At 66.2% G+C, this 227140-nt stretch carries 207 protein-coding genes, 3 tRNA genes, 9 pseudogenes and 1 riboswitch (2 of these 220 only partly in view); of the genes and pseudogenes, 110 read left to right on the plus strand and 109 right to left on the minus strand.

Annotation, left to right across the window (positions count from 1 at the left end; all coding sequences use genetic code 11):
• Nucleotides 1-1148, minus strand: partial view of an IS21 family transposase gene (gene istA / locus PPZ50_RS00325; protein WP_272815363.1) — the 5' portion only. It extends 364 nt beyond the left edge of the window; the window shows 1148 of its 1512 coding nt (coding positions 1-1148); its start codon is at nt 1146-1148; the stop codon falls past the left edge of the window.
• Nucleotides 1149-2113: 965 nt separating this feature from the next.
• Nucleotides 2114-4282: a DNA-methyltransferase gene (locus tag PPZ50_RS00330; protein ID WP_272815641.1), complete on the minus strand. Its 2169-nt coding sequence runs from the start codon at nt 4280-4282 to the stop codon at nt 2114-2116.
• Nucleotides 4283-4329: 47 nt separating this feature from the next.
• Here PPZ50_RS00330 and PPZ50_RS00335 point away from each other — a divergent pair, with 47 nt between their 5' ends.
• The 4 genes from PPZ50_RS00335 (at nt 4330) to PPZ50_RS00350 (ending at nt 7478) form a co-directional block, all read left to right on the plus strand.
• Nucleotides 4330-4761 carry a hypothetical protein gene (locus PPZ50_RS00335; RefSeq protein ID WP_272815642.1) on the plus strand — a complete coding sequence of 144 codons (432 nt, stop codon included), beginning with the start codon at nt 4330-4332 and terminating at the stop codon, nt 4759-4761.
• 76 nt (nt 4762-4837) lie between these two features.
• Nucleotides 4838-6349 carry an IS21 family transposase gene (gene istA / locus PPZ50_RS00340; RefSeq protein ID WP_272815363.1) on the plus strand — a complete coding sequence of 504 codons (1512 nt, stop codon included), beginning with the start codon at nt 4838-4840 and terminating at the stop codon, nt 6347-6349.
• Entirely contained in the window at nt 6336-7064 is a 729-nt protein-coding gene (gene istB, locus PPZ50_RS00345; protein WP_066691143.1) for an IS21-like element helper ATPase IstB, read from the plus strand. The genes istA (PPZ50_RS00340) and istB (PPZ50_RS00345) overlap by 14 nt, the downstream gene beginning before the upstream one ends.
• A 267-nt stretch (nt 7065-7331) precedes the next feature.
• Entirely contained in the window at nt 7332-7478 is a 147-nt protein-coding gene (locus PPZ50_RS00350) for a hypothetical protein (protein WP_183953131.1), read from the plus strand.
• A gap of 195 nt (nt 7479-7673) precedes the next feature.
• Here PPZ50_RS00350 and PPZ50_RS00355 read toward each other — a convergent pair whose 3' ends face one another.
• Complete coding sequence (locus tag PPZ50_RS00355; RefSeq protein ID WP_066691670.1) at nt 7674-7877, minus strand: hypothetical protein; 204 nt, start codon at nt 7875-7877, stop codon at nt 7674-7676.
• 106 nt (nt 7878-7983) lie between these two features.
• On the opposite strand from PPZ50_RS00355, the gene PPZ50_RS00360 reads away from it, so the two are divergent.
• The gene (locus tag PPZ50_RS00360; RefSeq protein WP_066691673.1) at nt 7984-8574 is read left to right on the plus strand and encodes a recombinase family protein; all 591 of its coding nucleotides are present in this window, start codon (nt 7984-7986) and stop codon (nt 8572-8574) included.
• On the opposite strand, the gene PPZ50_RS00365 is transcribed toward PPZ50_RS00360, so the two are convergent.
• The 4 genes from PPZ50_RS00365 to PPZ50_RS00380 form a co-directional block, all read right to left on the minus strand.
• Entirely contained in the window at nt 8575-8748 is a 174-nt protein-coding gene (locus tag PPZ50_RS00365) for a hypothetical protein (protein WP_157092770.1), read from the minus strand.
• Nucleotides 8749-9389: 641 nt separating this feature from the next.
• A complete protein-coding gene (locus PPZ50_RS00370) occupies nt 9390-10799 on the minus strand; it encodes a methyl-accepting chemotaxis protein (RefSeq protein WP_066691675.1) in 1410 nt (469 codons plus the stop codon).
• A 34-nt stretch (nt 10800-10833) separates the two neighbouring features.
• A complete protein-coding gene (locus PPZ50_RS00375) occupies nt 10834-13164 on the minus strand; it encodes a bifunctional diguanylate cyclase/phosphodiesterase (RefSeq protein ID WP_272815643.1) in 2331 nt (776 codons plus the stop codon).
• A gap of 221 nt (nt 13165-13385) precedes the next feature.
• Complete coding sequence (locus tag PPZ50_RS00380; RefSeq protein WP_066691681.1) at nt 13386-15815, minus strand: alpha/beta hydrolase family protein; 2430 nt, start codon at nt 15813-15815, stop codon at nt 13386-13388.
• 317 nt (nt 15816-16132) lie between these two features.
• Between PPZ50_RS00380 and PPZ50_RS00385 the strand changes: the two genes are divergently transcribed.
• The gene (locus tag PPZ50_RS00385) at nt 16133-16438 is read left to right on the plus strand and encodes a hypothetical protein (RefSeq protein WP_066691683.1); all 306 of its coding nucleotides are present in this window, start codon (nt 16133-16135) and stop codon (nt 16436-16438) included.
• A gap of 55 nt (nt 16439-16493) precedes the next feature.
• Here PPZ50_RS00385 and PPZ50_RS00390 read toward each other — a convergent pair whose 3' ends face one another.
• The gene (locus PPZ50_RS00390) at nt 16494-17381 is read right to left on the minus strand and encodes an aldo/keto reductase (RefSeq protein WP_066691684.1); all 888 of its coding nucleotides are present in this window, start codon (nt 17379-17381) and stop codon (nt 16494-16496) included.
• Nucleotides 17382-17617: 236 nt separating this feature from the next.
• Between PPZ50_RS00390 and PPZ50_RS00395 the strand changes: the two genes are divergently transcribed.
• The 4 genes from PPZ50_RS00395 (at nt 17618) to PPZ50_RS00410 (ending at nt 24694) form a co-directional block, all read left to right on the plus strand.
• Complete coding sequence (locus PPZ50_RS00395) at nt 17618-18814, plus strand: aspartate aminotransferase family protein (protein WP_066691685.1); 1197 nt, start codon at nt 17618-17620, stop codon at nt 18812-18814.
• Nucleotides 18811-20232 (plus strand): succinylglutamate-semialdehyde dehydrogenase, encoded by a 1422-nt coding sequence (gene astD, locus PPZ50_RS00400; protein ID WP_126013485.1) that lies wholly within the window; start codon nt 18811-18813, stop codon nt 20230-20232. The genes PPZ50_RS00395 and astD overlap by 4 nt, the downstream gene beginning before the upstream one ends.
• Before the next feature lie 74 nt (nt 20233-20306).
• On the plus strand, nt 20307-21677 hold the full coding sequence (hglS, locus tag PPZ50_RS00405; protein ID WP_066691698.1) for a 2-oxoadipate dioxygenase/decarboxylase HglS: 1371 nt from the start codon (nt 20307-20309) through the stop codon (nt 21675-21677).
• Complete coding sequence (locus PPZ50_RS00410; protein WP_066691700.1) at nt 21677-24694, plus strand: FAD-binding and (Fe-S)-binding domain-containing protein; 3018 nt, start codon at nt 21677-21679, stop codon at nt 24692-24694. Before hglS ends, PPZ50_RS00410 begins: the two co-directional genes overlap by 1 nt.
• A 265-nt stretch (nt 24695-24959) precedes the next feature.
• On the opposite strand, the gene PPZ50_RS00415 is transcribed toward PPZ50_RS00410, so the two are convergent.
• From PPZ50_RS00415 to PPZ50_RS00440, 6 genes are all read right to left on the minus strand, one after another.
• On the minus strand, nt 24960-25874 hold the full coding sequence (locus PPZ50_RS00415; protein WP_066691703.1) for a LysR substrate-binding domain-containing protein: 915 nt from the start codon (nt 25872-25874) through the stop codon (nt 24960-24962).
• Nucleotides 25875-26196: 322 nt separating this feature from the next.
• Nucleotides 26197-26595 (minus strand): hypothetical protein, encoded by a 399-nt coding sequence (locus PPZ50_RS00420; RefSeq protein WP_126013482.1) that lies wholly within the window; start codon nt 26593-26595, stop codon nt 26197-26199.
• Nucleotides 26580-27335: an exonuclease domain-containing protein gene (locus PPZ50_RS00425; protein ID WP_066691709.1), complete on the minus strand. Its 756-nt coding sequence runs from the start codon at nt 27333-27335 to the stop codon at nt 26580-26582. The genes PPZ50_RS00420 and PPZ50_RS00425 overlap by 16 nt, the downstream gene beginning before the upstream one ends.
• Nucleotides 27336-27479: 144 nt before the next feature.
• The gene (gene pgmG, locus PPZ50_RS00430) at nt 27480-28847 is read right to left on the minus strand and encodes a phosphoglucomutase/phosphomannomutase PgmG (RefSeq protein ID WP_066691711.1); all 1368 of its coding nucleotides are present in this window, start codon (nt 28845-28847) and stop codon (nt 27480-27482) included.
• A gap of 268 nt (nt 28848-29115) precedes the next feature.
• Nucleotides 29116-29370, minus strand: coding sequence for a J domain-containing protein (locus tag PPZ50_RS00435; RefSeq protein WP_126013476.1), 255 nt, complete (start codon nt 29368-29370; stop codon nt 29116-29118).
• Between the two features lie 6 nt (nt 29371-29376).
• Nucleotides 29377-30174: a division plane positioning ATPase MipZ gene (locus PPZ50_RS00440; protein WP_066691716.1), complete on the minus strand. Its 798-nt coding sequence runs from the start codon at nt 30172-30174 to the stop codon at nt 29377-29379.
• A gap of 84 nt (nt 30175-30258) precedes the next feature.
• Here PPZ50_RS00440 and panC point away from each other — a divergent pair, with 84 nt between their 5' ends.
• Nucleotides 30259-31098 carry a pantoate--beta-alanine ligase gene (gene panC, locus PPZ50_RS00445; RefSeq protein WP_066691718.1) on the plus strand — a complete coding sequence of 280 codons (840 nt, stop codon included), beginning with the start codon at nt 30259-30261 and terminating at the stop codon, nt 31096-31098.
• A 633-nt stretch (nt 31099-31731) separates the two neighbouring features.
• Here the strand turns inward: panC and ppc are convergent.
• Nucleotides 31732-34407, minus strand: coding sequence for a phosphoenolpyruvate carboxylase (gene ppc / locus PPZ50_RS00450; RefSeq protein ID WP_066691720.1), 2676 nt, complete (start codon nt 34405-34407; stop codon nt 31732-31734).
• Between the two features lie 129 nt (nt 34408-34536).
• Here ppc and PPZ50_RS00455 point away from each other — a divergent pair, with 129 nt between their 5' ends.
• Nucleotides 34537-34977 (plus strand): hypothetical protein, encoded by a 441-nt coding sequence (locus PPZ50_RS00455; RefSeq protein ID WP_066691722.1) that lies wholly within the window; start codon nt 34537-34539, stop codon nt 34975-34977.
• A gap of 259 nt (nt 34978-35236) precedes the next feature.
• Here the strand turns inward: PPZ50_RS00455 and PPZ50_RS00460 are convergent, their stop codons facing one another.
• On the minus strand, nt 35237-35971 hold the full coding sequence (locus PPZ50_RS00460) for an HAD family hydrolase (protein WP_232308010.1): 735 nt from the start codon (nt 35969-35971) through the stop codon (nt 35237-35239).
• A 2-nt stretch (nt 35972-35973) separates the two neighbouring features.
• Between PPZ50_RS00460 and PPZ50_RS00465 the strand changes: the two genes are divergently transcribed.
• The 5 genes from PPZ50_RS00465 to PPZ50_RS00485 are packed head-to-tail and all read left to right on the plus strand — an operon-like array spanning nt 35974 to nt 40123.
• Nucleotides 35974-37083, plus strand: coding sequence for an ABC transporter permease (locus PPZ50_RS00465; RefSeq protein ID WP_066691723.1), 1110 nt, complete (start codon nt 35974-35976; stop codon nt 37081-37083).
• A complete protein-coding gene (locus PPZ50_RS00470) occupies nt 37080-37931 on the plus strand; it encodes an ABC transporter ATP-binding protein (protein WP_198158585.1) in 852 nt (283 codons plus the stop codon). Before PPZ50_RS00465 ends, PPZ50_RS00470 begins: the two co-directional genes overlap by 4 nt.
• Nucleotides 37931-38899: an MlaD family protein gene (locus PPZ50_RS00475; RefSeq protein WP_066691728.1), complete on the plus strand. Its 969-nt coding sequence runs from the start codon at nt 37931-37933 to the stop codon at nt 38897-38899. The genes PPZ50_RS00470 and PPZ50_RS00475 overlap by 1 nt, the downstream gene beginning before the upstream one ends.
• A gap of 26 nt (nt 38900-38925) precedes the next feature.
• On the plus strand, nt 38926-39504 hold the full coding sequence (locus tag PPZ50_RS00480) for an ABC-type transport auxiliary lipoprotein family protein (RefSeq protein ID WP_232308011.1): 579 nt from the start codon (nt 38926-38928) through the stop codon (nt 39502-39504).
• A gap of 4 nt (nt 39505-39508) precedes the next feature.
• A complete protein-coding gene (locus tag PPZ50_RS00485; RefSeq protein WP_066691731.1) occupies nt 39509-40123 on the plus strand; it encodes a LysE family translocator in 615 nt (204 codons plus the stop codon).
• Nucleotides 40124-40126: 3 nt separating this feature from the next.
• On the opposite strand, the gene PPZ50_RS00490 is transcribed toward PPZ50_RS00485, so the two are convergent.
• Nucleotides 40127-40993 (minus strand): peptidylprolyl isomerase, encoded by an 867-nt coding sequence (locus PPZ50_RS00490; protein ID WP_066691733.1) that lies wholly within the window; start codon nt 40991-40993, stop codon nt 40127-40129.
• 90 nt (nt 40994-41083) lie between these two features.
• Here PPZ50_RS00490 and PPZ50_RS00495 point away from each other — a divergent pair.
• Nucleotides 41084-41174 (plus strand) — tRNA-Ser (locus PPZ50_RS00495).
• Nucleotides 41175-41291: 117 nt separating this feature from the next.
• Here PPZ50_RS00495 and PPZ50_RS00500 read toward each other — a convergent pair.
• The 4 genes and pseudogenes from PPZ50_RS00500 to PPZ50_RS00515 form a co-directional block, all read right to left on the minus strand.
• Nucleotides 41292-42332 (minus strand): annotated as a pseudogene (locus tag PPZ50_RS00500) (glycoside hydrolase family 43 protein); the annotation flags it as partial.
• 14 nt (nt 42333-42346) lie between these two features.
• Entirely contained in the window at nt 42347-43348 is a 1002-nt protein-coding gene (locus tag PPZ50_RS00505) for an arabinan endo-1,5-alpha-L-arabinosidase (RefSeq protein WP_066691735.1), read from the minus strand.
• 1 nt (nt 43349) lies between these two features.
• Nucleotides 43350-44432 carry an arabinan endo-1,5-alpha-L-arabinosidase gene (locus PPZ50_RS00510; RefSeq protein WP_126013464.1) on the minus strand — a complete coding sequence of 361 codons (1083 nt, stop codon included), beginning with the start codon at nt 44430-44432 and terminating at the stop codon, nt 43350-43352.
• A gap of 69 nt (nt 44433-44501) precedes the next feature.
• Complete coding sequence (locus tag PPZ50_RS00515) at nt 44502-47318, minus strand: TonB-dependent receptor (protein ID WP_066691739.1); 2817 nt, start codon at nt 47316-47318, stop codon at nt 44502-44504.
• A 212-nt stretch (nt 47319-47530) separates the two neighbouring features.
• Between PPZ50_RS00515 and PPZ50_RS00520 the strand changes: the two genes are divergently transcribed.
• On the plus strand, nt 47531-48748 hold the full coding sequence (locus tag PPZ50_RS00520; protein WP_232308012.1) for a serine hydrolase domain-containing protein: 1218 nt from the start codon (nt 47531-47533) through the stop codon (nt 48746-48748).
• A 194-nt stretch (nt 48749-48942) separates the two neighbouring features.
• Here the strand turns inward: PPZ50_RS00520 and PPZ50_RS00525 are convergent, their stop codons facing one another.
• A complete protein-coding gene (locus tag PPZ50_RS00525; protein ID WP_066691741.1) occupies nt 48943-49872 on the minus strand; it encodes a DUF808 domain-containing protein in 930 nt (309 codons plus the stop codon).
• A gap of 371 nt (nt 49873-50243) precedes the next feature.
• Here PPZ50_RS00525 and PPZ50_RS00530 point away from each other — a divergent pair, with 371 nt between their 5' ends.
• The 3 genes from PPZ50_RS00530 (at nt 50244) to PPZ50_RS00540 (ending at nt 55383) form a co-directional block, all read left to right on the plus strand.
• A complete protein-coding gene (locus PPZ50_RS00530; RefSeq protein ID WP_066691751.1) occupies nt 50244-51917 on the plus strand; it encodes a methyl-accepting chemotaxis protein in 1674 nt (557 codons plus the stop codon).
• Nucleotides 51918-52126: 209 nt separating this feature from the next.
• The gene (locus tag PPZ50_RS00535; protein ID WP_066691754.1) at nt 52127-54142 is read left to right on the plus strand and encodes a HAMP domain-containing methyl-accepting chemotaxis protein; all 2016 of its coding nucleotides are present in this window, start codon (nt 52127-52129) and stop codon (nt 54140-54142) included.
• Between the two features lie 71 nt (nt 54143-54213).
• A complete protein-coding gene (locus PPZ50_RS00540) occupies nt 54214-55383 on the plus strand; it encodes a carbohydrate porin (RefSeq protein ID WP_066691756.1) in 1170 nt (389 codons plus the stop codon).
• Nucleotides 55384-55509: 126 nt separating this feature from the next.
• Here PPZ50_RS00540 and PPZ50_RS00545 read toward each other — a convergent pair whose 3' ends face one another.
• Nucleotides 55510-56565 (minus strand): glycosyltransferase family 4 protein, encoded by a 1056-nt coding sequence (locus tag PPZ50_RS00545; RefSeq protein WP_066691759.1) that lies wholly within the window; start codon nt 56563-56565, stop codon nt 55510-55512.
• Nucleotides 56562-57485 (minus strand): UDP-2,3-diacylglucosamine diphosphatase, encoded by a 924-nt coding sequence (locus tag PPZ50_RS00550; protein ID WP_084401666.1) that lies wholly within the window; start codon nt 57483-57485, stop codon nt 56562-56564. Before PPZ50_RS00550 ends, PPZ50_RS00545 begins: the two co-directional genes overlap by 4 nt.
• Nucleotides 57486-57687: 202 nt before the next feature.
• On the opposite strand from PPZ50_RS00550, the gene PPZ50_RS00555 reads away from it, so the two are divergent.
• The 4 genes from PPZ50_RS00555 to PPZ50_RS00570 all read left to right on the plus strand — a co-directional run bounded on the left by PPZ50_RS00555 (nt 57688) and on the right by PPZ50_RS00570 (nt 59962).
• Nucleotides 57688-58386: a class I SAM-dependent methyltransferase gene (locus PPZ50_RS00555; protein WP_066691762.1), complete on the plus strand. Its 699-nt coding sequence runs from the start codon at nt 57688-57690 to the stop codon at nt 58384-58386.
• Between the two features lie 27 nt (nt 58387-58413).
• Nucleotides 58414-59025 (plus strand): hypothetical protein, encoded by a 612-nt coding sequence (locus PPZ50_RS00560; protein WP_066691765.1) that lies wholly within the window; start codon nt 58414-58416, stop codon nt 59023-59025.
• A gap of 519 nt (nt 59026-59544) precedes the next feature.
• A complete protein-coding gene (locus PPZ50_RS00565) occupies nt 59545-59748 on the plus strand; it encodes a hypothetical protein (RefSeq protein WP_232308014.1) in 204 nt (67 codons plus the stop codon).
• A 19-nt stretch (nt 59749-59767) separates the two neighbouring features.
• Nucleotides 59768-59962: a hypothetical protein gene (locus tag PPZ50_RS00570; protein ID WP_066691771.1), complete on the plus strand. Its 195-nt coding sequence runs from the start codon at nt 59768-59770 to the stop codon at nt 59960-59962.
• Nucleotides 59963-60041: 79 nt separating this feature from the next.
• On the opposite strand, the gene PPZ50_RS00575 is transcribed toward PPZ50_RS00570, so the two are convergent.
• The gene (locus PPZ50_RS00575) at nt 60042-61706 is read right to left on the minus strand and encodes an aminotransferase class III-fold pyridoxal phosphate-dependent enzyme (RefSeq protein ID WP_066691774.1); all 1665 of its coding nucleotides are present in this window, start codon (nt 61704-61706) and stop codon (nt 60042-60044) included.
• Nucleotides 61707-61741: 35 nt separating this feature from the next.
• On the opposite strand from PPZ50_RS00575, the gene asd reads away from it, so the two are divergent.
• From asd to PPZ50_RS00595, 4 genes are all read left to right on the plus strand, one after another.
• Nucleotides 61742-62641, plus strand: a complete 900-nt coding sequence (gene asd / locus PPZ50_RS00580) for an archaetidylserine decarboxylase (RefSeq protein ID WP_232308015.1) — start codon at nt 61742-61744, stop codon at nt 62639-62641.
• A gap of 163 nt (nt 62642-62804) precedes the next feature.
• On the plus strand, nt 62805-63629 hold the full coding sequence (locus PPZ50_RS00585) for an amidohydrolase family protein (RefSeq protein ID WP_066692747.1): 825 nt from the start codon (nt 62805-62807) through the stop codon (nt 63627-63629).
• Between the two features lie 178 nt (nt 63630-63807).
• Nucleotides 63808-65679: a M61 family metallopeptidase gene (locus PPZ50_RS00590; RefSeq protein ID WP_084401668.1), complete on the plus strand. Its 1872-nt coding sequence runs from the start codon at nt 63808-63810 to the stop codon at nt 65677-65679.
• Between the two features lie 5 nt (nt 65680-65684).
• On the plus strand, nt 65685-66572 hold the full coding sequence (locus PPZ50_RS00595) for an ROK family protein (RefSeq protein WP_066691779.1): 888 nt from the start codon (nt 65685-65687) through the stop codon (nt 66570-66572).
• Nucleotides 66573-66671: 99 nt separating this feature from the next.
• On the opposite strand, the gene PPZ50_RS00600 is transcribed toward PPZ50_RS00595, so the two are convergent.
• From PPZ50_RS00600 to PPZ50_RS00615, 4 genes are all read right to left on the minus strand, one after another.
• Nucleotides 66672-67004, minus strand: a complete 333-nt coding sequence (locus PPZ50_RS00600) for a hypothetical protein (protein WP_066691782.1) — start codon at nt 67002-67004, stop codon at nt 66672-66674.
• A gap of 257 nt (nt 67005-67261) precedes the next feature.
• Nucleotides 67262-67996, minus strand: coding sequence for a GDSL-type esterase/lipase family protein (locus PPZ50_RS00605; protein WP_066691785.1), 735 nt, complete (start codon nt 67994-67996; stop codon nt 67262-67264).
• Nucleotides 67993-69489, minus strand: coding sequence for a carboxylesterase/lipase family protein (locus PPZ50_RS00610; protein ID WP_066691788.1), 1497 nt, complete (start codon nt 69487-69489; stop codon nt 67993-67995). The genes PPZ50_RS00605 and PPZ50_RS00610 overlap by 4 nt, the downstream gene beginning before the upstream one ends.
• Nucleotides 69490-69671: 182 nt before the next feature.
• Entirely contained in the window at nt 69672-72176 is a 2505-nt protein-coding gene (locus PPZ50_RS00615; protein WP_066691790.1) for a glycoside hydrolase family 3 protein, read from the minus strand.
• Between the two features lie 221 nt (nt 72177-72397).
• Between PPZ50_RS00615 and PPZ50_RS00620 the strand changes: the two genes are divergently transcribed.
• A complete protein-coding gene (locus PPZ50_RS00620; protein ID WP_066691796.1) occupies nt 72398-73594 on the plus strand; it encodes an ROK family transcriptional regulator in 1197 nt (398 codons plus the stop codon).
• A gap of 4 nt (nt 73595-73598) precedes the next feature.
• On the opposite strand, the gene PPZ50_RS00625 is transcribed toward PPZ50_RS00620, so the two are convergent.
• The gene (locus PPZ50_RS00625; protein WP_157092771.1) at nt 73599-73745 is read right to left on the minus strand and encodes a hypothetical protein; all 147 of its coding nucleotides are present in this window, start codon (nt 73743-73745) and stop codon (nt 73599-73601) included.
• Between the two features lie 71 nt (nt 73746-73816).
• On the opposite strand from PPZ50_RS00625, the gene PPZ50_RS00630 reads away from it, so the two are divergent.
• Together PPZ50_RS00630 and PPZ50_RS00635 are read left to right on the plus strand one after the other, a co-directional pair.
• The gene (locus PPZ50_RS00630; protein ID WP_232308016.1) at nt 73817-74266 is read left to right on the plus strand and encodes a nuclear transport factor 2 family protein; all 450 of its coding nucleotides are present in this window, start codon (nt 73817-73819) and stop codon (nt 74264-74266) included.
• 111 nt (nt 74267-74377) lie between these two features.
• The gene (locus PPZ50_RS00635) at nt 74378-75307 is read left to right on the plus strand and encodes an ROK family protein (RefSeq protein ID WP_066692752.1); all 930 of its coding nucleotides are present in this window, start codon (nt 74378-74380) and stop codon (nt 75305-75307) included.
• A 115-nt stretch (nt 75308-75422) separates the two neighbouring features.
• Here PPZ50_RS00635 and PPZ50_RS00640 read toward each other — a convergent pair whose 3' ends face one another.
• From PPZ50_RS00640 to PPZ50_RS00650, 3 genes are all read right to left on the minus strand, one after another.
• Entirely contained in the window at nt 75423-75758 is a 336-nt protein-coding gene (locus tag PPZ50_RS00640) for a DUF3060 domain-containing protein (RefSeq protein ID WP_066691799.1), read from the minus strand.
• A gap of 73 nt (nt 75759-75831) precedes the next feature.
• Nucleotides 75832-77178: an MFS transporter gene (locus PPZ50_RS00645; protein ID WP_066691802.1), complete on the minus strand. Its 1347-nt coding sequence runs from the start codon at nt 77176-77178 to the stop codon at nt 75832-75834.
• Nucleotides 77179-77412: 234 nt separating this feature from the next.
• Nucleotides 77413-78804 (minus strand): glutamate ligase domain-containing protein, encoded by a 1392-nt coding sequence (locus PPZ50_RS00650; RefSeq protein ID WP_066691804.1) that lies wholly within the window; start codon nt 78802-78804, stop codon nt 77413-77415.
• A gap of 48 nt (nt 78805-78852) precedes the next feature.
• On the opposite strand from PPZ50_RS00650, the gene PPZ50_RS00655 reads away from it, so the two are divergent.
• Nucleotides 78853-79668, plus strand: a complete 816-nt coding sequence (locus PPZ50_RS00655; RefSeq protein ID WP_066691806.1) for an LD-carboxypeptidase — start codon at nt 78853-78855, stop codon at nt 79666-79668.
• Nucleotides 79669-79672: 4 nt separating this feature from the next.
• Here PPZ50_RS00655 and PPZ50_RS00660 read toward each other — a convergent pair whose 3' ends face one another.
• From PPZ50_RS00660 to PPZ50_RS00670, 3 genes are all read right to left on the minus strand, one after another.
• Nucleotides 79673-79855: a hypothetical protein gene (locus PPZ50_RS00660; RefSeq protein WP_066691808.1), complete on the minus strand. Its 183-nt coding sequence runs from the start codon at nt 79853-79855 to the stop codon at nt 79673-79675.
• Nucleotides 79856-79893: 38 nt separating this feature from the next.
• Nucleotides 79894-80352, minus strand: a complete 459-nt coding sequence (locus tag PPZ50_RS00665) for an NYN domain-containing protein (RefSeq protein ID WP_066691810.1) — start codon at nt 80350-80352, stop codon at nt 79894-79896.
• Nucleotides 80353-80474: 122 nt separating this feature from the next.
• Complete coding sequence (locus PPZ50_RS00670) at nt 80475-81668, minus strand: penicillin-binding protein activator (protein WP_066691813.1); 1194 nt, start codon at nt 81666-81668, stop codon at nt 80475-80477.
• Between the two features lie 13 nt (nt 81669-81681).
• Between PPZ50_RS00670 and rsmI the strand changes: the two genes are divergently transcribed.
• Nucleotides 81682-82518, plus strand: a complete 837-nt coding sequence (rsmI, locus tag PPZ50_RS00675) for a 16S rRNA (cytidine(1402)-2'-O)-methyltransferase (RefSeq protein WP_066692754.1) — start codon at nt 81682-81684, stop codon at nt 82516-82518.
• A gap of 41 nt (nt 82519-82559) precedes the next feature.
• Here the strand turns inward: rsmI and PPZ50_RS00680 are convergent, their stop codons facing one another.
• The 3 genes from PPZ50_RS00680 to PPZ50_RS00690 all read right to left on the minus strand — a co-directional run bounded on the left by PPZ50_RS00680 (nt 82560) and on the right by PPZ50_RS00690 (nt 83878).
• A complete protein-coding gene (locus tag PPZ50_RS00680; protein WP_126015146.1) occupies nt 82560-82757 on the minus strand; it encodes a hypothetical protein in 198 nt (65 codons plus the stop codon).
• A gap of 144 nt (nt 82758-82901) precedes the next feature.
• On the minus strand, nt 82902-83261 hold the full coding sequence (locus tag PPZ50_RS00685) for a GntR family transcriptional regulator (protein ID WP_066691818.1): 360 nt from the start codon (nt 83259-83261) through the stop codon (nt 82902-82904).
• Nucleotides 83262-83299: 38 nt separating this feature from the next.
• Nucleotides 83300-83878 (minus strand): nitroreductase family protein, encoded by a 579-nt coding sequence (locus tag PPZ50_RS00690; protein ID WP_066691821.1) that lies wholly within the window; start codon nt 83876-83878, stop codon nt 83300-83302.
• 158 nt (nt 83879-84036) lie between these two features.
• On the opposite strand from PPZ50_RS00690, the gene PPZ50_RS00695 reads away from it, so the two are divergent.
• The 4 genes from PPZ50_RS00695 to PPZ50_RS00710 all read left to right on the plus strand — a co-directional run bounded on the left by PPZ50_RS00695 (nt 84037) and on the right by PPZ50_RS00710 (nt 87766).
• A complete protein-coding gene (locus tag PPZ50_RS00695; protein WP_066691822.1) occupies nt 84037-85668 on the plus strand; it encodes a peptide MFS transporter in 1632 nt (543 codons plus the stop codon).
• 96 nt (nt 85669-85764) lie between these two features.
• Nucleotides 85765-86013, plus strand: coding sequence for an acyltransferase family protein (locus tag PPZ50_RS00700; protein WP_066691825.1), 249 nt, complete (start codon nt 85765-85767; stop codon nt 86011-86013).
• Nucleotides 85928-87592, plus strand: coding sequence for an acyltransferase family protein (locus PPZ50_RS00705; protein WP_084401673.1), 1665 nt, complete (start codon nt 85928-85930; stop codon nt 87590-87592). Before PPZ50_RS00700 ends, PPZ50_RS00705 begins: the two co-directional genes overlap by 86 nt.
• A gap of 98 nt (nt 87593-87690) precedes the next feature.
• A tRNA-Val gene (locus PPZ50_RS00710) sits at nt 87691-87766 on the plus strand.
• Between the two features lie 213 nt (nt 87767-87979).
• On the opposite strand, the gene PPZ50_RS00715 is transcribed toward PPZ50_RS00710, so the two are convergent.
• The 7 genes from PPZ50_RS00715 to PPZ50_RS00745 form a co-directional block, all read right to left on the minus strand.
• Nucleotides 87980-88903, minus strand: coding sequence for a winged helix DNA-binding protein (locus PPZ50_RS00715; protein WP_066691834.1), 924 nt, complete (start codon nt 88901-88903; stop codon nt 87980-87982).
• Between the two features lie 53 nt (nt 88904-88956).
• Nucleotides 88957-90447, minus strand: coding sequence for an NAD(P)(+) transhydrogenase (Re/Si-specific) subunit beta (locus PPZ50_RS00720; protein WP_066691836.1), 1491 nt, complete (start codon nt 90445-90447; stop codon nt 88957-88959).
• 4 nt (nt 90448-90451) lie between these two features.
• The gene (locus tag PPZ50_RS00725) at nt 90452-90730 is read right to left on the minus strand and encodes an NAD(P) transhydrogenase subunit alpha (protein WP_055757824.1); all 279 of its coding nucleotides are present in this window, start codon (nt 90728-90730) and stop codon (nt 90452-90454) included.
• An 11-nt stretch (nt 90731-90741) separates the two neighbouring features.
• A complete protein-coding gene (locus tag PPZ50_RS00730; protein ID WP_066691839.1) occupies nt 90742-91095 on the minus strand; it encodes an endonuclease domain-containing protein in 354 nt (117 codons plus the stop codon).
• Nucleotides 91096-91205: 110 nt separating this feature from the next.
• Complete coding sequence (locus tag PPZ50_RS00735; protein WP_066691841.1) at nt 91206-91574, minus strand: PH domain-containing protein; 369 nt, start codon at nt 91572-91574, stop codon at nt 91206-91208.
• Nucleotides 91575-91587: 13 nt separating this feature from the next.
• Entirely contained in the window at nt 91588-92715 is a 1128-nt protein-coding gene (locus tag PPZ50_RS00740; protein WP_066691843.1) for a Re/Si-specific NAD(P)(+) transhydrogenase subunit alpha, read from the minus strand.
• A 1-nt stretch (nt 92716) separates the two neighbouring features.
• Nucleotides 92717-92842: an aa3-type cytochrome c oxidase subunit IV gene (locus PPZ50_RS00745; protein ID WP_084401675.1), complete on the minus strand. Its 126-nt coding sequence runs from the start codon at nt 92840-92842 to the stop codon at nt 92717-92719.
• Between the two features lie 187 nt (nt 92843-93029).
• On the opposite strand from PPZ50_RS00745, the gene PPZ50_RS00750 reads away from it, so the two are divergent.
• On the plus strand, nt 93030-94460 hold the full coding sequence (locus PPZ50_RS00750; protein WP_066691844.1) for a sigma-54-dependent transcriptional regulator: 1431 nt from the start codon (nt 93030-93032) through the stop codon (nt 94458-94460).
• 463 nt (nt 94461-94923) lie between these two features.
• Here PPZ50_RS00750 and PPZ50_RS00755 read toward each other — a convergent pair whose 3' ends face one another.
• Nucleotides 94924-95472, minus strand: coding sequence for a pseudouridine synthase (locus tag PPZ50_RS00755; protein ID WP_066691845.1), 549 nt, complete (start codon nt 95470-95472; stop codon nt 94924-94926).
• A 107-nt stretch (nt 95473-95579) separates the two neighbouring features.
• On the opposite strand from PPZ50_RS00755, the gene fghA reads away from it, so the two are divergent.
• Nucleotides 95580-96428 carry an S-formylglutathione hydrolase gene (gene fghA, locus PPZ50_RS00760; RefSeq protein ID WP_066691846.1) on the plus strand — a complete coding sequence of 283 codons (849 nt, stop codon included), beginning with the start codon at nt 95580-95582 and terminating at the stop codon, nt 96426-96428.
• Nucleotides 96429-96560: 132 nt separating this feature from the next.
• Here the strand turns inward: fghA and PPZ50_RS00765 are convergent, their stop codons facing one another.
• Nucleotides 96561-97271 carry a FadR/GntR family transcriptional regulator gene (locus tag PPZ50_RS00765; protein WP_066691849.1) on the minus strand — a complete coding sequence of 237 codons (711 nt, stop codon included), beginning with the start codon at nt 97269-97271 and terminating at the stop codon, nt 96561-96563.
• 101 nt (nt 97272-97372) lie between these two features.
• Between PPZ50_RS00765 and PPZ50_RS00770 the strand changes: the two genes are divergently transcribed.
• The 4 genes from PPZ50_RS00770 (at nt 97373) to PPZ50_RS00785 (ending at nt 101630) form a co-directional block, all read left to right on the plus strand.
• On the plus strand, nt 97373-98953 hold the full coding sequence (locus PPZ50_RS00770) for a sodium/sugar symporter (protein WP_126014675.1): 1581 nt from the start codon (nt 97373-97375) through the stop codon (nt 98951-98953).
• Entirely contained in the window at nt 98944-99813 is an 870-nt protein-coding gene (locus PPZ50_RS00775) for a 2-dehydro-3-deoxygalactonokinase (RefSeq protein ID WP_066691856.1), read from the plus strand. The genes PPZ50_RS00770 and PPZ50_RS00775 overlap by 10 nt, the downstream gene beginning before the upstream one ends.
• Nucleotides 99810-100448: a 2-dehydro-3-deoxy-6-phosphogalactonate aldolase gene (locus PPZ50_RS00780; RefSeq protein WP_066691859.1), complete on the plus strand. Its 639-nt coding sequence runs from the start codon at nt 99810-99812 to the stop codon at nt 100446-100448. The genes PPZ50_RS00775 and PPZ50_RS00780 overlap by 4 nt, the downstream gene beginning before the upstream one ends.
• A 387-nt stretch (nt 100449-100835) precedes the next feature.
• Nucleotides 100836-101630 (plus strand): hypothetical protein, encoded by a 795-nt coding sequence (locus tag PPZ50_RS00785; RefSeq protein ID WP_066691862.1) that lies wholly within the window; start codon nt 100836-100838, stop codon nt 101628-101630.
• A gap of 69 nt (nt 101631-101699) precedes the next feature.
• On the opposite strand, the gene nadA is transcribed toward PPZ50_RS00785, so the two are convergent.
• The 5 genes from nadA to PPZ50_RS00810 form a co-directional block, all read right to left on the minus strand.
• Complete coding sequence (gene nadA, locus PPZ50_RS00790) at nt 101700-102695, minus strand: quinolinate synthase NadA (RefSeq protein WP_066692755.1); 996 nt, start codon at nt 102693-102695, stop codon at nt 101700-101702.
• Nucleotides 102696-102875: 180 nt separating this feature from the next.
• Nucleotides 102876-103592: a DUF4230 domain-containing protein gene (locus tag PPZ50_RS00795; RefSeq protein WP_066691869.1), complete on the minus strand. Its 717-nt coding sequence runs from the start codon at nt 103590-103592 to the stop codon at nt 102876-102878.
• Complete coding sequence (locus PPZ50_RS00800) at nt 103577-104434, minus strand: MBL fold metallo-hydrolase (protein WP_066691871.1); 858 nt, start codon at nt 104432-104434, stop codon at nt 103577-103579. The genes PPZ50_RS00795 and PPZ50_RS00800 overlap by 16 nt, the downstream gene beginning before the upstream one ends.
• Nucleotides 104435-104546: 112 nt before the next feature.
• The gene (locus PPZ50_RS00805; RefSeq protein ID WP_066691873.1) at nt 104547-106217 is read right to left on the minus strand and encodes a M56 family metallopeptidase; all 1671 of its coding nucleotides are present in this window, start codon (nt 106215-106217) and stop codon (nt 104547-104549) included.
• A complete protein-coding gene (locus PPZ50_RS00810; protein WP_066691874.1) occupies nt 106214-106582 on the minus strand; it encodes a BlaI/MecI/CopY family transcriptional regulator in 369 nt (122 codons plus the stop codon). The genes PPZ50_RS00805 and PPZ50_RS00810 overlap by 4 nt, the downstream gene beginning before the upstream one ends.
• Before the next feature lie 301 nt (nt 106583-106883).
• Between PPZ50_RS00810 and lgt the strand changes: the two genes are divergently transcribed.
• From lgt to PPZ50_RS00835, 5 genes are all read left to right on the plus strand, one after another.
• Complete coding sequence (lgt, locus tag PPZ50_RS00815; protein WP_066691876.1) at nt 106884-107783, plus strand: prolipoprotein diacylglyceryl transferase; 900 nt, start codon at nt 106884-106886, stop codon at nt 107781-107783.
• The gene (locus PPZ50_RS00820) at nt 107780-108850 is read left to right on the plus strand and encodes a class I SAM-dependent methyltransferase (RefSeq protein ID WP_066691878.1); all 1071 of its coding nucleotides are present in this window, start codon (nt 107780-107782) and stop codon (nt 108848-108850) included. The genes lgt and PPZ50_RS00820 overlap by 4 nt, the downstream gene beginning before the upstream one ends.
• Nucleotides 108847-109356, plus strand: coding sequence for a GNAT family N-acetyltransferase (locus PPZ50_RS00825; protein ID WP_066691881.1), 510 nt, complete (start codon nt 108847-108849; stop codon nt 109354-109356). Before PPZ50_RS00820 ends, PPZ50_RS00825 begins: the two co-directional genes overlap by 4 nt.
• Nucleotides 109353-110117: a peptidoglycan editing factor PgeF gene (gene pgeF / locus PPZ50_RS00830; protein ID WP_066691885.1), complete on the plus strand. Its 765-nt coding sequence runs from the start codon at nt 109353-109355 to the stop codon at nt 110115-110117. Before PPZ50_RS00825 ends, pgeF begins: the two co-directional genes overlap by 4 nt.
• 176 nt (nt 110118-110293) lie before the next feature.
• Nucleotides 110294-111601 carry a cystathionine gamma-synthase family protein gene (locus PPZ50_RS00835; RefSeq protein ID WP_126014677.1) on the plus strand — a complete coding sequence of 436 codons (1308 nt, stop codon included), beginning with the start codon at nt 110294-110296 and terminating at the stop codon, nt 111599-111601.
• Between the two features lie 142 nt (nt 111602-111743).
• Here the strand turns inward: PPZ50_RS00835 and PPZ50_RS00840 are convergent, their stop codons facing one another.
• Nucleotides 111744-111905, minus strand: a complete 162-nt coding sequence (locus tag PPZ50_RS00840) for a hypothetical protein (RefSeq protein WP_164523896.1) — start codon at nt 111903-111905, stop codon at nt 111744-111746.
• A gap of 70 nt (nt 111906-111975) precedes the next feature.
• On the opposite strand from PPZ50_RS00840, the gene tgt reads away from it, so the two are divergent.
• From tgt to PPZ50_RS00870, 6 genes are all read left to right on the plus strand, one after another.
• Nucleotides 111976-113109, plus strand: a complete 1134-nt coding sequence (gene tgt, locus PPZ50_RS00845) for a tRNA guanosine(34) transglycosylase Tgt (protein ID WP_066691892.1) — start codon at nt 111976-111978, stop codon at nt 113107-113109.
• A gap of 23 nt (nt 113110-113132) precedes the next feature.
• Entirely contained in the window at nt 113133-113327 is a 195-nt protein-coding gene (locus PPZ50_RS00850) for a hypothetical protein (protein WP_066691895.1), read from the plus strand.
• Nucleotides 113328-113533: 206 nt separating this feature from the next.
• On the plus strand, nt 113534-116380 hold the full coding sequence (locus PPZ50_RS00855) for a M16 family metallopeptidase (RefSeq protein WP_066691898.1): 2847 nt from the start codon (nt 113534-113536) through the stop codon (nt 116378-116380).
• Between the two features lie 242 nt (nt 116381-116622).
• The gene (locus PPZ50_RS00860; protein ID WP_066691907.1) at nt 116623-117597 is read left to right on the plus strand and encodes a cell wall hydrolase; all 975 of its coding nucleotides are present in this window, start codon (nt 116623-116625) and stop codon (nt 117595-117597) included.
• A 77-nt stretch (nt 117598-117674) separates the two neighbouring features.
• Complete coding sequence (gshB, locus tag PPZ50_RS00865) at nt 117675-118628, plus strand: glutathione synthase (protein ID WP_066691909.1); 954 nt, start codon at nt 117675-117677, stop codon at nt 118626-118628.
• A gap of 169 nt (nt 118629-118797) precedes the next feature.
• Nucleotides 118798-119403 (plus strand): DedA family protein, encoded by a 606-nt coding sequence (locus PPZ50_RS00870; RefSeq protein ID WP_066691911.1) that lies wholly within the window; start codon nt 118798-118800, stop codon nt 119401-119403.
• A 54-nt stretch (nt 119404-119457) separates the two neighbouring features.
• On the opposite strand, the gene PPZ50_RS00875 is transcribed toward PPZ50_RS00870, so the two are convergent.
• On the minus strand, nt 119458-120486 hold the full coding sequence (locus PPZ50_RS00875; protein WP_066691913.1) for a phytase: 1029 nt from the start codon (nt 120484-120486) through the stop codon (nt 119458-119460).
• A complete protein-coding gene (locus PPZ50_RS00880; RefSeq protein ID WP_066691915.1) occupies nt 120486-123218 on the minus strand; it encodes a TonB-dependent receptor in 2733 nt (910 codons plus the stop codon). Before PPZ50_RS00880 ends, PPZ50_RS00875 begins: the two co-directional genes overlap by 1 nt.
• A 292-nt stretch (nt 123219-123510) precedes the next feature.
• Between PPZ50_RS00880 and PPZ50_RS00885 the strand changes: the two genes are divergently transcribed.
• Complete coding sequence (locus PPZ50_RS00885; protein WP_066691918.1) at nt 123511-126006, plus strand: TonB-dependent receptor domain-containing protein; 2496 nt, start codon at nt 123511-123513, stop codon at nt 126004-126006.
• A gap of 161 nt (nt 126007-126167) precedes the next feature.
• Here the strand turns inward: PPZ50_RS00885 and PPZ50_RS00890 are convergent, their stop codons facing one another.
• Nucleotides 126168-128552, minus strand: a complete 2385-nt coding sequence (locus tag PPZ50_RS00890; protein WP_066691921.1) for a TonB-dependent receptor — start codon at nt 128550-128552, stop codon at nt 126168-126170.
• Nucleotides 128553-128675: 123 nt separating this feature from the next.
• Between PPZ50_RS00890 and PPZ50_RS00895 the strand changes: the two genes are divergently transcribed.
• Both PPZ50_RS00895 and PPZ50_RS00900 read left to right on the plus strand, forming a co-directional pair.
• Nucleotides 128676-130322, plus strand: coding sequence for an alkaline phosphatase D family protein (locus tag PPZ50_RS00895; RefSeq protein WP_066691924.1), 1647 nt, complete (start codon nt 128676-128678; stop codon nt 130320-130322).
• 149 nt (nt 130323-130471) lie between these two features.
• Complete coding sequence (locus PPZ50_RS00900; protein WP_272815644.1) at nt 130472-132880, plus strand: ligase-associated DNA damage response DEXH box helicase; 2409 nt, start codon at nt 130472-130474, stop codon at nt 132878-132880.
• A 451-nt stretch (nt 132881-133331) separates the two neighbouring features.
• On the opposite strand, the gene gyrB is transcribed toward PPZ50_RS00900, so the two are convergent.
• Nucleotides 133332-135800, minus strand: a complete 2469-nt coding sequence (gene gyrB, locus PPZ50_RS00905; protein WP_066691926.1) for a DNA topoisomerase (ATP-hydrolyzing) subunit B — start codon at nt 135798-135800, stop codon at nt 133332-133334.
• Between the two features lie 325 nt (nt 135801-136125).
• Between gyrB and PPZ50_RS00910 the strand changes: the two genes are divergently transcribed.
• A complete protein-coding gene (locus PPZ50_RS00910) occupies nt 136126-136494 on the plus strand; it encodes a glycine zipper 2TM domain-containing protein (RefSeq protein WP_066691929.1) in 369 nt (122 codons plus the stop codon).
• Between the two features lie 176 nt (nt 136495-136670).
• Entirely contained in the window at nt 136671-139172 is a 2502-nt protein-coding gene (locus PPZ50_RS00915; protein WP_066691940.1) for a hypothetical protein, read from the plus strand.
• Between the two features lie 110 nt (nt 139173-139282).
• On the opposite strand, the gene era is transcribed toward PPZ50_RS00915, so the two are convergent.
• Nucleotides 139283-140185 (minus strand): GTPase Era, encoded by a 903-nt coding sequence (gene era, locus PPZ50_RS00920; protein ID WP_066691943.1) that lies wholly within the window; start codon nt 140183-140185, stop codon nt 139283-139285.
• A gap of 148 nt (nt 140186-140333) precedes the next feature.
• On the opposite strand from era, the gene PPZ50_RS00925 reads away from it, so the two are divergent.
• The 3 genes and pseudogenes from PPZ50_RS00925 to PPZ50_RS00935 form a co-directional block, all read left to right on the plus strand.
• A complete protein-coding gene (locus PPZ50_RS00925) occupies nt 140334-141935 on the plus strand; it encodes an alpha-N-arabinofuranosidase (protein ID WP_084401679.1) in 1602 nt (533 codons plus the stop codon).
• Between the two features lie 678 nt (nt 141936-142613).
• Nucleotides 142614-143165, plus strand: coding sequence for a glycoside hydrolase family 108 protein (locus PPZ50_RS00930; RefSeq protein ID WP_066691946.1), 552 nt, complete (start codon nt 142614-142616; stop codon nt 143163-143165).
• 31 nt (nt 143166-143196) lie between these two features.
• Nucleotides 143197-143421: pseudogene (locus PPZ50_RS00935) on the plus strand (3TM-type holin); the annotation flags it as partial.
• 345 nt (nt 143422-143766) lie between these two features.
• Here PPZ50_RS00935 and PPZ50_RS18905 read toward each other — a convergent pair.
• Together PPZ50_RS18905 and PPZ50_RS00940 are read right to left on the minus strand one after the other, a co-directional pair.
• Entirely contained in the window at nt 143767-143952 is a 186-nt protein-coding gene (locus PPZ50_RS18905) for a DUF6771 family protein (RefSeq protein ID WP_363696163.1), read from the minus strand.
• Between the two features lie 191 nt (nt 143953-144143).
• Nucleotides 144144-144797: a hypothetical protein gene (locus PPZ50_RS00940; protein ID WP_272815645.1), complete on the minus strand. Its 654-nt coding sequence runs from the start codon at nt 144795-144797 to the stop codon at nt 144144-144146.
• A gap of 101 nt (nt 144798-144898) precedes the next feature.
• On the opposite strand from PPZ50_RS00940, the gene PPZ50_RS00945 reads away from it, so the two are divergent.
• The 7 genes from PPZ50_RS00945 (at nt 144899) to PPZ50_RS00975 (ending at nt 150222) form a co-directional block, all read left to right on the plus strand.
• Nucleotides 144899-145387, plus strand: coding sequence for a TIGR02594 family protein (locus tag PPZ50_RS00945; RefSeq protein ID WP_272815646.1), 489 nt, complete (start codon nt 144899-144901; stop codon nt 145385-145387).
• Nucleotides 145384-145716: a hypothetical protein gene (locus PPZ50_RS00950; RefSeq protein WP_272815647.1), complete on the plus strand. Its 333-nt coding sequence runs from the start codon at nt 145384-145386 to the stop codon at nt 145714-145716. Before PPZ50_RS00945 ends, PPZ50_RS00950 begins: the two co-directional genes overlap by 4 nt.
• Nucleotides 145717-146229: 513 nt before the next feature.
• Nucleotides 146230-146580: a hypothetical protein gene (locus PPZ50_RS00955; protein ID WP_272815648.1), complete on the plus strand. Its 351-nt coding sequence runs from the start codon at nt 146230-146232 to the stop codon at nt 146578-146580.
• Nucleotides 146577-146897 (plus strand): hypothetical protein, encoded by a 321-nt coding sequence (locus PPZ50_RS00960; protein WP_272815649.1) that lies wholly within the window; start codon nt 146577-146579, stop codon nt 146895-146897. Before PPZ50_RS00955 ends, PPZ50_RS00960 begins: the two co-directional genes overlap by 4 nt.
• Nucleotides 146898-147326: 429 nt before the next feature.
• The gene (locus tag PPZ50_RS00965) at nt 147327-149738 is read left to right on the plus strand and encodes a hypothetical protein (protein WP_272815650.1); all 2412 of its coding nucleotides are present in this window, start codon (nt 147327-147329) and stop codon (nt 149736-149738) included.
• An 8-nt stretch (nt 149739-149746) separates the two neighbouring features.
• On the plus strand, nt 149747-149956 hold the full coding sequence (locus PPZ50_RS00970; RefSeq protein ID WP_272815651.1) for a hypothetical protein: 210 nt from the start codon (nt 149747-149749) through the stop codon (nt 149954-149956).
• The gene (locus tag PPZ50_RS00975; protein ID WP_272815652.1) at nt 149953-150222 is read left to right on the plus strand and encodes a hypothetical protein; all 270 of its coding nucleotides are present in this window, start codon (nt 149953-149955) and stop codon (nt 150220-150222) included. Before PPZ50_RS00970 ends, PPZ50_RS00975 begins: the two co-directional genes overlap by 4 nt.
• Before the next feature lie 244 nt (nt 150223-150466).
• Here the strand turns inward: PPZ50_RS00975 and PPZ50_RS00980 are convergent, their stop codons facing one another.
• A complete protein-coding gene (locus PPZ50_RS00980) occupies nt 150467-150772 on the minus strand; it encodes an SHOCT domain-containing protein (protein WP_272815653.1) in 306 nt (101 codons plus the stop codon).
• 65 nt (nt 150773-150837) lie between these two features.
• On the minus strand, nt 150838-151467 hold the full coding sequence (locus PPZ50_RS00985) for a hypothetical protein (RefSeq protein WP_272815654.1): 630 nt from the start codon (nt 151465-151467) through the stop codon (nt 150838-150840).
• A gap of 71 nt (nt 151468-151538) precedes the next feature.
• Between PPZ50_RS00985 and PPZ50_RS00990 the strand changes: the two genes are divergently transcribed.
• Genes PPZ50_RS00990 through PPZ50_RS01000 form a run of 3 tightly spaced genes read left to right on the plus strand, consistent with a single transcriptional unit; the run spans nt 151539 to nt 153571 of the window.
• Nucleotides 151539-152540: a hypothetical protein gene (locus tag PPZ50_RS00990; RefSeq protein WP_272815655.1), complete on the plus strand. Its 1002-nt coding sequence runs from the start codon at nt 151539-151541 to the stop codon at nt 152538-152540.
• A gap of 9 nt (nt 152541-152549) precedes the next feature.
• A complete protein-coding gene (locus PPZ50_RS00995) occupies nt 152550-153182 on the plus strand; it encodes an SOS response-associated peptidase family protein (protein ID WP_272815656.1) in 633 nt (210 codons plus the stop codon).
• 17 nt (nt 153183-153199) lie between these two features.
• Nucleotides 153200-153571, plus strand: coding sequence for a hypothetical protein (locus tag PPZ50_RS01000; protein WP_272815657.1), 372 nt, complete (start codon nt 153200-153202; stop codon nt 153569-153571).
• A 2-nt stretch (nt 153572-153573) separates the two neighbouring features.
• Here the strand turns inward: PPZ50_RS01000 and PPZ50_RS01005 are convergent, their stop codons facing one another.
• The 6 genes from PPZ50_RS01005 to PPZ50_RS01025 all read right to left on the minus strand — a co-directional run bounded on the left by PPZ50_RS01005 (nt 153574) and on the right by PPZ50_RS01025 (nt 157105).
• On the minus strand, nt 153574-153876 hold the full coding sequence (locus PPZ50_RS01005; protein ID WP_272815658.1) for a hypothetical protein: 303 nt from the start codon (nt 153874-153876) through the stop codon (nt 153574-153576).
• Between the two features lie 19 nt (nt 153877-153895).
• Entirely contained in the window at nt 153896-154021 is a 126-nt protein-coding gene (locus PPZ50_RS01010; RefSeq protein WP_272815659.1) for a hypothetical protein, read from the minus strand.
• A gap of 62 nt (nt 154022-154083) precedes the next feature.
• Nucleotides 154084-155394, minus strand: coding sequence for an SGNH/GDSL hydrolase family protein (locus tag PPZ50_RS01015; RefSeq protein ID WP_272815660.1), 1311 nt, complete (start codon nt 155392-155394; stop codon nt 154084-154086).
• 41 nt (nt 155395-155435) lie between these two features.
• Nucleotides 155436-155699, minus strand: a complete 264-nt coding sequence (locus PPZ50_RS18910) for a spike base protein, RCAP_Rcc01079 family (RefSeq protein WP_420794421.1) — start codon at nt 155697-155699, stop codon at nt 155436-155438.
• Nucleotides 155700-155708: 9 nt separating this feature from the next.
• Complete coding sequence (locus PPZ50_RS01020; RefSeq protein WP_272815661.1) at nt 155709-156515, minus strand: heparin lyase I family protein; 807 nt, start codon at nt 156513-156515, stop codon at nt 155709-155711.
• Nucleotides 156512-157105 (minus strand): hypothetical protein, encoded by a 594-nt coding sequence (locus PPZ50_RS01025; protein WP_272815662.1) that lies wholly within the window; start codon nt 157103-157105, stop codon nt 156512-156514. The genes PPZ50_RS01020 and PPZ50_RS01025 overlap by 4 nt, the downstream gene beginning before the upstream one ends.
• Before the next feature lie 148 nt (nt 157106-157253).
• On the opposite strand from PPZ50_RS01025, the gene istA (PPZ50_RS01030) reads away from it, so the two are divergent.
• Complete coding sequence (gene istA, locus PPZ50_RS01030) at nt 157254-158765, plus strand: IS21 family transposase (RefSeq protein ID WP_272815363.1); 1512 nt, start codon at nt 157254-157256, stop codon at nt 158763-158765.
• On the plus strand, nt 158752-159480 hold the full coding sequence (gene istB, locus PPZ50_RS01035) for an IS21-like element helper ATPase IstB (RefSeq protein WP_066691143.1): 729 nt from the start codon (nt 158752-158754) through the stop codon (nt 159478-159480). The genes istA (PPZ50_RS01030) and istB (PPZ50_RS01035) overlap by 14 nt, the downstream gene beginning before the upstream one ends.
• A gap of 301 nt (nt 159481-159781) precedes the next feature.
• Here istB (PPZ50_RS01035) and PPZ50_RS01040 read toward each other — a convergent pair whose 3' ends face one another.
• Genes PPZ50_RS01040 through PPZ50_RS01055 form a run of 4 tightly spaced genes read right to left on the minus strand, consistent with a single transcriptional unit; the run spans nt 159782 to nt 163681 of the window.
• Nucleotides 159782-160312 (minus strand): hypothetical protein, encoded by a 531-nt coding sequence (locus PPZ50_RS01040; protein ID WP_272815663.1) that lies wholly within the window; start codon nt 160310-160312, stop codon nt 159782-159784.
• Nucleotides 160309-160617 carry a hypothetical protein gene (locus PPZ50_RS01045; RefSeq protein ID WP_272815664.1) on the minus strand — a complete coding sequence of 103 codons (309 nt, stop codon included), beginning with the start codon at nt 160615-160617 and terminating at the stop codon, nt 160309-160311. The genes PPZ50_RS01040 and PPZ50_RS01045 overlap by 4 nt, the downstream gene beginning before the upstream one ends.
• Nucleotides 160617-161096 carry a hypothetical protein gene (locus PPZ50_RS01050; protein WP_272815665.1) on the minus strand — a complete coding sequence of 160 codons (480 nt, stop codon included), beginning with the start codon at nt 161094-161096 and terminating at the stop codon, nt 160617-160619. Before PPZ50_RS01050 ends, PPZ50_RS01045 begins: the two co-directional genes overlap by 1 nt.
• Nucleotides 161097-161104: 8 nt before the next feature.
• Nucleotides 161105-163681, minus strand: a complete 2577-nt coding sequence (locus PPZ50_RS01055) for a hypothetical protein (protein ID WP_272815666.1) — start codon at nt 163679-163681, stop codon at nt 161105-161107.
• 231 nt (nt 163682-163912) lie between these two features.
• Here PPZ50_RS01055 and PPZ50_RS01060 point away from each other — a divergent pair.
• A pseudogene (locus tag PPZ50_RS01060) lies at nt 163913-164745 on the plus strand (IS3-like element ISGbe1 family transposase); the annotation flags it as partial.
• A 209-nt stretch (nt 164746-164954) separates the two neighbouring features.
• Here the strand turns inward: PPZ50_RS01060 and PPZ50_RS01065 are convergent.
• Nucleotides 164955-166251 (minus strand): annotated as a pseudogene (locus tag PPZ50_RS01065) (IS110 family transposase).
• A gap of 153 nt (nt 166252-166404) precedes the next feature.
• Here PPZ50_RS01065 and PPZ50_RS01070 point away from each other — a divergent pair.
• Both PPZ50_RS01070 and PPZ50_RS01075 read left to right on the plus strand, forming a co-directional pair.
• Nucleotides 166405-166743: pseudogene (locus PPZ50_RS01070) on the plus strand (integrase core domain-containing protein); the annotation flags it as partial.
• Nucleotides 166744-166931: 188 nt separating this feature from the next.
• A pseudogene (locus PPZ50_RS01075) lies at nt 166932-167764 on the plus strand (IS3-like element ISGbe1 family transposase); the annotation flags it as partial.
• Between the two features lie 214 nt (nt 167765-167978).
• Here the strand turns inward: PPZ50_RS01075 and PPZ50_RS01080 are convergent.
• A pseudogene (locus tag PPZ50_RS01080) lies at nt 167979-169275 on the minus strand (IS110 family transposase).
• 154 nt (nt 169276-169429) lie between these two features.
• Here PPZ50_RS01080 and PPZ50_RS01085 point away from each other — a divergent pair.
• From PPZ50_RS01085 to PPZ50_RS01110, 6 genes and pseudogenes are all read left to right on the plus strand, one after another.
• A pseudogene (locus tag PPZ50_RS01085) lies at nt 169430-169768 on the plus strand (integrase core domain-containing protein); the annotation flags it as partial.
• A 333-nt stretch (nt 169769-170101) separates the two neighbouring features.
• Complete coding sequence (locus PPZ50_RS01090) at nt 170102-170512, plus strand: recombinase family protein (RefSeq protein ID WP_272815667.1); 411 nt, start codon at nt 170102-170104, stop codon at nt 170510-170512.
• A gap of 99 nt (nt 170513-170611) precedes the next feature.
• On the plus strand, nt 170612-170968 hold the full coding sequence (tnpA, locus tag PPZ50_RS01095; RefSeq protein ID WP_272815668.1) for an IS66-like element accessory protein TnpA: 357 nt from the start codon (nt 170612-170614) through the stop codon (nt 170966-170968).
• Nucleotides 170969-171018: 50 nt separating this feature from the next.
• Nucleotides 171019-171312: an IS66 family insertion sequence element accessory protein TnpB gene (gene tnpB / locus PPZ50_RS01100; protein ID WP_119184635.1), complete on the plus strand. Its 294-nt coding sequence runs from the start codon at nt 171019-171021 to the stop codon at nt 171310-171312.
• A gap of 55 nt (nt 171313-171367) precedes the next feature.
• On the plus strand, nt 171368-172927 hold the full coding sequence (gene tnpC / locus PPZ50_RS01105) for an IS66 family transposase (RefSeq protein WP_272815669.1): 1560 nt from the start codon (nt 171368-171370) through the stop codon (nt 172925-172927).
• 131 nt (nt 172928-173058) lie between these two features.
• Complete coding sequence (locus PPZ50_RS01110) at nt 173059-173124, plus strand: hypothetical protein (protein ID WP_272815844.1); 66 nt, start codon at nt 173059-173061, stop codon at nt 173122-173124.
• Here the strand turns inward: PPZ50_RS01110 and PPZ50_RS01115 are convergent.
• From PPZ50_RS01115 to PPZ50_RS01125, 3 genes are read right to left on the minus strand one after another with little or no spacing between them, the layout of a single operon-like run.
• Nucleotides 173121-173645 carry a hypothetical protein gene (locus tag PPZ50_RS01115; RefSeq protein ID WP_272815670.1) on the minus strand — a complete coding sequence of 175 codons (525 nt, stop codon included), beginning with the start codon at nt 173643-173645 and terminating at the stop codon, nt 173121-173123. The two genes, PPZ50_RS01110 and PPZ50_RS01115, sit on opposite strands and share 4 nt — an antisense overlap.
• A gap of 24 nt (nt 173646-173669) precedes the next feature.
• Nucleotides 173670-174551 (minus strand): hypothetical protein, encoded by an 882-nt coding sequence (locus tag PPZ50_RS01120; protein ID WP_272815671.1) that lies wholly within the window; start codon nt 174549-174551, stop codon nt 173670-173672.
• Nucleotides 174551-175411: a hypothetical protein gene (locus PPZ50_RS01125; protein WP_272815672.1), complete on the minus strand. Its 861-nt coding sequence runs from the start codon at nt 175409-175411 to the stop codon at nt 174551-174553. The genes PPZ50_RS01120 and PPZ50_RS01125 overlap by 1 nt, the downstream gene beginning before the upstream one ends.
• A 352-nt stretch (nt 175412-175763) precedes the next feature.
• Here PPZ50_RS01125 and PPZ50_RS01130 point away from each other — a divergent pair, with 352 nt between their 5' ends.
• Entirely contained in the window at nt 175764-176081 is a 318-nt protein-coding gene (locus tag PPZ50_RS01130; protein WP_272815673.1) for a hypothetical protein, read from the plus strand.
• On the opposite strand, the gene PPZ50_RS01135 is transcribed toward PPZ50_RS01130, so the two are convergent.
• Nucleotides 176074-176346, minus strand: coding sequence for a hypothetical protein (locus PPZ50_RS01135; protein ID WP_272815674.1), 273 nt, complete (start codon nt 176344-176346; stop codon nt 176074-176076). The genes PPZ50_RS01130 and PPZ50_RS01135 overlap by 8 nt on opposite strands.
• Before the next feature lie 408 nt (nt 176347-176754).
• On the opposite strand from PPZ50_RS01135, the gene PPZ50_RS01140 reads away from it, so the two are divergent.
• The 3 genes from PPZ50_RS01140 (at nt 176755) to PPZ50_RS01150 (ending at nt 178592) form a co-directional block, all read left to right on the plus strand.
• On the plus strand, nt 176755-177312 hold the full coding sequence (locus tag PPZ50_RS01140; RefSeq protein ID WP_272815675.1) for a hypothetical protein: 558 nt from the start codon (nt 176755-176757) through the stop codon (nt 177310-177312).
• A gap of 167 nt (nt 177313-177479) precedes the next feature.
• Nucleotides 177480-177908: a hypothetical protein gene (locus PPZ50_RS01145; RefSeq protein ID WP_272815676.1), complete on the plus strand. Its 429-nt coding sequence runs from the start codon at nt 177480-177482 to the stop codon at nt 177906-177908.
• Between the two features lie 114 nt (nt 177909-178022).
• Nucleotides 178023-178592: a hypothetical protein gene (locus tag PPZ50_RS01150; protein WP_272815677.1), complete on the plus strand. Its 570-nt coding sequence runs from the start codon at nt 178023-178025 to the stop codon at nt 178590-178592.
• A gap of 287 nt (nt 178593-178879) precedes the next feature.
• Here PPZ50_RS01150 and PPZ50_RS01155 read toward each other — a convergent pair whose 3' ends face one another.
• Complete coding sequence (locus tag PPZ50_RS01155; RefSeq protein ID WP_272815678.1) at nt 178880-179239, minus strand: DUF2958 domain-containing protein; 360 nt, start codon at nt 179237-179239, stop codon at nt 178880-178882.
• A gap of 497 nt (nt 179240-179736) precedes the next feature.
• Here PPZ50_RS01155 and PPZ50_RS01160 point away from each other — a divergent pair, with 497 nt between their 5' ends.
• Together PPZ50_RS01160 and PPZ50_RS01165 are read left to right on the plus strand one after the other, a co-directional pair.
• On the plus strand, nt 179737-180123 hold the full coding sequence (locus tag PPZ50_RS01160; RefSeq protein WP_272815679.1) for a hypothetical protein: 387 nt from the start codon (nt 179737-179739) through the stop codon (nt 180121-180123).
• A gap of 244 nt (nt 180124-180367) precedes the next feature.
• Complete coding sequence (locus tag PPZ50_RS01165) at nt 180368-180541, plus strand: hypothetical protein (protein ID WP_272815680.1); 174 nt, start codon at nt 180368-180370, stop codon at nt 180539-180541.
• Nucleotides 180542-180626: 85 nt separating this feature from the next.
• On the opposite strand, the gene PPZ50_RS01170 is transcribed toward PPZ50_RS01165, so the two are convergent.
• Complete coding sequence (locus PPZ50_RS01170) at nt 180627-182354, minus strand: recombinase family protein (RefSeq protein ID WP_272815681.1); 1728 nt, start codon at nt 182352-182354, stop codon at nt 180627-180629.
• 68 nt (nt 182355-182422) lie between these two features.
• On the opposite strand from PPZ50_RS01170, the pseudogene PPZ50_RS01175 reads away from it, so the two are divergent.
• The 3 genes and pseudogenes from PPZ50_RS01175 to hslU form a co-directional block, all read left to right on the plus strand.
• Nucleotides 182423-182608, plus strand: a pseudogene (locus PPZ50_RS01175) (hypothetical protein); the annotation flags it as partial.
• A 188-nt stretch (nt 182609-182796) separates the two neighbouring features.
• Nucleotides 182797-183348 (plus strand): ATP-dependent protease subunit HslV, encoded by a 552-nt coding sequence (gene hslV / locus PPZ50_RS01180; RefSeq protein WP_055757729.1) that lies wholly within the window; start codon nt 182797-182799, stop codon nt 183346-183348.
• Nucleotides 183349-183358: 10 nt separating this feature from the next.
• The gene (gene hslU, locus PPZ50_RS01185) at nt 183359-184654 is read left to right on the plus strand and encodes an ATP-dependent protease ATPase subunit HslU (RefSeq protein ID WP_066691952.1); all 1296 of its coding nucleotides are present in this window, start codon (nt 183359-183361) and stop codon (nt 184652-184654) included.
• 268 nt (nt 184655-184922) lie between these two features.
• Here the strand turns inward: hslU and PPZ50_RS01190 are convergent, their stop codons facing one another.
• The 7 genes from PPZ50_RS01190 to PPZ50_RS01220 all read right to left on the minus strand — a co-directional run bounded on the left by PPZ50_RS01190 (nt 184923) and on the right by PPZ50_RS01220 (nt 189222).
• Complete coding sequence (locus PPZ50_RS01190; protein WP_126014812.1) at nt 184923-185318, minus strand: hypothetical protein; 396 nt, start codon at nt 185316-185318, stop codon at nt 184923-184925.
• 19 nt (nt 185319-185337) lie between these two features.
• Nucleotides 185338-186057 carry a hydroxyacylglutathione hydrolase gene (gloB, locus tag PPZ50_RS01195; RefSeq protein WP_157092772.1) on the minus strand — a complete coding sequence of 240 codons (720 nt, stop codon included), beginning with the start codon at nt 186055-186057 and terminating at the stop codon, nt 185338-185340.
• Nucleotides 186057-186476 (minus strand): VOC family protein, encoded by a 420-nt coding sequence (locus PPZ50_RS01200; protein WP_066691957.1) that lies wholly within the window; start codon nt 186474-186476, stop codon nt 186057-186059. Before PPZ50_RS01200 ends, gloB begins: the two co-directional genes overlap by 1 nt.
• 62 nt (nt 186477-186538) lie before the next feature.
• Nucleotides 186539-187291, minus strand: a complete 753-nt coding sequence (locus PPZ50_RS01205; protein WP_066691960.1) for a tetratricopeptide repeat protein — start codon at nt 187289-187291, stop codon at nt 186539-186541.
• A complete protein-coding gene (locus tag PPZ50_RS01210; RefSeq protein ID WP_066691961.1) occupies nt 187291-188001 on the minus strand; it encodes an alpha/beta hydrolase in 711 nt (236 codons plus the stop codon). Before PPZ50_RS01210 ends, PPZ50_RS01205 begins: the two co-directional genes overlap by 1 nt.
• Before the next feature lie 40 nt (nt 188002-188041).
• Nucleotides 188042-189013 (minus strand): glycoside hydrolase family 5 protein, encoded by a 972-nt coding sequence (locus tag PPZ50_RS01215; RefSeq protein WP_066691963.1) that lies wholly within the window; start codon nt 189011-189013, stop codon nt 188042-188044.
• 71 nt (nt 189014-189084) lie between these two features.
• Entirely contained in the window at nt 189085-189222 is a 138-nt protein-coding gene (locus tag PPZ50_RS01220) for a hypothetical protein (protein WP_198158586.1), read from the minus strand.
• Nucleotides 189223-189334: 112 nt separating this feature from the next.
• On the opposite strand from PPZ50_RS01220, the gene PPZ50_RS01225 reads away from it, so the two are divergent.
• Nucleotides 189335-189409, plus strand: a tRNA-Thr gene (locus tag PPZ50_RS01225).
• Nucleotides 189410-189479: 70 nt separating this feature from the next.
• On the opposite strand, the gene msrB is transcribed toward PPZ50_RS01225, so the two are convergent.
• Nucleotides 189480-189923 carry a peptide-methionine (R)-S-oxide reductase MsrB gene (gene msrB / locus PPZ50_RS01230; protein WP_066691967.1) on the minus strand — a complete coding sequence of 148 codons (444 nt, stop codon included), beginning with the start codon at nt 189921-189923 and terminating at the stop codon, nt 189480-189482.
• 57 nt (nt 189924-189980) lie between these two features.
• Nucleotides 189981-190691, minus strand: coding sequence for a dienelactone hydrolase family protein (locus tag PPZ50_RS01235; protein WP_066691970.1), 711 nt, complete (start codon nt 190689-190691; stop codon nt 189981-189983).
• Nucleotides 190692-190829: 138 nt separating this feature from the next.
• Here PPZ50_RS01235 and PPZ50_RS01240 point away from each other — a divergent pair, with 138 nt between their 5' ends.
• Nucleotides 190830-191672 (plus strand): glycoside hydrolase family 16 protein, encoded by an 843-nt coding sequence (locus tag PPZ50_RS01240; protein WP_272815683.1) that lies wholly within the window; start codon nt 190830-190832, stop codon nt 191670-191672.
• Here PPZ50_RS01240 and PPZ50_RS01245 read toward each other — a convergent pair.
• Genes PPZ50_RS01245 through PPZ50_RS01300 form a run of 12 tightly spaced genes read right to left on the minus strand, consistent with a single transcriptional unit; the run spans nt 191654 to nt 202297 of the window.
• Nucleotides 191654-192199: a histidine phosphatase family protein gene (locus PPZ50_RS01245; RefSeq protein WP_066691975.1), complete on the minus strand. Its 546-nt coding sequence runs from the start codon at nt 192197-192199 to the stop codon at nt 191654-191656. The two genes, PPZ50_RS01240 and PPZ50_RS01245, sit on opposite strands and share 19 nt — an antisense overlap.
• Complete coding sequence (locus PPZ50_RS01250; RefSeq protein ID WP_272815684.1) at nt 192196-192969, minus strand: adenosylcobinamide-GDP ribazoletransferase; 774 nt, start codon at nt 192967-192969, stop codon at nt 192196-192198. Before PPZ50_RS01250 ends, PPZ50_RS01245 begins: the two co-directional genes overlap by 4 nt.
• Complete coding sequence (gene cobT, locus PPZ50_RS01255; RefSeq protein WP_066691981.1) at nt 192959-193963, minus strand: nicotinate-nucleotide--dimethylbenzimidazole phosphoribosyltransferase; 1005 nt, start codon at nt 193961-193963, stop codon at nt 192959-192961. Before cobT ends, PPZ50_RS01250 begins: the two co-directional genes overlap by 11 nt.
• On the minus strand, nt 193960-195417 hold the full coding sequence (locus PPZ50_RS01260; protein WP_066691983.1) for a cobyric acid synthase: 1458 nt from the start codon (nt 195415-195417) through the stop codon (nt 193960-193962). Before PPZ50_RS01260 ends, cobT begins: the two co-directional genes overlap by 4 nt.
• Nucleotides 195405-196274, minus strand: coding sequence for an adenosylcobinamide-phosphate synthase CbiB (gene cbiB / locus PPZ50_RS01265; protein WP_066692763.1), 870 nt, complete (start codon nt 196272-196274; stop codon nt 195405-195407). The genes PPZ50_RS01260 and cbiB overlap by 13 nt, the downstream gene beginning before the upstream one ends.
• The gene (locus PPZ50_RS01270) at nt 196274-196465 is read right to left on the minus strand and encodes a hypothetical protein (RefSeq protein WP_272815685.1); all 192 of its coding nucleotides are present in this window, start codon (nt 196463-196465) and stop codon (nt 196274-196276) included. Before PPZ50_RS01270 ends, cbiB begins: the two co-directional genes overlap by 1 nt.
• Entirely contained in the window at nt 196411-197043 is a 633-nt protein-coding gene (locus tag PPZ50_RS01275) for an ABC transporter ATP-binding protein (protein ID WP_272815686.1), read from the minus strand. Before PPZ50_RS01275 ends, PPZ50_RS01270 begins: the two co-directional genes overlap by 55 nt.
• Entirely contained in the window at nt 197040-198002 is a 963-nt protein-coding gene (locus PPZ50_RS01280) for a FecCD family ABC transporter permease (RefSeq protein WP_066691988.1), read from the minus strand. The genes PPZ50_RS01275 and PPZ50_RS01280 overlap by 4 nt, the downstream gene beginning before the upstream one ends.
• Complete coding sequence (locus PPZ50_RS01285; RefSeq protein WP_066691990.1) at nt 197999-198805, minus strand: ABC transporter substrate-binding protein; 807 nt, start codon at nt 198803-198805, stop codon at nt 197999-198001. The genes PPZ50_RS01280 and PPZ50_RS01285 overlap by 4 nt, the downstream gene beginning before the upstream one ends.
• On the minus strand, nt 198802-199413 hold the full coding sequence (gene cobO / locus PPZ50_RS01290) for a cob(I)yrinic acid a,c-diamide adenosyltransferase (RefSeq protein ID WP_066691998.1): 612 nt from the start codon (nt 199411-199413) through the stop codon (nt 198802-198804). The genes PPZ50_RS01285 and cobO overlap by 4 nt, the downstream gene beginning before the upstream one ends.
• Entirely contained in the window at nt 199410-200369 is a 960-nt protein-coding gene (locus tag PPZ50_RS01295) for an aminotransferase class I/II-fold pyridoxal phosphate-dependent enzyme (RefSeq protein ID WP_066692001.1), read from the minus strand. Before PPZ50_RS01295 ends, cobO begins: the two co-directional genes overlap by 4 nt.
• Complete coding sequence (locus tag PPZ50_RS01300; RefSeq protein ID WP_126013620.1) at nt 200369-202297, minus strand: TonB-dependent receptor plug domain-containing protein; 1929 nt, start codon at nt 202295-202297, stop codon at nt 200369-200371. The genes PPZ50_RS01295 and PPZ50_RS01300 overlap by 1 nt, the downstream gene beginning before the upstream one ends.
• A 137-nt stretch (nt 202298-202434) precedes the next feature.
• Nucleotides 202435-202636, minus strand: a riboswitch (cobalamin riboswitch).
• Between the two features lie 25 nt (nt 202637-202661).
• Between PPZ50_RS01300 and cobU the strand changes: the two genes are divergently transcribed.
• On the plus strand, nt 202662-203180 hold the full coding sequence (cobU, locus tag PPZ50_RS01305; RefSeq protein WP_066692007.1) for a bifunctional adenosylcobinamide kinase/adenosylcobinamide-phosphate guanylyltransferase: 519 nt from the start codon (nt 202662-202664) through the stop codon (nt 203178-203180).
• A gap of 81 nt (nt 203181-203261) precedes the next feature.
• Here cobU and PPZ50_RS01310 read toward each other — a convergent pair whose 3' ends face one another.
• Nucleotides 203262-204146 carry an NmrA family NAD(P)-binding protein gene (locus tag PPZ50_RS01310; protein ID WP_066692009.1) on the minus strand — a complete coding sequence of 295 codons (885 nt, stop codon included), beginning with the start codon at nt 204144-204146 and terminating at the stop codon, nt 203262-203264.
• An 82-nt stretch (nt 204147-204228) separates the two neighbouring features.
• Here PPZ50_RS01310 and PPZ50_RS01315 point away from each other — a divergent pair, with 82 nt between their 5' ends.
• The gene (locus PPZ50_RS01315) at nt 204229-205098 is read left to right on the plus strand and encodes a hypothetical protein (RefSeq protein WP_066692011.1); all 870 of its coding nucleotides are present in this window, start codon (nt 204229-204231) and stop codon (nt 205096-205098) included.
• On the opposite strand, the gene PPZ50_RS01320 is transcribed toward PPZ50_RS01315, so the two are convergent.
• On the minus strand, nt 205020-206240 hold the full coding sequence (locus tag PPZ50_RS01320; RefSeq protein ID WP_084401684.1) for a glycosyltransferase family 4 protein: 1221 nt from the start codon (nt 206238-206240) through the stop codon (nt 205020-205022). The genes PPZ50_RS01315 and PPZ50_RS01320 overlap by 79 nt on opposite strands.
• Entirely contained in the window at nt 206237-207301 is a 1065-nt protein-coding gene (locus tag PPZ50_RS01325) for a glycosyltransferase family 4 protein (RefSeq protein ID WP_066692013.1), read from the minus strand. Before PPZ50_RS01325 ends, PPZ50_RS01320 begins: the two co-directional genes overlap by 4 nt.
• Nucleotides 207302-207443: 142 nt before the next feature.
• Here PPZ50_RS01325 and PPZ50_RS01330 point away from each other — a divergent pair, with 142 nt between their 5' ends.
• The 3 genes from PPZ50_RS01330 (at nt 207444) to PPZ50_RS01340 (ending at nt 211056) form a co-directional block, all read left to right on the plus strand.
• Complete coding sequence (locus PPZ50_RS01330) at nt 207444-209453, plus strand: HAD-IIB family hydrolase (protein WP_232308020.1); 2010 nt, start codon at nt 207444-207446, stop codon at nt 209451-209453.
• Nucleotides 209450-210283, plus strand: a complete 834-nt coding sequence (locus tag PPZ50_RS01335) for a glycosyltransferase family 2 protein (protein WP_198158587.1) — start codon at nt 209450-209452, stop codon at nt 210281-210283. Before PPZ50_RS01330 ends, PPZ50_RS01335 begins: the two co-directional genes overlap by 4 nt.
• A gap of 215 nt (nt 210284-210498) precedes the next feature.
• On the plus strand, nt 210499-211056 hold the full coding sequence (locus PPZ50_RS01340; RefSeq protein ID WP_066692018.1) for a hypothetical protein: 558 nt from the start codon (nt 210499-210501) through the stop codon (nt 211054-211056).
• Here the strand turns inward: PPZ50_RS01340 and PPZ50_RS01345 are convergent.
• Nucleotides 211017-212117: a glycosyltransferase gene (locus PPZ50_RS01345; protein WP_066692020.1), complete on the minus strand. Its 1101-nt coding sequence runs from the start codon at nt 212115-212117 to the stop codon at nt 211017-211019. The two genes, PPZ50_RS01340 and PPZ50_RS01345, sit on opposite strands and share 40 nt — an antisense overlap.
• A 133-nt stretch (nt 212118-212250) precedes the next feature.
• Here PPZ50_RS01345 and PPZ50_RS01350 point away from each other — a divergent pair, with 133 nt between their 5' ends.
• Nucleotides 212251-213018: a hypothetical protein gene (locus PPZ50_RS01350; protein WP_157092773.1), complete on the plus strand. Its 768-nt coding sequence runs from the start codon at nt 212251-212253 to the stop codon at nt 213016-213018.
• 163 nt (nt 213019-213181) lie between these two features.
• Here the strand turns inward: PPZ50_RS01350 and PPZ50_RS01355 are convergent, their stop codons facing one another.
• Nucleotides 213182-214621 (minus strand): glycosyltransferase family 39 protein, encoded by a 1440-nt coding sequence (locus PPZ50_RS01355; protein WP_066692025.1) that lies wholly within the window; start codon nt 214619-214621, stop codon nt 213182-213184.
• Nucleotides 214622-214643: 22 nt separating this feature from the next.
• Nucleotides 214644-216251: an inorganic phosphate transporter gene (locus PPZ50_RS01360; RefSeq protein ID WP_084401686.1), complete on the minus strand. Its 1608-nt coding sequence runs from the start codon at nt 216249-216251 to the stop codon at nt 214644-214646.
• A 253-nt stretch (nt 216252-216504) separates the two neighbouring features.
• On the opposite strand from PPZ50_RS01360, the gene PPZ50_RS01365 reads away from it, so the two are divergent.
• The 7 genes from PPZ50_RS01365 (at nt 216505) to PPZ50_RS01395 (ending at nt 225099) form a co-directional block, all read left to right on the plus strand.
• Nucleotides 216505-216861, plus strand: a complete 357-nt coding sequence (locus PPZ50_RS01365) for a hypothetical protein (RefSeq protein WP_066692027.1) — start codon at nt 216505-216507, stop codon at nt 216859-216861.
• 205 nt (nt 216862-217066) lie between these two features.
• Nucleotides 217067-217483, plus strand: coding sequence for a DUF2147 domain-containing protein (locus PPZ50_RS01370; protein ID WP_066692770.1), 417 nt, complete (start codon nt 217067-217069; stop codon nt 217481-217483).
• Nucleotides 217476-220100 (plus strand): bifunctional lysylphosphatidylglycerol flippase/synthetase MprF, encoded by a 2625-nt coding sequence (mprF, locus tag PPZ50_RS01375; RefSeq protein ID WP_272815687.1) that lies wholly within the window; start codon nt 217476-217478, stop codon nt 220098-220100. Before PPZ50_RS01370 ends, mprF begins: the two co-directional genes overlap by 8 nt.
• Nucleotides 220097-220897: an AcvB/VirJ family lysyl-phosphatidylglycerol hydrolase gene (locus PPZ50_RS01380; protein WP_084401688.1), complete on the plus strand. Its 801-nt coding sequence runs from the start codon at nt 220097-220099 to the stop codon at nt 220895-220897. The genes mprF and PPZ50_RS01380 overlap by 4 nt, the downstream gene beginning before the upstream one ends.
• A 50-nt stretch (nt 220898-220947) precedes the next feature.
• On the plus strand, nt 220948-222078 hold the full coding sequence (locus tag PPZ50_RS01385) for an HlyD family secretion protein (RefSeq protein WP_066692030.1): 1131 nt from the start codon (nt 220948-220950) through the stop codon (nt 222076-222078).
• A 1-nt stretch (nt 222079) separates the two neighbouring features.
• The gene (locus PPZ50_RS01390; RefSeq protein ID WP_066692032.1) at nt 222080-223633 is read left to right on the plus strand and encodes an MDR family MFS transporter; all 1554 of its coding nucleotides are present in this window, start codon (nt 222080-222082) and stop codon (nt 223631-223633) included.
• A complete protein-coding gene (locus tag PPZ50_RS01395) occupies nt 223633-225099 on the plus strand; it encodes an efflux transporter outer membrane subunit (protein WP_066692034.1) in 1467 nt (488 codons plus the stop codon). The genes PPZ50_RS01390 and PPZ50_RS01395 overlap by 1 nt, the downstream gene beginning before the upstream one ends.
• Here PPZ50_RS01395 and PPZ50_RS01400 read toward each other — a convergent pair.
• Nucleotides 225041-225622 carry a TetR/AcrR family transcriptional regulator gene (locus PPZ50_RS01400; RefSeq protein ID WP_066692041.1) on the minus strand — a complete coding sequence of 194 codons (582 nt, stop codon included), beginning with the start codon at nt 225620-225622 and terminating at the stop codon, nt 225041-225043. The two genes, PPZ50_RS01395 and PPZ50_RS01400, sit on opposite strands and share 59 nt — an antisense overlap.
• A 385-nt stretch (nt 225623-226007) precedes the next feature.
• Between PPZ50_RS01400 and PPZ50_RS01405 the strand changes: the two genes are divergently transcribed.
• A protein-coding gene (locus tag PPZ50_RS01405; protein WP_066692043.1) for an MATE family efflux transporter crosses the window boundary here: on the plus strand, nt 226008-227140 show its 5' portion. Its footprint extends 259 nt past the window's final position; the window shows 1133 of its 1392 coding nt (coding positions 1-1133); it begins with the start codon at nt 226008-226010; its stop codon lies off the right edge, out of view.

The following is a 227140-nucleotide window of genomic DNA, read 5'->3' on the forward strand; positions in this document are numbered from 1 at the left end:
AGATAATGCCACGGGTCGTAGATGGTCCGGTCCCGGCCGAAAAACCGGGGATGGTCGGCGACGACTTCCCCGTCGCAGCGCACGACGATGCGGTCGGCATAGGCGCGGACCTGAACGGCACGTCGCACCACCCTGGCAGAAACGGAGTAGCGGTTGCGGTCGAAGCTGATGAGGCATGTGCCGCTTACCGCATGCTCGCTCTCATGAAAGCCGTCGAAGGGTGCGACAACAGGCTGGAGCACGCTGCGCTCGGCAGCCCAGGCCTGAGCAACCGTCAGTTCCTTCTGCTCGGGATGCTGGTGCAACTCTGTCCAGCGCCGACACTCGGCCTCCAGCCAACCGTTCAGCTCCTCGAGGCTGGTAAATCGCAGGCGTGGCTGGAAGAAGCGGCCGCGTGCGGTTTGCACCTGGTTCTCGACCTGACCTTTCTCCCAGCCCGACGCCGGCGAGCAGGCGGTCGGCTCGACCATGTAATGGTTGGCCATGACCAGGAAGCGCCGGTTGAAGACACGCTCCTTGCCCGTGAACACGCTCGTGACCGCCGTCTTCATGTTGTCGTAGATGCCGCGCGTCGGCACACCTCCGAAGAAGGCAAACGCCCGCGCATGCGCGTCGAACAGCATCTCCTGTGTCTCGCGGGGATAGGCTCGCACATACATTGCCCGCGACGCGCATAGCCGGACATGCGCGACCTTTACCCGCATCGGCTTGCCCGAAATCTCCACGTCCTCGTGGCTCCAGTCGAACTGGTAAGCCTCGCCCGGCCGGAACAGCAGCGGGATGAACGCCGGCGCATTCATCACATCGCGACGTCGCGCCCGGCGCCAGCGGGCCGCATAACGCCGCACCGCGTCGTACGAGCCGTCGAACCCCTCGCGCAGCAGCAGGTCGTGGATGCGCGTGAGGCGCAGCTTCTCGCGCCGCGGCCGTGCCTCATCTTCCTCCAGCAACGCATCCAGTCGCGCCTGAAATGGCCCCAGCTTCGGCAGCGGCTGTACCTCCCGCCGATACCCCATGTCCGCTTCCGGCGCCCGGATCGCCTTGCGCACCACCTTGCGCGACAGGTGCAGGTCCCGCGCTATCGCCTTGATGGCCTTCCCCGACGCGTGCTCGCGCCGGATCCTCAACACCGTCTCCAATACCAGCATCCCGATCTCGCCGCCTGACACACCGCCAAGCGAACAGCCTAGACCAACGGGATGAGGGGTCCCTTTTCGACGCCGATCACCCCGCTACCGGGGTCCCTTTTCCACGCCGATCCACAATGGAGAAAACGGGCATCCCGGATCGACGGAAATCCGACAGTTTTTGGAGTCAGATTCGGCGGTGCTTTTGGAATGCCCCGGCCGACACCGCGTAGCCGGGTATCAGGGGCGATTTTCACGAAAGTAAATAATGCAGGGTCCACGCCGCCTTTGGTATGATCCACCCATACAGCACGGGTCCACGGTCCCGCTAAACCGGCCATATAATCCTCGTGGGGCATCGTCCCCGAACAGGCGCTCTTGATAGGGGGAGAAATCCCGAGCCGTGCGGCGTCCAGTGAAATCGGTAGCGAGGGCCGCCCGCGTCAGTGCCATAGCGGGTCCGCTACACGCCTCCCCGGAGGATCGTTGTGGTTCATCCCTCGGAAAACGGGGTAAGGTGACAAGGCCCGATCGTCGGATTGGGTGGCACTGTAGAAGGAGGCTCTGTGCGTGTAGCTCACAACCTCCTACTCGACGGTCGTCATGTTGAACGGCGTCCGTCGAGCGCTTCGGCCCTTGTGGCCGATAACCGTCGCGGCTCCCGGAAGGGGGCCGGAAAGCGCACCTCATGCCGGGTCAGGGCGACCACCGGCTTCTCGTTGTGGAGGAGGGTGCGAGTTCACCATCGATCCCAAAGTGAGATGACTTTCCTCCCGGAGTCTGGCCCACCGTCATGGTGCGCGAGGCTCCGGGGGGAGAAAGTTCATCATCAACCCAAGTGAGAGGATGAAAAGGACAGATTGATTGATCTGGTCCAAATCGCTTCCTTCAATCGCTCGGTCAGGTTGGGAGCGACTGCGACCAAACTGACAACGAGCAGGGCGAGCGATAGCTCGGCCTCCAAATGATGGAGGGAGTGAATAGGGTTAGGCCGCAAGTTGGCTGTTGAAGCCCATTCGGCCCGCCGCATCCATGCAATAGCCGGGGTCGATCTCGATCCCGATGAACTTCCGATCACATTGCAGCGCTGCCACTCCCGTCGAACCGCTACCCATGAACGGATCGAGGACGATTTTTGCAGAAGTGGTCTCGATCACGCGCTTGGCAAGCTCAACCGGAAAGGGCGCTGGATGGCCGTTGTTGCGCTCGTGCTTCACCTTCCACACGTCCTTCATTCCCGATGCGGCTTTGGACCGCAGCCGGAAACCCGGCTTGGCGAAGATCACGATCCACTCATGGCAAGGAAGGTAGAAAGACTGGTTGAAGTTGAATCCGCTTCCCCGGTCCCAGATGACAATCTGCCGCACAGGCAAACCCGGATTGAGATCAAGAGGCGTCTGGAGCACGCCGTTCTGAACGCGCGGCTTGTGATTGTAGTAAATCGCACCGTCATCCGCCAGCAGACGCCAGCACTCACGGAGCACGTCCTTCTGCCACTCGATATATCCAGCGGGATCGCGAGCATCATCATAGCTGGCATATCCGTTGCTCAAGTCCATGCCCTTCCACTTTCCGCTGCTTGCGGCACCGCGAACCTTCCCGTCGCTCGACCGACCAAGGTTGTAGGGAGGTGAAGTAAAGACCAGATCGACCGAGCCGGTCGGCATCCGCCGCATAGTGTCGAGGCAGTCGCCGTTATAGATGGTGACCTCGTTCGAAGATGCCGTGGGCAACAGCGCATGGGCGTTATCGTTGGCCGATTTGGCAATAGTTTCGACCGGGGAAACGATTGGCGTCACGTCGGACGTGGCCTGATCGACCGTCGCAGCGACACGTTCCTGCGCGGTGAGGAAGTAATCATCGGTCATTTCGACGCCGATGGAACGTCGACCCGACCGCAACGCCGCAACGCAGGTGCTTCCACTTCCCATGAAGCTGTCGAAAACCACGTCGCCCTCGTTGGAGTAGGTCCGGATCAGATATTCCAGCAAGGCGAGCGGCTTTTGAAACGGATGCACACCGTTCTGGTCTTTCGGGCAGAACACGGTGGTCCGAGGGTTATTGGTGGTTCCTTCGTATTTCCGACCGGGATTATGAGTAACATTGTCTAGATGTGGCGAATGCGTCGAGGCGCTTACAGTTTGAATGCCCGTCGAACGTTGCCCAAGCGCGTGATAGGTATAGCGGCGGGGCGAGCGATTCTTATGAATCGTTGTGCCAGCACTAAAGACGAGAATGTCCTCGTGCTGCTTCAAGGGCCGGTTGCGCGCATGAAGTGATGCGGTAGCTCGGTTCTTGATCCAGACAATATCATGCTTGAAGAGGTCAATCCCTTCGCAGACCAGCTTGGACGAGAAAGGCTGGGAGCCGAAAAGGATGATCGTGCCGGTCGGCTTGATGATCCGGCGATACTCCGCCCACATTGCCTCCAGATCAATCGTGGGGTCGATTACGAGGCCAGTGGTCGCATAGGGCGGATCGGCAAGGATGAGATCGACCGAGCCATCCGGCATCGACTTCATGATTTCGAAGCAATCCCCCCGATGCAGCACGGGCATGAACTTCTCGGTGGGAGCCGGGGCATCGGCCACACGCTGCCGCACGTCCGTGATCGCGTCGGGTGGCATTGCCCCGCGAGCACGCGCGCGGCCAGTGCTGCCGGTAGTGGCGTCGGGGACAATCGCGTCGTCGCGCCGGTGCTTGGAACGAGGCGAACGGAGCCGCCAGCGAACAGGTGCATCGGCCGCCTCGATCAGGTCGGGAAGCTCGACCTCCAACTTGGCAAGACGCTTGTAGACCGTGCCGTAAGCAACCTTCCGTCCCTTGGAGGCAATCTCGGTGCGGATGGCATGCGCGCTCCGCCATTCGGTGCAGAGGGCGTCGAGGAACAGATCATCAGGGATAACAGTGCCAGTGGGCTTGGTGCTGCCACGAAGCGGCGGGGTGGGATGATCCACAACCTCGACGCTGATCTCGTCCGCGTCATTCGCCGCCTCGGGAAGATTGGCGGCGGGCTGGTTGACCAGCGCCCGCAGCCCTTCGAAAAGGCGCTGATACTGGCTTTCAGCCGAAGTGGCGCGGTCATTGGCGGCATCAAGCTGCGCAGTGATCGCCGCGCCAAGTTGGGTGAGGATATCGTGGATCGGTTGGGTCATGCGTCACCTCGTCGTTTGGGGCGACCGACCAGATATCGCTCCTCGCAGTGATTCGTCTCCAGCCCTCACGTTTAGATGTGGTCGTTAACTTCACATTTAGTGGGCGAGTTCAAACCCTTCCGATGCAGGAAGAGCGCGAACGCGGCAGAATCATCGGGTTGAGACAAAGGCGGCTTGCCACCGCCGAATGGGCGGCGAGCTTCGTTCCGCTGCTTGCGGAAGCGCGTCGAGAACTCCCGATTTATGCGGACACCGGAGAACCGTCTCAAGACGCATACGCGCGGTGGCTCACTGAAGCCGGTATTCTCACGCGACGACAGAAAAAGATATGGCGTTCGGAGTCAGTGCGTCGCCTGTTCGACATCCACATCGGTCTCATTGATGAGGCAGAACGCGAGTTCGAAATCGCAATGGCGATCGTGAGGTTCAAAATGCGCTATGTGGATCGGCGTGGAAAAGGGACCCCGGTAGCGGGGTGATCGGCGTCGAAAAGGGACCCCTCATCCCGTTGGTCTAGGCTGTTCGCTTGGCGGTGTGTCAGGCGGCGAGATCGGGATGCTGGTATTGGAGACGGTGTTGAGGATCCGGCGCGAGCACGCGTCGGGGAAGGCCATCAAGGCGATAGCGCGGGACCTGCACCTGTCGCGCAAGGTGGTGCGCAAGGCGATCCGGGCGCCGGAAGCGGACATGGGGTATCGGCGGGAGGTACAGCCGCTGCCGAAGCTGGGGCCATTTCAGGCGCGACTGGATGCGTTGCTGGAGGAAGATGAGGCACGGCCGCGGCGCGAGAAGCTGCGCCTCACGCGCATCCACGACCTGCTGCTGCGCGAGGGGTTCGACGGCTCGTACGACGCGGTGCGGCGTTATGCGGCCCGCTGGCGCCGGGCGCGACGTCGCGATGTGATGAATGCGCCGGCGTTCATCCCGCTGCTGTTCCGGCCGGGCGAGGCTTACCAGTTCGACTGGAGCCACGAGGACGTGGAGATTTCGGGCAAGCCGATGCGGGTAAAGGTCGCGCATGTCCGGCTATGCGCGTCGCGGGCAATGTATGTGCGAGCCTATCCCCGCGAGACACAGGAGATGCTGTTCGACGCGCATGCGCGGGCGTTTGCCTTCTTCGGAGGTGTGCCGACGCGCGGCATCTACGACAACATGAAGACGGCGGTCACGAGCGTGTTCACGGGCAAGGAGCGTGTCTTCAACCGGCGCTTCCTGGTCATGGCCAACCATTACATGGTCGAGCCGACCGCCTGCTCGCCGGCGTCGGGCTGGGAGAAAGGTCAGGTCGAGAACCAGGTGCAAACCGCACGCGGCCGCTTCTTCCAGCCACGCCTGCGATTTACCAGCCTCGAGGAGCTGAACGGTTGGCTGGAGGCCGAGTGTCGGCGCTGGACAGAGTTGCACCAGCATCCCGAGCAGAAGGAACTGACGGTTGCTCAGGCCTGGGCTGCCGAGCGCAGCGTGCTCCAGCCTGTTGTCGCACCCTTCGACGGCTTTCATGAGAGCGAGCATGCGGTAAGCGGCACATGCCTCATCAGCTTCGACCGCAACCGCTACTCCGTTTCTGCCAGGGTGGTGCGACGTGCCGTTCAGGTCCGCGCCTATGCCGACCGCATCGTCGTGCGCTGCGACGGGGAAGTCGTCGCCGACCATCCCCGGTTTTTCGGCCGGGACCGGACCATCTACGACCCGTGGCATTATCTGCCGGTGTTGGCGACCAAGCCGGGCGCCCTGCGGAACGGCGCGCCGTTCCAGGGCTGGGAGCTGCCGCCTGCGCTGGCACGACTGCGGCGCAAGCTTGGCGTCGGTGACGATGCCGACCGGCGGTTCGTGCGGGTGCTGGCCGCGGTGCTCGACGACGGACTCGAGGCGGTGGAAGCGGCCGTGCGCGAAGCATTGCTGGCCGGCGTCGCCAGCGACGACGTCATCGTCAACATCCTGGCCCGCCGGCGCGAACCGCCGCGACCGCTGACTATTGTCACGCCAGAAGATCTGGCGCTGCGCCATCCGCCCCGCGCCGACTGCAACCGCTATGACAGCCTGCGAGGCCTCCATGCAGCGGCATGAGATGATGACGGCCATGACCGAGTTGGGGCTGAAGGGCATGGCTGGCGCTTTCGACGAGGCGGTCACTACCGGTCTCCAGCGCAAGCGCACGACCATGGAGGTCCTGACCGACCTGCTGCGTGCCGAGGCGACGCACCGCCATGCAGCCTCGGTCCGTTACCGGATGTCGGCCGCCAGGTTGCCCGCGGTGAAGGACCTCGACGCCTTCGTCTTCGGCGACACTCCCATCAACGAGGGACTGGTGCGCTCGCTGTACAGCGGCTCGTTTCTTCCGGGCCGACGCAACGTCGTGCTGGTCGGTGGAACGGGTACCGGCAAGACGCATCTCGCCACCGCCATCACCGCCAATGTGGTACGAGCCGGCGCCCGCGGACGCTACTTCAACACAGTGGACCTGGTGAACCGACTCGAGGAGGAAACGCGCCTTGGCAAGGCCGGCACGCTGGCGGCCCAGCTCTCGCGCCTCGACCTCGTGGTGCTCGACGAGCTTGGCTACCTGCCGTTTGCACGCTCGGGCGGTCAAATGCTCTTCCACCTCGTCAGCAAGCTCTACGAGCAGACCTCCGTCATCGTCACCACGAACCTCGCCTTTGGCGAGTGGCCGACCGTCTTTGGCGACCCCAAGATGACCACCGCACTGCTCGACCGTATTACCCACCATTGCGACATCGTCGAAACCGGCAACGACAGCTGGCGCTTCAAACATCGAAGCTGACGCCCAGGACCACCGGCAGAGAACGCTTCGCGCTGGTTGCGCCTCCGGTCGGGCTACGCCCGCCCTACGCCGCAACCAGCGCGAACGGTGCACCCGTCATACCCGTAACGCTGCTCGACGAAGGGGGTCCCTTTTGGACGCCGATAGGGGGTCCTTTTTGGACGCCGATTGACATCTCCATTTCGAAAAGCAGTTGAAAATGATGCGGCGGAAGCTGGCACCACCACCCGGCATGCATATCTTGGAAGCACGAAGGAGGTATCGCCGATGGGACTGTTCGACAGCAATGGCAACGACCGCACGAAGGGTGGCCCGAAGGTCAAGACCGGACCCAATGCAGGGCTGACTCGCGCGAAGAACGATGATGGCCGCTGGCGCGAGAAGCGCAGCGATGCGGGCAAGCCCCGCAAGTGACGCGCCGCCACATCATCTGATAGAAAGGTCGCGGATAGGCTGGTGAGGCTGCTGCCCTTGTGGAGGGGGCCGCGCTGGACACCGCCAGCCTATCCGCTTCCTCAACCGTTGGACGGGTGAAGCTCGACTGCTTTGCGCCTCGTTGAATCGCGGCTCAATGCACAAACTGGGCAACCGCCGACAACCACCCCGTTTTCACTTCGCCCGTTCGATGAGCCCCATCAACTGGTTGCCGGTCCCGACGATGCGGAAGGTGTCATCGACCGTCTTGCCGGTGGTGGGGTCGTAAGTGCCAAGGATGCGGCCCGCGAAGTTGAATGCTCGCTGCCGCCCCTGCGTCATGTCCTCGATATGCCCGATGATAAAACCACGCTGATCCCGGATCGTCGTTCGCGCCATACTCGCCTCCATGGTGATGACGGTCGAAGGCTCTCACACGAACGGGAAATAATCGAACTAAATGAACTGCTTGACCCGTTCCAGAACTGGAGCGAGTCATTCTGGAATGACCAAGCGCGTTGCCCTCTACACCCGCGTCTCACAGGACAGCCAGACCACCGAGAACCAGCGTCGAGAACTCATGGCCGTCGCCGAACGACTTGGCTGGGAAGTCGTCGCCGAGTTCTGCGATCATGGCATCAGCGGATCGAAGGGACGTGACAAGCGCCCCGGCTACGATGCGCTGATGAAGGCTGTCGCGCGGCGCGAGATCGACATGGTGGCAAGCTGGGCCGTGGACCGGCTCGGGCGCTCCCTCCAGAATCTCGTCACCTTCCTCACCGAGATCAACGCCAAGGGCGTGGACCTCTATCTCCACCAGCAGGCGCTCGACACCAGCACGCCCAGCGGACGCGCCATGTTCGGCATGCTGTCGGTGTTCGCCGACTTCGAGCGCGAGATGATCATCTCACGGATCAAGGCCGGGTTGGCCCGATCCACGAAACGGTCAGGCCGACCGCCCCTCGACGCCGAGAAGGTCGAGCGTATCAAGCGATCCCTCACCAAGGGCGTCTCCATCAACGCCACCGCCAAGAAGCTCAAGGTCGGTGTCGCGACCGTCCATCGGGTGAAGCAGCAAATGGCGCTCGCCGCCTGATCAGCGAGCGCGCAACCACTCCATCGCCTCGTCGAAGGTCATCGTCTTCCCCGGCTGCGCGCCTGCCTGCTCGATACGCGCGAGGAAGGCCGGGTTGAGTTCTTCACCCCGGCAGATCGGGCACGCCTCGTCGCCATGATCGTCGCCGCAACCGCCCTCGAAAGCGTCACCCATGGATCATACCCCCGACCTCACTGACGAGGCACCAGCCACCATCGACCAAACCGATGCGCCGACCACCATACAGGCCATCACCGAACGCTTGCGGGGCCGTCGCGAGGCAGTCAGCGGAGCGTCACCGGATGGTCGAGAAGATGGGCATGGTGCGGTCCCTTCGCCCGCTCCAGTCGTCTCGCTGAAATAGTGAGGCTATTTCAGCTTCTCGGAGACGACATGGCCGGCGCCGACTGCGGCGACCGACGACATGGCTTTGCCATGTCGCGCCCCCGATCGTTGCGCATAACTCCGCTGACAATGCGGTGAGGCACGTCCTGCTCGATTTCTGATCGCGGACGCGCCAGCCATCCATTCGCTGCCCGAAATCGATCCATCGAAATTGTTTGCGAGTGGTAGCGAATCAAATGTGATTCCGCGCAGTCCAAGCCTGGGAACCAACCCTCCGGCGCGAATCAGCCAGCCGGCACGCATCCTATTTCGGCCACCCCGGACGTAATCCGGGGTCGAGCTTCCCCGGCCGTGCGAAAAAGGAGAAGCGTGACCCCGGATCAAGTCCGGGGTGACGATGGTGGCAGGGCAGCGGTCAGCCTCACCCTTCGGCGGCTCGAAGAAGCGCACCAGACCAATGCCCCCCGGCATCAGAATTCCGACCAGTCATCCTCCACCACCGCGACCGCCGCATTGCCCCGCGCCATGCGCTGCGGAACCGGGCGCGGCACCGAGCGCACCGGCAGGCGCTGCACCGTGTCGCGCTGGTCGCGGACCACCATCTCACCCAGGTGGAAGCGGGCGATCTCACCCGACAATGCATCGGCCTCGGACGACAGGCTGCGTGCGGCGGCGGTGCTCTGTTCGACCATTGCGGCATTGCGCTGGGTCACGCCGTCCATTTCCGCCACGGCGGTATTGACCTGCGACAGGCCCTGCGACTGCTGCACCGCCGCGCCCGAGATATCCGCCACCAGCGTGCTGATCTCCCCGATCCGGGCGATGATCCGGTCGAGCGAGCGGCCGGTTTCGCTGACCAGCGCGACGCCGCTATCGACCGTTTCCACCGATGCGGTGATGCGCTGCTTCACGTCCTTCGCCGCCTCGGCCGAGCGCTGCGCCAGCGCCCTAACTTCGGAAGCGACCACGGCAAAACCCTTGCCCGCATCGCCCGCCCGTGCCGCCTCCACGCCGGCGTTCAGCGCCAGCAAGTTGGTCTGGAACGCGATGCCGTCGATCACCGCGATGATGTCGGATATTTCGGCGGACGTCCGCTCGATCCGGCCCATCGCGTCGACCGCGCGGCGCACGACCTCGCCCGACTCGACCGCCTCGCTGCGCGCGGTGCCGACGATCGTGTCGGCGCGCGCTGCGCTGGCGGCGCTTTCGCGCATCGTCGCGGTGATCTGCTCCATCGCGGCGGCACTTTGTTCGAGGCTCGCGGCCTGTTGTTCGGTACGCTGCGACAGGTCGTCCGATGCCGCGCTGATCTCGCTCGCGCCCTTGTGGATGGTGCCCGCCACCGTCGACACCGACAGCATCGTTGCACGCAGCGAGGCGACGGCGGCGTTGAAATCGTCGCGCAGCGACAGGAACGGTTCCTGCAAGTCGGCGTCGATCCGCGCGGTCAGGTCGCCGGCGGCGAGCTTGCCCAGCCCCTCACCCATGATCGCCACCATCTGCCGCTGAGTATCGCGCTCCATCGCCGCCAGCGCGCTTTCGCGGAACGTCGCCATCGCCTTGGTAATGCGGCCGACGCAGTCACGATTGGCGGTATAGGCGACCGGACTTTCCAGATCGCCTGCCGCCAGCGCCTCCATCCGCACGACCGTCGTGACATAGGGGGTGCAGATCAGCCGCGACGCGCCGAAGGTCACACCGACGATCGCCGCCACGCCGGCCAGCGCCCCGCCGACGACCACCCCCGGCGCGACCAGCATCGAACCCGACGCCGCCAGGATCGCCAGCGCGGCAATCCCGCCCGACAGCATCAGATACACCAATGCCAGCACCCGGAATTTGACCCGGATCGGCGCGTTACGCGAAAACCATGCAATCATCTGACGTCCCCCCAAACATCGTTGCCACCACCGCTCACGCGCGGCGCATCCGCACCACCGTCTGTATCCGCCGCGCCGGGATCGCTTCGGGCCGCCCGAACAGATAGCCTTGCGCCAGCGCACAGCCCTCGGCCTGCACCATCGATCGCTGCACCTCGTTCTCGACCCCTTCGGCGACCACCGGCACGTTCAGCCCCTTGCCGAGGCCAGCGATCGCCCGGACGATCGAGCGAGCCGCCTCGTCCTCGTGCATCGCCGATACGAAGCTCTTGTCGATCTTGATCTTGTCGAATGGAAAGTGCCGCAGGTTGCTGAGCGACGAATAGCCGGTGCCGAAATCGTCCATCGCGATGCGCACCCCCAGCGCCCGGATCTCGCGCAGGATCGCCAGCGACACGTCCCGGTCGCGCAGCAGCGCGGTCTCGGTAATTTCCAGCTCCAGCCGGCCGGGCGCCAGTCCGCTGTCGGCCAGCGCGCTGCGCACCACCATCGGCAGCGTCGACACGCGCAGCTGCACCGGGGAGACGTTCACCGCCAGCGTCAGCGGTTCGGCCCATTCGCTGGCATCGCGGCACGCTCGGCGCAGCGCCCATTCGCCGATCGCCATGATCGTGCCCGCTTCCTCGGCGACCGGAATGAAGATCGCCGGCGGCACCTGTCCGCGCTCGGGATGGTCCCAGCGCAGCAGCGCCTCATAGCCGACGACCTCGCCCGCCGCGGTCGACACCAGCGGCTGATAGACCAGCTGCAATTCGTCCCGGCACCCCGCATGGCGCAGATCATGTTCGAGGCTGCGGCGGTCGCGCGCCTGCCGGTCCATCCGGTCGTCGAAAAAGGATGCGGTGCCGCGCCCGTCCTGTTTGGCACGGTACAGCGCGACATCGGCATTGTGGCGCAGCGTTTCCGGGTCGGTCCCATCGCGCGGAAAGGTGACGACGCCCAGGCTGCATCCGACCGCCATCGGATCGCGCGTCGAATCCATCTCGGCGGCAAAGCCCGACAGGATGCGGCCCGCCAGCCGGCGGGCATCGTCCAGGGATGCGATATCGCGTTGCAGGACGACGAATTCGTCGCCGCCGATCCGCGCGACCAGGTCCTGCGGACGGATGCAGTCGTCGAGGATGCGCGACACCCGGATCAGGATCGCATCGCCCGCGCCGTGGCCGAACAGGTCGTTGACCGCCTTGAACCGGTCCAGATCGACCGCGATCAGGGCAAAGGGCGTGTCGGCCCGCACCGCTTCGTGCAGCGCGGTGTCGAACGCGGCGCGATTGACCAGCCCGGTCAGCGGATCGTGCGACGCCAGATGCTCGATCGCCCGCTGCGCCCGCGCGGTTTCGGTCAGGTCGCGCATCGCGATGACGGTGGCGGCGCGACCGCGATATTCGATGGCGCGCGCGGTCAGCTCGACCAGCTGGTCCTCGATCTCGCTGCCGCGGATGCGGGCGCGGGTCGCATCGCCGCGATGCGGGCGCAGTGCGTCGCGGGCGACCGTTTCGAACCACGCTGCGGTCGACGTACCGACCAGCGCCGCGCGGTCCACGCCCAGCAGCGCGCACGCCTGTTCATTGGCGTCGAGGATGCGGTCGTCGCTGGTGATGAGCAGTCCTTCGGACGTCGCATCGGCCAGCCCGCGCAGGTCGGTCAGGAACCGGTCGAGCACCGATGCCACCGCGCTCAGCGCGACCAGCAGCAGCGCCGCCGCGACGATCCACAGCACCAGCCATTGCGACCGCCCGCCGGCCTGCGCCACCGCCCCGCCATGCTGGCCCATCGTCGCCGATGCCATCGCGACGAAATGGATCGTCACCGTCGCCAGCACCATGCCGGCGGCGGGCAGGATCATCCGCTGCCGCCCTTCCAGCCGCAGGAACAGCGCGAACGCCGCCGACAACAGCACCCATCCGACCAGCACCGCGCCGGCGATCATGCCGTGATCGACCCGGTGGCCCATCGCATTGGCGATCGCCGCCATGCCGGTCAGGTGCATGCCGAGAATGCCCAGCGTCGCGACCGCCCCGCACAGCATCACCAGCGGCAACCCCCGCGCCTGGCGCAACAGGGCAAAGGCGATGCCGAACGCGCCGATGGCGATCGTCGCGGAAACGGCGGTCAGCAACTGGTCGAACTGCAGCGCGAACGGGCTGCGATAGGCGATCATCGCGATGAAATGGGTCGACCACACCCCGCCCCCGGCGGTGACCGCCGCCGAGCTCAGCCACAGCAGGCGACGTTCGACCACGCATTCGAACGACCGCTGCAATTGGGCAAAGGTGGACAGCGCGCTGACGATGCACAGCAACAATGCCAGCAGGACCACCGGCAGGTCATGGTGCGAGACGATCATGTCCAACAGGTACGACATTCAGCCAGGACCCCCATCCGGCGCTGCTTCCTGTCGTACAGGATGGGGGGCGGCGATTAAATATCGGTATATCGTCAATTCGACGGAATGGCGGAAAAGTCCTTACTTTCCCGACCATCCTCAGCAACGAGTTACGGAATTTACGCAACTGCTAAACACTGTTCTGTCGCCAGAACGATTTCAACTGCTTAGTATTCGGTATCCATCGTCGGATGCCGGCGCTATTTCTGCACCGGCACCGCCGCCACCTTCGGCTTGACATACCGGTCGAGCCAGTCGGTCATCTGCCACAGCGTCTCTTCGGTCGATTCCAGCGCGCGATAGCCATGCGCCTCGTTGGGCAGCACGACATAGCGCACGGTCGCGCCATTTCCTTTAAGCGCCGCGTACATCCGCTCCGACTGGATCGGGAAGGTGCCGCTATTGTCGTCCGCCGCACCATGGATCAGCAGGATCGGCTCCTTGATCCTGTTGGCATAGGTGAACGGGCTCATCTCGGTATAGGTCGACGTCGCCTGCCAATAGGTGCGCTGTTCCGCCTGGAACCCGAACGGGGTCAGCGTGCGGTTATACGCGCCCGACCGGGCAATGCCGGCGCGGAACAGGTCGGTATGCGCCAGCAGGTTGGCGGTCATGAACGCGCCATAGCTGTGCCCGCCGACCGCCATGCGATCGCGGTCCGACACGCCCAGCTTCACCACCGCATCGACCGCGGCTTGCGCATCGGCGCGCAGCTGCTGGACATAGGTGTCGTTGGCCTCCGCGCCATTCTCGCCGATGATCGGCATCGACGGATCGTCGAGGATCGCATAGCCCTGGGTCAGCAGGAACAGATGGCTGATCCCGCGCGGCCGCACGAAGCGATTGCCCTGGTCGACCGTCTGCCCGGCGACCTTCGCATCGGTATATTCGGCCGGATAGGCCCAGAGCAGGGTCGGCAGCGGCCCGTCGCGCTTCGCATCATAGCCGGCGGGCAGATAGAGCGATCCCGACAGCGGCAGGCCGTCGGCGCGGTTGTAGGTGATCGTGCGCTGGGTGACGCCGGCCAGCGCGGGGGCGGGATCGGCGAAATCGGTGACCGGCTTCGCGCTGCCGCCCTTGACCGGACGCAGCATGTAGTTGGGGGCCAGCTTCGCGCTTTCGCGCCGCGTCAGCATCCGCTGCCCCTTGTCGTCGAGCAGCGCGACGACGGTTTCGTAATAGGGTGCCCTGGCGGTCCAGAGCCGCTTCTGTTCGCCGCCCGCGACCGGCATCACGCCCAGGAACGGGAAGGCGCCGGCCTTGGTCGCGCCGTCGCCGGTGACGTACACCGCGTCGCGCGCGGGGGTGAAGCGCATCACCGGCTTGCCCGCCGCATTCTCTTGCGTGATCGGAAAGCCGGGATCGCCATATTGATCCTGATAATTGCGGGTCAGCAGCGTGCGTGCCGGCCCGGGACGGCCGGGCGAGACGCCCAGGCGATGTTCGGTGCGCGTGCGCCATTCGCGGTCGACCACCATCGCGAAATCGTCATTGCCCCAGAACACCGTCGCAAAGCGCGCCGGCGTCTGCGCCAGTTCGACCGGAGCAGCGGTGAACGGTGCGGCCTGCATCATCACCCGGTCGTGGAACGCCACCTTCGCCTTGGGATCGCCGCCGTCCAGCGCCTCCGCCCAGACGAGGGTCGCCGGCGCATCGGCGCGCCATGTCGTCTCGCGCGGGCCCTTGAACGTCGCGTCGAAATCGACCGGCAGGTCGTCGGCCAGCGGCCGGTCGACCAGCGTCCTGACCGGCGTTCCATCGATCGTCGCCACCACGATCTCGGTCGGGAAGAAGCTGGCGGGCAGCAGATAAGAATAGGGGCGCTTCAGCCGCTCGGTCAGCAGGTAGCGGCCATCGGGCGACACGCTGAAATCGGTCATCAGGCCCGGCTGGCCGATCGGCTGCATCGCGCCGGTCAGGTCGACGCGGACCAGCTGTCCGGTGAAATAATGGTCGAACAACGCCTCGTCGGTGGCATTGCGCAACAGATCCTCATAGGTCCGCGCCGCCGACACCCGGCCCATGCTTTCCTGCACCACCGGCCCGGTCGGGGTCGGATCGGCGACCGGCGCCGCGCCGCGGCCGGTCGGGACCATATAGGCGATCAGCGCCTTGCTGTCGGGCGTCCACGCGAACGGCGTGCCGAACGTCCCGTTCAAGCCCCGCGCAACCATGCGCGCGCTGCCGTCACGCTCGGCGATCCACAGCGACAGCGCATTGGCCTCCTGCACGTAAAACGCCATCCGCGCGCCATCGGGCGACCAGTCGGGCGCGGCGAAGCGCGTGCCGGCGGGCAGCTTCACCGCGACGCTGCGGCCGGTCGTGATATCCTTGAAACTCAGCGCGTTCAGCCACTGGACGCGCATCTCCGCCTGCCCATTGGTCGCCGGATCGATGCGATAGCCCGCAAGGCGCAGAATCGGCTTCGACAGATTGGCGATGCTCGGCAAATTCTCGCGGCCGAGGATCGCCAGCGTGCGATGGTCGGGGCTGACCGCGACCCCCGGCGTCGGCGGGGTTTCCAAAATCTTCGCAATGGCATCGGGCGCACGGTGATAGCCGGTGGCCGGTTCCTGCGCATGGGCGGTCGTGGCAAGCAGCAGAGCGATCAGACAGGCACCAGCGCGCATTCATACCCCCTTGTGGTCGTTTGGCGTTCATCCTGACATGCGCGGGCGCCGGGCGCTAGGCGGTTACAAGCGAAACCAGTTCGCGAGGGTCGAGCCCGGGGTGACGAATTTTCAGAATGATGTTGCGGCTTTCATCGAGGCCGAACCCCCTGCGCGAAACTCTGGCGAAATTTCCGACCTAATAGCGGCACATCCCACAGCTACATCTGTAGTCGAAAGCTAAACCATTGAATTTGCCTGCTGTGAAAAACTGGCACGGTGGCTGCAATGTAGTTGGCATCACCGGAACCAACCGGAAAATTCAGGGAGCCACCATCATGACCGCCATCCGTTTCGCCGCTTCGATCGTCCTCGGCCTGGTCGCCACGACCTCGGCCTTCGCCGCCGAACCCAACGAAGTCCCGACGCCCGTCGCAACCAGCGTTGCCGGTGCGAGCGCGATGGCGACGACGATCACGCTGGCCGCCGGCCCGGCCGCCGTCGCGTACAAGGCCGGTCCGAACGCACGCTACTGCTTCGTTACCGAACAGGTCGGATCGCGTTTCCGCCGGACCCAGTGCAACACGCGCGCAGGCTGGCAGGCCAAGGGCATCAATCTGGACCGCGCCCTCGCCGGCTACTGATCTTTCGACACATCGACCACGGCCGCATCCCGCAAGGGGTGCGGCCGTCGCCCTGTCAGGGCAGCGTCGCGCCCATCCCCGCCTGCAACACGGCATACCATTCGGCATGGGTCCAGCTGACGCGCAGCGCCCCGGCGGCGGCGCGGATGCGGTCGGCATTCTGCGATCCGACGATCGGGATGACGCCCGCCGGATGGGCCATGCTCCACGACAGCGCGGCGGTCGCGGCATCGACGTCGAAGCGCTGGCCGTGATCACGCAGCAGCAGCGTGGCGGGATGATCGCCACCGCTGAGCCGCCCGCCACCCAGCGGCGACCAGCCCAGCACCGCCATCCCGCGCGTCATCGCCTGGTCCAGCACCCCATCGAACAGCGGCTGGGGATGCAGCGGCGAAAATTCCGGCTGAGTGCTGAGAATCGGCAGGTCGAGGAACGCCTGGAGCGCATCGACCTCCGCCGGGCTGTGGTTCGACACGCCGATCCCGCGCACCTTGCCCTGCTCGACCATGCGCGTCAGGCTGGCCGCGACCTCCTGCGGATGGGTCAGGAAGTCGCGGCGGTGAATCTGGTACAGGTCGATCCGCTCGATCCCCATCCGGCCAAGCGAGGCGTCGACCGCCTCCGGCAGATAGCCGGCATCCGACCGATAGGGATTGCCCGGCCGGATGCCCCCCTTGGTCGCGATGACCATGGCGTCGCGCAGCGACGGCGCCTCGGCCAGCACCTGCCCGAACAGCGCCTCGGCCGACCCGAAGCCGGCGGGCGTATCCGCGCCATAGATGTCGGCGGTGTCGAACAGGGTGATCCCTGCTTCCAGCGCCGCCTCCACCAGCACGCGCGCCGGCGCGACCTCGCCGGTAAAGCGCCACATGCCCCAGGCGAGGGGGGAGACGAGGATATCGCTCTTGCCGAGCGGGCGGGGATGGGGATCGGGCGTGAACATGGCCGCTGGTGTAGGCGCTACGTCCCTGCCGGCAATGCCGAAAATTCCGGGCGGTCGCCATGCTTCGCCCGATTGCGCAGTGCCCTTCATTCCGATCCGTCATCAGCAGATGACGCCATTGCGTTTGCGGGGGCCGGCCCGACGGGTTCATTAGACCGCGCATACGACCCCCCGGGTGCGGCACGCCGAACGGATTGCCCACGCGCCCATTCCCGGATCGACCGGAAGGAACCGCCATGACGCACGCCCTGATGAACCTGTACAACCGCGCGCCGATCGCGGTGGAGCGTGGCGAGGGCGTGTGGCTGATCGATACCGAGGGGCGGCGCTATATCGACTGCGTGGCCGGCATCGCCACCGACGCACTGGGCCATGCCCATCCCGCCCTCGTCGCGGCGCTGACGGAGCAGGCGGGCAAATTGTGGCATGTCTCCAACATCTTCCGCATTCCGGGACAGGAGGCGCTGGCCGAGCGGCTCGTGGGGGCATCCTTTGCCGACTGCGTGTTCTTCGCCAATACCGGCACCGAAGCGGTCGAATGCGCGATCAAGACCGCGCGGCGCTATCACCATGTAAACGGCCAAAGCGAGCGGATCGATATCGTCGGTTTCGCCGGGTCGTTCCACGGCCGCACCTATGCCGCGATCAATGCATCGGGCAATGCCGGCTATATGGAGGGTTGCGGCCCGCGCCTGCCGGGCTTCGTCCAGCTGTCGATCGACGACGCGGCGGCGATCGAGGCGGCGATCGCCAGCCCGACCACGGGGGCGGTGATCGTCGAACCGGTGCAGGGCGAAGGCGGTGCGCGCGCGCTGTCGGGCGAATGGCTGCTGCGCCTGCGCGAACTGACCCGCAATCACGGCGTCCTCCTGATCCATGACGAGGTGCAGAGCGGCATGGGCCGGACCGGCAAGCTGTTCGCGCACCAGTGGTTCGACGGCGCGGCGCCCGACATAATGGCGCTGGCCAAGGCGCTGGGATCGGGCTTCCCGGTCGGCGCCTGTCTTGCCACCAGTGAGGCCGCGAAGGGCATGACGCCGGGTGTCCATGGCACGACTTTCGGCGGTAATCCGCTGGCGATGGCGGTCGGCATCGCCGCGTTCGACACGATCGCGAACGAGGACACGCTCGCCCATGCCCGCGCCGCCAGCGCCAATTTCTTCGAACGGCTGGAGGAGCTCCGCGCCCGCTTCCCCGACGTGATCGCGGAGGTGCGCGGCAAGGGGCTGTTGATCGGCCTGAAGATGATCTTCAATAATCGCGAGTTCATGGGGGTAGCGCGCGACCACGGCATTCTGGTCGCGGGCGGCGGCGAGAATTGCGTGCGCCTGCTCCCCTCGCTGCTGATCTCGGCGGAGGAAATTGCCGAGGCGGTGACGCGGCTGGAAGCCGCCTGCGTCGCGGCGCGCGGGACGATGGCTAAGGCGGCATGAGCATGCTGACCTCCACCTGCCCCGCGACCGGCGAGACCGTCTGGTCCGGCCCGAGTGCCAGCGCCGCCGATGTCGACGCCGCTATCGCCCGCGCCCGCACCGCCTTTCGTGACTGGCGGCGTACGTCGCTCGAAGAACGCGTGGCCATCGCCCGCGCCTATGCCGCCGTGCTGAAAGAACGCACCGCACCGCTCGCCGAACTGATCGCGCGCGAAACCGGCAAGCCCTTGTGGGAAACCACGCAGGAAGTCGGCACGATGATCAGCAAGGTCGAACTGTCGATCACTGCACAGGCCGAGCGTGCCGGTGAAAAGCGAAGCGCGATGCCGTTCGGGGAGTCCGTCTTGCGCCACCGCCCGCACGGCGTGATGGCGGTGCTCGGGCCGTACAACTTCCCCGGCCACCTGCCCAATGGCCATATCGTGCCGGCGCTGCTCGCCGGGAACACGGTGGTGTTCAAGCCGTCCGAACTGACCCCGGCGGTCGGCGCGGCGATGGCGGAAGCTTGGGGCCAGGCCGGCCTGCCCGACGGCGTGCTGAGCGTCGTGCAGGGCGCGCGCGAAACCGGTGCGGCGCTGGTCGCCGCCGATATCGACGGGCTGCTGTTCACCGGATCGGCGACGACCGGCGCGCATTTCCGCCGCGCCTTCGCCGACCGGCCCGACGTGATCCTCGCACTGGAACTGGGCGGCAACAACCCGCTGATCGCGTGGGACGGCGACGTGACCGAAGTCGCGGCCCTGATCGTCCAGTCGGCCTATATCACCACCGGCCAGCGCTGCTCCTGCGCCCGCCGCCTGATCGTGCCGCACGGCGCGTTCGGCGACGCGGTCATCGACGCGGTCGCCGCGCTGATCCCGCGCCTGCCCATCGGCCGCTGGGACGAAAACCCCTATATCGGCCCGCTGATCTCCGACGCCGCCGCCGCCACCGCCCGCGCGCAAGTCGCCGCGCTGGAGGCCGCCGGCGCCCGCGCCATCGTGCGCTTCGGCGGGATCGAGGGACGCAGCGCCGCCTTCGTCACTCCCGCGCTGCTCGACGTGACCGGCGTGGCGGTGCCCGACGAGGAGATTTTCGCCCCCGTCCTGCAGGTGATCCGCGTCGCCGACGTCGACGCCGCGATCGACGCCGCCAACGACACCCGCTTCGGCCTGTCCGCCGGGCTGCTCACCACCGACGACGCGCTGTGGGAGCGGTTCGTGGTCGAGGCGCGCGCCGGGGTGGTCAACCGCAACCGCCCGACCACCGGCGCGGCGGGGGCGCAGCCGTTCGGCGGCATCGGCGATTCGGGCAACCACCGCCCCAGCGCCTATTATGCCGCCGATTACTGCGCCTATCCGATGGCGAGCTTCGAGGCGGGGAGCGCGGCGGGTAACTGGGACGCGCTGAAGCCCGTGGTCGAACCCGGCCAGCCCTGACCATCCTCCTGCGCGGCACCGGGATCGGCACCCCATTCTCTTTGCCGCGTCCCGATCCTATCTCGAAGGCGACCATGACCCACCGCTTCACCCATCCCGACGCCATCCGCACCCGTTTTTCCGAAGCGATGTCGGCGATGTACCGCGCCGAAGTGCCGCTCTACGGCGACCTGCTGTCGATCGTGGCGGAGGTGAATGCCGAGATACTCGCCACCCGCCCCGATCTCGCGGCGGAAATGGCCGGCGAACTCGACCGGCTGGACGTCGAGCGCCACGGCGCGATCCGGCTGGGCACTGCGGCCGAACTGCACATGATGCGCCGGGCCTTTGCGGTGATGGGGATGTATCCGGTCGGCTATTACGACCTGTCGGTGGCGGGCGTGCCGGTCCATTCGACCGCCTTCCGTCCGGTTGACGACGATGCGCTGAACGCCAATCCGTTCCGCGTCTTCACCTCACTGCTGCGCCTCGACCTGATCGAGGACGAAGGGCTGCGGGCGGAGGCGGAAGCGATCCTGTCGACCCGCCGGATCTTCACCGACGAAGCGATCCGCCTGATCGAAAAGGACGCGGCAGAGGGCGGGCTCGACGATGCCGACGCCGACCGCTTCGTCGCCGAACTGCTCGAAACCTTTCGCTGGCACGGCGATGCACGGGTCGATGCCACGACCTATCACCGGCTGCACGACGCCCACCGGCTGATCGCCGACGTCGTGTCGTTCCGCGGGCCGCACATCAACCACCTGACCCCGCGCACGCTCGACATCGATGCGGCACAGCGCGCGATGCAGGCGCGCGGCATCGATGCGAAGGCGGTGATCGAGGGGCCGCCGCCCCGCGCCGTGCCGATCCTGCTGCGCCAGACCAGTTTCAAGGCAATCGAGGAGGACGTGACCTTTCCCGGCGACCAGCCCGGCCAGCACACCGCCCGCTTCGGCGAGATCGAACAGCGCGGCGCCGCGCTGACGCCCAAGGGCCGCGCGCTGTACGACCGGTTGCTGGCCACCGCCCGCGGCGAACAGGGGTCGCAGGGGGCCAGCTATGCCGAACGGCTCGCCACCGCCTTCACCGCCTTTCCCGACACGATCGAGGAACTTCGCGAACAGGGCCTCGCCTGGTTCCGCTACGACCTGACCGACGCCGGGCAGCGGCTGGTGGGCAGCGGGGTTCGCCCGGCCGGCGATATCGATGCGTGGGTGGCGGCGGGCCATGTCCGCGCCGTGCCGATCGTGTACGAGGATTTCCTGCCGGTCAGCGCCGCCGGCATCTTCCAGTCGAACCTGGGCGGCACCGAACAGCGCAGCTATGCCGCATCGGCGGCCCGTGCCGCGTTCGAGGACGCGATGGGCGATGCGGTGCAGGACGAACTCGCGCTCTATGCCGACATGGAGGCACGCTCGATCATGACGGTCCGCGAAGCCTTGCGGGGGGTCGCGGCGGCCTGATGGCGGCGGTCGCCAATCTGCTGCGCCGTCTGGATCAGGCGGGCTTTTCCGGCGATGCCGAGGACGGCATCGGCGCGCGGCAGGTCGCATCGACCGACAACAGCATCTATCAGGTTCGCCCGACCGCGATCCTCTATCCGTGCCGCGGCGACGATGTGACGCTGCTGGTGCGCGCACTCGCCGACACCGGCCTGTCGCTGACGGCGCGTGGCGGCAATACCGGCACCAACGGCCAGTCGCTGAACGACGGGATCATCGTCGATTTCGCCCGCCACATGCGGGGGATCGGCGCGTTCGATCCCGACACGGATACGATCACCGTCGAACCGGGCGTCGTGCTCGACCAGCTCAATGCCTTCCTCAAACCCCATGGCCGCTTCTTCCCGCCGATGGTGTCGACCGCCAGCCGCGCGACGATCGGCGGCATGGTCGCGACCGATGCATCGGGCAAGGGATCGCGCCGCTGGGGCAAGACGTCGGACTATCTCGTCGCGCTCGACGTCACCCTGTCCGACGGCACGCCGTGGCGCGTCGAACCGATGACGCGTGCCGAGGCCGAGGCGATCGCCGCCGGTAGCGGCATCGTCGCCGACATCCACCGCGAGGCGCTGCGCATCGTCACCAGCCGCGCCGACGATATCGCCGCGATCTTCCCGGACATGAACCGCGGTCTGACCGGCTATAATCTGCAAAAGACATGGGATGCGGCCGCCGACCGTTTCTTCCTCGGGTTCCTGCTCGCCGGGTCCGAAGGCACGCTCGCGATCACCCGTTCGATCACGCTACGCGTCGCCCATAAGCCGAAGAAGCGCGCGCTGGCGGTCATCCGCTACGCCGCGTTCGACACCGCGATGCGCGACGTGCAGCGCCTGATCGCCGCCGATCCGGTCGCGATCGAAATCCTCGACGACAAGGTGCTGGGCGTCGCGCGCAGCGATATCATCTGGTCGAGCGTCGAAGGGCTGCTCGGCGGTGCGAGCGATGTGGTCGGTAAGTCTGATCCGGCACAGCCGGATCAGCACGGTGCCGGCCCGCTCCCCCACCCGACCACCCAGTCAGAATACGCTGTGGGTGGTCGGGTGGGGGAGCGGGCCGGCACCGCATCCTCTTCCGAGGATCAGACTCTCGCCGCGATGAACTTCGTCGAGTTTGCCGCCGACGACAACGCGACGATCGACGCCGGCCTCGCCGCACTGACCGCCATCGGTCCGCAGGGCGACATGCGCATCATCCGCGACGATGCCGCCATCGGCCAGCTCTGGACGCTGCGGGAAAAGTCGGTCGGGCTGCTCGCCCGGCTCGGCGGCGCGCGACAGGGGATTCCGTTCGTCGAGGATACCGCTGTCCCGCCCGAAAAGCTCGCCGATTTCGTCGCCGAGTTCCGCGCGCTGCTCGACGGCCACGGCCTGAACTACGGCATGTTCGGCCATGCCGATGTCGGCTGCCTCCACGTCCGCCCGTTCCTCGACCTGCGCGATCCTGCACAGGCGGCGCTGATCCGCCCGATCTCCGATGAAGTGGCGCGCCTGACCAAGGCCTATGGCGGTCTGCTCTGGGGAGAACATGGTCGCGGCTATCGCGGCGAATTTTCGCCGCTGTTCTTCGGCAGCCTCTATCCCGAATTGCAGTCGCTGAAAGCCGCGTTCGACCCGCATAACCGCTTCAACCCCGGCAAGCTCGCCGCTCCCGCCGGGCAGCCCGTCGACCGGATCGACGGCGTGCCCTTGCGCGGTGAAGCCGACCGGCAAATCGATCCGGCCCGCGCGAAGGACTTCGACCGCGCGGTCGCGTGCAACGGCAATGGCGCGTGCTTCGCCTGGGACTCGCTCGACGTGATGTGCCCGTCCTACAAGGCAACGCGCGACCGCGCGCAATCGCCCAAGGGCCGCGCCTCGCTGCTGCGTGCCTGGGCCCGGCTGGATTCGATCGCGCAACCCAGCCCGGCCGAAGCCGCCGAACGCGACGCGCTGGCCGCCGACACCCATGCCTCGCTCGCCACCTGCCTGTCGTGCAAGGCGTGCACCACGCTCTGCCCGGTCAAGGTCGACGTGCCGGTGATGAAGTCTCGCTTCGCCGAACGCCACTGGGCCAAACGCCCCCGTCCGCTGCGCCACCGCGTCGTCGCGCAGATGGAATCGATGCTCGCCGCCGCGCGCGCCATGCCGGGGCTCGCCAACCGCGTCGCCGACAGCGAGCGGGCGCACGCCGCGCTGGAACGCACGCTCGGCTATGTCGACCTGCCCCCCTTCGCTGTCGCCGACCCCGGCACCCTGCCGCCAGTCGCCTCGCCAGCAAAGCTCAAGGCGCTACCGGCCGAGGAACGCGCGCGCGTGGTCGTGCTGGTCGAAGACAGCTTCACCGCCAGCTTCGACGGCCCCGTCATCGCCGCCGCCGCCCGGGTGCTGACCGCCTGCGGCTATCGCGTGCTGCGCCTGCCGCCGCGCAGCAACGGCAAGGTGCTGTACCTGCTGGGGCTACGCACCCGCTTCGCCCGCATCGCGCGCCGGCGGATGGCGGAAGCCCGCGCGCTGGCCGATCTGGGCGTGCGGCTGACCGGACCGGACGCCGCCACCGCGCTGATGTTCGGCCAGGAATTTGCCGAGATGACCGGCGACAGCGTCGACGTGACGGGCCTCGAAACCCTCATCGCCGAAGCGGTCAGCCACGGCCGCGCACCCACCGCGACGCAAACCGTCCCGGCCCAGCGCCTGCTCGGCCACTGCACCGAACAGGCGCTCCGCCCGCAGGCGCTGGCGACCTGGGCACAGGCACTGGCCGGCTTCGGCATCACCGCCACCCCAATCAAAACGGGGTGTTGCGGCATGGCGGGGCTGTTCGGCCACGAAGCGGCGAACCAGAAACTGTCGCGCGACATCTTCGCGCTCAGCTGGGCGGACGCGACGCAGGACGATGCGATGCTCGCCACCGGCTTCTCCTGCCGCTGCCAGACCAAACGCCTGACCGGCCGCCGCCCGCTGCATCCCGTCGAGCTGATCGACCGGGTGCTGGCGGGGTAGCTCCCCTCCCCGTCACCCCGGGCTTGACCCGGGGTCCCGCTTCTTCCTTCCAGAGCGGTTTCCGACCGGATTGGATCGTCGGCACGGAGGGAATTCCGGTTCGGGGCAAGGCGCGACGAGGGAGCGATGCAGTCGCATCGTGACCGACGAGCAACGCCGTCCCGGCGCGAAATCCCCCCGCCGCGAAGCGGGCGCCCGCAGGGCGATGACGATGGTTCAATCTGGTCGGAAACCGCTCTAAAGCGCGGGCCCCCGGATAAAGGGCTCACGCCTCCGCCCGCGCCTCGTCCAGCAACCACGCACGAAACCGCTCGAACAGCGGACTGTGGCTGCCGCCACGCGGCCACACCAGATAATAGGCCTCCGACGCATGCAGCGCCACGTCGAGCGGCGTGACCAGCGCCCCCGATGCCAGCTCCGGCCGGATCAGGAAGGACGGGATCAGCGCCACCCCCATCCCCGCCGCCGCGGCGTGCGCCAGCATCAGGAAATGCTCGTACACCGGCCCATCGCCGATCGCCGCATCCGCCATGCCCGCCGCCGCGAACCACCGCGCCCATGCATCGGGCCGCGCCTCCAGCGACAGCAGCGCATGCGGTAGCAGGTCGGCCGGCGTCGCGACCGGATGGCGCGCCAGCCAGTCGGGCGAACACACCGCCACGACATCCTCATGGAACAGCAGCGCATGGTCCGCCCCCGCCCAGTCGGGCAGGCCGAAATGGATCGCCGCGTCGAAGCGTTCCTCGGCGAAATCGAACGGATAGGACCTGGCCGCGATGTTCACCAGCAATTCGGGATGCCGCGCGCTCAACCCCGGCAGCCGGGGCGCCAGCCAGCGCATCCCGAAACTGGGCAGCGTCGCGATGGTCAGCGCACGGTCGGCGACGGGGGTCAGCAGCCGCCGAGTCGCGCTGCGCAGCTTCTCGACCGCCGGACCCACCGCCTCGGCATAGGCCAACGCCGCCGGCGTCGGCGTCACCCGCCGCCCCCGCCGTTCGAACAACGGCACGCCCAGCCAGTCCTCCAGCAGCGCGATCTGCCGGCTGATCGCACTCTGCGTCAGCGCCATCCGCTGCGCCGCGCGCGAAAAGCTGCTGGTCTCGACCGCCGCCAGGAAGCTGGCGAGCGCGGGCAGCGGCGGGAGTTCGCGGCGATGGACGTCGTGATGATCGTTGGGCATCTGCGGTGGTTCGGACTTATGAGGTGCGGACGCTGCTACTACGCGCCGTATGCGGCAAGCGCTACATGCCGGGAACGCATCAGGGAAACACTCCCTTCTCAACTCTACCCGTTCGGTTCGAGCAGCTTCGAGCTTGTCGAGAAGCGTCCGTCGAGAACTCGGTCGCCTAGGGGCAACTCAGTCCCATCCCCGTTTGCTTCGAGCGCAGGTTCGAGCCTGTCGAGAACCGAAGTCGAGAAGGGGGTGCCCCGAACGGGGCGTTCTCGACTACCGCTTCTCGACAGGCTCGAACCTGCTCGAACCGAACGGAGAATGGGCTGGACTAACCCACCAACCCCACCACCCCTACCTCGATCACCGGAATCTCCCACGGATGCGCCGCCGCGATCGCCGCCAGCTCCCGCGCGATATCCGCCCCCTCAGGCGCATAGCTCTTCACCACCACCGTCGGCACCACCGCCGCCTCGCCCGCCCGCCCGGTCGTCGGCACCGCCTCCGCCTGCGGCACGAAGCTCTCCAGCCCGAACCCCAGCTCGAACACCCCGCGATACGGCCCGATCGCGCCCAGCACGTCGCTGCCCCGGATCACCGCGATCACCGCGCTCAGCACCGCATCGTCGGCCAGCGCCGCCGCCTCGCCCGCCTGCAGCCGCGCCAATAGATTGCCCGACACGGGACAATGCACCCGCACCACCTGCATCCGCATCACAGCAGCAGCCAATCATTGCGGCTGCGCTTGACCTCGCCGCCGCCCTGCCGCCGCGCCAGTTCGGTCTCGGCGGTGAAGCGGACGTCCTCGTCGCGGTCGGTCAGGAACCCTTCGAGCGAGTCGTCGTCGATCTCGGTCCATGCCCGCCCGCGATCGGGGCCATAGCGCACGCGCGGCAGCAAGCCGGGCTGGCGCGACCATTCCAGCAGCTGCGCGATCGACGCTTCGTTCAGCATGTCGCGCAGGTGGAACGCGGTCACATAGGCATCGGGAAACGCCCGGTGCGCGGGCAGTCCGCGCTCATGCTCCATGCCATAGGGCTTGCGCCAGTATCGCAGCATCTGGTTCGAAAAGCCCGGGCTGTCGGGCCACAGCCGCAGCGCGCATTTCCACGTACAGATCCAGTCGGCACCATGCGTCAGCTGCGCGGTACAGAATTTCTGTTCGAAATCCGCGCGATGTGCCGCCAGCGCGATGCGGCGCGGATAGGGGTCGAGCACCCGGCGCGCGATATCCTGCCACCACGGCGCATCGGCGACCTGTTCGTCGAGGATATGGTGCACCGCCTGCGTCACCGGCGGGATCGGGCGGCCGGGATTGACGAAATGCTGCCCGCCCTCGCCCGACAATTCCCAGCGCCCGTCCTCGCCCAGCGCGACATCCTGCCAGCCGACTTCGCACACGCCATGCACCGGCGGGGCCTGCCCCGTGGTTTCGAGGTCGACGACACGGATGATCTGCGCTTGGGCCATGGGTCACAAATGGCGCTTCGGCAGCGGAAAAGCCACCCCGGGCAGCCACCCCCTCGTCACCCCGGGCTCGACCCGGGGTCCCGCTTCTTCGTCCACCGCCAGTTGAAAAGCGGGACCCCGGATCAAGTCCGGGGTGACGGGAGGCTACCCCCGCACCACCCCCGACGCCGCCAGCTGCGCGTCGACCTCCGCCACCAACCGCGCCAGCGCCGCCTGATCCCGCCCCTCGGCCCGCGCGGTCAGCACGTCCTGCGTGTTCGACGCGCGCAGCAGCCACCATCCGTCCGCCGTCGTCACCCGCGCGCCATCGGTGGTGTTCACCTCCGCCCCCGCCGCCGCCAACCGCGCCAGCACTTCGTCGATCACCGCGAACTTGCGCTCCTCGCTCACCCGGAAGCGCAGCTCGGGCGTGTTCGCCATTGCCGGCATCGCATCGCGCAATTCGCTCAGCGACCGTCCGCTCAGGTGGATCGCGCGGATCAGCCGCACCGCCCCGTACGGCGCATCGTCGAACCCGTAATCCTCGCCACCGAAGAAGATATGCCCCGACATTTCCGCCGCCAGCGGCGCGCCGGTCTCGCGCATCTTGGTCTTCATCGGGCTGTGCCCGGTCTTCCACATCAGCGGCGTACCGCCCAATGCGGCGATGCGGTCGAACAGCGCCTGGCTGGCCTTCACGTCCGCAATGATCGTCGCCCCCGGCGTTTCCCGCAATGCCGGTTCGGCGAGGATCATCAGCAGCTGATCGCCCCACAGCACCCGCCCCTGCCCGTCGACCGCACCGATCCGGTCGCCATCGCCGTCGAAGGCCAGTCCGAAATCGAGCTGCTTCTCGGCGACAAGTCGTTGCAGATCGGCCAGATTCTCGACCTCGGTAGGATCGGGATGGTGGTTCGGAAAATGCCCGTCGACGTCCGTGAACAGCAGGTGATGTTCCCCCGGCAACAGCTGGACCAGCCGCTCGATCACCGGCCCGGCGGCCCCGTTACCCGTGTCCCAGCCGATGCGATAGCTGCCCCCGGCATAGCCCGCGATCAGGCGCCCGACATAGGTGTCGGTGAAATCATGGTCCGAAACGGAGCCTTGCCCGTCGTCCCATTCCCCCGCCGCCGCCATAGCCCCGATCCGCTGGATGTCGGGTCCAAAGAACGGACGCCGCTGCATCACCATCTTGAAGCCATTGTAATCGGCGGGATTATGGCTGCCGGTTATCTGTATGCCGCCATCGACCTCCAGCATCGCTTCGGCATGATATAGCATCGGCGTGGGGGCCAGGCCGATGCGGACGACATCGACCCCGCTCGCCGTCAGCCCTTCGACCAGCGCCGCCTCCAGCGCCGGCGACGACAGCCGCCCGTCGCGGCTGACCACCACCCGCGTACCCCCCGCGCGGCGCAGCAACGTCGCAAAACACCGCCCGATCGCCCGCGCATCCGCCTCGCCCAGCGTCCGCCCGACGATGCCGCGAATATCATACTCGCGCAGCGAACTGGGGTGGAAATGGTGGGACATGCGGCAAATCCTGGGCGGTTACGGGGCGCGGACTTTAGGCCGAAGCGGTCGGGCTGAGTAGGGTCGTCTTTTTGGAAGAAGATAGGGGTTCGCGCGGAGGCGCGGAGGCGCGGAGGAGGTTGCGCGCCGGGCGAGCCTTCCGCGACCGGGAGACCCTATCGCTCGCTGCGATCGTACGTAGAGGCCGCTGGCGCGGGTGACGTCGCGCCGGACGCAACCCCCTCCGCGCCTCCGCGCCTCCGCGCGAACCCCTACCTTCCTCTACGAACTAATGCCGCAACCGCCCCAGCAAAACATCCCGAGCCGCATTAATCCGCCGAGCCAGATCCGCCGACCCACCCCGATCCGGATGCACCGCCTGCATCAACCGCTTATGCGCGGCGCGAATTTCGCCCACCTTCGCATCCGCCCCCACGCCCAAAATCGCCCGAGCCTCCGCCTCGCTCCCCACCTTCTTCGGCTTGGCGCGCAGCCACAGCCAGAAGGCGACGAGCAGCGCGACGATCAGGACCAGCTTGACCATCGGTCGTCAGGCGACGAGCGGCGAACCGGCCGGTTCGGGCAGCTGCAACCCGCCCATCATCTCGCGCAGTTCCTGCCGCGCGGCGACATGCGCCAGCCCCATCTCGCCGAATTCGTTGCGGTCGAGCATGGTCAGGCCAGAGGGGAACAGCTCGCGATAGATCACGCGCTCCGACAAGCCCGGCGTGACGCGGAAGCCGACCCGCTTCGACAGCTGGGTGATCGCCTCCGACACGCGGCGCATGTTGCGCGCCTCGATATGCTGCAAGCGGTTGCGCAACACGACCCAGTCGATCGTCGACCCGTCGATCTTCGCGCGATGCTTGCGCGTTTCCCAGATCAGCTCGGAATAGAAGCTCGGCCGCGTCACCTTGAACGTGTCGGGGTCGACTTGGCCGATCAGGTCGAAATCGACGAAGCTGTCGTTCATCGGCGTGACCAGCGTATCGGCATTCGTCACGGCGATCCGCGCGAAGCGATCGTCGCGGCCCGGCGTGTCGATCACCATATATTCGGCATGTTCGCCCAACCGGCCGAGACAGTCGTTGAACCACGCCATGCTCTCGCCGTCATGCGTCTCATAGACCGGCATCGGCAGGTCGCGCCCGGTGCGCTTGATCGTCTCGGCGCGATTGTCGAGATAGCGGCCCAGCGTGCGCTGGCGATGGTCGAGGTCGAAACACGCCACGCGCGCGCCCTTCGCCGCCAGCGCGATGGCGACGTGGACCGCCGTCGTCGACTTGCCGGTGCCGCCCTTTTCATTGGCGAACACGATGACGTGCAACCGATCCGAAGCTTCGTCCAAAGCGCACTAACCCAAGCTTGTTGATCCGCAGCGGCTTGCCCCATAGAAGCCGCCTCCCCCGTCCATATCGAAGGGCCATCGGCCGTGCAAATTATCCGTCGACTGGAGTCGCTTCGCGAAGCGCTTGGCTCGTTTGCCGAGGCTGGCGAGGCCGTGGCACTGGTGCCGACCATGGGCGCGCTCCATGCCGGCCACATGGCGCTGGTCGATGCCGCCCGCCGCCTCGCCCCGCGCGTGGTCGTCTCGATCTTCGTGAACCCGAAACAGTTCGGCCCGAACGAAGACCTTGCCCGCTATCCCCGGCGCGAGGCGACCGATGCGCAGATGCTGTCCGACGCCGGCGTCGACATCCTGTGGGCACCCGAGGTCGAGGAAATGTACCCGTCGGGCTTCGCGACGAACGTCAGCGTGGCGGGCGTCAGCGAGGTGCTGGACGGCGCGCACCGCCCCGGCCATTTCGATGGCGTCGCGACCGTGGTCGCCAAACTGTTCGGGCAGGTCCGCCCGGCCGTCGCGCTGTTCGGCGAAAAGGATTTCCAGCAGCTCGCCGTCGTCCGCCGGATGACCGCCGACCTCGACCTGGGCGTCGAAATCGTCGGCGTACCGACCCAGCGCGAGGATGACGGCCTCGCTCTGTCGTCGCGCAACATCTATCTCGACGAGGCCGAACGCGCCCGCGCCGTCACCCTGCCGCGCGCGATGGGCGAGGCGAAGCGCGCGATCGAGCGCGGCGACGACGTCGCCACCGCCCTGTCCGCCGCGATCGCGACGCTCACCCGCGCCGGATTCGAACCCGATTACGTCACCCTGGTCCACGCCGACACGCTGCGCGACCCGGTGCGCGGCAAACCCGCGCGGTTGCTGGCCGCCGCGCGGCTGGGTTCGACGCGGCTGATCGACAATATCGCGGTGGAGTTCGAATAGGGCACTTCCATCAACGTCACCCCAGCGAAGGCTGGGGTCTCCCGGTTGGGAAACGCATCGCTTCGAAAGAGAAAGAATGGGTTCACGCGGAGGCGCGGAGGCGCGCAGGGGTTGCGACCTGCGCAACGTCACCCGCGACAGCGGCCTCCGTCCACGGTTGCCACGGGAAATGCGGTCTCCCGTTCGCAAAACGATCACCAAGAGCGCAACCCCTCCGCGCCTCCGCGCCTCCGCGTGAACCAACCTTCTTCTTCCTTGGCGTCGCGGCAGACCAGCGACGAAGCGCCTCGAACGCCCATCCGCTTTCCTACAACCCCAAGCCCTGCCACGCTCCGGCGGTTCTTTGCCATCGTCGAACGACCAGCAACCCCGGCGCGCAACGCCAGCGCCAGCCGTCAACTTTCGCTTCCCCAAGCCCACCCCACACGTCACCCCGGGCTTGACCCGGGGTCCCGCTCCTTCTTCTCACGTCGGACAAGAAGCGGGACCCCGGATCAGGTCCGGGGTGACGAGAAATGCAACGACGCACAAAAACGCCACTAGTGTGAACTTAGTGAACTTTGGCCGCAAAAAGCTCCACACCGGTCATGTAAGCAAACTGCGCGCGAGTGTGAACTTAGTGAACTTTGCCGCTCACCCGCTGTTGCGCAGCGCCGTCGCGATCGCGTTGATCGACAGCAGGATGCCCTCGCCGATCCGCGCATCCGCCTCGCCCGCGCGGTGCCGTTTCAGCAGCTCGATCTGCAACAGGTTCAGCGGCTCGATATAGGGCGTGCGCAACCGGATCGATGCCTCGAGCGCCGGACTCTTCTCCAGCAGCCGGGTCTGGCGCGTGACCGACAACAGCCCGTCATGCGTCGCCTGCCAGCCGCCCTGGATCCGGCCGAAGATCGCATCCGACAGCGCCTTGTCCTCGACAAGACCCGCATAGCGCGCGGCGACGTCCATGTCGGACTTGGCGAGCACCATCTCCATATTGGCCAGCGTCGCGGCGAACAGCGGCCATGCGGTCGCCATCTCGCGCAACAACCCCTTGTCCTCGAACCCGGTCAGCGCCGCGCCGACCCCGTACCAGCCCGGCAGCATGATCCGCGCCTGTGCCCAGCTGAACACCCACGGGATCGCACGCAGATCCTCGATCGCGTCCGACTTCTTCCGGCTCGCCGGGCGCGATCCGATCTTCAGGCCGGCGATCTCGGCGATCGGAGTCGCCTGGCGGAAGAAGGTGGTGAACCCCTCGGTGCCATAGACGAGGCCGCGATAGGTCTTGAACGCGGTATCCGACAGCGTGTCCATTGCCGCCGCAAAGCGCGCTGCATCTGCGGGCGACAGCATTTCGGGTTCGAGGCTGGCGAGCAATGTCGCCGAGGTCATCGCCTCCAGATTCGTCACCGCACTGTCGCGCGTGCCGTACTTGGCGGCGATCACCTCGCCCTGTTCGGTGATGCGGATGCGGCCCTGCACCGTGTCATGCGGCTGCGCCCGGATCGCGGCGAAAGACGACCCGCCGCCGCGCCCCACCGCGCCGCCGCGCCCGTGGAACAGCTGCATGCCGATGCCCGCCTCCTCGAACACCGGCGCCAGCGCGGTCGACCCCTTCGACAGCTGCCACGTCGAGGTCAGGTAACCGCCATCCTTGTTCGAATCGGAATAGCCGATCATCACTTCCTGATGACCCCGCTTGCGGGCGATGGCGGCGACCTCGGGCAGCGCCAGCCACTTGGTCATGATGTCGGGCGCGGCTTCCAGATCGGCGACCGTCTCGAACAGCGGGATCGCCATGATATGCGCCTGCGGCTCCCCGCCCGGCACGTACAGGCCCGATTCCTTCAGCAGCAGATGAACCTCCAGCAGGTCCGACACCGACTGCGCCATCGACACGATGTAGTGGCGGATGCACTCGCGGCCGTAGCGGGCATGCGCCGCCGCCGCCTCGCGCAGGATCGCCAGTTCGGAGGCGGTCTGCTCCGAATAGTCGGCATAGGGGCTGACGAGCGGGCGCGGGCTTTCCAGCTCGCGCCGCAGCAGCGCCACCCGCGCCTCCTCGTCCAGCGCGACATAATCGTCCTCGACGCCCGCGACCTTCAGCAGTTCGGCGACGACGCTCTCATGGATCACGCTGTTCTGGCGCATGTCGAGCGTGGCGAGGTGGAAGCCGAACGTCTCGACTGCACGGATCAGCCGGCCGAGCGCCCCGCCGGTCGACAACGGCCCATTGCCCTGCTGCACCAGCCCGCGCGCCAGCGTGGCGAGGTCGGCGCGGAACGCCGCCGGATCGGCATAGGGCTCGCCGGTCAGGTTGCCCGGACGCGGCGCCGCCTTGCCGGTCAGCTTCTGGTGCGTGGCCGCCAGCCGGGCATAGATACCGCTGATCGCCCGACGGAACGGCTCGTCGGCACGGGATGCGGCATTGTCGCCGCTCTTGTCGGCCAGCGCCGCGATCGCCTCGTCCACGGCGACATGTTCGGTCGAGATCGACAGCTCGGCGCCCAGGCTGTGGAGCTGGTCCAGATAATAGCCGAGCACCGCCTCCGCCGCCTTGGCCAGCGCCAGGCGCATCGCCGCGGCATCGACGAACGGGTTGCCGTCGCGATCGCCGCCGATCCAGCTGCCGGGCTTCAGGAACGATGGCGGCCGCTCGCCCAGCACCCGCTCCCACCGGGCATAGAGCGCCGGGAGCGTCGGCAGGAAGATGTCGCGCAGATAGCTGAGCGCCGTCTCCACCTCGTCGGCGACGTACAGCCGCTCACGCCGCAGCACGCGGGTCTGCCACAGCAGCGCGATCTGGCGCAGGATCGCCTCGTCCACCCGGTCGCCTTCCGGCGTCTCGTCGCGACCCTGGTCCTTCAGTTCCATCAGGTCGGCGATGCGGTTCTTGTGGTCGATCATCGACTTGCGCCGCACCTCGGTCGGGTGCGCGGTCAGCACCGGCGCAATCAGGGCGTGGTCGAGCAAGGCCCGCACCGCATCCGCGCCGATCCCCTCGGCCTTCAGTTTCTCGATGGCGGTGGCGACATCCGCCCCCGGCTCGGCGGCGATGCCCTGCCGGTCCTCGGCCAGATTGGCGAGCATCGAGAACATCATGAACCCGCGCACGAACGCGATGGTGTCGTCGAGGCTGAGGCTGTCCAGCCCCAGGTCGATCGTATCCGCCCCGGCCACGCCGCGATGCCGGTCGACGGAGGTGGAGCGGATATGCTCGATCCGCTTGAACAGCGCCTCCCCGCCATAGGTACGGATGACATCGCCCAGCAGCCGGCCGAGGAAGCGGATGTCGGGATTGTTCGTGATGGGGGGCAGAGTCGTCATGGGGACACTTGCTGCAATGCGGCAGGATGCGGGTCAAGGCACGATGTCGCGGGTGGCCTAAAGCCTTGCCATCGCGTACATCGCTCACGCTGCACATGCTCGCGGCGGACCGTTCGAGGGAATTGACCGATGCCGACGCCGATGACTGCCTGGTGGCAGATCTGGACCGATGCCGCGCGCACCGGGCTGCAATTCTGGGAAACGCTTGCCGCCTCCGCCGTGGTCATCGATCGGCGGATGCCGATGATCGACGCCGGGATGCGCAATCCGTGGACCGCCGATCATGTCGAACTGACCGGCATGGTCACCGAAAAGGCGACCGCCTTCGCCAAGGCCGGTGACTCGCTGGCGGCCGACATGTCGGCGATGCAGGGCCTGTGGTTTCAGGCGATGCAGGACGCGTGGTTGCTCGGCACCGCCGGCCGCATGCCCTCGGCCAAGCGCGTGGCGGCAAGCAACGACCGCGCGATGCGGCTGGCGGCCGGGATGATCGGCGCGGGCGGCCGCGCGCTGACCCCGATCCATGCCAAGGCGACGGCGAACGCCAAGCGGCTGGGCGCGAAGCGGTAAGCCATTGCCATAGATCTTTTCGTCATTCCCGCGCAGGCGGGAATCCATATGCGCCGACGGTTCGTCTACATCGGGACGTCAGCGTCTATGGACTCCCGCCTTCGCGGGAGTGACGAATATGGGTGACATAGAGCGACTGGGACCGGTCCCCCAAAAGAGTCCGCAACCGCACATTGAACCGTTCGCCGCGCGTAACGTTTAAGCGGTCAGACCTTCGTTCAGGACGACCCGCGCCATTCCTCCGCCCCGCCCCGCCGCATCACTTGCGCCAGTCGAGCACGGGCCAGCCGCGCCTGCGTGCCAGTGCTTTCAGCGGCGCATGGGCGTTGACCGGGAACGGCTCGTCCGCCCATTCGAACACCGGCGCGTCGGACACATGGTCGCTGTAGAAGCGTACCGCGACATCGCCGCGCGCGATGCCCTGCCCTTGCGCCCACGCCTCGATCGCGCGCAGCTTGGCCGCGCCATAGCAATTCTCGCCGTCGATCCGCGCCAGCACGTCGCCGGTATCGCCCCGCGCGCAATCGGTGGCGATCACCGCGTCGAACCCCAGCAGCTGTGCGATCTCCTGCGCGTAGAAGCGGTAGGATGCGGTGGCGAGCACCAGCATCCGCCCCTCCGCCCGGTCCGCCTCGATCCGTGCCTTCGCCCCGTTGAGCAGACCGGTGGCGACCGTCGCTCGCGCAAAGGCGCGCGCCGTTTCGATCAGCCGGGCATCGGGCACCGCCCGGCCGAGCACGAGGCGGTGGGTCATCTCCTTCAACCGGTCGCGACCGTAGAATTTCAGCGCATAGCCCGCGACCGCGATGCCCGCGATGGGCAGCAGCCACAGCGCGCCGCGCCCCCGTTCCTTGAGCGCGTGGCGCAGGAACGGCGTCCATGTCGCGACGCGGGTGATGGTCTTGTCCATGTCATAGATGGCGAGGTCGCGGTGGCCCATGGCGCTTGCGCGTACCACCTTGCCGCGACGTCGCAAATCGCCGATGGATGCCATTGATGAGCGCTTCCGCCGATTTTTCGCACGACCGGACCGATGGCGGTGACGTGCTGCGGTTCACCGGCAACCTGTCGCTCAGCACGGTCGGCGACCTGCCCGACCGGCTGAGCGGCTATGACGGCAAGGTCGACCGCATCGACCTGTCGGGGGTCGACCGCATCGATACGGTCGGCGCATGGGTCATCCACCGCTTCGCCCGCGACCGCAACGTCACGATCGACGGGCTGAACGCCGACAGCCAGCATCTCTTCGACCAGGTGGCCGCCGCCGACGATCCCGTCGTGCGCAAGGACAAGGCGCTCAGCCCGCCCCTGCGCGCGCTGGAGGAGATCGGCGATGCGGTCACAGGCAGCGCCCGCCAGCTGCTCGGCCTGCTCGGCTTCATGGGTGCGACCGTCCTCGCCTTCCTGAACGTGCTGCGCCATCCGCGCCGCTTCCGCTTCAACGCGACGGTGCAGCGCTTCGAGGTCGTCGGCGTCTCGGCGCTGGGCATCATCGGACTGATGAGCTTCCTGATCGGCATGGTCATCGCGCAGCAGGGCGCGGTACAGCTGCGCCAGTTCGGCGCTGAGGTGTTCACGATCAACCTGATCGGGCGCCTGACCTTCCGCGAACTGGGCGTGCTGATGACCGCGATCATGGTCGCCGGGCGCTCCGGATCGGCCTTCGCTGCGCAGCTCGGCACGATGAAGCTGACCGAGGAAATCGACGCGATGCGTACCATCGGCGTGTCGCCGATGGAGGCGCTGGTCCTGCCGCGCGTCATCGCCGCGATCGTGATGATGCTGCTCTTGGGCTTCTACGCATCGATCATCGCGATCATCGGCGGCGGGCTGCTCAGCTGGGCGCAGCTTGGCATCCCGCCGATCACCTTCGTCACCCGCATTCGCGAAGTGGTGCCCATCACCGACCTCTATATCGGCCTGATCAAGGCACCGGTATTCGGCGCGATCATCGGCATTTCGGGCTGTTTCCACGGGATGCAGGTCGAAAGCGACGCCGAACAGGTCGGCAACCGCACGACCGCGGCGGTGGTGCAGGCGATTTTCCTCGTGATCGTGCTCGACGCCTTCTTCGCCATCTTCTTCGCATGGATCGGCTGGATATGAGCGACGACACCGACGCCATCATCCGCGTGCGCGGCCTCAAGAACCAGTTCGGCGAACAGGTCATTCACGAAAATCTCGACCTCGACGTGCGGCGGGGCGAAATCCTGGGCGTCGTCGGCGGGTCGGGCACCGGCAAGTCGGTGCTGATGCGCTCGATCATCGGGCTGCAAACGCCTGCCGCCGGCACGATCGAGGTGTTCGGCGAAAACACTATCGGCCGCGAAGAGACCGAAGCGACCGAGATCCGCAAGAAATGGGGCGTGCTGTTCCAGGGCGGTGCGCTGTTCTCCACGCTGACCGTCGCGGAAAACGTGCAGGTCCCGCTCAAGGAATTCTACCCGAAGCTCAAGCCTGCGCTGCTGGAGGAGATCGCCGGGTACAAGGTCGTCATGACCGGCCTGCCCGCCAATGCCGGCCCGAAATATCCGTCCGAACTGTCGGGCGGGATGAAGAAGCGCGCCGGCCTCGCCCGTGCGCTGGCGCTCGATCCGCAGCTGCTGTTCCTCGACGAACCGACCGCGGGATTGGACCCGATCGGCGCGGCGGCGTTCGACGAACTGACCGCCTCGCTGCAGAAGACGTTGGGGCTTACCGTCTTCCTCATCACCCACGACCTCGACACGCTGCACGCCATCTGCGACCGGGTGGCGGTGCTGGCGGACAGAAAGGTCATCGCCGTCGGCACGATCGACGAATTGCTCGCGCTGGATCACCCGTGGATTCAGGAATATTTCAATGGACCCCGTGGCCGTGCCGCCACCGATGCACAGGATCGCATTGCAAAGGCGCATGACCACAATCGCGATGCCGGAACCGAACCGGCCTCGCCGCAAGCCCAGAGGCGCTGATGGAAACCCGGTCGAACCATGTCCTTGTCGGCGCGGTGGTGCTGATCCTGCTGGTCATGCTGGCGCTGTTCACCGTGTGGCTCGCCCGCATCGGCGGCGGCCGTGAAAAGGAATATGACGTCTTCTTCAAACAGGCCGTCGACGGCCTCGCGAAGGGCTCGCCGGTCTCCTTCTCGGGCGTGCCGGTCGGTCAGGTCGAAGATATCGCGCTGTGGCCGAAGGATCCGCAATTCGTGCGCGTCCGGCTGAAGGTCAAGGACGAAACCCCAGTCCTGCTCGGCACGACCGCGACCATCGTCGGCAGCTTCACCGGCGTGTCGACCATTACGCTCGACGGCGCGGTCCGGGGCGCCCCGCCGATCGCCTGCCCCGAAACCAATCCCGAACAGCAATGCCCGATGGGCGTGCCGGTCATTCCGCCCAAGGCCGGCGGCGTCGCTGCGCTGCTCAGCTCCGCGCCGCAGCTGCTCGAACGCGTCACGACGCTGACCGAACGGCTGGCCGACGTGCTGTCGGACCGCAACCAGAACTCGATCGCCGCGATCCTCGACAGCACCAACCGGCTGACCGATGCGCTCGCCGATCGCGGTCCCGAAATCGCCGCGACGCTGGCCGAAACCCGCATCGCCATCCAGCGTGCCGGGGTCGCCTCGCAACAGATCGGCGAACTGGCCGCGACCACCAACGGCGTGCTGGCCAACGACATCCAGCCCACGATCCAGCAGCTTAATCGCACCATCGCCAGCGCACAGAAGAGCGCCGATACGCTCAACGAAGCGATCGGCGATGCGAAGCCGGGGCTGCAGGCGTTCAGCAAGCAGACGATCCCGCAGGTGAACCAGCTGGTCGGCGACCTGCGCGCGATGACCGGTGCGCTCGCCTCGGTCGCGGAAAAGGTCGATCAGGGCGGCGCCACGGCGCTGGTCGGTCGCTCGAAGCTGCCCGACTACGACCCGAAAAAGAAGTGACGCGGAAGACGAGGATGAGGCCCGCCATGAAGAAGCTCTCGGTTCTGCTGCTCCTGCCGCTCGCGGCGTGCATCCGCTTCGGGGCGGAACCGCCGCCCGCACTGCTGACGCTGACCCCGGCCGCGCCGGTCGCCGCCGGGCAGACGCAGAACTCGGCCGCTGCGCGCTCGATCACCGTGCAGGTGCCGGTCGTCCCGCAGGAATTGGCGGTGACCCGCGTGCCGGTCCAGTCCAGCCCGACGACCATCGCCTATGTGAAGGAAGCGCAATGGGTCGAACCGCCCGCGCGCCTGTTCGCGCGGCTGCTGTCGGACACGCTGACCTCGCGCGCGAACATGGTCGTGCTCAGCCCGCGGCAGGGCTTCACCGATCCCGGCGCGCAGCTGTCGGGCGAACTGCGACAATTCGGCATCGACGCAACCCGCAACGAAGCGGTCGTCGTCTATGACGCGACGCTCCAGCGCGTGAACGCGACGACCTTCGAAAAGCGCCGCTTCGAAGCGCGCGTGCCGGTAACCGTGATCGACGCGAACAACGCCGGCCCTGCGATCAATCAGGCCGCGAACACCGTCGCCACCGCCGTCGCCGACTGGGTTCGTCGCTGATCTGATGCCCCTGCATAACTGGCTGCTGTTCGTGGCCGCCGTGATCGTGCTGTGCGGCACGCCCGGCCCGAACATGCTCCATGTCCTCTCCCGCAGCGTGGCGCTGGGCTGGCGCGGCAGCTTGCCGGCGATGGCCGGGTGCCTGACGGCTCTGGTCGGGGTGCTGGCGGCATCCGCGGCGGGGCTGACCGCGCTGCTGACCGCCGTACCCGGCCTGTTCGACGTGCTGCGCTATGCGGGGGCAGCCTATCTCGCATGGCTCGGTTTTCGCGCGCTGACCACACGCGCCGCATCGGCCGATGCGCCGTTGCCGGCGCTGCCGCCCGCGCGACTGTTCCGCGGCGGCTTTCTGGTCGGGATCAGCAATCCCAAGCTGCTGCTGTTCGCCACCGCCTTCCTGCCGCAGTTCGTCGACCAAGCCCGGCCACAGGCACCGCAGTTCGCGATCCTCGTCGCGACCTTCGCGCTGGTCGAATGCCTGTGGTACGCCGCCTATGCGCTGGGCGGCCGATCGATCGCCCGCCACCTGACCCGCCCGCGCGTCCGCCGCTGGTTCGACCGCGCGACTGGCGGCATCTTCCTCGGCTTCAGCGCCGCGCTGCTCGCCTCGCGCGTCTGATTTCTACCGGACCGGCGCCTTGCGGACCGGCGGCATCGCATTGCACACATCGGCCCCGCCCGCCGGCACCGTGAAGAACGGCGGCTCGCGATTCTCCCGCCCGCGCAGCCATGCGGCGAACCGCGCATTGTCGGCCGCGCGAAACTGATAATGCGGGCGCTGCGCAGCCGGCATGTCGCTGGCCAGCCGCACCGACAGGATCGGGGTCGGCACCTGATCCGGCGCATAGAAGCCCATATTGCCGGTCCCGCGCGGCAACGAGGACAGAAACTCCATCCCCTCGATCACCCGCCCAACCAACGCGATATTGCGGTCGAGATGCCGCGGCGCGTGGCCGATCACGGTGTACAGCTCCGCCCCGCTACCGGTGCTGGGCGCCATGTCCCGCCCGACCCCGACCATCGCATAGCAATGCGTCAGCCACGCCGCCTTGCCATCGCTCGCCACCGGCCAGCCATCCGCGCTATGCCCGCTCTTCGCCGCATAGGGGTCCGGCCGCGTCATCCGCGTCACCGCATCATAGCGGCTGCCGACATATTCGGCGGGCGGATTGGCGACGACACCGGCGGGCAGCGGCTTCTTCTCGGTCACGTCGCCCCATTGCGTGACGTAATTGTCCTGCACGCGGTACACCGACGTCCCGTCCCACCAATGCGCCCGCGCCAGCTTGCGCAGATTGTCGACATGGACCGGCGCGTAGCGCGGCGCCAGCCGGATCACGACCCGTCGGTTGCCGGCAAGCGTCATTACCATCAGTTCGTCATCGGGAATCGCCCGCCAGTCGGCCTCGACCGGATCGGCCGGCGCAGGCGGCGCCGCGGCAGATGCAGTGGACTGGAGCAGGGCGGCGATCAGCGAGACGATGTGCATGCGCCATGCTGGCACGCATATCGTCTGTCCTGCAACTGCCGCTTGCCAGAAATCGCGCCGCGCCCTAGGGAACCCACCTTCCGGCAATGCGGAGCGGTGGCCGAGTGGTCGAAGGCGCTCGCCTGGAAAGTGAGTATACGGCAAAACCGTATCGAGGGTTCGAATCCCTCCCGCTCCGCCATTCGACAAGGTCTTAGGCCGAACCCGCTAGGGCAACCGCAGGCAGCGACATGCCGGTCAGCCAGTCGCATCCGACGGACGCCCCCGCCCGTCAGATGCGACCGCTCGATCAAACCCGCAGCGGACCGTTGGCGACGGGCGGGTCGAATTGTGGGACGCCGTCGGCATCGTAGCGGACCGGTTGGACCCGCGTATGGCGGTTGGGATCGAATAGCGGGTCGCCGGTGATCTTTTCATAGTCGCGCGCGTGGAACACGATCATGTCGCGGCCGCGTTCGTCGACGGTGAAGCTGTTGTGGCCGGGACCGAAAATCCTGCGGGCCGGATCGGTCTTCATCACCGGTACCGGCGATTTGGTCCACGCCGTCGGGTCCATGATATCGGCATCGTCGCGCGCAGTCAGCATCCCCAGACAATAGCGCGCATCGGTGGCGCTGGCCGAATAGGTCATGAACAGCCGCCCGTTACGCGCCAGCAGCGCCGGCGCCTCGGCAACCTTGTAGCCCCGGATTTCCCATGGAAGCGTCGGCACGGTCAGCCGCGCAGGCTTCGCGGCCAGCGTCAGCGGCGTCGCCAGCGGTGCGAGGTACAGGTTCGAATTGGTGTCGATTCCCGGCTCGCGCTGCGCCCACGCCAGATAGCGGGTGCCGCGATGGACGAAGCTGGTCGAATCAAGGTTGAAGCTGTCCCATGGCGTCTGGAGCTGGCCCAGCACGGTCCAGTTGCCCATCATCGGATCGGGGCCATCGCACACCACGGCATAGGTGCGGATGCGGAACACATCCTCGCCGCCGCCGCTGGGGCCGGCGGCGAAATACATGATCCACTTGCCGTCGATCCAGTGCAGCTCGGGCGCCCACAGGAAGCCGGACATCGGCCCCTTCGCCTCATGCCGCCACAGCACCTTTTCCGACGCGTTGGTCAGGCCGCCGATGGTCCGCGCGCGCCGCAACACCAGCCGGTCATATTCCGGTACCGACCCGGTCAGGTAATACCAGCCATCGGTGTGGCGAAAAACCTGCGCATCGGCGCGGTTCTTGACCAGCGGGTTGACGATGCCGTTCGGGCGGCGGCGCTGCGCGAAGGCAGGCAGCGTTGCGGCGGCGGCAGTAACGGCCGCCCCGCTCAGGAACAGGCGGCGCGATAGCGGATCGGTCACGGGCATCTTCTCCTTCATTGCGCGGTCGGCCAGCCATCGCGGCCCCATTCGAGGGTCGCGACACGCAGGGTCGGCGCACCGTCATTGTCCTTGTCGTAGGCGTGATGGACGAGGCGGTCGACGCCATCGGTCCCACGATAATGGCCGGCGTGTCCCGGCCCGCGGAACCGTCTCTGTTCCTGCAGGTCGGCGCGCAGCAGGATCGTGCCGCCACCGGCCAGCATCGAGCTGCCGTCCTTGCCCAGATAGGGGCCGGTGATCGACTTCGATCGGCCGATCACGGTGTAATAGGTGCTGTTCACGCCTTTGCAGCAATAGTCGTAGCTGGCGATCAGCCAGTAATAGCCGCCACGGGCAAAGATATAGGGCGCCTCGATGATCGACGGTGCGCCGGCCGGCACCGGGCGGCTGGCGAGCGTCAAAGGTCTGGCGCGCGGGTTCAGTGGCTTGCCGGTGGCGCGGTCCAGCTCGACCAGCTTCAACCCGCTCCAGAAGCTGCCGAAGGACAGCCAGTGCCGCCCCTGGCCATCGGCGATGAACGCCGGGTCGATCGCATTGTAGTCGTCGGTGGGCATCGACTGCAGCACCACCCCCTCGTCCCGCCAGCCATAGCCGGGCGCGGCGGGGTCGAGCGTCATATTGGTGGCAAGCCCGATCGCCGAGCGGTTCGACCCGAAGGTCGAAACCGAATAATAGAGCCGGTAGCGCCCGTTCACGAAGGATATGTCGGGCGCCCACATGTTCTTCGCCCCCGGTATCGCCAGCACCGCCCAGTCGGGCAGCGTGGCGAAGGGCGGCGTGCCGGCGCGCCAGTGGACGAGGTCGGGCGAGGTGCGCGCCGCGATCAGCCCCTGCCCGTCCTTGCCGATCCCGGTCGAAAAGACGTGCCAGGTGCCGCCCTGCCGGATCAGGACCGGATCATGGACCGGGCGGATGTCACCGTCAGGCGCCGGGGCCTGGGCCATCGAGCCACCGGCCAGCAGCAGCGCGGCGAGCGGCGCGACGAACCGGGCCATGTTACTGCGCCACCGGCCAGCCATCGGCATCCCAGACCAGCTTCTGGATCTGCAGCGTCGGCGCGCCGTTCCGTTCGCGGTCATAGGCGTGATAGACGATGTGATCACCGGTTGATTCCTGCAACACGGCGACATGGCCGCGCCCGACATAGCGGGCATTGGTCCCCTGCCCCGATGCCAGCACCAGCGTGCCGCCGCCGTCGAGCATCGATTTGCCGCTCTTGTCGAGATACGGACCGGTTGGCGTCTTCGACCGGCCGACGACGGTGTTGTAGGTGCTGTCCGCGCCCTTGCAGCAGCTGTCGAACGACGCGAACAGATAATAATAGTCGCCGTGCCGCACCACGAACGGCGCCTCGATCGCGCCGGGCGACGGACGGCTGGCCAGTGCGTAGACCGTCTGGTCGCTGGCGAGGCGCAGGCCGGTAGCGGGATCGAGCCGCACCATCTTGATGCCACTCCAGAAGCTGCCGAAGGCCATCCATTCGCGGCCATCGGCATCGGTGAACACCGCCGGATCGATCGCGTTGAAATTGTCGGACGTGCTCGACTGGATGACCGGGCCCTTGTCGGTCCAGCCTGTCGAGGGGGTGTTGGTGTTCAACGCATTGGTGGTGGTCAGGCCGATCGCCGAGCGGTTGCTGCCGAAGGTCGAGACCGAATAATAGAGGCGGAACTCGCCACCGCGCTTGACGATATCGGGCGCCCAGATGCCGCTGGTGCCCGGCACCGCCGTCGTCGCCCAGGCGGGCAACGCCGTGTAGGCCGGCCCGCGCCACGTCCACCCCTTCAGGTCGGTCGAGGTGCGCGTCGCCAGCAGCCCTTCGCGATCGCTGACCGAACCGGTCGCGAACAGGTAATAGGTGTTGCCGTCCTTGATGATCGCAGGGTCGTGTACAGGCATGGTATCGCCGGTCAGCGCCAGCCCGACCGGCGTCGGGCTGGCCGTGGGAGTCGGTGTAGGCGTGGGCGTCGGGGCCGGCGCGGCGGGCGCCTTGATATTGCCGCTGGCATCGCTGCCGGAAATACCGTTGCAGCCGGCGAGAAGGACGAGGGCGGCGAGCGGAAGGGTGGACCGGATCATGGGTGGGTCACTCCGTCAGAATAGAATGGGATCGCGAAGGGCGGCGGGGCGCTGGCCCCGCCCGCCCGGTCAGTCGAACGCGTAGCGCAGGCCGACCGCGAAGGTCCGCGACAACAGCGTGGTGCCGAGATTGAACTGGTTCTGGTTCCCGGCATCCTCGAACTTGTAATAGTTCTGCTGCGTCTGGCTGGTCAGGTTGACCGCATCCAGCGTCAGGCCCAGCCGCTTGGTGACGTCATAGGTCAGCTGGAAATCGAGGCTGCTTTCGGGCCGCCGCCATACGCCGATCGGGTTGGCGAACAGCCGCGCCTCGTTATTGCCGAGGAACGCCTTGCGCCAGACATAGGACAGGCGGGCGCCCAGACCGCCCTTATCATAGGCGAGCGTTGCATTGTACGACAGGTCGGACACGCCGAAGAATGCCGATTCGGTTTCGGCGACGATGTTGCCGTTCTGGTCCGAGATGGGGATGTTCTGCTTGGAATCGAGCAGCGTCATGCTGCCCTGGAAGCCGAAGCCGTCCAGCACCCAGGGCAGATAGGTCGGGAAATAGGTCAGGCCCAGCTCGATGCCCTTCAGCACGCCGTTCGATGCGTTTTCGGGACGGGTCACGGCAAAGCGGTTGGTGTTCAGCCCGGTGCCGGGGATGACCAGCAGCGAGGTGACCGGCACGACCAGCCCATCGATCTCGCGACGGAAGGCGGTGGCGTAGAGCGCACTGTTGCGTTCGAAATACCATTCGGCCGACAAGTCGTAGTTGCGCGCGGTGGTCGGGCGCAGGTTCGGATTGCCGGCGCTGCCGCTGCCGCGCCCGACATTGGTCAGGTCGCCGACCAGGTTGGGATTGGGGTTGAGATCGCCGAACGCCGGACGGCGCAGCGTCTCACCATAATTGAAGCGGATGCGGAAATCGTCGGTGATCTCGTAGCGCAGCGTGGCGCTCGGCAGGAAACGGCTGGTGCCGTTCGACGCGCTGGTCACCCGGCCGTTATAGCGGTCGGTAAAGACGAAATTGGTGTCGACATCGGTGTAGCGCACGCCCGCCTGGACGAAGAACGGTCGTCCGAACAGGTCGAACTGCCCGTCCGCCATCGCATAGGCGGTCATCGTGATCTCGTTGATGTCGAACACATCGGTCAGGCTGAGCGCGTTCGACAGCTTGAACCCCGGTGCGACGCTGCCCTTGTAGAGCTGGCGGATCGCATCGACATTTTCGTAGATATAGGTGCCGTTGGGGACCAGCCACGACGTCGGCACGCTGGCGCGCCCGTCGAAAAAGTCCTTGTTGAGCAATTGCAGGCCCGGATCGAGCGTCGACAACCGCCGACCGAGCCCGGGCGCGTCCTGCGCCCGCACCGAATCCATCGCATTGCGATCGTCGATGCGGATGCCGGCCTTCACGCGGCGCAGGAAGCCTTCGTCCCAGCGGTTCTCACCATCCAGATGCAGGGTAAGGGCGTCACCCTTCGACCGGTTGGCGTTGTCGTAGAATTCGCCGACATTCCACTGGGTCGGGTCGGTCAGCAGCGCGTTGTTGTCGAAATTATAGGCGGGAATGCCGTTGCGGGTGTTGAAGTCGACATCGATCCGCTTGGCCACGCGATCGATCCGCATCGCCAGGAACTGCGTGTCGAACTGGCTGTTCTGGTACGACAAGTCGGCGGTGATCCGCGCATTGTCACCGACCTTCCAGTCGCCGTTCAGCGCATAGACGAAGCTGTTGGTCTTCGACCGGGTATAGTCGCCGCTGTTGAAGCCATAGACGTCGCCGACCGAGCGCGCCTTGATGATGTTGGTGTCGGGATACAGCTCGATCGTCGATTTGGGGTTGGCGCCAAGCGACCCCCACCAGTCGACGAAGCTGAAGAACAGGCTGTTCTGCGTCGTCGCGCTGAACTGGTTCCAGAAGACTTCGGCGGTGTAGGTCGAGCTGTTGTTCGGCGACCATTGCACCGCGGCGTTGACCGCCGGACGCTCGCGCGTGCCGGCGACGTCGGGGCTGAACACCGCGTCGCGCGACAGATAATAGGGCACCTGCCGCCCACCGAGCAGGAAGGTCGATCCGGCGGCATAGGGCAGGCCGCGCTCGGTCCCGGGCACCCAGGCGCCGCTTTCGGGGAAGACCCGCTGCAACGGGGTGAAGCCCGGCGGCGGGTTTTCGGTCACAAACGGCACCATCGCGCCCGACGTCACGCTCATGTCGCGGAACTTCGTGCGCGCATAGCTGCCGCTGACCAGCACGCCGATGTCGCCGATCCCGGTTTCCCAGCGGTTGCTGATCAGGCCCGATACGTTCGGGTTAAAGCTGTCGGCCTGTTCGTTGTAGATGCCGCGCGCGACGCCCGAGATGGCGAAGCCGTTGAAATCGAACGGACGCCGGGTGAACACGTCGATCTGTCCGGCAATGCCGGTTTCGATCTGGTCGGCGGCGCGCGTCTTGTACACGTCGATCCGCTTGACGAGGTTCGCCGGAATATCGGCCAGCGCAAAGGCCTGACCCGATGCGGTAAAGATGTTGCGCCCGTTCATGGTGGTCAGCGCGTCGGGCAGGCCGCGGATCGAGATCGCCGCCGCTTCGCCGCCGGTGCGGTTCGTGACCTGCACGCCGCTGATCCGCTGCAACGCTTCGATCGCATTGTTGTCGGGCAATTTGCCGACATCCTCGGCCACGATCGAGTCGACGACCTGCGTCGCGTTGCGCTTGACGTTCAGCGCGCCGACGATCGAGGCGCGGACCCCGGTGACGACGATTTCATCCTCGGCTTCGGACGTGACCGACGCGACATCCGGCGACGACTGGACTTCCGATGTGTCCTGTGCCGATGCCGGTGATGGCAGAAATGCCAAGGCCGAAACCGACGCCAGAATCGTAGCTATGCCGCGCATATATCCCCCCCAAACGATTTTCTGTTTTTATAATACTCTGACAAATATCAGCTGATTGCGTGTTGGCAATCGAAAAAAAGCGGCACAGCTTCGGATCATCGCGCCGTTATCGCTAACAACAACTGGACGCGATTACCGAAGAGAGGCCGGACTGTTCGGCGGATTCGTTTGTCTGACTATCGGATGCCGATGGTCGATATGCTCGATGGTGCATGACCGGCATAGTGGCAGCGGCGGCGGCGAAGCGGTACGAAGGCGTCATGCCGATCGTCGCCTTGCTCGCCGCTGCCACGGCGCAACCCGTTGCCGAAGTGCGCGTCGCGTTCGACCGACAGGGCGAAACGGCGGTCGTCACGCGTGGACTGGCCGATATCGCCGCGAACCGTCCGGTCACCGCCGATGATCCGGTCCGCGTCGCGTCCATTTCCAAGCTGGTAACGGCGATCGCGGTGTTGCGACTGGTCGATGCCAAGCGGCTCGATCTCGATGCGGACGTATCCGATCTGCTCGGCTGGCGGCTGCGGCATCCGCGTTTTCCCGACGTGCCGATCACGCTGCGGATGCTGCTGTCGCACCGGGCGGGGATCGTCGACGGGGTCGATTATGTCCTGCCGCTCGATGCCGAACTGGCCCCGGTGCTAGCGGATCCGAAAGCATGGGACGCCGCCCATGCGCCGGGTACGTGGTTCGCCTATGCCAATCTGAACTTCCCGATCGTCGCGAGCGTGATCGAACGCGCGACCGGCGAACGGTTCGACCGGGCGATGCAGCGGCTGGTGTTCGCGCCGCTGGGTATCGAGGCCTGCTATAACTGGGCGAGTTGCGCGCCGGGCGTGTCGGCGCGGGCGGTGGTGCAGTATCGCGCGGGCAAGCCGACCAAGGACGACCATCATGGCCGCCCGCCCGCCTGCCCGGTCGAGCCGGCGCGCGACGGTTCGTGCGACCTGTCGCGGTGGCGTGCGGGGGTGAACGGGGCGATGTTCTCGCCGCAAGGGGGGCTGCGCATCTCGGCGCGGGGGCTGGCGGCGATCGGGCGGATGCTGTTGCGCCGGGGCCAGGGGGACCGCGGGCGATTGTTGTCCCCACGCGCCTTTGCCCTGCTGACCACGCCGCAATGGACCTGGGACGGGACCAACGGCGACACCGGCAGCGATGCGACGACGGGAGCGAAACAGGCGGGGTTCATGTGCCGCTATGGGTTGGCGGTGACGTTCCTTGCGACGCCGGTGCGGGGGTGCCGTGACGACCCGTTCGGCGACGGGCGGATGCGGATCGGTCATGCCGGTGACGCCTATGGCCTGCGCTCGGGGCTGTGGGTCGATCTGCGGCGCGGGACCGGCGTCGCCTATTTCGCGACCGATGTGCCGGTGGCGGCGGCGACGGGGTCGGCGTTTACGCCGACCGAGGAGCGGTTGGCACGGGGAAGGTGATTTTGCCTCCCCTGCTCCCTTCGCGCCCCACCCCCGACCCCCGACCCCGTTTGCTTCGAGCGCAGGTTCGAGCCTGTCGAGAACCGTAGTCGAGAAGGGGTTGCCCCAACACAGGGTTCTCGACGGACGCTTCTCGACAAGCTCGAAACTGCTCGAACCGAACGGGGGTAACAAAACCGAGCGGACGTGGCCCCTCAATGCTTCTTCGGCAGGACGTGCAGTACGCCGGCGATGACCCCGCCGATCAGGACGCCGAACACCGCCGCGCCGGCCGCGTTGACGATCCATTCCAGCACCCCGCCCAGCCCCGGCACCGCCTCGGCCACATGATGCGCGGTGTCGTGGACGAGGTGCGGCAACGTGGCGAAGCCGAACTCCTCCAGCCCGTGCAGGATGATCTGCCCGCCGACCCACAGCATCGCCGCCGTGCCGATCAGCGCCAGCGCCTTGAGCACCACCGGCATCGCCTTCACCAGCCCGCGCCCGACACTCTGCGCCAGCGCGCTCGACCGGCGGGCCAGCGCCAGCCCGATATCGTCCATCTTCACGATCAGCGCGACGACGCCGTACACGCCGATGGTGATCGCGATGCCGACCACCGCCAGCGCGATGCCCTGCATCCAGATCGACAGCGCGGGCAGTTCGTTGAGCGCGATGATCATGATTTCCGCCGACAGGATCATGTCGGTGCGGATCGCGCCGCTGACCTGCGTACGCTCCAGCTCGGCCGGGTCGGTCGGGGTCGCCGCTTCCTCGGCATGATGACCGCCGAACAGCGGGGCGAGGACCTTTTCCGCCCCCTCGAAGCACAGGAACGCGCCGCCCGCCATCAGGATCGGGGTGATCGCCCAGGGCGCGAAGAATTTGAGGATCAGCGCGGCGGGCAGCAGGATCAGCAGCTTGTTGCGCAGCGACCCCAGCGCGATCTTGCCGATGATCGGCAGTTCGCGCGCAGGCGACAGGCCGACGACATAGCGCGGGGTGACCGCAGCATCGTCGATCACCACGCCCGCCGCCTTGGCCCCGGCGCGTCCGGCCGCCGCGCTCACATCGTCGAGCGATGCCGCCGCCAGCTTCGCGATCGCCGCGATATCGTCGAGCAGCGCAACCAATCCACCAGCCATCGCCTGTCCCCTAGTTCCTCGGCCCGACCGGTAGCGGCAGCCGTGCGGCAACGCCATGGACAGTGGGCCACAAATTTTTTGGTTAACGGGTCGAATGGCTCGACGACGTCCGCCAAGCATGACAAATTTGATGCGCGATCGTATCAAACCATTGCTGGCGCGCCGCTTTATGGAAAGTGCCGTCATCGACACACGCATAACATCGAGGCCAGTATCGGCGTCTTGCGGGTCCGCGGTTAACATCCCTTCGGGAATAGTTAAAATCCCGGCAAGGTCTTCTTAAAGCCGGGTCTCTACGTGGTGTCGTATACGAGTAGGCCTAATTCCGTAATTTGCGGACTTCGGCTCTCGCATAAGGTCGGGAGAGAAGTATGCGGTCGACAATCAAGGCGAAGCTGGGAGTGACGTTCGCCATCATCGTGACGATGCTGATTGCCATCGTCGCGATCGGCGTCAGTCAGATGTCGCACATGAATACGGATATCGTCGACGTCATCGACGGCCCGGCCAAGCGACAGGCCCGGTCGCTGCGCGTACAGGTTGAGGTGAACGAAATCATTCGCCTCGAAAAGAACATGGCCCTGTCGAAGGATCCGGCACAGGTCCGCGAGTTCGATCAGGAATCGCTATCCAAGATCGCGGCGACCAGCGACCTGATCCGACAGGCGGTGGAAAACGCGTCGGCGACCGCGAAGCCGCGCTGGACCGAAGTCTCGGTGGCATGGGAAAAAGTCAAACAGATCAATCAGAACGTCCGCACCCTTGCTCTTGCAGGCAAGGGCGACGATGCAGGGCTCCTGTCGCTTTCTCAATCCCGCGACGCCGTCAAGAATATGTACGGCTCGCTCGACGAAATCGTTTCGATCAACGATGGCTTGATGACCGAGGCAAAGACCAAGACCGCCGCCAGCTATGAAGATGCGCGGACGATGCTGGTCGGTGTCGCCATTGCTGCAATCCTGATCGCGGTCGGCAGCGCGGTGTGGGTCAGCCTGATCGTGTCGCGTGGCCTGAAGCAGTTGGGCAGCGCGCTGACCCAGGTCGCCGGTGGTGATCTGACCCAGACGATCACGGTGCGGAGCAACGACGAGATCAAGGATTTGGTCGACACGACCAATTCGATGATCGAGCGGCTGCGCAGCGTGGTCGGCAACAGTTCGCTGGCGGCGGACAGTGTCGCGGGGGGCAGCCAGCAGCTCTCCGCCTCGTCGGAACAGGTCAGCCAGGGCGCGACCGAACAGGCTGCCGCTGCCGAGGAAGCATCCGCTTCGATGGAAGAGATGGCCGCCAACATTAAGCAGAACGCCGACAATGCCGCCCAGACCGAGAAGATCGCGCGCCAGTCGTCGAAGGACGCCGAGGCGAGCGGCGTCGCGGTCGACCGTGCGGTCGGTGCGATGCGGGTCATCGCCGAGAAGATCGGCATCGTGCAGGAAATCGCCCGCCAGACCGACCTGCTGGCGCTGAACGCGGCGGTCGAGGCGGCGCGCGCCGGCGAACATGGTCGCGGCTTCGCGGTCGTCGCATCGGAAGTCCGCAAGCTGGCCGAACGCAGCCAGACCGCCGCTGCCGAAATCAGCGCGGTGTCGGGCGACACGGTGCAGGCCGCGGCACAGGCAGGCGAGATGCTGACCAAGCTGGTCCCCGACATCCGCCGGACCGCCGAACTGGTCGCCGAGATCAGCGCCGCATGCCGTGAACAGGATATCGGCGCGTCACAGATCAACCAGGCGCTGCAACAGCTCGACACCGTCACGCAGCAGAACGCGTCGGCATCCGAACAGATCACCTCGACCTCCGAGGAACTGGCGGGTCAGGCAGAGGAGCTACAGCAGAGCATTTCCTTCTTCCGCGTCGACGACGGCAGCGGCAAGGCGGCGAAGCGCCCGGCGGCACGCAAGCCGGTGGCCGCCAAGCCCAAGGCGGCCGCCCGAGCCAAGCCCAACTCGGTCGCCGACCAGCAGGCCCGCGCGCGCGGCTTCGCGCTCGACCTGACCCAGGGCGGCCCGGATAGCGACGACGTGACCTTCGAACACGCCGCCTGACCGGACGGCACCGCCCGAACCGACGATCCGCCGCGTCTTTCACCAAAGCCGGCGGATCGCCCTCCCCTTCGCGACGGCGCGTCACGCCAACGGCGAAGGGACCACGCATCAAACGCCCGCAAACAATATCTCAATTTTTGAGATTTAGTCTGGCGGACAACACCCGGGGAATAATGGGTGACCGGAAACCAGACATGTTAGGGAATTCGATGAAACGCGTTACGATAAAGACCAAGCTATCCGCGACATTCGGAGTCGTATTGTTGATGATGCTGGCGATCATCATCCTCAGCGTCTCGCGAATGTCGGCGATGAACAGCGGCCTGGTCGACGTGATCGAAGGCCCGGCGACGCGACAGGTTCGCAATCTCAATATCAAGGTGGCGTTGCTCGATATCGTGCGGTTCGAAAAGAACATGGCACTGACCGATGACGACGCCCAGAATCGCGAATTCGCAAACAGCGCGGCCACCCGGGTTACCGAACTCGATTCGCTGCTGAGCGATGCGATGGCCAATTCGACCGAACGGTCGAAGGCCGATTGGGCGACGGTCGCGAACAACTGGAACGAATATAAGGCGATCAACGCCCGGATCCGCCAACTGGGCCTGGAAAACAGGAATGCCGAGGCCGCGCGCCTGAGCCTGACCGATGCACGCGACCGGGTGGTGACGATCGCCAAGACGCTGGACGTCCTGATCGGACGCAGCACGTCGCGCATGGAAGAGGCCAAGGCCGAGGCCGCCGCAGCCTATAGCCAGGCCCGCCTGATCCTGATCGTTGCCGGGCTGCTCGCCTGCGCAATCGCCATCGCCGGCGCGCTGTGGATCAGCCGGATCGTTGCGCAGGGGCTGAAGCGGGTCAGCGTCGCGCTGGACGCGGTCGCGGTCGGCGACCTCGACAAGGAGGTCGTCGTCACCAGCAATGACGAGATCAAGGACCTGGTCGACACCGTCAACCGCATGACCGCGTCGCTGCGCAAGTCGGCAGAACTGGCCGATACGATCGCGCTGGGCGACCTGTCGGTCGACCACAAGCCGCTGTCGAACGAGGACCGGCTGGGCCATGCGATGGTCAAGATGGTCGACGGCCTGCGCCAGTCGGCGGCACTGGCCGACACCATCGCGCTGGGCGACCTGTCGGTCGATGCGAAGCCGCTGTCGGACAAGGACCAGCTGGGCCATGCGGTGGTGTCGATGCTCGCCGGTCTGCGCAAGTCGGCCGCGCTGGCCGATACCATCGCCGCGGGCGACCTGACCGTCGATCACCAGCCGCTGTCGGACAAGGACCAGCTGGGCAACGCGCTGGTGTCGATGACCAAGCGGCTGCGCAATGTCGTGGGCGACGCGACCGCCGCTGCCGACAATGTCGCGGGCGGCAGCCAGCAGCTCTCCGCCTCGTCGGAACAGGTCAGCCAGGGCGCGACCGAACAGGCCGCCTCTGCCGAGGAAGCCTCCGCTTCGATGGAAGAGATGGCGGCGAACATCAAACAGAATGCCGACAATGCCGCCCAGACCGAAAAGATCGCGCGCCAGTCGTCGAAGGACGCCGAAACGAGCGGCATCGCGGTCGATCGCGCGGTAGGTGCGATGCGGACCATCGTCGAAAAGATCGGCATCGTGCAGGAAATCGCGCGTCAAACCGATCTGCTGGCGCTGAACGCAGCGGTGGAGGCGGCGCGTGCCGGCGAACATGGCCGCGGCTTCGCGGTCGTCGCATCCGAAGTCCGCAAGCTCGCCGAACGCAGCCAGGCGGCAGCCGCCGAGATCAGTTCGGTGTCGAGCGATACGGTGCAGGCGGCGGCGCAGGCCGGCGACATGCTGACCAAGCTGGTCCCCGACATTCGCCGGACCGCCGAGCTGGTCGCCGAGATCAGCGCCGCATGCCGCGAACAGGATATCGGCGCATCGCAGATCAACCAGGCGCTGCAACAACTCGACACGGTGACGCAGCAGAACGCGTCGGCAGCCGAACAGATCACCTCGACCTCCGAGGAACTGGCGGGTCAGGCCGAGGAGCTGCAGTCGAGCATCGCCTTCTTCCGGGTCAAGGCCGAACGCCACGAAGCGACGCGGCGCCCGGTGCGCAAGCCGGCCAAGGCGGCGGCGCCCAAGACGAGGATCAACACCGTCGCCGACCAGCAGGCCCGCGCGCGCGGCTTTGCGCTCGACCTGACGCAGGGCGGGCCGGACGACGACGACGACGCTTTCGGACAGGCAGCCTGACCTGACCGGCGCGCCGCCCCCCGCCATGGGGGCGGCCGTCGCGATCGCAGGCATCGACAGGGGGACGTTGCATGGGACGGAACTGGTTGGGGAATGCGGCGATCGGGACGGCGATGGCGATGGCGATGCTGGTCACGCCGGCACGGGCGCAGGACGAAGCGGCCGGGCCGCTGGCCATCGACCTGGTGTACAAAGGCGATGTGGTCGGGGTGGCGGCGGGCGATGCGCGCGGGGCACGCTATCTCGACAATCTCGACCTGCTCGCCTCGCTCGACCTCGACCGCGCGGTCGGCTGGCGGGGCGGCACCGCCTTTGCCAGCCTGCTCAACAATCTGGGCGGGCGGCCCAACGACATCGCCGGCACGTTGCAGGGCGTGAACAATATCGAGGTCGCCGGGGCCGACCTGCTGCTGTACCAGGCATGGATCCAGCAGAGTTTCGCCGATGACCGGCTGTCGGTGCTGGTCGGCAGATACGACCTGAACAGCGAATTCTACGCCAACGACGCCGCGTCGCACCTGATCGCGCCGGCATTCGGCATCGGGTCCGAACTGGCGGCGACCGGTCCCAACGGCCCGTCGATCTTTCCGCGCACCGACCTTGCCATCCGGCTGCGCGCCGGGGACGAGCGGAACTATGTCCAGGCGGTCGCGATCCGTGCGCCGCGCGGCACCACCGACGATGGCGGCCGGCGTTCGACGCTGTTCGTGGCGGAGGCCGGGTGGCAGGGGCGGCTGTCGTTCACGCTGGGCGGCTGGGCCTATAGCCGGCGCCAGCCGCGCATCATCCCGCCGGGCGTCACCACCGGCCCGGGCGAGGCGGCGTCGCACGGCGTCTATGCCTCGGTCGAGACCGATCTGGCCGGACAGGCCGACCAGCCAGGGCATTGGCGCGCCTTTGCCCGCGCCGGATGGTCCGATGGGCGGACGACTCCCTTTGCCGGCGGGTTCCAGCTCGGCGTGACCGGGCGGGGCATCGTTCCCGACCGGCCCGGCAGCCAGCTGTCGATCGGCGTGGCGAGCGCCGACCTCAGCACCCCCTATCGCCAGGCCAATCCGCCGGGCGAACCGGCGCTGGCCGGATCGGAAGGGATGGTCGAGCTGACCTATAGCGACGCGGTGCTGCCGTTCCTGACGCTGCAGCCCGACGTGCAATATGTCCGCCGGCCGGGTGGTTTGCAGGATGCGGACGATGCGGTGGTGCTGGGGCTGCGCGCGATCGTGGCTTGGAAGGCGCTGTAGGGCGGGTCAGCACGTGGAGCGCGCCGCGACGCTCCACAACGCGTCGCTCCGGGCTTGACCCGGCCTCCCGCGTTTTACCGCGCAGAAGAAGAAGCGGGACCCCGGATCAAGTCCGGGGTGACGAAGCTATGCCGCCGCCAGCGTCGGCTGCGTCCCCAATCCCGCATCGACCAGATTGCCGACGAACTGGTCGGTGCAATGCGACCAGCAATAGGCGGTGCCGGCACGGGCGCAGGCGTCGCGGTCGGCGGTCAGCGCCTGGGTAACGGCCGCCGCCAGATCGTCGTCGACCGCGCCGATCCGTGCGGAGCCGCCGCCCCGGCCGTCCGTCCCGATGATGTCGAGCGGCCCGGGTACCGGATAGCCCGCGACCGGGGTGCCGCAGGCCAGCGCCTCGATCATCACCAGCCCGAACGTGTCGGTGCGGCTGGGGAAGACCAGCACGTCGGCGGCGCGATAGGCAGCGGCGAGTGCCGCACCCTGCTTCAACCCGACGAACCGGGCGAGCGGATAGCGGCGCTCCAGCTCGGCGCGCGCCGGGCCGTCGCCGACCAGCAGCTTGGTGCCGGGCACGTCGAGCGACAGGAACGCTTCGATATTCTTTTCGACCGCGATCCGCCCGACATGGAGCAGGATCGGGCGCGGCAGGGTGGCGACGTCGAGTTGGCCGCCATCGGGCTTGAACAGCGACAGGTCGACGCCGCGCGACCAGCGCTTCGTATGGGCGATGCCGTGGTCGCGCAGCGACGCGGCGACGCGGGCGGTGGCGGTCATCACCCCGCTGGCCGCCGCATGGAAGCGGCGCAGGAACGGCCAGAACAGCCCGGCGGGCAGGTGCGTGCGCATCGCCAGATAGTCGGCGAAATTGGTGTGGAACGAGGTGGTGAAGCGGAGCCCATGCCGCCGGCACCAGCGCCGTGCCGCCCAGCCGAGCGGTCCTTCGGTCGCGATATGGATCGCGTCGGGCCGGAACGCCGCGATCCGCCGCCCCAGCTCCGGCCCGCAGCCAAAGGCGAGCCGGATTTCGGGATAGCCGGGGCACGGCCGGGTGGCGAAGCCGTCGGGGGTATAGGTCTCGACGATATGCCCGCGCTGTTGCAGGCGGCCGATCGTGGTCTGGAGCGTGCGGACGACGCCGTTGACCTGCGGACTCCACGCGTCGCTGACGATGGCGATCCTCACGCGGTGGCGACCACCCGGCCGGGGACGGGCGCCTTGCCCGACGACTTCGCCAGTTCCTTTTCCCAGGTCTCGGCCCGCCAGTCGATCAGCGACATGGCGCCCGCATGATCCTCGACCAGCGCGGTGCAGCTCTCCACCCAGTCGCCGTCGTTATAGTACATGATATCGCCGATCCGGCGGATCTCGGCGGTGTGGATATGGCCGCAGACCACGCCGTCGACGCCGTGTTCGGCGGCGGCATGGGCGACGGTTTCCTCGAACCGGCCGATGAAGTTGACCGCGTTCTTCACGCGATGCTTGGCATAGGCCGACAGCGACCAATAGGGCAGGCCGAGCTTGCGCCGGGCGAAGTTCCACACGCTGTTGGCCTTCAGCAGCGCGGTGTAGGCATGGTCGCCGAGGAAGGCGAGCCATTTGGCATAGAGCACCACGCCGTCGAACTTGTCGCCGTGCAGCACCAGCAGGCGGCGGCCGTCGGCGGTTTCGTGGATATCCTCCTCGACCATCTCGACCCCGCCGAATTCGAGGCCGGTATAGTCGCGGAATGCCTCGTCATGGTTGCCGGGGATGTAGATGACGCGCGTGCCGCGGCGGGCGAACTTCAGGATCGATCGGATGACGTCGTTATGGCTCGACGGCCAGTACCAGCCGCGACGGATCTGCCAGCCATCGACGATGTCGCCGACCAGGTACAGCGTCTCGCATTCGAACGAATGGAGGAAGTCGACCAGCTGGGTCGCGCTGCATCCGGGCGTACCCAGATGGACGTCGGAGATGAAGACGGTGCGGTAGGACTTTTTGGGGCCTTCCGCCTGATAGCTTTGCGGGTCGTTGATCCAGTCGGGGATCTTGCGCGCCAGCGACTTTACCGGCGGTTGCGTATTCTTTCGATCGGTCCGGGATACAAATGCCGTCGTCATCGTACTTCCCCCACGCCAGTGGACCGGACTTGCGTCCTTGCGATGCCGGCGCAGTAACGTCCCCGCGCGACAATAGTATTGCGCGGGTGTGACGGCCGTTCTCATCAAACTGAAACCTTGCTGACATGCCCGCGCCATTGGGCTGTCATCGAATCCCGTCATCGTAATTGGCCAGACAAGCCGCACGGCGCTGGACAAGGAAATGCACGGATTGGCTCAGGAACTGAACCGCGTCGGCGTGGCGAGCGCCTATGATCGCTGGGCGCCCATCTATGACCTGGTGTTCGGCCCCGTCTTCAAGCGGGGTCGCCGTGCGGCGATCGACGCGGCGGAGACGGTCGGCGGCCGCATCCTCGAGGTGGGGGTCGGCACCGGCATCTCGCTGCCGCATTACCGCGCCGAGAGCCGGATCACCGGCATCGATATCGCCGACCAGATGCTCGACAAGGCGCGCGACCGGGTGCGCCGGCTGAAGCTCAACCATGTCGAGCGGATCGCGATCGGCGATGCCGAGGCGCTGGATTTCGACGACGCGTCGTTCGACGTCGTCGTCGCGCAGTACGTGGTGTCGGCGGTGCCGCATCCCGACCGTGCCCTGAGCGAGTTCCTGCGCGTGGTGCGGCCCGGCGGCATGATCGTGATCGCGACCCGGCTGGGCGCGGAAGCGGGGATGCGCGCCAGGATCGAGCGCGCGCTGATGCCGATCACCAGTCGGCTGGGCTGGCGTACCGATTTCCCCTGGTCGATCTATGGCGACTGGGCGGCCCGCAACCCGCAGGCCGAGCTGGTCGAGCGCCGGCCCCTGCCCCCGCTCGGCCATTTCTCGCTGGTGTGCTTCCGGCGCGCGGCCGCTGCCGGACAGGACAACCACCCGACGCCCGCGCTCGGCGCGACCGCCTGAAAACCCTTATCTTCAAAGGCTTTATCGATGCCCGGATTCAAGGAAGCGTTGCAGGAACAGCGGTGGGACGATCATCGCTATTACCATCACAGCATCATCAACCAGGCGCTGCACTTCGTCAGCGCGACGACGTTCCTGATCGCCTATGTCGTGGTGTGGATCGACCCGGCGGTGGCCAGCCTGCTCGGCTGGCTGGTGGCGATGACCGCGCGGCAATCGGGGCATTTCTTCTTCGAGCCCAAGACCTACGACCATGTGAACCAGGCGACGCACGAGCATAAGGAAGAGATCAAGGTCGGGTATAACCTGTTCCGCAAGGTCGTCTTCATGGGGCTGTGGGCGGCGACGCCGATCCCGCTGCTGCTCGACCCGACCTTTTTCGGGGTGTTCGAACCGCATGTCGGGTTCGTCGGGTTCCTGCGGCATCTGGCGCTGTTGTGGCTGGCGTTCGCGGTGGGCGGGCTGCTGTTCCGGGTGGTGCAGCTGTTCATCCAGCGCGACGTGATGACCGGGCTGGTGTGGGCGACCAAGATCGTGACCGATCCGTTCAACGACTTCATCCTGTACCGGAAAGCGCCGGTGCAACTGTTGAAGGGCGCGCGGATCGATACGGATCTGCAGGAGGCTGCACGGCACTAAGCGCCGGGCAAGGCGCAGCGAACGCTGCGCCGCGCCGCATTAGGCGCCCGGCCGGCGGCGCCAAAAGCGCCGTCCGACGACGACACGGGCTTTGCCCGTGGCGGCCCACTGAAAACAAACGCTTTTCCGGAATAAGTTCACTAAGTTCACACTCGTGACCGGTTTCGCGCATTTGCGAACCGGTCGCATTTCGTTGGGCTGGTCGATCAACCGGGAGAAAGAGCGGCGGCGAGCGTGACAGGGCGCCTCGGTGTAGGAAAGTGCTTTCCAGTACGACCACGCCGGAACGACCATGCTCGTTGCGCTCCTGCAACATTATCCGCGCCCGCCACCTGTTAACGCGCTGGCGCGACCCCATATCGGAAGTGGCCCCGCCATACTGGCTGGACCCGCTACCGGCGCCGGCCAGTCGACCCTTTCCACGTGACCCGGCGGTCCGTTTGCTCGAATGATGACTGGACCGACATGCAGGACGATTGGCGACGGGGCACCCCGACCGCGGTGACGACTTCGCGGGCGATGAACGTGAGCATCGCACGAACCGATGTCGAGTCACTGTGCCGCAAGCATGGCGCATCGATCAGCGCGATCGAGACGCTGCATTCGGGCGGCACGCATGTCGTGCTGAAGAATGGCGACGCCGCCGACACGATGCGCAAGGCGTTCGGCAAGAAGCTGATCGCCGGCACGGTCGTGCGGACGCCGTGGGTCCGCAACGGCTGACCCGGCGAGCGATCCCCCGATGACCCGCGACACCCCCGCCCTCACCCGCGCAGTCGAACTGGCCGCATCGGGGGACTTTTTTTCGGTGAACCAGATCCGGCAGGCGCTGCGTCGCGAGGGCTATGCCACGCTAGCGCAGGACCTGTCAGGCCATCAGGCGAACCGGGCGATCATCGAGGCATTGCACGCGGCGTCCGACGCCCGGCGAGGGTAGGCTGCCGTCTCGATCGCGGTGCCGCCGACTCCGATCCGGCCGTCCCGTGCCTACGCGGGAGGCGGAGCGGGAATACGCCTTAGCCCCGCCCCAGCCGCCGCGCCAAGGTTTCCTTCAGCACCTGTCGCCGCAGCATCTTGTTGGTCGTGCCCGGCGCGGTCCACCACCAGCCGTCCTGCTGCATCGCCTGTGCCGCCTTCACGAAGCGCGCGACGACCTCGGCGAACGCCGCGTCGTCATAGTTCAGGCTGAAGATCAGGCGGCCGGTGCCGACCCAGCTCAGGGCCAGCCCCTCGGCTCGGGCATAATATTGCAGCAGCCAGTTGTAGCGCGAGGGGACGGTGTAGAGGATCGTCCATACCGTCTGCATGCCGGCGGCGCGGACGGGGAGGTCGGCCTCCGCCATCGCTTCGTTGAACCGGGCAAGGCGTGCGTCCCAGCGGGCGTCGACGTCCTCGTACATCGCCTGCACTTGCGGAGAGTCGAGGCGTTCGAGGAACACGTCCATCGCGCCCATGACATAGGGGTGGGCGTTGAAGGTGCCGCGCGCGAAGCAGATGTCGGCGGGCGCTTCGGGGCGGAAGCGCTTCATCAGCTCGGCGCGGCCGCAGACGACGCCGATGGGCAGGCCACCGCCCAGCGTCTTGCCATAGGTCACCATGTCGGGCCGGACGCCGAACGCCTCGGCCATGCCGCACTTTGCGAGGCGGAAGCCCATGAACACCTCGTCGAAGATCAGGACCACGCCGGCCTGCGTGCAGACGTCGCGCAGCTTCACCAGCCAGTCGCGATAGGCGGCGCGGTCGAGCCGGGCCGAGCGGCTGCTGTCGACCAGCGTGCCGTCGGAGGGCGCGCCCTTGTTCGGGTGCATCGCTTGTAGCGGGTTCACCAGCACGCAGGCGATGTCCTTGCGCGTGGCCAGCACGTGGAGCGTGCGGTCGGACATTTCGGACAGGGTCAGCGTGTTGTCGGCAGGCGTCGGGTTGCCGATGCCGGGCTGCACATCGCCCCACCAGCCATGATAGGCCCCGGCGAAACGGACCACGCGACGGCGGCCGGTGTGATAGCGCGCGAGGCGCACCGCCTGCATTACCGCTTCGGTGCCGGACATGTGGAACGAGACCTCGTCCATGCCGCTGATCGCACGCAACCGGTCGACATTGGCGGCGATGACCGGGTGATAGGTGCCCAGCACCGGCCCGAGATCGGCGACGCGGGCGGCCCCTTGCGCAATGCAGTCCTTGTAGAAATCATGGCCGAACAGGTTGACCCCGTACGAGCCGGCAAGGTCGTAGAAGACATTGCCGTCGAGGTCGGTGACGGTCACGCCCGACGACGACTGGTAGAAGGCACCGGTCGCTAGGGTGTCGCGGACTTTCGCGCTGAACTGGAACGGCACGCGGTAGCGGCCGGTGAATTGCAGGTCGGAGAGCCCCTCGCGCAATGCCTTCGTCGCAGCGACCGTCTTGGCGAAGCGGGTCGCGTAGAGCGCGGAAAGGCGTTCGAAGCCGGCGCGGCGCTTCGCAGCGATGTCGGCCGGTGCGTCGTCGGCGGCGAAGAAGCGGGCGTCGTCATAGTCGTAGAAGGCGATCTGGCGCGCGATGCGCTGGCCCCAGCGGACATGGCCGGTGAGCGAGCCATGCTTGGCGCGGCTGAGCCGCAGACGGGCGCGGCCCTTGGTGGCGGCGAGACCGGCGACGCCGGCGGCGAAGGTAGCTGCGAGAGCTGGGGCGAGAGCCATCATGGCTGACGCAAATATGACCCGATAAGGAAATATTGATGACGGCCATGGACCGCACCGCTCCCTCGCCGCTCGCCCGTGCCATCGCGAAGCTGACCGATATCGAATCGCTGAACTATGCCGCGACCAACTGGCTGCCGCGCCGGACGCTGACCCGCGCGATGGGGTGGTTCAGCAAGGTCGAGCAGCCGCTGGTGGCGAAGGCGTCGATCGCGGTGTGGCGGACCTTTTGCGATGTCGACCTGTCCGATGCGGCGGAGACAAGCTGGCGCTCGATGCATGCCTGCTTCATCCGGCGGCTGCGGCCGGGGGCGCGGACCTTCGCGGCGCAGGCGCATCAGGTGGCGTCGCCGTCAGACGGGATCATCGTCGCCAGCGGGCCGATCACCGGCGACAGCATCGTGCAGGCCAAGGGCAAGCGCTATTCGATCGCCGAACTGACCGGGGGCGAGGGGGAGGCGTATCTGGGCGGGAGTTTCGTGACGCTGCGGCTGACCGCCGGCATGTATCACCGGTTTCATGCGCCCCAGGACGGGCGGGTCGAGCGGGTGCGGTACTTTCCCGGCGATTGTTTCAACGTGAACCCGCCGGCGCTGAAGCGGGTCGACGGGCTGTATTGCCGCAACGAACGGGCGACCGTGCGCATGCGGCTGGACGACGGGACGTCGATCCTGCTGGTGCCGGTGGCGGCGATCCTGGTCGCGGCGATCCGGCTGACGTTCCTCGACACGGTGAAGCTGTTGCGCGAGCGGGCCGAGCCGGTCGCCAATGTCGATGTGCCGGTCGTGCAGGGGCAGGAAATGGGGTGGTTCGAACATGGGTCGACCATCGTGCTGCTGACGCCCGCGCCGTTCGTACTGGCGGACGGGGTGCAGACCGGCGACCGGGTGCGCGCGGGGGAAGTGTTGTTCGAGCGAGCGGTGGTCGAGGCGATTTAGGGTCTCCCTCGTCACTCCCGCGAAGGCGGGAGTCCATAACCGCCACCGTTGCGGATCGAGCCGAACCGTCAGCGTCTATGGATTCCCGCCTTCGCGGGAATGACGACAGGGTTGCGCTCAACCCCTGCCCCGCGCCACTCTGTCGGTGATGGAGGGGGACGGGATGAGCGGCATCGTCGATGCGCATCTGCATGTGTGGCGGATCGATGCGCCGTTCCATGGCTGGCCGGCGCCGAGTGATGGCGTGCTGTATCGCAGCTACAACCTGGCCGATGTACGCGCGGCGATGGGCGATGCGCCGGTCGATCGGGTGGTGCTGGTCCAGGCACAGACCGATGATCGCGAGACCGACTGGCTGCTGGAGCTGGCGGAGGGCGATCCGTGGGTGGCGGGGGTGGTCGGCTGGGTCGCGCTGGACAGCCCCGACGCGCCGGCGCGGATCGCGGCGCTGGCGGCACGGCGCAAGCTCGTCGGGCTGCGGCCGATGCTGCAGGCGATCGGCGATACCGACTGGCTGTTGCGGGGCGATGTCGCGCGCGGGGTCGCGGCGATGGTCGAGCATGGGCTGAGGCTGGATGCGCTGGTGCAGCCGCGGCATTTGGGCATGCTGGCGACGTTCGCGGATCGCTGGCCGGGCCTGCCGATCGTGATCGACCATGCCGCCAAGCCGGCGCCGCCGGGGGATGCGGACTGGCGCAAGGGGATGGCGGCGCTGGCGGAGCGGCCTTCGGTATGGTGCAAGCTGTCGGGGTTGCGCACCGAACAGGCGACGGGGGCCGATCCGCTGGCGCTGGCGCCGATGGTCGCGCGGCTGGTGGATTGGTTCGGGGAGCGGTTGCTGTGGGGCAGCGACTGGCCGGTGCTGTCGGCGGCGGGGGATGGGTATGGCGACTGGCTGGCGACGACGCAGGGCTTGACGGCGGGGTTGTCGGACGATGCGCGGGCGCGGTTGATGGGGGGCGCGGCGCGGGAGTTTTACGGGGTTTAGCTTCCGTCGAACCGTATCCCCGCGCAGGCGGGGATCCAGAGTTTCCCATCGCGAACGGCGGCGTTCCTGGCTCTGGACCCCCGCCTGCGCGGGGGTACGACAATTCGGGAGGCACCCGCACCCTTTCAAAACGCCCCCGCCGCCCGCTACAAGCACGCCAACTCGAAGGGGAATTGCCATGGTTCGTTCGCTGGTCGCCGCGTTGCTGGCCTCATGCCTCGCTTGGCCCGCCGTAGCGCAGACCGCGCCGGTCATGCCCGCGCGGACCGTCGCCAGCGATCCGGGGGCGAACGCGCCGGTGCGCTACGACGTGTCGTTCCCGCAAGCCGCGCATCACCGAGCACGGATCGTCGCGACGTGGCGCGGCGTGCCCGCCGGGCCGCTCAGGGTGCAGATGTCGCGGTCGTCGCCGGGGCGCTATGCGATCCACGAATTCGCCAAGAACGTCTATGACGTCAGCGCGACCGATGGCGCCGGACGGCCGCTGAAGCTGATCCGCACCGATCCCTATGGCTGGAGCGTGGCCGGGCATGACGGCACGGTGATCGTCAGCTACACGCTCTATGCCGACCGGGGCGATGGCACCTATGCGCAGATCGATGCGACCCACGCGCATCTGAACATGCCCGCGACCTTTATGTGGGCGACCGGGTACGACGCACAGCCGATCAGCGTGCGCTTCACCAGCCCCGATCCGACATGGAAGGTCGCGACGCAGCTGCCCGGCGGGAGTGCGCCCGGCAGCTATTGGGCGCCGAACCTGCAATATTTCATGGACAGCCCGACCGAATTGTCGAACCACATGGTTCGCGAATGGCAGGAGGCCGGCAAGACATTCCGCCTGGCGCTGCACCATGACGGCACCGCCGCCGATCTCGACCGCTTCACCGAAAAGGCGAAGAAGGTGGTGGCCGAGGAGATCAAGATCTTCGGCGCGCCGGCGAACTATGATTTCGGCACCTATACCTTCATCGCCGATTATCGCCCGTGGGTGACCGGCGACGGGATGGAGCATCGCAACTCGACGATCATCACCGATCAGCGCTCGCTGGCGCAGGCGAACGACGACCAGCTCGGCACGCTGGCGCATGAGTTCTTCCATAGCTGGAATGTCGAGCGGCTGCGCCCGCGCGAACTGGAGCCGTTCGACTTCACCCGCGCCAATCCCACGCCGTCGCTGTGGCTGGCCGAGGGGTTCACCAGCTACTACGGGCCGCTGGCGATCCGCCGCGCCGGGCTGGCGTCGGTCGATGAATGGCTGGGCGAAATGGGCGGGATGGTCAGCGGGGTGGTCAACAACCCGGCGCGCCTGCCCGCGCGGATCAACGCCTCGCCACAGGAGATGAGTCTCCGCGCGCCGTTCGTCGATGCCGCGACCGCGATCGATCCGGTCGAGCCGAACATCTTTTCGTCCTATTACGGCTATGGCGCGGTGATCGGCCTCGCGCTCGACCTGCAGCTGCGCCAGCGCTTTCCGGGCAAGAGCCTCGACGATTATATGCGGCTGTTGTGGGCGACACATGGCGCGCCGGAAAAGCCCTATACGCCTGCCGACCTGCGTGCGGCGCTCACGACGCTGACCGGGGACAAGGCGTTTGCCGACCAGTTTTTCGACCGGACGATCGAGGGCAGCTTCCTGCCCGATTTCGCGCCGCTGCTGGATCAGGCGGGGCTGGTGCTGCGTGCCGCTAACCCAAGCAAGGGCTGGATCGGGCGGACCAATGCCACGCAGGAGAAGGACGGCGTGACTTTGCTGCTGTCGCCGGCGCAGAACACGCCGCTGTTCGCGGCCGGCGCGGATCGCGGCGACGTGATCCTGTCGCTGGGCGGTCAGCCGGTCGGCGATCTGGCCGCGTGGAATGCCGGGGTTGCGGCATTGAAGTCGGGGACGCCCACCGAGCTGCGCTATCGCCAGCGCGGGGTCGAGCGGGTGGCGACGCTGACCCCGGCGGCCGATCCGACGCTGGAGATCGTGCGCGGCGAGACGGTCGGGCGGACGCCGACGCCACAGCAGCGGGCGTTCCGGGCCGGCTGGCTGGGCGCGGAATAGGCGTCGTGCGGCTGTGCGCCGATGTCGGCGGTTCGTTCATCGACATCGCCGCGTTCGACGGTGATGCGCGGATCCTGTGGCGACGCAAGACGGCGACGCCGGTCGGCGACTGGGCGGCGTTCGTCGCGGCCTTCGCCGATGCGGTACAGGCGGTGCCGTGCGATTCGGTGTCGATCGCGACCGCGGGGCTGGTCGATCCGACGAGCGGCAAGGTCACCAGCGCCAACATTCCGTGCATCGACGGGCGGGCATTGGCGCGCGATCTCAGCGCGGCGTTGGCGCAGCCGGTGCGGGTGGTGAACGACGCCGATGCGTTCGTGCTGGCCGAAGCGGCGATGGGCGTGGGCCAAGGGCATGAGCGGGTGTTCGGCATTATCCTGGGCACCGGAGTCGGCGGGGGGCTGGTCGAGCGGGGGCGGATCGTCAGCGGTGCGGGCGGGATCGGCGGCGAATGGGGCCATGGGCAGGTGATTCATGCCAGCCCCGTCGCGGCCAATGCGATGCCGGTGTTCCCCTGCGGTTGCGGGCGGCACGGGTGTCTCGACACGATCGGCAGCGCGCGCGGCCTGGAGCGGCTGCACCGCTTCCTGCATGGCGTGGACGCCGACAGCATCGCGATCACGCGGGGTGCTGAGGCGGGCAATGCAAAGGCATATGCGACGGTCGCGTGGTTTTGCGACCTGATCGGCGGGTCGATCGCGATGCTGCTGCATGCGGTGTCGGCGACGATCGTGCCGGTGGGGGGCGGGCTGGCCAATGCCACCGGTCTGATCGCAGCGCTCGACGCGCGGGTACGGGCGAACTTGCTGACCCCGGTCGCGACGCCGGTGGTGGTGCCGGGGCGGCTGGGCGACGAAGCGGGGTTGATCGGGGCGTTCGTCGCGGGGAAATGATACCGTACCCCCGCGCAGGCGGGGGTCCAGAGCGTCAGATGCTACCGCAGCGTGCCTGGCCCTGGATCCCCGCCTGCGCGGGGATACGGTTTGCCGCGCTCAGCGCCGATAGCCCGGGCGACCGTTGCGGTCGTGCTTGTCGACGCGAACCTTGTAGGCCAGCGCGTCGAAGCGGCGGTCGAGGTCGCGGCGTTCCTGCATCGAAAGGCCGTTCGAGCGGCGATAGCGCTGTTCGAGATTGGCGATCTGGCGGAATTCGGCGCGCAGGTTCACCGCCTCGCGCCGGCTGAGCGAGCCGTTCCGGATACCCTGGTCGATGCGGCGTTCGATCTGCGCCTGGCGCTGGTTGACCGACTGCCACGGCTGGGCGGCGGCGGGCAGCGCGGTCATCAGGGCGCCGAGGCCGGCGAGCATCAGTGCGAACTTCTTCATCCCTTTTCTCCTTTGCGGACCATCAAGGTCGAAGGTGAAAATGGCGAACGGCTGTCGCAGGGGTTTGTCGCAAAGGACGGAAAATTGTGTCGGATTGTCGCGACTTGGCCGGGGTCGTTCAGCTTTCGGGAGACGGAAGGCAAGCCCCCTGCCCCGCCACATACGTCACCCCGGCGCAGGCTGGGGTATCCCGGTTGTCGGCGGGACAGGAGCCGCGAGAGACCCCAGCCTGCGCTGGGGTGACGTTTTGGGGGCGGCTAGGCCGGCAAGCCCTTGGCGCGCAGGATCGGGGTCAGTACCTTCTCCATCGCGGCATAGCCGGCCGGGGTCGGGTGGACGCCGTCATCGGCAAAGCCCGGCCGCATCGCGCCGGCCGGCGTCGCGAGTGCCGGGGTATAGTCGACGAAGGTGATGCGGTTCTTCGCGGCATAGTCCTTCGCCCAGGCGTTGATCGCGCGGATCGGGGCGACGGTGGCGAGGCCCGGCTTCCATGGGAAACCGTCCGCCGGCGGCACGCTGGCGAGCAGCACGCCGATGCCGGCCTGACGTGCGATCATCGCCATCATCGCGAGATTGTCATGCGTCTGCGCCGCCGTCATCGGCCCGGTATTGCCGGCGATGTCGTTGGTGCCGGCCATGATGTGCACATAGCGCGGGCGGTGGGCGACGACATCGGCCATCATGCGCAGCACCATCTGCGGCGTCGTCTGTCCGCTGATCCCGCGCCCGACCCGGCCGGGGCGGAAGAAGGCGGGGCGGCTGCCGCGCCAGCCTTCGGTGATCGAGTCGCCCATGAAGACGATGTCGGTCCTCGCCCCCGATGCGGCGAGCGCAGCATTGTCGGCGGCATAGCGCCCCAGCCACGGCCAGTCGGTCGCGAGCTGGCGCTGGTGCTTCACTTCCCAGCTTTCCTCCTGCGCGGCACAGGCGGCAGCGGGCAGCAACGCGGACGCGGCGGCGAGGCCGAGGAAATGGCGACGATCGGGGGTCATAACGATCCTTGCAGGCGGCAGAGTTCCGGGCGGATGTCGCCGTCGCGCGGGGTGGCGCCGCGGGCGTCGAACAGGATGTTGGCGGGCTTGCCCCGGACGCTGCGCGCCCAGGCCGGACGGCCATCGCCATTGGGATCGCCGGTGGTGGCGAAGGCGACCCAGTAATCCTGCATCCAGACCGGCCCGGCGCGGCGATCGTTGAAGATATAGTCGATCTCGGCCGCATGGGTCGTCGGCCCCGCCCCGCCGTCGCGCGCCATGTCGAACTCGTAGCGCCATACCGGCCAGTTGCGGGTGGCGAGCAGGTTGGCGAGGCTGCCCGCCGGGCAGCGGAAGGTGGCGTCGGTCGCGATCTGCTGGTCGCGGGTGCCAAGGCGCGGATGCGGCAGCGGATCGGGTTCGTCGAGCCGGTAGAAGGTCCGCGCGCCCTCGGCATTGGCGCCGAACGACAGGTCGACGAACCCGTCGCGTGCCGGACGGCCGCCGGGCAGGTCGAGTTCGAGCACGTTGCTGCCGATAATCACCGGACGCTTCGGCGCGGTGACGAACAGCCGGTCGGGCGTGTCGGGCAGGACCGCGCCGTCGATGGTCGTGCGCAGATAGAGATAATCGTCGGCGGTCAGCTTCGCATCGTGCAGCTTCAGGTCGGCCGCCAGCAACGCGGCGGGCGATACGGTGCGAAGACTCGCGCTGCCACGGGTGCCGAGCAGTACGTCCAACTGGTCGCCGATGCGGAACGCTTCCTTGAGCGGACGCCATGGCAGGCCGAAGCCGGGGGTGCCCGACTCCATCGCGGCCTTGGCGAACAGTCCGCGCGCCAGCGGCGAGGCGAGGAGGAGCGACACGTCCTGCGATCCGGCGCTTTCCCCGGCGATGGTGACGTTGTCGGGATCGCCGCCGAACTTGGCGATGTTGTCGCGAACCCAGCGCAGCGCCGCGATCTGGTCCATCAGGCCGTAATTGCCGCTCTTGCCCTCCGCTTCCGCCGCCAGCGCCCGGTGGGGCAGGAAGCCGAAGATGCCGAGCCGGTACTGGATGGCGACGACGACGACCCCGCGCTTGCCGATCGACGACAGCGCCATGTCGCCCGCCGATCCCGCGCGGTTGCTGCCGCCGTGAATCCACACGATCACCGGACGCTTGCCGGTCAGCGCCGGGGTGCCGACGTCGAGCGTCAGGCAGTCCTCGCTGGCGAACACATGGTCGGCGCGGTTCCAGCCATAGTCGTTCTGGAGACAGGCCGGCGCGCGGGCGGTGGTAGTGCGGATGCCGGTCCATTCGACCACCGGCTGCGGTTCGCGCCAGCGGTTGGCGGCCAGCGGCGGCGCGGCGAAGGGGATACCGCGAAAGAGGATGCGGTCGGCCTCGGCCCTGCCCTCGACGATGCCGCCGGAGACCGAGACGCGGGGTGGGGTCGGGGCAGCAGGGGTGGCTTCCTGTGCGGTGGCGGGGGTTGTCGCGGCGAGGAGGAGAGTTGCCCAGATTGCCTTCATCGCCGTGCCCCTGTGTTGCCGTCCGCGTTCGGGTAGCAAATCCTCCCCGGCACGGGGAGGGGGACCGTCGCCGTAGGTGATGGTGGAGGGGGCTCGCCCCGCAACGCAACGGTTCCGTAGGCGGATACCCCCCTCCACCATGCTGCGCATGGTCCCCCTCCCCGCGGATCGGGGAGGACCTTTTACTTGCAGCTGAGCTTCACGTCCGCCGTGGTGCCGAGCGCGACGCGTGCCACGCTGACCGTCATCGTGCCGTCGGTGGTCAGCACGAACGGCGTGTCGACCTTGCCCATGTTCACATTGCCGCCGAAGCATTTGAGCGGCACGCCCAGCGTCTTCCACTGGCCGGTGCCCAGCGGTTCGAGCCGGCCGAGCGCCACCTGCCCGCTACCCGGACCGCTGCGCAGCGACAGGGTGACCGGCCTGGTCGGGGCGGCATCGACCCGCATCGTCGCGGTCAGCATCACGTCGCCATTGGTCTGGCGCGTCAGGTCGACCGGCGACTGGGTGCTGAGCAGGATCTGCGCCGGGCCGCTGCCATCGACGACGAAGCGGCGCGCGCCTTCCTGAACACCATGGTCGGTCGCGGTGACCTTCACGCGGCCGGCGCCCGACTGTGCCGGGACCGTCGTGATGCGGGTATTGCCGCCGGTGCCGGCGCCGCCGACCTCCAGCGACCATGCGGTCGCGGGCAGGCCCTTGTCCATGAACACGTCGCCGGCATCGGCTTCGGCCACCTTGGCGTCCTCCGACAGGGTCGGCACGACCGTCCTGCTGGCGCCGGTCAGGCCATAGCCCAGCGGAAACTGGGTCGGACCGGTGGCATCCGCCGTCGCCGGCCACGGGAAGGACAAGGTGCCGGTGAAGTCGCGCTTCGCCTTGCCACTGCGGTCCTTGAGCAGCACATCGGCGACCCCAGCCCCTTCCGATCCGGGCAGCCACGCGACGACGAACGCATCGGCGGCGTTGATCGCGGCGTTCACGAACAGCGGGCGACCGGTCAGCATGACGGCGACGACGGGAATGCCCTGCGCCTTCAGCTTCTTCATGGTTTCAATGGGTTGGCGCAGTTCGGGGCGCAGCTGCAGCGTCTTGATGTCACCCTGGAACTCGGCATAGGGCGTTTCGCCGAACACGACGATCGCCGCATCGGGCTTGGCGCCGGTGAAGCTGCCATCGGGCGACAGCATGGCCGAACCGCCCGCCGCCTTGGCCGCGGCGTCGATCCCCTGGTAGATCGAGGTCGCGCCGGGGAAATATTTCGGATCGATCCCCGTCCCCTGCCACGTCAGCGTCCAGCCGCCCGACTGGCGCGCGACGTCGTCGGCCCCGTCACCGGCGACCAGCACCCGAGCCCCGGCCTTGATCGGCAGCAGCGAACCGTTGTTCTTGAGCAGCACCAGCGACTTGGCCACCGCTTCGCGCGCGATCGCGCGGTGCTCAGGGCTGCCGAGCAGGTCGAACTTGCCCGACAGCGGGCGCGACGACGGCTTGCCCGCGTCGAACAGACCGGCGCGCAGCTTAACGCGCAGGATGTTGGATACGGCGTCGTCGAGGCGTGCCATCGGGACTTCGCCCGACTTCACTTGGGCGACCAGGTTTTCCCAGATCGGCTTCCAGCTGTCGGGCGCCATGTACATGTCGAGACCGGCGTTGATCGCACGCGGGCACGACGCGTTGGTGCAGCCCGCCACCTGGCCATGCGCGTTCCAGTCGCTGACGATGAAACCGCCAAAGCCCATGCGCTTTTTCAGCACATCGGTCATCAGGCCCTTGTGACCGGTAATCTTTTCACCGTTCCAGCTCGAAAAGCTGGCCATGACCGTCTGCACCCCGGCGTTGATCGCCGAGACATAGGGCGTGCCGTGAATGTCGCGCAGCTGGGTTTCGGAAATCTTCGCGTCGCCCTGATCCTGACCGCCAAAGGTGCCGCCGTCCGCCAGGAAATGCTTGGTCGAGGCGAGGACGTAGGGACCCTTCAACTGGTTGGTCGATCCCGGCGCGCCCTGCAGCCCTTCGATGAACTGGGTGACGTAGCTGGCGACGAGCTTCGGATCGGACGAATAGCCTTCGTAGGCGCGGCCCCAGCGCAGGTCCTGCGGCACGGTGATCGTCGGCGCAAAGGTCCATTCGATGCCGGTCGCGCGGATTTCGGCGGCGGTCGCCTGCGCGATCTTCCGCATCAGCGCCGGATCGTGCATCGCACCCAGCCCGACATTGTGCGGGAACAGCGTCGCACCGACGATATTGCTGTGGCCATGCACCGCGTCGGTGCCCCAGATCACGGGCACGCCGACGCCGCCGCCGCTCTTGTCGACCGACGCTTCGTAGAAACGGTCGGCGAGCTTCAGCCATTCGGAAGCGGGCGCGAATTCGTCGTTGTTCGGCGCGGAATTGCCGCCGTTCAGGACCGAGCCGAGGTGATAGCGCTTGACGTCTTCCGGCGTCAGGCTGGCGATGTCGCCCTGCACGACCTGCCCGACCTTTTCCTCCAGCGTCATCCGCTTGAGCAGGTCGGCGATGCGCGCCTCGATCGCAGGGTCGGCCTTGTACGGCCAGTTCGCCCGCGGCCAGAGTTCGGGATGGACGGTCGCCGCCGGCGCCGGCGCCGGCACGGTCTGTGCCGCGGCGGGCAGTGCGCCCAGGCACAGGGCGGTGCCCAGCAGATACGTCGTAACCGGTTTCATGACATCGCTCTCCCCGACGTGCGCGCGAACCGCACATTCCTCTTGCCCACCCGTTCGGCAATTCCGACAGCGTTGTCAACGATCATTGCGCGGTTTTCGATAGTGAGTTTCGGATTGAACCGCGGGTCCGGCTGGTCCACGCTGTTGTCCGACAAACCGGCGGCCCGACCGTCGTACAGGGAGAATTCGGTGTTGCCCCCCATCCATGCGGTTGCCGGTCGGTGACGATCGAGCGCGCGCCCATCCGCCTGTCGGGAACCAATCTCGAACGTGCGGCGGACCATAACCAGCGGGTGACGCTGCACGCGATCCGGGTGTCGGGGTCGCTGACCCGGATCGACCTGGCCAATATCACCGGGCTGACCCCGCCGGCGATCGCCAACATCACCCGGCGGCTGCTGAGCGAAGGGCTGGTGCTGGAGGCCGGGCAGCGGCGCGGCGGGCGCGGGCAGCCGCCGACCAAGCTGGTGGTCAATCCCGCCGCCTGCTTCGCGATCGGCATCAATATCGACCGCGACCATGTGACGATCGTGCTGGTCGATTTCGCGGGACAGACGCTGGCGCGCGCATCGCAGGAAGTCGAGTTTCCGATGCCCGACGACGTCGCCGCCTTCTATCAATCGGCGATCGACCCGCTGATCGCCGAGGCGGGGGTGGACCGCCAGCGCATCGTCGGCATCGGCGTCGCGCGGCCCGACGATCTGGGCACCGTCGACCTGCCCGGCCGCCCGGACAATTATACCGTCTGGGAAGGCGTCGACATGGCCGAGCTGTTCGCAGCACCACTCGACCTGCCGGTCTTTGTCGAGAACGACGCCGCCGCCGCCGCGATGGGCGAATTACAGCTGGGACATGGCCAGCATCAGGCGAGTTTCTTCTATGTCCTGATCTCCTCGGCACTGGGCGGCGGGCTGGTGCTGGACGGCAGCTATTATCGCGGGGCGCAGGGGCGATCGGGCGAGCTGGGCTTCCTGCTGGGCAGCGACGGCAAGGGCGGGCAGGCGCAGATCCAGCATACCGTGTCGCTGTCGGGGCTGTCGCACCCGCTGCGCGATGCGGGCTTCACCCTGGCCGACATGCTGGGCGGACGCAGCGACGATCCGGCGCTGCTGGCGGTGGTCGACAGCTGGATCGATGCGTCGGTCGAACGGCTGGTCGAACCGCTGGTCGCGATCAACTGCCTGATCAATCCGGCGGCGGTGTTCGTCGGCGGACGGCTGCCCGGCGGGCATGTCGATACGCTGGCCGAGCGGCTGAACGCGCGAATGGCGACGGTCGGCAACGTGCCCGCCCTTGCCCCGGTGCGCCGCGCGATGCTGGCGGAGGATGCCCCGGCGGTCGGTGCGGCGATCCTGCCGTTCAGCCATTTCCTGCTGCCGAGCGCCACCGCCCTGTGGAAGGCAGAGGAGGCCGGCTGAGCGATCAGCCGCTGGTCGGTCGTGGCGGCGGGCAGGGAGCGGCGGGCGTCGCCCCGCCCTTGAACGCGGCGACCAGCGCCAGTTCGAAACGGGTCCCGCATCCGGTGGCGGGTGCGGGCGCAGGGCCGGGTGACAGGGGATCGTTCCGCATGGCGTCGCCTCCGTGATCGGACCAGTATCGCCCGACATGGTTAATTCGCAGTTAGCGATAACGGAGGGACGATGATCGTACGTATCGGTGCCATGGGTGGCATGATCGCCGCCGCCGCGATGAGCGTCACCGCGCCGGCCGTCGCCGCGCCGCAACCTTCGGCGGCGATCGCGGCGCTGGTCGACCGGTTCGATGCCGCTCGCGCGGCGTTCGACCCCGACGCCCTCGCCGCCACGCTGGCGGACGATTATGTCGAGATTTCGCCGGTCGGCACGGTCGATTCCCGCGCGGAGGTGCTAGGCTTCTATGCGCCCGAGAAGCGCCACCCCGCCCCGCCGATGCGCCATGACGAACGGGTCGTGCGGGTGAACGGCAACACCGCATCCATGACCGAACGCAAGGCGATCACGCTGCCGAACGGAACGGTGCGGGCGATCCGCGTCGGCTATGTCGCGCGGCGCACAGGGAATGGGTGGCGGCTGGTATCGGCGCAATATACCCCGATTCCGCCGGCCCGCTGAGCACCCGGTCGCGCCTGGGAACACGCAATTAGAATTTCAATTTGCTCTTTTCCCCGAATCCTGCGACGCTAAATCGATATTCACAAGTAAAACGGGTTTTGGGGGATGAACATGACTTTCGATCCGGCGGCACGGGGCAGGCATGGCGCGTTGCCGCTGGCCGGGATCGAACTGGGCGGGACCAAGTGCGTCTGCACGCTGGCGCACGGACCCGACGCCATCCTGGCGCAGGAAACCGTACCGACCGAACATCCCGCCGTCACCCTGCCGGCGATTGCTGCTATCCTGCAGAAGTGGTGGGACGCCGGGGGGTTCGCCGCACTGGGCATCGCCAGCTTCGGCCCGGTCGATCTCGATCCGTCCTCGCCGACCTGGGGCCATATCCTCGCCACGACCAAACCCGACTGGCCGATGACCGATGTCGCCGGTGCGTTGTCGAGCGGGTTCGACGTGCCGGTCGCGTTCGATACCGATGTCAACGGTGCGGCCTTTGCCGAGGTGCTGTGGGGCTGTGCCAAGGGGCTGGACGATTTCGCCTATGTCACGATCGGCACCGGGGTCGGGGTCGGGTTGCTCGTCAACGGCAAGCCGACGCGCGGGATCGGCCATGCCGAGATCGGCCATCTGCGCGTGCCGCGCCTGGCCACCGACACGCTGCCCAGCGGCTGCCCGTTCCATGACGATTGCGTCGAGGGGCTGGCATCGGGCACGGGCATCAAGGCGGCGCTGGGCGATGTCCATGTGTCCACGCTGGCGAACGATCATCCGGTGTGGGACCGGGTCGAGTCGGCGATCACCGCAATGTGCCATGCGATGGTGTGCACCACGGGGCCGAAGCGGATCGCGATCGGCGGCGGGGTGATGAACAAGCAGCCGCATCTGCTGGCGCGGATCGAACCGGCGCTGCGGGCGAGCATCAACGGCTATCTGCCGCTGCCCGAGCGCGACTATGTCGTCGCCCCGGCGCTGGGCGATCAGGCCGGGCCGATGGGGTCGATCGCGCTGGCGCAGGTGGCACTGGCGGAGCGGGTGGCGGCGTAGGGCTGGCCTCTCGGAATAAGCGACGTCACCCCGGACTTGATCCGGGGTCCCGCTTATCATCGACGGAAAGAAGCGGGACCCCGGGTCAAGCCCGGGGTGACGATAGGGTAGAGTTCTATCGCTGCATCGACACCCGGTTGCCCGCCCCGGCGACACTGACGCGCGCCTTGCTGCCATCAGGGGTGCGGTAGAGGACGGTGTTGCTGGCCCCGGCGATCCTGACCGAGGCGCGCGGGGCGAGGTCGATCGTCACGCGGTTACCGGCCCCTTCGATCACCAGCGCGCTGCACCGGCCGGTGATCATCATGGTATTGCCCGCCCCCTCGACGGTGGCGACGCCGCCGCCGCAGTCGAGTTCCTGCGTCGCTCCCGCCCCTTCCTGACGGACCTGTGCCGGCAGCGTGGCGGGCAGTACGAGGGCGGACAACAACAGCGCGGCGCGAACGGCCATGATCTCTCTCCCGGGACAATCAGGCGGTTAGCCTAACCGGATCAGGGGTAGGAAACCATGGTCGCTGCGACGATCAGTGAAGGCTCTTGGCCGAAGCGGCGTTGCGTGGGGGCGTGCGGCCGGCGGCGATGGCGAAGGCGCACAAGGCGGCATAGCAGAGCGCCGGCACGACGAACGCCGCGCCATGGCCGAGCGCACCCGACACCAGCCCGACGATCAGCGGGATCACCGCCCCGCCGAAGATCGCGGTGCAGAGCAGCCCCGAGGTTGCCGCCTCGCTGGCGGTCGAGCGTTCGAGGGTCAGGGTGAAGATGACCGGGAACATGATCGAGTTGAACAGGCCGATGGCCAGCGCCACGAAGCCCGCCCCGACCCCGCCGACGAACGCGACATAGAGGCACATGGCGACGGCGATACCAGTGAACAGCGCCAGCAGCTTGTGCGCCTTGACCTGCGACAGCAGCACCGACCCGATCGCGCGGCCGACCATCGCGCCCAGCCAGTAGAAGGCGACCGCCTTGCCGGCTTCCTGCAACGACACGCCGGGCACGCCGTCGCTGCCCATGGCGAGGCCCAGCAGCGGCACGCCGAACGCGGCGTCCGAAGCGGCCCAGGCATCGGCGTTGAGGAACAGCGCCATCTGCGTGCCGATGGCGACTTCGGCGCCGACATAGATGAAGATCGCGGCGGCGCCGAGCACCGCCCAGCGCGACGAGAAGGCGTCGCGCAGCAGCGCGGCAGGCGACGGGGTGTTCGCAGGCGCTTCCGGCACGGCGGCCGACACAACCTTGCGGCTGAGGAAGAAGAACACTGCCAGTGCGGCGATCAGCCCGGCGATCCAGAAATAGGCCCGGTCGATCCCGGCCAGCGCGCCGGCGCGCACCGCTTCGGTCAGCACCGTGCCGTCCTTTACCTCGACCCCTTCGAGGAACAGGCTCGCGCCGAGCAGGGGCCCCAGGAAGGTGCCGAACGAGTTGAACGTCTGGCTGAGCGTCAGGCGGAAATGGCTGAGCTTGGGGTCACCCAGCGCGGCGGCCAGCGGGTTCGCCGCGACCTGCAGGATGGTGATGCCCGAGGCGAGGATGAACAGGCCGAGCAGCACGATCGGGAAGACGGCGAGGTTCGCCGCGACCAGCATCGTCAGGCAGCCGACGACCATGGTGATGAGCGCGAACAGGATCGAGGGCACCGCCTTCAACCGGCCGAGCAGGATCGCGGCGGGCATCGAGACGAGGCCATAGGCGAGAAAGAAGGCCGATGCGGCGAACTGCGCCTCGAAATCGGACAGGGTGAAGATGCCCTTCACCGCCGCGACCAGTGGGTCGATCAGCGATGTGATGAAGCCCCATGCGAAGAACAGTGTCGTGACGGCGGCGAATGCCAGCCCGGTGGTGGCGGAACCCGCCCGTGTCTGTGCCAAAAGCGGCCTCCCCAACTCGGTCCTTGTCGGACTAATTCGACAATTTGCTTGCGATATTGGTCCGGTCGCCGAGCAGGCGGGCGATGTCAAGGAATTGGTAAGGATTGGGAGGTTCGAGGAACCATCGCCCCCGCCCCAGCGTCACCCCAGCGAAGGCGGGGGTATCCGGCGGCGAGGAGTGCGCTCCATAACCGGGAGATCCCAGCCTGCGCCGGGATGACGAATTTGGCAACTTCAGCCCAGCCGCGCCACCATGCCCGCCGCCAGTTCCGACAGGGTATCGTCACGCGCGCCCATCATGACGATGCGGTCGCCGGGGCGGGCCTGTTCGACGAGGAACGCCGCCGCTGCGTCGCGATCGGCGATGTGGCGCGCCGGGGCGCCGAGTGCCGTCAGGTCGGCGACGATGTCTGCGCTGGTCACTTCGCGGGTGACCGTCCCGCCGCGATAGACCGGATCGGGGAGCACCAGCAGGTCGTCGGCCACCAGCCGATCGGCGAACATCGCCACCAGTTCGCGCCGCATGACCTTCAGCGGGCCATAGCCGTGCGGCTGGAAGAACAGCAGCAGCCGGCCCGGCGCGCTGCGCAACGTGGCGATGGTCGCGGCGATCTTGTCCGGGTTGTGGCCGAAATCGTCGATGACGGCGACGCCGCCGGCCTGCCCCACCAGTTCGAAGCGGCGCTTGAGACCGGAAAAGCCGGCGATCGCCCGCGCCGCATCGGCGATCGGCACCCCGACCGCCGCCACGGCGCCGATCGCCGCCAGCGCATTGGCGACGTTGTGCCGCCCCGGTACAGCGAGGGCGACGGGATAGGTCGCTCCGTCCGCCGCCAGTTCGAACCGGCTGGCAAAGGGATCGAGCACCAGCGCGCGGGCGGCAAGATCCGCATCGCCCTCCACCGCGAAGGTCGTGCGCTTGTCCGCCGGGATCGTCGCCGCCAGCGCCGCCGCCTCGGCATCGCCGACATTGACGACCACCCGCCCCGCCCGCTCGGCGAATCCGCCGAACAGCGCGCGCAGTTCGTCGAGCGATTTGTGGTCGAGGCTGACATTGTTCAGCACCGCGACGTGCGGTCGGTAATAGGCGATAGAGCCGTCGCTCTCGTCCACCTCGCTGACGAACGCATCGCCCTGCCCGACCAGGGCGCTGGCGAAGGGGCGGTCGGGCGCGGCGAAGTCCTTCATCACCGCGCCGTTCATCACCGTCGGATCGCGGCCTAGCGCGTGGAGGATGAAGCCGATCATGCCGGTGACGGTCGACTTGCCGCTGGTGCCCGCGACCCCGATGGACAGCGTTGCTGCATTGAACAGTTCGGCGAGCAGTTCGGCCCGGCCCATCCGCTTCGCGCCGACGCGGTCGGCGGCGACGATGTCGGCGACGGTCGGTTCGATCGCGGCGGAGGCGATAACGATCTGCTCGGCCGACGCGATGCCGCTGCCATCCTGCGGGTAGAGCGCGATGCCAAGGGCACGCAGGGCATCGAACTTGGCGGGCAGGCTCGCCTGGTCGAGGCTGCGGTCGGAGCCGGCGACGGTCGCGCCGCGCCCGGCGAGGATCATGGCGAGGGGCATCATGCCCGACCCGCCGATCCCGACGAGGAAGAAGGATTTGCCGTACAGCATCGCGTGGCGCTATCGGGGTTGGTCCTGAGTGGCAAGCGGGGTTGCGTGATGCGTATCGGAGTCGTGGCACCGGCACGGCGGGTGGATGAGGAACAGATGGCCCGGACTCAGGGCTATGCCGCTCTCACCTATCCGACGCTCGACCTGGTCGTGCATCCGCAATGCTTCCTCGATGTCGGGCATTTCGCCGGGACCGACGAACAGCGTGCCGCCGCCTTTCTCGAATTCGCGAACGATCCGGGCTTCGACGCGATCTGGTTCGCGCGCGGCGGGTACGGGTCGAACCGCATCCTCGACACGGTGATGCCGCAGCTCAATCGCGCCGCGGCGGCGAAGAGCTATCTCGGCTTTTCCGACATGGGGTTCCTGCTCGGCGCGCTCTATGCCCGGCGGATCGGGCGGCCGGTCCATGGCCCGATGGCGGCGCAGGTCGGTAAGGCCGGCGGCACCAACAGCGCGGCGCGAGCGCTGGCGTGGCTGGTCAATCGCGACCGCACGATGCTGGCCCCGGAGCTCGACGGAAGGCCGACCGTCGCGTTCAACCTTGTCATCTTGTGCGCGTTGATCGGTACGCCGTGGCTGCCCGACCTGACCGACCATGTCGTGATCGTCGAGGAAGTCGGCGAGGATCTGTACCGCATCGACCGGCTGTTGTGGCAGCTGAGCGAGGCGACGCAATTGAAGGGCATCGCCGGCATCCGGCTGGGCGCGGTGACTGACCGCCATCCCGACGATACGGGGTTCGGCGAGACCGAGGAACAGATCGCCGCCAAATGGGCTCGGGCGATGGGCGTGCCGTATCTGGGGCGGGCGCATGTCGGCCATTATGCCGATAACATGGTGGTGCCGTTCGGGGTGGCGTGACGGGTTACCAGTTCGGCGGCTTATGAATCGTGTCGGTCGGCGTCGCCACCGGGTCGCTCAACTGCGAACTGGCGAGCAGATGTACGCGCGGATCGATCTTGAAATCAGCCAGTGCCTTGAGTTCGATGCTGCCCTTTGGCCGCGGCGGCACCAGTCCGACCACCGTACCGCAGTCAGCCTTCGCCATGCGGATCGGCGTGAGCAGGTCGGAATCGTTAGAGACGATTACTGCGCATTGGCAGTGCCCTGATAGGCATCACGCAGCAGATGCGCGGCGAGGTTCACGTCCGACCCCTTTTCCTCGCTCTTGTAGGTCCAAGCTTTTACGGGGTTACCGGCCGGATCGAGCTGGAGGACCGGCTTTCCGCCCATGCGCCGATAGCGACCGGTCGCGGGATCGGTTTCCACCATCACCTGACTGACGACCGAACTCATGAACGTCCCCAGATGCACTTCGACTCTGGGCAGTGAACGCAGCGCCTGAAGATACGCGAACTGGCGGGTCGGCTGGTCGGGGTCCTGCGGACGCGCATCGACCTGTGCCGTAAAGTAATGGATCTTGGTGACGCTGTTGCGCGGCAGCAGCTGATCGCACCAACGCTCCAGATCGAGCCATCTGTACGGCGTGCCTTTCAGCAGCCCATAATAGAGGTTGAACCCGTCGATATAGACATGGGTGTTCAAGGCGCCTGCCCTACAAAGAGCAACGGCGGGCTTTTGGCCCGCCGTGCGCCCGACGGCCGAAGCTCATCAGGGGAGTAATATTTTCTTATTAAGATAAAACATCGCGAATTGCAAAATCGCTCCTACTCCCCGAACGTCCGCGGCGCGGGGCTCACCGTCACCGCACCTCCCGTCCGCACCTCCTGCACCTCCAGCGCGCGTTCAGCCACGCCGTCGCGGCCGAAGCGGAAGGCGCCGTCGAGCCCCGCGAAGCCGTCCTCGGCACGCAACCGGCTTTCGGGAAAGTCGCGGCCGATTGCCCAGTCGCGGGCGATGCGGACGGTCAGCAGCACCGAATCATAGCCCAGACTCGACAGGCGGTATGGCGCGGCGTTGAAGCGGGCGCGGTATTTGGTCACGAACTGGCGATACAGGCCGTTCGAGACGCTGGCATACCAGGCGCCATTCAGCGCCGGCATCGATCCCAGGCCGGTTTCGGTGTTCCACAATTCGGTGCCAAGCACCTTGGCCGAACGGCTGGTCGACCGGCGGATCGCGGGCACTGCCAGCGCCGCCTGCCCTGCCTGATCGGCGATCAGGATCGCTTCGTAGGGCGAGGTCTTCGGCAGCTTCGCGACCGCCGCCGCGATCCCGCCCCGGGCATAGGTCTGGATCGAGACGACCTGTCCGCCGGCCTGCTCGACGGCGCGGAGGAAGCTGGTCGAGGCGCGCTGGCCATAGACGCCGGCAGGCACGAGGCCGGCGAACTGGGTCATGCCGTTGGTGCGGGCATAGCCGACGACCCGGTCGATCGACTGCGCCGGGGTATAGCCCAGCAGATAGGCACCGCCCCCGGCAACCGACACGTCGTTCGAATAGCTGATGACCGGCACCTTCGCCCCGCGGGCGATCGGGGCCACCGCGCGCACGTCGTCGGCGAGCAGCGGCCCCAGGATCAGCCGGTTGCCCTCCGCAATCGCGCGCTGCGCGGCGGCGGCGGCGCCGAGCGCGGTGTCATAGGTAGTGATTCGCACCCGTTCGCTGCGCGTGTCGAGCAGCGCCAGCTGCGTCGCATTGGCGATCGAGCGCCCGACCCCGCCATTGGGACCGCTGAGCGGTACCAGCAGCGCGACGCGGTGACGCTGATTATCCTCGGGAATGCCGCCGGTGACCGGGCCGGGCCGGGTCGGCTGCGGGCGGGTGGTGGTGGGCGGCGCCTGTTCGACCGGCCCCTTGGGAACGATGGTCGCGCACCCCGCGAGCAATGCCGCGCCGATCAGCGCCGTGGCGCGCGCGATGTGGTGCCGCCATTGCCGTGGCGCTATCGTGTCTGCCATGGACCTACCCCTGATGACCGAAAAACTTGTCCCCGGCCTCTACATCGTCGCGACCCCGATCGGCAATCTCGCTGACCTAACTATCCGTGCCGCCGATATTTTATCGCGCGCCGATGTGATCGCGGTCGAGGACAGCCGGGTAACGGCGGGGCTGTTGCGCCATATCGGGGTCAAGCGGCCGATGATCCCCTATCACGACCATAATGCCGAGGGGATGCGCCCGGGGCTGATCGCGCGGATGGCGAGTGAGGCGGTGGCGCTGGTGTCCGATGCGGGGACGCCGCTGATCTCCGATCCCGGCTACAAGCTGGTGCGCGATGCGCGGGCGGCGGGGCATGTCGTCGTCACCATTCCGGGTCCGTGCGCGGCGATCGCGGCGCTGACGCTGGCGGGCCTGCCGACCGACCGGTTCCTGTTCGCCGGCTTCCTGCCGTCCAAGGTGCATGCCCGGGCGGAGGCGATTGCCGAGATCGCCGGCGTCCGCGCGACCCTGGTCTTCTATGAAAGCGGGCAGCGATTGTCGGCGACGCTCGCCGCGCTGGCGGAAGGGCTGGGCGAGCGCGAATGCGGCGTCGCGCGCGAGATCACCAAGCGGTTCGAGGAGTGCGTGACCGGCACATTGTCGGCGCTGGCGGAGCGCTATGCCGATGCGCCGCCCAAGGGCGAGATCGTGATCGTAGTCGCCCCGCCCGGAGCCCCGGCGCCCGCGACGCAGGACGATGCCGACACGGCGCTGCGCGAGGCGCTGACCCGGCTGCCCACGTCGAAGGCGGCGGGCGAAGTGGCCAAGGCGTTGGGGCTGGACCGGCGCGAGCTGTACGCGCGGGCGATGGCGATGAAGGGGGAGTAGGGCGGACCGGTCCGCCATCCTTACGTAACCCCGGACCGGGTTTACGCCGCGATATTGCGCAGCGCGGTCATCTGGGTCGGGCGAACCGCATGGTTGATCGGCAGCGTATCGCCGCAGCAGGCACATTCGGCGATGATCCGCCCGACGAACCATTGCGACGCCCCGCAGGTCGGGCAATGGTTGCGACCATGCAGCGCGTAGAGGGGCACGCGGGTCGGCATCAAGGCGGTTCGTTCCACGGCAGTCTCCCTGTTGAAAAGGGAACGCCACCACCGCGCCACGGTTCCGTTACGAAGGGTACCAAAGACCGACGAGGACACGAAAGGTTCCAGACTGCAAGCGGCGACAGGCCATACCCGCCACCGGTCCGCCGCAGTTCCCGGTCAGGCCGGCGCGCGTTCGTCCAACAGCGTGTGCGCGTCAAGTCCCAGCAGGTCAATATGCGCGCGAATCCGTGGCCAATGCCCGCTCAGGAAGCGTTCGCGCTCCGCCATGCGCAACCGCTCCACGGCGCCGGGCAACACGAACATGCCGACGCCGCGCCGGACCTCGACATAGCCATCGTCCTGAAAGGTCTGGTACGCCTTGGCGACGGTCAGCGGGTTGGCGCCATGTTCGGCGGCAAAGGCGCGGACCGACGGCAACTGGTCCCCCGTGCGATATTCCCCGCGCAGGATCGCGGCGGCGATCAACGCGCGCAGGCGCAGATATACGGGCGTGTCCTCATGATCGATCGCTGTCATGCTGACTTAATACAGCAAGCGGCAAAAATGTCCATCATTCAACCGGACCATCGCGTACCGATGCGTGCCGGGTCGGGACGCGGCCGTTCGTCGAGCGGCCGGCCGGGCGAACCGATGAAAACGAAGCCGGCGATGCGGTCGTTCGCTCCCCCGAAGGCATCGCGCACCCGGTCGCTGAACGCCATCCATCCCGTCAGCCAGCTGGCGACATAGCCCATGGCGTGCGCGGCATGGAGCAGGTTCATCGTCGCCGCCCCGGCCGACAGTTCCTGTTCCCAGCGCGGGATATGGCTGTCGACCGGCGCGGACAGGACGACGATCAGCGCCTCGCCCTCATGCGCGAAGCGGTCGCAGGCTTCGAGATGCGCTTCGGTCGCCTTGGGATTCTCCACCACCTGCGCCTCGCGCAGCAAGGCTGCGAACGCCGCGCGCTTGTCCTGCGGCACCACGACGAAGCGCCACGGGGCGAGCTTGCCATGGTCGGGCGTGCGCGCGGCGATCGCGATCATCGCATCGATCTCGGCATCGCCCGGCCCCGGTGCGACCATGTCGCGCGGCTTGCCCGAACGGCGGGTGCGCAGATAGTCGAGCAGCGTGGAGCGGTCGTTGAAGGTCATGGGCCGCGATGTAGTCGCCGCGGCACGGCAGGCCAAGCATCGTCACATTCGCAACAATCCCGCTTGGCATCGCGATTTTCGCCGTTAGGCTCGCTCAATCCGCGTGCCCCGCCCATAAGAGGCGACGGGCGCGCCAGTTTTTTGCGGGGGATGCATCCTTGTTCGGCCTACCCATCATTCCATCGATCGCAGCGGGGTTCCTGATCCTGCTGTTGCTGCTGGGCGGCGTCGCCGCGGCCAGCAAGGGCGAAGAATTCGCCGGCCATCCCAAGGGGCTGTACGTCCTGTTCTTCGCCGAGATGTGGGAGCGCTTTTCCTATTACGGCATGCGCGCGTTGCTGATCTTCTACCTGACGAAGCACTGGCTGTTCGGCGACGGCGAATCCAACCTGATCTACGGCGCCTATACCTCGCTGGTGTACATCACGCCGGTGCTGGGCGGCTATCTCGCCGACCGCTATCTGGGACAGCGCAAGGCGGTGCTGTTCGGCGCGGTGATCCTGACCATCGGCCATCTGCTGATGGCGTTCGAGGGACAGACCGGCATCACCGATCCGATCGTCAAGCAGGCCGATCCCGCGATCAACGTGTTCTGGGCGGCGCTGGCCTGCATCATCGTCGGGTCGGGCTTCCTGAAGGCGAACATCTCGGTGATCGTCGGGCAGCTCTACAGCCGCACCGATCTGCGCCGCGACGGGGCCTACACCATCTTCTATGTCGGGATTAACGTCGGCGCGGCGCTGGGCGTGATCTTTGCCGGTTTCCTCGGGGAAACCTATGGCTGGGCGTACGGCTTCGGCGCGGCGGGCATCGGCATGCTGCTCGGCCTGATCGTGTTCGTGCTGGGCAAGCCGCTGCTGAAGGGTCAGGGCGAGGCCCCGCGCCCGCTGTCCAAGGGCACCGAATGGGGGCTGTACGGCCTTGGCGTCGCGTCGATCGGTGTGATCTGGGCACTGATCCAGTATCAGTCGGTGATCGAGACGCTGCTCATCATCTCGGGCGTCGCGCTGCTCGGCTATGTGCTGTTCGAATCGTTCAAGCTGCCCAAGGAACCGCGCGAGCGGATGTTCGCCATCCTGTTCCTGATCGCGCTGAACCCGGTGTTCTGGGGCCTGTTCGAACAGGCGGGCGGCTCGCTGAACCTCTATACCGACCGCTATGTCGATCGCGGCGGGGTGCCCGCCTCGTTGTTCCAGTCGATCAACGCGATCTACATCGTGCTGCTCGGCCCGATCTTCGCGGCGTTGTGGGTGGCGCTGGCCAAGCGCAATCTCGAACCCTCCGCCCCGGCCAAGTTCGCGCTGGCGTTGCTGCAGGTCGGCTTCTCGTTCCTGCTATTCGTGTGGGGCGCCAGGACCGTCGGCCCGGAAATCGCGACGCCGGTGCTGTTCGTCTTCCTGATCTATTTCTTCCAGACGACCGGCGAGCTGTGCCTGTCGCCCGTCGGCCTGTCGGCGATGAACCGGCTGGCGCCCAAGCACCTCGCGTCGCTGATCATGGGTGCGTGGTTCTACATGACGGCGGTCGGCAATTTCGTGGCCGGCAAGATCGGTGAGGCGACCGGCGGCCATGACGGCGAAATGACCAAGGAAGGCACGTTGTCGGTCTATAACAGCATCGGGTGGTGGACGATCGGCATCGGCGTGGTCGTGCTGCTGCTCTCCCCTATCGTGAAGCGGTGGATGCACCTCGACACGCTGGCCGACGATGCCGACCACAGCCTCGCGGGCCAGGCCGAGATCGGCGAGCCGAAGGCGGCGGGTGTGGATGTGTGGAAGGAAGAGAAATAGGGCAGTCGACAAGCTGATCAGTTCCTGGCGGGGTGTTGCTGCATTGCAGCAGCATCCCGCTCGTGCTATCCGCCCGCCATTCCGGGGGGATAGCAGATGATTAAGTATCGCGAGGATATCGATGGTCTACGGGCAATCGCGGTCCTGCTGGTAATCGCGTTTCACTGCGGCTTCGCGCGCTTCATTCCTGGGGGCTATGTCGGCGTCGACGTATTTTTCGTCATCTCCGGCTATCTCATTACCAAGATCATTTTTACCGATGCGCAGGCGGGGCGGTTTAGCATCTGGGATTTTTACGAACGACGCGTCCGGCGGGGCGTCTGCCATAATTCTACTTCCCGATGAAACGCTGCAGCAAGCGAAGAACACGGCGGCATCCGCTCTTTTTGCATCGAACATTTATTTTTATACTCAGTTCGACTATTTTGATGCTTCCTCCGAATTTAATGCCTTGCTTCACACGTGGTCTCTTTCGGTCGAAGAGCAGTTTTATATTTTCTTCCCGCCCCTGCTGGCATTTGTCCATCGCCGCTTTCCTGCAGCGCTCAAGCCCTTGGTCGGATTTATTCTCGTCATAACTCTGATTTTGTCGCAGTGGAGACTAGCTACCGATCCGTCTGCAGCATTTTATCTCGTCCAGTACCGGACGTGGGAACTGATGATCGGGTCGGTTTTAGCTCTTGGCATGATTCCCGAGTCGCGCGGTGGCGTCGTCGCCGATGTTGTCGGTGCAATTGGCCTGGGATGTATCGGCGCCAGCGCGCTACTCCTGACCAAAATCAGCAGCTTTCCCGGAATCAATGCGGCTCCCGCGTGCATTGGTGCAGCGTGCCTGATCTGGTCGGGGTCGGCCCGTCGTACGTTGGCAGGACGATTGCTTAGCATCCCGCCGGCCCGCTTTTTCGGCAAGATTTCTTATTCTCTGTACCTTTGGCACTGGCCGATTTGGGTCTTGGGCAATCAGGTGTACGAACCGAGGAACAGTGCTGGTCGGCTGGTCTACATCGCGATCGCGATCATAGCGGCGACCCTGTCCTGGCGGTTTGTCGAGCAACCGTTCCGCAAACGCGATGAGGCCGTTTCCTCAAAGCGCGTCGTGGCGATCGGTGTGGGATCGATGCTATTCGTCCTCGCTTTCGCCGCTGCCACACCGTTCGTCGCACGTGCCTATTGGCAAGTGCCTGCTCGTGTCGAGCGGGTGGCAAAGTTCATCAACTATCGCGCGGATGACAACTTCCGCGTCGGCAGTTGCTTCCTTACCACCCGCGACACATTCGCATCCTATGCGCGCGATACGTGCCTCCCCATTTCGTCGACGAAACCGAACTATCTGCTTCTAGGCGACAGCCATGCGGCGCATTTCCTGCCCGGTATGATGGCACAACGGGATCTTAACCTGCTACAGGCGACCGCATCGGGTTGCCGCCCCGTGGCCGATCCCACCGGGGAGCGTCGCTGTACGGCCTTGATGCATTTCATCACGGACGAATTCCTCCCCCGGCACCGCATGGACACGGTTATCATCTCCGCCCGTTGGGCGAATGACGATTGGCCCGCTCTGCGTCGCCAGATCGAACACGTTCGTCGCTACGCCAATCACGTCATCATATTCGGCCCGATCGCTGAATATGACCGCGCATTACCACGCGTCCTTGCCACCGCCTTGTATCGCAACGATCCAAGCGTACTGGCAGATCATCGTGTCGCCGACAGGCGCGCGCTCGATGCCGAGTTCAAACGGAAGGTACCCACGACCGGAGCAATCTACGTCTCGGTCTACGACGCAATTTGTCCTGATGGGCGTTGCACGCTTTGGACAGCCGACGGTAATCCGGTCCAATCGGATTATGGTCATCTGTCGGCGGAGGGGTCGAAGTTGATGATCGACCGAATCCGCCGTAACCATCCGTTCCCGCTCAAGTAGCGCCGGTCGGTCAGAGGGACGGGGATTTCGAACCTTAGTTGCGAAATCCCTGTTGCAACCTGCCTAAACCACGGTATTCGGCACGTCTCCCGCAGAGGGGGCGCTTAGCTCAGTTGGTAGAGCATCTCGTTTACACCGAGAGGGTCGGCGGTTCGAGCCCGTCAGCGCCCACCACCGCGCAGCGCAGGATGGGCTGCAAGCAGCACACACCATGCGCCAGCGCGGCCAGCGGGTCGAAGCCAGGCCATAAGGCGCGGCTTCGCCACGACTGACGGCCTGCGCGGGTGCGATGCGGTTTTTTGCGTGGCTCCTGAGCCGCCTTGGCCTGCGCTAGCGCAGAACGGCACTGGATGAGTGGCCTGCCGCGCCGCTCCAAGGCGACACTCCCTACGCCCAGCCCAACCCCGCCTTCGCCACCGCCTGGCCATAGCGCTCCATCCCCGCCACCGCCTGCGCGGTGAGGGCGACGAACGCCCGGCGGCGGTCGCTCGGATCCTCGCGGCGCATCAGCAGGCCGGCATCGGTCATCGCCGTGATCCAGCGCAGCGCCGTCGTCGGCGGTACGGCGGCGGCGATGCACAGGCTCGACACCGATACCGTCAGCCCCTCCAGCCGGGCGGCGAACAGGTCGAGCAGCATGTCCCATGCGGGATCGGCGAACAGGTCCCTGGGGAAATACTGGTCGCGCATCCGGCGCGCGCGGATCGCGCCGCGGACGGTTGCGGCCGTGACCTCGACCGGTGCCTCGCTTTCGGACGGGGGCGCCACGAAGTCCGACCCGCGGTCGCGCACGCCGTCGCCGGCCCCTCCGTCGCGGCTGAGCTTGAGCAGCGCTTCGGCGATACGCGCGATCTCGGCGTTCAGTCGGCGCAGGCGTTCGGCGTCGCGCTCCGCGGCGTGCATCCCGCCAGCGACACCGCCGCTCAGCGCAATCGCCGCAACCCGCTCCTCGGGCCGGGCGTCGCACAACAGGATCGCCGGGCCGCCCAGCAGGTGCAGCGACACGATGTCGAGCGCATCGAGCGGGAAGCTGGCGACGATCTGCGCCCGGTCGCGCCGGGCGCGTGCGACCAGCAGCGGCAGGGCGCGGTCGAGGTCCGCCGGATCGACGCCCGCCGCCTCGACCAGCAGCAGGTCGGCATGCGGGATCGCATCGAGCGCGTCGGCGATCTCGGCAAAGCCGATCGTGTCGCCGAGCTGTACCCCGGCCGCGCGCGCCGCCTGTGCCGCATCGTCCGCCGCGATCGCATCGTCGGCGACGATGATCGCCCGCCGCGTTGCCGGCTCACCAAATCCTTCGAACGCCGTCAAACCGTCCCCCTGTCCTATCCGTATACGGGAGCCGATAGGAGGGACGGGCCGGCTTAGTCCATCGCCTTCACGATTTCCTCGACCATCTTCTTGGCGTCGGCGAGCAGCATCATGGTGTTGTCGCGGTAGAAGACCTCGTTATCGACCCCGGCATAGCCCACCCCGCCCATCGACCGCTTGATGAACAGCACCGTCTTTGCCTTTTCGACGTCGAGCACCGGCATGCCGTAGATCGGCGAGGTCTTGTCGGTCTTCGCCGCCGGGTTGGTCACGTCGTTGGCACCGATGACGAAGGCGACGTCGGTCTGTGCGAATTCGGAGTTGATGTCCTCCAGCTCGAACACATCGTCATAGGGCACGTTGGCTTCGGCGAGCAGCACGTTCATATGCCCCGGCATCCGCCCCGCGACCGGGTGGATGGCGTATTTCACGCGGACGCCATGCTCCTTCAGCTTGTCGCCCATTTCCCTGAGCGCGTGCTGCGCCTGGGCCACCGCCATGCCGTAGCCGGGGACGATGATGACCTGTTCGGCCTGCTGCATCAGGAAGGCGGCGTCCTCTGCCGATCCGCGCTTCCACGGCCGGTCGATCGCCGCCGCGCCTCCCCCGCCGCTGTCGGTCGCGCCGAAGCCGCCGGCGATCACACTGATGAAGCTGCGGTTCATCGCGCGGCACATGATGTAGCTGAGGATCGCGCCCGACGAGCCGACCAGCGCGCCGGTGATGATCATCGCAGTGTTGCCGAGGGTGAAGCCCATCGCCGCCGCCGCCCAGCCCGAATAGCTGTTGAGCATCGACACGACGACCGGCATGTCCGCCCCGCCGATCGGGATGATCAGCAGGAAGCCGATCGCGAACGACAGCACGACCACCGCCCAGAACGGCCAGCTGTCCTGCGTATGCGCGAACTGCGCGACCAGCAGCAGGATCGCGGCCAGCGTGGCGAGGTTGATGACGTGCCGGCCGGGCAGCAGGATCGGCTTGCCCGACATGGAGCCGTTCAGCTTCAGGAAGGCGATGACCGAGCCGGAGAAGGTGATCGCGCCGATCGCGACTCCTAGGCCCATCTCGACCTTGCTGACCGGGTTGATGACCGCGAAGGGCTGTCCGATCATCGGGATCACCATCATCGCGATGCCGAACGGCTGCGGGTTCAGATAGGCGGCGATCCCGACCAGGACGGCGGCGAGACCGACTAGCGAGTGGAAGGCGGCGACCAGCTGCGGCATCGCGGTCATCGCGATGCGCTTGGCGGTGGTCAGGCCGATGACCGCACCGATCGCGATGGCGATCAGGATTTCGGCGATCGTGACGACATCATAGCTCCACGTTTCGCCATAGAGGTCGGATCGCTCCGACAGTCCGCCGACGATCGGCAGATGCGTAAAGATCGTGGTCAGCACCGCGATCCCCATGCCGATCATGCCGAGCCGATTGCCCCGCCGGCTGGTCGCTGGCGACGACAGGCCGCGCAGCGCGAGGATGAAGCACACGCCCGCCACCAGATAGGCGAAGGCGACCCATGGATTGACCGGTGCGTGCATCCCCTCACCCCTTCTTCTTGTACATGGCGAGCATGCGTTCGGTGACGGCGAACCCGCCGAAGATATTGATGCTGGCCAGCACCACGCCGAGCAGCCCCAGCCATTTGGCCCCCGGCACGCCCGCGGCGGCGGCGGCGATCAGCGCGCCGACGATGATGACCGAGGAGATGGCGTTGGTGACCGCCATCAACGGCGTATGCAGCGCCGGCGTCACCGACCAGACGACATAATAGCCGACGAAGCAGGCGAGGACGAAGATCGACAGGATCGAGAGGAAGTCCATCGAGTTATCCTTCAAGATCCTCCCCAAGCATGCTTGGGAAGGGGGACCGCCGGCGCAGCCGGGGGTTGGAGGGGCAGCGCGGTCTCGGCGATCGCTTCGGCCGCGGCGCCGGGGTCGGCTAGCACGTCACGGGCGGGGATGCGGACGATGGTCAGGCCCCGTGCAGCGAGGACGGCGTCCCGCTCAGCGTCGCGCGCAGAACGGCTCCCCCGATCATGCGCCTCGCCGTCGATCTCAATCGACAGCTTGGCTCGCGCGCAATAGAAGTCGAGCACGTACTTCAAGATCGGATGCTGCCGCCGAAACTTCAGGCCATAGGGTTCAAGTCGCAGGCGTTGCCACAGCAGCACTTCGGGCAAGCTCATTTCGCGCCGCAGGCGTCGTGCCTGTCGGACCGTCGAAGCCCCTCCACCACGCTGCGCGTGGTCCCCCTCCCCATGCGACGCATGGGGAGGATTTGAGGAGGTGATCGCTCTCACCGTTTCGCCAGCACCTGTTCCGCCAGCAGCCGCTGGATCGCGGCCGGGTCGGCGTTGCGGCTGACCTTCAGGACCATCGGCGTCGCCTGCCCGGTGACCCACAGGTGCAGGTCGCTGTCGAGGTCGAACGTCCCGGCGCTTTCGACCGAAAAGCCGGTGATCGAGCGATAGGGTACGCTGCGGAAGGCGATCTTGGAGCCGGTGATGCCCTGCACGTCGACCAGCACGAAGCGCAGGTTGGTGAGGAAGGCGGTGTCGCGGAGCGAGCGGAAGGCGGCCAGTACCTCCTCCCCCGCGATCAGGGCGTGGCCGTATTTTTCGTGGATTTCGGCCGGATCGACCTCGTGGCTGCTGAACAGACCCATTGATATTCCCCCTTCAAGCGGTCAGGCGTGTGTTCGTCACCTGGCCGTCCTGCGTCAGGCGGATCGCCTGCGTTACCTCGTCATCGGCGGGCAGGATCGGGCGGCCGGCGTCCTTGTCCCAATAGGCGGCCAGAAAGTTGTAAAGGTTGCGCGCAAACAATGCCGATGCGTCCGCGGCAAGGCGGCTCGCCACGTTGCGATGGCCGACGATGTTGACACCGTGTCGCTGAACCACCTCGCCCGCGACCGATCCTTCGACATTGCCGCCCTGTTCGACCGCGAGGTCGACGATGACGCTGCCCGGCCGCATCGAGGCGATCTGCGCGTCGCTGATGAGCCGGGGAGCGGGCCTGCCCGGGATCAGCGCGGTGGTGATGACGATGTCCTGTTTCGCGATATGGGCGGAGACCAGCTCGGCCTGTGCGGCCTGATACTCGGCGCTCATTTCGCCGGCATAGCCGCCCGCGCCTTCGCCCTCGATGCCTGCAACCTTCTCCACGAAGATCGGCTTGGCGCCCAGAGACAGGATCTGTTCCCTGGTCGCCGAGCGCACGTCGGTCGCGCTGACCTGCGCCCCCAGCCGGCGCGCGGTGGCGATCGCCTGCAAGCCCGCCACGCCGACGCCCATGACGAATACCCGCGCCGCGCTGATCGTACCGGCCGCCGTCATCATCATCGGGAAGGCGCGACCATATTCCGATGCGGCGTCGAGCACCGCCTTGTACCCCGCCAGGTTCGCCTGCGACGACAAGATGTCCATCGACTGGGCGCGGGTGATGCGCGGCATCCATTCCATCGCCAGCGCCTCCAGCCCGAGCGCGGCGTACCCTTCGATCCGCGCGCGGTCGCCGAACGGATTGAGGCTCCCCAGCAGCCATGCACCGCGCTTTGCGCCGGAAAGGCTTTCCGGCGCGGGCGCGGCGACGCCCAGCACGATGTCGGCATCGGCCAGTATCTGCGCGCGGCCGCCGATGGTGGCGCCGGCGGCGGCATAGGCGGCATCGTCGATCGACGCAGCCGTCCCCGCCCCCGTTTCCACCGCCACCTCGGCGCCGAGGCCGATCAACTTCTTAACCGTTTCGGGGGTCGCGGCGACCCGGCGTTCGCCGGCGGCCTGTTCGGCGAGCAGCGCGACCTTCACGTCAGCCCGCGATCAGATAGATGACCAGTGCGGCGATCAGGGCGCAGATCACGGTGCCCCAGGTGAACCAGCGCAGGAAGCTGTTGTACGTCCCGGCATGGGCGGGCGGGCGGCCTTCTACTGCCATCGGAACTCCTCTCGATCCGTTATCTTGGCGCAAGACTAGCGCGCCGCCACCCGCGCGCCAAGCCCTGTGCCGACGCGCCGTTCCGAGGCCGCAGGAAACGACATTGCGTCATCGGCTTAAGTCGAATTTTACGAACGTCTGCGCATGGTTGCTCCGTTACGGGACGATAGGGACACATGGACAGCATATGACGCGCGACGGGCAAAGGCTGTTGATGGTGATCGACGACGAACCGGCGCAGCGGCGGCTGGTCGCGGCGATCGCGGGGCGGCGCGGGTGGCGCACGCTGTTCGCGCGGGATGGGGAAAGCGCGCTGGCGATGCTCGGCACGCCCGACGGCATGGCGCTGGACGCGGTGCTGCTGGACCATTGGTCGCCGGATGCCGATGCGACCGCGCTGATCGCCGAATTGCGCCGCAACCGCCCGGCGCTGCCGATCCTGTTGCTCACCGCCAATGAATCGGTGGCGGGCGCGGTCGCGGCGATGCGCGCGGGGGCGAGCGATTTCCTGGTCAAGCCGATCGCCGCCGAACGGCTGCTGACCGCCCTGGAAGCCGCGGCCGGTGGTGCCACGCGCGGCGAGCTGCGCCCACTGACCGAGAAACTGTCGATGACGCTGGCATTCGAGGAGATCGTCGGGTCGGCCCCGCAATTCCGCGCTGCCCTCGCCATCGCCGCCAAGGCGGCCCGCGCGCGGGTGCCGGTGCTGATCGAGGGCGAAAGCGGGGTCGGCAAGGAAGTGGTCGCGGATGCGATCCACGCCGCATCCCCGCGCGCCCGCAAGCCGATGGTGCGGGTCAATTGCGGCGCGATCCCCGCCAATCTGGTCGAAAGCGAGCTGTTCGGCCACGAAAAGGGCGCGTTCACCGGCGCGTTCGAACGCAAGATCGGCCGGTTCCAGGAAGCGGACGGCGGCACGATCTTCCTCGACGAGATCGGCGAAATGCCGTTCGAGACGCAGGTGAAGCTGCTGCGGGTGCTGCAATCGGGCGAGATCCATGCGGTCGGCGCGCGCCATCCGCGCGAGGTGGACGTGCGCGTCATCGCCGCGACCAACAAGACGCTGACGCAGGAGGTCGAGGCCGGACGGTTCCGCGAGGACCTGTATTACCGGCTGAACGTCGTGCAGGTGACGATCCCGCCGTTGCGCGACCGCATCGGCGACATTCCCGCGCTGGCCCGCCACCTGATGGCGCGGATCGCGCAGCAGCCGGGGCTGCGGCCGCTGGGGATCACCGACGATGCCATTGCGCTGCTCGGCACCTATCCGTGGCCGGGCAATGTCCGCCAGTTGCAGAACGCGCTGTTCCGTGCGGCGGTGCTGTGCGACGGGGACGCGCTGACCCGGGCCGATTTCCCCGAGATCGCACAGATCGCGGAAGGCGGCGCGCCGCAGCCGGTGCTGCCCGCGCAACGCCACGATGTTGCGGGCGGTGTCACGCTGTTCCGCCCCGACGGAAACCTGCGCGCGCTGGAGGAGATCGAGGCCGACGTCATCCGCCTCGCCATCGGCCATTATCGCGGGCGGATGACCGAGGTCGCCCGGCGGCTGGGGATCGGGCGGTCGACGCTGTATCGGAAATTGGGCGAATTGGGGATCGACCAGAACGCCGCTTGAGGGATTTTCGCCCCCCCTTCGAAAGGTCGTCACCCCGGACTTGATCCGGGGTCCCGCTTGCTTGCTACGGCGGCAGAAGAAGCGGGACCCCGGGTCAAGCCCGGGGTGACGGGTGGGGTTGCTTCCATCGTCATTCCCGCGAAGGCGGGAATCCATTGCCGCAACGGTTCTGCGTGATCCGGGACGTCAGCGTCTATGGACTCCCGCCTTCGCGGGAGTGACGAAGAATTGGGTTCGGCCTGCAACAGGCCGTATCCCCGCGCAGGCGGGGATCCAGAGCCACAGGCGTCGCGCTTTGTAACCCTGGATCCCCGCCTGCGCGGGGATACACAAGCAAGGGCACGATACCAGTGCTTCGGGCGCCCTGGATCCCCGCCTGCGCGGGGATACAGATGTGATGACCGGCGGCTTCGATCCATCGCGGCTTGGATCCCCGCCCCCGCGGGGATACGGATCAGCTGCGTCAGGCGACCACCTCCCGCCATTCCCCCGGCGCCAGCCCTTCGACACTCCACGGCCCGATCCGCCAGCGCACCAGCCGGAGCGTCGGCAGGCCGACCGCCGCCGTCATCCGCCGCACCTGCCGGTTGCGCCCTTCGCGGATGGTGAGCGACAGCCAATGGTCGGGCACGCTCTTGCGGAAGCGTATCGGCGGCACGCGCTCCCACAGGTCGGGCGGGTCGATCGCCATCACCTCCGCCGGGCGGGTCGGGCCGTCGTTGAGCGCGACGCCCTGCCGCAGCCGGTCGAGCGCGGCGGCGTCGGGCGCGCCCTCTACCTGCACGAGATAGGTCTTGGGCAGCTTGAACCGGGGATCGGCGATCCGCGCCTGCAGGCGGCCGTCGTCGGTCAGCAGCAACAGCCCCTCGCTGTCGCGGTCAAGCCGCCCGGCGGGATAGACGCCGGGCACCGCGACATGGTCCGACAGCGTGGCACGCGCGCCCTGCGTCCCGCGATCGGTGAATTGCGACAGCACGTCATAGGGTTTGTTGAGAAGGATCAGCCGCGCCATGGCGCTCTGTCGGCGATCCGCCCCGCGCTGTCGAGGGGGCGGGAACCGCTATCGTCGCGGCACGTCCCTGCCCTATAGCCCGGTCCGCCTATCGAGGGAGAGCGCCCATGAAGACCGTTTCGACCGCCCGCGCCCATGGCGGCACGCAGGGCGTCTATTCACATGAATCGACCGCCACCGGCACGACGATGACCTTTTCGGTGTTCGTGCCGCCGCTGGACGAAGGGCAGCGCGCGCCGGTGCTGTGGTATCTCTCCGGCCTGACCTGCACCCATGCCAATGTCACCGACAAGGGCGAGTTCCGTGCGGCGTGCGCCGAGGCGGGGATCGCCTTCATCGCGCCCGACACTTCGCCGCGCGGCGAAGGCGTGCCCGACGACCCGCAAGGCGCGTGGGATTTCGGGCTGGGCGCGGGTTTCTATGTCGATGCGACCGAGGAGCCGTGGGCGAAGCATTACCGGATGCGGTCGTACGTCGAGGACGAGCTGCCCGCGCTGATCGTCAGCGAATTTCCGATGCTCGATTGCAGCCGCCAGTCGATCACCGGCCATTCGATGGGCGGGCATGGCGCGCTGACCATCGCCCTGCGCAATCCCGACCGGTTCCGGTCGGTGTCAGCCTTTGCGCCGATCGTCGCGCCGGGCCAGGTGCCGTGGGGCGAGAAGGCGCTGGGCGGCTATCTCGGCGACGACCGGTCGGCATGGCGCGCGGCGGATGCGGTGGCGATGATCGAGGATGGCGCGCGGGTGAAGGAGGTGCTGGTCGATCAGGGCGATGCCGACAATTTCCTGGCCGAACAGCTGCGGCCGGAATTGCTGGCGCGGGCCTGTGCGGATGCCGGGATCGACTGCACGCTTCGCATGCAGCCGGGGTATGACCATAGCTATCACTTCATCTCGACCTTCATGGCCGATCATGTGCGCTGGCATGGGGAGCGGTTGAAGGCGGATCGCTAGAGCTTCGTCATTCCCGCGCAGGCGGGAATCCATTGCCGCGACCGGTCGTGAAAGAAGCGCAGCGTCGGCGTGTATGGATTCCCGCCTTCGCGGGAATGACGACTATTTTCGGGGAAGCGGTGCCGGCCCGGCCTACCCCTCCCCCCGCTGCTCGATCAGCTCCAGCACGTCGCCGATCAGCGCGCGCATCGCGGCGCGGGCCGTGAGGGGGTCGCGCGCGGCGATGGCGTCGGCGACCGCGCCATGCTGTTCGACGCTGGCCGAGCGGCCGACGATCGTGTTGGTGAAGCGGATCGAGGTGTTGAGCGCGGTCGCCACCATCTCGCGGAACTGGGCGTAGAACGGGTTCTTCGCCGCCAGCAGGATCGCGACATGGAAGTCGATATCGGCGTCCAGCGCATCGTCCTCGCCCCGCTCGGCCGCCGCCATCCGTGACAGGCCCTGCCGGATGCGCGCGAGGTCGTCGTCATCGGCCGCGACCGCCGCCAGCGCCGCCGCCTCCGGCTCGATCGCGACGCGCAGCTGGTTGAACTGGCGCAGCAGCTCGACCGAGAATTTGCGGTCGAGCAGCCAGTGCAGCACATCGGGATCGAACAGGTTCCATGCCGCTGCCGGGCGGACCACCGTCCCTTGCCTCGGGCGGGCGCTGACCAGCCCCTTGGCGGTCAGCATCTTCACCGCTTCGCGTGTGACCGAGCGGCTGATGCCATGGGTCTTGCCGATCTCCGCCTCGGTCGGAAAGGGGCGGTCGTCATATTCACCGGTGACGATCGCGCGTCCCAGAGTGTCGAGCGTCGCGCGCGTCAGATTGCCGCCGGGCATCCCGGTCATCCGCACCGCCATGGTCCCTCTCTCTCCCCTTATCGGCCGCTTCGTACTGGACAGCTGCCATTCATCGTATAATTGTCCTGTCCCAAAGCGCCAGTGGGCGGTGGAGGATTAACATGCGTCTGTCGACGATCGATCTGATCGTGGTCGTGATCTACGCGATCGGCATCTTCGGGCTGGCCCAATGGGTCAGCCGCGACAAGGGCGGCCATCAGAAGGACAGCTCGGACTACTTCCTCGCGTCCAAGTCGCTGCCATGGTGGGCGATCGGCGCGTCGCTGATCGCGGCTAATATCTCGGCCGAACAGATCGTCGGCATGGCGGGGTCGGGCTATGCGATCGGCCTCGCCATCGCCTCCTATGAATGGATGGCGGCGCTGACGCTGCTGATCGTCGGCAAATTCTTCCTGCCGATCTTCCTGCGCAACGAAATCTACACGATGCCGCAGTTCCTCGAACAGCGGTACGGCCCGTCGATCCGCACGCTGATGGCGGTGTTCTGGCTGGCGCTGTACGTGTTCGTGAACCTGACCAGCATCATCTGGCTCGGCTCGATCGCCGTCACGCAGGTCGCGGGCGTCGACCAGACGGTGGCGCTGGTCGGGCTGGGCCTGTTCGCTTTGCTCTATCAGTTGCGGGGCGGTTTGAAGGCGGTGGCGCTGACCGACATCGTGCAGGTCACGCTGCTGGTGTTCGGCGGGCTGACCATCTCGTATCTTACGCTGTCGCAGATCGGGGGCGATGCCGGGGTGATGGGCGGATTCGCCGAGCTGACGCGGCGTGCGCCCGAAAAGTTCGACATGATCCTGTCGCGCGACAATCCCTTCTACAAGGACCTGCCGGGCCTCTCGGTGCTGATCGGCGGCATGTGGATCGCGAATTTGAGCTATTGGGGGTTCAACCAGTATATCATCCAGCGGGCACTCGCCGCGAAATCGCTGCCCGAGGCGCAGAAGGGCATCGTGTTCGCGGCATACCTCAAGCTGCTGATGCCGCTCGTGATCGTGGTGCCCGGCATCGCCGCGGTCGTGCTGGCGCCCGACCTCGCCAAGCCCGACGAAGCCTATCCGACGATGATGCGGCTGCTGCCCTCCGGGTTGCTCGGGCTGGTCTTTGCGGCGCTGATCGCCGCGATCATCGCGTCGACTGCGTCGAAGATCAATTCGATCGCGACCATCTTCACCCTCGACCTCTATGCCAAGCGCACCAGCGAGAGCGGAGCGATGGATGCGGTGATGGAGCGCAAGCTGGTCCGCATCGGCCGCATCGCCGCGACCGTCGCGATCCTGATCGCGATCCTCGCCGCGAAGCCGCTGCTGGGCGGCGCGGACCAGGCGTTCCAGTTCATCCAGGAATTTTCGGGCTTCTTCACGCCGGGGATCACCGTGATCTTCCTGCTCGGCCTGTTCTGGAAACGGGCGACCGAGGCCGGCGCGATCGGCGCGGCGATCGCGTCGGTCGTGCTGTCGTGGCTGTTCCGCACGGTCGCACCGGGCATTCCGTTCATGGACCGGATGGGGATCGTGTTCCTGCTGAGCCTCGGCCTCGCGGTCGTGCTGTCGCTGGCGATGAAGGGGCGTGGCGATGCCAATCGCATCACCATGCAGGGCGTGTCGTTCGGCACCTCGACCGGCTTCAATGTCGCCGGGCTGGGCGTCGTCCTGATCCTGATCGCGCTGTACGCGACATGGTGGTGAGCCCGTTCATCGCGATCGACTGGGGCACGACCAACCGGCGTGCGTACCGGGTCGAGGACGGGCGCATCGCCGCCACGCTGCGCAGTCCGCAGGGCGTGTCGACCACGCCGGCTGATGCCTATGCGCAGGAACTGGCCGCGATCCGGGCGGAGCTGGGCGACCTGCCGGTGCTGATGGCGGGCATGGTCGGGTCGACGATCGGGTGGCGGGTCGCCCCCTATGTCGCGGTGCCGGCGGATATCGCCGACATTGCCGCGCAGTTGACGTGGATCGACGACCGTACGGCGATCGTGCCCGGCCTTTCTTTCACCCGCAGCGGTCACGGGGACGTGATGCGCGGCGAGGAGGTGCAGCTGCTCGGCGCGGCGCTCGCCGGACAGGTTCCGGCGGACGCGCTGCTGTGCCAGCCGGGCACGCACTGCAAATGGGTCGAGCTGACCGGGGGCAAGGTCACGGCCTTCACCACCGCGATGACCGGCGAGCTGTTCGCGCTGCTGAAAGGCGGTGGCGTCCTCGCGCCGCAGCTGGCCGCGCCGGTCGCCGCCGGGGATGCGTTCCGCGAGGGCGTGCGCGAAGGGGCGAAGCGTGACCTCGCCGCCAGCCTGTTCGGCATCCGTGCGGCGCATGTGCTGGGTCTGCGCGACGATGCGGACGCCGCCTCCTATGCCAGCGGCGTGCTGATCGGCAGCGACGTCGCTGCGCGCATCGGCGACGGCCGCGACGTCCACCTCGTCGCCGATGGCGATCTCGCCACCCTCTACGCCACCGCGATCGAGACCCTGAACGGCCGCGCCCTTGTCAGCGGGTGCGAGGCCGCCTTTATCGCCGGCATCACCCAGATCCGAAAGTTGTCCGCATGAGCCATCTGTCCGCCTTCGACGCCGCCTTCGCCCGTTGCCCGCTGGTCGCGATCCTGCGCGGGGTACAGCCGCATGAGGTGGAGGCGATCGGCGACGCGCTGATCGACGCCGGCTTCACCATCGTCGAGGTACCGCTCAACTCGCCCGATCCGTATGAGAGCATCACCCGCCTGTCGAAGAAACTGGAGGGCTATGCCGTGGTCGGCGCCGGCACGGTGCTGCGCGTCGAACAGGTGGAGCAGGTCGAGGCGGCAGGCGGCACGCTGATCATCGCGCCCAACGCCAACACGGCGGTGATTTCGGCGGCAGCGGAGCGCGGGCTGGTCGCCATGCCCGGCATCGCCACCCCGACCGAGGCGTTCGCGGCGCTGGACGCCGGGGCCGCGGCGCTGAAACTGTTCCCGGCCGAAGCCGCCAGCCCGGCGGTGATGAAGGCGATGCGCGCCGTCCTGCCCCGCGACGTGCGGATGCTGCCGGTCGGCGGCGTCGTGCCATCGGTGCTGGAGGATTGGCACAAGGCCGGTGCGGCCGGGTACGGCCTGGGGTCCGCGCTGTACGTGCCAGGGATGGACGCGGCGACGGTCGGCGAGCGCGCGCGGGCGTTCGTCGCGGCGTGGACTGCGCTGGAGCGGTAGGCGGGGTTCGGCACGCCGGCGCAGGCCGGGGTACGGGGAATGATTGCTCGAGCGCACGAGGTTCGCCGCAGGCTTCGGCCGAGCGGTAAGCCATAGCCGCCGATGTCGCGAATTCAGCCGAACCGGCAGCGTGTATGGATTCCCGCCTTCGCGGGAATGACGGAGTTGGTAAGGGCGGTTCGAGCCGACAATCCTGGCCCACCAGCTCGACCGTACCCCCGCGCAGGCGGGGGTCTAGAGCCAGGCACGGCAAGAGTTGCGCGCTTGACCCTGGATCCCCGCCTGCGCGGGGATACGGCACGCGGGAAAGGGTCCCGGCTCCATCAGAGGGGATCGAACGGTTTCCGGCCCCGGCAACCGAACGCGGCGTAACGAGTTTGCAGGGGCATGCCGACCCGAGCCCTTCGAACCAGCGACGCATCGCCGCTTGCCCGCGCCCTTCCTATTATCTGCGCCGTCTCGCAGCTGCTGACCCCGCTCCTGCCGGGGATCGGCATCGGGCGGAGCATCGGTGAGCAGTCGAACATGGTGCGAACGCTGGTGACGCCCGCCGGTTGGGCGTTCGCCATCTGGGGCGCGCTCTATACCGGCACGATCGTATTCGCGGTGTATCAGGCGTTGCCGAAGCAGCGCGGCAACCCGTTGCTCGCGCGGTTGCGGATGCCGGCGGCGGGTGCGTTTCTCGGCAATGCGCTATGGGCGGCCTATACACAGCTATTCGGGCTGAGCTTTCCGTCGGCGATCATCATCCTGTTCACGCTCCTCTGCCTGATCGCGACGCTGAGGACCTTTTCGGGCTGGCCGCACGGCTTTTCCGCCGGGGAGCGCTGGTGCGCCGCGCTGCCGCTGACCGCGCTGACCAGCTGGCTGACGGTCGCGTCGATCGTCAACATCGCCGCGACGCTGCGCTTTCACGGGGTCGATGCCGGGGCCGCCGCGCCGCTGGTGTCGGCGCTGTTGCTGGTGGTGGCCGGCGCGATCGCGGCGGCGGCGCTGATCGCGACGCGCGGCTGCCCGCCCTATGCGCTGGTATTCCTGTGGGCGCTGGCGGCGATCTGGGCGGCGGGCGGACAGGCGGCGACGCTGGTCGCGCTCGCGGTGCTTGCCGCCGCGCTGCTGGTGGTCGTGGGGACGCTCACCGGGCTGTCGCGCGGTGGCGTGCGGCACTGGCTGGGGCGGTAGGGCAGACCGCGCGTCGTAGGAGAAGAACCGGGACCCCGGCGCAAGGCCGGGGTGACGTGGGGTTTTGGGTCAGCTTGCGCGTAGCGGTCCCAGGTCGCCCAGCCCGACCGTGCCGCTGGCCATCGCCAGCATCCGGTCGAGCGACACCTTCGCCTTCACCCGCAGCCCTTCCTCGATCTCGATCCGCGGCGACAGGTCGCGGAGCGCAATATAGAGCTTTTCCAGCGTGTTGAGCGCCATGTACGGACAGATATTGCAGTTGCAGTTGCCGTCCGCGCCGGGCGCGCCGATGAAGTTCTTGTTCGGCAGCGCCTTTTCCATCTGGTGGATGATGTGCGGCTCGGTCGCGACGATCAGCGTGTCGCCGGGGAATTCGCTGGCATAGGACAGGATGCCGCTGGTCGACCCAACATAATCAGCATGGTCGAGGATGATCGCCGGACATTCGGGATGCGCCGCGACCGGGGCGTTCGGGTGTTGCGCCTTGAGCTTCAGCAGCTCGGTCTCGCTGAACGCCTCGTGCACGATGCACACACCCGGCCAGAGCAGCATGTCGCGGCCGGTCTTGCGCATCAGATAGCCGCCGAGATTGCGGTCGGGACCGAAGATCACCTTCTGGTCGGCGGGCAGCTGCGACAGGATCTTCTCGGCGGAGGACGAGGTGACGATGATGTCGCTGAGCGCCTTCACCTCGGTCGAGCAGTTGATGTAGGTCAGCGCGATGTGATCGGGATGCTGCGCGCGAAACGCGGCGAACTGTTCGGGCGGACAGCTGTCCTCCAGCGAACAGCCGGCATCCATGTCGGGCAGGATCACCGTCTTGTCGGGCGACAGGATCTTCGCGGTTTCCGCCATGAAGCGCACGCCGCAGAACGCGATGACATCGGCATCGGTCGCCGCCGCCTTGCGGCTGAGGTCGAGGCTGTCGCCGACGAAGTCCGCCAGGTCCTGAATCTCGGGCTTCTGGTAATAATGGCCGAGGATGACGGCGTTGCGCTCACGGCGCAGCCGGTCGATTTCGGCCAGCAGGTCGGTGCCGGTGGGCAATTCGGTGCGCGCGTTCATCATCGTCTCCCTGTGACCGAGCCCCTAGGTCGGTCGCGGTTCGTCTGCAAGCCGGGTGTCGTGATCCCGATCGCCGTACCCCCGCGCAGGCGGGAGTCCAGGGTCACCGTCGCCGACCTTGGTTTTTTGCGGCTCTGGATCCCCGCCTGCGCGAGGATAGGGTCGCGGTCGACCGGCTTGTCATCGTCGGTTACCCAGCACCTCGGCGGGCGGTGCGGACACGTCCCAGCGTTCGCCGTCCCGCCGGCCTCGCTCCGCCGGGAAGGTGACGACCACCCGCACATCGCCCTCGCCCGCCGCCGCCAGCGGCGCGGCGAGGAGGCGGGCGAGGTTGGCGCGCGCCAGTTCGCGGGCCTGTGCCAGCCGCTCGGGGCTGCGCGCCTCGCGTTCGGCGCGGGTCTGCGCCACCGCCGACACGCGCTGTGCCAGTGCCGCCGCCGCCTCACGCGAGACGTAGAGGCCGCTGGTCTGGACCAACGTCCGCCCGGCTTCGTCGATATTCGGTTTGGCGACGGTCACGTCGGGGGCGTCGACCACCAGCGTCCGCGTGTCCGCCGACCAGCTGAGTGCGCCCTCCCCAATGCTCCCCAGATCGACGAAGTAATCGACCGAATAGGGCATTTTCACCACCTGGTCGCTGCGCAGCCAGCCGAAGCCGCGCACGTCGCTGGCTGTTGCCTGCAACGTGCCCGACAGCGAGGCGACCTTGAGCGCACTCGCCCCCGACAGCCGCGCGGTGATGATCCGCGTCACCGCCTGTCCGCTATCGGGTTCGGTAGTGACGGTGTATTTTTCCTCATAGTGGCGCCACAGCGTCCAGCCGCCGAATGCGAGCGCGATCAGCAGGACGACCGCCACGCCCAGGCGGATCGCCTGCGGCCTTACATGCGCTGCCATGTCGCGCCCTCCCGCCGGACGATACCGCGCCGTTCCATGTCGATCAGATGCGCCAGCACCGAGCGTTCGGCCGCGCCCAGCAATTTGGGGTGCAGCCCGACATACATGACCGCGACCATTGCAGGAATGTCGTGGGTCCCACGTTCGATCGCGCGGGCGATCTGCCCCTCGCGCTGCTTGCGGTGGCCGAGCATCCCGCGCACCAGCCGGCGGGGATTGTCGACCTGATCGCCGTGCGCGGGATAATAGACCCGGTCCTCGCGGCCCAGCAGCTTGTCGAGACTGGCCATGTAATCGCCCATGTCGCCATCGGGCGGCGAGACGATGGTGGTCGACCAGCCCATGACATGATCGCCGCTGAACAATGCGCCGCTTTCGGGCAGCGCGAAGGCGAGGTGGTTCGACGTGTGCCCCGGCGTCGCGACCGCGACCAATGTCCAGCCGTCGCCCGCCACCGCCTCGCCGTCGGCCAGCACCCGGTCGGGGCGATAGTCGATATCGAACGCGGCATCGGCGCGGGGGCCTTCGTCGTCCATCGTCAGCGGCGCGCAACCGATGATCGGCGCGCCGGTCCGCTCGGCCAGCGGCTTCGCCGCGGGGCTATGGTCGCGGTGGGTGTGGGTGCACAGGATCGCCGCAACCTTCCGGTCGCCGACCGCCGCCAGCAGCGCGTCCAGGTGCACGTCGTCGACCGGCCCCGGATCGATGATCGCGACCGCACCGCTGCCGCCGACGACGAAGCTCTGCGTACCGGTGTGGGTATAGGGGGATGCGTTGCGCGCCAGCACGCGCGTCACCAGCGGTTCGAGCGGCTGGGGGATACCGGGGGGAGATTCGGCCATTGATCGTCAGATGGCGGCGGCACGCGCCCGATGCAAGGCAACGGGCCGGCCGGCAGAGGCGCCGACCGGCCCTGCCACGAACGAACGGGGCAGAACGTCCGTGGATCCGGTATCAGTCGGCGTGATCGATCTGCGACTGGAGCTCGCGGATGCTCTCGTCGATCCCCTCCAGCGCACTGGTGCGGGCGATGGCGGGCATGTCCTTGTTCGCGACGATCGAGGCGCGTGCCGAGCGGAGGCCGGCGAGTGCCGAGCGCATCCCCTGCCGAGCATAGACCTGCCCCTGCGCGGCCTGCAGCCGTCCCAGCTCCGCCCGTTCCGCACCCAGCGCGGCCAGCCGCTGGCCTTCGCGGGCACGCAGCATCCCCTGTTCGGTGATGGCGCGGATACGGTCGGAACAGATGACCGTGACCTGCTTGCCGCCTTCGGTGCGGGTCACGCTGGTCTGGCTGCCCGGACCGCAATTTTCGTTGACGATATTGACCTCGGGCACGGTGTTGACCGTCTGGCGCAGCAGCTTGCCGTTGCCGTCGAAGGTCTGCACGACGATCTTGCGCACGTCGCCCTCGCCCTGGCGCACCAGGCGGGTGGTCTGGCCGTTATGCGTCGTGGTGAAGCTCGCCGGCATCGCCGGACGGGCCGGGGTCGCGGGCTGCGCCGGCAGGGCGGTGGTCGCCGCGATCGCCCGCACCGCCGGTTGCGGCATCGGCGCGGGTGCGGCCGGTTCGGCCGGGATCACCGGCAGGGTCGCGGCCTGGGCCGGCACGATCGCTGCGACCGGGGCGAGCACGTCCGCCGCCTTCGCCTCGACGCTGGCGATATCGACGCCGGTCGCGGTTTCGACCTTCGAACGGATTTTCTCGGCGGCTTCCGTCCCCGATGCGGTCAGGCCGAGGCCGATCACCGCCAGCGTCAGCGTGGCACCACCGGCGATGCGGCGGGTGGCGGGCGACATCACCCGGTGCTTCGACAACATGATGAGTCTCCCTTTCAGTTCGTTGACGCTGTGCAGGTGGCAGGCGGCGGACAGCCCCTGGCCATGCGCGGATTTGACGATGGCGGTGGCATAGGCGTGGCGGACGCCCGGCGTGGCACGGGCGAGCACCATCGCGTCGCACGCCATTTCCTGATCCGCCCGGAACGCCCGGAACGCGCGCCACGCGACCGGATTGAACCAGTGGCAGCCGAGCACGATCAGCGCGACCCAGTTCGCCAGCAGGTCGCCGCGGGCATGGTGGCCCAGCTCATGCGCCAGCGCCAAGGCCTGCTCCCGCTCGTCATAGCGTTCGCGGAAATCGACCGGCATCGCGACGTAGCGATGGACCACGCCGAAGGCGAGCGGCCCGGCGGCATGGCGCGTCTCGATCATCTTGACGTGGCCGTTCGCTAGCCCCTTCGCCCGGCCCGACGCCAGCACCTTCGCGCAGAAGCGCTGATGCTGCACGATATGCCACGCGACGAACGCGACCGCGCCCAGCAGCCACAGCGCGACGACCAGCAGCGGCACATCGGCCATGCCCCAGCCCTGCGGCAGCGCCGGCACCTCGGCCACCGGCACGCCCAGCATGATGATGCCGGGATCGGTCGCCGCACCGATCGGGTGGAACTCCACCGGACGCCAGCTTTCGGGAATGGGGGGCAGGATCATGCGCAGCGCGGGCAGCGCCCACAGCGCATAGGCCGCCTGCGGACCGAAGCGCCGCGCGACGGGGCCGCGCAACATCAGCACCAGCAGCATCAGCAGCGTCGTCGCCGCGATCGTCTCTACCGCCCATCCGATCATTGTTTCAGCGCCTTTAACAGAGCCTCGATCTCGTCGATTTCACGCGCGCTCAGCTGGTCGCGTTCGGCCAGATGCGCGACCAGCGGCGTCAGGCTGCCGCCGAACAGCTTGTCGATGAACCGTTGCGATTCACCCGCGACATATTCCTCGCGCGCGACCAGCGGCCGGTAGCGATAGCGCCGCCCGTCCTCCTCCGCACCGACCACGTCCTTGGCCAGCAACCGCCCCAGCAGCGTCTTGACGGTGTTCGCGGTCCAGCCGCGCGACGGGGCGACGCGTTCCACCACCTCCTGCGCGGTGAGCGGGTTCTGGTCCCAGAGCACTTCCATCACGGCATGCTCGGCATCGCTGATTCGTTCGGCCATGAACAATGACTACACCCGTGGTCGTTACGTTTACAAGCGTAATCTTTGCGGACGCCGCCGCCCTGTCGGGATCGTTTACACCCGCCATCCCGGTAACGATGTCGTTAACCAGAAAATCGGCGCAAAACCCGCAACGCGGGAAATTGGCACAGCCTCTGCAAGGAATGGGATACCCGATGCGTTCGCGCTTCAATTCGGGCGGACCGGCTGCCTTCCCCCCATGCGCCGGTCCGCCCACCCCGGGTTCCCCTGATCCGCCAACCCGGATATTACGCACCGACCACAGCCGGAGCGTACCCCCTTGATCCTATCCACCCTCGCCGCGGCCACCGGCGATGTCGGCATGGCCGCCGGCCATATCCGCTATGCCGATCTCGGCCTCGATCCGGTCGCGCTGAACCTCGGCTTCTTCCAGCTGAAATGGTATTCGCTGGCCTATATCACCGGCATTCTCGGCGGCTGGTGGTATCTGCTCAAGCTGCTCGACCAGCCGGGCGCGCCGATGGCGCGGCGCCATGCCGACGACTTCGTGTTCTATGCGACGCTCGGCATCATTCTGGGCGGGCGGCTGGGCTATGCGATCTTCTACGCGCCCGAAATGTTCACCGACCCGATCAAGATCCTGCGGCTGTGGGACGGCGGCATGTCGTTCCATGGCGGCATGGTCGGGTTGATCCTCGGCATCTGGTGGCTGGCGCGCAAGCACGGGCTGCGCGCGCTCAGGGTCGCGGACTATGTCACCTGCGTCGCGCCGATCGGCCAGTTCCTCGGCCGCATCGCCAATTTCGTGAATGGCGAGCTGTGGGGCAAGCCCAGCGACGCGCCTTGGGCAGTCGTGTTTCCGCGCACCGTACCCGGCGGCCTCGACCCGGCACGCCACCCCAGCCAGCTCTATGAGGCGCTGGGCGAAGGGCTGATCCTGTTCCTGATCCTCGCCTTCTTCTTCTGGCGCACCGATGCGCGCTACAAGCCCGGCTTCCTGCTCGGCACCGGCATGGCCGGGTTCGGCGTCGCGCGCTTCATTATCGAATTCTGGCGCGAGCCCGATGCGCAGCTGGTGGAATTTGCGCAGGCGACGGGGCTACATATGGGCCAGTGGCTGACGCTGCCGATGATCGCGATCGGCATCTACCTGATGGTCACGTCGAAGCGGCGCCGGGTGCGGGTGGAGCCGATCGCGGGGTCGGAGAGCGTGGCTTGACCGAACCCGTCGTCACCGCCGCCGACCCCGCGCTCCCCGAACGGCTCGCCCGCGCGATCACGCTGGCCGGGCCGATCAGCCTCGCCCAGTTCATGGGTGCGGCCAACGCGCATTATTACGCGACGCGCGATCCGCTGGGCGCCAACGGCGACTTCACCACCGCGCCGGAAATCAGCCAGATGTTCGGCGAGCTGATCGGCCTGGGGCTGGCCGACAGCTGGGACCGGGCCGGTCGTCCGGCGTCACGCTATGTCGAATTCGGCCCCGGTCGCGGCACGCTCGCCGCCGATGCGCTGCGCTCCATGGCGTCGGCGGGGTGTACGCCGCCGGTCCATCTGATCGAAACCAGCCCGACGCTGCGCGACGAACAGGCAAAGCGCGTGCCGCAGGCCGAATGGGCGGTCGATACGGTCGGCCTGCCCGAGGATGGCGCGCTGCTGGTCGTCGCCAACGAATTCTTCGATGCGCTCCCCATCCGCCAGCTGGTCAAGACGGCGGACGGCTGGCGCGAGCGATTGGTCGCGTGCCAGGACACGTTGTTCCTTCCGGTCATGGGGCAGCGCGGGTTCGATCCGATCATTCCCTACCAGTTCCGCGACGCGGCCGTGGGATCGGTGCTGGAAACCGCGCCGGCCGCCGTGGCGATAATGCGCCAGTTGGCCAAGCGGATCGTCGCGCAGGGCGGCTGCGCGATCGTCATCGACTATGGCTATGCCGGCCCGGCGCTGGGGGATACGTTGCAGGCGGTGCGCGGGCACGGCTTCGTCAACCCCTATGACGATCCGGGCGAGCAGGACCTGACCGCGCATGTCGATTTCGGGACGCTGATCGAGGCCGCGCGTGCCGAAGACGCGGTCGCCTTTGGCCCGGTCGATCAGGGTGCGTTGTTGAAGGCGCTGGGCATCGACGCCCGCACGCAGGCGCTGGCCGCCCGCAGTCCCGAGCGCGCCGACCAACTGCGCGCCGATCGCGACCGGCTGGTGGAGGAGGAACAGATGGGCACGCTGTTCAAGGCGATTGCGATCACCTCGCCCGGCTGGCCGGTGCCGGCGGGGTTCGCGGCATGACACCGACCCTGCGCGACGCGACGGTCGCCGATGCCGGACTGCTGGTGACGATCGGGACCGAGACGTTCACCGACACCTTCGGCCATCTCTATCATCCCGACGACCTTGCCGCCTTCCTCGCCAAGTTCACGGTGGCGGCATGGGAGGAGGAATTGTCCGACCCGCGCTTCCATGTCGTGCTGGCGATGGCGGGGGACGACGCGGTCGGCTATGCCAAGCTCGGTCCGCCGTCGCTGCCGTTCGAACCGACCGGAAAGCCGATCGAACTGCGCCAATTCTATCTGCGTAGGCAAGCGCAAGGCACCGGCCTCGCCGCGACGCTGATGGAGCATATGCTGGCCAAGGCGCGCGCGACCGGCGCCGACGAGCTGTTCCTGTCGGTGTTCATCGACAACCATCGCGCGCGGCGCTTCTACGAACGCTATGGGTTCGAACGGGTCGGTACCTACGCCTTCATGGTCGGCAACCACCGGGACGAGGATGACGTTATGCGGGTGGCGCTATGACGGTGGAAGTGTTGCGCAGCGCTGCGCTGGAGGGGGTGGCGCACGGTTTTCTCGGGCGGCGCGGCGGGGTGTCGACCGGAGTCGTCGCCGGCCTCAACACTGGCCTTGGATCGGGCGACGATCCCGCCGCCATCGCCGAGAACCGCGCGCGCGCCGTTCAGGCGGTGCTGCCGGGGGCGGCACTGTGCGGGCTGTACCAGATTCATTCGGCCTCGGTCGTGCGCGTCCTGACCGCCTTTCCCGATGGGGAACGGCCGCAGGGCGACGCGATGGTCACCGAACGGCCGAACATCCTGCTCGGCATCCTGACCGCCGATTGCGCGCCGGTGCTGCTCGCCGACCGCGAGGCGGGGGTGGTCGGCGCGGCCCATGCCGGGTGGAAGGGGGCGCTGGCCGGGGTGACCGATGCGACCATCGCCCAGATGGAAAAGCTCGGCGCCCGTGCCGACCGCATCGCCGCCGCGGTGGGGCCCTGCATCGCGCGCGCGAGCTATGAGGTCGATATGGGCTTCGTCGAACGCTTCTGCGCGACCGATCCCGAGAATGAACGCTTCTTCGCGGAGAACCGCCCGGGCCATGCCCGGTTCGACCTTGAGGCCTATGTCGTCCACCGGCTGGCGGCGGCGGGCGTGCGGCGGATCGAGGCGCTGGGGCAGGACACCTATGCGCAGGAGGACCGCTTCTTCAGCTTCCGCCGCGCGACGCATCGCGGCGAAGCGGATTATGGGCGGCAGCTGTCGGTAATTGGGATCGCAGCGTAGCGCCCTCGCCGTACCCCCGCGCAGGCGGGGGTCCAGAGCCCCGAGCGCAACCGTTGTCCTGCTTGGCCCTGGGCCCCCGCCTGCGCGGGGGTACGACGTGGTGGCTTGTGCCCCCCCACATCGTAATTTGGTTTCTGTCGTAACTATCGCTACCCTTCCCGAAAAAGGAGAGATTCGTGACCGACGAAACCGAAGCCGACCTGACCGGCGTTCCCCCGCGCCGCCGCCCCAAGCCCCCGGTCGACACCGTCGGCGGGCGCCGGTTGAAGCCTGCGACGCTGATGATGGGCCATGGCTATGATCCGGTACTGTCCGAAGGCTCGCTCAAACCGCCGATCTTCGCGACCTCGACCTATGTCTTTCCCAATGCGGCGGCAGGCAAGCGGCATTTCGAGGGCGTGACCGGCAAGCGTCCCGGCGGGGCGGAGGGCCTCGTCTATTCGCGCTTCAACGGCCCGAACCAGGAAATCCTCGAAGACCGCCTCGGCGTCTGGGAAGCGGCGGAGGATGCGCTGGTCTTTTCCAGTGGCATGTCGGCGATCGCGACCCTGTTCCTGTCGATGGTCCAGCCGGGCGATACGATCATCCATTCCGGGCCGCTCTATGCCGCGACCGAAACGCTGATCGGCCGCGTGCTGGGCCGCTTCGGGGTCGACTATCTCGACTTTCCGGCGGGCGCGACGCAGGACGAGATCGAGGCGGTGCTGCGCAAGGCCGAGGGCCGCGTGCCGCTGATCTATCTCGAAAGTCCGGCCAACCCGACCAACGCGCTGGTCGATATCGAAGCGGTCGCCGCCGCGCGTGACGCGGTGTTCGGCGACACGGTCGAAAAGCCGCCGATCGCGATCGACAACACGTTTCTGGGGCCGCTATGGCAACAACCGCTGCAGCACGGCGCCGACCTCGTCGTCTATTCGCTGACCAAATATGCCGGCGGACATAGCGATCTGGTCGCCGGCGGCGTGCTGGGATCGAAGGCGCACATCAACACCATCCGGTCGATGCGCAACACCATCGGCACGATCTGCGACCCGAACACGGCGTGGATGCTGCTGCGCTCGCTGGAGACGCTGGAGTTGCGCATGAGCCGCGCGGGCGAGAATGCGGCGAAGGTCTGCGCGTTCCTGAAGGACCATCCCAAGGTCGAGCGGGTCGGCTATCTCGGCTTCCTGAAGGACGATCGCCAGGCCGACATCTATCGTCGTCACTGCACCGGCGGCGGGTCGACCTTCTCGCTGTACCTGAAGGGCGGCGAGCGCGAGGCGTTCGCGTTCCTCGACGCGCTGACCATCGCCAAACTGGCGGTGAGCCTCGGCGGGACCGAGACGCTGGCGAGCCATCCGGCGGGGATGACGCACCTGTCGGTGCCCGACGCGCGCAAGGTGGCGCTGGGGATTACCGACAATCTGGTGCGCATCTCGATCGGGGTCGAGGATGCCGATGATCTGATCGCCGATTTCGAACAGGCGCTGGCGGCGATCTGACCAGAAGATCCTCCCCATATCATGGGGAGGGGGGCCAGCCGCAGGCTGGTGGAGGGGCGTTGCCCCAGGCGTAGCGCTCGCGGCTTTGCCCCTCCACCACTCGCTGACGCGAGCGGTCCCCCTCCCCGTGCCGGGGAGGATCTTATCCCCCGCCAATCCCCTCGATCACCTTCCCCGTACCGCCACAATTCTCGCACTCGCCATCGCGGATCGTGCCCGTGCCGCCACAGCGCGGACACACATCCTCGCCCGTCCCGGGCGTGCCCGGCGCCGCATCGTCACCCGGGTTCATCGGTTCGGCCATGATCTTCTCTCCCGTCAAACCGCAACAACGGTCGACAGCGCGGGGAAGGTCCGGCATGACGGCTCGCCTTATGGCCCCGCGTTTCGCCTTTACCGTCACCGCCACGTCCGGCCGCGCCCGCACCGGCACCATCGCCATGCAGCGCGGCGACATCCGCACGCCTGCCTTCATGCCGGTCGGCACCGCCGCCACCGTGAAGGCGATGAAGCCGCAGGACGTGCGTGCGTCGGGCGCCGACATCCTGCTCGGCAACACCTATCACCTGATGCTGCGCCCCAGCGCGGAGCGGGTCGCGCGGCTGGGGGGCTTGCACAAGTTCATGGGCTGGGACCGCCCGATCCTGACCGACAGCGGCGGCTATCAGGTGATGAGCCTGTCCGAACTGACCAAACGGTCGGAGGACGGGGTCGAGTTCAAGAGCCACTTGGACGGCACCCGTCACCTGATGAGTCCCGAACGCTCGATGGAAATCCAGCGGTTGCTCGGCTCCGACATCGTCATGGCGTTCGACGAACTGGTCCCGACCACCTCGACCCGCGAGGTGCAGGCCCGCGCGATGGAACGATCGATGCGCTGGGCACGCCGCAGCCGGGCCGGGTTCGATTCGGGTGAGGAGCATTCCTCGCGCGCCGCGTTGTTCGGCATCCAGCAGGGGGCGCTCGACGAAAAACTGCGGAAAAGCTCCGCCGACGCGCTGATCGATATCGGCTTCGACGGCTATGCGGTCGGCGGCCTTGCCGTGGGCGAAGGGCAGGAGGCGATGTTCGGCGTGCTCGACTATGCGCCGCAGCAGCTGCCGGTGGACAAGCCCCGCTATCTGATGGGCGTGGGCAAGCCCGACGACATCGTCGGCGCGGTCGAACGCGGCATCGACATGTTCGACTGCGTGCTGCCGACCCGCTCGGGCCGCACCGGACAGGCGTTCACCCGTTCAGGCCCGATCAACATCCGCAACGCCAAATTTGCCGAGGATCTGGGGCCGGTCGACCCCGACTGCGCCTGCCCGGTCTGTCACGGCCACAGCCGCGCCTATCTCCACCATCTCGTCCGCGCGGGCGAGATTCTGGGGGCGATGCTGATGACCGAGCATAATCTCTATTTCTACCAGGCGCTGATGGTCGACCTGCGCGCCGCGATCGCGAGCGACACGCTGGCCGCCTTTGCCGACGATTTCCGGGCACGCTACACCGCCCCCAAGCATTGAACCCCGACAAGAGGGAGAGGATCATGACCGACAAGACCGAACTGAACGAAGTGACCGCCGCCGCCAAGGAGGTGAAGCGCGTCGCCGACGCCGCCGCCGAAACCAAGCAGCCGTCGAAGGGGCAGGGCTGGCCGCTGGTGCCGATCGGCATCGGCATCGGATCGGCCGCACTGGCCGCCGCGTTGCTCTACGCGAATTCGGGGCGCAAGAAGGACTGATTTCTTCTCGTCATTCCCGCGAAGGCGGGAATCCATAACCGCTGACGGTTGCGCCTTTTCCGCGACGCTCGCGTGTATGGACTCCCGCCTGCGCGGGAGTGACGAAGCATTTCGGTTCGATCGCGACGTCGTAACCGGCGATACGTTGACACTCCGGGGCAATGCGGCCCACACCTGCCGCATCATCCGTCCGGAGAGTTGCCCCCATGCGTTTCGGCCTCGCGCTGCTGATCTCGACCGCCCTGCTTGCCCCGGCTCACGCGCAGCAGCGCCCCGCCCCGACGGCGCCCGCCGCCAGCCCGACCGTACCGCCGATCGCCTATACCGAACGCACGCTCGCCAACGGCCTGCGCGTCTATGCCATTCGCGACACGTCCAGCGCGAACGTGTCGGTGCAGGTGTGGTACGATGTCGGGTCGAAGGACGATCCCGCCGGCCGCTCGGGCTTTGCGCACATGTTCGAACATCTGATGTTCAAGGCGACGCGGAACCTGGTGCCCGAACAGCTCGACCGGCTGACCGAGGATGTCGGCGGGTACAACAACGCGTCGACCGCCGACGACTATACCAATTATTACGAGGTGGTGCCTGCCAACCACCTGCAGCGGCTGTTGTTCGCCGAGGCCGACCGGATGGCGACGCTGGTCGTCGATCCCAAGACCTTCGCGTCGGAACGCGAGGTGGTGAAGGAGGAACTGCGCAGCCGCATCCTCGCCCAACCCTATGGCAAGCTGTTCGGCCTCTATGCGCCGATGGTGTCGTATAGCCACCACCCCTATGCGCGGCCGGGCATCGGATCGATCGAGGATCTCGACGCGGCGACCATCGACGATATCCGCGCGTTTCACGCGACCTATTACCGGCCCGACAATGCCGTGCTGGTGGTCGCGGGCAATTTCGATCCCGCGCAGTTGAACCGCTGGGTCGACCAGTATTTCGGCACCATCGCCAAGCCCAACCGTCCGATCCCGCGGGTGAGCGTCGACGAACCGGTCCGCCAGCAGCCGGTGACGAAGACGGTCTATGAGGCGAACACCCCGCTGCCCGCGATACTCATCAGCTATCCGCTGCCGCCGGCCAATCATCCCGATCAGGCGGCGTTGAAGGTGCTCGACGCGATCCTGTCGGGCGGGGACAATTCGCGCCTGCACCAGAGCCTCGTCTATCGTGACCAGATCGCGCAGGATGTCGGCGTGCAACTCGATGCCAAGCAGGGACCGGGCACGCTGTCGCTCTACGCGATTCTTGCCGGCGGCAAATCGGTGGCCGAGGGCGAAGCGGCGCTGAAGCGCGAGGTCGCCAGCCTGATCGCGACGCCGCCGACGGCGGCCGAACTGGCCGAGGCCAAGAACGAGATCACCACCGCCGAACTGCTGTCGCGCGAGACGGCGGAAGGGAAAGCGTCGGCGCTGGCGCAGGGCGTGATCGTCGAGCGCGATCCGAAGGCCGCCGACAAGGCGCTGGCCGCGATCGGTCGCGTCACCGCCGCCGATGTCCAGCGCGTCGCGAAGACGTGGCTCCCCGCCAACCGCGCCGCGACGATCCGCTATCTGCCCGATACCGCCAAGCCGGCGGGGGCGAGCAGCGACACCATCGCCATCGCCAACAGCGTGGTCACCGCACCGCTCGCCGTGCCGCCGGGCATCGCGATCCATACCCCGGCACCCGAAGGCCAGCGCGTGCTGCCGCCCGCCCCGGCTGCGCCGGTACAGGTCGCGATTCCGGTGCCGGTCGAACGCCGCCTCCCCAACGGCATGCGCGTCGTGCTGGTCGAAAAGCGCGGGGTGCCGGTGGTGACCGCCGCCTTGGTCGCGGGCGGTGGCGCGGTCGCCGATCCCGCCGATCGTGCCGGCGTCGGCGAACTGACCGCCGGGCTGCTGACGCAGGGGACCAAGACCCGCTCGGCGACCGAGATCGCCCGCGCGGTCGAATCTTTGGGCGGCAGCATCGGCAGCGGTGCCGGATGGGATTCGCAGAACGTCACGCTGACCGTCGGGTCGGGACAGGTCGCGCCGGCGCTCGGCATCCTCGCCGATGTCGCGCGCAACCCGGCGTTCGCGCAGGACGAGATCGACCGGCTGCGCACCCGCACCATCGACGGGGTCAGCGTCGCGCTGACCGATCCGGGGCAGTTGTCGAGCCTCGTCGCCGACCGCGCGGTGTTCGGCGGCGCGCCCTATGGCCATCCCGCCAGCGGCACGCCGACCACGCTGAAGGCGATCACCCGCGCCGACATCACCAGCGCCTATGCCCGCGCATGGCAGCCCGAAAAGGCGACTCTGGTGCTGGTCGGCGACATCACCCCCGATGCCGGGATGGCGCTGGCGACGCAGCTGTTCGGCGACTGGCGCAGCCAGCCGAACGCAACGCCCGCGCCGGTGCCGCAGGTCGCCGCCCCCGCCCCCCGCGTCATCGTCGTCGACATGCCCGGTGCCGGACAGGCGGGCGTCGTCGTCGCGCGGCCGGGCATCGCGCGCAGCAACGCCGCCTATTTCCCCGCCGCCGTCGCCAACGCGACGCTGGGTGTCGGCTTCTCGTCGCGCCTGAACCAGGAAATCCGTATCAAGCGCGGCCTCGCCTACGGTGCCCGGTCGGAGCTGGATGCGCGGCGGAACGGGGGTGCGGTCGGCGCATCGACCCAGACCAAGAACCCGTCCGCGCCGGAGGTGGTCAAGATCATCACCGACGAGATGCGCCGCATGGGTGCCGAACCCGCGCCGGAAGCCGAACTGGCGACACGCAAGGCGGTGCTGACCGGCAATTTCGGCCGCACGATCGAACGGACTAGCGGCATCGCCGGTACGATCGTCACCTATGTGTCGGACGGAGTACCGCTGGCGCGCATCGCGACCTTCCTTCCCTCGATCGAGGCGGTCGGTCCGGCGGCGGTGCAGCAGGCGGCGGCCAAGGTCATGGACCCGAAGGCGGCGAGCATCGTCGTGGTCGGCGACGCGAAGCAGTTTCTCGAACCGCTCCGCGCCGCCTATCCGCAGCTGGTCGTGATCCCCGCCGCGTCGGTCGACCTCAGCCGCGCCGATCTGGGGGTGAAGTAGGAGTCGCACCGTCACCCCGGACTCGATCCGGGGTGACGGAACGTGAGCATTCTAGAGGCTGATCCATCCAACTTGAATCGGACGTCATCCCAGCGAAGGCTGGGATCTCTCGGTGACAGCACGCCACAGGAGCCGCTTGAGACCCCAGCCTGCGCTGGGGTGACGTTTTAATGCAGATGGATCACACTCTAGACCTCGGAATCTTGCGACTTTCGATACTTTTTCCGGCTAGGTCCTGCCCCATGGCGGCCCTTCCCCCCATCAACCGGCGCGTGCGCAGGATCGGCGGCGCGGCCCTGCTGCTCGTCGGTGGGGCGATCGCCGTGCGGGCGGGGATCGCGGCGCGTGAGCATCGCGATCCGTCCGCGCCACCACCGCCGGTGGCGACCGGCTATGAGGCCGACGATCATTTCCCCGGCGCGGCGCAACTGTTGCTCGACGCCCCGGTCCGCCGGGGGGAGACCGGCACGGCGCCCCTGCCCGCGCTTCCCGCCAACGCGGATGCCGGCGACCTCGGCGACGCATCGATCCGCCCGGCCCGCCCGTTCGTATTGCGTGGTAGCCAGCTCGACCGCGCCCGCGCGCTGCGATGCCTGACCACTGCCGTCTATTACGAAGCAGGCAACGAACCCGATGCCGGGCAGCGGGCGGTGGCGCAGGTCGTGCTGAACCGCGTGCGCCATCCCGCCTTTCCGGCGACCGTGTGCGGCGTGGTGTTCCAGGGGTCGAACCGGCCGGTATGCCAGTTCAGCTTTGCGTGCGACGGGGCGATGGCCCGGGTGCCGGCACCGTCGGTCTGGCTGCGCTCGCGCCGGGTCGCCGCGCGTGCGCTGTCGGGCGACGTCTTCGCGCCCGTCGGGCTGGCGACGCATTACCATACCTATGCCGTCACCCCGTCGTGGAACCGGGCGCTGGTGATGACCGGCGTGTTCGGCGCGCATTTCTTCCACCGGTGGAAGGGGTGGTGGGGCACCCCCGCGGCGTTCACCGACCGCTATATCGGCATGGAGCCGATGCCGGGGCCACTACGCCCCCTGCCCCCGCCGCCGACGCTGGAGGCGGTGCCGGTCCCGAACGTCCCGCTGGTCCCGCCGACGTTCGTCGCGCCGCCGACGCCGGTGGCCAGCGCGACACCCGTGGTGGAGCCGAAGGATACGCTGCCACCGGAATCGCAGGTCCTCGACCGGTGGAAGGATTCGGGCAAGCCGTTGCGGTAGGACCGGCCTTTCTCGCTCCCCCGTGACTTTCCCCCGCCGGCCCCCTACCTGAGCGGCAACCAACCGGAGTGTGCCCCATGTCGCTGACCGTCGCCGTCCAGATGGACCCCCTTGCCGGCATCAACATCGCGGGCGATTCGACCTTTGCGCTGATGCTGTCAGCGCAGGCGCGCGGCCACCGGCTGTTCCATTATGCGCCCGAAGACCTCAACCAGTCGGGCGACCGGGTATGGACGCAGGCCCGGCCGGTGACGGTGCAGCGGGTGGTGGGCGATCACTTCGCGTTCGGCGACGCCGTCAGCCTCGATCTGGGCGAACAGGCCGATGTCGTGCTGATGCGGCAGGATCCGCCGTTCGACCTCGGCTACATTACTGCGACGCACCTGCTGGAGCGGATCAGCGACCGGACTTTGGTGGTCAACGACCCGGCATCGGTGCGTAACGCGCCCGAAAAGCTGTTCGTGCTCGATTACCAGCGCTTCATGCCGCCGACGCTCATCACCCGGTCGGTGGACGAGGCACGCAAGTTCCTGAACGAGCATGGCTCGATCGTGGTCAAGCCGCTCCACGGCAATGGCGGTAAGGCGATCTTCAAGATCGATGCCGATGCGCAGAACCTGTCCTCGCTGATCGAGGTCTTCAACACCGCCTATCGCGAACCGCATATGGTCCAGGCGTTCCTGTCGGCGGTGGCGAAGGGCGACAAGCGCATCGTGCTGGTCGATGGCGAGGTCGCGGGTGCGGTCAACCGGCTGCCGGGTGCCGGCGAGATCCGCTCCAACCTCGCGGTCGGCGGCACGGCGGCCAAGACCGAGTTGACGGACAAGGAACGCGAAATCTGCGCCGCGCTCGGGCCCGAACTGAAGCGGCGCGGGCTGATCTTCGTCGGGATCGACGTGATCGGCGGCGAATGGCTGACCGAGATCAACGTGACGTCGCCTACCGGCATCGTCGCGATCGAGAAGTTCGACGGAACCGATGTTGCCGGCATGATCTGGGACGCGATCGAGGCGCGGGTGGCGGAGCGGTAACGACACCAACCAGCCACGCACGTCACCCCAGCGCAGGCTGGGGTCTCAAGCGGCTCTTGTCCCGCGCCATCACCGGGAGACCCCAGCCTGCGCTGGGGTGACGTGGTTGGCAGGATGGGGCAACCGGCACGCACGGCACGAAACCCCGACCCGGACGTTCGGAACCCCCATGACGACCTTCATCCTCGATGCGATCGCGCGCGGCGGCTATATCGGCATCTTCCTGCTGATGGCGCTGGAGAATGTGATCCCGCCGATCCCGTCGGAGGTCATCATGGGGCTGGGCGGCATGGCGGTCGCGCGCGGGGACATGGCGATGGTGCCGCTGCTGCTATGGGGCACCGCCGGCACGACCGCGGGCAATTATTTCTGGTACGCGATCGGGCGGCGCTTCGGCTATCTGGGGTTGAAGCCGTTCGTCGATCGCTGGGGCCGGTGGCTGACGGTCGAATGGGAGGATGTGGAAAAGCTGCACCGCTTCTTCCGCAAGCATGGCGGCAAGACGGTCTTCATCTTCCGCTTCATGCCGACGTTCCGCACGATGATCTCGCTACCCGCCGGCATGGCGTGCATGCCGCGCTGGCGCTTCTTCCTCGCAACCTTCACCGGCAGCATCGTGTGGAATGCGGTGCTGGCCTATGCCGGGCTGTGGCTGGGATCGAATTTCCAGCAGCTCGACCATTATGTCGGTCCCATCGCCATCGCGATGTCGGTCGCGATCGTGATCGGCTATGTCTACCGCGTCATCACGTGGAAGCCGCGCGCGCAGCGGTAATTCGTTCGCATCAGTACGTCACCCCAGCGCAGGCTGGGGTGACGTACTGATGGCTTATCGAAGCCGCAGCGCCTTCATCACATCGGTCCATGAGACGTACTTGAAATTCTGCGTCTCCGGCGCGTTGTCGCCGTCCTGTGCGACCATCAGCCCCTTGGGGAATTTCGGCCCGAAATCGCCGAGGATCAGATCGATCCCGTCGGTTTCGCTGGTCCCGTCGATCGCCCCGCCGCCGATGCGGAAGCGCCCGGCATAGGTGACGTCCGGCAGACGGTAGAGCGTATAGGCATTGTCGCCCTGGCTGCTGACCACCAGATAGCCGCCGGTCCGGCCGGCCGGGGCCAGTGCCAGCCCTTCGGCATCGGCGACCAGGGTGGCAGCGTCGACCCTGGCGATCGCGGTGCCGTCGACCGGAGCGGCGGGATCGGCGGCGAAGCGCCACAGCCCGACATCCTCTTCGGCGACATACAGCAGGCCGGTCCGGTCATCGACCACGCAGCCTTCCGCCTGCGTCCCGACCTTCATCGACCGTACCGTGCGCGCTACCGGCGTCGCGCCGGCCAGATCGATCGACACCTGATCGATCCGCCCGTCCTTCATGACGACGAAGCCGAACAGCGCCTTGTCGGCCTTGCGGGTCCACAGGCACATGCCATAGGCTTCACCCGTTCCGACCGGATAGCGCCCCAGCGGCACCAGCTTCTTCGCCACCGTGTCGAGCGTGAACAGCGCGACATGCGCCTGCGTCTCGTCCGCCCGGTCGCTTGCCGCCGCGATCACCCGGCCGTCGATCTCGCGCAGGTCGACATTGTTGAGCCGCGCGGCGGGCGTGAAGCTCAGCCGCCTGCCCGACAGGTCGTACACATGGATGCCGGCCTTCTTGTCGGTGCCGATCACCAGGCTGGCCGCCGGATTGCGCCGGTTACGCCAGATGGAAGGATCGTCGGCGGCATCGGCGGCGGTATCGACCGGATCGGTCTCCGCGGCCGCCGGCACGACCGGTACGGCAGCGGTGGTCGCTGCCGGCGGGGGCGTCACCGCACACCCGCCGAGCAACGCTGCAACCAGAGCCAAACGCCGCATCAGAAGTTCACCCGCACGCCCGCCTGATAGCGGCGGCCGAACGATTCCCGCTCGATCGTGTAGCGCGTCTCACGGACATAGCGGCGACCCGGACCGTTCAGCAGGTTGCTGAAATTGCCGAACAGTTCGACGTTGCGATTGACCGCATAGCGCAGCGACGCGTCGAGTTCGTCGTCCTTCGCCCAATAGAAGTCGCCGCCATCGGCCGTGCTGCCCAGATCGTCGAGCCAGCGCGAACGGTTCTGATACTGGACCCGCGCCGAGAAGCCGTATTTCTCGTAATAGGCGCCGATATTGTACACAGCGTCCGACGCGCCGGGCAGCTGTACCCGGCCGCCGTCCGGCGTTTCGGCACGGCTGCGGTTGAGCGTCGCGTTCAGCTGCACGCCGAACCCGCCCATCCAGTCGGGCAGGCCGAGATCGGCGACGAACGGGTCGAGCTGCTGCTGGATCGCGCCTTCGATGCCGATGATCGACCCGGTCCCGCCATTGGCGATCGCCGAATAGAGATATTGCGACCGGTCGACCCCGTTCGCGTTCAGCACGTCGCTGTTGAAGGTGCGGGTCGTGTCGAACAGCACGTCGCGCAGCCGCTTGTAATAGGCACCGAACGACAGGAAGCCGGCGGGTGCCACATAATATTCGACATAGGCGTCGACGCCCATCGCCTTTTCGGGCTTCGCGTCGGGATTGCCGCCCGAGATCGTCAGGTTCGCATCGTTGAACGACAGGTTGGGGGCCAGCTGATCGTAATCCGGCCGCGCCGCGCCGGTGTTGAACGACAGCCGCGCCTTCATCCGGTCGTTGACGTCGTAGTTCAGGTGCAGGCTGGGATAGACCAACGTGATGTCGCGATCGATGGTCAGCGGCGTGGCGGCGTTGCCGTTGACGAACGCCGACGAGCGGTTGCGGATATGTTCGACCCGCGCCCCGCCGATGACATTGCCCCAGCCGGTCGTGACCGTCGCCATCGCATAGGCCGAATAGATGCGCTCGTTGACGTCATAGAGGTTGGCGAACTGATCGCGATAGGTTCCGATCGTCTTCGCGCGGTCGACCAGATCGAGGATCTGGCCCTTGCCGAAATATTGGAAGGTATAGCCGAGCGGGATTTCGCCCTGGAACCCGCCGGGGATCGCGATCTGGCCGTAATTGGTCGGGATGCCGGCGGCGGTGAACTGCGCCGCGCTGTTGAGTTCGAGCAGCCGTTCGTCGACCGACTTGGTCCGGTCGTCGAAGCGGACACCGACCGCGAAGGTCGTCCGTTCGCCCAGCAGCCCGTCGACGTCATGGCTGAGGTCGAGCCGCGCGGTATAGGCGTCGGTGGTGTCGGCGGCGATCAGCGAGCGCAGGCGGGCAAGCGAGCGCGGGAAATCCTCGATCGCGGTCACCCGGTCGCCGCGGGCGAAGGTGCCGTTGGCGTTGCGGATCGTGCGATAGAGCTGCACGCGCGCCAGTTGCGGATCGGTCAGGTCATAGGCGACGGTCAGCCGGTTGGCGGCATTGGCGCCGTTGGTGCCGAAGGACGGGCTGTCATAGTTCAGCTGCGCCGGCTGCGTCCGGTCGTCGATCGACCGGGTATAGTTGGCCCGCCACGACACGCGCCACGTGTCGAGATCATGGTCGCCGCCCAGCGTGTTGGTGAACACCGACTGCTTGTAGGCGCGCACGGTGAAGTTGGAATTCAGGTCGATGCCATAGACGGTGCCGCGCAGCGGGGTGTTCCCGGTGCAGATATCGGCATAGCCGGTGGTGCCGGCCGGCGGCGTCGCGTTGACGGTGCACGCGGCGGTGCCGATCGGCACGCGCGACTGCTGATCGTCGAGGTCGAAGATATAGTTGTTGCGCTGTTCGTCGTCCTGGAACGCCGAATAGATCGTCTCGGCATAGATGCGGTGGCCAGGCGCGGGCTTCCAGTCGAGCCGGGTCGACAGCGCATAATTCTTGCGGACGAGGCGGTAGAGCTTGTTCTCGGTCTCGCGGGCCCAGATGCGGTCGGCGGCGCCGGGACGGCGGTCCTGCTCGACCGTTTCCCAATCGGTTTCAAAATTGTCGGTCACCATGCCGCGCCGATACAGGCTGGCCGAGGACGACACGGCGAATTCGCCGATGCCGGTGTCGAACCGGTCGGACACGACCAGCGACCCTTCGAACTCGCGCCGGTCGCCCAGCTCGACCAGACCATAGCCGGCCTTGCCCGCGACATGAAAACCGTCCTGATCGAACCCCGAACGGGTGATAATGTCGATATTGCCCGAAATCGTCTCGCCGACCATGTCCGGGGTCACCGCCTTGCGCACGATGATTTGCTTGGCGATCGCCGAGGGAATCGAATCGAAGCGGGCGGCGCGGCCTTCGGGGCTGACGACGTTGACGCCGTCGAACGACAGCGTGGTCCATTTCTTGGGAGCGCCGCGCAGGTTGACGTAGCGCGCTTGGCCCTGGTCACGCTCGACGGCGACGCCGGGCAGGCGGCTGATCGCCTGGGCGATATTCTGGTCGGGCAGGCGACCGACCGCGTCGGAGGCGATGACCGACACGAGCGCCGGGCTGTTGCGCTGGATTTCCAGCGCGGCGGCTTCGGATTCGGCGATCGGGCGGCTGCCGCGTACGACGATCTCCTGGCCCTCGTCATCGGCGGGGCTCGGATCGACCGCTACCGGCACCTCTTCGGTCGGCCCGGCGAGCGCCGCTGTCGGCAGGAACGCCGCACCGCTCAGCAGTGCACGCATGAAAAGGCCCTGCGAGGACCGCGCAAAATCAGCAACCATGTGTTCTTGTTCCCCTGGAAGCGCCCCAGCTTCCCTCCGGGCCGAGCCCCTGCCGCGCCCGCATGGCAGACCGGTTACGCGGCCATGACCGAACGATGACGCCACCCCTCGCGACCAGCAGTGTGGCTCTGGTGCAACAAGTTATGCAATCCTTTGCAATAGCTATGAACCAGAACGTTGCAATCGTTTGCAATGCCGATTATTTGCGATTCGTGAACCGGTAATCGCCGGACCATTTCCCAAGGAGGGGACCATGAAGGCGTTCCATATTCTGCTCGCGTCGACCGCCCTTGCGCTGCCGCTGCCCGTGCTGGCGCAGACCGCCGATGTGCCCGCGACCGATACCGCCCAGCCCGCCGACGATACCGCCCCCGCCGATGATGCCGACATCATCGTCACTGGCGTCGCGCGCGGCCAGAACCGGCTCGACAGCTCGGTCTCGGTCAGCTCGCTGGGCCAGGAAGCGCTCCAGACAAACGCACCGCGCTCGGTCGCCGAACTGTTCCGCAACATCCCCGGCGTCCGTTCGGAAAGCTCGGGCGGCGAAGGCAATGCCAATATCGCGGTGCGCGGCCTGCCGGTCGCCTCGGGCGGGTCGAAGTTCCTGCAGCTGCAGGAAGACGGCCTCCCCATCCTCGAATATGGCGACATCACCTTCGGCAATGCCGACATCTTCCTGCGCGCCGACCTGAACGTCGCCCGGGTCGAGGCCATTCGCGGCGGCTCCGCCTCGACCTTCGCGTCGAACTCGCCCGGCGGCGTGATCAACATGATCTCCGACACCGGCGAGCGCGAAGGCGGCGTGATCCAGGGGGCGACCGGCATCGACTATCGCGATTTCCGCACCGACTTTTCGTACAGCAAGCACCTGTCCGACACGCTGCGCGTCCATGTCGGCGGCTTCTACCGCTTCGGCGAAGGGCCGCGCGAGGCGGGCTATGACGCCAATCGCGGCGGGCAGATCAAGCTGAACGTCACCAAGGAATTCACCGGCGGCTATGTCCGGCTGTACGGCAAATATCTCGACGACCGCGCCATCGCCTATCTTCCCAACCCGATCCGGGTCAGTGGCACCAATGACGATCCGAAATACAGCGAGATCGCCGGCTTCTCGATCAACCGCGACACGCTGCATTCGCCCAACATCACCCGCAACCTGACGCTGGACGGCAACAACAACCCCGTCGTCAACGACATCCGCGATGGCCAGCATCCGCTGGTCAAGGCGGTCGGCTTCGAAACCCAGTTCCAGCTGGCCGCGGGGTGGAACGTCACCAACCGCTTCCGCTATTCGGACATTTCCGGCCGCTTCATCTCGAACTTCCCGGCGAATGTGGATTCGGCGGCGACCATCGCCACCGCGCTGGCCGGTGCCGGCTCGACGCTCAGCTATGCCACCGGCCCCAATGCCGGCCGCGTGATCGCCAATCCGGCGACGCTCAACGGCAACGGCCTGCTCGCGCAGATCGTGGTGTTCGACACCAAGCTCAACAGCCTCGACAACATCACCAACGATTTCCGCCTGAGCCACGACATTGCGCTGGGTGGCGGGACGCTCGGCCTCACCGCCGGCTTCTACAAGTCGCGCCAGACGATCGACACCGACTGGCTGTGGACGTCGTTGCTGTCCGACGTGGTCGGCGGGGGCAATGCTGCGCTGGTCAACGTCCGCAACGCGGTCGGCACCTCGATCACGCAGAACGGCGTGTTCGGCTATGCCGCCAGCTATTTCGGCGGATGCTGCCGTCGCAGCTACGACCTGAACTACGACACCAACGCCCCCTTCGCCTCGCTCAACTGGTCGGGCGGCGCGCTGACGCTCGACGGGTCGGTCCGCTATGACTTCGGATCGGCCAAGGGCACCGTGGCCGGCGCCGATCTGGGCGGCGGGCGCGTCGGCATCACCACCCGCGACATCAACCGCGACGGCGTGATCGCGGACGCCGAACGCCGCGTCGCGATCATCCCGCTGGGCAGCCCGGCGCCGGTCGATTACGACTTCAACTACTGGTCCTATTCGCTCGGCGCCAACTATCGCCTCAGCCCCGACCTCGCGCTGTTCGGCCGCTACAGCCGTGGCGGGCGCGCCAATGCCGACCGCCTCCTGTTCGGACCCGCCGTCAGCACCACCACCGGCGGCCTGCTCAACGCCGACGCGGCGGTCGATATCGTCCGCCAGGCCGAGGCCGGCATGAAGTACCGCGCGAACGGCATTGCCTTCTACGCCACCGGCTTCTGGGCACGGACCGAGGAGCAGAATTTCGAGGCGACGACCCAGCGCTTCTTCGACCGCAACTACCGTGCCTATGGCATCGAGCTGGAGGGCAGCATCAAGCGCGGTCCGTTCAGCCTGAATGCCGGCGGCACGTGGACCGATGCGAAGATCGTCAGCGACGCGGTCAACCCCGGCACGGTCGGCAACCGCCCGCGCCGCCAGGCGGAGTTCGTCTTCTCGGCCACGCCGCAGATCGACGTCGACCGGTTCACGCTCGGTGCCAACGTCATCGGCACCACGTCGAGCTATGCGCAGGACAGCAACCAGCTGAAGCTGCCGGGCTATACGCAGGTCAACGCCTTCGTGCAGTTCCGCCCGGCGGAGCAGGTCCAGTTCTCGGTCAACGCGAACAACCTGTTCGACACGATCGGCCTGACCGAAGCGGAAGAAGGCGCGATCCCGGCCAACGGCATCGTCCGCGCCCGTTCGATCAACGGCCGCACCATCTCGGCGACCGCGCGCTTCAGCTTCTGACCTCCCTGAAACTGACGCCGGTGCCGAGATCCGTGGCACCGGCGTTTTTTTGTGTTTCAACGCTATCGTCACCCCGGCCTTGAGCCGGGGTCCCGCTTCTTCTTCTAGCGTGGGAAAGAAGCGGAACCCCGGATCAAGTCCGGGGTGACGAGTGGACTGGCTTAAAACCGCGCCCCTAGCTCCACGCCATAGAAACGCGGCTCGCCCCGGATATAGGTCGGCACACCGAAGCCGCCGCCGGTATTGCCCGCGTCGATCAGGTAGCGCTCGTTCGTCAGGTTGCGCGCAAAGCCGCCAATGGTGAACCGCTCGCCCAGCTCCACGCCGGCGCGCAGGTTGAACAGCGTGTAGCCCGGCGTCGAGATGGCCTCGCGGTTCGGCAGTTCGAAGAACACCTTCGACCGGTAGGTCATGTTCGGCACGGCATAGAAGGTCGCCGACCCGATCGGCACCCGCAGGTTCGCCCCGGCCGAAGCGGTCATGTCCGGCTGCAAGCGGAAGCGATTGCCCGCGAACACGCCGTTGGTGGCATCGTCGCCGATCCCGCCATCGAGATAGGCGAAGGTGCCGAACAGCGACAGCATCTGCCCAAGGCGCAGATTGCCCTCCAGCTCGACGCCCAGATTGTCCGCCTTGCCCGCAGAGCGCGTCGTGGTCACGCCGTTCTCGGTCACCGACACCTGGAACCCGTCATAGCGCTGGTAGAACACCGACGCCGCACCGCTGAACGGTCCGACGCGGCCCTTGATGCCGCCTTCGTAGTTCCACACCAGTTCCTCGGGCACGATCTGGAGCGCGGGGATCACGCCCGCCGTCGCGCTGCTGCCGGTGCGCGCCGCGGCCAGCTGTACTACCGGCGAGCGGCGGCCCTTGCTGACGGTGGCGTAGAGGTTGACCGCATCGGACAGGCGGAACAGCGCGTTGAAGCGCGGCAGCACGGCGGCGAAGCTGCGCTCCGCCTCGAACTTCGCGCCGTTCGTATTGGCGGTGCCGAGCAGGCTGGTGAACACCCCGGCGCCTGCCAGCAGCCGCGAGAAGGGTTGGACCGAGCTATAGCCCGACTGCCGATCCTCGATCAGCACCCGCGCGCCGGCGGTCAGTTCGAGCGCAGGGACCGGAATCCAGGTCGCATCGGCGAACATCGAATAGGTGTCGTTATTGCCGAAATTGGTGAACTCCGCCGCATAGGGCAGTTCGGTCAGGCTCCCACGCGACAGCACCGCCGTCGCCCGCGCGCCGGGCACCGTGCCATTGGCCGCGACGCAATTTGGACCGGTCGGGATGCCGGCTTGGTTCAGGATAGCCCGAATCGGCGCATAGCCGGCGGTCACCGAACAGGCGAGATAGGTGCCTTCCTCGGTCGAGAACGGCACGCGCTGATAGCCGTTTTCGAAGAAGGCGTTCCACCCGAACGACGCCCGTGCCTTCTCACCGGTGAAGTTGAAGCGGCCTTCATGGCTCCACTGGTCGCCCTTCGCATCCTCGGCGAATTCCAGATACCAGGCCGGGCCGCCATCGGCGTCGAACGTCTCGAGGCTGTTGAACCGGCGATAGCCGTTGACCGTGGTGAAGGTGACGCCGCGCCCCAGATCGACCGACACGGTCAGGTTGGCGTCATACACGTCGCGGTCGAGGCCGAGCTTGCGCTTGCCTAGTACCTCCAACGAATAGGGCGACCCCGACAGTTCGGCAGTTCCGTAATCGCCGGTCTGCCCGCCGGTGGGCGCGAAGGCGCGGCTCTTGAACGCGGTGCCCGGATTGCGCTGGCCGTCATAGGTCAGCACGAGGTCGGCGGTGACCGCATCGCTCGGCGTCCAGCGCAGCGATCCGCGCACCCCGCGCTGATCCTGCCCGTTCAGGTCGTCCTGATCGACGCGCCCCTGATTCTGGTTGGGCACGTTCGCATCGCCCGCGATGTTGCGGACATAGCCGTCGCGATATTTGTACGCGAAGGCAACGCGCGCGGCGAGCGTGTCATTGCCGGCATTGACCATGCCCGACACCTGCGTCCGGTTGAAATTGCCATAGGAGGCGGCAAGGTCGGCGGCGAAGCCGGACTTGGGTTTCGCCGACAGGATCGACACCGCACCGACCGCGGCCGCCGTGCCGAACAATGTCGCCTGCGGCCCCTTCACCGCCTCGATCCGCTCGAGGTCGAACAGGTCCTGATACGCCCCGCGCGACCGGCTGATGTCGACGCCGTTATAATAGAAGGTGACCCGCGCGCCCTGCTGCGCCGATCCCGAATCCGACGTGATCCCGCGAATGACGAAACCCGGATTGTTCGCGCTCTGCTCCTGCACGACCAGCCCCGGAATATATTGCGCGACATCGGCCAGCGTCGACACGCCGAGGTCCGCCATCTTCTGCCCCGTCACTGCCGTCACGGTCACCGGCACGTCCTCGATCCGCTGCTCGACCTTCTGCGCGGTGACGACGATCTCGTCCGCATCATCCCCCTGCGGCTGGACATTGGCCTGGGCGAAGGCGGTGGTCGAACAACCGATCGCGAGCAGGGCGACGGTCGAACGCAGACACGATTTCATGCAATATCCCCTTATTGACGGCGCGCCTCTAGGGGGGCGGCATGACAGGTCGATGACGTCACGGACCTGTCGCATAGGCTGCATAGGAAGCCGGCCATATCGTTTCGACAAAGGCCCTGCCCCATGACCCTGAACCGCCGCGACGCCCTCCGCCTGATGGGCAGCAGCGCCGCGCTGACCCTGCCGAGCATCGCCCATGCCGCCGCGTCCGCGACGTTCGTGCATGGCGTCGCCAGCGGCGATCCGGCGGCGGACGGTGCGATCCTGTGGACCCGCGCGACGCCGGCGGCGGCGGATAGCGGCGACATCGCACTCGACTGGCATGTCGCCGCGAGCAGCGACGGTCCGGCGCTTACCTCCGGCCGCACGACCGCGCGGGCGGCGCGCGACTTCACTGCCAAGGTGCAGGCGACCGGCCTGAAACCCGGCACCGACTATTGGTACTGGTTCACCGCGCCCGACGGCGCCGCCTCGCCCAAGGGCCGCTTCCGCACCCTGCCGCGCGGCGCCACGCCGCAGATCGCGCTCGCGGTGGTGTCGTGCCAGCTCTATCCCGGCGGATATTGGCACGCCTATACCGCGATCGCCGCCGAACCGCGCGTCGACGCGGTGCTGCATCTGGGCGATTACATCTATGAATATGGCGCGGAGGGCTATGGTGCCGACATCGGCCGCAAGCTCGACCGGCTGCCCGAACCGGCCCATGAGATCGTGACGCTCGCCGACTACCGCACCCGTCACGCGCAGGTGAAGCGCGACCCGGCGATGCAGGCGGCGCACGCCCGCGCCGCCTTCATCTGCGTGTGGGACGATCACGAAAGCGCCAACGACGCCTGGGTCGGCGGCGCGGAGAACCATACCCCCTCTACCGAAGGCGACTGGGCGGCGCGCAAGGCGGCGGCGATGCAGGCCTATTTCGAATGGATGCCGATTCGCGATCCCAAGCCCGGCCAGCCCTGGGCCGCGATCAACCGCAGCTTCGATTTCGGCGACCTGACGACCCTCGTCATGGTCGAAACCCGCCTGCTCGCCCGCTCGGAACAGGCCGCGCCCAAGGGCGCCGGCATCGAACCCGAAGATTATGCCGCGATGATGGCGGTCCGCGCCCGCCCGGATCGCGAACTGCTGGGACGCGGCCAACAGGATTGGGTCGAACGCGAACTGGCCCGCTCGGTGCGGGACAAGCGCCCGTGGCAGCTGCTCGGCAACCAAGTGGTGATGGCCAAGGTGCCCGGTCCCGACCTCATCAAGGAGCTGGGGGCGGAGGGCTATGCCGCGATGCTCAACCGCCTGCCCGCCGCCTATGCCCCGCGCATCGCCGCCGCGCAGCGCAGCTATCGCGCCGGCCTGCCGTTCAATTTCGACAGCTGGGACGGCTATCCCCCGGCCCGCGAACGGCTCTACGCCGCGTTCCGCCGCGCGAAGTCGCGGCCGATCGTCCTGTCGGGCGACAGCCATGCCGGCTGGGCCAACGACCTGCACGACGATAGCGGACGGCTGGTCGCCAACGAATTCGGCGCGACCGCGATTTCCAGCCCGTCCTATGGCTCGCTGCTGCCGGGCCTCGGCAAGGTGATCGAAAAGGGGGCGCCGGAGGTCCGCTACTGCGATCAGGACCGCAAGGGCTATCTGCTGCTCACTCTGACGCCGACCCATGCCGACGCGCAGTTCCGTACCGTGTCGAGCGTCACGACGCCGGAATTCGTGACGGAGACGACGGCAAGGTGGCGGGTGGCAGCGGGGAAGCCCGCGCCGATGGTGGCGGTGTAGCGCCGACCCAGCCAAGCCACCGTACCCCCGCGCAGGCGGGGGTTCAGGGCCACAGACGCAAACGTTCGCGGCTCTGGATCCCCGCCTGCGCGGGGATACGGCAGGTGGCCCGCGTTGCACCCGCCCCGCGCCACCCTACATCAGGCGAAGTGCGCGACCTCCCCGCCCCCCTTGCCGACTGGTTCGCCGCACGCGGCTGGTCCCCGCGCCGCCACCAGCGCGACATGCTCGACGTCGCCCGCGCCGGCCGCCACGCGCTGCTCGTCGCCGCGACCGGTGCCGGCAAGACGCTCGCCGGCTTCTTGCCGACGCTCACCGACCTGATCGAGCGCCCGAGCGAAGGCCTCCACACCCTCTACATCTCGCCGCTGAAGGCGCTGGCGGTCGACGTGCAGCGCAACCTGCTGACCCCGATCGCCGAGATGGACCTCCCCATCCGCGTCGAGACGCGCACCGGCGATACCCCGTCCGACCGCAAGGCGCGCCAGCGCAGCAAACCGCCACATATCCTGCTGACCACGCCCGAATCGCTCAGCCTGTTGCTGTCCTATCCCGATGCCGACCGATTGTTCGCGTCGCTGCGCACGATCGTCATCGACGAAGTGCATGCCTTCGCCACCGACAAGCGCGGCGACCTGCTGGCGCTGTGCCTCACCCGCCTGCAACGCCATGCTCCGACCCTGCGTCGCGTCGCGCTGTCGGCGACGGTCGCTGACCCGGACGGCTATCGCGCATGGCTTGCCCCCCATGGCGATATCGATGCGGTGACGCTGGTGCAGGGGGAGCCGGGCGCCGACCCTGACATTCGCATCCTGTTGCCGCAGGACCGCATCCCCTGGTCGGGCCATTCCGGCCGCTATGCTGCGCAACAGGTGATGCGCGAAATCGAGCGCCACCGTACCACCATCGTCTTCTGCAACACCCGCAGCCTCGCCGAACTGATCTTCCAGGATTTGTGGCTGGCGAACGACGCGCAGCTGCCGATCGGCGTCCATCACGGCAGCCTCGACCGCGAGGCGCGACGCAAGGTCGAGGCGGCGATGGCCGACGGCCGCCTGCGCGCGCTGGTCGCCACCGCCAGCCTCGACCTCGGCGTCGACTGGGGCGATGTCGATTGCGTGATCCAGATGGGCGCGCCCAAGGGGTCGTCGCGCCTGCTCCAGCGCATCGGCCGCGCCAACCACCGGCTCGACGAGGTGTCGAAGGCGCTGCTGGTGCCCGGCAACCGCTTCGAATTTCTGGAGGCGCAGGCGGCACTGGATGCAGTCGAGGCCGGCGAACTTGACCACGAAATCTTCCGCCCCGGCGCGTTGGACGTCCTCGCCCAGCATCTGATGGGCTGCGCCTGCGCCGAACCCTTCGCCGCCGCCGACATGCTGGCGGAGGTGCAGGGCGCGCTCCCCTATTCGGCGCTCGACGCCGACACGTTCGACCGCGTGCTGCACTATATCGCCGAGGGCGGCTATGCGCTCAAAGCCTATGACCGGTTCAAACGGCTGCGGCTGGGCAGCGACGGGCTATGGACCGTCACCAAGCCCGCCTTCATCGCGCAGCATCGCCTCAACGCTGGGATCATCGTCGACGCCCCGACGCTCGACGTGCGGTTCAAGAACGGCCGGCGGCTCGGCACGGTCGAGGAATATTTCGCCTCCACCCTGTCGCCGGGCGACACCTTCTTCTTCGCCGGCATGAGCCTGGAAGTGGAGAAGATCGAGCTGACCGACCTCGTCGTCCGCGCCAGCAGCAAGCCCGCGCGCATCCCCAAATATGGCGGCACGCGCATGGCGCTGTCGACCAACCTCGCCGACCGCGTGCGCGGCTTCCTCGCCGATCCATCGGAATGGTCGCGCTTTCCGGACGATGTGCGCGAATGGCTGGAAATCCAGTCGCGCCGCTCGGTCCTGCCGCGTCCGGGCGAATTGCTGGTCGAAACCTTCCCGCATGACGGGCGGCACTATATGGTCGCCTACAGCTTCGAAGGATGGAATGCGCACCAGTCGCTCGGCATGCTGATCACCCGGCGGATGGAGGCGATGGGGCTGAACCCGATCGGTTTCGTCTCGAACGACTATGCGCTGGCCTGCTATTGCCTCGAACCGATCACCGACCCCGCCGCGCTGTTTTCGCCCGACATTCTCGAACATGAATTCGTCGACTGGGTACAGGGGTCGGCGCTGCTCAAACGCGCGTTCCGCGAGGTCGCGGTGATCGGTGGCCTCGTCGAGCGCCAGCATCCGGGCAAGCGCAAGACCGGCAAGCAGGTCACCTTCTCGACCGACCTGATCTACGACGTGTTGCGCAAATACGAACCCGGCCACCTGCTGCTGCAGGCAGCATGGGAGGACGCCCGCGCACGGATGACCGATGTCGGGCGGCTGGCCAAACTGCTGGAGACGGCACAGGCGCGCATTCGGCATGTGACGCTCGACCGGGTCAGCCCGCTTGCCGTTCCGGTGCTGGTGCTGATCGGGCGCGAGCGCGTGACGCAGGGATCGGCCGACGACGCGCTGCTCGTCGAGGCGGAGGCGCTGGCGGCGGAGGCGATGGCGCTGGATTAGTGGTTCCTGGTTCGCAGTTACCTCTGCCCCAGCGTCCTGTCCGCCCCTGACACTTACCCGCCCGTTTGCTTCGAGCGCAGGTTCGAGCCTGTCGAGAACCGAAGTCGAGAAGGGGTTGCCCCGAACACAGGGTTCTCGACGGACGCTTCTCGACAAGCTCGAAGCTGCTCGAACCGAGCGGATTGGGGGCCAGGATAGCAACCCTCACCCCCGCCGTACGCCGGCGAAGGCCGGGGTCCAGTTGGGATACGTCCGCGACTCCATCGCTACCGCACCGAAGCTGGACCCCGGCCTCCGCCGGGGTACGGCTTCCCTGTGGATAACGCCCGTCCACCAAAAGACCGTATCCCCGCGCAGGCGGGGATCCAGGGTTACGAAGCGCAACGTCCTTGGCTCTGGATCCCCGCCTGCGCGGGGATACGCTCAAGGAGAACGGGCATAACCCCGCCTGTCAAACGTCCAGATTCGCCACGTTCAGCGCATTCTCCTGAATGAAATCCCGCCGCGGCTCGACGACATCGCCCATCAACCGCGTAAAGATCTCGTCCGCCACGTCCGCCTGGTCGATCGCGACGCGCAGCATCGACCGGTTGGCCGGATCGAGCGTGGTTTCCCACAGCTGTTCGGCGTTCATCTCGCCCAGCCCCTTGTAACGCTGGATCGACAGGCCCTTGCGCCCGGCCGCCAGGATCGCGTCGAGCAACTGGCTCGGCCGCGCGACCAGCGTCTCGCCCTTCGCGGCAACGGCAGGCGCCTCTTCCTCACCTTCGGCAGCCGCTTCGCCGGCACTGCGCGCACTGACCAGCTTCGACACGCCGGCATAGCTCGCCGCTTCCTCCGCCGCCAACGCATGGAGCTTGCGCCCCTCGGCCGACAGCAGGAACGCCGGTTCGATATTGTGGGTGTCGGTGACGCCACGCCAGCGGCGCTGGAACTGCAGCCCGCCATCCTCGGTCACCCGCGCGGTCCATTGCGCCTCGCCATCGGTGCGGCCGATGCGCGACACCGCGTCCTGCAACCGCGTATCGCGATCCGCCTGCCCGATCGCCGGATCCAGCACGCCGGCCAGCGCCAGCACCTCGACGATGCCCATGTCGTAGCGGCGCGGGACATAGCGCATCAGCGTCCGCATCCGCCGCGCATGGCCCAGCAGCGCCTTCAGGTCGTCGCCGCTGCGCGCACCGGCCGGGCTTTCCAGCACATGCGCGCTGACCCCGGCCTCGACCAGATATTCGTCGAGCGCGTTGTCGTCCTTGAGGTACACTTCCGACCGGCCCTTCGTCGCCTTATACAGCGGCGGCTGGGCGATATAGAGGTGCCCCGCCTCGATGATCTCGGGCATCTGGCGATAGAAGAAGGTCAGCAGCAGCGTACGGATATGCGCGCCGTCGACGTCGGCGTCGGTCATGATGACGATCTTGTGGTAGCGCAGCTTGGCGATGTTGAAATCGTCGCGGATGCCGGTGCCCAGCGCGGTGATGATCGTCCCGATCTCGCGGCTGGCGAGCATCCGGTCGAACCGCGCACGCTCGACGTTCAGAATTTTTCCGCGCAGCGGCAGGATCGCCTGAAAATGGCGGTCGCGCCCCTGCTTGGCCGAACCACCGGCCGAGTCACCCTCGACGAAGAACAGTTCGGACTTGGCGGGATCGCGTTCCTGGCAATCGGCCAGCTTGCCGGGCAGCGACGCGATGTCCATCGCGCCCTTGCGGCGGGTCAGCTCGCGCGCCTTCTTCGCGGCCTCGCGCGCGGCGGCGGCGTCGATCACCTTCTGGATGATCGCCTTCGCATTGCCCGGATTTTCCTCCAGATAATCTGCCAGCTTGTCGGCCATCAGCGCTTCCAGCGGCTGACGGACCTCCGACGACACCAGCTTGTCCTTGGTCTGCGACGAGAATTTCGGATCGGGCAGCTTGACCGACACGATCGCGGTCAACCCTTCGCGCATGTCGTCGCCGGTGAGGGAGACCTTCTCCTTCTTCAGCATCCCCGACTTGTCGGCGTAATTGTTGAGCGTACGCGTCAGCGCGGCGCGGAACGCCGCCATGTGCGTCCCGCCGTCGCGCTGGGGAATGTTGTTGGTGAAGGCGAGGACGTTCTCGTAATAGCTGTCGTTCCATTCCAGCGCGACGTCGATGCCGACATCGTCGCGGAAGCCGTTGATGGCGATCGGCTCGGGCATCAGCGGGTTCTTGGTCCGGTCGAGATATTTCACGAACGCGGCGATCCCGCCTTCGTAATAGAGCTCGACCTCGCGCGGCTCCTCGTGCCGGGCATCGACCAGCACCAGCCGCACGCCCGAATTGAGGAACGCCAGCTCGCGGAAGCGGTGTTCCAGCTTGTCGAAATCGAACTCGGTGATCTTGAACGTCTCGGCCGAGGGCAGGAACGTCACGCGGGTGCCGCGCTTTTCCGATGGGCCGACGACCTTCAGCGGCGCTTCGGCATCGCCCCGGCGGAAGCGCATATAATGCTCCTGCCCGTCGCGCCAGATCGTCAGGTCGAGAAAGTCGGAAAGGGCATTCACCACCGACACGCCGACGCCGTGCAGGCCGCCCGACACCTTGTACGCATTGTCGTCGTTGGTGTTCTCGAACTTGCCGCCGGCGTGCAGCTGGGTCATGATGACCTCGGCGGCCGACACGCCCTCTTCGCTGTGGATGCCGGTCGGAATCCCGCGGCCATTATCCTCGACCGAGACGGAGCCATCGGCGTTCAGCGTGATGAGGATGCGGTCGCAGTGCCCGGCCAGCGCCTCGTCGATCGCATTGTCGCTGACCTCGAACACCATGTGGTGCAGGCCGGAGCCGTCGTCGGTATCGCCGATATACATGCCGGGGCGCTTGCGGACCGCGTCCAGCCCCTTGAGCACCTTGATCGAATCTGCGCCGTAGTCGTTCTGATTGGGGTTCGTTGCCATAGCGAGTATATAGGGTTTTGCGCGAGGGAACTAAAGCAAAACCCGCATAGGATGCGGGTCGTTTCGGCGCCCCACGTTCGTCATTCCCGCGAAGGCGGGAATCCTTAAACGCCGACGGCGCGGCAGGGTCGCTAACGACAGCGTGTATGGACTCCCGCCTTCGCGGGAGTGACGAAATCTCGCCATCCGTTCCGCCTGAATAATGAACGGCAGCTAACAGGCGCATTCAGTATCGGCTCAAGCGAATCGGCGCATACCCCAAATCACAGACGGACTTCCCGACACGGGATCAACCACCGTCACCGAGTTTTGAGGGAGAAGACCCATGTTCAAGAAGCTGACGCTTGCCGCTGCCGCGCTTGCCACGGTCGCTACCGCCGCCGCTCCGACCGCCGCTTCGGCGCAGAGCTGGCGCGGGGACCGCTACGAGCGGGATTATCGCGACGGTCGCGGCTATCGTGAATATCGCGGCGACCGCGGCTATTATCGCGACCGCCAGTACAACCGTCGCGGCGCGCGCTGCGAGAATGGCGACGGCGGCACGGTGATCGGCGCGATCGCCGGCGGCCTGCTCGGCAACACCGTTGCCGGTCGTGGCAACCGCCTGCTCGGCACCATCCTGGGTGGTGGCGTCGGTGCGGTCGCCGGCCGGGCGATCGATCGGGCCGACCCGCCGCGCTACTGCAACCGCTAACCGGTTTCCGGCACCCCCGGTGGCGTAACGGGGTGTCGGACTCGGGGCCGGTCCTTCCTTCGGGAGGGGCCGGCCCTTTTTGCGCGTCCGCCGCGCCTTGGCCGCTTTTCGCCACGCTTCGGTCCGAAACCGCCCCTAGCCCGGTCGCCGCAACGAACGTGGAGCGGCGGATGAGGATGGCAGTCGGGCGAAGTCTGGCCGGTGCCGCCGTGCTGGCGGTGCCGCTGCCCGCCGCCGCGCAGGAGGAAGACGACTCGCCGCGCGACGAAATCGTCGTCACCGGCAAGCGCCCGCCCGGCTCCGCCATCGGCGACATCGCGCCGGTTGCGGTGCTCGACGCCGCGGCGCTCCGCGCGCTGGGCGCGACCAGCATGGAACAGCTGGCCCAGCTGCTCAAACCGCTGACCAGCTCGGCCAGCGGCGGCGACCCCGTCTTCCTGCTCAACGGCCGCCGCATCTCGGGCTATCGCGAAATCTGGACGCTCCCGCCCGAGGCGCTGGAGCGGACCGAAGTGCTGTCGGAACAGGACGCCGCCCGCTTCGGCTTTGCGCCGACGGTCCGTGTCGTCAATTTCGTGCTGAAACAGAAATTTCGCGCGCTGGTCTTCGATCAGGGGGCGGGGACGACGACCGATGGCGGCGGCGGCACCGAACGGCTGGAACTGGGGTCGACCCGCATCGCCGGCGACCGCCGCACCGTCCTCGCCATCACGTACGACCGGCAAAATCCGCTGCGCGCATCGCAGCGCCCCTATCTGCCCGACAGCGACAGCCCGTTCGACCGCAACGGCAACGTTCGTGCGCCGGACGGCGGCAGCATCGACCCCGCGCTCGATTCGCTCGCCGGACGGCCGATAACCGCCGCCGCAGTACCGTTCGACCCGGTACAGCGCGGCACGCTCGCCGCCTACGCGTCCGGCAGCCGCCGCGCGACCGACCTCGCCCCCTTCCTTTCGCTGCGCAGCCGCGACGCGCTGAAGGTCGACGGCACCCATGTCGTGCCGATCGGCAAGACGATGCTCGCCTCGCTCAACCTGACGATGGAGGCGGATCGCGGCCGCGCGCTGGCCGGGTTGCAGGGAGCGACGCTCGCCCTGCCCGCCGGATCGCCGCTGCCCTTCGACCGCCCGGTGCTGCTCGACCGCTATCTGGACGAAGGGCCGGTGCTGACCCAGCGCAACGACAATCTGACGCTGCATGCCGCCTCGACCGTGCAGGGCGGGGTCGGGCGCTGGCTGTGGACCGTCACCGGCGGATACGACCGGGTCCGCGCCCGTGCCGCCGTCGATCGCGGCATCGCAGCCGATGCGTTGCAGGCGGCGGTCGATGGTGGCGCCGATCCGTTCGACCTCTCCCCCGCCCTCACCGCCCGGCCGATGATCGTCACGCGCAGCCGCACCGTCACCGGCACGCTTATGGCCAAGGCGACCGCCAACGGCCCGGTCCTGCAACTGCCCGCCGGCCCCGCGCAGCTGACGCTCAACGCCGATTACGCCCGCTCGGACAGTAGCGGACGATTGGCCGACGATGCAGGCGCCGCCAGCACCCTGACCCGTACCGTGCAGGGCGGCAGCGCCAGCCTTGACCTGCCGCTCACTTCGACCGATCGCGGCGTGCTGTCGGCGATCGGCTCGCTGTCGGCCAATGTCATGCTCGGCCTGACCGGCGTGTCGGACTATGGCAGCCTCGCCAGCAGCAATTTCGCGCTCAACTGGGCGCCGAAGCGTCCGGTGCAGATCACCGCGTCGATCAACACCGCGCGCACCCCGCCGGCCATCGCGACCCTGACCCAGCCGATCGTCACCGTGCCCAACACGCCGTTCTTCGACTTCGTGACCGGGGCCAGCGCGCCGATCGCGGTGACCGGCGGCGGCAATACCGATTTGCGGCCGGAGGAACGGCAGATCCGCACGTTCGGCATCGGCTGGCGTCCGATCAAGAACAAACAGCTCAACCTCGGCGTCAGCTATGTCGACACGCGCATCACCGATCAGGTCGCCAATCTGGTCAGCGCGACGGCGGCGTTGCAGGCGGCGTTCCCCGACCGCTTCGTCCGCGACGATAGCGGCCGGCTGCTGCGCGCCGACATCCGCCCGGTGAACCTGTTCGGCGAGGTCGAGCGCAAGGTTAAGGCCGAAATCTCGTTCTTCGGCCCCATCGGCCCCACCCCGCCGCCTCCGGCCAAGGACGCGCCGCCGCCGCCCGACCGGCCACAGCTCTGGGCGTTCCTGACGGCGACCGCCCGCCTGTCCGACCGGCTGACGCTCCGACAGGGACAGGGCGAACTCGACCTGCTCGACGGCGAGACGCTGGACGGCAACAGCGGCCGCCCGCGCTATGAGCTGATGGGCAATATCGGCGGATCGGTCGGCGCCTTCCGCATGGGCGTCTATGGCAACCAACGCCCCGCGACCCGCATCCGCAGCACGCTGCCGGCGTCCGACCTGCGCTTTTCGGGGCTGACCTTCCTCGGCCTCTATTCGCAAGTCCAGGCCGACAAGCTCGCCCCCCGCGCGCCATGGGCGAAGCGGATGGTATTGCAGTTCGAGGTGCAGAACCTGCTCAACGACCGCGTCGATGTCCGCGACCGGAACGACGCGGTGCCCTATCGCTTCCAGCCGTCGTTCCTCGACCCTTACGGCCGGATCGTCCGCCTGTCGGTGCGGAAATTGTTCTGAGTGCCAAACCGTACCCCCGCGCAGGCGGGGGTCCAGAGCCAAGGGCGAAACGGCAGCGTTCGCTGCCCTGGACCCCCGCCTGCGCGGGGGTACGCCTGGAGCCTGCGAAACTACTCCACCCAGTCCAGTCCGATATCCCGGTACAGCATCCGGTCCTCTTCCCAGTTCGGCTTGACCTTCACATGCAGGTACAGGTGCACGCGCACCCCCAGCAATTCCTGCAATTCCTTGCGCGCCGTCGCGCCGATTTCCTTGATCCGCTGCCCGCCCTTGCCCAGCACGATCGCGCGCTGCGTATCACGCGCCACGTAAATCTGCTGGTGGATTTCGACCGACCCGTCCTCACGCTCCAGATAGCGTTCGGTGTCGACCGCGCTCGCATAGGGCAGTTCCTCGTGCAGCTGGTGGTACAGTTGCTCGCGCGTCACTTCCGCCGCCAGCATCCGGTCGGTGGCGTCGCTCACCTGATCCTCGGGGAAATGCCACGGCCCTTCCGGCATCCGCTTCGCCAGCGCCGCCTTCATTTCCGCCAGCCCGTCGCCGGTCGTGGCGCTGACGAAGAACGTTTCCTCGAACGCCGCCATTTCGTGCAGCCGCGCGGCATGGTCCAGCAGGCGCGGCTTGTCGGCAATGTCGACCTTGTTGAGGATCAGCAGCTTCGGCTCTTTCCGGTCGGCCAGCGGTTCGACGATCGCGCGGACCTTGGGGCCGATCCCGCCCTTGCCGTCGACCACCACCGCGATCGCATCGGCGCCCGCCGTGCCTTCCCACGCCGCCGACACCATCGCCCGGTCCAGCCGCCGCTTCGGCTCGAAGATACCCGGCGTATCGACCAGCAGCAGCTGGGTATCGCCCTCGATCGCGATGCCCATCAACCGGGTGCGCGTCGTCTGCGCCTTGGGACTGGTGATCGCGACCTTCTGTCCGACCAGTGCATTGACCAGGGTCGATTTGCCCGCATTCGGGGCACCGAGGATCGCGACGAGGCCGCACGACTGGGGGGAGGACGTCAAAAGAGCAAAACCTGTCGATAAGGGAGAGGGATCGCCCCTCTTACCCGCCCCGCCCCCGGCTGCAAAGCATCCCGATCCGCTCTTGATCGCGCCGGACGGGTTCGCTACGCATTAGTCAGACAAAAACGACATAGGGGGGATTGATCCCATGACCGGCCGGACCACCACGCGCCTCAAACTGCGCCAGCGCGCACGCGCCTTTGCGCTGGGCACCGCATCCTTGCTGATCGCGGCGACCGCCACGGCCCAGACGGCGCCGACGCCGCAGCCGGGCGAGCCGGCGCGAATCACCATTCGCGGCGATCAGGCCGGTCCCACCTATGACCGGCGTATCTTCACCCAGTTCGCCGAGCATCTGGGCAACGGCATCTATGGCGGCCTGTGGGTCGGCAACGACCGTCGAATCCCCAATACCCGCGGCTTCCGCAACGACGTCGTCGCGGCGCTGAAGCGGCTCGGCGTGCCGGTCATCCGCTGGCCCGGCGGCTGCTTCGCCGACGAATATCACTGGCGCGAAGGGATCGGGCCGAAGGCCAAGCGCCCGGTCAAGATCAACACCAACTGGGGCGGCGTTACCGAGGATAATGCGGTCGGCACCCATGAATTCATGGACCTGACCGAACAGGTCGGTGCCGAAGCCTATATCTCGGGCAATGTCGGCAACGGGTCCGCCCGCGAAATGGCCGAATGGGTCGAATATATGACCCAGCGCGCCGGCACGCTGGCCGACGAACGCGCCCGCAACGGCCGCAAGGAACCGTGGAAGGTCCCCTATTTCGGCATTGGCAACGAACTATGGGGCTGTGGCGGCAACATGCGCCCCGAATATGGCGCCGACGAAACGAAGCGCTTCGCGACCTTCATCAAGTCGCCCGAGGGCAGCCGCGTGCTGAAGATCGCGTCGGGTGCCAATTCCGACGACTATAACTGGACCGAGGTGATGATGCGCGAAGCGATGCGGCACATCGATGCCGTCTCGCTCCATTACTACACCGTCCCCGGCGGCTGGGCACCCAAGGCGTCGCCGACCCAGTTCACCGAATCCGAATGGGCCGAAACGCTCGGCCTCACCTGGAAGATGGAGGAACTGATCGCCAAGCACAGCGCGATCATGGACAAATATGATCCGCAGAAGCGCGTGTGGCTGGCCGTCGACGAATGGGGCACGTGGTACGGGCAGGACCCGGGCACGACGCCGGGCTTCCTGCGCCAGCAGAACACGCTGCGCGACGCGCTGGTCGCCGCGATCAACCTGAACATCTTCGCCAAGCATGCCGACCGGGTGAAGATGACCGCCATCGCGCAGATGGTGAACGTGCTGCAGGCGATGATCCTGACCGACGGGCCGAAGATGGTCCTGACGCCGACCTATCACGTGTTCGAAATGTACAAGCCGTTCATGGACGGCACCGTCCTGCCGATCACGATCGACAGCCCATACTATTCGCGCGACAAATGGGCGATCCCGGCGGTGTCGGCCTCGGCCGTGCGCGGCAAGGACGGTGCGGTGCACATCGCGCTGTCCAACGCCGACCCGAACCGCCCGGCCCCGATCAACGTCGCGCTGACCGGCGTGGCGGGCACGACCATCACCGGCCGCGTCCTAACCGCCCCGACGATGACCGCGCACAATAACTTCGACAACCCGAACGCGGTCGTACCGGCGACCTTCACCGGCGCGCAGATCGCCAACGGCACGCTGTCGGTGACGCTGCCGGCCAAGTCGGTGGTAATGCTCGACGTCAAGTAATACGGGCGGGGGCGGCCGGAAGGTCGCCCCTTCCCCTCCCGTTTGCTTCGAGCGCAGGTTCGAGCCTGTCGAGAACCGAAGTCGAGAAGGCCCCGCCCCAGGCACCCCGTTCTCGACTACCGCTTCTCGACAAGCTCGAAGCTGCTCGAACCAAACGGACAGGGTGAGCCCCCCTAAACCGTACCGCGGCGAAGGCCCGTATCGAAGCACCTGTCCCGGTCCTTCGATACGCCGCTTCGACAGGCTCAGCGGCTCGTCACGACGAACGGGTCCAACGAAGGTCATCCCGCTCCACCGCAACCTTCGAAACCACACACTCCGCTCCCTTCCCCCCTCCCCCCTCCCCCTCCCCTTCCCCTTCCCCCTTCCCCTTCCGTTCGCTTCGAGCGCAGGTTCGAGCCTGTCGAGAACCGAAGTCGAGAAGGCCCCGCCCCAGGCATCACGTTCTCGACTACCGCTACTCGACAAGCTCGAAGCTGCTCGAACCAAACGGGTAAGATAGCGGCCGGCCGTACCCCCGCGCAGGCGGGGGTCCAGAGCCCCAACCACTGCCCTCACCACACCTGATCCTGGACCCCCGCCCGCGCCGGCGCGGCCATCCCGGCCCCGCGCGCCGCGATGGCCGCTTTCCTACAACAAACCGTTCTGGTTACGTTCCACCTCCAACAGGAGGACGAAATGGACGCAACCACCCTGATCGAAGACGTGATCGACCGCGAAGGCGGCTATGTCGACCACCCCGCCGACCGTGGCGGCGCGACCCGCTACGGCATCACCCAAGCCGTCGCCCGCGCGGAAGGTTACACCGGCGCGATGCGCGACCTGCCCCGCGCCCTCGCCGCACGCATCTACCGCCGCCGCTACTGGCAGGCGCCGAACTTCGCGGCGGTAGCGACCCGTGCGCCGCTACTCGCCGCCGAACTGTTCGACACCGGCGTCAACATGGGACCGTCGGTCGCCGCGACCTTTCTCCAGCGCATCCTGAACGCGCTCAACCGCCAGCAGCGCGACTGGGGCGATATCGCGGTCGATGGCAACATCGGCGCGCAGACGCTCGCCGCGCTCGACACCCTCCTCGCCACCCGCGGCCCGGCGGCAGAGGCGGTTTTGGTCAAGGCAATCAACGCCTTGCAGGGCGAACGCTATCTCCGCTTGGCCGAAACGCGCCCCGCTAACGAAGCCTTTCTCTACGGCTGGCTCGCCCTGCGCGTCGATACGCCACGAGTGTGAACTTAGTGAACTTTGACCTTTCGGAGGCCCTATGATCGATTCCCTGATCGCGCCGATCGCGGCGCTGCTCGACAAGCTGATCCCCGACCCCAGGGCCCGCGACGCGGCCAAGCTGGAACTGCTGAAACTCGAATCCACCGCCGATCTCGACCGGGTCAAGGCGCAACTCTCCGCGATCGTCGCGGAGGCGCAGTCGACCGACCCGTGGACCTCGCGCGCGCGGCCGGGCTTCCTATACGTCATGTACGCGCTGCTGCACTAGTGCAGGGTTGCGCACCTATATTAATCAATGACTTAGCCCCTTAAACGTCGATGCAGGCGTTTCCATTCCTGTTCCGTGTCAGGTAAGAACCGGGGCGCGTTGTGGTGCTTACGGCACGGTCCGATCCGGCTGGGGCGTCGTTGGCAACGGATGCAGTAGAGGTGGGCATAAACGTACTGTAGGCCGGTCTGCCACCGCTTCATTCGAAAGTACCGTTCAAGCCTCTTGGCATCAAACGTCGTCCTGCGTTGGCAGTGCTGGCAGGCCGCGTAAAGGTTTGCATCACGTGATGTGAAATGGGTGAGGTCGTCCCATTTCAGATTTCCCAGATGGCCCACGTCACAAAGGCAAGGTCAGTTGGTTCCTATCGGGTGGTACGTCGTTGAGCCGACGCGCGATGTCCTGAGCGAGCAGTTCCGCTGATCGGGTTTTATGGACCGGATCGGCGGCGAGAAGCCCCGCAAGGCGGCTGGTCGACGTACTGGCGAGAACCGCCGCGAGGGTCAGAGGGTCAAGGCGTTCCATAGGCCTATGTTCCCCTATTGTTCCGATTCGTGCAACCCCTCGCGGTTGTCGTTCAGGTGGTTAGGATTTGCTCGTACAGGTCCATCAGCCGTTGGCCGAGAAGCTGCGCCAACTGACAATGGGGGTCGCGCCGTAGCAGCGCGACCATATCCTCGCGTATCATCTGGACCGCTTCCCAAGGATCAATTCCATCAAGCATTGGGAAGTCTGCCGCTCAGGTCCTGCATTGCTTTGTCGAGGATCACGATGGCGCTTTCGACCGGCTTCTTGATAGCCGCCAACGGAATGATCGCGGGACCGGCGTTGCGGGTCATACCACGGCGGGACGTAGAAGGGTTTAGGGCTTGTTCCGGCGACAAGCCGCGCTGCAATCGCTGGCGGATAGTCGGCGCACTAATTCCCAGTTCTACTGCCCAATCTCTGAGTGTTTCGGTTCGGCCATTGTACGGGATTAGCGGGCTGTAGCGTCGGCCTTTTCCACGACCTTCTCCTGTCGCTTTGGTCATGCCAATACCCCAGCCGAAGTCGGTGCAAGCTTTTGTCGGCTTGCGGCGGTTCCGCTGTTGCGTTGCTCTGTCGGGTGCCCACCAAACGTTGCCGGGTTCATAGTGGCCGTCGTTGTTCCTGCGATCCAAACTATGTTCAGGGCTAGGGCGCGGGCCAATACAATCTAGGAACAGCGCGAAGCCTTGTTCCGACCTCCAAGCATCACAAACCGCTATACCCCTAGCACCGTAGTTTTGGAACGAGACGTTGCGGTCGTTGTGGCACCGGTGGATTGCATTCTTGAGAGCGTCGTACTCGCTGCGGAACATGTGCCTTAGTTGTGATTTGCGTGCTGCCATTGGGTTTCTCCTTTTTCTTTTCCCAACATTATTTATTCGGAAATACTTGGAGATAACCGCGCACTTAACTCTGACATTCCGCAGCTTTGATAAATTCATGTATGAATACATGGATGAAAGTGGCCCGATCCTATATCGGCCTTAAAGAGTATCCCGGCAGCGCCAACAACCCAACTATCATGGGCTGGGCGTCGGGACTTGGTACAAAACTTCTTGGCATGGTGTACGGCGCAGATAGTGTGCCGTGGTGCGGATTATTCGTCGCGCACTGCATCAAGACTGCTGGGCTACCTACCGCACCGATCGCCGTGAGGGCGTCCGCTTGGGAAAAGTGGGGACAAGCGTGTTCGCCGACTATCGGTGCGGTCGTCGTCTTCAAGCGCCCCGGTGGCGGCCATGTGGGTTTTCTCGTCGGACAGGATGCAACGCGGTATCGAGTGCTGGGCGGCAATCAGTCAGATAGCGTCAACGAAACCTGGATTGAGAAGTCCCGTGCAGTCGCGGTCAGATGGCCAGCCGGTCAGGTGCCGCCGAAGACCCCGCTTCCCAAACTTGTGGGTGGCGGCAGCACGTCAACCAACGAAGCATGAGCGGCTATCGGAACGGCTTCGAGGAGCGCTGCGCCCGCGATCTGGGACCGGAGTTCGCATACGAAGCCGTTAAGCTGCCGTATGTCCTCGAATGCACCTACCTTCCCGATTTTATCGACACGGCGGGCAAGCGCATCGTGGAGGCGAAAGGCCTGTTCGACGCGGCGGATCGTAGGAAGATGCTGGCGGTAAAGCGCACCTACCCCGATTACAGCATCGAAATCTGGTTCTCAGACCCAGAGCGCAAGATCAGCCCGAAGTCGAAAACGACCTATCGCGCATGGTCGGAGAAGCATGGCTTCGTCGCGAAGAAAGGGCCGCGTAAATAGTGGTGTCCTGCGGGATATAACCAACGGGCTGCTCAACCTTATCGTAGACCTTGGCCCTGTCCGCATAGTTGGACGGGGCCTTTCCGTAGAGATTCCCTCAATCGCTGAAACATTGTGCAGCCGCTTTCGGCGGAAAACCGGCGTGAAATGGCGGTTCGCCATTTCCCTATAAAAGAATCCCGCGCGCGAGGAACCGCCTGCGCTCCCGCGGGCGATCGGTGACGGCGACAGTTCTTCGACTTTTCGAAAAATCGCCGTTGACACCGCCGATCCATTCCTCTAGGTGGTCCTTCGTCTTCGGACAACCTGGTTGCGGCGGTCTTCGTCGGGGTTCGATTCCCTGAGCAACTTTTAACCGGCTACCGAGAAAATCGGTGACGCCCATGGCTGGTTATCCGCGCAAGCGGAGGGTTGTTGACGGGGAAATCCATTGAATATCGAAAGCATAAAGTTCGCCGAACTTTGCGAACCCGCGTGCGCCTATCCGCACCTCGTTGATGGGGAGGGCGAGGCGTGACCAGCGCACACATTTTGCCGGATGGCAAAGTACACATGTTCGGCAGCCATAGCGACATCAAGCGGTTAAAACTCAACCCTAAGGCTGTCGTTGTTCCGGTGGACGTGCCGTTCCTGGTGGTGGTGGAAACCATGGGGATGTTTTTAACCCATGGCCCCGTCGGCGGCAGCAAACTGCCCTATCAGCTTATCGAGTGGGCGTACAAAAACGCGCCTGCCTTCGGTGTGTCGATCAGCGTGAAGAACGGCATGAACATGCCCGTGATCTGGCTGGCCAACAACGCTGAGGTAACGCGCGCCGTTGCCGCTCTCAATGTCCCCGCTTGTGAATCGGAGGACAAGGCATGAGCAATTACGATCAGACCAAGTTCGCTGCGAATGTCAAAGTCACACAGCACATACAGGCACGCCTCGAAGAGGTGCGCGCTGAGTGTCCGACTTTCGACGATCGTAAGTTTGCGGAGACGCTATTTCTGCAATCCCTCGGACTGATGGGAAGGGTAAGGCCGTTTACGCAAGACGCACCTGAGCGGATCAAATATTCGGTCATAGCTTACATGCTTTTTCGACCAGAACTTTGTGCGCCGGAGGTGGATATCATCGCATTGGCGACGGAGGTAGCGATGGATGGCATCCGTGACGCCATTGCGGAGGACAAGGCATGATCGCCGACTAGGGTTCGGAGCCGCTGCGCGTATCTGGACGGCTCTGATGTGCCGGGGGAGGAATGGTCGCACTTGGCCTCCCCCGGACATGACATCTCGCAGAAACCAAGGTGTCATGTGTCAGGCGCTAGAACCCGCACAAATCAGCGGAAAATCGCCCTTGGTAACAAATCCATATATAAATGAAACCGTTACCTAGCTATGGCGAAGCCCAGTTACAGCAGTCTGCGCTGATGAATAATGACGCCAGACGAGCAATATCGCTAAATAAAGATGTAGACAATGTTTGGCTGGAACCGCCGTTGTCTATAGCGGCGAAGCCAAACATCGTATCTCAAAGGACTACCTAACCTCCTTCGAAACGAAAGCATTGGCCCGTCGTGCGTATTCCAGCCCGCACGGCGGGCTTTCGTTTTCGAGGTAACAAAGATGGAAATTCAATTAGTAAGCCGCGGATGCGGTCAGGGCAAGACGCAAGCTGCCCTCAACATCATCGCGAACACAGCCGATCGCTTCGTCATGGCACAGCCGAGCCTACGTCTCGTTAACCAGAGCCATGCCGATCTCATGGGCAAGAACCCGGATGCTCGCTCACAGATCATCACCAGCGACACCAATGGCGGCGTCAGTCAGAGCATTCGTGCCGCGTTGTCGCGACCCGGCCTGCTCGCGCAGTCGCCCAACCTGCTGTTCGTAACGCATCAAGGCGTCATGGACCTTGACGGCGCGGATCGCGGCGGTTGGAACCTGATTGTTGACGAAATCCCCAGCGCGACCGAACACCTGGAATATAAGCTGAAGCTGACCCGCCGATGGGTCGTTCGTCATCTGTCAATTCGGTCGGGGATCGGCGACAGCTACGAACTCGTCGTCAAGCCCGGTCATGTCGCGGACGTAGAAGCGATGATGCGCGACGCCGGGAAGGACACACTCGCGGCTGCCCTAGCTGATCTATGGCGCTTGCTGCTGAACCCGCATTACCGCGTGTACGTCACGAAGTCGGAATGGCTGAACGCCGGTCAGACTGCGCGCGGCGATGTCGAACTCAACGCCCATGCGATCCTACAACCCAGCATCTTCGCCGGTTGGAAGTCGGTCACGCTGATGGGTGCCAACGCCCGCGCAAGCCGCCTCGTTCAGATTTGGTCGCAGATGGGCGTTACCTTCTCTGCGCATCCCGATATCGAGGATATGGCGCACGACGAGCGCACGGGAATGCGGCTGACGGTTCGTTACATGACGAATAAGCCATGGACGCGCGACCTTCGCGAACGCAGGCTCGGACGCAACGGCTTCCGCGACATGGTGCAGAAGCTAACCCCCAGCCTGCCCGACGATTATATCTGGACCGCGAACAACGCCGACAGCGGCAAGGTCGAACAGATCATGGTTGGTCGAAAACTGCCGCCGGTATCCCATGGCCTGAACGCCTACCGGAACGTCAACGCAGCGGTCAGCTTCGGCAGCTTCAACGACGACCTCGCTCATGCACGCTTCCTAACCGATGCGTACCAGCTTTCCGACGAGGATCTATTTCGCAGCCGTGCCGGAGAAATGATCTACCAGATGGTCATGCGTACTTCGCTGCGCATGGAAGGCCAACATGAACCCGTGAGCGCGTTTGTGCCGGATTGGCGTACCGCCGAGTTTCTTGGCGAATTGCTGCCAGGCGCCCGCGTTGAATACCTTGACCTTGGCATCGAGGAATTGCGGGGGGCAAAGCCCCGTTTCCGTATCGCTACCACATCGGCCGAGCGCAAAGCCAAGACGCTAGCCAAGCAAGCGGCAGCGGTTGAGCGGAGCAATGAATTACTAGATATGCACCGAATGGCCAGTGGCACGCTCGTCGGGCTGGGTCCGGTCATTGTAACCAGCAAGGCCGTGGTAGCAACGCGGGATATCGAGAGCCACGCGCTGCCAGACTGGAATGCGCTGCGTGATCTTCTCGAAAGCGATCGGCATCGGAAGCTGCCAAAGGAGCAAGCCGGTTTGATCGTCGGCTCGCTCGTGGACCCAGACGCCGTAGAGGAAAGCGTCGCGGGACTGGCGAACGTTGTCTATACGCAGATGGCCTGGATGGACATCGACGACGGCGACATTTCGCCGGAACAGGCTTCGCGCTTGCTTGGTGACGTCAAGCACCTCGTTTACTCCAGCTACAACAACGGCAAGGTGCAGGGAAGGCATCGTTTCCGCATCGTCGTACCGTTGGATAAGCCGGTCGATGCATCGACCTATCGGGCGATTTGGCAGGTACTGGCGGACCGCTTTGCCGGGGTAGGATACTGGGTGCCGGAGAAGGCCGGTGAGGAGGTGCCGAGTAACCGACCAGTCAGCGGCCTGGACTACAGCAAGTGCAAGGTCAGCGACTTTATGTACCGCCCGGTGCGAACCGCACTGCGGGACCGCAACGTCTGGATTGATCGCTGGGAGTTGCCGATACTGTCGGTCGACGCATTCGCGGACGCTATCACCGACGACGAAGAGGACATGCTCGACCTCTGGCTCGAAGAACGAAAGGCAAAGGAAGTCGCAGCGGAAGCCATCTTCCGCGACGTACCCGATCTGCTGCAAATGTATCGCGCTCAGGCAGCCGAAGCTTTGAAGCGTGATGCGCTGGCGCGTGTTGCCGAAGAGTTTGCTGCCATCCCCGCAGGCGGCATGAACCAGAATCTATATCGACTGGCGAAATGGCTGGTGGCGAGCGGTTACACGCCAGACGAGATGTACGCCGAGTTGGGCGCGCTGCTGAACGCTCGCCCCGGTGGCAAGGCGCACATGACCGATCTCAAGGCAATCCGAGACGATGCTGCTCGCGGAAAGATGAAGGTGTCGCGTTGAGGGAGTATGTGGATTTTCACGACGACGAGGGCTATCGCGCTTGTCTGACCAGCGACGACGGCGAACTCTTGGTTGAGTTTGCAGCATGGCTGGATGCCAACGGCATCAAGTACACGCATGATATGGTTGCCGCCGACGGGGAATTTTCCGTTTTTACCGACTGGGTGACGGATCGGCGCAAGGCAACCTTACTCAAGCTGACGTGGGGTGGTCGGTGACGACGACCTTCATCATACCCCACGATAGGGTCATAGAAGCCCAGAGAAGCCTCTACAGCACCGGCGAGGGTGTTTGGGCACGCTGGATTAACCCCTACACGGGACGGCCTCTAAGCCAGGAAAATGCCGCTCTTGCGCAGCGGTTGTTGGGCAAAGAGGATATTGTTTCGCGGTCGGCGCTAAAGCTGATCCGAAAGGCAGCGCTGATGGTCATGTTCGACGATGCCGATCAGGCCGTACTTTTCAAACTTGCTTGGGTTGAATGACGAGCAGGCGAAGCGGGTTTTAGGGCCGTAGGGCATCGGAAGTCGCAATGGCTTCCCCGGATAGCCCAAAGCCCGCAAAGGCGCTCAGCGGGCGGCTACGGGGTGTTGGCGGGTCTTTACGTCCCCCACCTCGCGGATGGACTGGCTGAACTGTTCCGCCAACCGTCGATGGAACGGTCTGGTAAGCGGCAGCTATGCGCGCATCCGTAGGTTTTTACTCCATCATGTAACACGCCTCGGCCCATTATAACGGGCGGTTGAGCAACGATTGCCGGGCCTCATCATACTCTTCATCGGTCACCACGCCCTCGTCGCGAAGCTTTTTCCACTTTGCTAGCTCGTCGGCCACGGAGTAGGTTTTTAAATTATCGCGCTTGAAAATCGGTGTGGAAGACGGTCGAACGTTGCGACGATCGGATACCTGCTTCGCTTTGTTCCGAAACCAAGGGAATGTTAGGTCCGGCCATTTTTCTGTGGGTATCATCGCGATGATGATCGCGATGCCAGCACATGCGCCAACGACCGCAAGATACTCACCAGTAGTCGTCATCTATACCAGCCCTCCAATATTGCTTTGTTCGCTGGCCTGGTCATTGGCAGGCACTACAGCATTATTCATTTGAATGGGTCTTTTGGGATATGCGAAAAGCGGTCGCGCTCGCGCTGTTTAGCTGCTTCGTCATTTTTAACGTAGGCCCAGCAACGGTTGAAAGCTTGAACGGCTGCACTCGAACCGTCGAGCGAAAGGCTATCAACAGTCGTATCCCCCTTTTTGATGCGAAAATTGGTACTTTTTGCAAAGTTTGGCAGAAAATCTTCTGCTGGAAATGCGGCCGAGAAGCCTTTCCTAATGCCGTCTTGATACCCAGACGCGCTTCGATCGTAGTAATAGTCGCCCATGTGGTATGATAGCTCGTAATCCTCGCTATCCTTTATCGACCAATTGTAGTTGGTTACTATTACCACTACCAGCACGGGATTCTTCAGGCTTCGAACTACGCTTAGTTCGGTATCTCCTGCGCCCTCGTACTCTTCTGACATTATACACGCGCCGGTATTTGCAGTTTCTGCGTCACTCTCCCGCGCCACGATATCGAAGCCCCCGACCGTTCCGAAATCGCGTGCTGATAGAGCGGCCGATGCAGATGCGATCAGCCCCACTGCGACTATTGCTCGCTTCATCGTCCCCCACTCACCTTCCGCTGCGTTCTCTGCTTCATGGCTTAGTAACTTGCTGAGCTGCAAGGTTGATCGCACCGGGAAAGTACGCAATCCTTCACGGAACGGGTCCGTTTTGATCCGAACTGGGGGCTTTGATGACAACCACGAGGAATTTTGCGCTGGCAGGGGCAGCGCTACTGATCGTTGGCCTTTTCTGCCCGATCGTAACGGTACCCATTCTTGGCAACGTCAACTTGTTCAACGACGGGACGAGCCTGACGGCGCTTGCTCTACTAGCATTGGCCGTCGTTGGCGGAGCGGTTGCGCTGAACGGTCGTGAGCGTGACACCTTCTGGCCCGGCGTCGCGGCATCCGTGCTGCTCGTCTATCATTTCGCCGTACTCCAATACCGTTTATCCCAAATGCGGAACAGCATGGATCAACTGAAGGACAACCCATTCGCTGGCATTGCTAAAGCGGCAGTCGGAACAATTCAGTTACAATGGGGCTGGTTGGTCCTTGCCGCTGGTGCGGGCCTGCTGATTTACGCTGCCGTTCAGGCCCGCAAAGAGGCCAGCGAGCCTGCGACCAATGCCCCCGATAGCGCCAGCAGAACGATCTCTTCTGTCTCAGCTTTACTTGCCGTAGCGGTCATCGGATGGACGCTGTACGTCGATAATTTCAAAGGTGCAGGTAACAGCGCCGTCGCTGGCGATGCCACGTCTGCCAGCGCTGAGACTGGTGCGAGCGACATGTCTGGCTCAACCGCTAGTGGTCCCAGCCCCGAGGAGGGGGCATACATCCGCGACAACCTGCGAGTGTATGATTTGAAGGCGAAATATTACGATAGTATTTTGGATGGTCGGATACCTGGAGTAGACTTCAAGCTTAAGAATTCTGGAGATCGCACGCTCGACCGCGTTACGGTCAAAGTCGTTTTTCAAGATGCTCTCGGCAAAGCAATCGCTGAGGAAGAGTACAACCCTGTCTGGGTAATTGAGAATAGCTATTCTAGCGACAACAACACCCCGCTTCGGCCAAACTATATCTGGCAAAATGAGAAAGACAAGTTTTATAGCGCTAAGAGCGTCCCATCAGAGTGGGCCACCGGTAAGGTGACTGCAACGATAACGCATATAGAATTCGCTTCGAAGTAGTAGGGTCGCATGTGTAATCGAGCGCGATACGACGGCGAGCCGGAAACGATCTTCGGATCGGCTAAGAAGCTATTCGGCGAGCGTCCCCTCGATAATCGGTTCGATCCGAAGGAACTGCGCCCCAAAGGCCGTGCCTACGTGATCCGCGAACAGGACGGTGAGCGCGCTTGGGACGTGATGGCATGGGACGTTCTGGGTGGCCAAGCGAAATGGCCGATGACGAACGTCCGGCAGTTACACCTGCCGCAATGGCGCAAGCTGGCTAGCAATCCGGCGAACCGATGCCTGATCCCCCTGACCGAGTTTTGCGAATGGACGCCTGAGCCAATAAACTTGAACGACGGACGCAAGCCGCTGAAGGGAGAGATGTGGTTTCAGGTTACGGACCAACCGGTGTTCGCTGTCGCCGGGTTCTGGCAGCAAACCGCCGAAGGTAACAGCTTCACGATGGTTACGTGCGACGCGAACGACCTTGTGAAGCCAATCCACCCCAAGGCCATGATAACGATCCTAGAACCCAAGGATGCGGAAGTGTGGCTGCGGGGGTCGTATGACGAGGTGGCCGCATTGCAGCGACCATACGATGCGGCAAAAATGACAGTGCGCGGACCGGTGTTTCCTACCCGAGCAGGAAGTATGTAACAGTGAACCACCGATGCATGGTAGCCGCGCTCTGCCTGACCCTAATAGGATGTTCCGCTGCGGACGAAGGACCGCCGCTCCCTAAATTTGAAGCTCCCTATGTCGTAGATCGTTCTGTAAGGCAGCAATTAAGTCGCGAACCCGATCGTGCTATTGCTTGGAACGCTACGATAAAGACTTGCGTGGCTGGTATGCAGGCCCAACGCGAGATTGGTATGTTCGATGATTACGACGTGACTGATGGAGTAATTGAGAGTTACTGCGACTGCGTTGCTGATGAGGCCTATAGAAATAAGACGACGAAAGAGGTTGCTCAAATGAACGTGAACCCCGAGAGCGGAATGTGTCGCCGCTACTACAGGCCAGTAGCGCAAAGCGAAATTAAATAGATTTAGGATCGCGAAGGGGTCTGGATAACGGTCTTTGACACAACCCTATCGGAACGTGGAGCCAATTCGATCTGATAGCCGAGGTATCCTACAACTGCGACCAATGCCGTAACGGCGATCTTGAGATAGCTGCCGAGGCGTTGCGCGCCAGCCAGCTCGCCCGCTCGCTTGACCTCAGCGGTTTCCAAAGCGGTCACACGGGCGTCGAGGGTTTCCGCACGACGATCGAACGCATCGAGCCGCTGATTGATCGTTGCGAAGCCGTCCGTGACGCGCTGATCCAAACGGATCAGAAGGTCACGCATATCCTGAGGGATCGCTGGATCAGCCATTGGCGTCACCGTCAGGCGCAACGACGAGCAGCGCCAGCCCCATGAGTGCCGCGATGACCTCCAAGTGTTCGGCTGCGATCGACATGCCGAGCGTACCGGCTAGCGTCACGAGAGCCACGCGGGTTGAACGTTCCGTTAGGCGACGCTGCGCATAAGCGAGGATGGTACGGAGGTTTGCCATTAAAGCCCCCTTCCTGCCGCGAAGCCGCGAACGCGGATCGTTGCCGATACGGACGCGCCATTGATAGGTTTCGCAGATAGCTGAAGGTAGAAGAGGTTGCTGTCGGCAGTCCAACGGGGCGTTCGCATTACGCCTGCCATGGCCTGCGAAGGCATCGCATCGGCCAAGTTAGCTGGCGGTGTCCCAAAGGCGCGGATTTGCTGTCCAGACCCGCTGTGGAAGATGTAAATTCCAATGCCGGACAGCCCGGCGGCACCTGCATCGACTTCAATCTCTGCGCAAGCCCGTAGAACATCGCCAATCGTGCTGTTCACAGCTTGGCGCAAAATCATCACATCGCCGGTTCCGGAAGCGGTGCCGGAAAGCGTAATTTGCTGCCAATCTTTCGACAGCGGACCATCGTCGTCGCTGTAGCTGCGGCCCGCGAAAGCTGTTGTCGAGACTTTGGAATAGGCGGCGCTGACGCCGCTACCCAACTGCGTTTGCCAGCCGCTAGCAAGCTGGCCGGTTGCGCCCGCTCCGAGCGTGCCGCCCGTCCCGGGGAAGTACGGGCTGTTCGAAATCATGGGTGCTGGATTAATACCTGCGACGCCCGCACGTTCAGCCTGACCAAATGGCAGCGCGCCTCCAAGCGGATAAAGTCGCCGCCATTCGCGCGCTAGAACGCGACCAACGGCGTAAGCCCCTGCCGTGGAAAGGTGCAGCCCGTCGATAGTGACGCCCGCCGCCGCCTGACCTTCGGCACTGTTAAAGTCGGCAAGGATTGCAGGCGTATCGACAACGCGGATACCGCGCTGCCCGTGTAGCGTCAGCAGCCAGCGGTTGACCGCGTTCCAGTGATCAAGTTGCGGGCTGGCTGACGTGTTGGACAGGCGCATGTTCGTGTAAGCGGCTGCGCCATGCGGATAGTCTAGCAGGATGGTCAGCAACATGCCCGCGCCTACGATCCGGTCGATGATCGCATTGAGGTTCGCGATCGACTGCGTAGCGGTCCATGCGTTGCGGTCATTGGCGCTTGGCGCGACCATCACGACATGCCCAACACCGGTCGCCAGCAGCTTGTCGACGCGCGACATGAGGCCGGGATAGTCAATGCTGTTCCACGTCATCGGCCCAGTCCATTCGCCGTTGCGCGCCACCATGTCGGCAGGCTCAAGAACAGCGCGACCACCAGACAGGAAGTTGGCCCAGTGGACGGCACCGGTCGTCTGGGAGAATAGCATCGGGACATCGCCAGCGGCATTCACGCCGGTAAAGTGCTGTGCCGCATGACTTGGCCCAAACACCGCGATGCGGTTGTTCGCAGGCATCACCGGGACGGTAGGCGCAGAGGGGATACGAACGAAGCCCATCAGTAGCAGCCTCGAATGTCTTGTGCCGTTGTCCCGCTCGCGAGAACCTTCACCACTTCAAAGGTCAGTTCTGCATAGGGTGGCAGGTTTGGAAAAATCTGAGGGGCTGTGTCTTCGCTACACTGGATCACAACCGTTCCACCGGACACTATAATGAGTGACTTCGTGGGGTCGATTCTTGCTGTATCACTGGGGGTGACTACTACACTTCGGCGAACAGGTGTCGCAGGAGTGTTCGGGAAGTATGCGGGAGAGTATGCCATCGCATTTATTTATGCGCTCCTACCTAGCAGCGGGTTTGGCTGGTCAATCAGATGCGCCATATTCTCGCGCCCGACCCGCATGTTCGCGTAGTGCGCGATCATCGTGTTCGCATCTTTCTTCCGGTAAATGCCGTACTGCCAGTATGCAAAACCGGTTCTGTTGTTGAACCCGAAGCTAATATTTTCCGCGTTGCATACAAGCTCACCATCGAGCCAAAGTCGCAGGAACCCAGTATCTTTGATGCTCGCCCGAAAGTTCAGGACAATGTTCGTCCATTTCCCCATCACGAGCGAACCGCTCCATCGAGTTCGGTAATTTGGATTCGCGATTGGTGAGGCCAAGTTTGGATCAAACATCGTCGCCATTGCGAAGGGGATGACAGTTTGCCCGTTCTGCACCTTCGATGGGTAAGCCACGAATGATAGTGGCGGTGACATATGCACGTCTTCCGGCTCAGGATAATCGTGCCATTGTCCGACAATCGCGAATTCTGCCGTGATCGGCGTTTCGATCATGAATGAGTAAGCGAGCCAACCCTCTTCCTCGAATGCGAAGATGCTTTCCGGTCTGCCCGGTGTGAGCGGCGCATCGACAACGACCTCCGAGCGTTCGTTGCCGCTGACCAGATTCGTCGCGTCGCCTACATCACCGGACCGCACCTCGAACCGCTGTATTTGGCCATCGAGCACCAGCTTGTACTGGTGGGTATTGGCACGTTCGAAGGCGTAGGAGCGGCGATATTGCGAGCCGCCTACGACATGTCGCATCGGTTCGTTGATAGCGTTTCCCCGGAAGTCGGGACGGGAGTACATCATCGCGCGTAAGTCAGATTCAGCGCGCGGACATCTCCTGCGTTGACCGCCGTGTTGTCGTTATCCGCGATGTTGCGCGTGATGCGTACCCCGATGCCGTTAAGCATCACGAGGCTGCAAAGGTCGAGCGAGAACGCGCCCGTTACCTCGAACACCATGACGGGCACCGACGATTGCGTGGGAGCGGTCGCGAGGTCGTAGATTTTGACATATGAAACAACATCGGTGGCGCATTGCCCCTGCAACCGGGCCAAACGCGACGCTCCGGCAAAGACAAGGGTGGCGTTCGTCGTTGCCGCCGACTGCATCAAGCGCCAGTTCGAGTTGACGCAGCGGTCAAAGGTGATCTTGTTCGTGCGGCCATCAATGTTGGCGGGCATCGACCCCAAAAGTGCCAACCCGGTGTTTGAGAACACCTGCTGATTGACCATCGTGGTCATGGTCGCGCAAACCATTTCGCGCCCGTCTTGTGCGAGGCTGACCCGCAATACGCCGTATTTGTCGCTCTGAATTGTTGCGGTATCACCGATCGCGACCAGCGGGGGAACCTTACCCGCGCCAAGCCGCATATCGTTGTAGAGACCGCCGATCATCGGCTTGGTTGAGAAATCGACCGGCGTTGCGATGTGGATCGGCGTGGAAAAGGGACCCCGGTAGCGGGGTGATCGGCGTCGAAAAGGGACCCCTCATCCCGTTGGTCTAGGCTGTTCGCTTGGCGGTGTGTCAGGCGGCGAGATCGGGATGCTGGTATTGGAGACGGTGTTGAGGATCCGGCGCGAGCACGCGTCGGGGAAGGCCATCAAGGCGATAGCGCGGGACCTGCACCTGTCGCGCAAGGTGGTGCGCAAGGCGATCCGGGCGCCGGAAGCGGACATGGGGTATCGGCGGGAGGTACAGCCGCTGCCGAAGCTGGGGCCATTTCAGGCGCGACTGGATGCGTTGCTGGAGGAAGATGAGGCACGGCCGCGGCGCGAGAAGCTGCGCCTCACGCGCATCCACGACCTGCTGCTGCGCGAGGGGTTCGACGGCTCGTACGACGCGGTGCGGCGTTATGCGGCCCGCTGGCGCCGGGCGCGACGTCGCGATGTGATGAATGCGCCGGCGTTCATCCCGCTGCTGTTCCGGCCGGGCGAGGCTTACCAGTTCGACTGGAGCCACGAGGACGTGGAGATTTCGGGCAAGCCGATGCGGGTAAAGGTCGCGCATGTCCGGCTATGCGCGTCGCGGGCAATGTATGTGCGAGCCTATCCCCGCGAGACACAGGAGATGCTGTTCGACGCGCATGCGCGGGCGTTTGCCTTCTTCGGAGGTGTGCCGACGCGCGGCATCTACGACAACATGAAGACGGCGGTCACGAGCGTGTTCACGGGCAAGGAGCGTGTCTTCAACCGGCGCTTCCTGGTCATGGCCAACCATTACATGGTCGAGCCGACCGCCTGCTCGCCGGCGTCGGGCTGGGAGAAAGGTCAGGTCGAGAACCAGGTGCAAACCGCACGCGGCCGCTTCTTCCAGCCACGCCTGCGATTTACCAGCCTCGAGGAGCTGAACGGTTGGCTGGAGGCCGAGTGTCGGCGCTGGACAGAGTTGCACCAGCATCCCGAGCAGAAGGAACTGACGGTTGCTCAGGCCTGGGCTGCCGAGCGCAGCGTGCTCCAGCCTGTTGTCGCACCCTTCGACGGCTTTCATGAGAGCGAGCATGCGGTAAGCGGCACATGCCTCATCAGCTTCGACCGCAACCGCTACTCCGTTTCTGCCAGGGTGGTGCGACGTGCCGTTCAGGTCCGCGCCTATGCCGACCGCATCGTCGTGCGCTGCGACGGGGAAGTCGTCGCCGACCATCCCCGGTTTTTCGGCCGGGACCGGACCATCTACGACCCGTGGCATTATCTGCCGGTGTTGGCGACCAAGCCGGGCGCCCTGCGGAACGGCGCGCCGTTCCAGGGCTGGGAGCTGCCGCCTGCGCTGGCACGACTGCGGCGCAAGCTTGGCGTCGGTGACGATGCCGACCGGCGGTTCGTGCGGGTGCTGGCCGCGGTGCTCGACGACGGACTCGAGGCGGTGGAAGCGGCCGTGCGCGAAGCATTGCTGGCCGGCGTCGCCAGCGACGACGTCATCGTCAACATCCTGGCCCGCCGGCGCGAACCGCCGCGACCGCTGACTATTGTCACGCCAGAAGATCTGGCGCTGCGCCATCCGCCCCGCGCCGACTGCAACCGCTATGACAGCCTGCGAGGCCTCCATGCAGCGGCATGAGATGATGACGGCCATGACCGAGTTGGGGCTGAAGGGCATGGCTGGCGCTTTCGACGAGGCGGTCACTACCGGTCTCCAGCGCAAGCGCACGACCATGGAGGTCCTGACCGACCTGCTGCGTGCCGAGGCGACGCACCGCCATGCAGCCTCGGTCCGTTACCGGATGTCGGCCGCCAGGTTGCCCGCGGTGAAGGACCTCGACGCCTTCGTCTTCGGCGACACTCCCATCAACGAGGGACTGGTGCGCTCGCTGTACAGCGGCTCGTTTCTTCCGGGCCGACGCAACGTCGTGCTGGTCGGTGGAACGGGTACCGGCAAGACGCATCTCGCCACCGCCATCACCGCCAATGTGGTACGAGCCGGCGCCCGCGGACGCTACTTCAACACAGTGGACCTGGTGAACCGACTCGAGGAGGAAACGCGCCTTGGCAAGGCCGGCACGCTGGCGGCCCAGCTCTCGCGCCTCGACCTCGTGGTGCTCGACGAGCTTGGCTACCTGCCGTTTGCACGCTCGGGCGGTCAAATGCTCTTCCACCTCGTCAGCAAGCTCTACGAGCAGACCTCCGTCATCGTCACCACGAACCTCGCCTTTGGCGAGTGGCCGACCGTCTTTGGCGACCCCAAGATGACCACCGCACTGCTCGACCGTATTACCCACCATTGCGACATCGTCGAAACCGGCAACGACAGCTGGCGCTTCAAACATCGAAGCTGACGCCCAGGACCACCGGCAGAGAACGCTTCGCGCTGGTTGCGCCTCCGGTCGGGCTACGCCCGCCCTACGCCGCAACCAGCGCGAACGGTGCACCCGTCATACCCGTAACGCTGCTCGACGAAGGGGGTCCCTTTTGGACGCCGATAGGGGGTCCTTTTTGGACGCCGATTGACACGTTGCGAACCTATCGACCGCGACCGAAACAGGTATGATGCCAGCACCACCGGCATCAAAAAACAGTCCGGGGAACTCTACTCCGTTTGCATCTACGAGTGTCTTACTAACAAATGCCATTCGTCTCCTAAATGCCGAGCCAGAATGATGAACCGCTCATTCGGTTCGTGGCCCGCATAGGACTATTTACTCTCCGAACCACTGTTGCGATTATCGGGCAGCCGGTCACATCAACGACAGTGGTCCGCCCTGAAATCTGAACATAAGCTATGATCTTTCCTGTTGCAAAATGCTGCCCACGATCAATCACCGCAATAAGTTTGAGTGGATACAGCCCCGATGTAAAAGTGGTTTCGCCCTTACTATTCCGCGTCTCAAAAAGCGGTTGCCCGTCGCTGAGAGTGGCCACTTCTTCGAAAACGAAGTAGTTCGTAGCGTTGCCGTTCTGACCGGACACTGAGAATGTTCGGGAGTTGTGATTGCCAGCAGACTGGATTGCGATCCTTCCAATGTCGCCTGCGAGGGCAACGACTGATGCGCGATCTGCCGGAATCGTCAGTTGACCGCTCTGGACTGTGGCGGTCCCACTGCGTGCCAACGCCCAGGTCATATCATCACCATCGAACTGAACACGGTTGTCTGCGAACGTCTGAATCACATTACACCATAGGCGTAGCGTGCGTTCGGGCGCGTCACCAATACGCCGTTGCGCCAACGGACCGGTTCAAAAAACTCCCACGTCAGGGTCCGCCCCGCGATCGTCACGACGGCATCGTAGGCATTTGCGCCACCGTCGAGGCGGAGAAACACAGCGGTCCCGGTATCAAACCGTTCGTCAAAGACGGTCCCAACGCCATCGTTCCCGGTGAAATCTCGACCGATGCGCAGTGTGCCGAACTGTCGAAACAGTCGGGTTTCCCGATCAATAACTGGCTGGCCGGCGGCGTCCCATGTTTCGAGCATTACCGTCGCCCGATCCTGACGCGCATGATGCCGTTCGTGTCGCTGACGGAGATGACCCCGGCGTGGATCGCCAAGCCGTTTTCCGTAACATCGAGGCGACCAGTATAGGTCATGTCCCCACCAAGCTGGATGGTCGTTGCGCCGTTGCCGGTAAGGGTCATGGTCGCGCTACCGTTGACCAGCGATGTTCGTTCAAGGCGCGCGTTCGCAAGCGTTTGAACCGCTTCGGAAACCGCAGTCGAAGGCGTTTCGGCCATAGCGCGAATGCGGGCGATGCACGGTCGATAATGGATCGCGCCATTCGCATCTGTCAGCGGATAATAGCCCAACGGACCAGTCTTGCCGCCCGCTTCGTCATAGCTGTTCGGGTCGTTCGCTGTTCCTGACAGGATCATGGACCAGCCAAGCTGCTCGCGCTCCATCGCAGCAAACAGGTCGCCATTCTTTGTCAGCAGTTCTTCGATTGTAGGTGTCGGCATGACGGTATTTACTCCAGCACCTCGCCACCACCGCCACCGCCACCGCTGCCGTTAACAACCGTGTTGGTTTGGACGACTGCCGCCGCCGCACGACGTAGTTCCGTGACCTCCAGCGTCGATCCCGCGCGGACGTATGTCGGTCCTTCCGTATCGAGACTGCGCAAGCGGAACGTGACGGTATGGCTTCCCGGCGCGATGCCAGACACGAACGCAAATGGGGTGATCGGGACAGAGCCACGAGAATTACTGTTGTCGAACGGCATTCGAACTCGCGCGGTCTGCGCTACGTTGCCATCCACCACGATTTCGCCCGTAAAGATAAGATCGTCGGCATGGTCCGCCTGCGCGAACATCTGGACCTTTAGGACGCTATCGGCGTCAACCTTGTCGAATACGAACGAGATGACATCGGCGGTCGTATTGTAAGGACACGCCACGTCACTCGATAGTGTCGCGAAGCTGCTGCGTGAGGTAGCGGCGATTGCAAGGCTCGGGCTATCCACCGAACCAGCTTTGATCCGGTCAACCTCAACGTCATACATCTTCACCTTGCCGCCATCGTTGGCGTCGGCGACGAAGTAGGATTTTCCGGTGTCCGGGTCTTCGATGCTGAATTTCTTTACATCGAACGCGATGCTGCGGGTGCTTCCCTGCAAACGCAGACCCGACACTTTCCCGTTCGCAGTCAGGACAAGTTGGGCGGTAGCTTCGTTGCCGTTCAGTGCGCGAAGGATGAACGCAATTTCACTGGATTGGCCACCGACCGTGGATCGCAGAGTGCGAACCGATTCCGCTACCGTCTTGGTAGTCGGGTCAGCCGGATCAACGGTTGTACGGTCATAGCTGTTGATTGCAGCCGCGATGGGGCCGCCGGGGGCAATTATTTTTGCCTCTAAACCATCTACCTGACGGGCAATAGCACCGGTACGCGAAGTCAGAACTTCGTCGTATGACGATATGCGGGCTGAAACAGCGCTACTTACGTCCGCTGTCGTCAGGCTGCTTAATTCCGACAGCCGCGAAACCAGTGACTTGCCGGGTTCGATCTCGACCGTGGAACCGTTGAGGATGAAGGCTTGCCCGTCTGCCCGCTTCTGCCCGATCAACGAGACGGTATCGGTTATTGCCTTGTCGCCCTGCACCCGTTCTTGATCGATACGAGCTACGACAGGACCGAGCGGTAGACCGCTGACGTGTGTGATGTCTTCGTATCGTTGGCGGCGCTGTTCCGCCAAAAGCTGCGCATTGAGGATTGCGCGACCCGCTTCCACCTGCGCTACCTCGATAGGGGCGATCTTTCCCAAATCGGATATGACATCAATAACGGGTTTTCCGCCGACATCCGTTCCGACTGGTGCACCCTTGGTCGCGCCGTCCTCCAACGTCACGATTGCTGCACCGTTTTGGTCGAGGAGATTCAGGCCAGCCTTCGCGCCTACCGTCGCGTTGTCCTGCGGCTTTCCCGCTCCTGACGTGCCTGCCCAGGTCGATACCGTGCGGGCGTCCCCGGCCATGGCGTTCCATACGGCCTGGTGCTTTTCCCGGTACGTTGCCCAGCGGCTTTTGAACGCTGCGCGGTCGATCGGGCTGTTGACAGTGATGTCGGCGAGGAGCGGGGCTAGGTATGCCTTCAGGGCCTCATGGGCTGCGACATAGGCGTTCCATTCGGTCGCGGCGTTGTAGATACCAATCTTGCTGGCGATGGTGCTACGCTCGGCGGCAGCCTCCTCAAGCAATCGCTGATTGTCGATTTTCTCGCTGCGATCGAGGATGCCGTCGGCACCCATGTTGTCGATTTCGATTTCCGCGGCTTCCGCTGTGGCCTTAGCCAAATCTGCGGTTTCCCTAACCAGCTCTAACGCGGCGTCCTGCTCTGCGATCGACCCGGCGAGTTCCAGCAGCTTGGGACTGATGTCAGAGGCGCTGTGTACGCCCCAGCAAGGGTTATAGCCGACCTCGACTTGCCATAGGGGATCAGCGACGTTGCGTTCGAGGATTGCCCCTACAGAGGGTTCTGCGGACCCGTCTGCGAGCAAGGGCTTTGCAGCCTTAGGCGCGAATGCGTTGCCAACCTGCCAGACGCCTTGATTATCTGAAATTAGATAGCCACCGGCATCCAGAACGGCCTTGCGGCAGACGGTTCCTACATCGACGGGTTCTTTCGAGTAGAATGACCAACCCTTGTTTGCGAGTGCGGCGAACGACCCAATTTCTGAGGCACTGAATTCAGCTTTGCGTAGGAGGGCTGGAACGATGTCCGCGACCGTATCGGGGTATTGGCCGTAGAAGATGCCGCCCTGCACGTCGGCGGTGATCTTCTTGTCGGATGCACCTCCAAGCCTGAACATACCAAGCGCATTGCACTTTGCCCATTCACCCGGCTTGAGGGTCAGGGCGGCGAGTTCGTTGTAGGTTCCTACAGTTGCGATAGGTGCGGCCAGCGCCTGCGCAAAGTCATAGACGGCTGCGATGTCTTGAACCGGTCCGTAGCCATGGACCTGATAAATCCACTTCGCGGCGTCTACTATAACGGGTTCGATACTGAGGCAGTGGCCGATGGTGATCGGCTTTACCGCGCCCTTCATGCCTACTGGACCTTCTCCACCTCCAGTTCCCGCGTACACTGCATTAAGGAGCGGTCGGTTCAGTCTTCCGGTTAAGGAGCGGAGAGCGACAGTAGCGGTTACGCCTTCGCGCTGAATACCGCTTGTGGTCGCTTCGAAGAGTTTGCGGTAAGAGGCAAAGGGTGATCCTGAGCTGCCCCCTTCTGAGTGGTCCATCGACTATGACAGTCTGGATCAAGGAAGGGACGACGCATGCCTGCCAAGAAGCACAAGCCTGAGGAGATCATCGGGAAGCTGCGTGAGGTCGAGATCATGCTGGGCCAGGGCGGGACGACCGCTGAGGCATGCCGGCGGATCGCGGTCAGCGAGCAGACTTACTACCGCTGGCGCAAGGAGTACGGCGGCTTGAAGACGGATCAGGCGCGTCGGATGAAAGATCTGGAGAAGGAGAACCTGCGGCTGCGGCGTGCGATCTCCGACCTGACACTGGACAAGTTGATTCTACAGGAGGCGGCGCGGGGAAACTTCTGAGCCCCGCGCGACGCCGACGCTGCATCGACCAGGTGCGAGAGGTGCTGTACGTATCCGAGCGGCGCGTGTGCCGCGTGCTGGGGCAGCACCGGTCGACACAGCGCAAGGTGCCGTGCGGGGCAGATGACGAAGAGGTGCTGACCGACGACATCGTCGCGCTGGCCAGGCAGTACGGGCGCTACGGCTACCGCCGGGTAACCGCACTGCTGCATGCGGCGGGCTGGTCGGTGAACCATAAACGGGTGGAGCGGATCTGGCGGCGCGAAGGCCTCAAGGTGCCGCAGAAGCAACCTAAACGTGGCCGGCTATGGTTGAACGACGGCTCGTGCATCCGGCTGCGACCGGAGTATCCGGGGCATGTGTGGGCGTATGACTTCGTCGAAGCGCGGACGCATGACGGGCGCAAGTTCCGGATACTGACCATCATCGATGAGGCCAGCAGGGAATGCCTGGCACTGGTCGTCGCGCGCCAGCTTCGACACGAAGACGTGCTGGCAGCGCTTGCCGACCTGTTCATCGCGAGGGGTCCGCCCGCGCATATCAGATCAGATAACGTCCTAGGTCGGGAAGCAGCGGCGGCAAACGGCCAGCAGGTCTCATTGCGCCAATCACGATCAGCGCTGATGTTATTCTGATCCAGATGGCTTCCATCGTCAAGGAAAGCGCTCTCGGCCATAGCAAACACAGGATCCAGCGGCCGCTTCGGTCGTGGTCCTCACCGTCCTTAAAATGAGATGCGGGTGCCGGATGGAAGGCCCGAACATTATCTACAGGGTCGCAGAAGCGCCCTCACGGCTCCACAGAGAGGGGTCCTTCCATCTGGTGTCCGCCCGTTCGACGAACGGACGGTACTCGGTTCCCGTCTTGATGACGGCATGCGCGACGCGCGCCATCTTGGCGGTGAGTGCGGTCATCGCCTTGCGGCGGCGATCAGGATCGTTGCTGTGTCCGGCTACATAGCGCCCCAGCTTGTCACGGAAGCTGTTGTCGCGCTGTCGGATGGCAACCTGGGTGGCCATCCAGAAGGTCCGGCGCAGCCTGGCGTTGCCGTACTTCGAGAGCTTGGTCCGGCCGCGGAAAGTGCCCGACTGGCAAGTGGCGAGATCAAGCCCGCAGAACTTGAGGAACTGGCGGTGATGGCCGAACCGGCGCAGATCGCCGGCTTCGGCGAGGATAGTCAGCGCGTTGATAGGTCCGATCCCTGGGATCATGCGCAGCAGCTGGTAGTCGCGGTTCTCGGCCAGCATAGCATGCGCGGTCCGTTCAATCTCGTCGCGTTGCCGGATCAAGCTGCGCGCCTGCGCGATGACCATGCGGAACATGGCGATCGATATGGAATCCTCCTCGACCGGGAGCGCTATGGAGGCGCTAGCGGCCGCATAGATATCGTTGAGCAGTCGAGCCTTGGACACCTTGCGACCAACCAAGTCCCAAGCCTCGCGAGTGAATGCCTCCTGGCCAAGCGCGGTCATGCTGGCCGGGGTGGGGAACCGCTCAAGCAAGGCGAGGAACCAGTCGGAGCGGCTATTGCCGGCGAAGCGTTCGATCTCCGGAAAATAGAGCGGCAGATAGTGCGTCAGGAGGCGATGCCAGGTCTGGGTCTTGGCCTTGGAGATCGCCTCGTGCGTCTTCGACATCTCCTGCAGATCATTGATGCCGGCGGCAAGCGGATCGACGTAGCGCTGGGTCGCGCCGATCCGGAGCATGTGCAGGATCACCTGCGCATCCTTGCTATCGTTCTTGTCCCAACCATTGTGCAGCGCCTCTCGGGTCCGGGCCAGTGCGACGGAAGAAATCAGGCGCAACTCGAAGCCCGCAGCGAGCAGACGGTGCGCCAGGGTGCGGTGGTAGTTGCCGGTAGCCTCGAAGCCGACGATGATCGGGCGCCCGATATCGCCAAGATCGGTTGCGAGGCGATCATAGTCTGCCTTGGTCGCCATCACCGTCATCCGCCGTCGGCGCCCGCCTTCGGGGCGCTCGATCAACACCTCCTGGCGATGCTTGGACATATCGATGGCTACCAGCACGGCGTCGGCGGGAGTAAATGTGCGCTTGGTCATGGTCGGTCCGTCTCCAAAGTGTTGAGTCGACAACTTCACTCTAGAGACCCGCTGGCCGGTCATGACCGCCTTGATGAAGCCGGCGGGCGCTACGCGCCCTTGTCTCCATCAAGGCGACGCGGCCCTTCGAGAGGCCGCTTCCCAATGTGCTACGGCAGCGAGTTCATCGCTACCGCGGTTCAGAAATGGCTCGGGCAGGTTGGCGTGAAGACGCTGTACATCGTGCCGGGTTCGCCGTGGGAGAATGGCTACAACGAGAGCTTCAACGGCTCGCTGCGCGATGAGCTGCTCAACGGCGAGATCTTCTACAGCCTCGCTGAAGCAAGGGTACTGATCGAGGCGTGGCGCCGTCACTACAACACCGTCCGGCCGCACAGCAGCCTGGGCTATCGGCCGCCCGCACCACAAGCGGCGACACCGCCATTGCCGGCCTCCGGTTCCGCTTCGCTCCACCTACGACCGGCAATGGCGGCGGAGACGACAATGCACTAACTAATAACCCGGACCACCCGATGGGGGCTGCTCACCTTAGACCCCGCATACGGTCGTCATACTCGCCCTGTGCGACCCCACGACGCTGCGCGACGTTCCCATAGTCCCTGAGAGCGTCACGGGCGTGAGCTGCCCCCTTCTGAGTGGTCCATCGACTATGACAGTCTGGATCAAGGAAGGGACGACGCATGCCTGCCAAGAAGCACAAGCCTGAGGAGATCATCGGGAAGCTGCGTGAGGTCGAGATCATGCTGGGCCAGGGCGGGACGACCGCTGAGGCATGCCGGCGGATCGCGGTCAGCGAGCAGACTTACTACCGCTGGCGCAAGGAGTACGGCGGCTTGAAGACGGATCAGGCGCGTCGGATGAAAGATCTGGAGAAGGAGAACCTGCGGCTGCGGCGTGCGATCTCCGACCTGACACTGGACAAGTTGATTCTACAGGAGGCGGCGCGGGGAAACTTCTGAGCCCCGCGCGACGCCGACGCTGCATCGACCAGGTGCGAGAGGTGCTGTACGTATCCGAGCGGCGCGTGTGCCGCGTGCTGGGGCAGCACCGGTCGACACAGCGCAAGGTGCCGTGCGGGGCAGATGACGAAGAGGTGCTGACCGACGACATCGTCGCGCTGGCCAGGCAGTACGGGCGCTACGGCTACCGCCGGGTAACCGCACTGCTGCATGCGGCGGGCTGGTCGGTGAACCATAAACGGGTGGAGCGGATCTGGCGGCGCGAAGGCCTCAAGGTGCCGCAGAAGCAACCTAAACGTGGCCGGCTATGGTTGAACGACGGCTCGTGCATCCGGCTGCGACCGGAGTATCCGGGGCATGTGTGGGCGTATGACTTCGTCGAAGCGCGGACGCATGACGGGCGCAAGTTCCGGATACTGACCATCATCGATGAGGCCAGCAGGGAATGCCTGGCACTGGTCGTCGCGCGCCAGCTTCGACACGAAGACGTGCTGGCAGCGCTTGCCGACCTGTTCATCGCGAGGGGTCCGCCCGCGCATATCAGATCAGATAACGTCCTATGTCGGGAAGCAGCGGCGGGTTTCGGCCAGCAGATATCCATGCGCCGACATCTATCGGCGCGGCATGCAATCTGAGCCAGATGGCTCCCACCGTCAACGGGATCGCTCCCTGCCATAGCAAACATAGGATCCAGCGGCGCCGGGGCGGCCGTGGTCCTCACCATCCTTAAAACGAGATACGCACCCAGGTGGAAGGCCCGAACATTATCTACAGGGTCGCTCGACGAGCGCCCTCACGGCACTTGCAGAGAGGGGTCCTTCCACCTGGCATCCGACCGTTCGAGAAACGGCCGGTACTCTGTCCCCGTCTTGACGACGGCGTGAGCCACGCGCGCCATCTTGGCGGTGAGCGCCGTCATCGCCTTGCGGCGACGGTCGGCATCGTCCGCGTGCCCAGCGGTGTACCGTCCGAGCTTGTCGCGGAAGCTGTTGTCGCGCTGACGCGCGGCGACCTGGGCAGCCATCCAGAAGGTGCGGCGCAGCCGCGCGTTACCATACTTAGACAGCTTGGTGCGGCCACGAAACGTGCCCGACTGACACGTTGCGAGATCGAGACCGCAGAACTTCAGGAACTGTCGATGATGGTTAAAGCGACGTAGATCACCGGCCTCGGCCAGGATGGTCAGCGCGTTGATCGGACCAATGCCCGGAATGTTGCGCAGCAGCTGGTAGTCGACGTCATCGGTGAGCCGCGCATGGGCCAGCCGCTCGATCTCGTCGCGCTGGTGGATGAGGCTGCGGCCCTGCGCGATGACCATGCGGAACATGGTGATGGCGGCTGAGTCCTCCGGCACCGGCAGTGCCGTCGAGGCGGACGCCGTCTCGTAGATGTCGTTGATGAGGCGTGCCTTGGAGACCTTGCGGCCGATGAGCGGCCACGCCGCGGCCGAGAACGCCTCGCGGTCCAGCGCCGTGATGGTGGCCGGTGTCGGAAACTGCTCGATGAGCGCGAGGAACCAGTCGGACCGGCTGTTGCCTGCGAAGCGGGCAATCTCGGGGAAGTACAGCGGCAGGTAGTGGGTCAGGATCCGGTGCCAAGTCTGCGTCTTCATCCTGGAGATCGTCTCGTGGGTCTTCGAGAGTTCCTGCAGGTCATTGATGCCCGCAGCAAGCGGGTCGACGTAGCGCTGCGTCGCGCCGATCCGCAGCATGTGCAGGATGACCTGCGCGTCCTTGGGGTCGTTCTTGTCCCAGCCGTTGTGCAGCGCCTCGCGCGTTCGGGCGAGCGCGACCGACGATATGAGGCGCAGCTCGAACCCCGCCGTCAGCAGCCGATGTGCCAGCGTGCGATGGTAGTTGCCCGTCGCCTCGAAGCCGACGACGATGGGGCGGCCGATGGCCGCGAGTTGCTCGGCAAAGCCGTCATAGTCCTTCCTGGTCGCCATGACGGTCAGCCGCCGGCGCCGGCCGCCTTCGGGGCGCTCGATAAGGACCTCCTGCCGGTTCTTGGACATGTCGATGGCTACCAGCACGGCGCCGGCAGGCGTAGAAGTGAGCTTGGTCATGGTCGGTCGGCCTCCAAAGTGTTGTCTCGACAACCTCACTTTAGATACCTGCTGGCCGGCCATGGCTTGCCCTGATGAAGCCTGCGGCCGCTACGCGGCCTTGTCTTCATCAGGGCCATAGCGGCTCCCGAACCAGCGCTTCCCGATGTGCTACGGCAGCGAGTTCATCGCTACCGCGGTTCAGAAATGGCTCGGGCAGGTTGGCGTGAAGACGCTGTACATCGTGCCGGGTTCGCCGTGGGAGAATGGCTACAACGAGAGCTTCAACGGCTCGCTGCGCGATGAGCTGCTCAACGGCGAGATCTTCTACAGCCTCGCTGAAGCAAGGGTACTGATCGAGGCGTGGCGCCGTCACTACAACACCGTCCGGCCGCACAGCAGCCTGGGCTATCGGCCGCCCGCACCACAAGCGGCGACACCGCCATTGCCGGCCTCCGGTTCCGCTTCGCTCCACCTACGACCGGCAATGGCGGCGGAGACGACAATGCACTAACTAATAACCCGGACCACCCGATGGGGGCTGCTCAGTTTCTCAATCTAGAAAATAGATAGGCTGCGCTACCCACCCGACCTACAGAGAGAAGGGGTAATACCCCTCGGCCCTAGACCCGATCGTCCTGCCCCGTAGAGGGGCCGTACAGGGTCACGACGGGCATTCAGCATACCTGATAGCCCCTTGGGCCTTAGACCCTCACAGACGCTCGCTGTGTCGCACTCGGGTAGTCCTGCGACACGCCCTGCTGCCCACTCCGTAGGTTGTCGCCTTAGCTCTTGCTCTTTGCCCAATGCGACACAATCGCAGTGATGCTTTAGAGGAGTATGCGACATGATCGTAGGGTACGCGAGGGTCAGTACGTCGGAACAGGACCTGACGTTGCAGCTAGAGGCATTGGCCCGTGCAGGATGTGAGAAGGTCTTTAGTGAGAAGGTCAGTGCCTCGTCGGGCGATCGTCAGGAGTTCAATCGTTGTGTGGAGTTCGTCCGTGAGGGCGACACACTTGTGGTTACACGGCTTGACCGCTTCGCACGTTCGTCACTCGACCTGCACAACACAATGGCGCAGTTGAAGGACAAGGGCGTAGGCTTCCGCTCTACCGAACAAGGGGAGTTCGACACCACGAACAGCATGGGAAAGTTCGTCCTGGCCATGATGGGCGCGGTTGCTGAGTTCGAAACGGACCTTCGCAGAGAGCGTCGTAAGCGTGGCCTGAGGGCCGCCTTGCCCGTTTGGCCGTAGCCGGGATGCTTATCGTCTTTGACGAGGGCGCGGGCGGTGCGGGAAGTTTTCGGTTCTGAGACTGGTCGTACGAGCGCTCGTACAACTGGTCGTGTGGAGGTGGTCGGCCGGGTATCGGGCCGACGGAGCTGGTCGGACGCGGAGAAGCTGGAGATCCTGGCCGAGGCGTTCCGGCCGGGCGTGCGGGTCCGTGATGTCATCGCCCGGCGCGAGGTGTCGAGCAGCCTGATCTATACGTGGCGCAAGCAGGCGCGGCTGGGCAAGCTGGGCAGGGTCGCGCCTGCGCTGCCGGCATTCGCCGAGGTGCGCGTGGCCGATGTCGCCGCACCTGCGCCGCAGCCGGCGACATCCGCGTCTGGCCTCATCTGCATCGAATTTCCGGGTGGCGTCCGAGTGAGCGTGGACGGGTCGGTGGACGCCGGCGCGCTGGCGCGAGTGTTGTCGGTGCTGCGTTGAGCCCCACGCCGTTGCCGACGCGGGTGTTCCTGGCGTGTGGCGTCACCGACATGCGCAAAGGGTTCGATGGCCTGGCGGTACTGGTGCAGCAGGTGCTGGCCCAGAACCCGCACTCGGGCGCGTTGTTCGCGTTCCGGGGCAAGCGGGGTCATCTGGTCAAGCTGCTGTGGTTCGATGGGCAAGGCCTGTGCCTGTTCTCCAAGCGGCTCGACCGGGGTCGGTTCGTCTGGCCGGTGACCGCGACGGGCACGGTGACGCTGACGCCGGCACAATTGTCGATGCTGCTGGAGGGCATCGACTGGCGTCGCCCAGAGCGGACGTTCACGCCGACGCTGGCGGGGTGAAAACGGCGGTTTTGCGACGCTTTTTCTCGCCCGTCGATGCGTGATCTGTTATGAAATGCGGGTGCTGGAAGCGCCTGTTTCCCCTGCTGATGCCACCGCGCGGATCGCCGCGCTGGAGGCATCGCTCGCCCGGGCGAATGCCGCGCTCGCCGCCCGCGATCTGCTCATCGACACGTTGCGCGGGCAGATCGCCCGACTGCGGCGGATGCAGTTCGGTGCCTCCTCCGAGAAGTTGGGCCGCGAGATCGAACAGCTCGAGCTGGCGCTGGAAGAGCTGGAAACGGAGCGGGATGTTTCCGAAGTCGAGACTGCGGCGCCTGGAGTAGCGCCGCGCCTGGCACCGGTCCGCAGTCTGCCGGAGCATCTGCCGCGCGAGGAGGTCGTCCACGAGCCGGCGTCCGGTATCTGCACCTGCCCGGACTGCGGTGGTGCGCTGCGCCGGCTGGGCGTGGACGCGCACGAGATGCTCGACATCGTGCCGGTGCGCTGGCGGGTCGTGCGCAACGTCCGCCCCAAATACAGCTGCCGGTCTTGCGAGAAGATCGTCCAGGCACCCGCGCCGGTCAGCGCTGTGGCGCGGGGCAAGGCGACCTTCGCGACGCTGGCGCACGTCGTCGTCTCCAAGTTCGACCACCATCTGCCGTTGTACCGCCAGGCCGAGATGATGGCCGCGCAGGGGCTCGAGATCGACCGCTCGACGCTCGCGGGCTGGGCCGGGCAAGCTGCAGCACTGCTCGACCCGGTGGTCAGCCGTATCCGTGACGAGGTGCTCAAGGCCGACAAGATCCACGCCGACGACACGCCGGTGCCGGTGCTCGAACCCGGCCGTGGCAAGACCGCGACCGGGCGGCTGTGGGTGTACGCCGCCGACGACCAGGCGTCCGGCAGCACGACACCGCCCGCAACATGGTATCGCTTCACGCCCGACCGCACCGCGGCGCACCCGCAGGCGCATCTCGCCGGCTTTCGCGGCTTTCTCCAGGCCGATGCCTATGCGGGCTATGACGCCCTGTACCGCGGTGGCGTCACAGAGGTGGCATGCTGGGCACACTTCCGGCGCAAGGTGTTCGACCTGCACGAGCGCCTCTCCACGCCGCTGACCACCGATATCCTAGAGCGCATCGGCGCGCTCTATGCCGTCGAGGCGGAGGTGCGTGGTCAGCCGCCGGATGTACGCCGTCGAGCGCGACAGGAACGAAGCCAGTCGCTGGTCGACGCCTTGCGCGAGGTGCTCGACGCTGCCCTTCGCCGCCTGTCGCCCAAGTCCGACATGGCCAAAGCCATCGCCTATGGCACCAAACGCTGGCCGGCGCTGTGCCGCTTCCTGGGTGACGGGCGTCTGGAGATCGACAACAACATCGCGGAGCGGGCCCTGCGCGGCGTCGCCGTGGGAAGGCGCAACTGGCTGTTCGCGGGTTCGCGCGCAGGCGGCGAGCGAGCCGCCGCCATCTACACCGTCATCCAGACCTGCAAGGCCAACGGCGTCGACCCGCAGGCCTATATCGCCGATGTCATCGCCAGGGTCGCCGGCGACTGGCCCGCCACCCGCTGGGACGAGCTGATGCCGTGGAACTGGGTGCCCCAGACAGATCAGCCAACAGCCCAAGCCGCATAAACTGCGGTCCTCACGCCACGCTTACAGAGCGTCAACGAGAGGGCATTGAGCAAGCCAAGGCCAAGGGACGCTACAAGGGCAGTCAGGCCCGCATAGACCCTGCTAGGGTGCGAGCGATGCTGTCTGAGGGCATGAAGCCCAGCGAGGTAGCGAGGACGCTGGGGATTAATCGGGCGACCGTGTACCGCCTGCGTTAAACCCCGTCACCGCCTTCACCTTCAATGGTGTTCCAGTCGATAATGACGGACTGGTGCTGAACCACATCCATCTGCACTTTGTCTCCAAACCGCTTTCGGTTCGCATACCGCTTGCGCTGCGCCAGAACGCTTACCAACAGATCGTCGTAGCGGAAATCACCCGTTGCGAAGCCGGGAACCTTGCGCGCGATCAATTCCGCGACATCATCCAAGGCGTAGGTCCCCTCCTCGCGGGCAGTATTGAAGCGATCCTGTAGCTCTGGGTCACTGCGCTTCCAAGCCATTACAGTTTGGTATCCTGGCATCGCGGGATCGTTGCAGATCATCACAAGTGCCTCACCGCCTTCCAATCTGCTGCATATTTCATCGATGATAGCGTCAGTACGCTTTGTCGGTTGCCCAGGGCGATTGCGGGTTGCTTCTGCCGTAATGCTTGTAACGACAGGCACCAACTCACCCATTATGGTCTGGGTGTGAACCTTAGTCGTCTTGGCTTGTATCTGCTTGGTATTCTCGTCCATCCTCTATTTACGCCGGAGCAAGGGTCATATGATTGGAAATTTCGTAGTTACACCGTCCCCTTCAAACTCTACGCGAGCCTGCCCAGCCTCGTAGATAAACGCTGCCACTTGCCGCTCAGTTCGAAGCAGCTTCTTTTCCAGTTTGAAGCCGTCTATCGTTCGCGGCTCTTCGGGGAGCGGCCACATCGGTCTCTGAAGTATGCGTTCCAGCTGTCGTCCAACCGACCAATTTAGGCTGTAGTGCGGGAGGCAAGTTGCGTCGTTGTCTTCTTCTATCCCGTCTACCAGTGCGGCAGCCAGACTGTCTACCTTGAGCACATCAAAAATCAGTTGCCGTAACTGGAGATTGTAGGAGCGGGATCGCTCACGCTTTTTGTGAAAGGCCTTATTAACGTTCAGGCCGTCGATGCCTTCAGGCTTGATAAGTGAAAACCCGTGAACAACACGCAGGCTCGGCGTGTATTTCTGCGCAACCGGCGCGAGGTGGTTGTTTTCATGTTTGAGTTTGTTGGTGAGAAAAGTCCAGTCGTCGCGATGCCGCTTTACGGCGCTTAAGTAGCCTCGGACCCTCGTCTTGTACGTGCTGGAAGATAACGCGACGATCGTTTTAGTCAGACTCTTTTCATAACTTTCAAAAACCTCTGAAGTCGTGTAGATGACGTCCTCAAAAGAGCGCAGAACTTTACCAACGAGAACCTTGTTGGGGTCGAATATGCCGTCGATTGCATCGAGGTCGTCTAGCAGTGCAGTTAGGTGCTTAGCGAGGGAGCGTAAGCCACTATTGATAGAGCGGACGGGATCGTTTCCGGCAAAGAGGTCGAGCGCCAACGAGCGGCCAGCAAGCCGTTCCGGTAGCTGCAATTGGACGTTTCCTTCGTCGTTCAATGGAACGATGATCTCTACCATTATGGTGCAACCTTCCGCGATTGCCTCTTAATGATGTGTAAAAAGGCGTAAATCGTGTTAAGGTAATGATAGAACATCCACGACAGCCAGACCGCCTGATCGTACTGCAACTTTTGGTTCTGGTTCATGTGCCGAATGCCGAAATTATTGGCAATCTTGAACAGCTCTTGCTCGTCCTCTTTTAGCAGAGCCTCTTTGATGCTCGGACGTAGCCATTCCAGGACATCAGCCAAATCGCGGACCGCGTCGCGACGGTCGGATATGCTGGCCCCGTGACGTCGATACTTCATCAGTGCGTCAGCGACCTTATCTTGGGTCGTCTTGTCGTTAGTAGGCAGCGGCGCATTGACGAGTGTCTTCATGCCGCTTGGCGGCAAGCTAACGATTTCGCCAGCTTCAGTGAGTTCCCAGCCTGTACCATAGCGTTCAAGCGGTACCGTCAACTTGGCTCTGAATTCCTCGCGTCCCAACTGCTTGTTGAAGTTGCTGTAGTGCCAACCACAATGGTCCCAGTCGTGGTAGTGCTTATCTGCAGGCTTGCTCACGTGATCGTACAAGAACTCTAGGATCGTGAAACAGTCATCCTCGCTGTAGAAAGAGTACGTGTCTTTGATGGGCCAGAGGTCCTTGCGAAACAATGTGAGCCGCACGAACACATCGATGTCCGATCCCACGTATCCAGGCTCGTATCCACGATCGACACAGTGGTAGCCAAAGGCGTCTACAAGGTAGCCCCCGCCTTCAAAAAAGGCATAGGCGTTGAATACGATCTCGCGAAGGTCATCCAGGTCCAATGAGACAGCCTGCGACCCATTCTTTCGAGTGCCATAATATGCGCGAGGGCGGTAAACGTCGGTCATGAACATAAAATAGCTGACCGCCCATATGCTGTGAAGGGCAGGTCAGGTGGCGTTCATCTTTTTGATTATGCGGGCGATTTGCCTCAGGGGAGTGCTACCGGGCTTCCAGGCCAATTGCTCCGCGATGTGGTCGTCCCCGCATCCCATTCGTTTCATTTCCATCGCGGCACTCATGCGCAAAGGGTCTGCGATAATGTCGGGTTTTTCCGGCACATCGATGTCGAGGAGGAATGCCCACTGGGCTGGCCATGGCCGAGGATCGCGTTGGAGGGTTCGGGCCTGATCGAGCGTAAGGATTATTCTCTGCATAGGGTATTTAAGGATCGCGGGGGTCGCGCTAGGGACGTGGCCTATGGCTAAAATGCGCTTCAGCTTCGACATCGATCTCCAGCAGATTTTCCCCGATAAGCCGGTCGAGGAGGCATCTGCCGCTGTCGTCCATAATCTGATTAATGCCGCGCGTGTCACTCACATGCAGCGCTTTAAGGCGGGGCAAGTGAACGCCACTGAGCATGGCGGCGATCTTCAGCAAGCTGTCCAGCCTCACCTTCGCGGTATCATGCTAACGATGATGGCAGAATCCAATTGGCACACCGAAGCCTTGCCAGACGATGCAGAGATACTGGAAGAGCTGCCTATTGAACGGGGAGAAGGCCAACTCGTTAGTTGAGGGCCAGCTTCAACAGTAGCGCGGTATTTTTGTCGTTCAGTACGACTGTGATCTGGCCGCGTGTGTTGTCGTATACGTTCAACACTTTGCTGCGTGCGTTGTGTTCGTAGCACCATGCGGCGATCTTCAGTTTAGTAGCAAACTTACGCCATTCATTGTTACGCGCGATCATACCACGGGTGAGTATAGCTGTTGAAGGGTCATTTAGCGCTGGTACTGGTTGCCAGTGATAGTGGATAATCGCTTTGTAGATTTCCTCTTTCATCGTTCCCTCAGATAGTCAGGGCGAGTGAGGCATTGGTACTTTAGATTGTCGTAGGCTTCCTTGAACTGCGATGGACTATCGACCTCTCTAGCGAGTACGTTGAGTTCGTCCTCGTCTAGTGTCAGGAGGAACTTGAACGCTATTGTGTACTGGGCTTCGTGCTCTGTTCGGTCGCGGACGCTCACACGACAGCGGGTCATTCTCGCAAGTGCCATCTGGACATCGAGAGCGTCGGCTGGGCGGATCATACGGGACTCCTTTTTCGTCCCAGTATTTACGCCGGCATACCTACGCCTGCCCTTGCAAAAGCGCTTGCGCCGTTCATCGCGAGGCGGCTCGTCCGATTCCATGTTGCCTATGTTACGGATTCGTTAGATAAGCGCTTATCGAATCGATGGAGGTGCCGAAATGACGACGTTCAGTGATGCTCGATCATACATTCTTGCGGCATTTGCCGATAGCGGATTGGCAATCGTACCGTTCCAGCTCGTGGCGGATGCTCTCGACGTTTCCAGGGCGGCGGTTGAGGGGCAGGTTAGGGCAAACAAGCTTGAGGCTATTAAGATCGGTAGGACGCGCTACGTGACGTTGCGGTCGATCAGGCGGCAGTTAGAGGATTGGGAGAACGAAGTGGCGACCGTTCGCGCGTTCCTAGAGCGTGCCGCTAAAGATGGGACACTTACGCTAGCCTACGATCCCGTGATGGGCGTCATCGGCCGCAAAACAAGCACGCCGAATGATCGAACGGTCATCGGTAAGATTCTCGGCCAAATTTCGCGCGAGAGTTACAAACAGCACGGCTTTTTGCTTAGTTCCATGGTCGTCCAGAAGCAAACAGGTGAACCTTCGGATGCCTTCTATGGGTTGGCGGGTGATATTGATCCTTCTGCCGATGACTATGATACGTGGAAAGAGTATCACAACGCGCAACTCGCCTTGATCGCTGCGCACTACAAGCCAGAGTGATTAGCAGCTAATCAATCTGCGGCATCTAACCAATCTGCGGCATCTAACCACACATCAACAAAGAGTGAAATCAAGCCCCAAAGAGTGGAAGACTTATCGGCATGGCGACAACATACGAGTTCTACAGGGCGCAACGGAGCGCACTGCTAGATCGGAAAGTAACTGCTATGTCGAAGTTTAATCCCTCCATGCTTGTTCCGGCAGTCGTTGCAGGTACGCAGAGCGCAGCACGTTCAGCCAAGGACGTAGCGCTCGCAAACATCAACAAGATGCGTGAGCAGTTTGCAGCCGGTGAAGCCGCAGAGGGCAAGGTCAACTTCCGCGCAATCGAGGGCGGGCGCACGGCGTTCACGATCCGGGTCAGCAACACGGCGCTCGTTCTGGAACGCACGAAGGTGCAGGATACCGATGTGGACGTAAAGGAGATGACCGTTCCGACTGCCAACTTCACGGATGCGCTTTCCTACTATGCGGACCGCATTCAGGCTGGTGAATACGACGCCCAGCTGACCGCTCTGACCGAGAGGAAGGAAGCGCGTACCGACAAGCTGCGTAAGACGCGCGCGGACAAGAAGGCCACTGAACCAAAGAAGTAAGCCTATAACCCACTACACCGGCCCCCGTTCGCGGGGGCCTTTTGCGTCTGCTGTTGACAGACTGGTAACGCCTAGTGCCTAACCCCCTCGCATCATTCTCTCGCGGAGGACACTATGGCCGGCTTTCTGGAACTGATCGACAACACGCTCGGCACGAACTTCAATACCCCGGTCTACGATCCCAAGGTAGGGCGTAAGAAGCTCGTCAAGGCGATCGACACGGCAGCGAAGCAACATAGCGACAACGTGACTCGCGCGCCGAACCGTGCTTGGAAAACCGGTGGCAACAACGCGATCAGCTTTACCCCTAAGATTGACGGCAAGCCGGTCAAGATCGCAGGGCAGACCACGAACTATGTCCCGGCTGAGCGTTTTCAGGACTTCCTGAGTGGGCTGAAGGCGGCAGTCGAGGCCGGTGATCTGGATAAGGAAATCAAAGCTGCGTTGGATAGTGATGGTACTCCGAAGGCCAGCGCCCCGCGCAGCGCCGCAGCCGGGGCTGGCTCGACCCGTGAAGTCGGCGAGCAGAGCAAGCTGAACATCGGCGTAGCGGCAAAGCGTCGCGCCGCTAACCCGCCTTCGTTCGATGACATCCGCGCCTACTATATCGAAACCGGTGCCGACAGCGCGAAGGTCGATGCTGCGATTGCCAAGCGCAAGGCGGCAGAAGCAGCGGCCAAGTAAGGGTAGGCTATGCCCAACTGGCTTTGGCCTCAGACTAAGCAGGACGGGTCGAAATGGCAGGTTCGCTTAGGACGCCTCCTCCACTACGCAACGACAGCGTGGGCGTTAATCGCTTTCGGCGGCCCGCTTGTAATCTGGATCACTGATCGCGAGTGGCTCCAAGAACCGATGCTGCTAGCGTTCCCGGTCTACATGGTCGGGCGTGGCGTAAGATACCTGCTAGCAAACGAATGACGTTGCAGAACCGCTGACATGGCGAAGCCCCGGTGTAATGCCGGGGCTTCCCTCTATGCTGCGATGTAGCCGCGCTGTCGGCTTTCCATCGCATACTCCGATAGCGGCTTGGTCGCCTTCCAGTGAATATCACGCTCGACGCGGAGGCCACCTGGGCCACTGACCTCCCAAATCTCGTCCAAGCTGATGTAGCCGAGTTCCGGCGTACCAAAGCCCAAGTCGGCCAGCCCGAACGCCAGCCCGTCGCTGTCAATTTCCGTCAGCAACCAAGTGCCGGAAGTCCAAGGCAAAAATAGCTTTAGGACAGGGTGGAAGTCGCGTTCAGCCCGCGAACCTTTCAGCGGTTCCTGCTCCTTTCCGTTGGCGAGCAGTTGGTCGAGGGCTTCGCGTCCTAGCAGCGCTACGAGGTCCATTACCGGTCTCCCGGCACGATGCGAGGGGAGCGCAGTTCAGGCCCGTTGCCTAACCAATCGACGTTGTTGGCGATCCATTCGGGTATCCATTCCCAATCGAAAGGCTTGTCCCAGCACTCCTCCTTTACCGTTGCCCAATCGGCATCCACGGCATCTACTCAAGCGAGTACCGTGAGACGCAGATGGGACGTGCCGAGGTTCTCACGACATCGATTGGCTTGTGCGCGCAAACCCTTCTGTCCCGCGCCCCCGGTCAGGATTTCTAGTACCGCTTCCCAGAGACATGCGGCTGTCTCAAGGCTGGTTGCAGAGTATTGCTTGTCTTCCATGTGGCTTCTCCGTTGATGTGCCACCAGAACATCAAGCGCCAACTGGTTAGAAGGTCAACCAGATTTATCGCAAAGAAAAGAGTTTAGCCTGGTGTATTTTGCGGTCGCGATTGCAAAAGATTGAATGCATACGAGTGGAACGACAGAAAGTCGCAGGAGTAAGGCAAAGTGTGCAACGGCAAGTACAGCGAGTGGCAGGGAATTTACATTTGGGGTGAAGCTGGAAGTGGAGCGCAAACTTTCAGTGGACCGTTTGCCGCTGACGGAGCAGCAGAAGCACAGTGCAAGAGCGGCGACTTTGTTATCCTGCCTGCTAGCAAGTTGACGCCCAGCGAGTACATTATCCTACGCGCTTACAAGAATGCGGGCTTGGACATTAACGGCGTTGTTGAGGTTGACCTTGCTTCCTCTGAGGAATTGACGCTGATTGCGCAGACGCTGGAGCATCGTGGGCTGCTGGAACGCAAGGATGAAGACATTGAAGTCCTCATGGACCAATTGACTGCGCTACTGCCCCATATGACGCTGTGCGCTTTGTCGAACGGAGGAGAGTGAGGGAGAAAATTTCCCTACGAGGTTTCATTTTGGTTGTTCGGATAGCGAAAAAGCTATTCATGGAGTGGGTAACGCGAAGATGTAGGACTTTTCCGGCGTAATGCTATTTCTTGGAAGCGGTTGTCAGTGGGTAGCCGCTTCCACCATGCAGCATAGAATATAGGAGCGACGAGTTGCCACAATCAGGAGTAGGAATATGGTTTAGGCGATGTCGTAAGTGTGGTCATCGGAAACGGAGGCTAACATGCAGATCGACTTTAACGCACTCGCAAACTTTGTCGAAGTTCTGGACTGCAACGCAGAATACGAGGACGACACCTTTGCTTTCGATTTTGCCGGTGAGCGTATCTACTGCGAGCGTAAAAGCCGCCACTTCAATCTGCACATCGGCAGCGAAGTGCTCCAGATGCCCCGCTAAGCGTCACACAGGCCCAAACAGGTAAAGGGTGCAGTCCGGGCACCCTTTACCTGTCTCGGCGTTCTCAGGGGGGCCACGGGCGGGCTTAGGTCTTGCCTTGCCCGCTATTACGCTGCGCCACTTTCAAGCCCGTACCTGTATGGCGACCCATCGCGGCAAACTCCTCGCTGAACGCGCGGTCCACTGGGTTGTCGGACATGCTTTCGGGTATAAGATTCCAGCTACGGATGATCGCGCCTTCGTTGTTAAAGTCGTAGCGGATGTGATTGTCTGCCGCCCAAAGGCTGAGGGTTCGTTCCTCCTGACCCGTATCCTTGTCGGTTGGCGAGCAGTATACAACGTCAACAACCCCTGACAGAGCCTCACGGACCGTCATGCGCGCTTCGCTACGGACAGCCTCGTCATCACTGTTAATTGCGTTGGTCATCGAGATAACACGCTGAGCCTGTTCCTCAGGGCTAAGCTTGCCTCTCGCGCGTTCTAGTGCGCGGGTAAGTTCATCCACCCGTGCAGCGTTCTCCGCTACCTCTGGCCTAAGTAGGTCCAATTCAACTTTCGCTTCCGGCGCATCGTCCGTACTCATAATGTAATTGAGCAAACGGCGCTGCTGCTGGCGCTTGGTTTCAAGCTTCTTGGTCGCCTGTGCTAACTGACCGGATAGCTTGGCCGCTTCGTCGGTACGTTTGAAAAATTGGTTCTGCAAAGCCAGCGACAGGATCACGTCCAGAGCCGCTTTCTCGAAATGCTCGTATCGGTAAAATGCGCGATTGGTGCAGGTGCCGCCGCGTTTTGCATCATAGCATTGAAGGTAGCTTGCCTGCCTACCGGCGCGTTCATGGGTCAACGAACGGCTTGGCCTTCGGATCATGTTGGTGCCGCACACCTCGCACTTCAGTAGCCCAGCGAACAAATTGGCAGGGTTCTTGTAGTTTGCGCCACCGGTCCTGCTGCGGTTCGCTCCTGCGGACCTAGCCCTCTGAACCAGTTCCTCGCTTACAACCCTTGGATAGTAGTCGTGGATAATCTGGCCAGTCAGTCGACCGATTTTGCGGCCACAGTGGTATTCTCCTTCGACCGCCGGATGACGCAGGACATTGCGGATATAGGACCATTCCCACAAGTTTGATTTGTTAGCCGTTCCCCACGGCTCCAAGCCTTCTTCGTTGAGAGTGCGGGCAATGCTCATGTAGCCCATACCGCTGGCACTCATTTCGTAGATGCGACGGATGATGTTACCGCGCTCAGGTTTCTCAACGCGATTACCATCATCGTCGACCGTCAACCACGCCGGTACGGTTCGAGTAATCAACTTGCCGGTTGCTTCTGCGTCCCTTTCCGCCTTACGCCATGCACCCGTATTTCGCTCGCTTTTCGTCTTGCTTTCTTCGGTGCTGCGCTTGGCTTCAAGAAGGTATTCCAGCAGGTCGATGATGTTTTCGCCGCTGAGGCTTGCTTCATCAAAAACCTTGTTCTTGTTCGCAACTGCGACCTTGATACCGGCTTCAGTTACCTCTTCAACCCAGCGTCTCGCCTTCTTAATATTTTGGCGGCTAAGCCTATCGAGGTTTTCAACCACCAGGACGGTTCCCGGATCGATCTCCCCGGCGTCAACCCGTTCCTTGAATTTGCCTAGCTGCCCTGACTTCAGGTGATCGCCGGACCATGCGCTACGACCGAGGTCTTCTAACTCCTCAACGACTTTCCATTCACGCTCTTTGACCATCGCATTGATCGCAATAGTCTGACGATCCAGAGAGCTATTTCCCTCTTGGGCCTTCGTAGAAAACCGCTTGTACGTAATTGCTGCGGTCATGCGCGTGCCTCCGATGTGGTTCGCACGTTTGTACTCTTGTGACGTGGTGTGCAACCCTGCGCTACAGGCTGCTCTGGGCGATCCCGATGGGGCTGATCTCGGCGGTCCAGCCCGACATGGCCGCCGGCATCGCGCGCGGCATGACCGCCTATCTGCGCGGCATCCCGGAGGAATTGTACGCCCTCTTCGGCACCGGCTATCTCGGCTACACAGCGGCCAGGGCCTGGGGGAAGGCGAAAGGCGCCGAACGCTAAAGATCCTCGCCATTCCATGGGGAGGGGGACCGTCGCCGAAGGCGATGGTGGAGGGGCAGCGCCCCACACGCAACGACTGCGTTCGCGGCGCACCGCTCCACCATCCTTCGGATGGTCCCCCTCCCCGCAGAGCGGGGAGGATTTGAAGCCCACCTTGTCCAACCCAACCTCCTCCCCATATCGCGCCCATGAGCAAAGAGACGGTGTGGCACGGCACCACGATTGTATCCGTGCGTCGCGGCGGTCGCGTGGTGATCGCGGGGGATGGGCAGGTTTCGGCCGGACAGACGGTCATGAAACCCAATGCGCGGAAAGTCCGCCCGCTGGGCGACGGCAAGGTGATCGCCGGGTTCGCCGGCGCCACCGCCGACGCCTTCACCCTGTTCGAACGGCTGGAAGCGAAGCTGGAGCGCCATCAGGGCCAACTGCTGCGCGCCGCCGTCGAACTGGCCAAGGACTGGCGCACCGACAAGTTCCTGCGCAACCTGGAGGCGATGCTGATCGTCGCCGACAAGGACGTGACGCTGGTCGTCACCGGCAATGGCGACGTGCTGGAACCCGAAGCCGGCATCGCCGCGATCGGATCGGGCGGCAATTTCGCCCTCGCCGCCGCCCGCGCGCTGTCGGACTATGAAGGCGACGCCGAAAAGGTCGCGCGCAAGGCATTGGCCATCGCCGCCGAACTCTGCGTCTACACCAACGATCGCGTCACCCTCGAAGCGCTCGACAGCGCGAACTGACGGACATTCCATGCAAGACAATCTGACTCCGAAGGCGATCGTCGCTGCCCTCGACGCGCATATCATCGGCCAGCAGGACGCCAAGCGCGCCGTCGCGGTGGCGCTGCGTAACCGCTGGCGTCGGCAGCAGCTCTCGCCCGACCTGCGCGACGAGGTATCGCCCAAGAACATCCTGATGATCGGCCCCACCGGCTGCGGCAAGACCGAGATCAGCCGGCGTCTGGCCAAGCTCGCCGACGCGCCGTTCGTGAAGGTCGAGGCGACCAAGTTCACCGAGGTCGGCTATGTCGGCCGCGACGTCGAACAGATCGCCCGCGACCTCGTCGAGGAAGCGATCCGGCTGGAACGCGAACGCCGCCGCGTCGCGGTCAAGGACAAGGCGGAGGAAGCGGCGATGGCCCGCCTGCTCGACGCGCTGACCGGCAAGGGCGCCAGCGAAGCGACCCGCGAGGCGTTCCGTCAGCGCTTCAACGACGGCCATCTCGACGACAAGGAAGTCGAGATCGAGCTCGACGCGGCCCCGCAGATGCCGTTCGAAATCCCCGGTGCCGCGCCGCAGATGATCAACCTGTCGGAAATGATGGGCAAGGCGTTCGGCGGAGGCCAGCAGAAGCGCCGCAAGCTGACCGTCCGCGCCGCCTGGGACAAGCTGGTCGAGGAAGAGGCCGACAAGCGCCTCGACCAGGACGAGGTCAGCCGCGCTGCGCTGGCCGATGCCGAGGCGAACGGCATCGTCTTCCTCGACGAGATCGACAAGATCGCGGTCAGCGACGTGCGCGGCGGTTCGGTCAGCCGCGAAGGCGTGCAGCGCGACCTGTTGCCGCTGATCGAGGGGACGACCGTCGCCACCAAATACGGCCCGATGAAGACCGACCATGTCCTCTTCATCGCGTCGGGCGCGTTCCATGTGGCGAAGCCCAGCGACCTGCTGCCCGAACTACAGGGTCGCCTGCCGATCCGGGTCGAGCTGAAGGGCCTGACCGAGGCCGATTTCATCGCGATCCTGTCGGATACCAAGGCATCGCTGCCCGCACAGTATCGCGCGCTGCTCGGCACCGAATCCGTCGAGGTGACCTTCACCGACGACGGCATCGCCGCCATCGCCCGCATCGCGGCGGAGGTGAATGCGGAGGTCGAGAATATCGGCGCCCGCCGTCTGCAGACGGTGATGGAGAAGCTGCTGGAAGAGGTCAGCTTCGACGCCGAGGATCGCGCGGGCCAAGCGGTGACGATCGACGCGCCCTATGTAGAAAAGCAGCTGGCCAGCATCGCACGGAACACCGACCTCAGCCGCTACGTGCTGTGATCCCGTACCGCCGTTCGTGCTGAGTAGGGATTGAGCAAAGTCGAAAGCCCGTATCGAAGCACCCTGGAGGTCCTTCGATACGCCGCTTCGACAGGCTCAGCGGCTACTCAGGACGAACGGGCGGGAGAGAGTTCCATCCCCCCAAACCCGTTCGGTTCGAGCAGCTTCGAGCTTGTCGAGAAGCGTCAGTCGAGAACGCGGAGTTTGAGGCACCCCGTTCTCGACAAGCTCGAACCAAACGGGAGAGCGGGGAGGTGGCAGTGAAGGCTCACCCCACCTTGTCATACGGCACGAACTCCCCGAACGTGCAATCCGCCGACGCGATCGGCGCACCGCGATCGACCAGCCGGAACCGGTCGTTGCGGCACACCTGCGCCCCGTACAGGATCGACACGACGATCTGATCGTCGCGCAGGAACGGGCAGCGGTCGCGTACCTGGGTCCGCCACAGCCGCTTGCCGGTCTGGCGATAGATCAGCGAATCGCCCACCACCTGCGGCCCGTCAATGAAGCCGGTCGGGATGCAGTTCTCGGGCTTGCCCGCCACCCGCCCCGCCAGCATCTTCGCAAGCTCCCGGTCGCCCCGGGCCTGCGTCTCCGCCAGTTGCTGCGGAGTCGCGCAGGCGCCCAGTAACAGCGCCGCCGTCCATGCCATTCGCTTCATCGCGCCTCTCCTTACCCGATCAGAACGCATCCTTCGCCGCGCGGTGCCGTGCCAGTTCCTCCGCCGACCGGCTGCGCAGGAACGGATTGGTCGCCAGCTCCGCGCCGATCGTCGTCGGCACGGTCGGCTCGCCCTTGGCCCTGAGCGCTTCGACCGCCGCCATCCGCTCGACGATGGCGGCATTGTCCGGCTCGGCCGACAGCGCATAGCGGCCGTTGGATAGGGTATATTCGTGCCCGCAATAGACCCGCGTATCGGCCGGCAACTCGGCATAGCGCCGCATATTGCCGAACATCTCCGCCGCCGTCCCTTCGAACAACCGGCCGCAGCCCATGGCGAACAGGGTGTCGCCGCTGAACAGCACGGCGTCGTCGGCAAAGTGGAACGCGACATGGCCCGCGGTATGCCCCGGCACCGCCCAGACGGTGGCGGCATGCTCCCCGACCGACAGCATCGCGCCCTCGCCCACGCCATTGTCCATGTCGGCGATCTTCGCCCGCTCCGCCTCCGGCCCGGTCACCGTGGCCCCCGTCGCCGCCTTGATCGCCGCATTGCCGCCGACATGATCGGGATGCCAGTGGGTGTTCCAGATGGCGGTGATCGTCCAGCCCCGCGCTGCGGCGGCATCCAGCACCGGCTGCGCCGCGCCCGGATCGATCGCCACCGTCTCGCCGCTCGCCGCGTCGTGCAGCAGCCACGCATAATTGTCGGACAGCACCGGAATCTGGACGATCTCCATCACCACGTCCCGGTGTTCGGCATCGATGCCCAGGGTTCGGCGGCGGGAAGCGACCCGTCCTGCAACAGCTCGATCGAAATGCCGTCGGGCGTCTTTACGAACGCCATGTGTCCGTCGCGCGGCGGACGGTTGATCGTGACGCCGGCGTCCATCAGCGTCTGGCAGGTCGCGTAGATATCGTCGACCCGGAAGGCGAGATGCCCGAAATTGCGCCCGCCGGCATAGGGTTCGGGGTCCCAATTATGGGTCAGCTCGACCTCGGCCACGCCCTCCTGCCCCGGCGCGGCGAGGAAGATCAGCGTGAATCGGCCCTTTTCGTTGTCCATGCGGCGAACCTCTTTCAGGCCCAGCATGTCGAAAAAGGCGATGGTCGCATCCGGGTCGGTCACCCGGATCATGGTGTGGAGATAGCGGGTCATGTACGGCTCCCATGTGCGTTGACCCGGCATATCGGGTCAGCACCGGGACACCGCAACCGCCATCAGGCAGGCGGCAGCGTGTCGAGCGCGGCGTCCGCCGCCTTGGCCTGCGCACTGTCCGGGGCTAGCCGCTGCACCGCCTCGAACGCCGCCCGGGCGCCCTTGGTATCGCCCGACAGGCCGGCGATATTGCCCGCCTCCAGCTGGACCGACGGATCGTCCGCCGACCGCCGCAGCGCCTCGGCAATGTCCGCCTTCGCCCGCGTCAGGTCGCCCATCCGCCGCGCCAGCGTCGCCGACAACAGCCAGGCGAGCGGATCGGCCGGCGCATCCTTCAGCGCCCGGTCGAGATCGCCGCGCGCACCGGGCAGGTCGCCCCCCGCCACACGCACCCGCGCCCGATCAAGCTGTGCCTCACCCCGTGCAAGGCCGGTCAGCGCCCCGCTGGCCAACGCAGCATCCAGCGCGGTTCCGGCTCCGGCGGTATCGCCATCGGCCAGCCGGGCATTGCCCGCCTGCGCCCAATAGTTCGCGGCGCGGGCGTCCTTCGCCACCTCCGCCTCGCGCGCCGCCTGCTCGAACGCTTCCGCCGCCGCGGTCCATTTCTGCCGCGTGGCATAGCTCATCCCAAGGCACTGGCGCGCCAGGAACCCACCCCCGACCAGCCGCCATTGCCCGGCGATCTTCTCCGCCTGCTCGGGCGCGGTCGTCGCGGCATCGACGCACTGATCATAGCGCGCTTCGGGCGTGGCACCCACAGGCAATTGCGGCCCGGCGGCGGCCTGGAGCGCGAGGAACAGCAGCGGGGAGAACATCAGGCCAGTACATCCTCGATGGCGCGCAGGATCAGCGCGATATCGCCATCACGCGACAGGCGATGGTCGCCATCCTTGACGAGAACAGTCTGCACATCGGCTGAACGGAGGCGCGAGGCGAGGTGGACGGTGCGCTCCCACGGCACATCGGCATCGCGCTGCCCCTGCACCAGCCGCACCGGCGCATCGATCGGCAGCTCGCTGTGCATCACCCGGTTGGCCTCGCCCGACGACCAGAAGGCGCGGGTGAACACGGTCGGCGTATCGGCATAGGGCGACGGCCGCTCGATCCGTCCTTCCGTCAGCAGCGCCATCTTCTCCGCCTGCGAAAAGCCCCAGTCGGTGAAGTCGGGGGCCGGCGCGATCCCCACCAGCCCGGCGATCCGCTCCGGCCGGGCACGGGCGGCGAGCAGCGCGATCCAGCCGCCCATCGACGATCCGACCGGCACTACCGGGCCTTCGATGGCGTGATCGATCATCGCCAGCGCATCGTCGACCCAGCCGGCCAGCGTCTGCGCCTCGAACGCACCGGGGCTTTCGCCGCACCCGGCATAATCGAACCGCAGGAACGCCCGCCCCCTCTCTCGCGCCCATGCCTCGATCGCCAGCGCCTTGGTCCCGCTCATGTCGGACGCATAGCCCGGCAGGAACAGGATGGTCGGGCCGGTGCCGGGCGTGTGGCGATAGGCGAGCGGGCGGGAGTCGGTCATGGGGCCTACATGCCACGCCCCTCCCGCGAGCGACAAGGCGTCAGCGCAGCGCGCGCAGATGCGTCCGTACCAGCCGGCCCGATTCGGTCAGCTCGGCCTCGCTCCATCCCGACAGGCCCTGCGTCGCCGGTTTGAGGATTGCGGACGCCTCGTCCTTGTTCGCGACCGACCAGTTCAGATAGCTGATGCCGTGCTTCGCGCACCACTCCCACCAGGTCCGCGTCTCGGTCGCGTCGATCGGTGCGTCGCCATTGGCGGCGGTCGTGCCATATTCGGTGACGAACAGCGCGATGCCGCGCTGCATCGCCGTCTCCGCCTTGGACCGCAACTCGCCCTTATGCGTCGCGGCGTAGAAGTGCAGTGTATAGGCGACATTGGCGAAGGGCAGCGGATCGGCGGCGGCTTCGTCCACGTCCTGCGACCAGCTGCGCGTGCCCGCCACCACGAACGCCCCCGGATCGATCGCCCGGATCGCGCCGATCACTTTGGCGTGATAGGGCTTCAGCACGGTCGCCCAGCCATGTTCGGGCAGCGGCTCGTTATAGGTTTCGTAGATCAGGTTCGGCACGCCGCGATATTTGGTCGCGATATGGCTGAAGAAGCGCACCGCATCGTCGGGCCGCGGCTGATGCGCGTGCCAGTCGACCACGACATAGATACCGTGCGCGATCGCCGCGTCGATCACCGCCTCGGCCCGCTTCGTCTCCGCCTCGGGCTGCGTATCATAGCCGCCCTGCTGCCCGCCGATCGCGGCGCGCACCGCCGTTACGCGCCAATCGCGCACCAGCCACGCGATCGTCGCCGGATCATAATAGCGCGGCTGCCACTGGCTCCAGAACAGCGACATGCCATGGACCGCATAGGGCTTGCCCTGCGCATCGACCACGCGATTGCCCTTCACCGCCAGCCGGCCATGCGCCGCCACCGGCGATCCGGCAGGCGCCGCCGCCGGCAGGCCCCAGGCCACCGGTGCCAGCAACAACGCGATCAGCAGCAACCACCAGCGACGCATCCGACCTCTCCCCATCGATTCTTCGGGGAAAGTGTCGCCCGCCGTCAACGCTGTCAACAATCGAGCAGGGTTCAGTCGGCCGCCGGTTGCCCCGTGGCGGCCTGCGCCGGTTGCTCGAGCGCAACCTCCGCCCGCGCCTGTTCCTTGCGCCGGCGCAGATTCTGCCGCAGCGCCTGTGCCAGCCGTGCCTTGCGTTCCGCTTCGCTCATCGCGACTTTCTACGCAATTCGCCCGCAATATGGCAACGGCCGCTTGACATCACCGCGAATGCCTGCACATAGGCCCCTCCCGCCGCCGAGGGGTTTCCCCCCGGCTCGGAGTGCTGCCGTAGCTCAGTGGTAGAGCGCATCCTTGGTAAGGCTGAGGTCGTGAGTTCAATCCTCACCGGCAGCACCAGTTTCTAGCAGAAATCGATACCCGATCCCCCTGGGGGACCGCCACGCCGTTTGGAGCGTGGCGCCTGCGCCTATCCCTCGACCTGGTCGAGATAGGCGCCATAGCCTTCGGCCTCCATCGCTTCGCGGGGCACGAAGCGCAGCGCCGCCGAATTGATGCAGTAGCGCAGGCCACCGCGGTCGCGCGGACCGTCGGGAAAGACATGCCCCAGATGGCTGTCCCCGCCGGCCGAGCGGACCTCGGTGCGGACCATGCCGTGCGTCGTGTCGCGCAGCTCGGCGACATTGGCCGGTTCGATCGGCTTGGTGAAGCTCGGCCAGCCGCAATGCGAATCGAACTTGTCGGCCGATGCGAACAGCGGTTCGCCCGACACGATGTCGACATAGATGCCGGGCCGCTTTTCGTGGAGATATTCGCCGGTGCCCGGCCGCTCGGTGCCGCTTTGCTGCGTCACATAGAATTGCTCGGGCGTCAGGCGGGCGAGCGCCTCTTCGGTCTTGCGATACTCGGTCATGGTTTGCGTTCCTTCGTTACCGTAAAGATGGGGTGCGGGCCGACCGACGCAACCGGATCAGAAAAGCTCGGCCAGGAACCCCTGCACCGATTCCCACGACCGGCGATCGGCATCGGCGTCATAGGCCATGCCCTTTTCCGGCGCGGCGGCCTGCGTCCTCGTAAAGGCATGCATGGCGCGGCCATGGGCATGGAGCTGCCAGTCGGCGTCACGCGCACCCATTTCCTCGGCAAAGGCCAGCACCTTGTCCGGCGCCGCCATCGGATCGCGCCAGCCATGTTCGACCAGCACCTTGGCCGCGATCGGTCCGTCGCCGCCCAGATCGTTGCCATCGAGCATCCCGTGCAGGCTCACCACGCCGAGCACCCCGTCAGCGCCGCCGCGCGCGAGGTCGAGGACACACAGCCCGCCGAAGCAATAGCCGATTGCCGCGATCCGCGACGCATCGACCCGGTCCAGCGTCGCGGCAAAGGCCACCCCCGCGCGCATCCGCTGCAACAACGCGGCGCGGTCCGACAGGAGCGGGTTGATGAGGTGGCTGTTGTCGCCGCCCGGATTGCCCTTTACGTCCTTGCCGAACATGTCGATGGCGATCCCGACATAGCCGAGGTCGGCCAGCCGCTCGGCAACCTTGTGCTCGCCGTCGCCGCGTCCCGCCCATTGATGGACGACCAGCACGGCCGGTGCCTTGTCCTGACCGGCGGGAAAGGCGATGCCGGCCTGCAATACCGTGTCGCCATCGTGATAATCGAACTGCTCTATCGTCATTCGCCTGCTCCGGTTCCGGGGGTTGTCGCCTGAACGGTCGGTACCGACAGGGGTTGCGCTCGCCCCTGCACGCTTCCTACCCTAGCACGGCACGGGCAGGCGTCCGGTGGCGATGGCAGGAGCGTATCGATGGGCAGGATGATGGGGATGCTGGCGACGATCGCCTTTGCCGCGACGGCACAGGCGCAGGAGACGCCCGCGACGCTCGGCGCGTCGAACCATGCGGTCGACGTCGCCATCGCCCCGCCTGGCGGGTCGCCGACCTTCGCCGACGAGTTTTCGGGCAAGCGGATCGATCCGGCAAACTGGCGCTTCGACACCAGCCGCAACCGTGCCGGATGGTATAACAACGAACGTCAATATTATGCGCCGGCCAACACCCCGGCCAACGCCCGTGTCGAAAAGGGCGCGCTGGTGATCGAGGCGCGCCGCGAAACGCCCAAGGGGCCCGATGCCGGCGGGCAGGCCTATACCTCCGCCCGGATCGTTTCGACGCGGCCGATGGGCTATGGCTTCTACGATATCCGCGCCAAGCTGCCGTGCGGGCGCGGCATCTGGCCGGCGCTATGGATGCTGCCGCCCAACGGCACTTGGCCGGCGGGGGGCGAAATCGACATTCTCGAACTGGTGGGATACGAACCCGGCCTCGTCCATGCGACGCTGCACAGCGCCGCCTTCAACCATGCGCGGGGAACGCAGCGCGGCGGATCGTTGAAGATGCGGACCGCCTGCGGCGAATGGCATCGCTATCAGCTCGACTGGAAACCGGATTCGATCACCATCGGGGTGGACGGTCGCGGCTATATGCGGGTCGACAACGACCAGCCCGGTGGGCAGGCGGCATGGCCGTTCGACCGGCCGTTCAACCTGATCATGAACGTCGCGGTCGGGGGCGACTGGGGCGGGAAGATGGGGATCGACGACACCCGTTTCCCCCAGTCGATGAAGGTCGATTACGTCCGCTACTGGCAATATCGCTGAAGCGGCACGACCTCGCCGCACGCCGGAATGAAGTCCACCGCGCGCGTCAGCGGCACCCCGGCCCGCAGCGCGCGCAGCGTGGCGATCGGTCCGCCATGCGCGACGACCAGTACCGACGCGACCCGGGGCAGCGCGTCCCACGCCGCCGCTACCCGGTCGGCGATGTCGCGCCCGGTTTCGCCACCGCCGGGGCGATAGGCTTCCGGATCGGTCATCATGCGGTCAATCTCGGCGCCGCTTTCCCGCCAGATCGCGTCCCAGCGCCGCCCCTCCCAATAGCCGAAATCGCGTTCCAGCCAGCGGGGATCGGCGGTCGCCGGCACGCACCGCGCCTGCTCGACCATCGCCGCCAGCCGGGCGGTGCGCTGCGCACCCGAATGGACGACCGCATCGACCGGCGGCAGATCCGCGACGATCCGCCGCGCCATCGCCCAGCCGTCGCGGCTCCACCCCATGTTCGACCGGCCATAGCAGCGCCCGCGCCATGCCGTTGCGACCGGCGGGTGGCGCAGCAGCAGCACCTTCACCGCGCCGCCACCGTCAGCAGCAGTGCCAATTGTCCCATCGCCGCCGCAAAGCCCAGGCAGTCGCCGGTGCTCCCGCCGATCCGCCGCATCAGGAAGCGCGCCAGCCACCCCAGCATCGCCGCCATCGCCACCAGCGCGGCGACCACCGCTCCCGGCGCCAGCCACAGGATCGGCACCAGGCCCGGCAGCGCCAGCAGCCCCGCCAGCATCAGCCGCCCGCCCGGCATCCGCCCGGCCCGCACCGCCATGCCCGCACCGCTGCCGACCGGCGCAAGCATCGCCGCCAGCGTCACCGCGCACAGCCGGCCCGCCGTCGCTGCGCCGACGATCGCCGCCATCGCCAGCATCGGCGGCAGCGCGACCATCGCGGCAAGGCGCAGCAGCACCACCAGCCCCAAGCCCAGCGCGCCATAGCTGCCGATCCGGCTGTCCTTCATGATCGTCAACGCGCGGTCGCCGCTCGCAACGCCGCCGAACGCGTCGCAGAAATCGGCGACCGCGTCCTCGTGAAACGCACCGGTCAGCAGCGCCTCGACCATCAGCGCCACGATCGCGGCGATCATCGGCGGCCATAGCCCTTGCGCCAGCACGAAGGTCACGCCGGTCGCCGCACCGATCAGCGACCCGACCGGCGGCAGCCACGCCATCGCCCGCGCCAATCCGACGCCCGCCTGTTCCGCCGTCAGCCGCGCCAGCCACGGCACCGGCAACCGGGTCAGAAACTGCACCGCCAGCAGCGGCGGCGCCCAGCGCGGGCACTCAGTCGGCACGATCCGCCCCGATTTGGTCGAGCCGTACGACATCGTTCAACAACGCCGCCGCCGCGTCGAGCAGCGGCAGGGCCACGAGCGCTCCGCTCCCCTCGCCCAGCCGCATCTCCCAGTCGAGCACCGGCGTCAGCCCGAGCGCCGCAAGCGCCGCGCCATGGCCGGGTTCGGCGGAGCGATGCCCGGCGATCATCGCCCTGACGCTGCCGGGGGCGAGCCGTTCGGCGATCAGCGCGGCGGCGGTCGCGACATAGCCGTCGAGCAGCAGCGTCGCCCCGCGCCGCGCGCCGGTCGCGTAGAAACCGGCCATCGCCGCGATCTCATAGCCGGCGACCGACGCGATAGCCTCGCGCAGATCGCCAACCCCCGCCGCCCTCGCCACGGCGGATGCCACGATGCGACGCTTGGTCGCCAGCACGGCATCGTCCGCCCCCGCACCGCGCCCGACCGCCGCATCGGGATCCAGAGCGGTCAGCAACGCCGTCAGGCAGGCGGCTGGCGTCGTGTTGCCGATGCCCATTTCGCCCGCGATCAACAGTGTGACCCCCGCATCGATCGCCGCATCCGCCTCCGCCGCCCCGACCGCCCACGCCGCGTCGAACTGCGCGACGGACAGCGCCGGTCCGGTGCCAAGCGGCGCGCTACCATCGCCGATACGCGCGTCGCGGAAGAAGTCGGGACCGGCAACGCGCGGCCCCATCATCCCCACATCGACCAGCCGCAACGGGCAGTCGGCGGCAGCGGCCAGCGCGTTGCTGGTCGCGCGTCCCGACAAGATGGTCGCCACCATCATCTGCGTGACCTCGGACGGCCAGGCGGACACTCCCTCACCGGCACAGCCATGGTCGCCGGCGAACAGCACGATGCGGCGCGGTGCGGTGCGCGCATCGATCCGTCCCTGGGTCAGCACCAGTTCGGTTGCCAGCGCCTCCAGCCGCCCCATCGCCCCGCGCGGCTTGGCGAGCGCGTCCAGATGCGCGCGAATCTCGTCGATCATAGGGCCTCCCCGGCAATGTCCAGCAATGCGTCGATATCGAGCGCGGTTTCCAGCGCCCGCGCCACCCCGTCGAGCGCGGCATCGATGGCGTCGCGCCGGTCGAGCGGGTCGCTGCGCGCGCCGATCCGCGCGAGCAGGCCGGCCCGCGCGGCGGGCGCATCGAACAGGCCATGAACGTAGCAACCGGCAATCTGCCCGTCGCGCGCGACCGCGCCATCGGGCGTGCCATCGGCGAAATGCAGCAGCGGCGGCGTACCCGGTGCGACGGTCGTCACGCCGGCATGAATTTCATAGCCGGCAAAGGCCGCTCCGTCCGCCAGCGTGCCGGTGACCGGCCGCGTCGTCTTGGCGCCCGCGATCACCGTATCGATCGGCAGCAGCCCCAGCCCGGCGACCTGTCCCGCCGGTCCCTCGATCCCGTCCGGATCGGCGATGCCGGTGCCGAGCATCTGGTATCCGCCGCAGATACCCATCACCTGCCCGCCACGCCGGACATGGGCGGCAAGGTCGATATCCCAGCCCTGTTCGCGCAGGAAAGCGAGGTCCGCGATCGTCGCCTTCGTCCCCGGCAGGATCACCAGGGACGCATCGCCCGGCAACGGCCGGCCCGGCGGGATCATCCGCAACCGCACCGCCGGATCATGGGCAAGGGCATCGAAATCGTCGAAATTGGCGATGCGCGACAGCATCGGCACCGCGATCAGCGGCCCGTCGCCCGCTTCGCCCCCACGTCCCAGCGCCACCGCATCCTCGGCCGGCAGGCGCGCGGCATCGGGCAGCCATGGCACCAGCCCGATATCGCGCCAGCCGGTACGCGCCACGATCTCCGCCCTGCCATCCTCGAACAGCGCCGGATCGCCCCGGAACTTGTTGACCACAAATCCGCGGATCATCGCCGCATCGGCCCGATCGATCACCGCCTGCGTGCCGACCAGCGCCGCAATTACCCCGCCGCGATCGATATCGCCCGCCAGCACCACCGGCACTCCGGCAGCCCGCGCAAAGCCCATATTGGCGATATCGCCCGCGCGCAGATTGATCTCGGCGGGCGATCCCGCACCCTCGACCACCACGATATCCGCCTCGCCGGACAGGCGGCGATAGGCCGCCAGCACCTCGGCCAGCAATTCGGGTCGCCGCCGCCGATAGTCGCCCGCCGCCATCACCCCGGCCACGCGTCCGCCAACCACCAGCTGCGACGTGCGGTCGCTTTGCGGCTTCAGCAGCACCGGGTTCATGTCGGTCGTCGGCGGCACGCGGCACGCCATCGCCTGCAACGCCTGCGCCCGACCGATCTCACCACCATCCGCACAAACGGCGGCGTTGTTCGACATGTTCTGCGCCTTGAACGGGCGCACCCGCAACCCCCGGTCGGTCAGCAGCCGGCACAGCCCGGCGACCAGCACCGACTTGCCGACATCCGATCCGGTCCCCTGGAGCATCACCGCGCCCAAGCGACGATCCCGACCAGCATCCACAGCAACAGGCAGGCGGTGCGATAGATGCCAAGCGCCCGCGTCAGGTCGGCCGCATGCGGCGGCGGCCCATCGCCCAGCACCGCGCGTTGCGCCGGCTCGCCGTCATAGCTGACCGCCCCGCCCAACCGCCGTCCCAGCGCGCCGGCCATTGCCGCCTCCGGCCAACCGCCATTGGGTGAGGCATGGCGGGGGGCGTCGCGCCGCATCTCCCGCCAGCCACCGTGTCCGGCCAGCGCGATCAGCGCGCCTGCAACCCGTGCGGGCACAAAATTGACGACATCGTCGGCCCGCGCCGCCGCCCATCCGAACGCGCGCAGCTCGGGCGTGCGATGCCCGACCATCGAGTCCGCCGTATTGATCCCCTTCACCGCGAACAGCCCCGGCAGCCCGAACAGCAACAGGCCCAGCGCCGGTGCGACCACGCCATCGCAGAAACTTTCCGCAAGGCTCTCGATCGCCGCCGTCGCGACGCCTGCCTCGTCCAGCGTGGCGGTATCGCGCCCGACGATCATCGCCACCGCCTGCCGTGCCGCGCCCAGATCGCCCGCCGCCAACGGCCGCGCCACCGCCGCGACATGATCGTGCAGGCTGCGCTGGGCGAGACCGGTCGTCGCGACCGCCACGCTGACGATCGTCCCCAGCCGCTCGATCGCCGATCCCAGTAGGACCGACAACCCGACGAGCAATACGACCAGCGCAATCCCCTCGGCACGACGCCGCCGGTTCCAGCGCCGCTCGAACGAATCGATCAGCGCGCCGACGCCCATGACCGGATGCCACCAGCGCCGCGGATAGCCGAGCGCCGCCTCGACGATCAGCGCCGCCAGCGCGATCACCGCGCGACCGGAAATATGTAGCGATGCCCCTGCGGCGTGCGGCCGATCTCGACATCGATGCCATAGGCTTCGGCGATGGCCGGCGCGGTCAGCACCGCATCCGCCTCCCCCGCCGCAACGATCCGCCCGTCCTTCAACAGCACCGCGTCGTCCGCCACCCGCGCCGCCAGATGCAGGTCGTGCAGCACCAGCACCACGCCGCGCCCGCCCGCCGCCACCCCGCGCAACCGCGCCAGCACGTCCAGCTGGTGCGCGGGGTCGAGGCTGGCAAGCGGTTCGTCCGCCAGCAGCCAGTCGGGTTCTCCCGCCAGCACCCGCGCCAGCAGCGCCCGCCCCCGCTCGCCCCCGACAGCCGCTCGACGCCCCGATCAGCGAGGTCGGTCATGTCGGTCGCCGCCAGCGCCGCCTTCACCGCATCGCGATCGGCCTGCGTCTCGCCCCAGCGCCCGCGATGCGCGAACCGCCCGAGGCCCACCAGGGTACGCACGTCGATGTCCCAGTGCACATCGGCCGCTTGCGGCAACAGCCCGATCGCTTGCGCCCGCGCGCGCCGGTCGATCGCTTGCACATCCTCGCCGCCCAGCCGTGCCGCACCCGCATCCGGACGGCGCAGCGCGGCGAGGCAGGCGAGCAGGCTCGACTTCCCCGCGCCGTTCGCCCCCAGCAGCGCGGTCACCCGCCCCTGCCGGAACGCGAACGACACCTGATCGAGCACGCGGTTGCTGCCCAATGTCAGCGAAATCGCATCGGCCACCAGATCGGTCATGCCAGCCTCCGCCGCATCGCGATCAACAGGTACAGGAAGAACGGCCCGCCCAGCATCGACATGGCGATACCGAGCCGCAGTTCGCTGACGGTCGGGGCCAGCCGCACGAGGCTGTCGGCAAAGGTCAGCAACACCGCCCCGGCAAGCGCGGAGGGCAGCAGGATCGCCGAGGGCCGGTTGCCCGCCAGCGGCCGGACGAGATGCGGCACGATCAGCCCGACGAACCCGATGATGCCCGCCGACGCCACCGACGCCCCGACGGTCAACGCGACGCCGAGGATGACCAGCCGTTGCAGCCGCGCCGGATCGACACCCATCGATCGTGCCGCCGCCTCGCCCAGCGTCAGCGCGTCGAGCGACCGCGCGGTCATCGCCAGCACCCCCATGCCCAGCGCGATCAGCGGTGCGGCAACCACCACATCGTCCCAGCTGCGGTCGGTCAGCGCGCCCAGCAGCCACGTCACGATCGATGACGATACGAACGGCGTCGGCGCAAGGCTGATCGCGAGCGACGTCAGCGACCCGGTAATGCTGGTGAGGATCATGCCGCCCAGCGTGAACAGGATCAGGCTGCCCGACCGTCCGGCGATCAGCGCCAGCAACGTCATCGTCACGCCAGCGCCGACCAGCGCGAAGCCCGGCAGCAGCCACATCTGCGCGGCATAGCCGAAATACAGCGCCAGCACCGCGCCGAACGCCGCGCCCGACGACACGCCGAACAGTCCCGGATCGGCCAGCGGATTGCGCAGATAGCCCTGCATCACCGCCCCCGACAGGCCGAGCGCCGCCCCGACCAGCAACGCCAGCACGGTGCGCGGCAGGCGCAACTCCACGATGATGATCGAGCGCGGATCGTCGGCGGTCCACGCGTCGAGCGGCACCCACACCTTGCCCGCCGCTACCGACAGCGCGACGGCGATCAGCAGCAGGACGATCAGGCCGAGGGTCAATCGCTTCATGACGTGACTGCCCCGCGCACCTGCCGCAACCGCGCCATCGCCGCGATGATCGTCGGCCCGCCGCAATTCATCAGCCGCGTCGGATAGGGGGCGACTTTGATATGCTGCGCCAGCCGCCGCACCGCCGGATGACCGGTCATCCGGTCGTCCTGCACGCCCGCCGGCGCGGTCGACAGCAGCACGCGCGGCGGGTTGGCGACGAGATATTCGAGCGGCAGCACGTCCCATTGCTTGAGGCCATAGGCCGCGCTCATGTTGCGGAAACCGGCACGCTTGAGCAGGTCGTCGGTCAGCGTGCCCGCCCCGGGCACCAGTCCGTTCCCCTGCCACACCAGCGCGCCGACCGGCGCCACCCGCGCCGGGGTCGCGGCGGCTGCGATCCGTGCCGCCAGCGCTTCGCCCCGCGCCGCATGGCCGGTCGCGGCGGCGATGGCGCGGACTTGCTCCATGCTTTCCGGCACCGATTCCGCCACCGGATATTGCACCAGCGCGATCTTCAGCCGCTTGAGCGCAGCGATCGTCGCAGGTTCGACATGGGGGCCGGCAAGGACGATGTCGGGCCGCAGCGCGACGACCTCTTCCGCCGTGCCCGACGTCGCCTTGAACCGGTTCGACCAGCTAAGCGGCACCGAGGTTGCGCGGATATCCTGCGAATAATGGCTGATACCGACGATCTGCGCCGGATCGGCGACACGGGCCAGCACCGCATCGACGCACGGATTGATCGACACCACGCGGGGAAGGCGCGGCGCCGCCGACACCAGCCCCGGCGCGGCCAGCAGCAAGGCAGCGAGGCGGATCAATATTCGACGCCCTTCTGCGCCTTGAACCCGGCATGATAGGGGTGCTTCACCTCGCCGAATTCGGTGACGAGGTCGGCCAGTTCGAGCAGTTCGGGCTTCGCATTGCGGCCGGTGATGCAGATATGCTTGGTCAGCGGCCGGTCCTTCAGGAACGCGACGATTTCGGCGATCGGCAGGGTGTCGTCGCGCAGCACGATGTTCAACTCGTCGAGGATCACGAAGTCGATCGCGGGGTCGAGGATCATCTCTTTCGAGCGTTCCCATGCGGCGCGGGCGGCGGCGATGTCCTGCGCGCGGTCCTGCGTTTCCCAGGTGAAGCCCTCGCCCATCACCTCGAAGCTCGCCAGGTCGGGATGCGCGTCGAAGAAGTTGCGCTCGCCCGTCTCCCACTTGCCCTTCACATATTGCAGGATCGCGACCTTCATCCCCCATCCGATGCTGCGGATTGCCATGCCGAACGCGCTGGACGACTTGCCCTTGCCGTTGCCGGTATGGACGATCAGCAGCCCGCGTTCGAGCGTGCGGCGCGCCTGCATCTTTTCGCGCGCCACCGCCATGCGCTGCATCCGCGCATTGTGCTTCGCATAATCGTCGGGGGTCTCGGTCATCGAACATACTCCGCAAGGGCGGTGGTCAGACGGGCCAGCGCCGCGCCATCGGGCGGCAGGCCGATGCGCAACCGATCCGCCCGGTCGGCGAACGGGCGGGTCAGGATGGCATGGTTGCACAGGTGACGAAACAGCGCATGGGCGTCGGCCGTGCCGATCAGCCGGAACAGCGGCGCGGTCCCGACAAGCTCGAAGCGCGACAGGGCGAAGTCGAGCAGCGCGCCGACCGTCTCGATCCGCTCGACCTGCCCCTCACGCCATGCCGTGTCGCGATAGGCAGCGGTGCCGACCGCAATCGCGGGCGTCGACACCGGCCAGTCGCCCAGCAAATGCCGAAGCGCGCCGGTGACGCGGGGTCCGGCGATGACGAAGCCCAGCCGCACGCCGGGCAGGCCATAGAATTTGCCGAACGACCGCAGCACGACCAGCCGGTCGGATGCCTCACCGCACAGACCGGGCGCGGGGTCGGCATAGGCTTCGTCGACGACCACCGTCATCCGCTGCGCCAATGCCCGCAGCGTCGCGGCCGGCGTCACGCGTCCGTCGGGATTGGCGGGCGACGCCAGCACCAGCAGATCGGCATCGCCCGGATCGGCGAACGCCGCGACACATCGCGCCTCACCCCATGCGGCAAGATGCCCGGCATAGCCCGGCCGCACCACCGCCGGCCGCTCGGCTGCCAGCACCACCGCCAGCAGCCGCAGCGCAAGGTCGGTGCCCGGCACCGCCACCACCTGCGCCGGATCGACGACGTCGAACGCCTGCGCCGCCGCCGCCTCCAGCGCCGCCAGTTCGCCCGGCTCGGGCAGCCGGGTCAGCCCCGGATCGAGGCTGTCGACCGGATAGGCCCAGGGCGCGATCCCGGTCGACAGGTCGATCCAGTCGTCCCCGCCGAACGCACGCGCAGCAGCGGCGACCCGGCCGCCATGCGCGCAGAATTCGGCGAGGCTTTCCATCAGTAACGGACCCGCACGCCGCCATAGGCGGCACGGCCCGGCGTGCCATACTGGAAGATGGTCTGATAGCGTTCGTCGAACAGATTCTCGACCCGGCCATAGACCTCGACCCGCTCCGTGATCGGCAACGCCGCGCGCAGGTCGGTCAGGACATAGCCGTCCAGCCGGCGGGTGTTCGACGCATTGTCGAAACTGTCGCCGACCATGGTGACGGTCGCCCCGGTCGACAGGCCGAACGCCCAGCGATAGTCCGCATTGACGGTCAGGCTGTCCGCCGGGCGCCGCTGCAGCTTGCGCCCGAAATTGGCAGTCCCGGCCGAGCGGTTCTGCGCATCCAGATAGGTATAGGCGGCGGCGACGGTGAACGCCTCGACGGGTTTCAGCTTCAGCGCGAATTCCAGCCCCTTCGCCTCGGCGCGCTGGATATTGTCATAGGTGCCGAACGGCCGCCCGGCGCAGATGCCGGTGCCGTTGGCGGGGCAGGAGATGAACGCGATCAGGTCCTTCGACGTGCGGTCGAACCAGGTCGCGCTCGCCTCGACAGCACCGTCCAGCCCACGCTGGGTGATGCCGGCGTCCCAGCCGTGCGAGCGTTCCGGGGTCAGCAGCGCGTTGCCGTATTCGCTCTGCAGCTGGTACAACGTCGGCGCCTTGAACCCTTCCGAATAGCTGGCGCGTAGCAGCGTATTGCCGCCGTTCGGCGACCAGACACCGCTGCCCGAAAACACCGTCGCTCCGCCGAACACATTATGATCGTCATGGCGCACGCCCCCGGTCAGCGTGAGGTTTTCGATCGGCGTCACCGCCAGCTGGCCATAGACCCCGAAGAGGCGCGCACGACCGGTCGTCGCCGGCCCGCCGAAGCTCGCCGTGGTGAAGCGCGACACTTCACGTTCCACGCCGAAGGTCGCGAAGACGGCGTCGGTGACGTCGAACGATCCCTGATAGTCGATCCGGTCGTTGCGCCCTTTGCCCCGGAAGGTTTCGGTCGGCGTGCCGTCGGGATCGGTGTTGGTGCGGTTGCTCGACGTATGGGCATAGCCGATGCGGTTGCGGAACCGCCCGTCGAACAGCGCGGCGTTCAGCCCGGTATAGCCGGTCCATTGCTCCGCGTTCCCGACCTCGCGGGTATCGCCGAAGCTGAACGTGGGCGCCGGAAAGCCGTCGATCTCGGTCCGGCCGTTCGAATAGAAGCCGCGCACATCGACCGAGACATTGTCGGCCAGCGCCACCGCGACGCTGCCGTTCGCGCCATAGTTGCGATAGCCGTCCTTTTCGCGTCCCGGCGCATAGGCCGAAATGCCGTCGGTGGTAAAGAACCCGCCGCCCAGGCTTGCCGATACCGCCCCCGACTTGCCCGACACGTTGGCAAAGGCCTGCCCGGTGCCGAACGATCCACCTTCCGCGCGGGCGTTGATCGCCAGTTCTTCGGTCGGCTGCCGGGTAATCAGGTTGACGACGCCGCCGATCGCCTGGCTGCCCCACAACACCGACTGCGCACCGCGCAGCACTTCGATGCGAGCGATGTTGCCGATCAGCAGATTGCCGAAGTTGAAGCCGCCGCCGGGCGACGACGGGTCGTTGAGCTTCACGCCATCGATCAGCGCGACGGTCTGATCGCTGTCGGCGCCGCGGATGTTGACGCTGGTCGTCGTGCCGATACCGCCATTGCGGGTGACGGTGACGCCGGGCGTCTGGCGCAGCAGGTCGGACACGACCACCGCCTGCCGGGTTTCGATGGTCGCGGTGTCGAGCACGGTGACCGCCTGCCCCACGGTATCGACCGGGCGTGCCTCGCGGTTCGCGGTGACGACGATCTCGTCATCGCCGTCCGCCACGCGTTCGAGGCCGGTGGTCGACTGGGCGCTCTGCGCGAAACTCGGGGTCGCTGCCAACAGGCAGGGCAGCAACAGGAAACGGGTCTTCATTCGGGTAATCCCCCTTGGCATCAAACAAGGGGACGCGCGGCGCGGGCGCCGGAACAGGCTGTTCTCCGCACGCACGACCCCCAAACGACGTCGTCACGCGAGGAAACCCTCGATCGCCCGGCACACCCCGTCCGCGCGAAGGACAACCGCGACGGGCAGGTCTCCTGGCTCGCGGGTCATCGCCTTGCCCGGCCTTCCCGGACCTTGGGTCCAGTGGCACACGGGGGAGCAAGGCTCGCCGGTCACAGTTGCGGGGGCAGCCCCGGATGGCGCGTCGCAAACGCGCTTCCGGGTTCCCTTTTCATCCCATTTCTGGGAACCTGTCGCATCCGCGCCCTTAGAGCGCATCGGGGCACAGGACAAGATGGCGACGACAACCCTGTTCGTGGGCGGCGCGCGCTCGGGCAAGAGCCGGCTGGCGCAGACGACGATGGAAGCGCTGCCGAGACCATGGACCTATCTCGCCACGGCGGAGGCGTGGGACGCGGAGATGGCCGACCGCATCACCCGCCACCGCGCGGATCGCGGACCCGGCTGGCGCACGGTCGAATGTCCGCTCGACCTGCCGCAGGCGATTGGTGCGGCTACGGGGCCGGTGCTCGTCGATTGCCTGACCTTGTGGCTGACCAATGTGATGCTGGGCGGGCATGACGTCGCGCGGCATAGCGCCGAGCTGATCGCGGCGATCGGCGCGGCGCGGCACCCGCTGATGCTGGTCAGCAACGAAGTGGGCCTGGGCATCGTGCCCGACCATCCGCTGGGCCGCGCGTTTCGCGACGAGGCGGGGCGGCTCAACCAGGCGGTGGCGGCGGCGGTCGACCGATGCTGGTTCGTGGTGGCGGGGATGGTGCTACCGCTCGCCTCCTTCTCCCCCGAAAACTGATCGTACCCCCGCGCAGGCGGGGGTCCAGAGCCAATAGCGCGCCGCCCGGTTACCCTGGATCCCCGCCTGCGCGGGGATACGTCATTGTTCCTTCACGACATTCCGCAACGGCGTCCACGCCACTTCGTACCGCGCATTATCCACCGGCCCGCTCGGCGCACGACCGTCGAACATGTTGTGGAGATACTGCATCCCCTGCCACGCCGGAAACACCTGGTCGCGCGCCGGGAACAGCCGTCGCGTCACCCCGATCATCCGCTCCAGCGCGCCGAGCGACCCGGCGCGCAACAGGCCATAGGGCTTGCCCGTCACCTCCCCCATCAACGCCGCCAGATCGCGCGCGCTGACCTCGGCGCCGGCGATCTGCAGGTTGCGCGGCGCGGCGGGGTCGAGTGCGGCGGCGGCGGTATAGGCCGCCACATCGTCCTTGGTCGTCAGCGCGAACTTCACGTCCGCGTCGCCCCAGTACAGCACGCGCCGCACCCGCCGCTGGATCAACGGCATCTGCCCGTTCAGCATGTCCGCGAACGCGCCGTTGAAGATCGACGTGGCCAGGATCGGCGCGGTGTCGATCCGCGTACGGAACGCGCGACGCAGGTCGAAATTGCGGTTCTTGCCGGTCGGCAACGCGCGATAGTCGATCGAAAAGTCCGACGGGATGAACCGCGCCGCCCCACCGCCCAGCGCCGCGTCGAGCAGCTTCGTCTGGGTATCGAGGATCGTCTCGCCCAGCCCGTTCAGCGCCGACACGACGCACACCACCCCGCGACAGGCATGGGCCAGCGCCTGCGCATCGTCGAAATCCACGGGGCAGGGATCGGCGCCGATGCTCGCCAGCGCGGCGATCCGGCCGGCCGCGGTGCTGGGGCGGACCAGCGCACGCACCTTCGCCCCGCGCGCGACCGCGGCTTTCGCGATCCGCCCGCCCAAATCGCCGGTCGCGCCCGCGACGATGATCGTGTCCATGTTCGTCCCCGTTGCCCTGTCACCGGCGAACTGCCGAGCCTGTCGTGCGTTCCCGCTGACCGTAACGCAAGAGGGTGGCCATATGACCGAAGCGATCGCCGGGCCGCGCTGTCCGATCTGCGGCAACGACCGCTGGCACGACCGCGCGCTGCCGGAATGCACCCATTGCGGTCTGGTGGTCGCCACTCTCGCTTTCGACGCCGCGACGCTACGCGACGCTATCGCCGAAAGCCTGCGCGATGGCACACCGGAACGGGGCTTCGCGCTCGCCCCCCATGCCCGGCGCAACGCCGCCTGGGCGCTCGGACTGGTCGACGGCGAACCCGCCACGCCATGTCCGCATGCCGTAACGCTCGGCATGATCGCCCGCGCGAGGGAAGCGGATGCGACCGCCGCGATGCTGACGGATTTGCGGCCGCATTTTCCCCGCCCGATCGTCCTGCTCGACGGCACGCCGGACGATGCGGCATCGCTCGCGCAGGCGGTGCCGTGGGCGCAGGTCCACGCCCATCCGCTGAACGGCGACTTCGCGGCACAGCGCAACCGGGTGCAGGCGCTGGCGGACGGCTGGGTGCTACAACTCGACAGCGACGAGACGCCCGATGCTGCGCTGCTGGCCGCGCTCGGCTGGTTGACAGAAGCGGCGGATCGGGACGGGCTGTGGGCGCTGGGGCTGCCGCGCCGCAACTTGGTCGATGGCGCGCAATCCGCGCTGTGGCCCGACATCCAATATCGCCTGACCCGCGCGCACATCCGCTTCGCCGGCACCGTGCACGAACGCCCGGTCGTGCCGTTCGAACGCACGTCGCTGGCGCTGGCCGGGGCGATCGACCATCACCTCGTCCGCGCCCGCGTGATCGAACGCTCGCGGGTCTATGAGGCCATGTCGGCCGGCGCCGGACGCCCCGGCGACGAAGCCGCGCTGCTGCGCCCGTTCACCGCCGCGACATAAGCGGCGGTCGTCTCCCCGGCCAAGCCGGCGCGGGTGAAGCGTCCCGCCGCCACCCGCGCCGCGGTCGATAACGCCTGCCGCAGATCGTCGTCGCGCAGCATCCGCCGCAAGATCGCGCCCAGCGCGTCCGCGGTGCAGTCGTCTGCCAGCAACCCCGCGCCGCTGCCGCCGACGAACAGCCGCGCACTCGGGTCTTCGCCACATGCCGCGATCGGCCGGCCAAAGGTCATCGCCTCCTGATAGACCAGCCCGAAACTCTCGTAGCGCGACGGCGCGACGACGATATCGGCCCCGGCAAGCGACGCATGCAGCATGTCGTCCTCGACCCGGTGATAGCTGTCGATCCGTTTGAGCGCCGCCGGCGGTAACCGATCGAGTTCCTGCCGGTGCAGCCCGATCATCGTCAGCCGGAAGTCGGGCAGCGTGCCGGCATCCGCCTCCGCCGCCAGTGCCGGCAGCGCGCCGATCAGCGCATCGGTCCCCTTGCGCGGTTCGTTGCGCCCGACGAACAACAGCCGCAGCACGTCGTTGCCCGGCGGATAGGGCGCCGCCCGCCCCGCATCGACGATCGCCGGCGGCAGGCTGAGGCCGATCACCGCATGGCCCGGCCCCGGCGGCTGCGTGCCATAGAGTGCGGCGACCTTGGCACCATGCGCCTCGGTATTGGAGATCAGCCCCGCCGACGCCCGCGCCGACAATGCCTCCAGCGTCACCGCCGCCCAGCGGTCGATCCGGTCGCGCAGCGTCCGTGGCTTCGCCGCGCTGGTCGCGACCGGCGTCGAATTGCGCGTCACCAGCGGTGCCGGCCCGGTCAGCGCGACCCACAGGCCCGGCGCATACCAGTTGGTCGCCTCGATCACGTCGAACGGCCGCTCGGCATGGAGCCGCCGCACCGTCCGCGCGACCATCGCCGGGCCGCAGAGATGGCCGATGCCGGGCCAGCGCCGCAGCCGGGCGAACCACCCGTCCTCGGCCGCACCGATCACTTCCACGCCATCGCTGCTGCTGCGGCCCGTCCGGTCCATCGTGACGACGCGCACGTCATGCCCCGCTTCGGCCAGCGCATGGGCGATTTCGCACGCGGCGCGCGACAGGCCGCTCTTTTCGGGCGGATAGGCCCAGGTCAGCAGCCCGATCCTCATGCGCCCGCTCCCGATGCGAGGGCGATCCGTTGCCGGTAGAGCGTCACATAATCCTCCGCCATGCGTGTCGCGGTGAAGCGTTCCTCGAACCGTGCGCGCACCCGCGCCCGGTCGATCGTGTCGATCTTCGCCAGCGCGGCGACCGCCTCTTCCTCCGTCTTCACGATGAAGCCGGTCACGCCTGGCTCGACCACCTCGCGCACGCTGCCGCGATCCCACGCGATCACCGGCGTCCCGCAGGCCATCGCCTCGATCATCACCAGCCCGAACGGTTCGGGCCAGTCGATCGGGAAGAGCAGCGCCGCCGCCTCGCCCAGCAGCGCCTGTTTCGCGCGGTCGTCGACCTCACCGACATGGATCGCATCGTCGCCCAGCAGCGGCGCGACCCGCTCCTCGAAATAACGTGGATTGCCGACATCGATCCCGCCTGCCAGCCGGATCGGCCGCCCGGCGGCGCGGGCCACGCGGATCGCGACGTCGGGCCGCTTCTGATCGGTCATCCGGCCGATGAAAACGACGCCTTCCCCGCCCGGTCCGGCCACGAACCGGTCGGCCGGAATGCCGTGATGCACGACGCCCGCCCGATTGGCGCGCGGCAGGTCACGGGCCTGCGCCTGCGAGATCGCCGCGACCGGCAATTCGGGAAAGCTGTGGAAGAATAACTTGCGGTCCAGCTCGTCGAGCCGCCAGTGCACTGTCGTCAGGCTGCGCCCGATCCGGTCGCCCAGCACCGCGGCATGGGCGAATTCGCCATGGCAATGAACGATGTCGAACTCGGTCAGATGTTGCGCCAGCAGCCCCAGCTGCGCCGCCTCCAGCGCGGCAGGAACGCCCGGTGCGACCGGGCCGTGATACGCCTCCAGCGCCGACAGGCTGGGATGCGCCGACAGGTGCCGCGCGGTGGTCACGCTGTCGCTGGGCGCGATCAGCGTCACGTCATGGCCCATCGCCATCAGCGCCTCGGTCAGGTCGGACACGACCCGTTCGGTGCCCCCGGTACCGCGCGGCGGCGTGGGGTAGATGACCGGGGCGATCTGCGCGATGCGAAGCGGGGATACCATCGCCCACCGGAACAAAGCCAAGCGGCAACGGTTCCTGTCAGGGCGGCAATAAGTCCGCGTTTTTCAACGGGAAAGTTCCGTAATGTTCATCCTCCACCTCGCCCTGCAGGGATGTCTTCGCGCGCGTGAGGTGGAATATGGAGTGACGGCGGATACCGGCGGCCATATCCGCTACCTCCTCGATCTGGTTGCCGCGACTGGCGGGCATCCAGGCATTACCCGGACCGAAATCGTCACCAGAGCCTTTCGTGGCGGGCCGCTGGGCGAAGGCTATTGGCGCGAAAGCGAGTTTATCGACGATACGACGCGCATCGTCCGCTTGCGCTCGGCCAGCGACGCCTATCTGCCGAAGGAAGCGCTGTGGACGGAGACCGACAGCTTCGTCGACGCACTGGTCGCGCATATCGCGGCGCTCGACCGCCGTCCCGACCTGATCCACGCCCATTATGCCGATGCCGGCGCGGTGGCGGCGGCGGTCAAGGCGCGGCTCGGCATTCCCTATATCTTCACCGCCCATTCGCTGGGCCGCGTCAAGCAGGTGGCGTTCGGCACCGACTGCGCCGAAACCGCCGGCCTCGAACGCCGCATCGCAATCGAGGATCATGCCATCGCCCATGCCGATGCGATCATCGCCTCCTCGCGCGACGAGGCGGAGGTGCAATATGCCGGCTATCCCAGCTACGATCCCGGCCGCATCCGCATCATCCCGCCGGGCAGCGACCTCGGGCTGTTCGCCGGTAACTGCACCGACGCGCTGGTCGATGCGCGGATCGACCGCTTCCTCGCCGACCCCTCCAAGCCCGTCATCCTCGCGCTGGCCCGCCCGGTCAGCAAGAAGAACCTCGCCGCGCTCGTCCATGCCTATGGCCGCTGCCCGGCGCTACAGACCGCCGCGAACCTCGTCATCGTGGCCGGCACGCGCGACGATCCGCGCAGCCTCGAACCCGAACTGGCTGGCAACATGGCCGAGCTGTTCGCGCTGATCGACCGCTACGACCTCTACGGATCGGTCGCGATTCCCAAGACCCACGCCCCGCACGAAGTCCCCGCCATCTACGCCCATGCCCGGGCCAAGCGCGGCATCTTCGTCAATCCGGCGCTCAACGAACCCTTCGGGCTGACCCTGCTGGAAGCGGCGGCGTCGGGACTGCCGCTGGTCGCGACCGACAGCGGCGGGCCGAACGACATCATCGAAGGCTGCAACAACGGCATCCTCGTCGACCCGCGCGACCCGCATGCCATCGGGCAGGCGATGTTGAAGATCCTGTCCGACGATGCGCTATGGGACACCTATTCGCACGCCGGCGCAACGGCGGCCGAGCTGTACGACTGGGACGGCCATGTCGCGCGCTATGCCGAACTGGCGGCGGCGGTGATCGCGCCGCCGGCTCCGGCGATCGAGACGCCACGCCTGCTGCTCGTCTCCGATATCGACAACACGCTGTTGGGTGAAACCGAGGCGGCGCAGGCGTTCAACCTGTGGCACGGCGACCAGCACGACATGCTGTTCGGCATCGCCACCGGGCGCAGCCTGCACAGCGCACTGGCGATCCTCGCGCAGAACCAGGTCGCACCGCCCGCCGTCATGATCACCTCGGTCGGATCGGAAATCTACCACCGCATCCATGGCGGCGTGTACGCCCGCGACGATGCGTGGACCGCGATCATCGACGCCGGCTGGGATCGTGCCGCCATCGCCGCCCTGCTGGCCGAACAGGGCGAGCTGCGCCCGCAAAGCCCGCTCGAACAGCGCAGCCACAAATTGAGCTATTTCACCGGTGGCGAACCCGACATTGCCGAACGTATCCGCGACCTGCTGGCCGGCGCTGGCTTCGCCGCATCGGTGATCCACAGCCATGGCCGCTATCTCGACATCTTGCCCTTGGCCGCGTCGAAGGGGACGGCGGTCGATTATGTCCGCCGCCGCGCGCAGATGCGCCGTGATCAGGTGATCGTCGCGGGCGACAGCGGCAACGATGTCGAAATGCTGCGCGCCTGCGCCCATGCGATCATCGTCGGCAATTATTCCGACGGCCTGGCGCAGCGTCCCGACCTCGCCCACAGCTATGTCGCCCGGCGCGGCTATGCGTTCGGGATCATGGAGGGAGTCGCCCATTTCCGCGGGCAACCGGCACAGCGTCTGTCGGCGTGATCTCGGTCTGCACGCTGGTGCGCGGGCGGACCGCGCAACTGGCGAATCTGTTGTGGGGCATCGCCGCACAGACGCGCAAGCCCGACGAGCTGGTCATCGCCTATATGCAGCCGCAAGCGCCCGCCGGCCTGCCCGACCCCGGCGTACCGGTGCGGGAGGTGTTCGTGCCGGGAGACCCGATGCCGCTGGCCGAAGCGCGCAACGCCGCCGCTGCGACCGCGCGGGGCGAGCGGCTGATCTTCCTCGACGTCGATTGCGTGCCCTCGCCGACCTTGGTCGAACGCTACGACCAGGCATTGGACACCGCGCCCGGCGTCTATCTGGGCGAGGTGCGCTATCTGCCGCCCGGCCCCTTCGATCCGGCGAAGGGCGTCCGCCACCCGGCCAAGCCGGCGCTGTCCGACGACGAAACCCGCCCCGTCCCCAGCCATGGCGAGCTATGGGGCCTGTCCTTCGCCCTGCCCCGTTCGGCATGGGACGCGGCAGGCGGCATGGACACCGGTTATGTCGGCTATGGCGGCGAGGAAACGGATTTCGCCTGGCGGCTGGCAGCCGCCGGCATCCCGATGGCGTGGGTCGGCGGCGCGGTGGCGTTTCACCAGCATCACCCCGTCCACATCCCGCCGCTCCACCAGTTCGACGCGATCCTGCGCAACGCCACCCGCTTCCGCGCGCGCTGGGGGCGGTGGTGCATGGATTATTGGCTGGGCCAGTTCGCACAGGCTGGACTGATCCGGTGGAGCGCCGACAGCGACACGATCGACCGCCTGCGCGCGCCGACGCTGGCGGAAATCGCCGCCAGCCGGCGTGAGGATGCGCTGTTCAGCTAGTTACCTCTCCGTCACCCTCCCTTCTTCGTACCCCCGCGCAGGCGGGGGTCCAGGGTAACGAAGCGCGGCGCTTGAGGCTCTGGACCCCCGCCTGCGCGGGGGTACGGCCATGCTTGAACGAGCCGATAATTCTCCATCAAATCTGCACAACCCCTCCCTTCGCGATCCATATCGCCCTGCGATACCCTCCGGCAGAGACCGCGAAAGGACCGCCCATGACCCGTTCGATCAACCCGCACCTGCTCGGCTGGAGCGCCGCCGCCGCGCTGCTCGCCGTGCCGTTCGTCGCCGGCGCGCCATGGACGCCCGCCGACTATGTCTTCGCGGCCGTCATGCTCGGCGTAGCAGGCGGCGCGATCGAATTGGGCCAGCGCGCGTCGACCGGCCTTGCCTATCGTGCAGGCACGCTGGTCGCGGTCGCCGCCGCGTTCCTGCTGGTGTGGATCAACGCGGCGGTCGGGTTCTTCGGCAGCGAGGATAAAGACGTCAACGCGGTCTTCGGCCTCGTCCTGCTGGTCGCGGTCGGCGGTACGCTCCTCGCCCGCCTCCGCCCCCGTGGCGTCGCCCGTGCCATGGCCGCCACCGCCGTGACGCAGTTCGCGATCGGGCTGACCGGCATCGCCGCCGGCTGGGCTGCGCCCAACCCGGTCGGCGTTCGCACGACTCTGGGCGGCACAGCCTTCTTCTGCGTGCTATGGCTCGCCAGCGCCGCGCTGTTCGCCCGTGCCGCGCGTCAGTCGGCCCAGAGCCGCACCGCCAGCCCCTCGATATAGTCCGCCGCCCGCGCCGCAGCGCCCGGATCATACAGCGCCGCCAAAGCCGCCGGGTCGAGCGCCTTCGCCTGATCCAGCAACCCGCGCCAGGGGCTAAGCGACCCCGGCCATTGGTGCAGCGCCACCGCCGCGCCGACTTCCGCCAGCCGGTCGGCCTTGCGCGTCTGCTCGGCAAAATACCGCCATTCGGGCGCGCAGATATAGGGCCGCCCGACCCGCGCGATCTCATGCACCGTATTGTCGCCGGCGGATGCGATCACGACATCGGCGGCGGCAATGTGGTCGGTCACGCCATCGACCCAGCCCTTTTCGACCAGATTGCCGAAATCGGTCTCATGCCCCTCGCGGTGCACCGGTCCGACCACCAGCCACAGCGCGTCCGGCACCGCCCGCGCCGCCATGGTGAGGGGCGCATAGGGCGTCCCCGCCCCGCCGCCGCCGGTCAGCACCAGCACGACCTCGCGCTCCGGATCGATCCCCAGCCGCGCCCGCGCCTCCGCCTTGGTCGGCACCGCATCGGTGGTGGTGCATAGCCCGCCGGTATAACAGGTCTTGGCCCGGCCCCAGTCGGGGAAGTCGTCCTGCTCGATCCTCTCGTCGAACGGCGCCAGCAGCCCGACACACGCCTGATACGCGCCCAGATGCCCCGGATCGGTGCGGTCGCCATGCATGCGGATCTTGATCGCCGGCACGCTGGCGATCCGCGCCATCAGCGCGATCTCCGCCGATACATCGACCACGAACAAGGCCGGGGCGGCATCGTCGAGATGGTCGAGGATCGTGCGCATCGTCCGCCGCGTGGCGTCCACGCCCAGCGGCACGCAATGCAGCACTTCCGGCGTCGGCTGATCGAACAGCGCGGCCGTCGGCACCGGCGCGCCGATCATGTTGGGCAGTTGCACCAGATCGACCGGCCGGTCGAACCCGTCGAACAATTCGGGCCGCGCGCACAGGATCGTCACGCGGCGGTCGGCGGGCAGTTCGCGGATGATCGCCATCGCCCGGTTGGCGTGGCCACGCCCCTGATGATGGATGAAGAAGGTGATCGGCCGCGTCGTCATATGTCCCCCGGAGAAACCCGTCTGGCTGCACGAACGCCGGGAACCCTTGCCGGCTCCCTGCGTAGCCCCGACAAGCGAAAATTATTTCGGGATCACAATGATTTCCGATGATTCGCATGGGAATATGAACTGCATGTCGACCTGGACGACCCCGCGTGCCGGCCTCTCCATCCTGCGCCGCGGCGATACCCCGATCCGCGCCATCCAGGTCTATGGACAGCGTTGTTCGGGGACCAACGTCCTGATCCGATCGATCGAGGCCAATCTCGGCCCCGCCGCCTTTACCGAAAGCTACGGCTTCAAACACTGGTTCGTGCCCGAACAGGTGCTCTTCCCGCGCGACGTGATGGTGCTGGCGGTCGCGCGCGAGTCCGTAGACTGGGTGCGCAGCCTGCATCGCCAGCCCTGGCACGCCCATCCGGAGCTGAAGGCGCTCGGCTTCTCCGACTTCATCCGCGCGCCGTGGCACAGCTATTGGGACAAAGAGTTCTGGGGGGTAGAGGACGACCATCCGGTGCTGGGGCGCGAGATGCTGCACGAACGCTGCCCCGATACCGGCGAACGCTTCGCCAACCCGCTCGCCAAGCGTACCGCGAAGCTGCGCCACTGGAGCGGCCTGCACGACCGCGCGCACCATGTCGCGCTGCTCAGCCATGAAGCGTTCGTCGCCGACCCCGCCGGCGTGATCGCCGACCTGTCCGCCGCCACCGGCCTGCCCATGGCCGACCCGTTCGTGTCGCAGGACAGCTACAAGGGGCAGGGCAAGCGCCCCTTCACCCCCACCGCCTATGCCGACATTTCCGACACCGACCGCGCGCATATCCATGCCTGGCTCGATCCGGAGGTGGAGGCGCGGTTCGGCTTCACCATCCCGGTGCCGCAAGCGGAGGCGGCGGAATAGGGGTTCGCGCGGAGGCGCGGAGACGCGGAGGCGTTGCGTTCCAGGCGAATGCCGCGCGATCGGGAGACGCTTGTTCCCGTTGCAACGGGAAAGAGACCGCCGGCGCGAGAGAGGGTTGCTACAGGCGCAACCCCTCCGCGTCTCCGCGCCTCCGCGCGAACCCCTATCTTTCTTTTACCTTCGCCCGCCGAACCAACCCGGCCAACGCGACCGTCAGCACCCCGGCAACCGCAGCCCAGATCGCCAGCCCCTGCCACGGCGTGTACCCGAACCACTCGTCCGCCACCGTCCGCAGATAGCCGGGATCGAACCGCTCGCGGAACACCGCCACCGCCAGCGCGCGCGGTTCGCCCCCCGGCGCGGTGATCTCGGCACTGGCGATCGCCATGTTGAGTACGACCGACCCGGCCAGCAGCACCGCGACAGCGGTTCGCGACCAGCGCGTCGCCTGCGCCCAGAACGCGCCGATACCGATGCACAGGAACCCGACCGCTGGCAGCGCGTGGCGCGGCCCCGTCGCGTTGCCGCCGTCCCAGTAATAATAGCTGGCGTTGATCAGGAACGGCACCACCGCCCCTGCGACCGCCAACCAGCCGATCGCCCGCGTCGCCGGATCGCGCACCAGCATCGCGATGCCGAACGGCGCGACGATCAGGATCGGCGCGACCCACAATATCCCCCGCCGCTCGCCGAAGGTCAGTTCGTACAGGACATAGGGCTTAGGATAGGTCAGCCCGAAAAACCCCTCCTGCATGCCGGCAAAGTCGGTGACCCCCGAATAGCCGAGCCGAAACACCGTCCCGAACGCGATCAGGTTATAGCCGACCAGCACCACCAGCGCGCTCGCCCCGACCGCCAGCGCGACGACAACGGTCCGCACCGCCTCCCCGCGCGGCAGCGACCGCAGCCGCCACAAGGCATAGCCCGCAACCGGCAGCCCGGCGATCAGCGCGGAATGTTCGATCAGCACCGCCCAGCCGAGCGCAAGGCCCGCGACCACTGCATGAAACCACGACCGCCCCGGCCCGGTCCCGCGCCACACCGCCCAGCTCGCAATCACCAGCAGCGCGGCGACCGGCGCATGGCCGAAGATCGTCGTCGACCATCCCCAGACCGTCGTGCCCAGCCCATAGGACAAAGCCGCGACCGCCCCCGCCTCGACATCGCGGGTAACCCTGCGCACCAGATCGTAGAGCAGCATCGCCGCCAGCGCGCTCAAGACCGCGCAGATGGTGATCGCCACCAGCCGGATGCGAATTTTGAGGAAACGGTTGAACTCGCGATTCTCGAACCCCGGCACGAAATCGCTGGCGCGCTGGCCCGACACGGCATTCGCGACCATGACGGCGGGGATGCCCAGCACGGTGATGCCGGGCGCCTTGTCCGAATAATAATGATCGCCGAAATGCGCCTTGTCGATCGTCAGCGCGGCATATTCGTCGATGGTGGCGTCGCCCTCCTCGACCAGCGACAGCGTGGCGAACATGCGGACGGCGTTGTTGGGGTTGAACTCCCACGACCCGAACCACGCGCAGGAAAACCACACGAGGATCAGGATCACCCACGCGACCGGGTCGCGACGCAGCGGCGGGGAGGTCGGCATGCGTCGCTCCCCGTCGCGCAGGTCAGAAGATCCGGTTGAGCAGCAGGTACAGAGACCCCGACAGCAGCACCGACACCGGCAGCGTCAGCACCCATGCCATCAACAGGTTGCGCACCGTCGACATCTGCAACCCCGACCGGTTCGCCGCCATCGTGCCGGCGACGCCCGACGACAGGACATGCGTCGTCGACACCGGCAGGCCGAGGCTGTCGGCACCGAAGATCGTGCCCATCGCCACCAGTTCGGCCGACGCACCCTGCGCATAGGTCAGGTGGGTCTTGCCGATCTTTTCGCCCACCGTGACCACGATCCGCTTCCACCCGACCATGGTGCCCAGACCCAGGGCGAAGGCGACCGCGACCTTGACCCATAGCGGGATGAAGCGCGTGCCGGCGTCCAGCGACCCGCGATATTCGGTCAGCACCTTCTTGTCGCCTTCGGTCAGCGACAGCGTCGGCTCCTTGGCCAGCCTCTTCACCGCTTCCGACGTCAGGTACATGTCGTTGCGCATATTGCCGCTGACGGCGGCCGGCACCTTGGCCAGCGTGCCATATTCGCGGACCTGCTGCTCGATCGCGCCGACCATCGTGGTCACGGCGGGCACGGTTTCGGCGGTCAGCTTGCGGTCGGTGATGTAGCGCTGCGCCTGCGACCGCGCGGTCGCGTCGTCGGGCAGCGCGCCATCGCCCTGCGGCGTCAGCACGCGCACCGCGGCGGCGCTGTTGGTCGCGAACTGCGCCTCATATTGTGCCGGCACCGCGCGGTTCAGCGCATAGGCGGTGGGCACCGTGCCGATCAGGATCAGCATGATCAGGCCCATGCCCTTCTGCCCGTCGTTCGACCCGTGGGCGAAGCTGACGCCGGTGCAGGTGAAGATCAGCAGCGCGCGAATCCACAGCGGCGGTGGCGTGTCGCCGACCGGCGCCTCGTACAGCTTGCGGTTGCGGATCAGCGTCTTCATGGCGAGGAACAGCAGCGCGGCGACGCCGAAGCCGATCATCGGCGACACCAGCAGCGCCTTGCCGATCTCGGTCGCCTTGTCCCAGTCCACCCCGGCTGACCCGTTGCGCCCCTGCAGGATCGCATTGGCGACGCCGACGCCGATGATCGACCCGATCAGCGTGTGCGACGACGACGACGGAATGCCCAGCGCCCAGGTGGCGAGGTTCCACACGATCGCCGCGATCAGCAGCGCGAACACCATTGCGAATCCGGACGACGACCCCACTTGCAGGATCAGCTCGATCGGCAGCAGCGAGATGATGCCGAACGCGACCGCGCCGGTCGACATCAGCACGCCCAGGAAGTTGAACACTCCCGACCACACCACCGCGACATGGGCGGGCATCGAATTGGTGTAGATCACGGTCGCGACCGCATTGGCGGTGTCGTGGAAACCGTTCACGAATTCGAAGCCCAGCGCGATGATCAGCGCGAGCACCAGCAGCGCGAAGGGCATCAGCGTCAGCGGATCGACGCTGGCCGCCGCCGCATCGTGATAGACGTTGTAGACGACATAGCCGAGAGCGGCGACGATCGCCGTGGCGAATCCAAACGTACCGGCGCGGCCGAAGCCGTCGTCCAGTTTCGGGCCGGGGCGTCCATCCCGCTCCAGCGCTGCGCTCGTCATCGAAATTCCCCTGCCGAATGAACGTGTCGCCCTATCGGCGAAGTGTGACAGCTCTTCGGGAGCGTCGCACGCCCAACGCGTCGGCATCGCGGTTCGGCGATGCGCCCCATAGCGAACCGAATGCGCTTTGGCGATATGATGCGCGAAATCCCCGATTTGCGCCGATGGCGTTGCCTTGCCGCCACATGCCATGCGGCGAATCGGCACCGCTTCGCGCTTGACGACTCACCCGGCAGGGGTGCCATGCGGCGCCATGGATCAGCGCGAACCTCCCCCGTCCTCCGCCCATCGCCGCCGCATCGCGCTGGATGAGCGCACCTGCCGGATGATCTGCCCGATCGCCTCGGCGATGGTCGGCGTCTGCCTGACCGGCATCGGGCTGCTGCACGTCACCATCACCATGCGCGCGCGCCAGACGATCGCCGACGACCTGCTCTCGGTCGACGCGCTTCTCTTCCTGATCGCGACGCTCAGCTCCTATTTCGCGCTCAGGGTGCAGGGCACCAGGCGGCTGCACTGGCTGGAGCGGATCGCCGATGCGACCTTCATCCTCGCGATGCTGCTGCTGACGGCGGCATGCTTCATCATCACCTACGCGTTGAACCGGTAGGCGCACGCCCCATGCGTCACCCCCGCGAAGGCGGGGGTCCATATACGCCGACGCTAGCGATTCCTTCTCGGCCGTTGGCGGTTATGGGTTCCCGCCTTCGCGGGAATGACGAAAAGCCCCCAAACATTACCGATTGTTCAGCGCCCGCTGAACCGCCGGCAACCCGCCATTCGCTACGCCCTTCCCCATGAAGGGGAATCGAACGATGCGCGGATGGGCGGGAATCGCGGCGCTGGCGCTGGCCATGCCCGCCGCGGCCAACACGCCGGCCCAGCTGCCCGCCGGCCTGTGGCTCAGCCCGCACAACAATGTCGCGGTCCGCACCGGTCCGTGCGGCGCGCATCTGTGCGGCTGGGTGGTGTGGGCCAGCCCGTCCGCGCGCGCCGATGCGAAGGATGGCGGCGTCGACCGGCTGCTCGGCACCGAATTGCTCGAGGATTACGCCGCCGATGGCAGCGGAGCGTGGACCGGCACGGTGTTCGTGCCCGACATGGGCCGCCGCTTCGCCTCGCGCATCGACCTGCCCCGCCCCGATACGCTCCGGATTCGCGGCTGTATGTGGGGCGGCATGCTCTGCCGGACCCAGAGCTGGTCGCGGATCGAACAGGTGCCGCATGGCTGAGCTGCGCCGCCTGCTCGATCGCTATCGCACGCCGATCGGCGTCCTGGTCGTCCTTGCCCTCATCGCGCTGGGCTTCGCCGCGCTCCAGCATCTGACGCAGGAGATCCGCTTCGCCGATGTCCGCGCCGCGCTGCACGACCTGTCGGTGACCAAGATCGTCCTCGCCCTGCTCGCGACCGCCGGAAGCTATCTGGCGCTGACCTTCTACGACCTGCTGGCGTTGCATACCATCGCCCGCCCGCTCCCCTGGCGCACCGCCGCACTCGCCTCGTTCACCAGCTATACGCTCAGCCACAATCTTGGCCTCGCGCTGCTGACCGGCGGGTCGGCGCGCTACCGCATCTACAGCGCCGCCGGGCTGGACGGCCCCGACGTCGCGCGCGTCGTCGCCATCGCCAGCGGCACCTTCTGGGCCGGAGTCGTCAGCGTCACCGGAGTCGCGCTGCTGCTGCACCCGGGCGCGCTCGACCTTGCCGGCCTGAAACTGTCGGCAACGCAAGTCCAGGCCGCCGGCTGGAGCATCGCCGTGTTGACGATCGCGCTGCTCGGCGCCTGCGCGGTCGTGCGCGCGCCGATCCGCCTGTTCGGCTTTACCCTGCCCCTGCCAAGCCCCGGTCTGCTCCTCCTCCAGATCGCCATCGCGCTGGTCGACATCGCCTGCGCCAGTGCCGCGCTGTTCGTCCTGATCCCCGGCGCCGCGCCCGCTTTGCTGCCCGCCTTCATCCTCGCCTATACGCTCGGCATCGTCGCCGCCGTCGTCACCCATGTCCCGGGCGGCATCGGCGTGTTCGAAGCGGTCGTGCTGGCGGTGGTCCCGGTCGACCGCGCCACCCTGTTCGCCGCGCTGATCGCCTATCGCGTGCTCTATTACCTCCTGCCGCTCGGCTTCGGCGTCTTCGTCCTGGCGTGGCACGAAGGTGCGCGCCAGCGCCGCCGCTCCAGCCGCTTCCTCTCGGGCGTCCGCGCCGTCGCCACCGGAGTCGCTCCGCTGGCGCTGAGCGTCGCGACCTTCATGGCCGGTGCGATGCTGCTGCTGTCCGGCTCGCTCCCCTCGGTTCGCGCCCGCATGGGCGACCTCGCCGCCATCCTGCCGCTGCCGATGATCGAGTTCAGTTCGATCGCTGCCAGCCTGACCGGCACCGCGCTGCTCCTGCTCGCCCCCGCCCTCTATCGTCGCCTCGACGGCGCGTTCCTCGCCACCCGCACGCTGCTGATCGCCGCCGCGCTGTTTTCGATTCTCAAGGGGCTGGATTATGAGGAGGCGACCGCCTGCCTCACCGTCGCCGCGTTGCTGCAATGGACCCGCAGCGCCTTCTACCGCCGCACGGCCGTCACCGGGCAACCGGTCGGTCCCGGCTGGGTCGCGTCGGTCGCCGCCGTGATCGCACTGACGATCTGGGCGGGCTTCTTCGCCTATCGCCATGTCGATTATTCCGAAAATCTGTGGTGGAAGTTTGCGCTGCACAGCAATGCGCCGCGTTTCCTGCGCGCGACGCTGGGCGTCATCGTCATGCTCGCCGGTGCCTGTGTCTGGCGGCTGATGTCGCCGACCGCGACGGCGGCCCGCAGCGCGCTGTCGGAGGTCGATTCGGTGACCGTGCGTCGCATCCTCGCCAGCGCGAACCGGACCGACACGATGCTGGCGCTGACCGGCGACAAGCGCTTCCTGCTGTCGGACGCCGGCGACGCCTTCGTCATGTACCAGGTCCACGGTGCCAGCTGGGTGGTGATGGGCGATCCGGTCGGCCCGCGCGAGGCATGGGGCGAGCTGCTGTGGAATCTCCGCGACCTCGCCGACCGCGACCAGGGGCGGCTGCTGCTCTATCAGATTTCGTCGCCGGTGCTCGATATCGCGATCGGCATGGGGCTGAGCATCGTCAAATATGGCGAGGATGCCGTAGTCGATCTGACCAGCTTCACCCTCGACACCCCCCGCCTGCGCGCGCTGCGCAAGTCGGAACGCGCGGTCGCGCGCAAGGGCGCGCGGATGCACATCGTCGCCGCCAGCGAACTCGGCCCGATCATGGACGAACTCGAATCGGTCTCCGACGAATGGCTCCAGGCCAAGGCACAGCGGGAAAAGGGCTTCAGCCTCGGCCATTTCGACCGCGCCTATCTGTCGTTCTTCGACATGGCGGTGGTGACGATCGACGACCGCATCGTCGCCTTCGCCAATCTGTGGCTGACCGAAAACCGCAAGGAGGCGTCGGTCGACCTGATGCGCCACCGGTCGGACACCCCGCCCGGCACGATGGACTATCTGCTCGTCAACCTGATGCTCTGGGCGCAGCAACACGGCTATGCCCGCTTCTCGCTCGGCATGGCGCCGCTGTCGGGGATCGAGGATCGCCGGCTCGCTCCGGCATGGGCCAAGGCGGCGGCGTTCATCTTCCGCCATGGCGAGCGCTTCTACGGTTTCCGGGGCCTGCGCACCTACAAGGAGAAGTTCGCGCCGGGATGGGAGCCGCGCTACATCGCCGGGCCCGGCGGTGTCGGCCTGTTGCGGGGCCTGCGCGACCTGTCCCGCCTGATCTCGCGGCCCCAGCCCGCGCTCTACCTGCCCCCCGCTCCCGCCGCCGACACCCTCGCGCCCGAACCGAAAGTATCCCAGCCATGAACCGTCTCGACCGTCGTCGTCGCCTGCGCCGCCGTTTCGGCATCGGCGCGCTCCTTGCCGGGCTGCTGGTGCTGCTCGGTCTCGCTGCCCCAGCGCTCCATCTGATCGACAGCCAGTCGCTGCGCCTGTTCGACGGGGGCCGAAAGCATCCGGCGGTCGCCGCCGTCTATATCTCGGGCGACATGGGGCTGCGCTTCGGTCTGGGCAGCGAGGTCGTGCCCGCGCTCGCCGCGCACGGCATCCCGGTGGTCGGGGTCAGCTCCCCGGTCAATTTCGGCACGCGCAAGACCCGTGAACAGGTCGATGCGATCGTCGCGAACGCGATCCGCACCGCGCTGGCACGGACCGGGGCGCAGCGGGTGATCCTGATGGGTCAGTCGTTCGGCGCCGACATGGTATCGGCCACCGCCCCCGACCTGCCCGCCGACCTGCGCGCGAAAGTCGCGGCGATCAGCGTCGTTGTGCCTGCCGAAACCGTCTATTTCCGCTCCGACCCCACCGGCATCCTCTATCACGGCACGCCCGATGCCCGTCCCTCCGCGGCGATGCGTACGCTCGACTGGGCACCGGTCATCTGCATCTATGGCCGCGAGGAATCGGACAGCCTGTGCCCGACGCTCCGCGGCAGCCCTGCGCAGGTCGTCGGCCTGCCTGGCGGGCATTTCCTGCACCATGACGACCAGCTGGTGATCGCCACCATCCTTGCCACGCTGCGCATGGCCGATCCGCGCATCTTTGCCGGAATTTTTGTGCGCCGCACCCAAGCCCGCCTTGATCCGGACAAATCGTCCACTTAATACAGGGTCTGCCGCGACGGGCGGCCGGACAGGGCGGACCCAGGCGACCGATGAGCGACCAACAGCACGACAATCAGCCGGCGGACGAAGCGACCGAGGCGAAGCGCGGCAACGGCCGGGCCAAATGGATCCTGATCGCGCTGGTCGTGGTCGCGGCGGTGGTCGGCGGCTGGTGGTACATCGACTATCAGAACAACGGCAAATTCTTCGAAGAGACCAATGACGCCACCGTGCAGGCCGACATGGTGACGATCGCGCCCAAGGTTTCGGGCTATGTCGAAGAAGTGCTGGTCCGCGACAATCAGGACGTGACCGCCGGCCAGCCGCTGGTCCGCATCGACCCGCGCGACACCCGTGCGCGGGCGGCGCAGGCCGAGGCGCAGATCGCCGTCGCCGGCGCGCAGGCCGATACCGCCCGCGCGCAGATCACCGAACAATATGCCGCGATCGATCAGGCCCGCGCCCAGCTGGCCGCCGCGCGCAGCAAGGCCGCCTATGACGCCGGCGAAGTCGCGCGCTACCGCCCGCTCGCCGCTTCGGGCGCCGAAACCCGCCAGACCCTGGCCCAGCTCGAAGTCACCGCGCGCCAGTCGGCCGACAATGTCCGCGCCGCCGAAGCCGCCGTCGCCGCGCAGCAGCGCCGCGTCGCCTCGCTGCAAAGCCAGGTCGCGCAGGGCCGCGCGCAGGGACAGGCCGCCCGCGCGCAGCTCGCCGCCGCCAGCGTCGATGTCGGCGCGACGCAGCTGACCGCACCGATCGCCGGCCGCATCGGCGACAAGACCGTGACCATCGGCCAGTTCGTGCAGGCCGGCACCCGGCTGATGTCGGTCGTGCCGCTCGACCGGCTCTATATCACCGCGAATTTCAAGGAAACGCAGCTCGCGCTGATGCGCCCGGGCCAGCCGGTCGAGATCGACGTGGATGCGCTCGACGGCGTCCACATCAAGGGCCGGGTCGAAAGCATTGCGCCGGGCACCGGCGCGCAATTCTCGCTGCTGCCGCCGCAGAACGCGACCGGCAACTTCACCAAGATCACGCAGCGCGTGCCGGTGCGCGTCTCGATCGAGGCGACACCGGAGGCCCGCCGCCTGCTGGTTCCCGGTCTATCGGTCACGGTCACCGTCGACACCCGCAGCGCACGCGACGAGCTGAAGCAACTGCGCGAGCAGGCGGGCCGCTGAGATGGCCAGCGCGGCCGTGACCGCCGCCCCGCCACAGCGGGCCGATCTTGCGGCATGGCTGGCGGTGATCGCGGGCAATCTCGGCGCGCTGATGGCGACGCTCGACATCTCGATCGTCAATTCGGCGCTGCCGACCATCCAGGGCGAGATCGGCGCCAGCGGGACCGAGGGGACGTGGATCGCTACCGCCTATCTCGTCGCCGAAATCGTCATCATCCCCATGGCCGGCTGGTTGCAGCGGATGCTGGGGATGCGGACCTTCCTGCTGATCGCCGCCGGACTGTTCACTATCTTCTCGGTCATCTGCGGCATCGCCACGACATTGCCGATGATGATTGTCGGTCGCGTCGGACAGGGGTTCACCGGCGGGGCGATGATCCCGACCGCGCAGACGATCATCGCCCAGCGCCTGCCGCCGCACCAGCAGCCGGTCGGCATCGCCGTGTTCGGCGTGACCGCGATCCTGGGGCCGGTGCTGGGGCCGCTGGTCGGCGGCTGGCTGACCGAGAATATCAGCTGGCACTATGCCTTCTTCCTGAACGTGCCGATCTGCGCGATCCTCGTCACGCTGCTGCTGGTCGGGCTGCCGCATGAAAAGGCGAAGCTGCACCTGTTCCGCGAGGCGGACTGGCTGGGCATCGCCGGCCTCGCGCTGGGACTGGGCGGCCTCACCGTGTTCCTCGAGGACGGGCAGCGCGAACAATGGTTCGATTCCGAACTCATCCGCTGGATGGCGTTCACCAGCGCGGTCGGCTTCGTCCTGCTGTTCTGGGGACAGGCGACCGCGCGGCGCCCGATCATCAAGCTCAAGCTGCTGCTCGACCGGCAATTCGGCGCGGTCGCCCTGATGGGCATCGTGCTAGGCGTCGTCCTCTACGGCACCAGCTATGCCATCCCGCAGTTCCTCGCCGCGCTGGCGAACTATAATGCGTTGCAGGCGGGCAAGGTCGTGCTGCTGTCGGGCATCCCCAGCCTGATCCTGATGACGATGGTCCCGATCCTGCTGAAGCGGATCGACATCCGCATCGCGGTGTCGATGGGGCTGCTGATCATGGGCACCGCCGCGCTGCTCGACGCCAGCCTCACCGCGCAATCCTCCGGCCCGGACTTCACCGCGTCGCAGCTGCTGCGCGGCGTCGGCCAGATCCTGTGCATGCTGTTCCTCAGCCAGGCCTGCGTCCGCTCGGTCCCGCCCGAGGATGCGGGCGATGCGTCGGGCCTGTTCAACGCCTTCCGCAATTTGGGCGGCAGCTTCTCGCTCGCCGGCATCTCGATCCTGCAGGACCAGCGGATGTATTTCCATTCGCGCCGGATGGAGGAGACGCTGAACGCCAACAGCCCCGAGGTGCAGACCTATGTCGCGCAGCTCGGCCACGCGGTCGGCGATCCGGCGGTGGGACTTCGGCTGCTCGCGCAACAGATTTCGGCCGAGGCGCTGACCATGACGTACAACGACATCTTCTGGATCATGGGCATGGGCACCTTCTGCGTCCTGCCCCTCGTCCTGTTCCTCCGCCCCCTGCCCAAGGGCGCCAAACCGGCGACGGTGCATTGATGACGACGCGACCCCTTTCCCTGATCGCCCTGCTGCTGCTCGGCGCCTGCACCGTCGGCCCGAACTATGCCGGCCCGCCCGCGACCGCAGGCGACGCGGTACGGCGTGGATCGTTCGCCCGTGCGACCGACCCCGCCTTCACCGCCGCCCCCGGCCTCGCGCGCTGGTGGGAGGGGCTGAACGACCCGCTGCTCACCCGCCTGGTCGACGACGCGCTGGCACACAGCCCGAGCATCGACCTTGCCCTTGCCCGCGTGCGCGAGGCGCAGGCCCAGCTGACGCAGCAGCGCACCGCGCAACTGCCCAGCGTCAGCGCCAATGCGACCGTGCTCGGCGCGCGCCTGCCCCCGATCGAGCCGGGCAGCGGCAGCACCGATGTCCAGTTCTACAATGTCGGCGCCAATGCCAGTTGGGAACTCGACCTGTTCGGCGGCGGCCGGCGTCGCACCGAACAGGCCCGCGCGACCGAGGACGCCCGGTTCGCCGATCTGGCCGACGTACAGGTATCGCTGTCGGCCGCCGTCGCGCAGGCCTATGTGGCCTTGCGCGACGTTCAGGCCCGCATCGGCTTGAGCGACGCGACCACCCGCCTGCAACAACAGCAGCTGACCCTCACCCGCCAGCGCCTCGCCGCCGGCACCGCGTCGCAACTGTCGGTCGAACGGCTCCAGACCCAGCTGGACAATACGCGGGCGCAGGCGATCCCGCTCGCCGCCCAGCGCGACGAATATTGCAACCAGCTGGCGGTGCTGACCGGCCGCACGCCGGGCGCGCTCGACGCGACCCTCGGCCCCGTCGCGCTCGTGCCGCTGCCCCCGGCACAGGTCGCGGTCGGCGACCCGGCCGCGCTGATCGCGCGGCGGCCCGACGTCCGCGCCGCCGAACGCCAGCTTGCCGCCGGCACCGCCGGGATCGGCGTGGCCAGGGCACGCGAGCTGCCCGGGATCCGTTTCCTCGGCCTGCTGGGGTTGGGCGGCACCTCGCCCGGCGATATCTTCGACCTCGGCAACATCGCCGCGATCGCCGCGCCCTCGCTCAGCTGGTCGTTCCTCGATTTCGGCAAGGCCCGCGCCGCCACCCGCGTCAGCGAGGCGCAGCGTGATCAGGCGGACGCGACCTATCGCAAGACCGTGCTCGACGCGCTGCAGGATGCGGAGACCGCCTTGTCGCGCTATGGCAACAGCCGCCGGCAGCTGGGCCAGCTGGTACAGGCGGAGACGACTGCAAGGCGCGCCACCGCGCTCAACCGCCAGCGCGTGGCGGCGGGCACGACGACGCTGATCGACCAGCTCGACGTCGAACGCCAGCAGCTGTCGGCGACCGCCGCGGTGACGCAGGCCCGCGCCCAGCTGACCCAATATTATATCGCGGTGAACAAGGCGCTGGGCCTTGGCTGGACCGATCCGGTCAGCGCGGACGCAGGCCGTTCAGCAACAGCCGCAACGCCGCCGCCAGCTGCAGGCTGACCTCACCCTCGGTCATATAGGGCTGGACGAGGCTGCTGGCCATCCGGATCGTGAACAGCAGGTCGCGCGGGGTGATGTCGATCGCCACCTCGCCGCGCTGCTGTGCGGCGGCCAGCGCGGGGGCGAGGATCCGCTCCATCCGCAGCCGCAGCTCCTGAAAACGGGAGATGTTGGCGCGGTCGAGGTGCAGTTCGGCCGCGATCCGGGCCTTCAGCGCCAGCGCGTCGGCGCCGTTGCGGACCATCGCCTCGATCGTCTGCGCGATCGGCAGCGACGGGTCGAGCGCTTCCTCCAGCCGGTCGGCCTCACGCGAAAAGATCGCCAGCGCCAGCGCGGCCCGGTCGGGGAAATTGCGGTACAGCGTCGCCCGCCCGACCCCCGCGGCCGCCGCGATGGTTTCCAGCGGCACGCCATAGCCATGGGTCGTGAAGCTGTGGGCAGCAGCAGCGATCAGCGCATCGCGCCGCCGGGCGGCATCGCGACGCGGCGCGCGCGTCGGCCGGGGATCGGCATCGTCGGTCATCGCCCCGTCCTAACCGGAAAAGGGGCAAAGGTCATCGGGCATCCCTGTCGTAGCAGCGCGTGTCGGGACCGATCGACCTTTGACGAATTGCCCTCGTCCATCGTCACCCCGGGCTTGACCCGGGGTCCCGCTTCTTTCCCGCGCCAGAAGAAGAAGCGGGACCCCGGATCAAGTCCGGGGTGACGAAAACTCGTTCAGCCGGTGCCACCCCCCTTTACCGACAAGCATACCCCCCTCGTCACTCCCGCGAAGGCGGGAGTCCATAAACGCTACCTGCGCGGTTCCTGCCGAAACGTCGGCGTGTATGGATTCCCGCCTTCGCGGGAATGACTAGGAGTTGCCCCCGAAACTGGCGTCCCCGCGCCCAACCGACTACACGCCCCCCATGACCAACGCCGCCGCCCCCGCCGCGCCCGCGACCGCCCGCGCCGAACTGGGTTCGACGCTGCGCCTCGCCGCGCCGCTGGTCGGCGCGAACCTGTTGCAGATGGCGGTCTATGCCGTCGACGTGGTGTTCGTCGCGCGACTGGGCGAGGTCGAACTCGCCGCCGCGACGCTGGGCGTCTATGTCTATGGCGTCATTCTGTTCGCCATGTCGGGGCTGGTCGGTGCCGCCGCGCCGATCATTGCCGCCGAACTGGGCCAGCGGCGCCATGCGGTGCGCGAGGTCCGCCGCTCCTTCCGCATGGCGGCATGGATCGCGGTGCTGGGCAGCATCCCCTTCATGGCGCTGATGGCGCATGGCGAATCGCTGCTGCTCTTCGCCGGACAGGATGCGCGGGTCGCGGCGCGGACCGATGCGTTCCTCGACATATTGCTCTGGGCGATGATCCCGGCGCTGGCGGGCACCGTCATGCGCATCACCGCTTCGGCGCTGGGCCGGCCCGGCTGGGCGATGGCGATCACCGCCATGGGGCTGGGCGTGTCGATCTTCGCCAACTGGCTGCTGGTGTTCGGCAATCTCGGCGTTCCGGCGCTGGGGCTGGAGGGGTCGGCGATCGCCAGCCTGTCGACCGCGATCGCGATGATGCTTGCCTATGCCGCCGTCCTCGTGGTCGACCGGCGGCTGCGGCGCTTTCGCCTGTTCGGCAACTGGTGGCGCGGCGAAGGGTCGCGCCTGCGCCAGATCGTCGTGCTGGGCGTGCCGATCGCCGCGACGATGACGTTCGAAGGCGCGCTGTTCTCCGCCGCCGGCTTCCTGATGGGGCGGATCGGCGTGACCGAGATCGCGGCCCACGCCATCGCGCTGCAGATCGCGGCCTTCCTGTTCCAGGTGCCCTTCGGCATCGCGCAGGCGGCGACGATCCGGGTCGGCATGGCCTATGGCGCGGGCGACCGGCTGTGGATGGCGCGCGCGGGCTGGTCGGCGCTGGCGGTCGGCACCGGCTTCATGGGGTTCACCGCGCTGCTGCTCTGGCTGTTCCCGCGCGCCTTCCTGTCGGTCTATGTCGATGTCGACGCGCCGGCCAATGCGGCGATGATCGCACTGGCGCTGCAATATCTGGCGATCGCCGCCAT

The sequence above is a fragment of the Sphingomonas hankookensis genome, from assembly GCF_028551275.1.
GTDB classification, from domain to species: domain Bacteria; phylum Pseudomonadota; class Alphaproteobacteria; order Sphingomonadales; family Sphingomonadaceae; genus Sphingomonas; species Sphingomonas hankookensis_A.

Coding starts and splice junctions, on each gene's coding strand:
- PPZ50_RS00480 (WP_232308011.1), top strand. CDS start 38,926: ATGAAGAAGCTCTCGGTTCTGCTGCTCCTGCCGCTCGCGGCGTGCATC.
- PPZ50_RS01015 (WP_272815660.1), bottom strand. CDS start 155,394: ATGCCTGCGAACAACCGCATCGCGGTGTTTGGGCCAAGTCATGCGGCA.
- PPZ50_RS01280 (WP_066691988.1), bottom strand. CDS start 198,002: ATGAAGCGATTGACCCTCGGCCTGATCGTCCTGCTGCTGATCGCCGTC.
- PPZ50_RS00565 (WP_232308014.1), top strand. CDS start 59,545: ATGAACGTGAGCATCGCACGAACCGATGTCGAGTCACTGTGCCGCAAG.
- gyrB (WP_066691926.1), bottom strand. CDS start 135,800: ATGGCAACGAACCCCAATCAGAACGACTACGGCGCAGATTCGATCAAG.
- PPZ50_RS01005 (WP_272815658.1), bottom strand. CDS start 153,876: ATGCGTGACCTTCTGATCCGTTTGGATCAGCGCGTCACGGACGGCTTC.
- PPZ50_RS00485 (WP_066691731.1), top strand. CDS start 39,509: ATGCCCCTGCATAACTGGCTGCTGTTCGTGGCCGCCGTGATCGTGCTG.
- PPZ50_RS01355 (WP_066692025.1), bottom strand. CDS start 214,621: ATGCCGACCTCCCCGCCGCTGCGTCGCGACCCGGTCGCGTGGGTGATC.
- PPZ50_RS00395 (WP_066691685.1), top strand. CDS start 17,618: ATGACGCACGCCCTGATGAACCTGTACAACCGCGCGCCGATCGCGGTG.
- tnpB (WP_119184635.1), top strand. CDS start 171,019: ATGCGCAAAGGGTTCGATGGCCTGGCGGTACTGGTGCAGCAGGTGCTG.
- PPZ50_RS00390 (WP_066691684.1), bottom strand. CDS start 17,381: ATGTTCACGCCCGATCCCCATCCCCGCCCGCTCGGCAAGAGCGATATC.
- PPZ50_RS00980 (WP_272815653.1), bottom strand. CDS start 150,772: ATGACGACTACTGGTGAGTATCTTGCGGTCGTTGGCGCATGTGCTGGC.
- PPZ50_RS00795 (WP_066691869.1), bottom strand. CDS start 103,592: ATGGCAGCGCATGTAAGGCCGCAGGCGATCCGCCTGGGCGTGGCGGTC.
- PPZ50_RS01125 (WP_272815672.1), bottom strand. CDS start 175,411: ATGACCGACGTTTACCGCCCTCGCGCATATTATGGCACTCGAAAGAAT.
- gloB (WP_157092772.1), bottom strand. CDS start 186,057: ATGGAGATCGTCCAGATTCCGGTGCTGTCCGACAATTATGCGTGGCTG.
- PPZ50_RS01200 (WP_066691957.1), bottom strand. CDS start 186,476: ATGACCCGCTATCTCCACACCATGATCCGGGTGACCGACCCGGATGCG.
- PPZ50_RS00540 (WP_066691756.1), top strand. CDS start 54,214: ATGGGACGGAACTGGTTGGGGAATGCGGCGATCGGGACGGCGATGGCG.
- PPZ50_RS00965 (WP_272815650.1), top strand. CDS start 147,327: ATGGAAATTCAATTAGTAAGCCGCGGATGCGGTCAGGGCAAGACGCAA.
- PPZ50_RS00550 (WP_084401666.1), bottom strand. CDS start 57,485: ATGACGACGGCATTTGTATCCCGGACCGATCGAAAGAATACGCAACCG.
- PPZ50_RS00765 (WP_066691849.1), bottom strand. CDS start 97,271: ATGGCGGTGCGGATGACCGGGATGCCCGGCGGCAATCTGACGCGCGCG.
- PPZ50_RS01240 (WP_272815683.1), top strand. CDS start 190,830: ATGATGGGGATGCTGGCGACGATCGCCTTTGCCGCGACGGCACAGGCG.
- cobO (WP_066691998.1), bottom strand. CDS start 199,413: ATGACCGAGACCCCCGACGATTATGCGAAGCACAATGCGCGGATGCAG.
- PPZ50_RS00515 (WP_066691739.1), bottom strand. CDS start 47,318: ATGCGCGGCATAGCTACGATTCTGGCGTCGGTTTCGGCCTTGGCATTT.
- PPZ50_RS00330 (WP_272815641.1), bottom strand. CDS start 4,282: ATGACCCAACCGATCCACGATATCCTCACCCAACTTGGCGCGGCGATC.
- PPZ50_RS18905 (WP_363696163.1), bottom strand. CDS start 143,952: ATGGAACGCCTTGACCCTCTGACCCTCGCGGCGGTTCTCGCCAGTACG.
- PPZ50_RS00425 (WP_066691709.1), bottom strand. CDS start 27,335: ATGGCCCAAGCGCAGATCATCCGTGTCGTCGACCTCGAAACCACGGGG.
- istA (WP_272815363.1), top strand. CDS start 4,838: ATGCTGGTATTGGAGACGGTGTTGAGGATCCGGCGCGAGCACGCGTCG.
- PPZ50_RS01400 (WP_066692041.1), bottom strand. CDS start 225,622: ATGACCGACGATGCCGATCCCCGGCCGACGCGCGCGCCGCGTCGCGAT.
- PPZ50_RS01385 (WP_066692030.1), top strand. CDS start 220,948: ATGAGCGACCAACAGCACGACAATCAGCCGGCGGACGAAGCGACCGAG.
- astD (WP_126013485.1), top strand. CDS start 18,811: ATGAGCATGCTGACCTCCACCTGCCCCGCGACCGGCGAGACCGTCTGG.
- PPZ50_RS01165 (WP_272815680.1), top strand. CDS start 180,368: ATGCAGATCGACTTTAACGCACTCGCAAACTTTGTCGAAGTTCTGGAC.
- PPZ50_RS00600 (WP_066691782.1), bottom strand. CDS start 67,004: ATGAAGAAGTTCGCACTGATGCTCGCCGGCCTCGGCGCCCTGATGACC.
- PPZ50_RS00885 (WP_066691918.1), top strand. CDS start 123,511: ATGAAGGCGTTCCATATTCTGCTCGCGTCGACCGCCCTTGCGCTGCCG.
- PPZ50_RS00780 (WP_066691859.1), top strand. CDS start 99,810: ATGAGCCATCTGTCCGCCTTCGACGCCGCCTTCGCCCGTTGCCCGCTG.
- cobU (WP_066692007.1), top strand. CDS start 202,662: ATGGCGACGACAACCCTGTTCGTGGGCGGCGCGCGCTCGGGCAAGAGC.
- PPZ50_RS01390 (WP_066692032.1), top strand. CDS start 222,080: ATGGCCAGCGCGGCCGTGACCGCCGCCCCGCCACAGCGGGCCGATCTT.
- PPZ50_RS01130 (WP_272815673.1), top strand. CDS start 175,764: ATGGCTAAAATGCGCTTCAGCTTCGACATCGATCTCCAGCAGATTTTC.
- PPZ50_RS00690 (WP_066691821.1), bottom strand. CDS start 83,878: ATGACCTTCAACGACCGCTCCACGCTGCTCGACTATCTGCGCACCCGC.
- PPZ50_RS00925 (WP_084401679.1), top strand. CDS start 140,334: ATGACCGGCCGGACCACCACGCGCCTCAAACTGCGCCAGCGCGCACGC.
- istA (WP_272815363.1), top strand. CDS start 157,254: ATGCTGGTATTGGAGACGGTGTTGAGGATCCGGCGCGAGCACGCGTCG.
- rsmI (WP_066692754.1), top strand. CDS start 81,682: ATGACCGAAAAACTTGTCCCCGGCCTCTACATCGTCGCGACCCCGATC.
- istB (WP_066691143.1), top strand. CDS start 158,752: ATGCAGCGGCATGAGATGATGACGGCCATGACCGAGTTGGGGCTGAAG.
- gshB (WP_066691909.1), top strand. CDS start 117,675: ATGTCGCTGACCGTCGCCGTCCAGATGGACCCCCTTGCCGGCATCAAC.
- PPZ50_RS01020 (WP_272815661.1), bottom strand. CDS start 156,515: ATGATGTACTCCCGTCCCGACTTCCGGGGAAACGCTATCAACGAACCG.
- PPZ50_RS00890 (WP_066691921.1), bottom strand. CDS start 128,552: ATGAAATCGTGTCTGCGTTCGACCGTCGCCCTGCTCGCGATCGGTTGT.
- PPZ50_RS01325 (WP_066692013.1), bottom strand. CDS start 207,301: ATGGTATCCCCGCTTCGCATCGCGCAGATCGCCCCGGTCATCTACCCC.
- PPZ50_RS00360 (WP_066691673.1), top strand. CDS start 7,984: ATGACCAAGCGCGTTGCCCTCTACACCCGCGTCTCACAGGACAGCCAG.
- PPZ50_RS01170 (WP_272815681.1), bottom strand. CDS start 182,354: ATGACCGCAGCAATTACGTACAAGCGGTTTTCTACGAAGGCCCAAGAG.
- PPZ50_RS01295 (WP_066692001.1), bottom strand. CDS start 200,369: ATGGAAAGCCTCGCCGAATTCTGCGCGCATGGCGGCCGGGTCGCCGCT.
- PPZ50_RS00805 (WP_066691873.1), bottom strand. CDS start 106,217: ATGATCGGATGGGCGGTAGAGACGATCGCGGCGACGACGCTGCTGATG.
- PPZ50_RS01045 (WP_272815664.1), bottom strand. CDS start 160,617: ATGCTCGAAACATGGGACGCCGCCGGCCAGCCAGTTATTGATCGGGAA.
- PPZ50_RS00490 (WP_066691733.1), bottom strand. CDS start 40,993: ATGCACATCGTCTCGCTGATCGCCGCCCTGCTCCAGTCCACTGCATCT.
- hslV (WP_055757729.1), top strand. CDS start 182,797: ATGAGCAAAGAGACGGTGTGGCACGGCACCACGATTGTATCCGTGCGT.
- PPZ50_RS00670 (WP_066691813.1), bottom strand. CDS start 81,668: ATGGCAGACACGATAGCGCCACGGCAATGGCGGCACCACATCGCGCGC.
- PPZ50_RS00615 (WP_066691790.1), bottom strand. CDS start 72,176: ATGAAACCGGTTACGACGTATCTGCTGGGCACCGCCCTGTGCCTGGGC.
- PPZ50_RS00525 (WP_066691741.1), bottom strand. CDS start 49,872: ATGGCTGGTGGATTGGTTGCGCTGCTCGACGATATCGCGGCGATCGCG.
- PPZ50_RS00945 (WP_272815646.1), top strand. CDS start 144,899: ATGAATACATGGATGAAAGTGGCCCGATCCTATATCGGCCTTAAAGAG.
- PPZ50_RS00385 (WP_066691683.1), top strand. CDS start 16,133: ATGACCGCCATCCGTTTCGCCGCTTCGATCGTCCTCGGCCTGGTCGCC.
- PPZ50_RS00460 (WP_232308010.1), bottom strand. CDS start 35,971: ATGGCATCCATCGGCGATTTGCGACGTCGCGGCAAGGTGGTACGCGCA.
- PPZ50_RS01275 (WP_272815686.1), bottom strand. CDS start 197,043: ATGACCGATCTGGTGGCCGATGCGATTTCGCTGACATTGGGCAGCAAC.
- PPZ50_RS00350 (WP_183953131.1), top strand. CDS start 7,332: ATGGGACTGTTCGACAGCAATGGCAACGACCGCACGAAGGGTGGCCCG.
- PPZ50_RS01090 (WP_272815667.1), top strand. CDS start 170,102: ATGATCGTAGGGTACGCGAGGGTCAGTACGTCGGAACAGGACCTGACG.
- PPZ50_RS01210 (WP_066691961.1), bottom strand. CDS start 188,001: ATGACCGACTCCCGCCCGCTCGCCTATCGCCACACGCCCGGCACCGGC.
- PPZ50_RS01140 (WP_272815675.1), top strand. CDS start 176,755: ATGACGACGTTCAGTGATGCTCGATCATACATTCTTGCGGCATTTGCC.
- PPZ50_RS00750 (WP_066691844.1), top strand. CDS start 93,030: ATGACGCGCGACGGGCAAAGGCTGTTGATGGTGATCGACGACGAACCG.
- tnpC (WP_272815669.1), top strand. CDS start 171,368: ATGCGGGTGCTGGAAGCGCCTGTTTCCCCTGCTGATGCCACCGCGCGG.
- PPZ50_RS00415 (WP_066691703.1), bottom strand. CDS start 25,874: ATGCCCAACGATCATCACGACGTCCATCGCCGCGAACTCCCGCCGCTG.
- PPZ50_RS00850 (WP_066691895.1), top strand. CDS start 113,133: ATGACCGACAAGACCGAACTGAACGAAGTGACCGCCGCCGCCAAGGAG.
- PPZ50_RS01155 (WP_272815678.1), bottom strand. CDS start 179,239: ATGGACCTCGTAGCGCTGCTAGGACGCGAAGCCCTCGACCAACTGCTC.
- PPZ50_RS00875 (WP_066691913.1), bottom strand. CDS start 120,486: ATGCGGCGTTTGGCTCTGGTTGCAGCGTTGCTCGGCGGGTGTGCGGTG.
- asd (WP_232308015.1), top strand. CDS start 61,742: ATGACGGCCATGGACCGCACCGCTCCCTCGCCGCTCGCCCGTGCCATC.
- PPZ50_RS00895 (WP_066691924.1), top strand. CDS start 128,676: ATGACCCTGAACCGCCGCGACGCCCTCCGCCTGATGGGCAGCAGCGCC.
- PPZ50_RS01365 (WP_066692027.1), top strand. CDS start 216,505: ATGGATCAGCGCGAACCTCCCCCGTCCTCCGCCCATCGCCGCCGCATC.
- PPZ50_RS00770 (WP_126014675.1), top strand. CDS start 97,373: ATGCGTCTGTCGACGATCGATCTGATCGTGGTCGTGATCTACGCGATC.
- PPZ50_RS01055 (WP_272815666.1), bottom strand. CDS start 163,681: ATGAAGGGCGCGGTAAAGCCGATCACCATCGGCCACTGCCTCAGTATC.
- PPZ50_RS01395 (WP_066692034.1), top strand. CDS start 223,633: ATGACGACGCGACCCCTTTCCCTGATCGCCCTGCTGCTGCTCGGCGCC.
- PPZ50_RS00825 (WP_066691881.1), top strand. CDS start 108,847: ATGACACCGACCCTGCGCGACGCGACGGTCGCCGATGCCGGACTGCTG.
- PPZ50_RS00785 (WP_066691862.1), top strand. CDS start 100,836: ATGCCGACCCGAGCCCTTCGAACCAGCGACGCATCGCCGCTTGCCCGC.
- PPZ50_RS00535 (WP_066691754.1), top strand. CDS start 52,127: ATGAAACGCGTTACGATAAAGACCAAGCTATCCGCGACATTCGGAGTC.
- PPZ50_RS01115 (WP_272815670.1), bottom strand. CDS start 173,645: ATGGACGAGAATACCAAGCAGATACAAGCCAAGACGACTAAGGTTCAC.
- PPZ50_RS01320 (WP_084401684.1), bottom strand. CDS start 206,240: ATGAGGATCGGGCTGCTGACCTGGGCCTATCCGCCCGAAAAGAGCGGC.
- nadA (WP_066692755.1), bottom strand. CDS start 102,695: ATGAACGCGCGCACCGAATTGCCCACCGGCACCGACCTGCTGGCCGAA.
- PPZ50_RS00855 (WP_066691898.1), top strand. CDS start 113,534: ATGCGTTTCGGCCTCGCGCTGCTGATCTCGACCGCCCTGCTTGCCCCG.
- PPZ50_RS01235 (WP_066691970.1), bottom strand. CDS start 190,691: ATGACGATAGAGCAGTTCGATTATCACGATGGCGACACGGTATTGCAG.
- PPZ50_RS00505 (WP_066691735.1), bottom strand. CDS start 43,348: ATGGCCCGGTTCGTCGCGCCGCTCGCCGCGCTGCTGCTGGCCGGTGGC.
- PPZ50_RS00510 (WP_126013464.1), bottom strand. CDS start 44,432: ATGATCCGGTCCACCCTTCCGCTCGCCGCCCTCGTCCTTCTCGCCGGC.
- PPZ50_RS00940 (WP_272815645.1), bottom strand. CDS start 144,797: ATGGCAGCACGCAAATCACAACTAAGGCACATGTTCCGCAGCGAGTAC.
- PPZ50_RS00960 (WP_272815649.1), top strand. CDS start 146,577: ATGAGCAATTACGATCAGACCAAGTTCGCTGCGAATGTCAAAGTCACA.
- PPZ50_RS01145 (WP_272815676.1), top strand. CDS start 177,480: ATGTCGAAGTTTAATCCCTCCATGCTTGTTCCGGCAGTCGTTGCAGGT.
- PPZ50_RS00910 (WP_066691929.1), top strand. CDS start 136,126: ATGTTCAAGAAGCTGACGCTTGCCGCTGCCGCGCTTGCCACGGTCGCT.
- PPZ50_RS00650 (WP_066691804.1), bottom strand. CDS start 78,804: ATGCTGTACGGCAAATCCTTCTTCCTCGTCGGGATCGGCGGGTCGGGC.
- PPZ50_RS01380 (WP_084401688.1), top strand. CDS start 220,097: ATGAACCGTCTCGACCGTCGTCGTCGCCTGCGCCGCCGTTTCGGCATC.
- msrB (WP_066691967.1), bottom strand. CDS start 189,923: ATGACCGAGTATCGCAAGACCGAAGAGGCGCTCGCCCGCCTGACGCCC.
- PPZ50_RS01025 (WP_272815662.1), bottom strand. CDS start 157,105: ATGATCGGCGGTCTCTACAACGATATGCGGCTTGGCGCGGGTAAGGTT.
- PPZ50_RS01190 (WP_126014812.1), bottom strand. CDS start 185,318: ATGAAGCGAATGGCATGGACGGCGGCGCTGTTACTGGGCGCCTGCGCG.
- fghA (WP_066691846.1), top strand. CDS start 95,580: ATGAAGACCGTTTCGACCGCCCGCGCCCATGGCGGCACGCAGGGCGTC.
- PPZ50_RS01340 (WP_066692018.1), top strand. CDS start 210,499: ATGACCCGTTCGATCAACCCGCACCTGCTCGGCTGGAGCGCCGCCGCC.
- hslU (WP_066691952.1), top strand. CDS start 183,359: ATGCAAGACAATCTGACTCCGAAGGCGATCGTCGCTGCCCTCGACGCG.
- PPZ50_RS00880 (WP_066691915.1), bottom strand. CDS start 123,218: ATGCGTGCACTGCTGAGCGGTGCGGCGTTCCTGCCGACAGCGGCGCTC.
- PPZ50_RS18910 (WP_420794421.1), bottom strand. CDS start 155,699: ATGGCATACTCTCCCGCATACTTCCCGAACACTCCTGCGACACCTGTT.
- PPZ50_RS00720 (WP_066691836.1), bottom strand. CDS start 90,447: ATGCACGCACCGGTCAATCCATGGGTCGCCTTCGCCTATCTGGTGGCG.
- PPZ50_RS00605 (WP_066691785.1), bottom strand. CDS start 67,996: ATGACCCCCGATCGTCGCCATTTCCTCGGCCTCGCCGCCGCGTCCGCG.
- PPZ50_RS00705 (WP_084401673.1), top strand. CDS start 85,928: ATGCGCAGGCGGGGCGGTTTAGCATCTGGGATTTTTACGAACGACGCG.
- PPZ50_RS00950 (WP_272815647.1), top strand. CDS start 145,384: ATGAGCGGCTATCGGAACGGCTTCGAGGAGCGCTGCGCCCGCGATCTG.
- PPZ50_RS00930 (WP_066691946.1), top strand. CDS start 142,614: ATGGACGCAACCACCCTGATCGAAGACGTGATCGACCGCGAAGGCGGC.
- PPZ50_RS01050 (WP_272815665.1), bottom strand. CDS start 161,096: ATGCCGACACCTACAATCGAAGAACTGCTGACAAAGAATGGCGACCTG.
- PPZ50_RS00735 (WP_066691841.1), bottom strand. CDS start 91,574: ATGGGTCTGTTCAGCAGCCACGAGGTCGATCCGGCCGAAATCCACGAA.
- PPZ50_RS00475 (WP_066691728.1), top strand. CDS start 37,931: ATGGAAACCCGGTCGAACCATGTCCTTGTCGGCGCGGTGGTGCTGATC.
- PPZ50_RS00465 (WP_066691723.1), top strand. CDS start 35,974: ATGAGCGCTTCCGCCGATTTTTCGCACGACCGGACCGATGGCGGTGAC.
- PPZ50_RS00530 (WP_066691751.1), top strand. CDS start 50,244: ATGCGGTCGACAATCAAGGCGAAGCTGGGAGTGACGTTCGCCATCATC.
- PPZ50_RS00810 (WP_066691874.1), bottom strand. CDS start 106,582: ATGGCCGAACGAATCAGCGATGCCGAGCATGCCGTGATGGAAGTGCTC.
- PPZ50_RS00685 (WP_066691818.1), bottom strand. CDS start 83,261: ATGACAGCGATCGATCATGAGGACACGCCCGTATATCTGCGCCTGCGC.
- PPZ50_RS01135 (WP_272815674.1), bottom strand. CDS start 176,346: ATGAAAGAGGAAATCTACAAAGCGATTATCCACTATCACTGGCAACCA.
- PPZ50_RS00915 (WP_066691940.1), top strand. CDS start 136,671: ATGGCAGTCGGGCGAAGTCTGGCCGGTGCCGCCGTGCTGGCGGTGCCG.
- PPZ50_RS00870 (WP_066691911.1), top strand. CDS start 118,798: ATGACGACCTTCATCCTCGATGCGATCGCGCGCGGCGGCTATATCGGC.
- istB (WP_066691143.1), top strand. CDS start 6,336: ATGCAGCGGCATGAGATGATGACGGCCATGACCGAGTTGGGGCTGAAG.
- PPZ50_RS01215 (WP_066691963.1), bottom strand. CDS start 189,013: ATGCGTCGCTGGTGGTTGCTGCTGATCGCGTTGTTGCTGGCACCGGTG.
- PPZ50_RS00570 (WP_066691771.1), top strand. CDS start 59,768: ATGACCCGCGACACCCCCGCCCTCACCCGCGCAGTCGAACTGGCCGCA.
- PPZ50_RS00635 (WP_066692752.1), top strand. CDS start 74,378: ATGACTTTCGATCCGGCGGCACGGGGCAGGCATGGCGCGTTGCCGCTG.
- PPZ50_RS00370 (WP_066691675.1), bottom strand. CDS start 10,799: ATGATTGCATGGTTTTCGCGTAACGCGCCGATCCGGGTCAAATTCCGG.
- PPZ50_RS01370 (WP_066692770.1), top strand. CDS start 217,067: ATGCGCGGATGGGCGGGAATCGCGGCGCTGGCGCTGGCCATGCCCGCC.
- PPZ50_RS01345 (WP_066692020.1), bottom strand. CDS start 212,117: ATGACGACGCGGCCGATCACCTTCTTCATCCATCATCAGGGGCGTGGC.
- PPZ50_RS00840 (WP_164523896.1), bottom strand. CDS start 111,905: ATGGCCGAACCGATGAACCCGGGTGACGATGCGGCGCCGGGCACGCCC.
- PPZ50_RS00375 (WP_272815643.1), bottom strand. CDS start 13,164: ATGTCGTACCTGTTGGACATGATCGTCTCGCACCATGACCTGCCGGTG.
- PPZ50_RS00800 (WP_066691871.1), bottom strand. CDS start 104,434: ATGGCCGAATCTCCCCCCGGTATCCCCCAGCCGCTCGAACCGCTGGTG.
- PPZ50_RS01000 (WP_272815657.1), top strand. CDS start 153,200: ATGGTAGCCGCGCTCTGCCTGACCCTAATAGGATGTTCCGCTGCGGAC.
- PPZ50_RS00860 (WP_066691907.1), top strand. CDS start 116,623: ATGGCGGCCCTTCCCCCCATCAACCGGCGCGTGCGCAGGATCGGCGGC.
- PPZ50_RS01300 (WP_126013620.1), bottom strand. CDS start 202,297: ATGAAGACCCGTTTCCTGTTGCTGCCCTGCCTGTTGGCAGCGACCCCG.
- mprF (WP_272815687.1), top strand. CDS start 217,476: ATGGCTGAGCTGCGCCGCCTGCTCGATCGCTATCGCACGCCGATCGGC.
- PPZ50_RS01360 (WP_084401686.1), bottom strand. CDS start 216,251: ATGACGAGCGCAGCGCTGGAGCGGGATGGACGCCCCGGCCCGAAACTG.
- PPZ50_RS00730 (WP_066691839.1), bottom strand. CDS start 91,095: ATGAGCTTGCCCGAAGTGCTGCTGTGGCAACGCCTGCGACTTGAACCC.
- PPZ50_RS00470 (WP_198158585.1), top strand. CDS start 37,080: ATGAGCGACGACACCGACGCCATCATCCGCGTGCGCGGCCTCAAGAAC.
- PPZ50_RS00755 (WP_066691845.1), bottom strand. CDS start 95,472: ATGGCGCGGCTGATCCTTCTCAACAAACCCTATGACGTGCTGTCGCAA.
- PPZ50_RS01310 (WP_066692009.1), bottom strand. CDS start 204,146: ATGGACACGATCATCGTCGCGGGCGCGACCGGCGATTTGGGCGGGCGG.
- PPZ50_RS00560 (WP_066691765.1), top strand. CDS start 58,414: ATGCCCGGATTCAAGGAAGCGTTGCAGGAACAGCGGTGGGACGATCAT.
- PPZ50_RS00555 (WP_066691762.1), top strand. CDS start 57,688: ATGCACGGATTGGCTCAGGAACTGAACCGCGTCGGCGTGGCGAGCGCC.
- pgmG (WP_066691711.1), bottom strand. CDS start 28,847: ATGTCCCACCATTTCCACCCCAGTTCGCTGCGCGAGTATGATATTCGC.
- PPZ50_RS00575 (WP_066691774.1), bottom strand. CDS start 61,706: ATGATGGCTCTCGCCCCAGCTCTCGCAGCTACCTTCGCCGCCGGCGTC.
- PPZ50_RS00455 (WP_066691722.1), top strand. CDS start 34,537: ATGCCGACGCCGATGACTGCCTGGTGGCAGATCTGGACCGATGCCGCG.
- PPZ50_RS00700 (WP_066691825.1), top strand. CDS start 85,765: ATGATTAAGTATCGCGAGGATATCGATGGTCTACGGGCAATCGCGGTC.
- PPZ50_RS01350 (WP_157092773.1), top strand. CDS start 212,251: ATGTCGACCTGGACGACCCCGCGTGCCGGCCTCTCCATCCTGCGCCGC.
- PPZ50_RS01220 (WP_198158586.1), bottom strand. CDS start 189,222: ATGAGCGAAGCGGAACGCAAGGCACGGCTGGCACAGGCGCTGCGGCAG.
- PPZ50_RS00355 (WP_066691670.1), bottom strand. CDS start 7,877: ATGGCGCGAACGACGATCCGGGATCAGCGTGGTTTTATCATCGGGCAT.
- PPZ50_RS00410 (WP_066691700.1), top strand. CDS start 21,677: ATGGCGGCGGTCGCCAATCTGCTGCGCCGTCTGGATCAGGCGGGCTTT.
- PPZ50_RS01120 (WP_272815671.1), bottom strand. CDS start 174,551: ATGGTAGAGATCATCGTTCCATTGAACGACGAAGGAAACGTCCAATTG.
- PPZ50_RS00775 (WP_066691856.1), top strand. CDS start 98,944: ATGGTGGTGAGCCCGTTCATCGCGATCGACTGGGGCACGACCAACCGG.
- PPZ50_RS00655 (WP_066691806.1), top strand. CDS start 78,853: ATGCGTATCGGAGTCGTGGCACCGGCACGGCGGGTGGATGAGGAACAG.
- PPZ50_RS00745 (WP_084401675.1), bottom strand. CDS start 92,842: ATGGCAGTAGAAGGCCGCCCGCCCGCCCATGCCGGGACGTACAACAGC.
- pgeF (WP_066691885.1), top strand. CDS start 109,353: ATGACGGTGGAAGTGTTGCGCAGCGCTGCGCTGGAGGGGGTGGCGCAC.
- PPZ50_RS01315 (WP_066692011.1), top strand. CDS start 204,229: ATGACCGAAGCGATCGCCGGGCCGCGCTGTCCGATCTGCGGCAACGAC.
- cobT (WP_066691981.1), bottom strand. CDS start 193,963: ATGATCGACGAGATTCGCGCGCATCTGGACGCGCTCGCCAAGCCGCGC.
- PPZ50_RS00520 (WP_232308012.1), top strand. CDS start 47,531: ATGACCGGCATAGTGGCAGCGGCGGCGGCGAAGCGGTACGAAGGCGTC.
- PPZ50_RS00725 (WP_055757824.1), bottom strand. CDS start 90,730: ATGGACTTCCTCTCGATCCTGTCGATCTTCGTCCTCGCCTGCTTCGTC.
- PPZ50_RS00660 (WP_066691808.1), bottom strand. CDS start 79,855: ATGGCGAAGGCTGACTGCGGTACGGTGGTCGGACTGGTGCCGCCGCGG.
- PPZ50_RS01150 (WP_272815677.1), top strand. CDS start 178,023: ATGGCCGGCTTTCTGGAACTGATCGACAACACGCTCGGCACGAACTTC.
- PPZ50_RS00625 (WP_157092771.1), bottom strand. CDS start 73,745: ATGCGGAACGATCCCCTGTCACCCGGCCCTGCGCCCGCACCCGCCACC.
- PPZ50_RS00380 (WP_066691681.1), bottom strand. CDS start 15,815: ATGCGCGCTGGTGCCTGTCTGATCGCTCTGCTGCTTGCCACGACCGCC.
- PPZ50_RS00990 (WP_272815655.1), top strand. CDS start 151,539: ATGACAACCACGAGGAATTTTGCGCTGGCAGGGGCAGCGCTACTGATC.
- tgt (WP_066691892.1), top strand. CDS start 111,976: ATGGCCCCGCGTTTCGCCTTTACCGTCACCGCCACGTCCGGCCGCGCC.
- PPZ50_RS01205 (WP_066691960.1), bottom strand. CDS start 187,291: ATGTTCTCCCCGCTGCTGTTCCTCGCGCTCCAGGCCGCCGCCGGGCCG.
- PPZ50_RS00590 (WP_084401668.1), top strand. CDS start 63,808: ATGGTTCGTTCGCTGGTCGCCGCGTTGCTGGCCTCATGCCTCGCTTGG.
- PPZ50_RS00610 (WP_066691788.1), bottom strand. CDS start 69,489: ATGAAGGCAATCTGGGCAACTCTCCTCCTCGCCGCGACAACCCCCGCC.
- ppc (WP_066691720.1), bottom strand. CDS start 34,407: ATGACGACTCTGCCCCCCATCACGAACAATCCCGACATCCGCTTCCTC.
- PPZ50_RS00435 (WP_126013476.1), bottom strand. CDS start 29,370: ATGGTCAAGCTGGTCCTGATCGTCGCGCTGCTCGTCGCCTTCTGGCTG.
- PPZ50_RS00585 (WP_066692747.1), top strand. CDS start 62,805: ATGAGCGGCATCGTCGATGCGCATCTGCATGTGTGGCGGATCGATGCG.
- PPZ50_RS00365 (WP_157092770.1), bottom strand. CDS start 8,748: ATGGGTGACGCTTTCGAGGGCGGTTGCGGCGACGATCATGGCGACGAG.
- hglS (WP_066691698.1), top strand. CDS start 20,307: ATGACCCACCGCTTCACCCATCCCGACGCCATCCGCACCCGTTTTTCC.
- PPZ50_RS00630 (WP_232308016.1), top strand. CDS start 73,817: ATGATCGTACGTATCGGTGCCATGGGTGGCATGATCGCCGCCGCCGCG.
- PPZ50_RS00640 (WP_066691799.1), bottom strand. CDS start 75,758: ATGGCCGTTCGCGCCGCGCTGTTGTTGTCCGCCCTCGTACTGCCCGCC.
- PPZ50_RS00995 (WP_272815656.1), top strand. CDS start 152,550: ATGTGTAATCGAGCGCGATACGACGGCGAGCCGGAAACGATCTTCGGA.